This is a genomic window from Paucibacter sp. B51 (assembly GCF_027863535.1).
GTDB classification, from domain to species: domain Bacteria; phylum Pseudomonadota; class Gammaproteobacteria; order Burkholderiales; family Burkholderiaceae_C; genus Paucibacter_A; species Paucibacter_A aquatilis.
On the sequence record NZ_JAPIVN010000001.1, the window covers coordinates 3,743,098 to 3,973,783 of the forward strand.

At 66.0% G+C, this 230,686-nt stretch carries 159 protein-coding genes, 3 pseudogenes and 2 riboswitches (2 of these 164 running past the window's edge); of the genes and pseudogenes, 80 read left to right on the forward strand and 82 right to left on the reverse strand.

Annotated elements, in window-relative coordinates; all coding sequences use genetic code 11:
* From OOB33_RS16005 to OOB33_RS16025, 5 genes are all read left to right on the forward strand, one after another.
* Positions 1 to 277, forward strand: the final stretch of a protein-coding gene (locus tag OOB33_RS16005; protein WP_171826264.1) for an NAD-dependent epimerase/dehydratase family protein. It extends 674 nt beyond the left edge of the window; 277 of the gene's 951 nt are visible here — the last part of the coding sequence; its start codon lies off the left edge, out of view; it ends in the stop codon at positions 275 to 277.
* A 223-nt stretch (positions 278 to 500) separates the two neighbouring features.
* The gene (locus OOB33_RS16010; protein ID WP_165794751.1) at positions 501 to 1,289 is read left to right on the forward strand and encodes a MipA/OmpV family protein; all 789 of its coding nucleotides are present in this window, start codon (positions 501 to 503) and stop codon (positions 1,287 to 1,289) included.
* A 20-nt stretch (positions 1,290 to 1,309) separates the two neighbouring features.
* Positions 1,310 to 2,602 (forward strand): efflux RND transporter periplasmic adaptor subunit, encoded by a 1,293-nt coding sequence (locus OOB33_RS16015; RefSeq protein WP_271009391.1) that lies wholly within the window; start codon positions 1,310 to 1,312, stop codon positions 2,600 to 2,602.
* A 21-nt stretch (positions 2,603 to 2,623) separates the two neighbouring features.
* A complete protein-coding gene (locus OOB33_RS16020; protein ID WP_271009392.1) occupies positions 2,624 to 3,898 on the forward strand; it encodes an ABC transporter permease in 1,275 nt (424 codons plus the stop codon).
* 28 nt (positions 3,899 to 3,926) lie between these two features.
* Positions 3,927 to 4,592, forward strand: coding sequence for an ABC transporter ATP-binding protein (locus OOB33_RS16025; RefSeq protein WP_102770460.1), 666 nt, complete (start codon positions 3,927 to 3,929; stop codon positions 4,590 to 4,592).
* 9 nt (positions 4,593 to 4,601) lie between these two features.
* Here the strand turns inward: OOB33_RS16025 and OOB33_RS16030 are convergent, their stop codons facing one another.
* Positions 4,602 to 5,420 carry an alpha/beta fold hydrolase gene (locus OOB33_RS16030; protein ID WP_271009393.1) on the reverse strand — a complete coding sequence of 273 codons (819 nt, stop codon included), beginning with the start codon at positions 5,418 to 5,420 and terminating at the stop codon, positions 4,602 to 4,604.
* Positions 5,421 to 5,444: 24 nt separating this feature from the next.
* A complete protein-coding gene (locus OOB33_RS16035) occupies positions 5,445 to 6,755 on the reverse strand; it encodes an O-acetylhomoserine aminocarboxypropyltransferase (protein WP_271009394.1) in 1,311 nt (436 codons plus the stop codon).
* Between the two features lie 140 nt (positions 6,756 to 6,895).
* Here OOB33_RS16035 and OOB33_RS16040 point away from each other — a divergent pair, with 140 nt between their 5' ends.
* Positions 6,896 to 7,366 (forward strand): CBS domain-containing protein, encoded by a 471-nt coding sequence (locus OOB33_RS16040; RefSeq protein ID WP_102770346.1) that lies wholly within the window; start codon positions 6,896 to 6,898, stop codon positions 7,364 to 7,366.
* Positions 7,367 to 7,531: 165 nt separating this feature from the next.
* Positions 7,532 to 8,029, forward strand: coding sequence for a DinB family protein (locus tag OOB33_RS16045; RefSeq protein WP_271009395.1), 498 nt, complete (start codon positions 7,532 to 7,534; stop codon positions 8,027 to 8,029).
* Positions 8,030 to 8,068: 39 nt separating this feature from the next.
* Here OOB33_RS16045 and OOB33_RS16050 read toward each other — a convergent pair whose 3' ends face one another.
* Positions 8,069 to 9,469, reverse strand: coding sequence for an APC family permease (locus tag OOB33_RS16050; protein WP_271009396.1), 1,401 nt, complete (start codon positions 9,467 to 9,469; stop codon positions 8,069 to 8,071).
* A complete protein-coding gene (locus OOB33_RS16055; RefSeq protein WP_271009397.1) occupies positions 9,466 to 10,380 on the reverse strand; it encodes an acetamidase/formamidase family protein in 915 nt (304 codons plus the stop codon). The genes OOB33_RS16050 and OOB33_RS16055 overlap by 4 nt, the downstream gene beginning before the upstream one ends.
* 342 nt (positions 10,381 to 10,722) lie before the next feature.
* On the opposite strand from OOB33_RS16055, the gene OOB33_RS16060 reads away from it, so the two are divergent.
* The 7 genes from OOB33_RS16060 to OOB33_RS16090 all read left to right on the forward strand — a co-directional run bounded on the left by OOB33_RS16060 (position 10,723) and on the right by OOB33_RS16090 (position 21,661).
* Entirely contained in the window at positions 10,723 to 12,609 is a 1,887-nt protein-coding gene (locus OOB33_RS16060) for a pre-peptidase C-terminal domain-containing protein (RefSeq protein WP_271009398.1), read from the forward strand.
* Between the two features lie 102 nt (positions 12,610 to 12,711).
* On the forward strand, positions 12,712 to 13,845 hold the full coding sequence (aroC, locus tag OOB33_RS16065; protein ID WP_271009399.1) for a chorismate synthase: 1,134 nt from the start codon (positions 12,712 to 12,714) through the stop codon (positions 13,843 to 13,845).
* A complete protein-coding gene (locus OOB33_RS16070; protein ID WP_271009400.1) occupies positions 13,842 to 15,089 on the forward strand; it encodes an MFS transporter in 1,248 nt (415 codons plus the stop codon). The genes aroC and OOB33_RS16070 overlap by 4 nt, the downstream gene beginning before the upstream one ends.
* Positions 15,090 to 15,241: 152 nt before the next feature.
* Entirely contained in the window at positions 15,242 to 16,393 is a 1,152-nt protein-coding gene (locus OOB33_RS16075) for an efflux RND transporter periplasmic adaptor subunit (RefSeq protein WP_271009401.1), read from the forward strand.
* Between the two features lie 15 nt (positions 16,394 to 16,408).
* Positions 16,409 to 19,642, forward strand: a complete 3,234-nt coding sequence (locus OOB33_RS16080; RefSeq protein WP_271009402.1) for an efflux RND transporter permease subunit — start codon at positions 16,409 to 16,411, stop codon at positions 19,640 to 19,642.
* Between the two features lie 259 nt (positions 19,643 to 19,901).
* Positions 19,902 to 20,624 carry a substrate-binding periplasmic protein gene (locus OOB33_RS16085; RefSeq protein WP_271009403.1) on the forward strand — a complete coding sequence of 241 codons (723 nt, stop codon included), beginning with the start codon at positions 19,902 to 19,904 and terminating at the stop codon, positions 20,622 to 20,624.
* Between the two features lie 209 nt (positions 20,625 to 20,833).
* Positions 20,834 to 21,661: a nidogen-like domain-containing protein gene (locus OOB33_RS16090; RefSeq protein WP_271009404.1), complete on the forward strand. Its 828-nt coding sequence runs from the start codon at positions 20,834 to 20,836 to the stop codon at positions 21,659 to 21,661.
* Between the two features lie 80 nt (positions 21,662 to 21,741).
* Here OOB33_RS16090 and OOB33_RS16095 read toward each other — a convergent pair whose 3' ends face one another.
* The 4 genes from OOB33_RS16095 to gcvT form a co-directional block, all read right to left on the reverse strand.
* Positions 21,742 to 23,133 carry an L-serine ammonia-lyase gene (locus OOB33_RS16095; protein ID WP_271009405.1) on the reverse strand — a complete coding sequence of 464 codons (1,392 nt, stop codon included), beginning with the start codon at positions 23,131 to 23,133 and terminating at the stop codon, positions 21,742 to 21,744.
* A 148-nt stretch (positions 23,134 to 23,281) separates the two neighbouring features.
* Positions 23,282 to 26,176: an aminomethyl-transferring glycine dehydrogenase gene (gcvP, locus tag OOB33_RS16100; protein WP_271009406.1), complete on the reverse strand. Its 2,895-nt coding sequence runs from the start codon at positions 26,174 to 26,176 to the stop codon at positions 23,282 to 23,284.
* A 144-nt stretch (positions 26,177 to 26,320) separates the two neighbouring features.
* Complete coding sequence (gcvH, locus tag OOB33_RS16105; protein WP_271009407.1) at positions 26,321 to 26,698, reverse strand: glycine cleavage system protein GcvH; 378 nt, start codon at positions 26,696 to 26,698, stop codon at positions 26,321 to 26,323.
* Between the two features lie 108 nt (positions 26,699 to 26,806).
* On the reverse strand, positions 26,807 to 27,937 hold the full coding sequence (gene gcvT / locus OOB33_RS16110; RefSeq protein WP_271009408.1) for a glycine cleavage system aminomethyltransferase GcvT: 1,131 nt from the start codon (positions 27,935 to 27,937) through the stop codon (positions 26,807 to 26,809).
* Between the two features lie 64 nt (positions 27,938 to 28,001).
* A riboswitch (glycine riboswitch) is annotated at positions 28,002 to 28,110 on the reverse strand.
* A 16-nt stretch (positions 28,111 to 28,126) separates the two neighbouring features.
* Positions 28,127 to 28,230: riboswitch (glycine riboswitch) on the reverse strand.
* A 160-nt stretch (positions 28,231 to 28,390) separates the two neighbouring features.
* On the opposite strand from gcvT, the gene OOB33_RS16115 reads away from it, so the two are divergent.
* The gene (locus OOB33_RS16115) at positions 28,391 to 30,490 is read left to right on the forward strand and encodes a hypothetical protein (protein WP_271009409.1); all 2,100 of its coding nucleotides are present in this window, start codon (positions 28,391 to 28,393) and stop codon (positions 30,488 to 30,490) included.
* A 19-nt stretch (positions 30,491 to 30,509) separates the two neighbouring features.
* Here OOB33_RS16115 and OOB33_RS16120 read toward each other — a convergent pair whose 3' ends face one another.
* The 3 genes from OOB33_RS16120 to OOB33_RS16130 all read right to left on the reverse strand — a co-directional run bounded on the left by OOB33_RS16120 (position 30,510) and on the right by OOB33_RS16130 (position 35,227).
* A complete protein-coding gene (locus OOB33_RS16120; protein ID WP_271009410.1) occupies positions 30,510 to 31,238 on the reverse strand; it encodes an RES family NAD+ phosphorylase in 729 nt (242 codons plus the stop codon).
* A gap of 12 nt (positions 31,239 to 31,250) precedes the next feature.
* A complete protein-coding gene (locus OOB33_RS16125; RefSeq protein ID WP_102770360.1) occupies positions 31,251 to 31,679 on the reverse strand; it encodes an antitoxin Xre-like helix-turn-helix domain-containing protein in 429 nt (142 codons plus the stop codon).
* Positions 31,680 to 31,819: 140 nt separating this feature from the next.
* Entirely contained in the window at positions 31,820 to 35,227 is a 3,408-nt protein-coding gene (locus OOB33_RS16130) for an amidohydrolase family protein (RefSeq protein ID WP_271009411.1), read from the reverse strand.
* A 216-nt stretch (positions 35,228 to 35,443) separates the two neighbouring features.
* Here OOB33_RS16130 and OOB33_RS16135 point away from each other — a divergent pair, with 216 nt between their 5' ends.
* Positions 35,444 to 36,100 carry a response regulator transcription factor gene (locus OOB33_RS16135; RefSeq protein ID WP_102770362.1) on the forward strand — a complete coding sequence of 219 codons (657 nt, stop codon included), beginning with the start codon at positions 35,444 to 35,446 and terminating at the stop codon, positions 36,098 to 36,100.
* Positions 36,097 to 37,449 (forward strand): sensor histidine kinase, encoded by a 1,353-nt coding sequence (locus OOB33_RS16140; RefSeq protein ID WP_271009412.1) that lies wholly within the window; start codon positions 36,097 to 36,099, stop codon positions 37,447 to 37,449. The genes OOB33_RS16135 and OOB33_RS16140 overlap by 4 nt, the downstream gene beginning before the upstream one ends.
* 68 nt (positions 37,450 to 37,517) lie before the next feature.
* On the opposite strand, the gene OOB33_RS16145 is transcribed toward OOB33_RS16140, so the two are convergent.
* The 3 genes from OOB33_RS16145 to OOB33_RS16155 form a co-directional block, all read right to left on the reverse strand.
* Positions 37,518 to 38,804 carry an ABC transporter substrate-binding protein gene (locus tag OOB33_RS16145; RefSeq protein ID WP_271009413.1) on the reverse strand — a complete coding sequence of 429 codons (1,287 nt, stop codon included), beginning with the start codon at positions 38,802 to 38,804 and terminating at the stop codon, positions 37,518 to 37,520.
* Positions 38,805 to 38,921: 117 nt separating this feature from the next.
* Positions 38,922 to 40,394: a sensor histidine kinase gene (locus tag OOB33_RS16150; RefSeq protein WP_271009414.1), complete on the reverse strand. Its 1,473-nt coding sequence runs from the start codon at positions 40,392 to 40,394 to the stop codon at positions 38,922 to 38,924.
* Positions 40,391 to 41,089, reverse strand: coding sequence for a response regulator transcription factor (locus OOB33_RS16155; protein ID WP_102770463.1), 699 nt, complete (start codon positions 41,087 to 41,089; stop codon positions 40,391 to 40,393). Before OOB33_RS16155 ends, OOB33_RS16150 begins: the two co-directional genes overlap by 4 nt.
* Positions 41,090 to 41,257: 168 nt before the next feature.
* On the opposite strand from OOB33_RS16155, the gene OOB33_RS16160 reads away from it, so the two are divergent.
* The 13 genes from OOB33_RS16160 to OOB33_RS16220 all read left to right on the forward strand — a co-directional run bounded on the left by OOB33_RS16160 (position 41,258) and on the right by OOB33_RS16220 (position 62,673).
* The gene (locus tag OOB33_RS16160; RefSeq protein ID WP_271009415.1) at positions 41,258 to 44,044 is read left to right on the forward strand and encodes a TonB-dependent receptor; all 2,787 of its coding nucleotides are present in this window, start codon (positions 41,258 to 41,260) and stop codon (positions 44,042 to 44,044) included.
* Between the two features lie 167 nt (positions 44,045 to 44,211).
* Positions 44,212 to 46,782: a cellulase family glycosylhydrolase gene (locus tag OOB33_RS16165; protein WP_271009416.1), complete on the forward strand. Its 2,571-nt coding sequence runs from the start codon at positions 44,212 to 44,214 to the stop codon at positions 46,780 to 46,782.
* 206 nt (positions 46,783 to 46,988) lie between these two features.
* The gene (locus OOB33_RS16170; RefSeq protein WP_271009417.1) at positions 46,989 to 49,427 is read left to right on the forward strand and encodes a glycoside hydrolase family 3 protein; all 2,439 of its coding nucleotides are present in this window, start codon (positions 46,989 to 46,991) and stop codon (positions 49,425 to 49,427) included.
* A 2-nt stretch (positions 49,428 to 49,429) separates the two neighbouring features.
* Entirely contained in the window at positions 49,430 to 50,812 is a 1,383-nt protein-coding gene (locus OOB33_RS16175; RefSeq protein WP_271009418.1) for a GH1 family beta-glucosidase, read from the forward strand.
* 62 nt (positions 50,813 to 50,874) lie between these two features.
* A complete protein-coding gene (locus OOB33_RS16180; RefSeq protein ID WP_271010068.1) occupies positions 50,875 to 52,086 on the forward strand; it encodes an ABC transporter substrate-binding protein in 1,212 nt (403 codons plus the stop codon).
* Between the two features lie 14 nt (positions 52,087 to 52,100).
* Complete coding sequence (locus OOB33_RS16185; RefSeq protein ID WP_271009419.1) at positions 52,101 to 53,012, forward strand: carbohydrate ABC transporter permease; 912 nt, start codon at positions 52,101 to 52,103, stop codon at positions 53,010 to 53,012.
* Positions 53,013 to 53,026: 14 nt separating this feature from the next.
* Complete coding sequence (locus OOB33_RS16190) at positions 53,027 to 53,917, forward strand: carbohydrate ABC transporter permease (protein ID WP_442953019.1); 891 nt, start codon at positions 53,027 to 53,029, stop codon at positions 53,915 to 53,917.
* Positions 53,918 to 53,928: 11 nt separating this feature from the next.
* Positions 53,929 to 55,038 carry an ABC transporter ATP-binding protein gene (locus OOB33_RS16195; RefSeq protein ID WP_271009420.1) on the forward strand — a complete coding sequence of 370 codons (1,110 nt, stop codon included), beginning with the start codon at positions 53,929 to 53,931 and terminating at the stop codon, positions 55,036 to 55,038.
* 25 nt (positions 55,039 to 55,063) lie between these two features.
* Positions 55,064 to 56,605, forward strand: a complete 1,542-nt coding sequence (locus OOB33_RS16200) for a tryptophan halogenase family protein (protein WP_271009421.1) — start codon at positions 55,064 to 55,066, stop codon at positions 56,603 to 56,605.
* Positions 56,602 to 57,456: an endonuclease/exonuclease/phosphatase family protein gene (locus tag OOB33_RS16205; RefSeq protein WP_271009422.1), complete on the forward strand. Its 855-nt coding sequence runs from the start codon at positions 56,602 to 56,604 to the stop codon at positions 57,454 to 57,456. Before OOB33_RS16200 ends, OOB33_RS16205 begins: the two co-directional genes overlap by 4 nt.
* Before the next feature lie 60 nt (positions 57,457 to 57,516).
* Entirely contained in the window at positions 57,517 to 58,998 is a 1,482-nt protein-coding gene (locus OOB33_RS16210; RefSeq protein WP_271009423.1) for a glycoside hydrolase family 30 protein, read from the forward strand.
* A 53-nt stretch (positions 58,999 to 59,051) separates the two neighbouring features.
* Positions 59,052 to 61,028: a sialate O-acetylesterase gene (locus tag OOB33_RS16215; protein WP_271009424.1), complete on the forward strand. Its 1,977-nt coding sequence runs from the start codon at positions 59,052 to 59,054 to the stop codon at positions 61,026 to 61,028.
* Positions 61,018 to 62,673, forward strand: a complete 1,656-nt coding sequence (locus tag OOB33_RS16220) for a beta-N-acetylhexosaminidase (RefSeq protein WP_271009425.1) — start codon at positions 61,018 to 61,020, stop codon at positions 62,671 to 62,673. The genes OOB33_RS16215 and OOB33_RS16220 overlap by 11 nt, the downstream gene beginning before the upstream one ends.
* Before the next feature lie 36 nt (positions 62,674 to 62,709).
* On the opposite strand, the gene OOB33_RS16225 is transcribed toward OOB33_RS16220, so the two are convergent.
* Positions 62,710 to 63,990 (reverse strand): NAD(P)/FAD-dependent oxidoreductase, encoded by a 1,281-nt coding sequence (locus OOB33_RS16225; RefSeq protein WP_271009426.1) that lies wholly within the window; start codon positions 63,988 to 63,990, stop codon positions 62,710 to 62,712.
* 218 nt (positions 63,991 to 64,208) lie between these two features.
* Between OOB33_RS16225 and OOB33_RS16230 the strand changes: the two genes are divergently transcribed.
* The 5 genes from OOB33_RS16230 (at position 64,209) to OOB33_RS16250 (ending at position 70,510) form a co-directional block, all read left to right on the forward strand.
* The gene (locus OOB33_RS16230; RefSeq protein WP_271009427.1) at positions 64,209 to 65,387 is read left to right on the forward strand and encodes a tyrosine-type recombinase/integrase; all 1,179 of its coding nucleotides are present in this window, start codon (positions 64,209 to 64,211) and stop codon (positions 65,385 to 65,387) included.
* Positions 65,384 to 66,874, forward strand: coding sequence for a tyrosine-type recombinase/integrase (locus tag OOB33_RS16235; protein WP_271009428.1), 1,491 nt, complete (start codon positions 65,384 to 65,386; stop codon positions 66,872 to 66,874). The genes OOB33_RS16230 and OOB33_RS16235 overlap by 4 nt, the downstream gene beginning before the upstream one ends.
* A complete protein-coding gene (locus OOB33_RS16240; protein WP_271009429.1) occupies positions 66,871 to 69,201 on the forward strand; it encodes a hypothetical protein in 2,331 nt (776 codons plus the stop codon). Before OOB33_RS16235 ends, OOB33_RS16240 begins: the two co-directional genes overlap by 4 nt.
* Positions 69,202 to 69,247: 46 nt before the next feature.
* Entirely contained in the window at positions 69,248 to 69,667 is a 420-nt protein-coding gene (locus tag OOB33_RS16245) for a hypothetical protein (RefSeq protein WP_271009430.1), read from the forward strand.
* Between the two features lie 597 nt (positions 69,668 to 70,264).
* Complete coding sequence (locus OOB33_RS16250) at positions 70,265 to 70,510, forward strand: helix-turn-helix domain-containing protein (protein WP_271009431.1); 246 nt, start codon at positions 70,265 to 70,267, stop codon at positions 70,508 to 70,510.
* Between the two features lie 518 nt (positions 70,511 to 71,028).
* Here OOB33_RS16250 and OOB33_RS16255 read toward each other — a convergent pair.
* A protein-coding gene (locus OOB33_RS16255) for an IS3 family transposase (protein ID WP_271009432.1) occupies positions 71,029 to 72,127 on the reverse strand; the annotation gives its coding sequence in 2 pieces (ribosomal slippage) (positions 71,029 to 71,866 and positions 71,865 to 72,127; 1,101 coding nt in all).
* Positions 72,128 to 72,193: 66 nt separating this feature from the next.
* The gene (locus tag OOB33_RS16260) at positions 72,194 to 75,658 is read right to left on the reverse strand and encodes a P-loop NTPase fold protein (RefSeq protein ID WP_271009433.1); all 3,465 of its coding nucleotides are present in this window, start codon (positions 75,656 to 75,658) and stop codon (positions 72,194 to 72,196) included.
* Positions 75,659 to 75,812: 154 nt separating this feature from the next.
* Here OOB33_RS16260 and tnpB point away from each other — a divergent pair, with 154 nt between their 5' ends.
* On the forward strand, positions 75,813 to 75,926 hold the full coding sequence (gene tnpB / locus OOB33_RS24590) for an IS66 family insertion sequence element accessory protein TnpB (protein ID WP_442953046.1): 114 nt from the start codon (positions 75,813 to 75,815) through the stop codon (positions 75,924 to 75,926).
* Between the two features lie 166 nt (positions 75,927 to 76,092).
* Here tnpB and OOB33_RS16265 read toward each other — a convergent pair whose 3' ends face one another.
* Positions 76,093 to 76,260, reverse strand: a complete 168-nt coding sequence (locus OOB33_RS16265; protein WP_271010096.1) for a hypothetical protein — start codon at positions 76,258 to 76,260, stop codon at positions 76,093 to 76,095.
* Between OOB33_RS16265 and OOB33_RS16270 the strand changes: the two are divergent.
* Positions 76,208 to 76,357, forward strand: a pseudogene (locus tag OOB33_RS16270) (IS3 family transposase); the annotation flags it as partial. The gene OOB33_RS16265 and the pseudogene OOB33_RS16270 sit on opposite strands and share 53 nt — an antisense overlap.
* Here OOB33_RS16270 and OOB33_RS24595 read toward each other — a convergent pair.
* From OOB33_RS24595 to OOB33_RS16310, 9 genes and pseudogenes are all read right to left on the reverse strand, one after another.
* Positions 76,339 to 76,569, reverse strand: a complete 231-nt coding sequence (locus tag OOB33_RS24595; RefSeq protein ID WP_442953020.1) for a GIY-YIG nuclease family protein — start codon at positions 76,567 to 76,569, stop codon at positions 76,339 to 76,341. The pseudogene OOB33_RS16270 and the gene OOB33_RS24595 overlap by 19 nt on opposite strands.
* Positions 76,570 to 76,834: 265 nt before the next feature.
* Positions 76,835 to 78,475 (reverse strand): P-loop ATPase, Sll1717 family, encoded by a 1,641-nt coding sequence (locus tag OOB33_RS16275; protein ID WP_271009434.1) that lies wholly within the window; start codon positions 78,473 to 78,475, stop codon positions 76,835 to 76,837.
* A 210-nt stretch (positions 78,476 to 78,685) separates the two neighbouring features.
* A pseudogene (locus tag OOB33_RS16280) lies at positions 78,686 to 78,820 on the reverse strand (IS3 family transposase); the annotation flags it as partial.
* A gap of 15 nt (positions 78,821 to 78,835) precedes the next feature.
* Complete coding sequence (locus tag OOB33_RS16285) at positions 78,836 to 83,719, reverse strand: NACHT domain-containing protein (RefSeq protein WP_271009435.1); 4,884 nt, start codon at positions 83,717 to 83,719, stop codon at positions 78,836 to 78,838.
* 53 nt (positions 83,720 to 83,772) lie between these two features.
* Entirely contained in the window at positions 83,773 to 85,473 is a 1,701-nt protein-coding gene (locus tag OOB33_RS16290) for a hypothetical protein (protein WP_271009436.1), read from the reverse strand.
* A 563-nt stretch (positions 85,474 to 86,036) separates the two neighbouring features.
* On the reverse strand, positions 86,037 to 86,354 hold the full coding sequence (locus OOB33_RS16295) for an addiction module antidote protein (RefSeq protein WP_271009437.1): 318 nt from the start codon (positions 86,352 to 86,354) through the stop codon (positions 86,037 to 86,039).
* A 35-nt stretch (positions 86,355 to 86,389) separates the two neighbouring features.
* Positions 86,390 to 87,751: a hypothetical protein gene (locus OOB33_RS16300; protein WP_271009438.1), complete on the reverse strand. Its 1,362-nt coding sequence runs from the start codon at positions 87,749 to 87,751 to the stop codon at positions 86,390 to 86,392.
* Positions 87,752 to 88,323: 572 nt separating this feature from the next.
* On the reverse strand, positions 88,324 to 88,740 hold the full coding sequence (locus OOB33_RS16305; RefSeq protein ID WP_271009440.1) for a rhodanese-like domain-containing protein: 417 nt from the start codon (positions 88,738 to 88,740) through the stop codon (positions 88,324 to 88,326).
* Positions 88,718 to 89,122, reverse strand: coding sequence for an ArsR/SmtB family transcription factor (locus OOB33_RS16310; protein ID WP_271009441.1), 405 nt, complete (start codon positions 89,120 to 89,122; stop codon positions 88,718 to 88,720). Before OOB33_RS16310 ends, OOB33_RS16305 begins: the two co-directional genes overlap by 23 nt.
* Positions 89,123 to 89,266: 144 nt before the next feature.
* On the opposite strand from OOB33_RS16310, the gene OOB33_RS16315 reads away from it, so the two are divergent.
* The 3 genes from OOB33_RS16315 (at position 89,267) to OOB33_RS16325 (ending at position 93,983) form a co-directional block, all read left to right on the forward strand.
* Complete coding sequence (locus OOB33_RS16315; protein WP_271009442.1) at positions 89,267 to 90,376, forward strand: efflux RND transporter periplasmic adaptor subunit; 1,110 nt, start codon at positions 89,267 to 89,269, stop codon at positions 90,374 to 90,376.
* Between the two features lie 56 nt (positions 90,377 to 90,432).
* Positions 90,433 to 93,699, forward strand: a complete 3,267-nt coding sequence (locus tag OOB33_RS16320; protein ID WP_102769443.1) for an efflux RND transporter permease subunit — start codon at positions 90,433 to 90,435, stop codon at positions 93,697 to 93,699.
* 74 nt (positions 93,700 to 93,773) lie between these two features.
* Positions 93,774 to 93,983 carry a YgaP family membrane protein gene (locus OOB33_RS16325; RefSeq protein ID WP_102766643.1) on the forward strand — a complete coding sequence of 70 codons (210 nt, stop codon included), beginning with the start codon at positions 93,774 to 93,776 and terminating at the stop codon, positions 93,981 to 93,983.
* Between the two features lie 26 nt (positions 93,984 to 94,009).
* Here the strand turns inward: OOB33_RS16325 and OOB33_RS16330 are convergent, their stop codons facing one another.
* The 4 genes and pseudogenes from OOB33_RS16330 to OOB33_RS16345 all read right to left on the reverse strand — a co-directional run bounded on the left by OOB33_RS16330 (position 94,010) and on the right by OOB33_RS16345 (position 110,324).
* Complete coding sequence (locus OOB33_RS16330) at positions 94,010 to 95,485, reverse strand: caspase family protein (protein WP_271009443.1); 1,476 nt, start codon at positions 95,483 to 95,485, stop codon at positions 94,010 to 94,012.
* 165 nt (positions 95,486 to 95,650) lie between these two features.
* Positions 95,651 to 102,421: a beta strand repeat-containing protein gene (locus tag OOB33_RS16335; protein WP_271009444.1), complete on the reverse strand. Its 6,771-nt coding sequence runs from the start codon at positions 102,419 to 102,421 to the stop codon at positions 95,651 to 95,653.
* A 19-nt stretch (positions 102,422 to 102,440) separates the two neighbouring features.
* Positions 102,441 to 108,506: pseudogene (locus OOB33_RS16340) on the reverse strand (two-partner secretion domain-containing protein); the annotation flags it as partial.
* A 78-nt stretch (positions 108,507 to 108,584) separates the two neighbouring features.
* Complete coding sequence (locus OOB33_RS16345) at positions 108,585 to 110,324, reverse strand: ShlB/FhaC/HecB family hemolysin secretion/activation protein (RefSeq protein WP_271009445.1); 1,740 nt, start codon at positions 110,322 to 110,324, stop codon at positions 108,585 to 108,587.
* A 328-nt stretch (positions 110,325 to 110,652) separates the two neighbouring features.
* Here OOB33_RS16345 and OOB33_RS24455 point away from each other — a divergent pair, with 328 nt between their 5' ends.
* The 3 genes from OOB33_RS24455 to OOB33_RS16360 all read left to right on the forward strand — a co-directional run bounded on the left by OOB33_RS24455 (position 110,653) and on the right by OOB33_RS16360 (position 114,299).
* Positions 110,653 to 111,279 (forward strand): OmpA family protein, encoded by a 627-nt coding sequence (locus tag OOB33_RS24455; RefSeq protein ID WP_333780335.1) that lies wholly within the window; start codon positions 110,653 to 110,655, stop codon positions 111,277 to 111,279.
* A 126-nt stretch (positions 111,280 to 111,405) separates the two neighbouring features.
* Positions 111,406 to 112,752 carry a tetratricopeptide repeat protein gene (locus tag OOB33_RS16355; protein ID WP_271009446.1) on the forward strand — a complete coding sequence of 449 codons (1,347 nt, stop codon included), beginning with the start codon at positions 111,406 to 111,408 and terminating at the stop codon, positions 112,750 to 112,752.
* 134 nt (positions 112,753 to 112,886) lie between these two features.
* Complete coding sequence (locus OOB33_RS16360) at positions 112,887 to 114,299, forward strand: type VI secretion system contractile sheath domain-containing protein (RefSeq protein ID WP_271009447.1); 1,413 nt, start codon at positions 112,887 to 112,889, stop codon at positions 114,297 to 114,299.
* Between the two features lie 127 nt (positions 114,300 to 114,426).
* Here the strand turns inward: OOB33_RS16360 and OOB33_RS16365 are convergent, their stop codons facing one another.
* The 14 genes from OOB33_RS16365 to OOB33_RS16430 form a co-directional block, all read right to left on the reverse strand.
* Positions 114,427 to 114,816, reverse strand: coding sequence for a hypothetical protein (locus tag OOB33_RS16365; protein WP_271009448.1), 390 nt, complete (start codon positions 114,814 to 114,816; stop codon positions 114,427 to 114,429).
* Positions 114,817 to 114,920: 104 nt separating this feature from the next.
* Complete coding sequence (locus OOB33_RS16370) at positions 114,921 to 116,045, reverse strand: M35 family metallo-endopeptidase (protein WP_271009449.1); 1,125 nt, start codon at positions 116,043 to 116,045, stop codon at positions 114,921 to 114,923.
* 146 nt (positions 116,046 to 116,191) lie between these two features.
* A complete protein-coding gene (locus OOB33_RS16375; RefSeq protein ID WP_271009450.1) occupies positions 116,192 to 116,896 on the reverse strand; it encodes a hypothetical protein in 705 nt (234 codons plus the stop codon).
* 334 nt (positions 116,897 to 117,230) lie between these two features.
* Entirely contained in the window at positions 117,231 to 117,809 is a 579-nt protein-coding gene (locus tag OOB33_RS16380; protein ID WP_271009451.1) for a YopT-type cysteine protease domain-containing protein, read from the reverse strand.
* A 94-nt stretch (positions 117,810 to 117,903) separates the two neighbouring features.
* Positions 117,904 to 120,636: a type VI secretion system ATPase TssH gene (tssH, locus tag OOB33_RS16385; RefSeq protein ID WP_271009452.1), complete on the reverse strand. Its 2,733-nt coding sequence runs from the start codon at positions 120,634 to 120,636 to the stop codon at positions 117,904 to 117,906.
* A 73-nt stretch (positions 120,637 to 120,709) separates the two neighbouring features.
* Positions 120,710 to 121,759: a type VI secretion system baseplate subunit TssG gene (gene tssG / locus OOB33_RS16390; protein ID WP_271009453.1), complete on the reverse strand. Its 1,050-nt coding sequence runs from the start codon at positions 121,757 to 121,759 to the stop codon at positions 120,710 to 120,712.
* An 8-nt stretch (positions 121,760 to 121,767) separates the two neighbouring features.
* A complete protein-coding gene (tssF, locus tag OOB33_RS16395) occupies positions 121,768 to 123,657 on the reverse strand; it encodes a type VI secretion system baseplate subunit TssF (RefSeq protein ID WP_271009454.1) in 1,890 nt (629 codons plus the stop codon).
* 12 nt (positions 123,658 to 123,669) lie between these two features.
* Positions 123,670 to 124,176 carry a type VI secretion system baseplate subunit TssE gene (gene tssE, locus OOB33_RS16400; protein ID WP_271009455.1) on the reverse strand — a complete coding sequence of 169 codons (507 nt, stop codon included), beginning with the start codon at positions 124,174 to 124,176 and terminating at the stop codon, positions 123,670 to 123,672.
* Between the two features lie 23 nt (positions 124,177 to 124,199).
* Positions 124,200 to 125,042, reverse strand: a complete 843-nt coding sequence (locus OOB33_RS16405; RefSeq protein WP_271009456.1) for a type VI secretion system accessory protein TagJ — start codon at positions 125,040 to 125,042, stop codon at positions 124,200 to 124,202.
* Positions 125,043 to 125,353: 311 nt separating this feature from the next.
* Positions 125,354 to 125,833, reverse strand: coding sequence for an Hcp family type VI secretion system effector (locus OOB33_RS16410; protein WP_271009457.1), 480 nt, complete (start codon positions 125,831 to 125,833; stop codon positions 125,354 to 125,356).
* 131 nt (positions 125,834 to 125,964) lie between these two features.
* Complete coding sequence (gene tssC / locus OOB33_RS16415; RefSeq protein WP_271009458.1) at positions 125,965 to 127,455, reverse strand: type VI secretion system contractile sheath large subunit; 1,491 nt, start codon at positions 127,453 to 127,455, stop codon at positions 125,965 to 125,967.
* Between the two features lie 44 nt (positions 127,456 to 127,499).
* Complete coding sequence (tssB, locus tag OOB33_RS16420; protein WP_102766659.1) at positions 127,500 to 127,997, reverse strand: type VI secretion system contractile sheath small subunit; 498 nt, start codon at positions 127,995 to 127,997, stop codon at positions 127,500 to 127,502.
* 78 nt (positions 127,998 to 128,075) lie between these two features.
* Positions 128,076 to 129,119: a type VI secretion system protein TssA gene (gene tssA / locus OOB33_RS16425; RefSeq protein ID WP_271009459.1), complete on the reverse strand. Its 1,044-nt coding sequence runs from the start codon at positions 129,117 to 129,119 to the stop codon at positions 128,076 to 128,078.
* Positions 129,120 to 129,158: 39 nt separating this feature from the next.
* Complete coding sequence (locus tag OOB33_RS16430; RefSeq protein WP_271009460.1) at positions 129,159 to 131,165, reverse strand: serine/threonine-protein kinase; 2,007 nt, start codon at positions 131,163 to 131,165, stop codon at positions 129,159 to 129,161.
* A gap of 811 nt (positions 131,166 to 131,976) precedes the next feature.
* Here OOB33_RS16430 and OOB33_RS16435 point away from each other — a divergent pair.
* Positions 131,977 to 132,750: a hypothetical protein gene (locus OOB33_RS16435; RefSeq protein ID WP_271009461.1), complete on the forward strand. Its 774-nt coding sequence runs from the start codon at positions 131,977 to 131,979 to the stop codon at positions 132,748 to 132,750.
* Between the two features lie 57 nt (positions 132,751 to 132,807).
* Here the strand turns inward: OOB33_RS16435 and tagF are convergent, their stop codons facing one another.
* The 10 genes from tagF to OOB33_RS16485 all read right to left on the reverse strand — a co-directional run bounded on the left by tagF (position 132,808) and on the right by OOB33_RS16485 (position 147,593).
* The gene (gene tagF, locus OOB33_RS16440) at positions 132,808 to 133,539 is read right to left on the reverse strand and encodes a type VI secretion system-associated protein TagF (RefSeq protein ID WP_271009462.1); all 732 of its coding nucleotides are present in this window, start codon (positions 133,537 to 133,539) and stop codon (positions 132,808 to 132,810) included.
* Positions 133,536 to 137,054 (reverse strand): type VI secretion system membrane subunit TssM, encoded by a 3,519-nt coding sequence (gene tssM / locus OOB33_RS16445; RefSeq protein WP_271009463.1) that lies wholly within the window; start codon positions 137,052 to 137,054, stop codon positions 133,536 to 133,538. The genes tagF and tssM overlap by 4 nt, the downstream gene beginning before the upstream one ends.
* A 91-nt stretch (positions 137,055 to 137,145) precedes the next feature.
* The gene (locus tag OOB33_RS16450) at positions 137,146 to 138,507 is read right to left on the reverse strand and encodes a DotU family type VI secretion system protein (RefSeq protein WP_271009464.1); all 1,362 of its coding nucleotides are present in this window, start codon (positions 138,505 to 138,507) and stop codon (positions 137,146 to 137,148) included.
* 9 nt (positions 138,508 to 138,516) lie between these two features.
* A complete protein-coding gene (tssK, locus tag OOB33_RS16455; protein ID WP_271009465.1) occupies positions 138,517 to 139,854 on the reverse strand; it encodes a type VI secretion system baseplate subunit TssK in 1,338 nt (445 codons plus the stop codon).
* 72 nt (positions 139,855 to 139,926) lie between these two features.
* Positions 139,927 to 140,313 carry a DUF4280 domain-containing protein gene (locus OOB33_RS16460; protein WP_102766667.1) on the reverse strand — a complete coding sequence of 129 codons (387 nt, stop codon included), beginning with the start codon at positions 140,311 to 140,313 and terminating at the stop codon, positions 139,927 to 139,929.
* A gap of 24 nt (positions 140,314 to 140,337) precedes the next feature.
* Positions 140,338 to 141,096: a PP2C family protein-serine/threonine phosphatase gene (locus tag OOB33_RS16465; RefSeq protein WP_271009466.1), complete on the reverse strand. Its 759-nt coding sequence runs from the start codon at positions 141,094 to 141,096 to the stop codon at positions 140,338 to 140,340.
* Entirely contained in the window at positions 141,093 to 142,865 is a 1,773-nt protein-coding gene (gene tagH / locus OOB33_RS16470) for a type VI secretion system-associated FHA domain protein TagH (protein WP_271009467.1), read from the reverse strand. Before tagH ends, OOB33_RS16465 begins: the two co-directional genes overlap by 4 nt.
* Positions 142,866 to 142,928: 63 nt before the next feature.
* Positions 142,929 to 143,747, reverse strand: coding sequence for a hypothetical protein (locus OOB33_RS16475; RefSeq protein WP_271009468.1), 819 nt, complete (start codon positions 143,745 to 143,747; stop codon positions 142,929 to 142,931).
* On the reverse strand, positions 143,747 to 145,537 hold the full coding sequence (locus tag OOB33_RS16480; protein WP_271009469.1) for a hypothetical protein: 1,791 nt from the start codon (positions 145,535 to 145,537) through the stop codon (positions 143,747 to 143,749). Before OOB33_RS16480 ends, OOB33_RS16475 begins: the two co-directional genes overlap by 1 nt.
* A 7-nt stretch (positions 145,538 to 145,544) precedes the next feature.
* A complete protein-coding gene (locus OOB33_RS16485) occupies positions 145,545 to 147,593 on the reverse strand; it encodes a type VI secretion system Vgr family protein (RefSeq protein ID WP_271009470.1) in 2,049 nt (682 codons plus the stop codon).
* 253 nt (positions 147,594 to 147,846) lie between these two features.
* Here OOB33_RS16485 and OOB33_RS16490 point away from each other — a divergent pair, with 253 nt between their 5' ends.
* The gene (locus OOB33_RS16490) at positions 147,847 to 148,779 is read left to right on the forward strand and encodes a hypothetical protein (protein WP_271009471.1); all 933 of its coding nucleotides are present in this window, start codon (positions 147,847 to 147,849) and stop codon (positions 148,777 to 148,779) included.
* 13 nt (positions 148,780 to 148,792) lie between these two features.
* Here the strand turns inward: OOB33_RS16490 and OOB33_RS16495 are convergent, their stop codons facing one another.
* Both OOB33_RS16495 and OOB33_RS16500 read right to left on the reverse strand, forming a co-directional pair.
* On the reverse strand, positions 148,793 to 149,848 hold the full coding sequence (locus tag OOB33_RS16495) for a cupin-like domain-containing protein (protein WP_271009472.1): 1,056 nt from the start codon (positions 149,846 to 149,848) through the stop codon (positions 148,793 to 148,795).
* Between the two features lie 11 nt (positions 149,849 to 149,859).
* Positions 149,860 to 151,746: a S8 family serine peptidase gene (locus OOB33_RS16500; protein WP_271009473.1), complete on the reverse strand. Its 1,887-nt coding sequence runs from the start codon at positions 151,744 to 151,746 to the stop codon at positions 149,860 to 149,862.
* A 472-nt stretch (positions 151,747 to 152,218) separates the two neighbouring features.
* On the opposite strand from OOB33_RS16500, the gene OOB33_RS16505 reads away from it, so the two are divergent.
* From OOB33_RS16505 to OOB33_RS16555, 11 genes are all read left to right on the forward strand, one after another.
* Positions 152,219 to 153,028 (forward strand): PEP-CTERM sorting domain-containing protein, encoded by an 810-nt coding sequence (locus tag OOB33_RS16505; RefSeq protein WP_223696577.1) that lies wholly within the window; start codon positions 152,219 to 152,221, stop codon positions 153,026 to 153,028.
* Between the two features lie 219 nt (positions 153,029 to 153,247).
* Positions 153,248 to 154,699 carry a hypothetical protein gene (locus tag OOB33_RS16510; RefSeq protein WP_271009474.1) on the forward strand — a complete coding sequence of 484 codons (1,452 nt, stop codon included), beginning with the start codon at positions 153,248 to 153,250 and terminating at the stop codon, positions 154,697 to 154,699.
* A gap of 152 nt (positions 154,700 to 154,851) precedes the next feature.
* Positions 154,852 to 156,168, forward strand: coding sequence for a PEP-CTERM sorting domain-containing protein (locus tag OOB33_RS16515; RefSeq protein WP_271009475.1), 1,317 nt, complete (start codon positions 154,852 to 154,854; stop codon positions 156,166 to 156,168).
* A 383-nt stretch (positions 156,169 to 156,551) separates the two neighbouring features.
* The gene (locus tag OOB33_RS16520) at positions 156,552 to 158,291 is read left to right on the forward strand and encodes a ShlB/FhaC/HecB family hemolysin secretion/activation protein (protein ID WP_271009476.1); all 1,740 of its coding nucleotides are present in this window, start codon (positions 156,552 to 156,554) and stop codon (positions 158,289 to 158,291) included.
* Positions 158,292 to 158,310: 19 nt separating this feature from the next.
* Positions 158,311 to 170,769 carry a filamentous haemagglutinin family protein gene (locus OOB33_RS16525; RefSeq protein WP_271009477.1) on the forward strand — a complete coding sequence of 4,153 codons (12,459 nt, stop codon included), beginning with the start codon at positions 158,311 to 158,313 and terminating at the stop codon, positions 170,767 to 170,769.
* A 46-nt stretch (positions 170,770 to 170,815) separates the two neighbouring features.
* Entirely contained in the window at positions 170,816 to 172,516 is a 1,701-nt protein-coding gene (locus OOB33_RS16530; protein WP_102766680.1) for a DUF2341 domain-containing protein, read from the forward strand.
* A 24-nt stretch (positions 172,517 to 172,540) separates the two neighbouring features.
* Positions 172,541 to 172,951: an ExbD/TolR family protein gene (locus tag OOB33_RS16535; protein ID WP_102766681.1), complete on the forward strand. Its 411-nt coding sequence runs from the start codon at positions 172,541 to 172,543 to the stop codon at positions 172,949 to 172,951.
* Between the two features lie 18 nt (positions 172,952 to 172,969).
* Complete coding sequence (locus OOB33_RS16540; protein ID WP_102766682.1) at positions 172,970 to 173,371, forward strand: ExbD/TolR family protein; 402 nt, start codon at positions 172,970 to 172,972, stop codon at positions 173,369 to 173,371.
* 19 nt (positions 173,372 to 173,390) lie between these two features.
* Positions 173,391 to 174,119, forward strand: coding sequence for a TonB C-terminal domain-containing protein (locus OOB33_RS16545; RefSeq protein WP_165794462.1), 729 nt, complete (start codon positions 173,391 to 173,393; stop codon positions 174,117 to 174,119).
* A gap of 35 nt (positions 174,120 to 174,154) precedes the next feature.
* Positions 174,155 to 175,903, forward strand: a complete 1,749-nt coding sequence (locus OOB33_RS16550) for a putative porin (protein ID WP_271009478.1) — start codon at positions 174,155 to 174,157, stop codon at positions 175,901 to 175,903.
* Between the two features lie 10 nt (positions 175,904 to 175,913).
* Positions 175,914 to 176,648: a hypothetical protein gene (locus tag OOB33_RS16555; RefSeq protein ID WP_271009479.1), complete on the forward strand. Its 735-nt coding sequence runs from the start codon at positions 175,914 to 175,916 to the stop codon at positions 176,646 to 176,648.
* A 17-nt stretch (positions 176,649 to 176,665) separates the two neighbouring features.
* Here the strand turns inward: OOB33_RS16555 and OOB33_RS16560 are convergent, their stop codons facing one another.
* The 7 genes from OOB33_RS16560 to mltG form a co-directional block, all read right to left on the reverse strand.
* On the reverse strand, positions 176,666 to 176,905 hold the full coding sequence (locus OOB33_RS16560) for a hypothetical protein (RefSeq protein ID WP_102766686.1): 240 nt from the start codon (positions 176,903 to 176,905) through the stop codon (positions 176,666 to 176,668).
* A gap of 251 nt (positions 176,906 to 177,156) precedes the next feature.
* On the reverse strand, positions 177,157 to 177,810 hold the full coding sequence (locus tag OOB33_RS16565) for an ankyrin repeat domain-containing protein (protein WP_243392849.1): 654 nt from the start codon (positions 177,808 to 177,810) through the stop codon (positions 177,157 to 177,159).
* A gap of 15 nt (positions 177,811 to 177,825) precedes the next feature.
* The gene (locus OOB33_RS16570) at positions 177,826 to 178,605 is read right to left on the reverse strand and encodes a TatD family hydrolase (RefSeq protein WP_271009480.1); all 780 of its coding nucleotides are present in this window, start codon (positions 178,603 to 178,605) and stop codon (positions 177,826 to 177,828) included.
* A 67-nt stretch (positions 178,606 to 178,672) separates the two neighbouring features.
* A complete protein-coding gene (locus OOB33_RS16575; protein ID WP_243392697.1) occupies positions 178,673 to 179,107 on the reverse strand; it encodes a PilZ domain-containing protein in 435 nt (144 codons plus the stop codon).
* A 41-nt stretch (positions 179,108 to 179,148) separates the two neighbouring features.
* Positions 179,149 to 180,198 carry a DNA polymerase III subunit delta' gene (holB, locus tag OOB33_RS16580; protein ID WP_333780344.1) on the reverse strand — a complete coding sequence of 350 codons (1,050 nt, stop codon included), beginning with the start codon at positions 180,196 to 180,198 and terminating at the stop codon, positions 179,149 to 179,151.
* A 5-nt stretch (positions 180,199 to 180,203) separates the two neighbouring features.
* Entirely contained in the window at positions 180,204 to 180,833 is a 630-nt protein-coding gene (gene tmk, locus OOB33_RS16585) for a dTMP kinase (protein ID WP_271009482.1), read from the reverse strand.
* Between the two features lie 42 nt (positions 180,834 to 180,875).
* Positions 180,876 to 181,913: an endolytic transglycosylase MltG gene (gene mltG, locus OOB33_RS16590; protein ID WP_271009483.1), complete on the reverse strand. Its 1,038-nt coding sequence runs from the start codon at positions 181,911 to 181,913 to the stop codon at positions 180,876 to 180,878.
* A 93-nt stretch (positions 181,914 to 182,006) separates the two neighbouring features.
* Here mltG and ygfZ point away from each other — a divergent pair, with 93 nt between their 5' ends.
* Both ygfZ and OOB33_RS16600 read left to right on the forward strand, forming a co-directional pair.
* A complete protein-coding gene (ygfZ, locus tag OOB33_RS16595) occupies positions 182,007 to 182,942 on the forward strand; it encodes a CAF17-like 4Fe-4S cluster assembly/insertion protein YgfZ (protein WP_271009484.1) in 936 nt (311 codons plus the stop codon).
* Between the two features lie 8 nt (positions 182,943 to 182,950).
* A complete protein-coding gene (locus OOB33_RS16600; protein ID WP_271009485.1) occupies positions 182,951 to 183,241 on the forward strand; it encodes a DUF4936 family protein in 291 nt (96 codons plus the stop codon).
* Here the strand turns inward: OOB33_RS16600 and OOB33_RS16605 are convergent.
* From OOB33_RS16605 to OOB33_RS16615, 3 genes are all read right to left on the reverse strand, one after another.
* Positions 183,228 to 184,085, reverse strand: a complete 858-nt coding sequence (locus OOB33_RS16605; RefSeq protein WP_102766693.1) for a YbgC/FadM family acyl-CoA thioesterase — start codon at positions 184,083 to 184,085, stop codon at positions 183,228 to 183,230. The two genes, OOB33_RS16600 and OOB33_RS16605, sit on opposite strands and share 14 nt — an antisense overlap.
* Before the next feature lie 72 nt (positions 184,086 to 184,157).
* Complete coding sequence (locus OOB33_RS16610) at positions 184,158 to 185,075, reverse strand: alpha/beta hydrolase (protein WP_271010071.1); 918 nt, start codon at positions 185,073 to 185,075, stop codon at positions 184,158 to 184,160.
* A 94-nt stretch (positions 185,076 to 185,169) separates the two neighbouring features.
* Entirely contained in the window at positions 185,170 to 185,871 is a 702-nt protein-coding gene (locus OOB33_RS16615; protein WP_271009486.1) for a hypothetical protein, read from the reverse strand.
* Positions 185,872 to 186,155: 284 nt separating this feature from the next.
* On the opposite strand from OOB33_RS16615, the gene OOB33_RS16620 reads away from it, so the two are divergent.
* Positions 186,156 to 187,304, forward strand: coding sequence for an iron-containing alcohol dehydrogenase (locus OOB33_RS16620; protein ID WP_271009487.1), 1,149 nt, complete (start codon positions 186,156 to 186,158; stop codon positions 187,302 to 187,304).
* A gap of 412 nt (positions 187,305 to 187,716) precedes the next feature.
* On the opposite strand, the gene aceA is transcribed toward OOB33_RS16620, so the two are convergent.
* The 4 genes from aceA to OOB33_RS16640 form a co-directional block, all read right to left on the reverse strand.
* Positions 187,717 to 189,030: an isocitrate lyase gene (aceA, locus tag OOB33_RS16625; RefSeq protein ID WP_102769449.1), complete on the reverse strand. Its 1,314-nt coding sequence runs from the start codon at positions 189,028 to 189,030 to the stop codon at positions 187,717 to 187,719.
* 568 nt (positions 189,031 to 189,598) lie between these two features.
* A complete protein-coding gene (locus tag OOB33_RS16630; RefSeq protein WP_271009488.1) occupies positions 189,599 to 191,653 on the reverse strand; it encodes a TonB-dependent receptor in 2,055 nt (684 codons plus the stop codon).
* A gap of 75 nt (positions 191,654 to 191,728) precedes the next feature.
* Positions 191,729 to 192,268, reverse strand: coding sequence for a TonB-dependent receptor plug domain-containing protein (locus tag OOB33_RS16635; RefSeq protein ID WP_271009489.1), 540 nt, complete (start codon positions 192,266 to 192,268; stop codon positions 191,729 to 191,731).
* Between the two features lie 299 nt (positions 192,269 to 192,567).
* Complete coding sequence (locus OOB33_RS16640; RefSeq protein WP_102766697.1) at positions 192,568 to 193,170, reverse strand: MarC family protein; 603 nt, start codon at positions 193,168 to 193,170, stop codon at positions 192,568 to 192,570.
* Positions 193,171 to 193,299: 129 nt separating this feature from the next.
* Here OOB33_RS16640 and OOB33_RS16645 point away from each other — a divergent pair, with 129 nt between their 5' ends.
* Complete coding sequence (locus OOB33_RS16645; protein ID WP_102766698.1) at positions 193,300 to 193,779, forward strand: Lrp/AsnC family transcriptional regulator; 480 nt, start codon at positions 193,300 to 193,302, stop codon at positions 193,777 to 193,779.
* Between the two features lie 18 nt (positions 193,780 to 193,797).
* Here the strand turns inward: OOB33_RS16645 and xerD are convergent, their stop codons facing one another.
* The 3 genes from xerD to OOB33_RS16660 all read right to left on the reverse strand — a co-directional run bounded on the left by xerD (position 193,798) and on the right by OOB33_RS16660 (position 196,518).
* Complete coding sequence (xerD, locus tag OOB33_RS16650) at positions 193,798 to 194,778, reverse strand: site-specific tyrosine recombinase XerD (protein WP_271009490.1); 981 nt, start codon at positions 194,776 to 194,778, stop codon at positions 193,798 to 193,800.
* Positions 194,732 to 195,676, reverse strand: a complete 945-nt coding sequence (locus OOB33_RS16655; protein ID WP_271010072.1) for a tripartite tricarboxylate transporter substrate binding protein BugE — start codon at positions 195,674 to 195,676, stop codon at positions 194,732 to 194,734. The genes xerD and OOB33_RS16655 overlap by 47 nt, the downstream gene beginning before the upstream one ends.
* A gap of 182 nt (positions 195,677 to 195,858) precedes the next feature.
* Positions 195,859 to 196,518 (reverse strand): chalcone isomerase family protein, encoded by a 660-nt coding sequence (locus OOB33_RS16660; protein ID WP_271009491.1) that lies wholly within the window; start codon positions 196,516 to 196,518, stop codon positions 195,859 to 195,861.
* 172 nt (positions 196,519 to 196,690) lie between these two features.
* Between OOB33_RS16660 and OOB33_RS16665 the strand changes: the two genes are divergently transcribed.
* On the forward strand, positions 196,691 to 197,590 hold the full coding sequence (locus OOB33_RS16665) for an AEC family transporter (protein WP_271009492.1): 900 nt from the start codon (positions 196,691 to 196,693) through the stop codon (positions 197,588 to 197,590).
* Here OOB33_RS16665 and queG read toward each other — a convergent pair.
* Positions 197,550 to 198,647, reverse strand: coding sequence for a tRNA epoxyqueuosine(34) reductase QueG (gene queG / locus OOB33_RS16670; protein ID WP_271010073.1), 1,098 nt, complete (start codon positions 198,645 to 198,647; stop codon positions 197,550 to 197,552). The two genes, OOB33_RS16665 and queG, sit on opposite strands and share 41 nt — an antisense overlap.
* 72 nt (positions 198,648 to 198,719) lie before the next feature.
* On the opposite strand from queG, the gene tsaE reads away from it, so the two are divergent.
* The 5 genes from tsaE (at position 198,720) to OOB33_RS16695 (ending at position 204,236) form a co-directional block, all read left to right on the forward strand.
* Entirely contained in the window at positions 198,720 to 199,232 is a 513-nt protein-coding gene (gene tsaE / locus OOB33_RS16675) for a tRNA (adenosine(37)-N6)-threonylcarbamoyltransferase complex ATPase subunit type 1 TsaE (protein WP_271009493.1), read from the forward strand.
* Positions 199,229 to 200,623: an N-acetylmuramoyl-L-alanine amidase gene (locus OOB33_RS16680; protein ID WP_271009494.1), complete on the forward strand. Its 1,395-nt coding sequence runs from the start codon at positions 199,229 to 199,231 to the stop codon at positions 200,621 to 200,623. The genes tsaE and OOB33_RS16680 overlap by 4 nt, the downstream gene beginning before the upstream one ends.
* A 183-nt stretch (positions 200,624 to 200,806) precedes the next feature.
* Entirely contained in the window at positions 200,807 to 201,763 is a 957-nt protein-coding gene (locus OOB33_RS16685) for a PEP-CTERM sorting domain-containing protein (protein WP_207795898.1), read from the forward strand.
* A gap of 134 nt (positions 201,764 to 201,897) precedes the next feature.
* A complete protein-coding gene (locus OOB33_RS16690) occupies positions 201,898 to 203,133 on the forward strand; it encodes a glycosyltransferase (RefSeq protein WP_271009495.1) in 1,236 nt (411 codons plus the stop codon).
* Positions 203,130 to 204,236 carry a glycosyltransferase gene (locus OOB33_RS16695; RefSeq protein WP_102766704.1) on the forward strand — a complete coding sequence of 369 codons (1,107 nt, stop codon included), beginning with the start codon at positions 203,130 to 203,132 and terminating at the stop codon, positions 204,234 to 204,236. The genes OOB33_RS16690 and OOB33_RS16695 overlap by 4 nt, the downstream gene beginning before the upstream one ends.
* Before the next feature lie 2 nt (positions 204,237 to 204,238).
* On the opposite strand, the gene OOB33_RS16700 is transcribed toward OOB33_RS16695, so the two are convergent.
* Positions 204,239 to 204,877 (reverse strand): DedA family protein, encoded by a 639-nt coding sequence (locus tag OOB33_RS16700; RefSeq protein WP_171826355.1) that lies wholly within the window; start codon positions 204,875 to 204,877, stop codon positions 204,239 to 204,241.
* Between the two features lie 236 nt (positions 204,878 to 205,113).
* On the opposite strand from OOB33_RS16700, the gene OOB33_RS16705 reads away from it, so the two are divergent.
* From OOB33_RS16705 to OOB33_RS16735, 7 genes are all read left to right on the forward strand, one after another.
* On the forward strand, positions 205,114 to 205,941 hold the full coding sequence (locus tag OOB33_RS16705; protein WP_271009496.1) for an alpha/beta fold hydrolase: 828 nt from the start codon (positions 205,114 to 205,116) through the stop codon (positions 205,939 to 205,941).
* A gap of 27 nt (positions 205,942 to 205,968) precedes the next feature.
* The gene (mutL, locus tag OOB33_RS16710; protein WP_271009497.1) at positions 205,969 to 207,993 is read left to right on the forward strand and encodes a DNA mismatch repair endonuclease MutL; all 2,025 of its coding nucleotides are present in this window, start codon (positions 205,969 to 205,971) and stop codon (positions 207,991 to 207,993) included.
* A gap of 87 nt (positions 207,994 to 208,080) precedes the next feature.
* Positions 208,081 to 209,904 (forward strand): pseudouridine synthase, encoded by a 1,824-nt coding sequence (locus tag OOB33_RS16715; protein ID WP_271009498.1) that lies wholly within the window; start codon positions 208,081 to 208,083, stop codon positions 209,902 to 209,904.
* A 2-nt stretch (positions 209,905 to 209,906) separates the two neighbouring features.
* On the forward strand, positions 209,907 to 210,872 hold the full coding sequence (miaA, locus tag OOB33_RS16720) for a tRNA (adenosine(37)-N6)-dimethylallyltransferase MiaA (RefSeq protein ID WP_442953047.1): 966 nt from the start codon (positions 209,907 to 209,909) through the stop codon (positions 210,870 to 210,872).
* Positions 210,869 to 211,534 carry an ABC transporter ATP-binding protein gene (locus OOB33_RS16725; RefSeq protein WP_271009500.1) on the forward strand — a complete coding sequence of 222 codons (666 nt, stop codon included), beginning with the start codon at positions 210,869 to 210,871 and terminating at the stop codon, positions 211,532 to 211,534. The genes miaA and OOB33_RS16725 overlap by 4 nt, the downstream gene beginning before the upstream one ends.
* Entirely contained in the window at positions 211,534 to 214,128 is a 2,595-nt protein-coding gene (locus OOB33_RS16730) for an ABC transporter permease (protein ID WP_271009501.1), read from the forward strand. Before OOB33_RS16725 ends, OOB33_RS16730 begins: the two co-directional genes overlap by 1 nt.
* A complete protein-coding gene (locus tag OOB33_RS16735; protein ID WP_271009502.1) occupies positions 214,128 to 215,285 on the forward strand; it encodes a lipocalin-like domain-containing protein in 1,158 nt (385 codons plus the stop codon). The genes OOB33_RS16730 and OOB33_RS16735 overlap by 1 nt, the downstream gene beginning before the upstream one ends.
* Before the next feature lie 14 nt (positions 215,286 to 215,299).
* Here OOB33_RS16735 and OOB33_RS16740 read toward each other — a convergent pair whose 3' ends face one another.
* The gene (locus OOB33_RS16740) at positions 215,300 to 216,106 is read right to left on the reverse strand and encodes a GGDEF domain-containing protein (protein WP_271009503.1); all 807 of its coding nucleotides are present in this window, start codon (positions 216,104 to 216,106) and stop codon (positions 215,300 to 215,302) included.
* 340 nt (positions 216,107 to 216,446) lie between these two features.
* Here OOB33_RS16740 and OOB33_RS16745 point away from each other — a divergent pair, with 340 nt between their 5' ends.
* The 3 genes from OOB33_RS16745 (at position 216,447) to OOB33_RS16755 (ending at position 220,175) form a co-directional block, all read left to right on the forward strand.
* Complete coding sequence (locus OOB33_RS16745; RefSeq protein ID WP_271009504.1) at positions 216,447 to 218,642, forward strand: acetyl-CoA hydrolase/transferase C-terminal domain-containing protein; 2,196 nt, start codon at positions 216,447 to 216,449, stop codon at positions 218,640 to 218,642.
* Between the two features lie 352 nt (positions 218,643 to 218,994).
* Positions 218,995 to 219,891, forward strand: coding sequence for a DUF2971 domain-containing protein (locus OOB33_RS16750; RefSeq protein ID WP_271009505.1), 897 nt, complete (start codon positions 218,995 to 218,997; stop codon positions 219,889 to 219,891).
* A gap of 110 nt (positions 219,892 to 220,001) precedes the next feature.
* Positions 220,002 to 220,175, forward strand: coding sequence for a hypothetical protein (locus OOB33_RS16755; RefSeq protein ID WP_271009506.1), 174 nt, complete (start codon positions 220,002 to 220,004; stop codon positions 220,173 to 220,175).
* A gap of 119 nt (positions 220,176 to 220,294) precedes the next feature.
* Here OOB33_RS16755 and OOB33_RS16760 read toward each other — a convergent pair whose 3' ends face one another.
* The 4 genes from OOB33_RS16760 to OOB33_RS16775 all read right to left on the reverse strand — a co-directional run bounded on the left by OOB33_RS16760 (position 220,295) and on the right by OOB33_RS16775 (position 225,355).
* Complete coding sequence (locus OOB33_RS16760) at positions 220,295 to 221,911, reverse strand: DHA2 family efflux MFS transporter permease subunit (RefSeq protein ID WP_271009507.1); 1,617 nt, start codon at positions 221,909 to 221,911, stop codon at positions 220,295 to 220,297.
* Positions 221,912 to 221,927: 16 nt separating this feature from the next.
* Complete coding sequence (locus OOB33_RS16765; protein WP_271009508.1) at positions 221,928 to 223,190, reverse strand: efflux RND transporter periplasmic adaptor subunit; 1,263 nt, start codon at positions 223,188 to 223,190, stop codon at positions 221,928 to 221,930.
* 71 nt (positions 223,191 to 223,261) lie between these two features.
* On the reverse strand, positions 223,262 to 224,683 hold the full coding sequence (locus OOB33_RS16770) for an efflux transporter outer membrane subunit (RefSeq protein ID WP_271009509.1): 1,422 nt from the start codon (positions 224,681 to 224,683) through the stop codon (positions 223,262 to 223,264).
* A gap of 87 nt (positions 224,684 to 224,770) precedes the next feature.
* Positions 224,771 to 225,355, reverse strand: coding sequence for a MarR family winged helix-turn-helix transcriptional regulator (locus OOB33_RS16775; protein WP_271009510.1), 585 nt, complete (start codon positions 225,353 to 225,355; stop codon positions 224,771 to 224,773).
* Between the two features lie 223 nt (positions 225,356 to 225,578).
* Between OOB33_RS16775 and OOB33_RS16780 the strand changes: the two genes are divergently transcribed.
* The 4 genes from OOB33_RS16780 to OOB33_RS16795 all read left to right on the forward strand — a co-directional run bounded on the left by OOB33_RS16780 (position 225,579) and on the right by OOB33_RS16795 (position 230,375).
* Positions 225,579 to 227,441, forward strand: coding sequence for an ABC transporter transmembrane domain-containing protein (locus tag OOB33_RS16780; protein WP_271009511.1), 1,863 nt, complete (start codon positions 225,579 to 225,581; stop codon positions 227,439 to 227,441).
* Positions 227,442 to 227,478: 37 nt separating this feature from the next.
* On the forward strand, positions 227,479 to 228,390 hold the full coding sequence (locus OOB33_RS16785) for a LysR family transcriptional regulator (RefSeq protein ID WP_271009512.1): 912 nt from the start codon (positions 227,479 to 227,481) through the stop codon (positions 228,388 to 228,390).
* A gap of 145 nt (positions 228,391 to 228,535) precedes the next feature.
* The gene (locus tag OOB33_RS16790) at positions 228,536 to 229,198 is read left to right on the forward strand and encodes a DUF3313 family protein (RefSeq protein ID WP_102766739.1); all 663 of its coding nucleotides are present in this window, start codon (positions 228,536 to 228,538) and stop codon (positions 229,196 to 229,198) included.
* A complete protein-coding gene (locus OOB33_RS16795; protein ID WP_271009513.1) occupies positions 229,182 to 230,375 on the forward strand; it encodes an Acg family FMN-binding oxidoreductase in 1,194 nt (397 codons plus the stop codon). Before OOB33_RS16790 ends, OOB33_RS16795 begins: the two co-directional genes overlap by 17 nt.
* Before the next feature lie 20 nt (positions 230,376 to 230,395).
* Here the strand turns inward: OOB33_RS16795 and OOB33_RS16800 are convergent, their stop codons facing one another.
* On the reverse strand, positions 230,396 to 230,686 hold the 3' portion of the coding sequence (locus tag OOB33_RS16800) for a hypothetical protein (protein ID WP_271009514.1). 159 nt of this gene lie beyond the right edge of the window; 291 of the gene's 450 nt are visible here — the last part of the coding sequence; its start codon lies beyond the right edge, outside the window; its stop codon occupies positions 230,396 to 230,398.

Here is a 230,686-nt window from a genome sequence, read left to right on the forward strand (position 1 = left end):
GATGGAAGCGCCGGCCGAAGCCATCAAGCAGCGCGGCAGCTACAACCTGGCCGGCGTCAGCTTCACCCCGGCCGAGATCGCCGCCGAGATCGCCCGCCAGGTGCCGGGCTTCCAGATCGACTACGCGCCGGACTTCCGCCAGGCCATCGCCGCCAGCTGGCCGCAGCGCATCGACGACAGCGCCGCCGTGGCGGACTGGGGCTGGAAACTCGAGTACGACCTGAAGGCCATGGCCACCGATATGCTGACCCAGCTGCGTCCCATGCTGGGCCTCTGACTCGCGTGCTGGGTCTGGCGCCAGACTGGATCTGAGTCGGCGGCATCGCAGCGCGCCGACAAATGAAGCGCAGCGCTGCTAAGCTGTGCTGATGCTGCTGAATTCCGCCTCCCTCCGCCCCTCACTCCTGCCGCGGCTTGTGCTGCGATGCTTTCGCTCAGGTTCCGCGTCGAATTCCGCCTTGCCCGCCCGGCCACGGGTCGCTGCGCTGCTGTTTGTGGCAATGGCTGTGCCTGGCTTGTGCCAGGCGCAGGCCGTGCGCGAGGGTGATGCCGCGGGCGATATGCGTTACCTGCTCGGTATGTCCTACCGCTACGGACCGGAGTATTTTGGCGCCCGGCAGAACGGTGGGGATATCAAACCGCTCTGGGCTTTGCGTTGGGGGCGCTGGCGCATTGCCACCTCGGGCTCTTCGGGATTGATGGGTTTCGGCCGCGAAACCGTGGACGGCGGTGCTGGTGCCAGCCGCGAGCTGTTCCGCAACGAGAACTTCAGCCTCGGATTTGGTCTGCGTATCGACAGCGGCCGAGACAGCCGCGACAGTGAGAGCACCCAGGGGCTGCCCGATGTGAAGCGCACCCTGCGTGGACGGGTCTACGTCAGCTACAACCTGGCCCCCGGCTGGCAGCTCGGCGGCAGCTTGAGCCAGGACCTGGCGGGGCGTGATGGCGGCCTTGTCTGGAGTACCGATCTGCGCAAGCAACTCTACCGTTCGGCCGGTGGCGAGCTCAGTGTTGGTATCGGCGTGTCGGGCGGCAATGGCCGCTATATGCAAAGCTACTTCGGTGTTCCTGAAGGGCCGGCGGCGGAGCGCCTGGGTCGCAGCTATAGCCCGGGCTCGGGCTTGCGCGACGCTGGCCTGGGCCTCAGTTACACGCGTTCGATCAGCAAGCATTGGGTCTGCTTCAGCAGCCTGGGCACCGGCCGCCTGCTGGGGACGGCCGCCGACAGCCCTCTCAACCAGAAGTCGGGCTCCTTCAACTGGAGTCTGGGCCTGGCCTACCGCAACTGAGTTCCCCACTCGCTCCCATCATGGATACACCTGTCGCCGCTGCCAAGGCCGGACGCCATTTCCTGCCGCGCTGGGCCCTCTGGGTCTTGGGCTTGTTGCTGATTGCGGTGGCTCTGGGTGTTTGGCAAAGCCAAGGGGGCAAGGCCCTGCCGGCGGAGCAGCTGCAGCGGCGCGATTTTGTGCAGACCGTGGTGGCCAGTGCTCGCGTGGAGGCGCCGCACCGGGTGGACCTGGCGGCGCAGATCACCGGCACGGTCAGCGAGGTGCCGGTGGCGCAAGGGCAGACGGTGGCGCAGGGCCAGTTGCTGGTGGCGCTGGAGGCCAGTGAACTCAGTGCCGCGCAGCGCCAGGCCGAGGCGGCCTTGCAGCAGGCGCAGCTGAACCTGCGTCGCCTGGGCGAGGTGCAGCTGCCGGTCAGCGAGCAGCAGCTGCGCCAGGCGCAAGCCACGCTCGATCTGGCCCGTGCCCAGCTGCAGCGCAGCGAGCAGCTCCATCAACAAGGTTTCATCGGTGCGGCCGCCCTCGATGAAGCCCGCAAGAGCCTGAGCCTGGCCGAAGCCCAGGCGCGTGTCAGTCAGGCCCAGACCCGCAGCCTGCAGCCGGCTGGCAGCGAGCTGGCCCTGGCCCGCGCGGCCCTGAGCCAGGCCGAGGCCGCCGCCGACCTGGCCCGGGCGCGGGCCCGCTACACCCGCATCCAGGCGCCGGTGGCCGGCACCCTGATCGCCCGCAATGTCGAGGTCGGTGATGTGGTGCAGGCCGGGCGTTTGCTGATGACGCTCTCGCCCCAGGGCCGGACCGAGCTGGTCATGTCCATCGACGAGAAGAACCTGCGCCTGCTGCAACTGGGCCAGTCGGCCCTGGCCTCGGCCGACGCCTACCCGGAGCAGCGCTTTGCCGCGCGCGTGGCTTATATCAACCCGGGCATCAATGCCCAGACCGGCGCGGTCGAGGTGCGCCTGGCGGTCGATGCGCCACCGGCCTATCTGCGCCAGGACATGACGGTCTCGGCCGACATCGAGGTCGGCCGGCGCCAAGGGGCGCTGCTGCTGGGCCTGGCGCAGCTGCATGAGGCGTCGGGCCAGAAACCCTGGGTCTGGCGCGTCGATGCCCAGCAGGGGCTGCAGCGGCGCGAGATTGAGCTGGGCCTGCGCAGCGGCGGCTGGGTCGAGGTGCTGGGTGGTTTGGCTGAAGGTGACGTGGTGCTGCAGGCTGCGGCTGCCGATGCTGCGGGTCTGAAAGCGGGCGACCCTGTGCGGCCAGTGTTCGCCAAGCCGACAGCAGCCGCACCAAGGTCCTTGCCCGCCAGTCGCTGAAACAGGCGCTGATACCTGACCATGCTCAAGTCCTGGCAGCCCTTTGAGTGGATCGTGGCCCTGCGCTTTCTGCGCGAAGGGCGGCTGCAGACCCTCTTCATCATGACCGGCGTGGCCATCGGTGTGGGCGTGATTGTCTTCATGTCGGCCTTGCTGGCCGGTTTGCAGGGCAACTTCATCCGCCGCGTGCTCTCGGCCCAAGCCCACATCCAACTGCTGCCGCCGCAGCAGCACACGCGCGAGCTGCGCGGCGAGCGTGAGCTGGGGCCTGAGGGCCAGCCCGGCGCCGTGGTCGGTGCCATCGTCCAGCCGCCGCTGCAGCGGCTCAAGTCCATCGACCAGTGGCAGGCCGTGGCCCGGCAGGTGCAGGCCATGCCGGGCGTGCGGGTGGTCAGCCCCCAGGTCAGCGGCTCGGCCCTGGTGCTGCGCGGCAGTGCCAGCCGCGCGGTGTCGCTCACCGGCATCGAGCCAGCGCTGTATTACCGCATCGTCGATCTTGGCGACAAGCTTCTGCGCGGCAGCGCCCAGCTGGGCAGCGGTGACATCCTGATTGGCAGCGAGCTGGCCGCCGACCTGGGCCTCGATGTCGGCGACAAGTTGCGCCTGAGCACCAGCAATGCGGCCAATCCCGGCGCCGCACCCAGCCTCAGCACCTTCAAGATCGCCGGCATCTTTGACCTCGGCAACAAGGGGGCCAATGAACGCAGCACCTATGTGCCGCTGCGCACGGCGCAAAGCTTGCTGGGCCTGCCCGGCGGCGTCAGCAGCCTCGATGTGACGGTCGAAGATGTCTATGCCGCCGAGCGCATGGCTCAGCGCATTGCTGCGGAAACCGGCGTGCAGGCGGACAGCTGGATCAAGGCCAGCGCTCAGTTCTTCTCGGCCATCAGTGCTCAGTCGACGGCCAACACGGCGATTCGGTTTTTCGTCGGCCTCTCGGTCGCCTTCGGCATTGCCAGCGTGCTGGTGGTCGTGGTGGTGCAAAAGTCGCGTGAGATCGGCATCTTGCGCGCCATGGGCATTTCGCGCGGGCAGATTCTGCGGGTCTTTTTGTTGCAAGGTGGTTTGCTGGCCTTGGGCGGCGCGCTGATCGGCTGCGCCATCGGCGCGGCGGCCTTGCTGGCCTGGCAGCGCTTTGCGCGCAATGCCGACGGCACGCCGCTGTTCGCGCTCAGCCTGGACCCGCAGCTGTTTGCCCTGGCCTTGCTTTTGGCCAGCATCACCGGTTTGCTGTCTGCGTTTGCGCCGGCCCTGCGTGCGGCACGGCTTGATCCCGTGGTGGCCATCCGTGGCTGAGGGCGCCGATCGCAGCGCTGTGGTGACCATGCGCAGCGTGCGCAAGGTCTTCAATCCGGGCACGCCATTCGCCAGCGAGGTCTTGCACGGCATTGATCTGGACTTGAGCCGCGGCGAGTTCTGCGCCGTCATGGGCCCCAGCGGCTCGGGCAAGAGCACGCTGCTCAATATCGTCGGCTTGCTGGACCGGCCCAGCAGCGGCGAGCTGAGCATCTGCGGCGAGAACACCGTGGGTCTGGACGATCATGCGCTGACCCGGCTGCGCGGCCACAACATCGGCTTTGTCTTCCAGTACCACCACCTGATCAGCGCCTTCACCGCGCTGGAAAACGTGATGCTGCCCCTGCTCGGCGCCAAGGGCCGGCCCGATGCGGCCATGGCGGCGCGGGCGGCCGAGCTGATCGATCAGGTGGGGCTCACGCCCTGGCGCGACAACCTGGCCAACAAGCTCAGCGGCGGCCAGCAGCAGCGCGTGGCCGTGGCCCGAGCCCTGGCCATGAAGCCGGCCCTGCTGCTGGCCGACGAGCCCACCGGCAACCTCGACACCAAGAGTGCCGATGCGGTGTTCGAGCTACTGCGCCGGGTCAACCGTGAGCAGGGCACGGCCGTGCTCTTCGTGACCCACAACCCCGAGCTGGCCCAGCGCTGCGACCGCACCATCCTGGTGGTGGACGGCATGATCCAGCGCGGCTGAGCCGCGGCTTCAGCGCAGCGCCTGGCGCAGGGCTGCCAGCATCGCGTCGGGCGCCTCGGCCATCATCGAATGGCCGGCGGGCAGTGTGTGCACGGCCGTGGGCACCTGGGCTTTCAGCGCTTCGATCAGGGCTTGCGCCTGCTTGGGCGCCGTCATCTGGTCTTGCTCGCCGAGGATGAAATGCGCCGGGCAGCGCACCCGGGCCGCAGCCTCCAAGCCGCCGGCATAGCTGTCGCAGACGCGGAAATCGTGCTCGAAGAGATTGAGCGCGGTCTGCCCGTTCTGGATGCGGCTCTTGAGCGCCAGCTCGGCCCCTTGCAGCCAGCTGCCGGGGCCGGGGTAGCCAGGTTTGCTGGCCCAGCTGGCGAAAGAGAAGGTGTTGACCATGGCAATCGCCTGCTCGGGCGCCGTGCGGGCGGTTTCCAGCAGGGCGGGCGAGACCTTCATCGGGTAGGCCGTGCCCACCAGCACCAGGCGGCTGACCTGCTCGGGCGCGCGCGCGGCGGCTTCCAGCGCGATCAGCGAGCCCATGCTGTGGCCGACCAGTGCGGCGGGCCGGCTCAGGCCTGCCGCCTGCATCAAGGCCAGCAACCATTCGGCCATGGCCGGCATATCGGCCAGCGGCGCTTGCCCGCGGTTGCGGCCATGGCCGGGCAGGTCGACGGCCAGCACCGCATGGCCGTGGTGGGCACACCAGCGCGCCAGCAGGGTCCAGACGCTGTGGTCGTTGAGGGCACCGTGGATGAAGACCACGCAGGGCAGGGTGGGGTCGAAGGGCTTGCCGCCGGTGTAGGCGTAGCTGGGCTGTTCGTGGACGTTGAAGAGCATGGTGGGGGTCTCGGTGGCTTCGCTTCAGCGGGCTGCGATCTTGAGCGCGCGCTTCAAGTCGGCGATCAGGTCCTCGGCGTCTTCCAGGCCGATGGACAGGCGGATGGTGCCGGGCGTGATGCCGGCCTGGGCCAGGGCCGCATCGTCCATGCGGAAATGGGTGGTGCTGGCCGGGTGGATCACCAGCGAGCGGCAGTCGCCGACATTGGCCAGGTGGGAGAAGATCTTGAGCGCTTCGATGAAGCGCCGGCCTTGCTCGCGGCTGCCTTGCAGATCGAAGCTGAAGACCGAGCCGCAGCCGCGCGGCAGCAGCTGCTGGGCCAAGCCATGGTCGGCGTGGCTGGCCAGGCCCGGGTAACCGACACGGTTGACCTGGGGCTGGGTGGACAGAAACTCGGCCACGCGGCCGGCGTTCCGCACATGGCGCTCCATGCGCAGGGACAGGGTCTCGATGCCTTGCAAAATCAGCCAGGCGGTGTGCGGGCTCATGCAAGCGCCGAAGTCGCGCAGGCCCTCGCGGCGCGCGCGCAGCAGAAAGGCGCCGGTGCTGCTCTCCTCGCTGAACACCATGCCGTGGAATCCGGCATAGGGCTCGCAGAGTTCGGCAAAGCGACGGCCGCTGCTGCGCTCGAACGCGGCCTGCCAGTCGAAGCGGCCGCTGTCGACCAGCACGCCGCCGACCACCGTGCCATGGCCGGACAAAAACTTGGTGGCCGAGTGCATGACCAGATCGGCGCCCTGGGCGATGGGCCGCTGCAGATAGGGCGTGCTCAGGGTGGCGTCCACCAGCAGGGGCAGGCCGGCCTCGTGGGCGATGGCCGCGACGGCCGGGATGTCCAGCACGTCCATGCCCGGGTTGCCCAGGGTCTCGCCGAACAGCAGGCGGGTCTCAGGCCGGATGGCGGCGCGCCATCCTTCCAGATCGCCGGGCTTGACGAAGGTGGTCTCTATGCCGAAGCGCGACAAGGTGTAGTGCAGCAGATTGTGCGAGCCGCCGTAGAGCGCGCTGGAGGCGACGATGTGCGAGCCGGCCGCGGCGAGGGTGGAGATGGCCAGGTGCAGCGCCGCCTGCCCGCTGGCCGTGGCGATGGCGCCGACTCCGCCTTCCAGCGCGGCCATGCGTTCCTCGAACACGGCCGTGGTCGGGTTGGAGATGCGGCTGTAGACATGGCCGGCGCGCTCCATATTGAAGAGCGAGGCGGCATGCTCGCTGTTCTCGAACACGAAGGAGGTGCTCAGATGCAGGGGCGTGACGCGCGCGCCGGTGGCGGGATCGGGGGCCGCGCCGGCATGCAAGGCCAGGGTGTCAAAGCCAGGGTCGCTGTAACCGGACATATGGACTTTCGTGGTGTTGAATGCGCGGATTGTGTGCTATGTTCCCAAGCATCCTGCGGCGCAAGGTGCCGGGTCTTGCCGACAGTGCAGCAGGTTGTGTTAGGCAGTGGCAGGCAGTGACAACGAGGAGAAAGCTGATCATGAAAGTCGTCGACATTTTGCGCGTCAAGGGCGGCACGCTGTTCACCGTCACGCCCGACGAATTGCTGGCCGTGGCCGTGACCGCCATGGCCGAACGCGACATCGGCTCCCTGGTGGTGATGGAGCATGGCGATCTGGTCGGCATGCTGACCTTCCGCGAGGTGATCGCGGCCATCGTGCGCAATGGCGGCACGGTCGGCACCTCCCTGGTTCGCAGCGTCATGGACGACCATCCGCTGACCTGCACGCCGGAGACTGAAATCGACGAAGTCCGCCGCATGATGCTGGGCCGCCACGCCCGCTACATGCCGGTGCTCAACGGCCGCACGCTGATGGGCGTGATCTCCTTCTACGACGTGGCCAAGGCTGTGGTCGATGGCCAGGATTTCGAAAACCGCATGCTCAAGGCCTACATCCGCGACTGGCCGCTGGAAGACAACCCGGCCGCGGCGGACGAATCCAAGCTCTGAGCGGCAGGCGCCTGAACGCCAGCTGCGCCTTCGGCTGCCTGAGCTGGCCTGAATTTCACTCCTGCTTTCACACCCACAGAGAAGCGCGGCTCGGCCGCCTTCTCTGTTTTGTTTTTCCAGCCTCGGCCGACCGGTGCCAGGCGATGTGCCGAAGGACGTTCCGCCATGACCAGCCTGCAGCAACTCTTTGCCCAGAAGTCCTGGGCCAACCAGGAACTGTTTGCCGTGCTGGCGGACGTGGATGCCAGCCAGCACGCCGAGGCGCTGCATGCCGCACTGCGCATGCTCAACCACATCTACGTGGTGGACCGTATCTTTCACGCCCATCTCAGCCAGCAGGCGCATGGCTACACCCGCAGCAACACCGATGACACGCCGAGCCTGGAGGCCCTGCAGTTCGAACAGGCGGAGCTGGATGCGTGGTTCGAGCGTTATGTCGCCGAACTCTCGCCCGAGCAGGCGGCCGAGCGCCTGCGCTTCCAGTTCACCGATGGCGACACCGGCTGCATGAGCCGGGAGGAAATGCTGCTGCACCTGATCACCCATGGCGCTTATCACCGCGGCAATGTGGGCCAGATGATCAAGGCCATCTCGGTCGCGTCGCCGCGCGATCTGCTGACCCGTTTCCTGCACCTGAGCGAGCCACAGCGCCGCCAGGCCTGAGCAGGCGGGCAGGCGCGCGCGGGTGCCGGCCGACCGGGGTCAGCCCGCCAGCTTCAGCGTGCCGTGCCGGCCACGGCCGAGTGTGGCCCACCAGAGCAGCCCCAGGCCCAACCAGGCCAGGCCCAGCTTCATGGCCGCACGGTCCTGCCCGTAGAGGATGAAGAGCAGCACGGCCAGGCCCAGGGCCGGCACCAGCCCATGGCGCAGCCAGCGGCCGCTGCGCTGGCGCAGCAGGAAGTGCCAGATCACGGCCAGGTGCAGCAGCACAAAGGCACTGAGCGCGCCAAAGGTGACGAGATTGGTCAGGGCGGCAGCGTCCTCGAGGAACAGCAGGGCCACGGCCAGGGACACGGCAGCCACCAGCCAGGTGCTGGTCTGCGGCGTCTGGCGCTCGGGGTGCACGCGGGCCAGCCAGCGTGAGCCGGGCAGTTGGCCGTCCCGCGCCATGGCGTAGAGCACGCGAGACACGGCTGCCTGCGCGCTCAAGGCATTGGCCACGCCCCAGGCCAGGGCGGTGGCCACCGCGCAGCTGATGAAGAGGCTGCGTCCGCCGGCCAGTGCGGCGATGTCGTAAAAGGCGCTGTCGGCGCTGGCCGGCTTGAAGTCCGGCCCGGCTGCCAGGGCCAGTTCGCTCGCCAGCCAGGTTTGGGCGATGAAGCAGCTGCCCATCAGGAACAGCACCCAGAGCGTGGCTCGGCCGATCGGGTTGTCGCGCGGGCGCGCGGGGTCGGATCTGACCTCCTCGCTGAGTGTGGAAATGGCATCAAAGCCCAGAAAGGACAGGGCGGCGATGGCGGCGGCACCGGCCACCCAGTTCCAGTTCAGCTGCGGGCCCTGGATGGGGCGCAGGCTCAGGCCCGTGCCGCCCGGCCCGAGCAGGGTCCACAAGGCCAGCGCCATGAAAACCGCCAGCACCAGCAGCTGCAAAGCGAGAAAGACCCGGTTGGCACGGGCGGTCAGCTCGACACCTCGCAGATTGATGGCCGTGCACAGGGCGATGAAGGCCAGCACCCAGCAACCGGCGGGCAGGGCGGGCCAGAGGGCTTGCAGCGAATTTGCACTGACCACAAAGAGCAGGGCGGGCACCAGGATGTAGTCGAGCAGGAGCAGCCAGCCGGCCAGAAAGCCGGCCAGCGGGTGCAGGCCGCGCTGGGTGTAGGTGTACGCGGATCCGGCAACGGGAAACTCTTGCGCCATGGCCGCGTAGCACAGCGCGGTGAAGACCATGGCCAGCAGCCCCAGGCCATAGGCCAGGGGCACCAGGCCTTGCGAGGCGTCGGCCACATAGCCGTACACGCCGAAGGGCGCGATCGGCACCATGGCCACCATGCCGTAGCGCAGCAGGTCCTTGAAGCCCAGGGCCCGCTTGAGTTCCTGCCGGTAGCCGAAGTCGGCCAAGTCTGGCGATGCCGTGAGGCCTGGCGGGGTCGAGCGGCTCACAGCGCAATCCCCAACTGCTGCAGCAGCGCTTGCGGCATCTCGAAGCGGCAGGTCTTCTTGGGGTCGACGATCTGGCAGATCTGCAAATTGCCGGCGATGCTCATCAGGTTCACCGCATCGACCTCGCTCATGCGGCCGTGCTGCGTCAACAAGTCCACCATCTGGCGGCTGGCCAGAAGGGCGGCCTCATCGAGCTGCACGGCGGAGCCCAGGGTGTAGGCATGGCTGGGCGTGCTCAGCAAGGGCAGGGGCCAGGGCTTGCCGGCCTCGGGCTTGATCACGCGCAGGCGCACGCGCACCTCGCCGGCCACCTCCAAGCCGCAGACCGACACCTCGCCATCGCCCATGGCCGCATGCAGATCGCCCAGGGCCAGCAGGGCGCCCGGCACCTGCACCGGCAGGTAAAGCGTGTGGCCGGCGCTGATCAGCTTGCAATCCATATTGCCGCCATGGGCGTCGGGGGTGCCGCAGGACACGGGCTCGCCGGCCGGCGCCGTGCCGATGACGCCGATCATGGGCCGCAAGGGCAGGTGGATGCCGCCGGGCATCAAGACCTGACCCCCTTCGATGGCCATGCTGCGGATGCTGGCCTCGGTGAAGCGGTCACCGAGAATGCCCAGGCCCGGCGCTGTCACCATCACGGCACGCTCGCCCACCTCGATGTGTTCGATGTCCACGGCCAGCACATCGCCGGGTTCGGCGCCGCGCACGAAGACCGGGCCGGTGGCCGGGTTGATGCGGGCCCAGTCCACGCCTTCAAACGGCGTGTCTTCACTGACGATCTGGTCCTGGAAGCAGTCGCAGGTTTCGAACAGCAGCCGCTCGCCGCTGTCGACGCTGAGCACCGGCGGGTTGTCGCGCGACATGGCGTAGATCACCTGCTCGCGCGAGATTCGATGGACGCTGCTCATGGGCTTCTCCTCCTGCCAGTGTGTTGGGCTTGTGGCCTGCGCCTGGACTCTACGAAGCGGGGCGGAAGCTGGCCATCGGGGGCGACCCTTTGCATGCCAGCGGCATCGGTCCCGCAGCGCTCGATCCGCGAACGTCAAGCGCACGTGTATCCGTGGAAGATCGAAAGTAGCTCCGCGATCGGACTTTCACTTTCTGCCTGCCGAGCCAACAGGCCCTGTCTCAATCTGGCCCACGGGCCCCGACCCTCTGTCAGATGTTTCTATGTTCAAGCGCGGCTGCGCTGAGGACACTGCGCAGCCTCGGCTCCGGCCGACGGTCCACATCTACCTCTGGAGACCCCCATGCCTGCCCACAAGACCCCATTCAAACTCGCTCTGCTTCCGGCTGCGGCCTTGATCCTGAGTGCACTGTCCAGCATGAGCCTGCCTGCGGCTGCTCAAGACGGCGCTGTCGCGAGCACGGCCGTGCTCAATCTCGGCAGCGGCGAGCAGTTGATCGAGGCGCTGCGCCAGCAACACCGTGGCAGCAGCAGCCCCTTCTTCCGCACTTTCGGCAACGAGTCGCTCGCAGTGCAGATCCAGGACTTCTTCGACAAGAATGGTCTGGTGTCCATCTCCGGCCATGCCCTGGGCAACAGCAACTCGGTGTTCTTCCTCAAGGGCAGTGCCAAGAGCCTGGGTGGCTATCTGGCGTTGCATGACAAGCGCAAGGCCTTTGAGTTCAGCAGCGGCAGCGCCGATGGCGCCAAAGGTCAAGTGCTGGTTCGCGAAGTTCCTTACACCGTGGTCTATCCCGACTTTGACGAAAAGTTCCAGCACGACTATGAGCGCGCCCAGAACGTCACCACATTGGCCGTGGCCGCGCCGGTCTACAGCCCTATGGCTTTGCGCCAAGCACCGCACATCGGGCCCTATGCCAATCAGGATGTCACCCAGCTGGAGAGCAAACCCGGCAGCCCTTGGGTGTTCTATCTCAACACCACGGCCGTCATGAGCGGCAGCACGCCGCTGAACGGCGTGACGAAAGAGCAGATGTACCGAGCCTGGCAATCGGTGGCCGACCAGTACTCGATGTTGAACATGAACGTCACGACCAAGCGCTCGGTCTATGACGCGGCGCGCACGGCCAACACCTTGCGCACCGGCATCATCAACTTCATCAACCAGGATGGTCGCTCCTTTGCGCCGCTGCGCTCTTTCGGCACCACCTCGGCCGGCACGCTTTACCGCAACCCCTCGGCCGGCTTCGACTACGGCTATGGCATCGGCATGACCGGTGCGCACGAGGTGGGTCACCAGATGGGCATGTCGCATGACGGCGGCGGCAGCGGTGGTGAGTACTTCGAAGGCATCCCGGCTTACCAGTGGGGCCCCATCATGGGCAACTACTGGATGGGTGGCTCCTGGGTCAACCAGCTGTTTACATGGAGCCGTGGCGAGTACAGCACCGCCAACAACCAGGAAGACGATTTCCGCATCATGACGGTCAATGAGTCGGTGCCCTATGTGGCCGACGACAACGTCAACGGCAAGCCCCTGCAGCTGCGCGCCGGGGGGGAGATCAACCCGCTGGACAACTGGGGCCAGATCGAACGCAACACCGACAACGATCTGTTCACCTTCACGGTCGCCAATGCCGCGACCCTGAACCTGCGGGTGGACCCGATCGAGTACTTGCGCATGCTCGATGTCGAGGCGCAGATCCTCAACAGCAGCGGCCAGCAGGTGGCGCGCAGCAATCTGGCGGTGAATCGCTCGGCCGAGTTCAGCAATCTGCAACTGCCTGCCGGCAGCTACTCGATCAAGATCCAGGGCGGCGCTGAGGGCACGCCGCAGAGGGGCTTCTCGAACTACTCCTCGGTTGGCCTTTATGCACTCAAGGGCACGCTCAGCGGCGGCGTGCCCGACACGCCACCTACTCCGCTGAGCAATGGCGTGCCCCTGGCCAACCAGAGCGGCGCCACCGGCAGCTGGAGCTACTACGCCATCACCTTGCCCAGCGCAGCCTCCAAGCTGACGGTCACGCTCAAGGGCAGCAACGGCGATGCCGACCTCTTTGTGCAGAAGACGGCCAAGCCCAGCACCAGCAGCTATGCCTGCAAGAGCGATGGCTCGACCAGCAACGAGAGCTGCGCCATCACCGCGCCGACGGCGGCCACCTACATCGTCGGTGTGCAAGCCTATGCGGCCTACAGCGGCGTGACGGTCACGGCCACGGTCACGCCGTGATGGTGCTGTGATCGCGGCATGAGCGCAGCATGAGCGCGGGGCAGGCTGGGCTTCACCCGGCCTGCCCGTAGAATCCTGCGCTTCAGGCAGCACAGGATTCCCATGTCAGGCAGCACTTTCGGCGAATTGTTCCGCGTCACGAATTTCGGCGAGAGCCATGGCCCGGCCATTGGGTGTGTGATCGACGGCTGCCCCCCGGGCATGGCCCTCAGCGAAGCCGACATCCAGCCCGAGCTGGACCGCCGCCGCCCCGGCACCAGCCGCCATGTGACCCAGCGCAACGAGCCCGATGCCGTCGAGATCCTCTCCGGCGTTTTTGAGGGCTACACCACCGGCACGCCCATCTGCCTGCTGATCAAGAACACCGACCAGCGCAGCAAGGACTACGGCAACATCCTGGATACCTTCCGTCCGGGCCATGCCGACTACAGCTACTACCGCAAATACGGCCTGCGCGATCCGCGCGGCGGCGGCCGCTCCTCGGCGCGCCTGACCGCACCCATGGTCGGCGCCGGCGCCGTGGCGCGCAAATGGCTGAAAGAGAAATTCGGCACCGAGTTCCGCGGCTGCATGACCCAGCTCGGCGAGATCGAGATCCCCTTCGAGGGCTGGCAGCATGTGGGCGACAACCCCTTCTTCGCCGCCAACTCCAGCAAGATCGCCGAGCTGGAGGCGTATATGGATGCGCTGCGCAAATCCGGCGATTCGGTCGGTGCGCGCATCCGCGTGGAGGCCACCGGCGTGCCTGTGGGTCTGGGCGAGCCCTTGTTTGACAAGCTCGATGCCGACATCGCCTACGCCCTGATGGGCATCAACGCGGTCAAGGGTGTGGAGATCGGCGCCGGCTTCGGCGTCGTGGCCCAGCGCGGCAGCGAGCATGGCGACGAGCTGACCCCGCTCGGCTTTGCCAGCAACAACGCCGGTGGGATGCTGGGTGGCATCTCGACCGGGCAGGACATCGTGGCCTCCATCGCCATCAAGCCGACCAGCTCGATCCGCAACCCCAAGGCCTCGATCAACCGCGCCGGCGAGCCGGCCGTGGTCGAGACCTTCGGCCGCCACGACCCTTGCGTGGGCATCCGCGCCACACCGATCGCCGAGGCCATGCTGGCCCTGGTGTTGATGGACCATGTGCTGCGCCACCGCGCGCAGTGCGGCGATGTGGCCCTGCCGCTGGCGCCGATCCCGGGCGCCCGCCCCAGCGCCGCCGCAGGCGCGGACGGATTGGCTGAATGACCGAGCCGCTCAGCGGCTCCGGCAGCTTCGGTCTGCCACGCGGCGGCGCTTCGGCCCGCACTCTGGCCGCCAGCGCGGCGCTGTCTTGCGCCTACTTCGCCGCCATCGGCGGCTTCAACCCCTATGCCCCGCTTTGGTACAAGGAGCTGGGCCTGCCGGTGTTTGCCATCGGCTTGCTGGTGTCCTTGTCCAGCTGGACGCGCCTGTTCGCGCCCTACGCCTGGGGCGCGCTGGCCGACCGCACGGGCCAGCGGGTGCAGATCATCCGCTGGACGGCCCTGGCCAGCTGCATCGCCGGCGCCGGTTTTTTGCTGCCGCCTCAGCTGGCGACCCTGGTGATCGCCACCTTTTTGATGTTCAGCTTCAACGCCGCCATCGTGCCGCTGACCGAGACCGTGGTGGCCAGCCATCTGAGCACGGCCGATGGTGGCATGGACACGCGCCGTTATGGCCGCGTGCGCATGTGGGGCTCGATCGGCTTTCTGGCCACCGTGGTGTTGGCCGGCTGGTGGTATGAGCATTTCGGCATGCGCTGGTTTGCGCTGACCACCTTTGCCTTGCTGGCCCTGGTGGTCTTGATGGCCTGGCGCATGCCGCTGCAGGCGCGGCCCAGCCCGGCGGCACGCAGCGCGGCAGCCGTGGCGGAGGGCAGCGATTCGGTGCTGGCCGTGTTTGCCCGGGCCGAGGTGCGCTGGTTCTTCCTCGGTGTGTTCCTCACCGTGCTGGCGCATTCGGCGCTGTACGCCTTTTTCAGCCTGTTTCTTGATGCCCTGGGCTACAGCAAGCCGGTGATTGGCGGGCTGTGGGCGATCTCGGTGGTGGTGGAGATTTTCTGGTTCGCCTTCTCGGGCCGCTTGCTGGAGCGAGCCACCCTGCACCACTGGCTGGTGGCGGCGTCCTTGCTGGCGGCCCTGCGCTTTGCCATGACGGCGGCCTTCGGAGCCAACCTCGGCCTGCTGCTGCTGGCCCAATGCGGCCATGCCATCACCTTCGCGGCCCAGCACACGGCCTGCATCGCGCTGATCACGCGTTACTTCCCGGGCCGCTTGCGCGGCCGGGGGCAGGCCTTGTACTCGGTGCTGGGCTATGGCTTGTCGGGCGTGCTGGGCAGCTTGGGCGGGGCCTGGCTGGTCGATCACCTGGGCTATGCGGCGGTGTTCTGGGCCGCTTCGCTCTGCGCCCTGGCCGGAGCCTTCTGTGGCTGGCGCAGCCTGGTCTGCGAGGCACAGCAGACCAAGTCCTGAGCCTCACACCCGCCCCGGCCCGCACGGGCGGTCGTGGCCAAAAGCAGATCGGTGCTGGCTTTTGGCGTTTCGTCGCATCCCGCCCGCGCTCCATGAGGCGCCTTCCTACACTGCGGCCACTTTGTGGTTTTGACAGATGAATGGGGGACTCCATGCGCAAACAATGGCTTGTTGGTGGAATTGCAGCGGTGCTGCTGGCCGGAGGCGCGGGCGTGACGGTGTGGGCCAGCAAGGGCGGCGACACGCCCAAGAAAGAGGCCGAGGCCGGGCCGGCCAAGGTGACGCTGGAGTTTGTGCCGCATGAGGTGGTCAAACCGACCCTGACCCGCATGCCAGCCCAGATCGAGTTTTCGGGCCCGCTGGTGGCGCCCAACACCGCCATCGTGCGGGCCAAATCCAGCGGCACGCTGCTGAGCCTGGCCGTGGTCGAGGGCAGCCGTGTGCGTGCCGGTCAGGCCCTGGGCCAGATCGATCTGGAAGAGCTGCGCTTTCGCATTGCCGAGCGCAATGCCAGCGTCGAATCGGCCCGTGCCCAGTTGGAGCAGGCCGAACGTCAGTTCAAGGCCAACCAGGGCCTGGCCGACCAGAAGTTCATCGCCAGCACCGCGCTGGACACCTCGCGTGCGGCCCTGGAAGCCGCGCGCGCCCAACTCTCCAGCGCCCGTGCGCAGCTCGACACGGCCCAGGTGACCCTGCGCCAGGCGGCCCTGGTGGCGCCGATCAGCGGCGTGGTGTCCAAGCGCCATGCGGTGGCTGGCGAGAAGCTGGCGCCCGAGCAACAGGTGCTCAGCATCGTCGACCTGAGCCGGCTGGAGCTGGCCGGCCTGGTGGGCACGCATGAGGTCAGTCGCCTCAAGCCCGGCCTGACGGTGCAGATCAAGGTGGAAGGCCATGAGGCGCCCGTCCAGGCCCGCATCAGCCGTATCGCTCCGGCCGCCGAACCGGGCACGCGTTCCATCGGCGTGACTCTCGAGCTGGCCAATGGCAAGGAAGAGTTCCGTGCCGGCCAGTACGCCGTGGCTCGCGTCGAGCTGGCCGATGAGGCCCAGCGCCTGACCGTGCCGGAAACTGCGCTGAGCAGCAATGGCGGCCAGGAGCAGGTCTGGTTGATCGAGAACGGCGCCCTGGTGCGCCGCATCGTCACCACCGGCCGCCGGGACGCGAGGGAAGGGCGGGTCGAGGTGCTGCAAGGCCTGACACCGGCGGCCCAGGTGCTGTCGGCGCGCTTCGACAATCTGCGCGAGGGCGCCAAGGCGACCGTCGTGGCGGCCAAGACCAAGGTGGCTGCGGCCACCGCACCCTGAGCGAGGACCGGCATCATGTGGATGACTCGCGTCTCGATTCAAAACCCGGTCTTCGCCACCATGGTGATGGTGGCTTTGTGTGTGCTGGGTCTGTTCTCCTACGCCAAGCTGGGCGTGGAGAACATGCCGGACATCTCCATCCCCGTCGCGTCTGTCGATGTGCGCTATCCCGGCGCCTCGCCCGAGGCGGTGGAGCGTGAGATCGCCAAGCCCCTCGAAGAATCGCTGAACACCATCGCCGGCGTCGAACGCGTGGTGTCGCGCAGCTTCGAGGGCCGGGTGCAGGCCCAGGTCGAGTTCGGCCTGAACACCGATATGGGCCGCGCCATGCAGGAGGTGCGTGACCGCGTCTCGCTGGCGCAATCGGCCTTCCCCAAGGAAGCAAAAACGCCGACCGTGGCGCGCGCCCAGATGGAAGACAACCAGCCCGTGGTGCTGGCTGCGCTGATGAGCAAGACACGGCCGGCGCGCGAGCTGTCGATGATGAGTGAGCTCATCATCGCCAAGCGCCTGGGCCGCGTGGACGGCGTGGCCCGCGTGGACGTGGGCGGCCTGGTCTCGCGCGAGGTGCGCATCGATCTGGACCCGATGCGCTTGCGGGCCTACAACGTGACACCGGCCGAGATTGCCCAGGCCTTGCGCGAGGCCAATGTCGACCAGCCGGTGGGCCTGATCTCGGACAAGAGTGCCGATGCCATCTTGCGCGTGGAAGGTCGGGTCAAGGACCCCAAGGCCTTTGCCAAGGTGGTGGTGGCGCGGCGCGGCAATCTGGTGCTGACCCTGGGCGATCTGGGCCAGTTGGTGGAGCGTGAGCGCGAACCGGACAGCCTGGCCCGCATCAATGGTGCGGCCGCCGTGACCTTCAATGTCTTCAAGCAGCAGGATGCCAACATCGTCAACACCGGCGAGGGCGTCAAGGAGGCCATGGCCGAGCTGCGCAAGACCTTGCCCAAGGACGTGGAGCTGAACCTGATCTACGCCTCCAGCGACAACGTCAAGGACTCGCTCAACGGCCTCAAGCACACCCTGGTCGAGGGCGCGCTGCTGACGGTGGCCATCGTCTTTCTGTTCCTGCACAGCTGGCGTTCGACCATCATCACCGGCCTGACCCTGCCGATCGCCGTGATCTCCAGCTTCATCGCCGTTCATGCCTTCGGCTTCACGCTGAACTTCATGACCATGATGGCCCTGTCGCTGTGCATTGGCTTGTTGATCGACGATGCCATCGTCGTGCGCGAGAACATCGTGCGCCATGTCGGCATGGGCAAGAGCCACCAGCAGGCGGCGTTTGACGGCACCAACGAGATCGGCCTGGCGGTGATGGCCACCACCTTTGCCATCTGCGCGGTGTTTGTGCCGGTGGCCTTCATGGGCGGCATCATCGGCAAGTTCTTCTACCCCTTTGGCATCACCGTGGCGGTGGCGGTGATGGTGAGCTTGTTCGTCAGCTTCACGCTCGACCCCATGCTGAGCTCGGTCTGGAAGGACCCGCCAAGCCATTACGTCAAGAAGCTGCCGGTGATCGGCCACCTGATCCGCGCCACCGATCACGGCATGGATGTGCTGCACCGGGTCTACGAGCGCCTGATTCGCTGGGCTTTCTCGGGCCGCCGCTATCGCCTGTTTGCACTGCCGATTCCGGTCTGGGGCCGCCCTTTCGACGCCGCAGGCCAGCGCGATCGCAGCGCCCCGCGCCGCCTGCGCCTGGCCACCATCACGCCGCGTGGCCTGGTCATGATGGCTGGCGGCGGCAGCTTTGTGCTGGCCATGGTGCTGGCCGGCTTTGTCGGCACCGAGTTTGCACCCAAGACCGATGACAGCTTCACCCAGGTGAACCTGCGCTTGCCCGTGGCCTCCAGCCTGGAGCGCAGCAATGCCAAGGTGCTGCAAGTGGAGGAACTGCTGGCGCAGTTCCCCGAGATCAAGACCGTGTCCACCGTGGTCGGCGGCACTGGTGAGGGCATGGCCACCGGCCGCAACCAGGCCTCGCTGAACATCTCGCTGGTGGACCGCAAGGACCGCAAGCGCAGCCAGAAGCAGGTGGAAGATGCCATCCGTGCCGAGATCGCCAAAATCCCCGGTGTCGATGCCAGCGTCGGCGGCGACCGCTCGATCTGGATCACCTTGCTGGGCAATGACCCCGAAGCCCTGACCCAGGTGGCCAACGATCTGGTGGCCAAGATCAAGAAGGTCAAGGGCGCGGTCGATGTGGAGACCACGGTCAAGCCGGGCCTGCCGGCCTTTGCCGTCAAGCTCAAGGACTCGGCGATTCGCGAGCTGGGCCTGACCGCACCGCAGGTGGCCGCATCGCTGCGCGCCTATGTCAACGGCGAGGTGGCCACCTACTGGACCACGCCCGATGGCAACCAGGTCGAGGTGCTGCTGCGCCTGCCGGTCGAGCAACGCCAGCGCATCGACCAGATGCTCAAGCTGCCCGTGGCCTTTGCAAAGGATGGCTCGCCGATCGCGCTCGATCAGGTGGCCACCATCGAATCGGTGTTCAACCCCGAGGTGATCCGCCGCCAGAACCTGCAGCGCCGCGAGGCCGTGTTTGCCGGCACCGAGGGCCGCCCCTCGGGTGATGTGAATGCCGATGTGCAGAAGATCGTCAAGTCCATGGAACTGCCGCCCGGCGTCAGCTTCAATGTCGATGGCGCCGGCAAGCAGCAGAAGGAAGCCTTCAACGGCCTGTTGGCGGCCATGGGCCTGGCCGTGATCTTCATCTACATCGTGCTGGCCAGCCAGTTCGGAAGCTTTGTGCAGCCGATCGCCATCATGGCCTCGCTGCCCCTCTCGCTGATCGGTGTGATGCTGGCCCTGCTGATCACGGGCACCACGCTCAATGTGTTCTCCATGATCGGCCTGGTCATGCTGATGGGCCTGGTGACCAAGAACGCGATCCTGCTGATCGACTTTGCCAACCACGCCCGCAAGGGCGGGGCGAGCATTCCCGAGGCGCTGCTGGAGGCCGGCCTGGTGCGCATGCGCCCCATCATCATGACCACAGCGGCCATGGTCTTCGGCATGCTGCCCATGGCGATTGCCTTCAACCAGGGCGGTGAGGTGCAAGCCCCCATGGGCCGGGCCATCATCGGCGGCGTCATCACCTCGACCCTGCTGACCTTGGTGGTGGTTCCGGTGCTGTATTCCTACCTGGTGCGGGAGCGCAAGCCCAAGCCGGCCGCTCAGCAGGAGGCGATGCTGGCCGAGCTGCCAGCGCTTGGCGCCGGCGCCAGCGCCAGCGCTTGATGCCGCAGGCAGCCCCAGGTCTTTGACTCACGGCGGCGCCCTTCGGGGCGCCGTTTCTTTTTCTTGAGGGGCGTGTTCTCCTGTACGACAGGATCGCTCGCGTGAGTTCGGAACGATTTGCCCGTGCGCGCGGCGGGGCCGGCCGCAGCAAGGGGCTCAGGCTTGGCTATGCTGCGCAGCCATGTTCCCTCGTTTTGGTTTCTGGCGGCAGGCCTGCCGCCACACGGCGCGCCCTTGCCGATGGCTGCTCTGCCTGCTCATGGTCGCAATCGGCCCGACGCTGCCAGCGCAAGCCCAACAACGCCTGCTCAGCGAAGAGTTCGCTCCCATCAACTTCAGCGAGAACGGCGAGGCCAAGGGCTTGGCGGTCGAGGTGGTGCAGGAGATCCAGCGGCGCCTGAAGAAGGAATTGCCGATCGAGTTCCAACCCTGGGCGCGTGCCTACCGCGAGGTGCAACTGGGTGGCGAAACCGCCTTGTTCAGCATGGCACGCACGCCAGGGCGAGAGCGCCTCTTCAAGTGGGTGGGGCCGGTGGTCACCTTCTACAGCTCGATCTATGCGCCGGCCCGCGGTGGCCTGCGACTGCGCAGCATGGACGATGCCAAGCGGGCCAAGTCGGTGCTGGTGGTGCGTGACTGGTACACCTCGGAGGAGCTGAGCCAGCTGGGCTTTCGCAACCTGGTCAGCGTTGCCGATCCGCAGGCAGCCATCCGCATGCTCCTGGCCCAGCGGGCGGATTATTTCGCCACCGAACGTCTGTCCATGCCCAAGATCATGGCGCAGGCCGGCGTGCCCGAGGATGCGCTGGAGATCGTGTACAGCTATGCCAGCGCCGAAGGGTATATCGCCTTCTCGCGTGACACCCCTGACCGTGTCGTTCAAGCCTGGCAAAGGGCACTCGATGCCATGAAGCGCGACGGCAGCTTTGCCGCCATCTACAAGCGCTGGCTGCCTCAGGACAGCCCGCCAATCAAGCGCTAAGCCCGGTCTTGCAGTCTGTACCCGTGCCGCAGGTCATGGGTTTTTTGTATGCAGTTGTTACCACGTTGTCGGGTTTTCTGACAGCGTTACGTTCTGTTTCGTGCAAATTGCCGCGCCACAAGGACTTGGTGCGCTGGCATGAACCCTGCTTCACAAAGCAAGTTCGCCAATGGGCGAACTTTTGTTTTGGACACTTGTAGGGATACGAATTGAAGATCAAGACTCTGTTTTCCGCCGCACTGCTGGTCTCGGGACTGGTGGCAGCGAGCTCTTCGGCTCTGGCGGGCGCTGTGCATCACACCGACCTGTTCTCGGCCAACACCTTGCCGCGCAACGACGATGGCTCCACCGGCCTGGTCAACATCGGCTTCAACGTCAATTTCTTCGGCAGCCAGTTCACCCAGCTGTTCGTCAACAACAACGGCAACGTGACGTTTGATCGAGCCTTGGACACTTACACGCCCTTCGGCCTGCAGGGCACCAACCGCCAGATCCTGGCGGCCTTCTTTGCCGACGTGGACACCCGCAATACCCGCAGCGGCGTGACCCAGTACGGCACCGGCCTGCTGAACGGCCACAAGGTCTTCGGCGTGAACTGGCTGGACGTGGGCTACTTTGACACCCAGGCCAACAAGCTGAACACCTTCCAGCTCATCATCACCGACCGCTCGGACATCAATGCCGGTGACTTCGACTTCGAGTTCAATTACGACAAGATCCAGTGGGAGACTGGAGATGCTGCCAGCAGCGGCGGCAGCAACGGCCAAGGCGGCAATTCAGTGCGCGTCGGCTGGTCCAACGGCAACAGCAATTCCTTCGAGCTGCCCGGCTCGGCCGTCAACGGCGCGCTGCTGGATGGCGGCGCCCAGTCCCTGGTTGCCGGTTCGCTGAATTCCAACGTCGCCGGCCGCTACAGCTTCAGCGTGCGCAATGGCTCGGTGCAGCCGCCCTCGACCGTGCCGGAGCCGAGCTCTCTGCTGCTGGTGGGCCTGGCCCTGGCTGGCCTGGGTGCGGTTTCGCGCCGCCGTCGCGCTTGATGATCCTGCGAGCCCTGCTGGCTCCATGAAAAAAGGCGACCCGTGGGTCGCCTTTTTCGTGCCAGCGTGCGCGAACGGCGTCAGCACTCGACGATATTCACCGCCAGGCCACCGCGTGCGGTTTCCTTGTACTTGGTCATCATGTCGGCGCCGGTGTCGCGCATGGTCTTGATGACCTTGTCCAGGCTCACGAAGTGCGTGCCGTCGCCGCGCAAGGCCATGCGCGCGGCATTGATGGCCTTGACCGAGGCGATGGCGTTGCGCTCGATGCAGGGGATTTGCACCAGGCCGCCCACCGGGTCGCAGGTCAGGCCCAGGTGGTGTTCCATGCCGATCTCGGCCGCGTTCTCGACCTGCTCGGGCGTGCCGCCCATGACCTGGCACAGGGCCGCGGCGGCCATGGAGCAGGCCACGCCGACCTCGCCCTGGCAGCCGACCTCGGCGCCCGAGATCGAGGCGTTCTCCTTGTAGAGGATGCCGATGGCGGCGGCGGTCAGCAGGAAGTCGATCACGCCCTCGTCGTTGGCGTGGTGGACGAAGCGGCTGTAGTAATGCAGCACCGCCGGCACGATGCCGGCCGCGCCATTGGTCGGCGCTGTGACGACGCGGCCACCGGCGGCGTTTTCTTCATTGACGGCCAGGGCGTAGAGGTTGACCCAGTCCATCACCTGCAGCGGGTCGCGCAGGGCCGCCTCCGGGTTGGCAGTCAGGTCGCGGTGCAGCTGGGCGGCGCGGCGCTTGACCTTGAAACCACCGGGCAGGATGCCCTCGGTGCGGCAGCCGCGGCTGACGCAGTCCTGCATCACCTGCCAGATCTTCAGCAGGCCGGCGCGGGTCTCATCATCGCTGCGCCAGTGGCGCTCGTTGCGGCGCATGACTTCGGCGATGCTGATGCCGTGTTGCTTCGTCAGCGCCAGCAACTCGTCGCCGGTCTTGAAGGGGTAGGGCAGCACGGTGGCATCGGGGGCAATGACTTTTTGCTTGCTGCCGTCGGCCGCCACCTCGTCGCTGACGACAAAGCCGCCACCGACCGAGTAGTAGGTGCGCTGCTGGATTTCCACGCCTTCGGCATCAAAGGCCGAGAAGCGCATGCCGTTGGCATGGAAGGGCAGGCTCTGGCGCTTGAACAGCACCAGGTCCTTGGCCTCATTGAACTCGATCTCATGCTCGCCACCCAGGCGGATGCGGCCGCCGCTGCGGATGGCGTCGAGGTAAGCCGGCACCTGCTCGACATCGACCGTGTCCGGCTCATGGCCGGCCAGGCCCAGCAGCACGGCCTTGTCGCTGCCGTGGCCCTTGCCGGTGGCGCCCAGCGAGCCGTACATCTGCGAGACCACGCGTGCCGTGCGCTCGAGCTGGCCTTCGTGGCGCAGGCGTTGCACAAACATGCGTGCCGCACGCATGGGGCCCACGGTGTGTGAGCTGGATGGGCCGATGCCGATCTTGAAGAGGTCGAAGACTGAAACGGCCATGGGGCCTCCAAGCGTTGGTGTGAGATTCGAGCGCGGCCTGATGAATCAGGCCGGCCTTGTGACAAAAAAGCCGGCTGGCGTCGATGGTGAGAGGTCCATCAGACAGCAAGCCGGCTCTGGCAGGGCGGTGCCGAGCGTCCTGGGACGCTCAGGCGTAGTCGCTCATCGGCGGGCAGGAGCAGCTGAGATTGCGATCCCCGTAGACGTTGTCCACGCGGCCCACCGGCACCCAGTACTTCTGGCGGCGCAGCGAGGCCACCGGGTAGGCGGCTTCTTCGCGGCTGTAGCCATGGGTCCACTCGGCGGCCAGCAGGCTCTCTGCCGTGTGCGGGGCATTGACCAGCGGGTTGTCTTCTGCCGTCCAGCTGCCGTCAGCGACCTTGGCGATCTCGGCGCGGATGGCCAGCATGGCGTCGCAGAAGCGGTCCAGCTCGAACTTGGATTCGCTCTCGGTCGGCTCGACCATCAGGGTGCCGGCCACCGGGAAGGACAGGGTGGGCGCATGGAAGCCGTAGTCGATCAAGCGCTTGGCCACGTCTTCAGCGCCGACACCGGTTGCGTCCTTCAGCGGGCGGATGTCCAAGATGCACTCGTGGGCCACGCCGCCGCCCTTGATGCCCTCGATATTGCCGCTGAAGTGGATGTCGTAGGCATCGGCCAGGCGTGCGGCCACATAGTTGGCCGAGAGGATGGCCACTTCGGTCGCAGCCTGCAGGCCCTCGGCAGCCATCATGCGGCAGTACATCCAGCTGATGGGCAGCACGGCGGCATTGCCCAGCGGTGCGGCGGACACGGCGCCGATGGCGGTCTTGCTGTCGTAGCCGGCCGAACGGTGGGTGGGCAGGAAAGGCACCAGATCGGCCACCACGCAGACCGGGCCGACGCCCGGGCCGCCACCGCCGTGCGGGATGCAGAAGGTCTTGTGCAGGTTCAGGTGCGAGACATCGCCGCCGAACTCGCCCGGTGCGGCCACACCGACCAGGGCGTTCATGTTCGCGCCGTCCACATAGACACGGCCACCGTGGCTGCGCACCAGGGCGCAGATTTCCTTGACCTGGGTGTCGAACACACCGTAGGTCGAGGGGTAGGTGATCATGATGGCGGCCAGGTTGGCGCTGTGCTGCTCGCACTTGGCCTTGAGGTCGGCCAGGTCGATATTGCCTTCCTTGTCGCACTTGGTCACCACGACCTGCATGCCCACCATCTGGGCCGAGGCCGGGTTGGTGCCGTGGGCCGATTCGGGGATCAGGCAGATCTTGCGATGGCCTTCATTGCGCGACTCATGCCAGGCCTTGATGGCCAGCAGACCGGCGTACTCGCCTTGCGAGCCGGCATTGGGCTGCAGGCTGATGCCGGCGTAGCCGGTGGCTTGGCACAGCCAGGCGGTCAGCTGTTCGTTCAGCTGGGCATAACCCTGCAGCTGATCGTGCGGGGCAAATGGGTGCACGCCGGCGAACTCGGGCCAGGTGATGGGGATCATCTCGGCCGTGGCGTTCAGCTTCATCGTGCAGGAGCCCAGCGGGATCATGCTGCGGTCCAGCGCCAGGTCCTTGTCCGACAGGCCGCGCAGATAGCGCAGCATTTCGGTTTCGGAGTGGTAGCGGTTGAACACCGGGTGGCTCAGGTAGGCGCTGGTGCGCTGCAGCTCGGCCGGGATCAGGCTGGCGATGCCCTTGTCGAACGCGCTCAGGTCCGGCAGGGCCTTGCCATCAGCAAACACGGCCAGCACGGCGGCCAGGTCGGCGCGGGTGGTGGTCTCGTCGAGCGACAGGCTCAGGGCCTCGGCGCTGGCGCGGCGGAAGTTCATGCCGGCGGCCACGGCGCGGGCCTGGATGGCCGCGGTCTGCGCACCGGTCTGCACATGCAGGGTGTCGAATGCGCTGGCGTTGCCGATTGCAAAGCCCAGGCTCTTCAGGCCTTCGGCCAGCACGGCGGTGAAGGAGGCCACGCGCTGGGCGATGCGCTTCAGGCCTTGCGGGCCGTGGTACACGGCGTACATGCTGGCCACCACGGCCGGCAGCACTTGAGCGGTACAGATGTTGGAGGTGGCCTTCTCACGGCGGATGTGCTGCTCGCGGGTCTGCAGGGCCAGACGGTAGGCCGGCTTGCCGTGGGCGTCGATGGAGACACCGACCAGGCGGCCGGGCAGGCTGCGCTTGTACTCGTCCTTGCAGGCCATGTAGGCCGCGTGCGGGCCGCCATTGCCCATGGGCATGCCGAAGCGCTGGGTCGTGCCCACGGCGATGTCGGCGCCTTGTTCGGCGGGGGCCTTGATCAGGGTCAGGGCCAGCAGGTCGGCGGCGGCGATCAGCAGCGCACCTTGGGCATGGACCGCGTCGGCGGCGGCTTGCAGGCTGCGCACATCGCCGTTCACGCCGGGGTATTGCAGCAGGGCGGCGAAGCACTCGCTCTTGCCAGCCTCAGCAGCCGGGCCCACCACCACGTTGAAGCCCAGGGGCTCGGCACGGGTGCGCACCACTTCCAGGGTTTGCGGCAGCACGTCGTCGGCGACGAAGAAGGTCTGGCTCTTGCTCTTGCCCACGCGGGCGGCCAGGGTCATGGCTTCGGCGGCGGCGGTGGCTTCGTCCAGCATGGACGCGTTGGCAATGGCCATGCCGGTCAGGTCGGTCACCATGGTCTGGAAGTTGACCAGGGCCTCCATGCGGCCTTGCGAGATTTCAGCCTGGTAGGGCGTGTAGGCGGTGTACCAGGCGGGGTTCTCGAGGATGTTGCGCAAGATGACGCCCGGGGTCAGGGTGTCGTAGTAGCCCTGGCCGATATAGCTCTTGAGCACCTTGTTCTTGCCCGCCAGCGCCTTCAGCTCGGCCAGGGCCTGGGCTTCGGTCGCAGCAGCTGGCAGGTCCATGCCCACCGAGCGCTTGATGCTGGCGGGCACCACGGCTTCGATCAGGGCGCGGCGCGAGGCCGCACCGATTACCGACAACATGCCGGCTTCGTCAGCGGCATCGGGGCCGATGTGGCGGGCTTGGAATTCGGTGGCGTTCTCGAGCACCGACAGGGGCTGCAGGGCGGACATCAACATGGCAAATCCTTGGGGCCTGGCGCCGCTTGTGGCGGCCTCAGGCTTTTTGTGTTCGGGAGAGCCTGCCACATCAAGGCGCAAGGACTGCGCTGTGTGGCAGGGGGTGCCGCGGCCTCACTCACGGAGTCGCCGCGGCCGGCTCGATCAGCTGTTCTTGACCAGCTCGTCGTAGGCGGTGCTGTCCATCAGGCCGTCCAGTTCGGCCGGCTTGCTCAACTTGACCTTGAAGAACCAGCCGGTCTTCAGCGGGTCGCTGTTGGCGAGCGACGGGTCGTCACGCAGGGTTTCGTTCACTTCTGTGATCTCGCCGGCGACCGGCATGTAAACGTCGGCGGCGGCCTTGACCGACTCCACCACGCCCGCCACTTCCTTGGCTTCGAAGCTGCTGCCCACGGCCGGCAGGTCCACGAACACCACATCGCCCAGGGCGTCTTGTGCGTGCACGGTGATGCCCACGGTGACGATGCCGTCGGCTTCGATCTGGACCCACTCGTGGTCAGGCGTGTACTTGATGTTGCTCATGCGGTGCTCCGTTGCTTTCGGAAGGTGGAAAGGAGAAAGAAAATGAAATGTAGGGTGCCCGATCGGGGCCGGGCAAGCGCGACGTGAGCCGAGCCGGCTCTCGTCCGTTCAGCCGCGGTAGTAGCCGTTGGGAGTGAACGGGGTGCTCGACACGGTCATTGGTGTGCGCTTGTCGCGGACGATGGCGAAGACCTCGGTGCCCAATGCCGCAAATTCCTTGGCCAGGTAAGCCAGGGCCACCGGCTTGCCCACCGTGGGGCCCAGGGTGCCGCTGGTGACCACGCCGATCTCCACGCCCTCGGCGTTGACCAGCTTGGCGCCCTCGCGCACCGGCATGCGTTCGCTGCTGACCAGGCCGACGCGCTTGCGTGCGGCGCCGTTGGCCAACTGTTCGTCCACCACCGCAGCGCCGGGGTAGCCACCGGCGCGGGCGCCACCGGCGCGACGCACCTTCTGGATGGCCCAGGTCAGCGAGGCTTCCACCGGGGTGGTGCCGGTGTCGATGTCATGGCCGTAGAGGCAAAGGCCCGCTTCCAGGCGCAGCGAGTCGCGCGCACCCAGGCCGATGGGCTTGACTTCCGGCTGGGCCAGCAGCTTGCGGGCCAACTCGACTGCTTGGTCTTGATGGACCGAGATTTCGAAGCCGTCTTCGCCGGTATAGCCCGAGCGGGTCAGGAAGGTCTCAATGCCGTCCAGATTGAAGAAGCCGGCGGTCATGAAGGTCAGCTTGGCGACATCGGGGTTCAGGCGCGACAGGGCAGTCACGGCCTGCGGGCCTTGCAGGGCCAGCAGGGCTTGTTCGGGCAGGGGCAAGACCTGGCACTTGTCACCGATCTTGGCCTGCATGTGGGCGATGTCCTGCACCTTGCAGCCGGCGTTCACCACCACAAAGAGATCGTCCGGGCGGCGGGCGATCATCAGGTCGTCCAGGATGCCACCTTGTTCATTGGTGAACAGGGCATAGCGCTGCTTGAACAGGCCCAGGTCGATCACATCGACGGGCACGATGGTTTCCAGCGCAGCGGCAGCGCCGTCGCCGATCAGGCGGACCTGGCCCATATGGGACACGTCGAACAGGCCGGCGGCCGCGCGGGTGTGCTTGTGCTCGGCCATCACGCCGGTCGGGTACTGCACGGGCATGTCGTAGCCGCCGAAGGGCACCATCTTGGCGCCGAGTTCGATGTGCAGGGCGTGCAGGGGGGTCTTGAGCAGGGGAGCGGAGGAGTCAGCAGCGGACATGGGAGCAGCTTTCGAGGGCAATCGTCTGGCCCACGCCCCTGAGACCGACTCAAGGAGTGGGGGGAATGCCCTCGCTGTCCGCTTTACCTGAGAGATTGGCCGCCGGCGTATTGCCAACAGCTTGCCCCTTCGGTGGACGGGCTCGAAACCCGTCTCTCTCCAGTGAGGACGCCCGACGTTTTGTGAACGGGCGTTTTATCAGTCCTTTTGCCTGAGCGTTCGCAGCGTGGGATCACCAGTGCCACTGCGCCTTCGGCGGCTTCCGCGAGGAAGCTCTCTCCTGACGGCGGCGATTGTAGCCCTGGTTTTTGCGCAAAAAGTGGCTCCGTGGCGCGGCCTCTTCGCAAATCCACAAATGCGCCGGCTTCCTCGCGTTCATCACGCCATGGCGGGCGCCGCTTCTGCCTATGCTGGCCGCAGCATGAATCACACCTTGCAGGCAACACCGCGCCCATGAGCCACACCACGCCCGAAATTCACCTCTGCATCCAGCAGCCCGGGGCCTATGTGCACTCCCTGGGCTTGCTCGATCAGGCGCGCTACTTCCGCTACCAGTTCCGCCGCCTCGGGGCCGAGGTCAGCATGGCGAAGAACCGGCTGCGCCATGGGGCGATCAATTTCATCTTTGGCGCCCATCTCGGTTTTGAGCCGGCCTTGCTCGATCGCCATGTCTGCGTGTTTGTGAACCTGGAGCAGCTGGGCGAGGGCGGGGCCCAGGTCTCGCCCGAGTATTTGCAGCTGCTGGCGAACTGGCCGGTGGTGGATTACGACGCCGCCAACTGCAGCGCCTACCGCGCCCGGCCGGATCAGGTGCCGGTGTTCCCCCTGCTGCATGCACCGTACCTGAGGCCGGCGGAATCCATCCCGCTGGAGCAGCGGCCCATCGATCTGCTGTTCATCGGCAGCATGAACGAGCGCCGCCGCGCCTGGCTGGATCGCATCGAGGCCCTGGGCTTGAGCGTGGCCTTGTTCGATGGCCCGCTTTACGGCCCCGAGCGCGATGAGTTCATCCGCCAGGCCAAGGCCGTGCTCAATGTGCATTTCTACGAGAGCAGCCGCTTCGAGCAGACCCGGGCGGCGATCTGCCTGTCCCTGGGCACGCCCGTCATCTCCGAGCGCGTGCCGGGCACCGAGGTGCATCCGGCCTTCGAGGACTCGGTCCTGTGGCTGGAGGGCGGGCAGCTGGAGCAGTTCTTCAGCGAGGATTTCGGCACGCCGGCGTTCTTTGATTTCGCCCGCCTGGCGCTGGAGCGCTTTGAGCAGGCCGACCCGGCCGTGCCCTATGCCGAGATGCTCGCCTTTGCGGCCAACCATGCCGTTGAACGCCTGCCTGCCTTGCTGCAAGAGCCCTGGCGGCCGCAGCGCCTGCATATGGGCGCTGGCGCGGATTACAAAGCCGGCTGGCTCAATATCAGCCGCGATGCCGAGCAAGAGCCCGATCTGCTGCTCGACCTGAGCCGCCCGCTGGACTTGCCGCTGCGCGATCTGTCGGCCGCCCATGGACCGATCGAGCTGCACGGCGAAAGCCTGGAACTGCTCGATGTCAGCGGTCTGCAGCATGAGGCCGCGGGCTTGAAGGCGGTGCTGAACCAGGCTTTGCGACTGCTGCAAACCGGCGGCGAGCTGCAGCTGGATCTTGCCGGCGCCTTGCCACCCGAGCCGGCAGCGGCTGCGGGCTGGCTGGCCGCGCCCGATCTCTTCAGCAGCTTCTGGCAGGCTTGCGGCGAGGATTTCTGGGCGCTGGGCTGGTTCGAGCAGCGCTTCGAGCTGCTTGCCCATGCCTACTTCGATGCCCAGGCGCGGCCCTGCAAAGCCGATGCGGCCCTGGGCACGCGGGTGGTGCTGCGCAAGATCGAGAGCTCGCTGCGCGAGCGCACCACGGCGCGGGCTCGCCAGAGCTGCTTGCGCCTGCCCGACGATGCCGTGGACGCGGCCCATCGCCTGTTGCCCGCTGGCCCGGCGGCGCAGGCCGGCGCGACGAAGAAATTCAAATGGTCCATCCTCGTGCCCAGCCTGCCGGCGCGGCGCGAGCTGCGCAAGCGCATGCTGGCCATCCTGGAACCCCAGGTGGCCCGCTATCCCGATGTGGAACTGCTGGTGCTCGAAGACAACCGCAGCCGCGAGTACGGCCCCAAGCTGCAGGCCATGATCGACATCGCCCAGGGCGAGTACCTGAACTTCGTGGACGATGACGACGAGATCTCCGAGCACTACGTCGACACCATCTACCCCTTGCTGAACGGAGTTGATTGCGTGGGCTTTTCGGCGCGCATCAGCGTCGAGGGCGGGCCCTTCAAATCGGTGTTCTACAGCATGAAGAACAAGGTCTGGGTCGATGCGCCCGAGGGCTATTACCGCAACCCGCAACACCTGACCCCCATCCGCAGCGAGCTGGTGCGCCAGATCCCCTGGGTCGGCCACTACGGGGCGGATCGCACCTGGTCGCACAAGATGTCGGCCTCCGGCCTGCTCCAGACCGAAAACGTGACCGACGCAGTGCTCTACACCTACTACGCCACGCAGAAAGAAAACCGCGAAGGCGTCTGGCGCTGAGCTCGCGTGAGCCTGGGGCTCAGATCACGTGGTGGCCTGACTTCAGGTACCAGTCGGCCATGCGTTGGCCGTTCCAGCGCAGCGTCACATGCTCGGCCTGCCGGGCCGGCGGCAAGGCGGCGCGCGGGGTGAACAGGGCCACGCACTGGCCGCCTGGCTGGCGCACGCTGTCGTAGATCAGGCCCGCGCTGCCTTGCTCGCGCAGGCTCCGGGCGAAGGGCCGGGAGGCGACGTAGGAGTTCGCATCCAGCAGCGCCAGCGCGCGAGGGTCTTGGTGCTCTGCGCGCAACTCATGCAAATCAGCCTGCACCGTGACGCGGTAGCAGCGCAGATCCACATCGATGGCCGGTTCGGCCGTGCGGGCGAGAAAGAGTGCGCGGTGGTGGCTGACCTCGGCCACGGCGGTTTCCAGCGTGGCCGCGGCGTAGTAGACACCGTAGCTGCCGTCGGAAAAACGGCTGCCCTCGGGGTTCAGGTGGGTGAAGGCCGCCATGATGGGGCTGCTGCCGGGGCCGCAGAGGCGCTGCTCGGGCGGCACCAGGCTCAGCTCGCCGAGTTGCTCGCGCAGGCGCGGGTTGCCGAGCGCCTCGATGGCGAAGATCACGGCCAGATCGGCCGGCTCGGCCACCGCGTCGAACAGCAGTACGGGCGGGTAGCGGCTTGGAAGCAGGCGGCAGGAGTCCGGCCAGTGCACGGGGATGCAGGGCAGGGTGATCGTGGCAGACGGGGGCAGGGTGGAAGAGCTCAAACGCCAGGTCTTTCAGGCCCAGCCGCCGCGCTGTGCATCCAGGTACTGGCGCACGACAAAGAGATCGGCGATCTGGCCGCCCAGCATGCGCGAAAGGGCGCTGCCGCCGCCGAACAGGGGCGCGCTGTTGGCCTTCTTGATCCAGGCATCGGCCCGCTCCGGGATGGGCAGCAGGATCTGCAGGCTGGCGTAGATGCTGAACAGATGAGACAGGCGCTCCAGCGTGGCGCCGTCCAGGCCGGCCTTGATGCGGCCGGCTTTCCAGTCGTAAAAAGTGGTGCGGCCGCAGCCGAGCAGGCGCTGCTGTTCTTCATTGCTCAGGCCCCAGGCCTGGGCCATGCGAAAAAACGTGCGCAGCGCCGCGCCGGCGGCGGCCGGGGTGTGCAGATCGGGCAAGCCCGGCTGCGGCTGGCTGTGGAAGTCCGAAGGAAGGGCGGCCATGGCGAACTCCTGGCAGGTGGGCGGCGCCGGCCTGGGCAGGCAGGAGCGGCGTCGCTGAGGAGTTCAGTGTAAGTTCTTTGGCGAACGAAAACAAGAATTCAGTACGGAGCTGAATTTCCTCTCTCGCCACCCTCTGATCTTCAGTCCTCCTCGCCGCCGTGACCGTGGCCATGGCTGTGTGCCTCGACCGGCATGCTGCGGCCGTCGGCGCCGTCGAAGAAGAAGGGCTTGCGGGCCTTTTGGCGCGGCAGCACCTCGTTCATGCTGCCGACCTCGAAGACCCGGCCGTTCTGCATCACATGGCTGATGCGGTCGCTCTGACGGATGTCTTTGAGCACATCGCCGTCGATGATGACCAGATCCGCCAGCTTGCCCACCTCGAGCGAGCCCAGGTCCTTGTCCAGGCCCAGGTAATGCGCCGGGTTGGCGGTGGCGGTGCGGATGGCCTCCAGCGGGGTCATGCCGCCCAGGCCGAACATCCACATCTCCCAATGGGCGCCCAGGCCTTCGCGCTGGCCGTGGGCGCCGATATTGGCCTTGACACCACCGCGCTGCAGCTCGGTGGCGGTGCGGGCGACGCGGATGACGTTGAAGTCTTCCTCGGGCGCGGTCTCACGGCGCACGCTGCGTGACTCCAGCACGGCGCGCGGCACGTACTTGCTCAGCAGCGGGTGCTTCCAGACCTCTGTGCGCGCGTACCAGTAATGCTCACCGTCCAGGCCGCCGTAGGCCACGTTGAGCGTGGGCGTGTAGCCGACCTGCGTCTGCGTCCAGAGCTGCTTGACGTCATCATAGACCTCGGCCACCGGCAGGGCGTGTTCGATGCCGGTGTGGCCGTCGACGATCATGCTCATGTTCAGCTGGAACAGCGAGCCGCCTTCGGGCACCACCATCATGCCGGTCTGGCGTGCGGCCTCGATCACCTGCTGGCGTTGCTCGCGGCGCGGCTGCTGGTAGCTCTTGACGCTGATGGCGCCCGCCGCCTTCTGGCGCTTGAGGTGAACCAGCGCATCGTCCAGGTTGTTGACCGGAGCATTGATGCTGCCCTTGGCGCCGTAGAGGATGGAGCCGGTCGAGTAGATGCGCGGGCCGGTCACCAGGCCGGCGCGCTGCATTTCGGCTTGCGTGAAGATGTCGCCGTTGCGGTTGGACGGGTCATGGATGGTGGTCAGTCCAAAGGCCAGCGAGGCGTAGTTGATCCAGCTTTGCTGGGGGATGATCTCGCTCTCACCCATGCCGCCGTGCCAGTGGGCATCGATCAGGCCGGGGATGATGGTCTTGCCGCGTGCGTCCAGGCGCTTGGCGTCGGCCGGGATCTGCACCTGATCGGCCCGGCCGATGGCGGCGATTCGGTTGCCCTGCACCACGATCACGCCGTCCTCGATCACCTCATCACCCTTCATGGTGGCGATGCGGGCGCCGCTGATGGCGATGCGGCCGGCGGGCTTGTCGCTGACCTGGCTGAAGCCGATCTTGCGGCCGGCCTGCTGCACCGTTTCGGGCTTGAAGGCGCTGGCCACCGGTTTGCCGTCCGCATCCACGGCCGCGGGAGGGAAGGCCTCGGCCAGGCGGGCGCTGAAGAGCTCGTCACCATGGCTGAACCAGAGCTGCTGGCTGTCGCCGCTCCACTGCATGTTCTCGCCGGCGACCACGTCGAACTGGCGCACCGGCAGCGCGTCCATCTTGGGGCCCACGGTGATGGTCTTGCCGGCCTGCGGCAGCGGCGTCACATAGGCATGGCTGCGCTCGACAAAGCCCAGCCACTGACCATCGGGCGAGAGGCTGTATTGGCTGACGTACTCGCTGCGCGCGACCTCGGTTTCACTGCGGTCCTTGAGCTCGATGCGCCAGAGCGAGCGGCGCGAATCGACCTCGCTGCTCATGCTGGAGCGGCTCACATACACCGCGTCATTGCGGGCGCCGAACTGCGGGCTGTCGCCGTCCTTGCTGATGCGCTGCGGCTCGCTACGTCCATCCGCCGCGGCGATGTAGACGCCGTTCTCCAGGCCATGCCAGGGCGTGGTCAGGTAGCCGCCTCTGGCCTTGACGTAGGCGATCTGCCGGCCATCAGGCGAGAAGCGCGGCGAAAGGTATTTGCCGGGCGCCTTGGTGATCACGGTCTCGCGGCCGCTGGCCAGGTCCAGCTTGCGCACGCTGCCGAGCTTGTCGTCGTTCCAGCTCACATAGACCAGCTCGTGGCCGTCGCGCGAGAAGCTGGGGAAGAACTCGAAAGCCTCGCCTTGCTGCTGGGTCAGGCGGCGCGGCGCGGCGTCCGAGCGCAGGTCCTTGAGGTAGATGTGGCCCAGAGCCGAGTAGACGACCGACTTGCCATCGGGCGAGGTGTTGACCCAGCGCAGCTGCTTGACGGCGAACTGATCGGGCGCCACCTCCTGCGGCGTGCGCAAGGCCTCGCGCACCTCGCGCTGGTCTTTCACATGGAAGGGGATCTCGGCGGCCGCGCTCTTGAAGGGGTCGACGCGCCAGAGCTTGCCCTGGGCCCAGACGACGATCTGTTTGGCGTCCGGCGTCCAGGCAAAAGCCGGGTAGACGCCGTTGATGGACCAGCTTTCCTGCAGATCACGCTCTAGCTGTCCCCAGGCGGCGAACTCGCGGCCGCTGCTCAGGTCCTTGAGGAAGAGCGTGCTCTGGTTGCGCACGCGGCGCACAAAGGCCAGGTACTTGCCATCGGGCGAGGGGGTGGGGCGGATGGCGCCGCCGGCGCCTTGCACAAAGGCCTCGACCGTGCCGTCGCTGAGGTCCTGGCGGAAGATCTTGAAGATCTCGCCGTTGGAGTTTTTGTTGTACTCGAAGCTGCGGCCCGGCGTGGTGTCTTGCGAGTAGTAGAGGTATTTGCCGTCGGGCGAAAGCGCGGGCTCGCCCAGGTCTTTCTGCCAGTTGGGCTTCTCATTCAGCTGCACGCCCTTGTTGCCGGCCGCGGCGCCATCCACATGGAAGAGCCAGATCTCGCCCGAGCCGGCCGAGCGGGTGCCGGTGTAGTGCTTGCGCGCGGCGATGTACTTGCCGTTGGGGTGCCAGACCGGGTTGTTGAGCAGGCGATAGTCTTCCTTGGTCACGGCGCGGGCGCCGCTGCCGTCGGCATTCATCACCCAGATGTTGTCGCCGCCGCCGGCGTCGCTCTGGAAGGCGATCTGGCGGCCATCGGGTGAGAAGCGGGCTTGCTGCTCCCAGGCGATGGAATGGGTCAGGGGCTTGGCCTCGCCGCCCGCGATGGGCAGCAGGTAGAGGTCACCAAGCAGGTCGAAGACCAGCTGCTTGCCGTCGGGGCTCACGTCCACACTCATCCAGGTGCCGCTGCGGGTGTCGATCTGCACCTGGCGGCCGGTGCCGGGCGGCTGGTTGACGTTCCAGGTTTTCTTTTCGGCAGGTTTATCGGCAACTTTCTCGGCGGCCGGGGCGGTTTGGGCGATGCCGCTGTGCACAGCGCCCAGCAGGGCGGCGGCCAGGGCGCAGGCGCGCAGGGCGGAGGGGCAGGTCTTGCCCGCGGTGGCGGGGCTCAGAAACAAAGGTGTGGCAGTGCTTGTGCTCATGGGATGACTTGGGTGAAGTGCCGGGCGAGGATAGCGACAGCCGCCTCCTGCAGCCATGAGCAATTGCCCTCTGCGGCGGGCTCCTTCGCGTCAGTTGGGCGCTGCTCGCGCAAGTGCCTGAGCGGCGCCACGGCTCATGGCCGTGGTGCCCATCTGAAGCTGAGCTGAAGTGGGGCGCTCTCCACAGTGCTACCGTTGCAGCAGGAGGTAAGGCGCATGCGTCTGATGCTGCTTGAAGATGACGACACCTTGGGCGAGGGTTTGAGCGAGTTCCTGCGCCTGGAGGGCCATCTGGTGGATTGGTTCCAGAGCCTGCGCGACGCGCAACTGGTGATCAGCGAACCCTACGACCTGCTGCTGGTCGATTGGCAACTGCCCGATGGATCCGGGGTTGACTGGATCCGCCAGCTGCGCGCGCGCGGCCTCGGGCTGCCCATCGTCGTGCTCACGGCCAAGGACCGGCTCAGCGAGCGCATCCAGGGACTGGACAGCGGCGCCGATGATTACCTGGTCAAGCCATTTCAACCGGAAGAGCTGGCAGCGCGCATCCGCGCCCTGCAGCGGCGTTCGCTGTCGCAAGGTGCACAGCGTCGGCGCCTGTCCGCGGAGGTGGACATGGATCTGGCCGCCAAATGCGTGTACCGCGGCGACCAACGCGTGGACCTGACCGCACGGGAATGGACGCTGCTGGAGGCTTTGGTGAATCGCGCGGGCCGTGTGGTGTCCAAATCCGATCTGGAGGCCTTGACCCAAGGCTTCGAGGGCGAGGCAGCCAGCAATGTGGTCGAAGTACATGTCTTCAATCTGCGGCGCAAGCTGGGGCGTGCGTTGATCGAGACCGTGCGCGGCCTCGGCTATCGGGTCAGCCCATGACGACGAACACGCTGCCAAGCTTGCGGGCCGAACTCTCGCGCAGCCTGTGGTGGATCAGCGCCGCCTGGCTGCTGACCGTGCTGCTGAGCGTGGTGTGGGTGGTGCGTCACGAGGCCGAGGAGTTGATGGACGAGGCTTTGCGCGAATCTTCGGAGCTGATCTATGGTCTGCTGAAGCAGGGCGTCCGCCTGCCCGACGAGCTGCAGGGTCAGGTCTTGCCTGCGCCGCCGCACAAGGAGCATCTGGTCTGGCAACTGCTGGACAGCCGCTCTGCCCAGGTGCTGCGCCGCTCCCATACGGCGCCGGCGCGCGCCTTGTTGATGCCAACGCGCCGCGGCCTTTTTGATGCGCCGGGCGGTTGGCGGCTTTATGCCATACCCATGTCGGACGGCCGCAGCACCTTGCTGGTGGCCCAGACCCGGGCCGAGCGCCTGGAATCGCGTTACGGCGCGCTCCTCGCACTATTGGCTGCGGCCTTGGCGGTCAGTGCGTTCTGGGCGGCACTGCTGAGCCGGCGCGTGCGGGCCACCTTGCAGCCGCTGGCGGCCTTGGGCACGCAGATCCAGGCTTACGACCCTATGCGCGCCGAGACCGATCTGCCTCCAGCCAGCCGGGCGGAGCTGCTGCCGGTGCGCAGCGCCATCCATGAGCTGGGCCAGCGTCTGGCCTTACGGGTTCGCCATGAGCAGGCCTTTGCCGCACATGCTGCACATGCCTTGCGCACCCCGCTGGCCGGCATGGACGCACAACTGTCCTTGGCTCAGCGTGAGGCCGACGAAGCCTCGCGGCCCCGCATCCTGCGCGCTCGGGCCGCGGCCGAACGGCTCAAGCGCGTGGTTTCGTCCCTGCTGCTGATGTTCCGCAGCGGGGCGGAGCTGGATGTGCAGGACCTGAGTCTGGGTGATCTGGCCGACCTGGCTCAGCGTTTGCCCCTGGATCAGCTGCAACTGCATGTCCAGGCTCCGGCGGACCGAACAGTTCCAGTGCGTGCCGATCCCAATCTGCTCAGCGCTGCCTTGGCCAATCTGCTGGACAACGCCCTGCGTCACGGTGCCGAGCAGGCCTGGCTGAGCCTGCAACTGGAGGCGGACGGCATGGTCCGCTTGCGCCTGCGTGACGACGGTCCGGGCGTGGATGCGGATCGCCTGGCCCAGTTGCAAGCCGGCCTGAATCAACCTGAAGACGCGGCTGCGGTCGGCCTGGGCCTGCGCCTGGCCCAGTTGGTGGCGCAAGCGCACGGCGGCTGCTTGAGCCTGGAGATCCCGGCTGCGACGGGCGGCCCCGGGCCCCGCGGTTTCGCGGTATGCCTGCAATGGCCGTCCAGAGGCCCGGGATCGCGCGCCGGCTAGCCGCGATCCAGGACTGGGAACCCGCGGGAAGCTCACGCAGCCCATGGCTTGTCCCGCAGCGCTGGCGCCTATTGCCTGCGGCTGGCTTCGACCATGCGCTTCATCGCCTCGGCCGTGCTCATTTTGTCGCTGTTCCAGAACTGGCTGACCACGTCCTTGAGCGCCCACTCGATGGACGAGGGCGCAGCCATGCCGTTGGCGATCGAGGGCAGCAGCGAGGCCTGCTTGGCGGCGGTGCTGAACTCTTGCGCCGAGGCCTTGGCGCAGTCGTCGAAGCGGTCCATCTTCATGCCCAAGCGCACTGGGATGCTGCCCTTGCTGAGGTTGAAGGCCTCCTGGAACTCAGGCGACATGACGGCGCTGGCCAGGTCTTTCTGCGCCGCGCTGTTGGCCGGGTTCTTGAGCTTGAACATGGCGAAGGAATCCACCACAAAGATGAAGCTCTTGGCCGTGCCGGGCGCTGGCGCGCAGATGAAGCCTTTGCCCGGCAGGCTGCCGGCGGCGAGGAACTCGCCCTTGGCCCAATCGCCCATCAGCTGCATGGCCGCCTCGCCCTTGATCACCATGGCTGTGGCCAGGTTCCAATCCCGCCCCGGGGCATTGCGGTCGGTGAAGGGTTTGATGCGTTTGTAGGTGCTGAGCACCTTGTCCATGGTCGGACTGTTCAGCGCGCTGGCCTCGCGCAGCACAAAGGCCTGGCGGTAGAACTCGGCGCCGCCCACGCCCAGGGTCACGGTCTCCAGCAGGGTCAGGTCTTGCCAGCTCTGCCCGCCATGGGCCAGGGCGATCACGCCGGCCTTCTTCAGGGTTTCGGCGGCGGCAAAGAACTCGTCCCAGCTGCTGGGTACCTTGGCGCCCACGCGGGCAAACACTGCCGGATTGACCCAGAGCCAGTTGACCCGGTGCACATTGACCGGCACGGCGATGTAGTCGCCCCGGTACTTCATTTGGTCGCTGACGACCTGGGGCAGCAGCTCGTCCCAGCGTTCGGCCCGGGCCACTTCGTTGATGCTGGTCAGCACGCCCTCGCGGGCCCAGGCCTGCAGGGAGGGGCCCTTGATCTGGGCGGCGGCCGGCGCATTGCCCGACACCACGCGCGAGCGCAGCACGGTGATGGCCGAGTCGCCGCCGCTGCCTGCGACGGCAAAGTCCTTCCAGCTGTGGCCCTTGGCCTGCATGCTGGCCTTGAGCGCCTGGGCCGCCCGCGCCTCGCCGCCGCTGGTCCACCAGTGCAGCACCTCGATCTCGCCGGCGCGGGCAGCCGGCAAAGCCGTGGCCAGCGTCAGCAGCAGGGCGCCCAGCAGTCGCGAACGACTCACGGCCAGCCGCTGCGCGCGGGCGGGATTCAGTTTCATTGGCGGGTCCCCATCCGGGGCCGAGTGCTGCGGCATGCAGTCCGCGAGCCCTGGCCTCCATTAATTATTAACACGGCATTAACATTTTGCCTTCAAGGCAAGGTCTCGGTCAGCGGGCTATCCCTGAACCGCTGCCGGCAGAGTGACGCGCACCAGGGCGCCGAAGGGGGCTTGCGCCTGCACTGGCCGCAAGCACACGCGGCCGGCATGGCGCTCGACGATCTCGCGCACGATGGCCAGGCCCAGGCCGCAGCCGGTGCCGTCGTGCGTGGCGCGCACAAAGCGCTCGAACACATGCTCGCATTCGCTCTCGGGCAGGCCGGGGCCGTTGTCTTCGACCTCGACGATGGCCTGGCCGTTGCTGAGCTCCACCCGCACGGTGACGCTGGCGCCGCGGCCGGCATAGCGGATGGCGTTGTCGATCAGATTGAACAGGGCCTCGCGCAAGAGCGACTCGAAACCGCGCACCGGGCAGCGGCTGCAGGACTCGGCCGCCTCGAAGCCGAGGTCGATGCCGGCGGCGAGCGCGCGCGGCACCATCTCGGTGGTCAGCTCGCGCGCCAGCTGGCGCAGGTCCAGGGTACTGCGCGCCTGCTGGCTGGCCGATTCGGGCTCGGCCCGCGCCAGGCTCAAGAGCTGGTTGACCAGATGGGCGCTGCGCGTGGCGCTGCTGTGCACCAGCTGCAGGCGGGCCCTCAGGGCGGGGTCCTGCGCGTCCAGCAGGGCCAGCTCGGTCTGGCTCTTGAGGCCGGCCAGGGGCGTGCGCAGCTGGTGGGCGGCGTCGCTGATGAAGCGCTTTTGCGCCACCACATTGTGGTTGACCTCGACCAGCAAGCTGTTCATGGCCAGGGCCAGAGAGCGCACCTCGGGTGGTGCGTCGGTGATCTTGATCGGCGTCAGGTCATTGGCCGCCCGGCCCTCGACCTGGCTTTGCAGCACGGCCAGCGGCCGCAGCCCGGTGCGCACGCCGGCCCAGACGATCATGGTCATCAAGGCCATCAGGGCCGACAGGGGCAGCACGGTGTCGAGCAGGATTTGCCGGGCCAGGGCTTCGCGGTTGGTGCTGGAGCGGGCCACCTGGACCAGCATGCTTTGGCCCGGCGAATCGGGTGTGCCGTAGCGCAGCAGCAGGGCGGCCACGCGCAGGCGCTGCGGCTCGCTGCTGGCCGCAGCGCCGCTGGCGACGGCCTCCGGCGCTGCTGCAGCGTCATTCGCCGCCAGCTTGCCGTTGTAGAAAAACGGTTCGCCGTAGACCGGTTTGGCGCCGCGGGGCAGGGGCGGAAGATTGCGGTTGCCCAGGATGAACTGGCCCGGCGGCATGCTGACGGTGTAGAGCACGCGGTCGCTGGGATCGGCCTCCAGAATGTCTTGCGCTGCGCGCGGAAAATCGATGAACAGGCCGTTGTCCAGGGGCTTGACCTGGCGCGCCAGCGTGCGCGAGGTTTGCGAGAGGCTGGCGTCGATGGTGGCGTTGGCGTAATGCTCGGCCAGCTTGTAGGTGAACAGCGCCGCTGCCAGCCACAGCACCACCTGCGGCATCAAGAGCCAGACAAAGAGCTGCCGGTGCAGGGAGCGCGCGCTGGTGCTCATGGCGTGGCGGGTGCGCCGCCGGCACTGCTTTCTGCCTCCAGCAAATAACCGAGACCCCGCACGGTGCGGATCTGCAGGCCCGAGCCTTCCAGTTTGCGACGCAGGCGGTGGATGTAGACCTCGACGGAATTGCCGCCACCGTTCTCGCCCCGGTCTTGCGCCCAGGCGGCCACGATCTGCTCCTTGGTGACCACGCGGTCACGCTCCTGCAGCAGCAGGTCCAGCAGCAGCCATTCACGCGGGCTCAGCTCCAGGGCTTCGCCTTGCACGCTGGCGCGCCGCGCGGCGCGGTCAAAGCTCAGCTGTGCCAGGTCTTGCCCCGCGGCCGCCACCGGCCGCCCCCGGCGCAGCAGGGCATGGAGCCGCGCCTGCAGTTCCGGGAAATCAAAGGGCTTGGTCAGGTAATCGTCGGCGCCGGCGTTCAGGCCGGAGACGCGGTCGTCCAGGCTGTCCAGCGCGGTCAGCACCAACACCGGCAGGCCGCGGCGCGCCGCGCGCAGGCGCTTGAGCACGGTCAGGCCGTCGACCATGGGCAGGCCCAGGTCGAGGATGGCGATGTCAAACGGGTTCTTGAGCAGGAGGTACTCGGCCACGGCGCCATTGGGCGCATGTTCGACCTCGAAGCCGCTGCGCCGCAGTTGCACGGTCAGGGCATCGGCCAGGATGGCATCGTCTTCAGCAAGCAGAAGGTTCATGGTGGCAGCCTGTGCGGATTTCATCCATCCGCGGGTTAATACGGAATTAATAAAACATTAATTTCGTTAAGAATTCGTTTGAGTTTCAGCGATTCATAACAGGGCAGTGTAATGTCCGATCGCTGCAGCGGATGCCTTGCTCAAGGTCTTCACAGGAGACAAACCGACATGAAGAATTCCCCGCAGTTCAGCTCAGCGTGCCTGCCCGGTGCCGCTTGGCAGATTCGTCCCGTCGCCGCCGCCTGCGCCAGCCTGCTGTTTGCAGCCCAGGCGGCCCAAGCTCAGCTGGCCCCGCCAGCCGCTCCGGCCTCGGCGCCCGCCCAAGCCCAGCCCACGGCCGATGGCCGCCAGCAGCTGGAGGCGGTGGTCGTCAGCGGCATCCGTCGCGGCATCGAAGCCTCGGTGGCCTCCAAGCGCAACTCCGATTCCATCGTCGAGGTGATCTCGGCCGAGGACATTGGCAAGCTGCCCGATGTGAGCATCGCCGACTCGCTCTCGCGCCTGCCGGGCCTGACCGCCCAACGCGTCGACGGCCGCGCTCAAGGCATCCAGGTGCGTGGTCTGGCGGGCAACTATGCCGGCACCTTGCTCAACGGTCGCGAGATGGTCAGCACCAGCGACAACCGCGGTGTGGAGTTCGACCAGTTCCCGTCCGAACTGCTGAGCGCCGTCAAGGTTTACAAGACGCCCGACGCCAGCTTGGTGGGCCAGGGCCTGGCCGGAACCATCGACATGCAGACGGTGCGCCCGCTCAACTTCGGCAGCCGCCAGCTGGTGCTCAGCGGCCGCGCCGAGAACAACTCCAATGGCCAGGTCACGCCTGGGCCGGGCGCCAATGGCAAGCGCCTGAGCGCTTCCTACATCGATCAGTTTGCCGACCGCACTATCGGCCTGGCCGTGGGCTTCGCCCACCTCGATTCACCGGGGCAGGAAACGCACTACAAATCCTGGTGGTGGGCCGATACCGGCCCTTGGGGCGACCAGGTGCCTGGCGTGCCCAAGGGCGTGGCCACGCTCAACGGTTTTGAAGACACGGTGACGGCCTCCAAGCAGGTGCGAAATGGCCTGATGGCGGCGCTCGAGTACAAGCCGAATGACCGATTCCACAGCGTGCTCGATCTGTACTACAGCAAGTTCGAACAGCGCCGCAACTACCGCGCCCTGATGTCGAATCTCGGCGCCACCTGGAATGCGGCCACCGAGCCGGTCTACTCCAATGTCAAGGTCGGCGAGGTCAATGGCGACCAGTTCGTGACCCAGGCCACCATCGGCAATCTGAAGCCGGTGCATTTGAGCCAGTACAACACCCGCGACGATGACATCGCTGCCCTTGGCTGGAACAACAAGTGGAAGCTGGGCGACAACTGGGTGGCCGTGGCCGATCTCAGCTACTCGCGCGCCAAGCGCCAGGAACAGTTCATGGAGTTGAGCGCCGGCGCTCCCGGCACCACCTCACTGGACATCAATGTGCAGACCGGCAGCGGCATCTCCCAGGTCACCACGCAATTCAACTATGCCGACCCGAACAAGCTGCTGCTCAGCGACCCGGGCGGGTGGGGGCGCGATGGCCGCAGCAATTACCCAATGTCCAAGGACGAGATCAAGGCCCTGCGCCTCTCGGCCAAGCGCGAGCTGACGGGTGTCTTCAGCAGCATGGAGCTGGGCCTGAACCTGAATGAGCGGGTCAAGAACGTGGACATGGTCGAGTATCAGCTCAACCTGAAGAACAACCGCGCGCCGATTGCCGTGCCGGCCAGCTTTCTGCTGGGCAACAGCTCCCTGGGATTCGGTGGCATTCCGGCCATCCTGTCCTATGACGTGATGGGCGTGAAGGATGCGCTCTACACCCAGACCGAGATCGGCGCCGATCAGACATTTGCCCGCCACTACGGTGTGTCCGAGAAGGTCAACACCGCCTATGTTCAAGGCAATATCGACACCAGCTTGTTTGGTCACCCGCTGCGCGGAAATCTGGGTCTGCAGTATGTGCGCACCCAGCAGGAGTCCAATGGCTTTGTCTGGGACGGCAGCAAGGCCGTGCCCATCACCGGTGGCACGAGCTACGGCCAATGGCTGCCCAGCCTGAACCTGGTGTCGGAGTTGCCGGCCAACACCATTGTTCGTTTTGGCCTGGCACGCTCCAACGCCCGCCCGCGCATGAATGACATGCGTGCCGGCTTCACCGGCGTGGGCGTGGACGCGACCACCAAGACCTGGAACGGCAGCGGCGGCAACCCGACCCTCAAGCCCTGGCTGGCCGATTCGGTGGATCTGGCTTTCGAGAAGTACATCGGCAAGCGCAGCTATCTGTCCTACGCCATCTTCCACAAACACTTGCTGAACTTCATCGGCTCGGGCACGGTGCAGTACGACTTCACCGGCTTCCCCAACACCGGCAAGCCGCCCGTGGTGCCGATCAGCAACATCGGCAACCTGACCACCTTGCAGAACGGCAATGGCGGCATGGTGGCCGGCTATGAGGTGGCTGCCTCGCTGGAAGCGGCCATGCTGACGCCAGCCCTCGACGGCTTCGGCGTGGTGCTGAGCTACTCCAACACCCGCAGCAATCTGAACGACGACGGCTTCAAGAACGGCATCGATGGGCTGTCCGGCGTGGTGCGCAGCATGACGGGCTACTACGAGAAGAACGGCTTCTCGTTCCGTGTCAGCCAGCGCTATCGCTCGGACTACAGCGCCAAGACGCGCGGCATCTTCTACTCCGAGGCGATCAGCAATATCAACTCGGAAAAGGTGACTGATATGCAGATCGGCTACAGCTTCGAGACCGGCAGCTTCAAGGGCTTGGGTCTGCTGCTGCAGGTCAACAACCTGACCGACGAGCCCTATCGCACCAGCGTCAGCGTCGGCAATGCCAAGAACCCGGACAACCTGATGCCCGAGCGCTACACGACCTACGGCCGCCAAATCTTGCTGGGCGCGAGCTACAAGTTCTGAGCGTTCTTTTGACAAGGCCCGGGCCTGTGCCGATCCCTTTTTGCGGCTCGGTCGGCTCGGTCGGCTTGCCGCCCGCCCTGGCCGGTGTGGCCCTGGACTCCGAGTCTCGACACCGTCGGGCGGTTGCAGGGTCGCCCGACGGCCTGTGAAGAAGCAATGGAAACCCCATGACACCGATCCTTCCTCGTCGTTCTGTCGCCGCAGTCCAGGGCGCCATTCCTGCTTTGTGCCTCATGGCGGTGCTGGCTTTGCCGGCCTGCGGTGGCGGCGCTTCGGGCGGCAGCCCGGTGACACCCGAGCCGAGCGTACCGGTCGAGGAGGGCCTCACCTTCCTGCGTGCCCAGGGCGCGCATTGGGTCAAGGCCAGTGGCACGCCGGTCGCCCTCAAGGGCACCAATCTGGGCAACTGGTTGGTTCAGGAGTTCTGGATGATGGAGCAGGGCGCCGCCGGTGTGGTGGACCAGTGCACGCTGGAGGCCAAGCTGAGTGAGCGTTTCGGCCGCGCCGAAAAGGAGCGCTTGATCGCGCTGTTTCGCGACAACTGGATGAAGGAACGCGACTGGGATCAGCTCAAGGCCTTTGGCTTCAACCTCGTGCGCCTGCCGATTCTCTGGAGCGTGATCGAGGACGAGGCCCAGCCCAAGACTCTGCGCGCCGATGCCTGGAAGTACCTGGATGGGGCGATTGCCGAGGCCAAGAAGCGCGGCATTTATGTGATCCTCGATCTGCACGGCGCCGTGGGTGGGCAGACGCCCAATGACCACACCGGTTGTTCGGGCCAGAACAAGTACTGGAGCAGCAGCGAGTACCAAGACCGGACGAAATGGCTCTGGGAGCAGATCGCCACCCGCTACAAGGACGAGCCGGTGGTGGCCGCCTATGACCCGCTCAACGAGCCCTGGGGCTCGACGCCCGAGGACATGGCCGCACGTGTCACCGAGCTCTACCAATCCATCCGCAAGGTCGACAGCAAGCACATCGTCATGCTGCCCAGTCACTACGGCAATATCGAGGTCTACGGCGACCCGGCGGCCAAGGGCATGAGCAATGTGGCCTTCGAGCTGCACCCCTATCCCGGTCTCTTCGGAGACCGTCCCAACGATTCCGCCTACGACATCCACCGCGATTGGTTGCGCTGCGGCCCGCAAGGGCAGGGCGGCATCTGTGAGTGGAGCAAGAAGATCACGACGCTGAAAACGCCGCTGTTGATGGGGGAGTTCCAGCCCTGGCAGGGCGCAGGACTTGAACTGGGGGGCAAGCTGGGGCGTGCCACCTATGACAGCTATGCCGCCAAGGGCTTTGCCGCCACCAGTTGGTCCTACAAGATCGTCAGCGCTCAGGGCGGCCATGGCCGCGGCACCTGGGGCCTGGTGACCAATGCCGTGGACAGCAGCAAGGACAGTGGGCTGGGCCTGCTGGCCAAGGCCAGCAGCTGGGATTGCGCCGGCTGGAACAGCAGCCTGGCCAAGGCCTGCGCACGCAGCCCTGTGAGCATCAAGGTCGGCGGCAGCGGCGCCAAGACTTTTTACCTGGTCGTCAAGACCGGCGCGACCGGCAATGGCCGACCCGATGTCAGCTACGACAAGCTCAGCTTGGTGAACGAGGCCACGCAGACCGAAGTGTTGAGCAATGGAGGTTTCGGCAGCAGCCAAGGCTGGACCCCGCTCAAGATCAGCGGCAGCTTGAATCTGGATTTCAATGCCCGCGACGCAGGCCAGACCCCGACTGGCGGCGAGGGTGCCGTCTTGCGCGTCACTCGGCCGGCGGGCGTGAGCGGTGACATCAACGGTGCCATCGTTCAGGCGGTGACTCTGCAAGGCGGGCAAAGCTATCGATTCAGCGGCGTCTTCAAGGACAACGGCAGTGTCGAGACCTGGGCCGAGATCTACTTGCTGGCCCAGCCCCCGGTGGAGGGCAAGGATGTGCTCGAGCCCAGCCTGAAGCTGGACTTCAACACCGCCTCGCTGGCCGAGATCGAGACCTTGTTCAAGAGCTTTGGCAGCCAGGCCCTGGAGCCGCACCCTGGTTTGCTGCAGCAGCTCAAGGGCGCGGGCACCACGCTTTACACCTTGCCCGCACGTCCGACCGGGCTCAAGTTCAGCACCAGCGGTGCCGGCGTCAGTCTGAGCTGGGCGGCCAACACCGAGGCCGATCTCAGCGGCTACAAGGTCTATCGCAGCACCCAGCCGGGCGACAGCGCGAAGGCAGTGCTGCTGGCCGAAGGTTTGAAGACGCCGGCCTACCTCGACAGCACGGCCCAGCCTGGCCAGCGCTACTTCTACACCGTGACGGCGACCGACCTCGAGGACGAAAGCTACCGGAGCGACGAGCTGGGCACCAAGAGCGAGGCCGTGGCCTTGCCGGCGCGGATTGAGGCCGAGGATTACACGGCCATGTCCGGCATCCAGCTGGAAGACTGCAGTGATGCGGGCGGCGGCAAGAATGTGGGCCACTTCGAACCCGATCGTTTCATCGAGTTCAAGGTCTCGGTGGCCAGTGCGGCCAACTTTGTCATCGACTACCGCCTGGCATCGGCCAATGGCAGCAGCGGCTTCGAAGTCTGGCTGGGCGAGAGCAAGCTGGACAGCCTGGCGGTGCCCAACACCGGTGGCTGGCAGACCTGGAAGACCTACAGCAGCCCGGTGATCCGCATCCCGGCTGGCACGCACAGCCTGCGCATCAAGTCGGTCGGCAAGGAATGGAACATCAACTACATCGAGGTGAAGGCCGCGAACTGAGGGTAAGGCGCGATAGGGAGCTGCCGGGGTCTGCCCGGATACTCCAGTCGAGCACCTGAACGCGATCTTTGAGGGAACGAACCATGCATCCAGCTTCAGCTCCTGTCCGTCGGCATGTGCCCAGCCTCCTGGCTTGCGCAGCTGCCTTGCTCTGTTCCACCGGCCTGGTTGAGGCCGCGCCGCGTGTGCTGAAAGACTGGCCCGCCGTGAAAAGCTTGGTCGCCGCCGACCCGGCCATGGAGGCGCGCATCCGGGCCATCGTCGCCGGCATGAGCCTGGCGGAGAAGGTCGGGCAGATGACCCAGCCCGAGATCAAGTACATCACGCCCGAGGAGGCGGGCCGTCATCACATCGGCTCGGTGCTCAATGGCGGCGGTGCCTGGCCGGGCAACAAGCGCGAGGCTTCGGTCGCCGATTGGCTCGCCTTGTCCCAGGCCTACCACGAGGCCTTGATGTCCAGCGGCGCACGCACCCCCATCCCCATCATCTGGGGCACGGATGCCGTGCACGGCCATGGCAATGTGCGTGGCGCCACCTTGTTCCCGCACAACATCGGCCTCGGTGCCGCGGGTGACGCGGCCCTGGTGGAAGAGATCGGGGCGGCCACGGCGCGCGCGGTGCGCGCCACCGGCATCCAGTGGGTGTTCGCGCCCACCCTGGCCGTGGCCCAGGATGCGCGTTGGGGGCGCACCTACGAGAGCTTTTCCGCGGATCCGATGGTGGTGGCGCGCCTCGGTGCCGCTTCGGTGCGCGGTCTGCAAGGCCAGCTCGGCGACAGCAGTCGGGTCGTGGCCACCGCCAAGCATTTCATCGGCGACGGCAGCACCGAGTTCGGCCGCGACCAGGGCCACAGCCAGGTCAGCCGCGCGCAGATGATCAATGTGCACGGCCAGGGCTACTACGCCACCCTGGCCACCGGCGTGCAAACAGTCATGGCCTCCTTCCACAGCTGGACCGATGTGGGCGCCAAGCCAGCCAGCAAGGACTACGGAAAGATGCATGGCAGCCATGAGTTGCTGACCGTGGCCTTGAAAGAGAAGATGGGCTTTGACGGCCTGGTCGTGTCCGACTGGAACGGCATCAGCCAGGTGCCAGGCTGCCGCGACAGCAGCTGCCCGCAGGCCATCAAGGCCGGCATCGACATGGTGATGGTGCCCGAGGACTGGCGCGCCTTCATCCAGAACACCATCGCCCAGGTCGAGCGCGGTGAGATCCCGATGTCGCGCATCGACGATGCCGTGACGCGCATCCTGCGCGTCAAGATGCGCGCTGGCCTGTTCGAGACCTCGCCGCGCCAGAGCGCGGTGGCTGGCAAGCCCGAGGCCTTGCTGGCCCGAGACCTGGCCCGCCGTGCGGTGCGCCAGACCCTGGTGCTGCTGAAGAACGAGCGCGGCGCTCTGCCGCTGGCCCAGGGCAAGCGCATCCTGGTGGTGGGCAAGAGCGCCGACAACCTGGCCAACCAGGCCGGTGGCTGGAGCATGACCTGGCAGGGCACGGACACGCAGAACGCCGATTTCCCGGCCTCGCAGTCCATTCTGTCTGGAATTCGTGAAGTGGCCGGTGCCGCCACGCTGAGCTTCAGTGCCGATGGCTCCGGTGTGGACCCGAGCCAGTTCGATGCCGTGATCGCCGTCATCGGCGAGACGCCTTACGCCGAAGGGGTGGGCGACATTTCGCCCTCCAGCACCTTGCAGCACAGCCGCCGCTACCCGGAAGACCTGGCGGTGCTGCGCGCCGTCAGCGGCCGCGGTGTGCCAGTGATCAGCGTCTTCCTGAGCGGCCGCACGGTCTACGCGAATGACTTGCTCAACCTGTCCGATGCCTTCGTCGCCGCCTGGTTGCCGGGCAGCGAAGGTGCGGGCGTGGCCGATCTGCTGTTCAAGAACGCGGCCGGCCAGGTGGCCCATGACTTCCGTGCCAAGCTGCCTTTTGCCTGGCCCTCGGCGCCTTGCGTCAGCGCCAAGAGCCAGCCCCAGTTCAAGCCAGGCTATGGCCTCAGCTATGCCAAGCCGGGCACCGTGCGCCAACTGCCGGTCAGCGTTCGCAGCGGTGGTTGCGATGTGTCCAAAGAGCTGCTGATCTTCCGCCAGACGGGGCAGGGCCCCTACCAGATGCATGTCGGCAGCCCCAGCGGCGCCTGGCCCAACCGCGGCCTCGGTTCCGACCTCAATGCCGTGCTGGAAGCCCCGGCCGAACAGCCCGCCATCCGTGTCTCGACCACCCAGATCAACACCCAGCAAGATGCCAAGCGCCTGGTCTGGATGGGCCCGGCCACCTTCCACATCGGCTCCAACCAGCAAGCCGATCTGACCGTCTACCCCGCACCCGCTCTGGTGTTTGACCTGCTGCCGGAGCAGGCGCCGCAGCGCCCCGTGCGCCTGCGCATGGAATGCGGCCCGGGCTGTGGTGGCACGCTGGATCTGCAGCGCGTGATCAGCGCCTTGCCTACTGGGCAGCGCCACAGCCTGAAGATTCCGCTCGCCTGCTTCGCCGCCCAAGGTGCGGATCTGAGTCGCATCGGCGCGCCCTTCAGCCTGACGGCCGACGCCCCGTTTGCCGCCGCCTTCGCCCACATCCGCGTCCGTGCCGGCGCGGCCCAAGAGCCCGATGCTTTGAGCTGCAGCCAATTTTCTCCCGCTCCCTGATCATGAACTTCAAGACCGACCCCAGCCACAGCGGCGCCAATGTCCTGCGCCGCGACTTTCCCAGCGATTTCCGCTGGGGCTGCTCCACCTCCTCTTACCAGATCGAAGGCGCGGCGCAGGAAGACGGCCGTGGCGAATCCATCTGGGACCGTTTCTGCAGCGAACCCGGCCGCATCCGCGACGGCAGCAGCGGCGCCGTGGCCTGTGACCATTACCACCGCTGGCCCGAAGACCTGGACATGGCAAAGCAGCTGGGCGTGAATGCCTACCGCTTCTCCATCGCCTGGCCGCGCCTGCTGCCGCAAGGCCGCGGTGCCGTCAATGAAAAGGGTTTGGATTTCTATTCCCGCCTGGTCGACGGCATGCTGGAGCGCGGCCTGCAACCCTGGGCCACGCTCTACCACTGGGACCTGCCGCAGGCCCTGCAAGAGCAGGGCGGTTGGGCCAACCGGGCCACGGTCGATGCCTTTCTTGAGTACACGGAGCTGGTGACGCGCCGCTTGGGCGACCGGGTCAAGCACTGGATCACTCACAACGAGCCCTATTGCACCGCCTTCCTCGGCAACTTCGAAGGCAACCATGCGCCGGGCCTGAAGGACCACAAGACCGCCTTGCTGGTCTGCCACCACCTGCTGCTCTCGCATGGCCGCGCCGTGCCGCTGATCAAGCGCCTGGTGCCCGATGCGAACGTGGGCATCACCCTGAGCCTGCACCCGATCTCGCCGGCCAGCGACAGCGTCGAGGATGCCGCGGCCGCGATCCGCCACGATGGCCTGCGCAATCGCTGGTTCCTGGACCCGCTGCATGGCCGCGGCTACCCCGAGGATGTGCTGGCCTTGCTGGGGTCGGATGCACCGCAGCTGCTCAGCAATGACCTGCGCGAGATCGCCACGCCTACCGATTTCCTGGGCGTCAATTACTACTTCCCTGAGCGGATCGAAAACGCCCCGGGCGTGGCGCCCATCGCCACCCGTGTGGTCGAGACGCACGGCGTGGAGCGCACCGCCTTCGGTTGGGAGGTGGACCCGGAAGGCATGGTCACCCTGCTGACCCGCATCCAGCGCGACTACGCGCCCAATTGCGTCTATCTGACCGAGAACGGCTCGACCTTCGAGGACGAACTGCTGCCCGATGGCCGTGTCGAGGATGTGCAGCGCCGCAGCTATCTGCAACGCCATCTGGCAGCTGCCCAGCGCGCCATGGCGGCCGGCGTGCCGCTGAAGGGCTATTTCGCCTGGAGCCTGCTCGACAACTTCGAGTGGGCCGAGGGCTATCTGCGCCGCTTCGGCCTGGCCTACGTCGACTTTGAAACCCAGCAACGTACCCTGAAGGCCAGCGGCCAGTGGTATGCCCAGTTCCTGCAGCCTGGAGAGGCGGACCGATGAAACACGCGAACCATGTTTGGGGCAAGCTGGCCCTTTTGCTCGCCGCAACTGGCGCTGCTGCGATGGCTCAGGCGCAGACCAAACCGGCCGCCACGCCCGCTGCGGCACCGTTGAAGGCCGAAGTCATCCACTGGTGGACCTCGGGTGGCGAGTCGGCCGCCGTCAAGGCCCTGGCCGATGCCTACAGCGCCGCGGGCGGTGCCTGGAAGGACACGGCCGTGGCCCTGGGCGAGCAGGCGCGCTCGGTGGCCATCAACCGAATCGTTGGTGGCAACCCGCCGACGGCGGCCCAGTTCAACACCTCCAAGCAGTTCCTCGATGTGGTGGATCAGGGGCTCTTGAATCATGTGGATGAAGCGGCCGCCGCCGGCAAGTGGGAGCAGGTGCTGCCCGAGACCGTGCTCAAGGTCATCAAGGTCAAGGGCCACTTCTACGCCGCGCCGGTCAACATCCACATGCCGGCCTGGATCTGGACCTCCAAGGCCGCCTTCAAGAAGGCCGGCATCACGGCCGAGCCCAAGACCATGGACGAGCTCTTTGCCGCGCTCGACAAGCTCAAGGCCGCCGGCCTGATCGGCCTGGCCCATGGCGGCCAGCCCTGGCAGGACAACACGGTGTTTGCCGCCGTGCTGAGCAATGTTGGCGGCCGCGAGCTCTACCTCAAGGTCATGCGCGACCGCGACCCCAAGGCCATCATGTCGCCCGAGTTCAAGAACGTGCTGCTGAGCTTCAAGCGCTTGCAGAGCTATGTGGACAAGGGCTCGCCGGGCCGCAACTGGAACGACGCCACCGCCTTGCTGATCAATGGCAAGGCCGGCGTGCAGTTCATGGGCGACTGGGCCAAGGGCGAGTTCGCCCTGGCCAAGCAGGAGGCCGGGCGCGACTACGGCTGCATTGCCGGCTTCGGCCCCAACTCGCCCTACATCATCCAGGGCGATGTCTTGGTCTTCCCCAAGACCAACCAGCCCGAGGCCATCAAGGCCCAGAAGCTGCTGGCCACCGTGGCCACCACGCCGGCCACGCAGATTGCCTTCAGCATCAAGAAGGGCTCCATCCCGGCGCGCAGCGATGTCGATGCCAGCCAGCTCGACATCTGCGGCCAGCAGGGCGTGGCCATCATGAAAGACAAGTCGCGCCACCTGGGCAATGGCGAGGTCTACCTGACGCCGGATCAGAACGGTGCCATGCAGGACATCGTGACCGCCTACTGGAACCGCAACATCCCGGTTGAGAAGGTGCAAAAAGACCTGATCGCTGCCCTCAACAACAACTGAGGGCACAGGCGCTGATGTCTCGCAAGAATCGTTCTTCGAATCGAAGCTCTCGGCTCCGTGGGCTGACGCCCTGGGCCGCCCTGCTGCCCATGGCGCTGACCGTGCTGCTGGGCTATCTGGGCGCGGTGCTCTGGACGCTGCGTGTGTCCCTGAGCAGCTCGCGCACCTTTCCCAAGGACGACTTCGTTGGCCTGGCCCAGTTCGAGCGCTTGTTTGGCAACGAGCGCTGGCTGCTCTCGCTGGAGAACCTCGCGGTCTACGGCCTGCTCTTCATCGGTGCTTGCATGGTGATCGGCTTCTTGCTGGCCGTGTTCATCGACCAGAAGGTGCGCGGCGAGGGCCTCTTGCGCACCATCTTTCTCTACCCCTATGCCATGTCCTTTGTGGCCACCGGTCTGGTCTGGCAATGGGTGCTCAATCCCACCGACGGCATCCAGCAGGCGGTGCGGCAGATGGGCTTTGAGAACTTCACTTTCGACTGGATCATCGACCAGGACATGGTGATCTACACCGTGGTGATCGCCTCGGTCTGGCAGGCCTCGGGCCTGGTGATGGCGCTGCTGCTGGCTGGCTTGCGCGGCATTGATGAAGACATCTGGAAAGCCGCCCGCATCGATGGCATCAAGCCCTGGCGTGTTTACCTGTCCATCGTCCTGCCCATGCTCGGCGCTTCCTTCGCCACGGTCTTCGTGCTGCTGTTCACCGCGGCGGTCAAGGTGTTCGATGCGGTGGCGGCCATGACCCAGGGCGGCCCAGGCACAGCCAGCGATGTGCCAGCCAAGTTCATCATGGACCATCTGTTTGGGCGCGCCAATGTGGCCCTGGCCTCAGCCGGCGCCATCGTGCTGCTGCTGACCGTGTTGGCCCTGGTGGCGCCGTTTTTCTACGCCCGCAGCCGCAAGGCGCGGAAGGGGAAGGGCGCATGAGCCACTCTGCTGTCATGATGAAAACACAAGCCGAACGCCGCGCTCAAGCGCGCGGACGCTTCAATCCGGCCCGCTGGGGCATCTACGCCTTCCTGCTGACGGCGGCCCTGTTCTTCCTGGCCCCGCTCTACATCATGCTGGTCACCTCCTTCAAGACCATGGAGGAGATCCGCCTGGGCCAGCTCTTTGCGCTGCCCATGAATGCCACGCTCGAGCCCTGGCGCGCGGCCTGGAGCGAGGTCTGCACGGGGGTGTCCTGCGAAGGCATCAGCGCCGGGTTCTGGAACTCGGTCGCCATCGTCGTGCCCAGCACCATCCTGCCGGTGCTGATCGGCGCGCTCAACGGCTATGCGCTGAGTTTCTGGCGGCCGCGCGGCGCCCATGTGCTGTTCGGCATCCTGATGCTGGGCGCCTTCATTCCCGTGCAGGTGATGATTTATCCGCTGGTCAAGGTGATGGCGGCCGTGGGCCTCTACAGCTCGCTTCCCGGCATCGTGGCCGTGCACTTGATCTTCAGCATGCCGGTGATGACCTTGCTGTTCCGCAACTACTACAGCGCCATCCCGCCGGAGCTGTTCAAGGCCGCACGCATCGACGGTGGCGGCTTCTGGCGCATCTTTGTGCAGCTGATGCTGCCCATGTCCACGCCCATCATCGTGGTGGCGGCCATCATGCAAGTGACCGGGGTCTGGAACGACTACATCCTCGGCCTGGTCTTCGCCGGCCGCGAGCATTTGCCGATGACGGTGCAGCTCAACAACGTGATCAACACCACCACGGGTGAGAGGCTCTACAACGTCAACATGGCGGCCACCATCCTCACCTCCATGGTGCCGCTGCTGGTCTATTTCGTCTCCGGACGCTGGTTTGTGCGCGGCATTGCGGCCGGTGCGGTCAAAGGTTGATTGAGAGAACAATGAGTACGACGACGAGCCCACAGCCCAAGAGTGGCGTCAGCATCCGCGATCTGTGCATCCGTTTTGACGGCCACGAGGTCATCAAGGGCCTGAACCTGGAAATCTATGAGGGCGAGTTCCTGGTCTTGCTCGGCCCCTCGGGCTGCGGCAAGTCCACCTTGCTGCACAGCATTGCCGGCCTGACTGATTTTGAGAGCATCGCCGAAGGCACCGTGGAGATTGCCGGGCAGGACATGACATTTGCCGACCCCAGCGAGCGCGGCATCGGTATGGTGTTCCAGTCCTATGCCCTCTACCCGACCATGACGGTGGAGAAGAACATGTCCTTCGGTCTGCGCGTGGCCGGCTGCCCCAAGGACGAGGTCCAGCGCCGGGTGCAGCGCGTGGCGGCCATGTTGCAGCTGGAGCCGCTGTTGCAGCGCAAGCCGGGCCAGCTCTCCGGCGGCCAGCGCCAGCGCGTGGCCATCGGCCGCGCCCTGGTGCGGGAGGCGGCGGTGTTGCTGTTTGACGAGCCCCTGTCCAACCTCGACGCCAAGCTGCGCGCCGAGCTGCGCCGCGAGCTCAAGCTGCTGCACAAGAAGCTGGGCTCCACCATGATTTACGTCACCCACGACCAGGTGGAGGCCATGACTCTGGCCAGCCGCATCGTGGTGATGAAGGGCGGCGTGATCCAGCAGATCGGCGCGCCGACCGAGGTTTACGAGCGGCCGGCCAATCTTTTTGTGGCCGGCTTCCTGGGCGCACCGGGCATGAATCTGGTGCCGGGTCAGCTCTCCGTGTCTGCGTCCGGCGAGGTGGGTTTGAGCGGCGCCCTGAGCGCCGATCTGGCTGCTTACCCCTTCCAGCAGCAGCCGCGCGACGGGCAGGCCGTGCTGCTGGGCATCCGCCCCGAGCATGTGCGCCTGGACCCGCAGGGCGCCTGGCGCGGCGTGGTCCATCTGATCGAGCCCATGGGCAACCATCAGGTGGTATGGATCCAGTGCGGTGCGCAGCTGCTGGCCGCCATCGTCGAAGACCATGTGCAGCTGCAGCCCGACCAGGCCCTGAGCTTCCAGCTCGACCTGGCGCGCGCCTCCCTGTTCGATCAGGCCAGCGAGCAGCGGCTCTGAGCCACCGCGCTGCTTGGGACGCACCATGAGCTTGCCCCCTGTGACCAGTTTGCCGCTCCTGCGCCGCATCGTCATCGCCGGCGGCGGCACCGCCGGTTGGATGAGCGCCGCCGCGCTGTCCACCTTGCTGCCGCCGGGCTACGAGATCCACCTGGTCGAATCGGAGGAAATCGGCACCATCGGGGTGGGCGAGGCCACCATTCCGAACATCAAGAACTTCAATGCCGCCCTGGGCCTCGATGAGAACGACTTCATCCGCGCCACCCAGGGCAGCTTCAAGATGGGCATCGAGTTCGTCAACTGGGGCCGGCTGGGTGAGCGCTACATCCATGGCTTTGGCAGCTTCGGCCAGGAGTTCGGCAGCGTTGGTTTTCACCACCAATGGCTGCGCCTGCGCCGCGAAGGCCTGGCTTCGGCCCTGGATGACTACTCCATCAACACCAGCGCGCCTCGCCAGGCCAAGTTCATGCGGGCCCGGCCCGAGATGGCCGGCTCGCCGCTGGCCGACATCGCCTACGCCTACCAGTTCGACGCCGGCCTCTACGCCGCGTATCTGCGCCGGCATGCCGAGCAGCGCGGCGCGCGCCGCAGCGAGGGCCGCATCGTCGAGGTGCTGCGCGCGGCCGAAGACGGCCGCATCCGCGCTCTGCGCCTGGACAGCGGCGAACAGATCGAGGGCGACTTTTTCCTCGACTGCACCGGCATGCGCGCCTTGCTGATGGGCCAGACCTTGGGGGTGGGCTTCGAGGACTGGTCACACTGGCTGCCCTGCGACCGCGCCTGGGCGGTGCCTTGTGAATCGGCCGGCCCCTTGCTGCCCATGACCCGGGCCACCGCACACAGCGCCGGCTGGCAGTGGCGCATCCCGCTGCAGCACCGCACCGGCAACGGCCATGTGTTTGCCAGCCGCTTCATGGACGAGGGCGAGGCGCGCGATCTGCTGATGCGTCATCTCGACGGCAAGCCCCTGGCTGAGGCTCGCTCCATTCGCTTCCAGCCCGGGCGGCGGCGCCAGGCCTGGCATCAGAACTGCCTGGCCGTGGGCCTGTCGGGTGGTTTCCTGGAGCCGCTGGAATCGACCAGCATCCACCTGATCCAGACCGCGCTGGCCCGGCTGATGAGCTTTTTCCCGCATGGCGGGCTCGACGCGGCCGACATCGCCGAATACAACCGCCAGACCCAGTTCGAATACGAACGCATCCGCGACTTCATCATCCTGCACTACAAGGTCACGGCGCGGGACGACTCGCCGTACTGGAATCACTGCCGCCAGATGGCCGTGCCCGAGACCTTGCAGCGCAAGATCGATCTGTTCTGCAGCAATGGCCGCATCGTGCGCGAGGCCGATGAGCTGTTCGCCGAGCTGAGCTGGCTGCAGGTGATGAATGGGCAGGGCCTGCAGCCGCGGGGCTACCACCCGCTGGCCGAGCAGACGCCCAAGGCCGAGGCGGTGGAGTTGCTCGATCACATCCGGCAGGTGATTGCGCGCTGCGTGCAGGTCATGCCCACGCAGGCCGCCTATATCGCTGAACATTGTCAGGCCCTCAGGCCAGGGAGCGGCACATGAGATGGATGTTGGCAGTCCTTGCCATGGCGGGCCTGCTGGCCTGCAATGTGAGGGCAGCGGCCGGCCCCAGCCCCAGCCCCAGCTTTCAGATCGCCACCTACAACCTGCGGCTGAATCTGGCCTCGGATGGGCCAAACGCCTGGCCTCTGCGGGCCGAGGCCGTCAAGGCCTTGATCCGGTATCACGAGTTCGATGTCTTCGGCACCCAGGAGGGCTTGCCCGAGCAGATCGACGAGCTGGCCCGCATGGAGGAGTTTGCCCATGTTGGCGTGGGCCGCGACGACGGTAAGCGTGCCGGTGAGCACTCGGCCATCTTCTTTCGCAAGGCGCGCTTCGAGGCGCTCAGCAGTGGTGACTTCTGGCTCAGCCAGACGCCGGACGTTCCGTCCAAAGGCTGGGACGCACGCTGCTGCAACCGTCTGGCCAGCTGGGTGCAGCTGCGCGACCGGGAAAGCCAGCGCCGCTTCTTCGTCTTCTCGGTGCACTTCGATCACGAGGGTGAAGTGGCCCGCAAGGAATCGGCCAAGCTCTTGCTGCACAAGGTCAAGGAGATTGCCGGCACAGCGCCGGTGATCTGCCTGGGCGACTTCAACTCGACCCCCGAGACCGAGCAGATCCAGCGCATGCAGGCGGCGCTGCGCGATGCCTACCGGGTCAGCCAGAGCCCGCCCTACGGCCCGGTCGGCACCTTCAACGCGTTCAAGATCGACGCGCCGATGACGGCCCGCATCGACTACCTCTTCCTCAGCCCCGGCATCACGGTGCTCAAGTACGGCGTGCTCAGCGATTCGCAGGCCGGCCGTTTCCCGTCTGACCACCATCCGGTGCTGCTGCGCGTGCGCCTGGACTGAATTGACGCCGGCACCCGATGCCATGCTTATCCCTTTTCGTTCTCTGACCCGACTCCCTCCATGAGCCTCCTGTTTCCTGCTTCTTTCTCCTCCTCAAGCCGCCCTGGCTTTGCGTCTGCTGTGCTGATGCTGGCTGTCTGCATCAGTGCCGGCGCCGGTGCCGGTGTGGCCCAGGCCGCACCGGATGCCGGCAGCGTGTCGTCCTGGCAGACGCGCGCCGACCAAAGCCGATTGCTGGCCCGCGAGCCTGACCGCCGCTTCAAGCCCGGGCAAAAGGCGCTGCCCCTGCACATCGAGGTGGACCCCAGCCAGCGCTTTCAGACCATGGAAGGTTTCGGGGCCTCCCTCACCGATGCCTCGGTCTGGCTGATGCAGCAGCGCATGAGCGAGACGCAGCGCAAGGCCTTGCTGGAGGAATTGTTCGGCCGCGGGCCGGGGGGTATCGGCTTTGATCTGACCCGCCTGACCATCGGCGCCTCAGACTTTTCGCGCAGCCACTACAGCTATCTGGACCTGCCTCCCGGCCAGACCGATATGGCATTGAAGGCCTTCTCGATCGAAGCTGCGCGCGCCGAGCTGCTGCCCGTGGTCAAGTCGGCCCTGGCCATCAATCCCCGCCTGCAGGTGATGGCCTCGCCCTGGAGCGCGCCGGGCTGGATGAAGCAGACTGACAGCTTGATCAAAGGTCGCCTCAAGCCTGAGATGTACGGTGTGTTTTCTGAGTATCTGGTTCGTTATGTCGACGCTTTTGCGGCAGAAGGCGTGCCTATTTTCGCGTTGACGATTCAGAACGAGCCGCACTTCGAGCCGCCTGACTACCCCGGCATGCGCGTCGATCCGGCCGAACGTGCCGCCCTGGTCGGCCAACACCTGGGGCCTTTGCTCGCGCAACGCGGCCTGAAGACGCAGCTGATCGACTGGGACCACAACTGGGACGAACTGAAGTCGCCGCTGGCGGTGCTGGCCGATCCGGTGGCACGCCGCTATGTGGCCGGCGTGGGCTGGCACTGCTATGCCGGCGATGTGCAGGCCCAAACCGTGGTCCATGAGGCCCACCCCGACAAGGACACCTGGTTCACCGAATGCTCAGGCGGCGAATGGGCGCCCGAGTGGCACAAAACCTTGCCCTGGATGATGAGCAATCTGGTGATCGGCAGCACCCGCGGCTGGGCCAAGGGCGTGCTGATGTGGAACATGGCGCTGGACGAAAACCACGGGCCCCATCTGGGGGGCTGCAAGGACTGCCGCGGCGTGGTCACCATCGACTCCAAGACCGGTGAGGTGACCCGAAACATCGAGTACTACGCCCTCGGTCATGCCAGCAAATTCGTGCGCCGCGGTGCGCAGCGCATTGCCTCGCCGACCAAGCTGGGCGGCCTGGAGACGGTGGCCTTTCGCAATGGCGACGATGGCTCCATCGCCCTGATCGTCAGCAATGGCGAGGCGCAAAGCCGCCGCTTCACCGTCGGGCAGGGCGCGCGCCGCTTGGCCTACACCCTGCCCAAGCACAGCGTGGTCACCTTCACCTGGGCGGGCCAGTGAGGTGCAGCCGCGCGGGTGCGCGCTGTGTTCTGGTCCTGGCCGCGCTGAGCAGCATGGCTGCGCATGCCGAACTGCGGCTGCACGGCGTCTTCGGCGATCACATGGTGCTGCAGCGCGCCGTGCCCATCCCGGTCTGGGGGCAGGCAGAGCCCGGCGAGCGCGTCGAGCTGCGCCTGCATGGGCAGCGTCAGACCGTGCAGGCCGATGCCCAAGGCCGCTGGCGCCTGCAGCTGCGCCCCGAGGCGGCCGGCGGCCCCTACCGGCTGGAGCTGCGTGGCGAGCGCAGCGATCAGGTGTTGGTGCTGCGTGATGTGCTGGTCGGCGATGTCTGGCTGGCCTCGGGCCAGTCGAATATGGAATGGGCGCTGCGTGACTCTTTCGGTGGCCCGGCCGAAGCGGCTGCGGCCCAGGACCCCGGCCTGCGACACCTCAAGATCGCCCATCGCACGGCCACTCAGCCGCAGAGCGATCTGGCGCCCGCGCCCTGGCAAGCCGCCACCGGGCCCCAAGCGGCGGACTTCGGTGCCGTGGCCTACCACTTCGCAAGACAGCTGCGGCAGAAGCAGCCGGGCGTGCCCATCGGCCTGCTCAATGTCTCCTGGGGTGGCACCCAGATCGAGAGCTGGATGAGCCGCGAGGCCCTGGCCCGCCAGCCCGATATCGCCCCCTTGCTGGTCGGCATGCCGGACTCGCCGCAGGCCTTTGCAGCGCGCTACCAGGCGCGCATGGACGCCTTGCTCACGGCCTGGCAGGGCAGGGGGGCGAGCGAGCCCGGGCAGGCTCTGGCCCACTGGGCCCGCGCCGATTGGGATGACAGCCGGTGGCCGCAGCTGCAGGCGCCGGGCATGTGGGAAGGCCAAGGCCTGAGCGATCTGGATGGCACGGTCTGGTACCGCCGCAGCCTGCAGCTCAGCGAAGCGCAGGCCGCGGCGCCTGATGCCGTGCTGAACCTGGGCCTGGTTGACGATTGCGATGAAAGTTTCGTCAACGGCCAAGCCGTGGGCGGCCAGTGTGGCTGGGACCAGCTGCGCCGCTACGCCCTGGCGCCCGGCCTGCTGCGCGCTGGCCTGAATGTGATCGCGGTGCGCGTGCGCGACACCGGCGGCGGCGGTGGTCTGCATGGCCGGCCTGAGGGCCTGGCCTTGCAGCTCGGTGGGCAGACGCTGAGCCTGGCCGGGCCCTGGCGGGCCCAGGTTGAATCGCTGCTCGAGAAGCCCGAGCTGGGGCCCAATGATCTGCCCTCGCTGCTGTTCAACGGCATGCTCAGCCCGCTGCAGGGCCTGCCGATTCGCGGCATGCTCTGGTACCAGGGCGAGAGCAATGTGCCGCGTGCGGCCCAGTACGAACGCCTGCTGCCGGCCTTCATCAACGATCTGCGCGCGCGCTGGGGCCAGGGCGAGTTTCCTTTCTTCATCGTGCAGCTGGCGGCCGATCAGCCCTGGCAGAACAACAGCCTGCAGGGCAGTGCCTGGGCCGAGCTGCGCGAGGCGCAGGCGAGGGCGCTGCGCCTGCCGCGCACCGGCCTGGTGCTCAGCAGCGACCTGACCGACGATGGCAATCTGCACCCGCGCCACAAGCGCGAGCTGGGTGAGCGGCTGGCGGCGTTGGCCATCGAAGACGCGAGATCCGCGAACTACGCCAAGCCGAACGGCAAGCCGAAGGCCAAGCTGAACCCGCTGGTCCACGGCCGGGTTCACGGCCCGCTCTTGCAGCGCATGCGCATCCACGGATCCGCCGTGGAGCTGCGCTTCACCCAAACCGCGGGCGGCCTGTATTGCCCGGACGCCGAGATTCGCGGCTTCACCGTGGCCGGCGCCGATGGCGTGTTTCATCCGGCCCATGCGCAGCTGATCGGCAAGCATCGTGTGCGCGTGAGCAGCCCCGCCGTGCCTCAGCCGCAGGCCCTGCGCTACGGCTGGCTCGACAACCCGCAGCCGATCAATCTCTTCAACCGCGCCGGCCAGCCCGCTATGGCATTCCGCAGCGACCGCTGGCCGCGCCTGACCGAGATCCAAAGCTATGGCTTCTGAATCGACTGGAAGGCTTGCCAAGGCTGCCTGCAAGGCGCTGCTGCTCGGGGCCTTGTCCCTGAGTTGCGGCCTGCTCCTTGCGGCACCCGCAGCACCTGCGGCCCCGCCCATTCCCTTGGCTGCGGTGCTGCCGCAGCCGCAGCGGCTACAAGCGCTGGAAAATCAAGCGCCGTTTGAGCTCGACCGGAGGGTGCAGGTCTGGGCCGATCCGGCCTTGCGGGCGCCGGCACAGGCCTTGGCGCGCGAGCTGGGCCTGCGCCCGGCCCGTTCTGGTCAAGCACCGGCGACCGGCGCCCCGGGCCGGCAGATCCGCCTGGCCCTGGCGAAAGATCTGCCGGCCGTGGCGGGTGCTTACCGCTTGCGCATGGCCGGCGAGGCCCTCGTCATCGAAGCGGCCGAGGCCAGCGGCGCCTTCTACGCCGGCCAGACCTTGCGCCAGCTTCTGCCGCCGGGTTGGCGCCTTCGGGGTGATGCCCGCGTCCGCCTGCCGGCCGTCGAGATCGAGGACGGGCCGCGCTTTGCCTGGCGCGGCCTGATGCTCGATGTGGCCCGGCACTTTCACGATGCCTCTCGCGTCAAGCGGGTGATCGACCAGATGGCGGCCTACAAGCTCAACCGCCTGCATCTGCACCTCAGCGACGACCAGGGCTGGCGTGTGCAGCTGCGCAGCCTGCCGCGGCTCAGCCAGGTCGGCGGGCGCGGCAGTCATTCGCAGCCCGACACGGGGCCGGCGCAGTTCTTTAGCGAGGCCGATGTGCGGGAGATCGTGCGTTATGCCGCCGCGCGCCATATCGAGGTGGTGCCTGAGATCGACATGCCGGGCCACAGCGGTGCCGCGGCGCGCGCCTACCCCGAGTTCTTTGACGGCCGTGTCACCTTCAACCCGGCCAAGCCTGAGACCTACCGTTTCATCGACACCCTGCTGGGCGATCTGGTGCGCCTGTTCCCGGGCCGCTACCTGCATTTCGGCGGCGACGAGGTCTGGGTGGACAACACCCGCTGGAAGGACATGCCCGATGTCATGGCCCTGGCGCGCAAGCTCACGCCGGCCGATCAAGCGCCGCAGCTCAAGGCGGTGGAGGCGGACTTCGCGCGCCGCGTGGTGCAGCTGATCCAGAAGCATGGCCGCATTCCCATCGGCTGGGACGAGGTGATCGCCGCCGGGCTTGATGATCCTGCGCTGCTCGTGCAGTGGTGGCGCATGGACAAGCCCGAGGCGGCACGTCAGGCGCTGCGGCAGGGGCAGTCGCTGATCTTGTCGCCGTCTGACCGCATGTACCTGGACTACGCCGCCGGCCTGGGTGAACCGGGCGCACCCTGGGAAGGCAACACCGGCGGCCCGGTCTCGGTCGAGAAGATCGTGGCCTGGGAGCCCATGCCGGAAGGCTTGAGCGAGGCGGAGCGCGAGCGCGTGCTGGGCATCGAGGCGCCGCTGTGGACCGAGAACGTGCGCAGCGAAAGCTATCTGCAGTTCATGCTCTACCCGCGTCTGGCGGCGGTGGCCGAGGTGGCCTGGCGTCAGAGCGCCAATTCCAGCCCGGCCGCCTTTGTGAAGCGCCTGGCACCGCATATCCAGCGCTGGAAGGCCCAGGGCTTGAATGTGCGGGGCAGCTTGGAGGATGCGCACCGCTACCGATTGCATTGAGCCGAGCGGGAGCCTTCGGCCCCGCTCCTTTTTTGCTCAGCGGTGATCAGTCAGTCGTGTGATGCCCAGTGCCTTGAGCACGTACTTCTCGTAGATGGGTTCGGTGTTGCCGCTCTTCATCTTGCTCATGAAGTATTTCTCGAAGGCGATTTTGGCGAGGTGCACCCATTTGCCTTTCTTGAACCAGTTGACATTGCGTGGCGGGATCTGGGGCAGGGCGACGAAGGCCGCGCCGGTGTCGCCCATATCGGCCAGGCAGATGGCGTTCCAGGTGCCTTTGGCCGTGGCGGGTTTGCCCGCCAGTTCGTCGGCGATGTTGTGGGCAATGGCGCTGACCATGCTTTCGATCATGTAGCCCGTTTTGGGGGCGCCGGTGGGCACCGGGGTCACCTCTACCGGCGGAATGGCCACGCAGACGCCAGCGGAGAAGATGCTGGGATAGCGTTTGCTTCGCTGGTGCTCGTCGATCAGCACAAAGCCGCGCGGGTTGCACAGCTCGGGCACGGCGGCCACGGCGTCCACGCCTTTGAAGGCGGGCAGCATCATGGCCAGCTTGAAGCCCACCGCGTGTTCGCGCTTGACCTGGCCCAGATCATCCAGCTCGCTGCAATGCAGTTGGTTGGCTTCGACCTGGTGGGTTTTGGCATTGCAGATCCACTTGATATCGTGTCCGCGCAGCTCGCTCTCCAGCATGCTCTTGCTGTCGCCAACGCCGCCCAAACCCATATGGCCAATATAAGGCTCGCTGGTGACAAATGTCATCGGCACTTTGTGGCGCAGCTTGCGCTTGCGCAGGTCGCGATCGACGATGAAGGCGAACTCATACGCCGGCCCGAAGCAACTGGCGCCGGGCATGGCGCCGATGACAATGGGACCAGGATTCTTCAGAAACTCCTGATACTCGGCCCAGAACTTTTCAGCGTGCGGCACGCTGCAGATCGAGTGGGTGTGGCCGCCGTGCGGGCCTGCGCCGGGTACTTCGTCGAAGCTGAGTTTGGGGCCGGTGGTGATGACGAGGTAGTCGTAGGCGATGGTCTGGCCGTCCATCAGCTGCAGCTGATGCGCGTCGGCACGGATGGTTTGAACCGCCTGCGCGATGAACTCGATTCCTTTGCGTTCCAGGTAGGGCCGGATCGGCATCGTGGTTTCCGCAGCTTCTCGCCAACCCACGGCCACCCAGGGGTTGGAGGGCGTGAACTGAAAAGTCTCGCTCGCGTTCACAACCGTGACGCGGTGCTCGGGACCGAGCAATTCCCGGATCTCGTAGGCGGCCGGCATGCCGCCGAGTCCGGCGCCGATGATGACGATTTGAGCCATGGTGTGTCTCCTGTGGGTTGGCGATCGTTAAGGGGCGAGCGTTTGGGGAGCCGGAAGCGCCGTCTTGTCGCGACGTTTTAAGAGCCTGAGTGTTAGCTTGATTTTACATAATACACATTGTCGAAATTCGGGGTAGTATTTGCAGTGTTGCGTTTGCCGATGTCCAGGAGTCCTCCCAGGGGTTCAGGGTACTTTGATATCGTTGCAAAACCATGCTCATGAAGATCACAAACCGAAGATGCGTTCTCGTTGATGGTCAAAAGCTTCCCCGGTACTGGCCTGCTGTCTGGGAGCTTTTTCACGGCGCTGGTCTCGCTAGCTCGACACTAGAGGAGCGGCTAGGCCACATCGAAGCCCTCTATCAGTACACAGAATTGGCCGGCGGCGGGTGTCTGGACGACGCACTATCAGAGCTTGATGTTGACGTGCTAAGCAGCGCCCTTGAGTCCTTCTTCATTTCGCTGCGGAACATTCCTGTGCCTACCTCGCGCGCGTTGAAGCGTTGGAACGCGGCGTTTCATTTTGTTCGGGATACTTGCGATCGCATTGCTTCCAATCCCTTTGCCCCCGATCGAATGGCTGAACTCAAAGGCCACGTAGCTCGGTTGGACCGGCTCTACCTCGGTCTTCGACCATTGAAGCAGCGATTTGGAGCATTGCCCAGAGCATTGCCGCGGTTAGTGCTTTCTGAATTGTTGGAGATCGCAAGGCCCGGCAATGCGAGAAATCCATTTTCTCGGGAGCCGACGCAATGGCGGGCATACACGCTAGTGCTGCTATTTCTGCTTCAAGGTCTGCGCAGAGGCGAGGCGTTAACTTTGCGAGCCGATGCAATCCGTTCGGAACGTGATCCCGCAACTGGCGCCGTTCGGTGGCTGCTCGCCGTGGAGATGAGTGATGGCGAGGGAGATTCTCGCGCGAATATGCCCAGCATCAAGACCGCTCAATCCATTCGCCAAATTCCGGTTTCGGCGGAGACTGCAGAAGTCCTGCTCACATACGTTGAGAACTATCGCGGAAGAGTCAAGCACCCTTACTTGATCAGCAGCGCTCGCCGCTCGCCGCTTTCGATCGCCGGCGTAACGAAGCTGATGCAGAACCTGTCGACGGCCCTTTCAACAGAAGCTCGAATCGAACTCAAAGGCCGGACCGGCACCGAAACGGTTACAGCCCACGCACTGCGACATACCAGCGCAGTGGTGCGTATGAAGCAGTTGCTAGCGAGGAACTCGACGACCGATCAAGCCATGATGCATCTGCGCAGTTTCTTTGGATGGTCCAAGACCTCAGTTATGCCGCTGCACTATGCAAAGACAGCCCTAGATGAAAGGTTGTCCGAAGTCTGGGAGGACAAGTTTGATACCCGTCTGGACCTGCTGCGGAGCTTGGCTCAATGATTCTCGCCTTACCTATTGCTAGTGACCATTTCGCTCAGGCGCTCCGGACACTTCCTCCACTTCCTCGAATCATCCAATACGAAGATGACTACGACGAGCGGATTCGCTCAATTCATGTCGAGGACGCCGAAAACTTTGCCGAACTACACCTGTCCGGCAAGCCAACAAAGCTGAATTTCAGTAAGTTCGCACCAAGGACTCGCCCCCTCCTCCGCTCATTCCTACTCATTAGTCTGCAGACCCTCTCACCAGCTTCGGTTCAGAACTACTACAAGAACCTGATCCGGATCGACGGCGACGATGTCGAGTTGCTGGCCCTCTCCAGGCCAATGGATGCGAAGGCATCTTGGCCAGTGATGCTGGCAAAGTACTCGGAAGAAATAGCATTTGTCCTCAAGGCCCTGGTCGCATTCCTTTGTCAAGCTCGCATCGGTCAGTGGACTCCGTTGCATGCAGATTTTGTCCGTAAGGCATTGGCCGTTCCCAAAGGCCGCGATGCCTATGCTTCAGTTCGCGCGGGTGACTGCTTTCTAAGCACTGATGAGGAGGCGCGCCTAGTCCGTTGGATAGACGACGCCGCGAGATCTCCTTCTGAGATGAACAAGGCAGATTTGGAAATCGCGTGCTTGGTCATTTGCTCATACCAAATGGGAATGAGGCCTAAGCAGCTGGGGATCCTTCGGAAGCGGGACTGCTCAGTTCGTTGGAGCGATGTTGATGGCAGCCCAATCGTGCACCTACAGTTTCGGATGCTGAAGCAGAGGGACGCGCTAATGTCAAGACTTCCGCTTGTCCGCAAAGTTAAACGTGAATGGGCCTCGCTATTTGCTGCTCTATGGAGTCTGAAGAGTTCTGACAGGGACGACTCCTTTCTGTTCGGCTTCACGAGTCGATCAACGCTAAGTGCGGCGCTGATTGATAAGCTCGATGAGATTCTTCCCGCCGGCGGTCGCGTTGCATACGACCTCCGCCATTCGTTGGCGCAACGCTTGGTGGATTCAGGTGCCAGTCACGAGGAATTGGCTGCAGCTATGGGACATTCCGAATTGCGGACCGGTCTCGTCTATTTCCGGGCCTCTGCAAACCAAGCGGAACTTGTGAACAAGGCTCTCGGGGTCTCGGAGACGTATCGCACCGTAGCCAGGATTGCCACCGAAAGATTTATCGACAAGTGCGAATTAGCAAAGCTCCGTGGCGATCAGCAGATAGCAGGCGTGCCGCATGGTATTCCCATATCCGGAATAGGCGGATGCAAATCCGGTCAACCAAGCTGTTCGTTTAACCCAGTTATAGCCTGCTATGGCTGTCCAAAGTTCATGCCCGTGCGTGACCTTGCGCTCCATGAACAGGTCCTTCAAGACTTTAGGAGCATCGTGCTGTTCTACAAAGACGTTGGCCACGGCGAAGTGGCTTCACCCGCATTCCTGCAACTCCAGCGCACCATCTCCGAGGTGCAAGGTGTAATCCGTGCACTGGGGGCTGAATGAACAACATGCTGAATTTGCAGCCTACCTTACCCTTCGCACACAACATCAACCCGAACTTTTTGGCATTTATCGAGCAAGCCAAGCGTATCGCCACAGATGCCGGGTTTCACTGGGATATGCGTGTGAACGAAGCAGGAAACGCTGCCAAGGGATTCGAGTGGAACCTTCGGCTCATGGCCAACGACGGCCGCCCGAAGCCACAGATCTTGCGTACGTTCGCTGAGGTCGGTGAAGCTCTTCAAGTGATGGGGAGGCGAGAGGCTGTAAGCGGATCTCTGAAGGCGGGCACTGTTTCGAAAGCCTGGCAGGACCTCATAAAGGCGTACACGATTGAGCACGTACTGGTGCGACGGAAGAGCATTCAGTACATCAGTCAGGCTGCAGCTGCACTTCGACTCATCGCCACGATTTCTCGACGGGAACCCTGGACGACTACAGCGGACGACCTTCGGCTTGCATGCGAGATTTCGGACGAACTCCAACCTTCTCGAGGCCGTACCCTCGTCATTCTGGGGTTAATTTCAACCGTTGTTGATCCCCTCCATCTATTCAATGCATGCCCGTTAAGCGGCTTGCTTTCCCGTCCAGAGAGGATGCGTTCTGGAAGGGCGCGCTTTGCTCAGACTACAAAGAAGCTGGCGAAGACACTCGCAGAGCGGAAGGCCGAGGAGAAGTTGCCGGAGCGTCGTGCATTTTGGGAGCTTGTTCGCATCGTCTTCACTGAAAAGCCGCGCACCTTCAACGATGCACTTCGCTTTGCAATGATCAAGGTGCTGCTGTTCACTGGGCTAAGAGTTGGCGAAGTCGCACACCTGCCCCTGGATTGGAGGCGATCGCGCACGTACCTGGATGATTCGGGACGCCCTGCTGGCGAGCTAGGTGGTATCTCGGAGACCCTCTCAATCCGTCACTTCGCCGAAAAACAGGATTGCAACAAGCTCTACGAGGAGACGCAATTCGTACCGGACATGTTCCGTGAACCGTTGGAGAGCACCCTGGCCGAAGTTGCAGTGTTGACGGCACCACTGCGGGCCACACTCAAGGCTCAGTACGAGTCTGGCCGCATTTTCCCAATGTACGAACTAGACCAGTTGGTGGATTCGGTAGAAATGTATGTTCGCATGTCTGGAAACCCCGTCTGGGCAGCTGTACCTTCGGCCGAGGTAGAGGCCGCCATTTCCCGCTATGCCGACTCTTTTGACGCGCGCGAACTAGCTGACCTCCAGGAAATGCAAGCCTCCGCAGACTCGCTTTCGGCAACGGTCAGCAGATATTTTTCTGCCGAGCGCCGAGAGTTTGGACTTGTTCAAAGGCGAGCGGATGGAAGTCGGCCAAAGCGCGGCATAAGAGGAACCTACTTGCGCATTGCCGAAGTCGAAACTTTTATAGGCAAGCATCAGCCGACCAAGGTATCAGACCTGACCCCCCTAGTTCTCGACAATGGCTCAATGATTGCACCTTGGGAAATGCTCTTCCTTATGCCGAAGCGCGCAGTTGGCGCGGGTAGAGGGGAGACGATTGTGGACCCAGTGCTAGCCTCGTCCATCGGAATTGCGGACGAGATCCTGGTCCAAAGCTCGCTTGGGGGAGACGCGAGAGAGGCCACGTCGCTGTTCAACTTGTACGGACAATCTGACAACGACCGAAAGTTGAGCATCAAGAGCCACGCATTCCGTCATTTGCAAAACACCGAACTGTTCCGCCTTGGCGTCGCCGACACGATCATCTCCAAGCGCTTCAATCGGCGGAGCGTGGCGCAAAGCTACGACTACGATCACCGGAGCTTAGCCGAGGAGCTAGATCAGATTGAATTGCCCGAGGAATGGGAGCTCATGATCGGCGCAAGTAAGGCTGCAAGCGTGGCCAAGATGATCAAAGCAGGCCGTGCCCATGGCCCAATCGTTCGAGAGTTCAGGAGTATTCAAGCCAAGGAAGGTGACGAGGCTGCGTTGCGATTCTTGGCGGTCGAGGCAGATGGATTCCATGCCACGCCGTATGGGACTTGCTTGAACTCGTTCACTGTCGATCCCTGCCCCAAGCACCTTGAGTGTTTCTCGGGCTGTCGCCACCTGTCGGCAACCAATCTACCGGAGCACCAAGACAACATTCTCAAGTTGCACGGGCGATTGAAGATTGCATTGGAGAGCGCGCAGGCTCGCCCGGAAGGAACGGTGGGCAAGGCCAATCAGATCGCCCACGCCATGGAGCGGCTCAAAGGGGTCGAAGCACTAATGACCACCCTCCCCGGCCAAGCCGTATTCCCGGATGGCAAAGATCTCTCCGGTGCTTCTGCAGATCTCCCACAAAGTGTGCTGCATGGTGCGTAAGACAAAGGACCCCTCCCACCTCGAGCTTCGAGATGTGCTCTCAGGCATGCTTGACCGCGATGAAGACATCACCGCTCGAGCCGTGGCGAGACGACATTCCTCCATCAAGAATGCAAGTGACTACACCCGGCATGCGGAACGGCGGGCGCTTCTGGAGCAAGCTCAGACCAAGCAGTTAGAACTCCGCAAATTCTCAACGAAGGTGCGACGGGAAGGCTCGCGTCTTGCAGCGGAAAAATTGCAGGCTGCCGAAGCCCGGATACGCGCGTTGGAAGAAAACGAGAGCGCCAGAGTCTCCAGCCATTTGGCGATGATTCATGCAGTAGCGGAACTTGGGGGGACTGCAAAGCTACTTGCTTTCTATCGCGCTTACGCGGAGGTTCGAAATCGGCTTCATAGGCAAGGTGCATTGCCAGAAAACATCACCGCTGAGTCGCGAGGAATGCCGTTAGAGCGCTCGACCTGAATCGGCAAGTCCTCTCAAAATGTCGAATACGAACTAGTCATTCATCTTCAACCGTCCACAGAGCCTGGAGACTTCGTTCTTCGCCGAGTCGAGTCCCAAAAAAACTCCAGAGGTATGTGCCTGATTCGGTCTCGATCCTCCAACATCGGTCATCCGAGTAAGGTTCTGAGCATTCGGTGATGGTGGTACATCGCGAGAGTATCAGTCGGTCCTCACCCGTAACTTGCTGTGGCAGCATGACGTAGAGCCGCCGCTGGTCCCATCGATCAAGTCGCGCTGCCGTGATCGCATCTTCAAGCAAGCCGAACGCAAGACGCCGACTAGATAGGTGACTGTCACCTCTCGATGTCTTCGCCGCTGCCTGCAAGAGCCAAATTGGCATTGGCCCGATCAATTCTGTGGCGCTGTAAAAGGTGAAACCTGGCTCTGAGTTCAAGCCTTTCGGCCAGATCCGCGACCAAGTCTCATGCGCTCGGAACATGCCCAACGCTCCTCATCTTGATTGGATAGGGTCTGCGACTTTTGATCTGCTGGGTCTGCGTCATATGTGGAAGATCGTCCGTGGTCTGATTGGCATCATATTCAGATCATCGTCGCATGCCAACGCCGTCCCCTAGGCATGCGCAGGACCCTATCTTGGTAGCCCTGGGCAATGCAATCCGCGAGATCCGCTTGGAAGCGGGCATGTCTCAAGAAGACCTGGCTCATGGGAGCCAGATCGATCGCGCTTACATGAGCAGCATTGAACGCGGCCGCCAGAACCCAGGGATTATCTCCATTGCTCGAATTGCGGGTGCACTGGGGCTCGCAGTTAGCGAGCTAATGCGACGTGCGCAAATCTGACGCTTTAAGTGCGCGTCACGATTCCTTAAATGCTGAATCGAACCGCTTTTCTGGCGTTTCATTTCAAGCAGTTCGGTTCGTCCAGAGAGGCTCTTGCGACTTCATCGTCATGCCGAGCTCGCGTCCGAGGTGATATGCAATTTGGCATTTCTCTCAATCAGATACATGCGCTGAAGAACTCCCGCAAGCTCATGATCGGCAATCGTAGAGGCACCGTGATACGGCAGGTGAACAGCTCCCTGAAACGTCCCGTCCGTCGACGAGCATCCTCGCGGGCGCCAGTGACGCCTTCTCGCCCTTTTCAAGCTTGCTCTTGGGTAGCTCCTCACAACGCCCAGATTCTTCTGTTCGGATTGTTTGCCAAGCAGGCGCAGCTAGCCTAAGCGATGTGCCAGCTGGAACTCGAGTAGTCGCCAGTCGCGCCTTAGTTAGACGGTTCGATTTCGGCAAGGTACTCGGTCAGTTCAGTGTTACGTCGCTTGCCATCGAGGTGACCTGCGTACGTAATTTGTAGCCACTCAGGCGGTGAGTCTCGGGGTGATGTTATCGGTGTCGGACCATTCGCGGCGAACCGCAGCGGGCGGCCGGTAGCCCAAGGCGCTGTGCGGCCGGCGCTCGTTGTAGAACTGGCGCCAGGCTTCGATGAGCACCTTGGCCTCGGCCAGTGTGCGGAACCACTCTCGGTTGAGCAACTCGTCGCGCAGCTTGCCGTTGAAGCTTTCCACAAAGCCGTTCTGCCAGGGCTTGCCCGGCGCGATGAAGGCCGGCCCGATGGCCTCGTCGCGCAGCCAGCGCATCACGGAGCGCGCGGTGAACTCTGCACCGTTGTCGCTTCGGATGTGCTCAGGCTTGCCGTACAGGCGCATCAGCCGCGACAGCGTAAAGATCACATCCTGCGAGCGCAGTCGGCTGGCCGGCACGATGGCCAGACACTCCCGCGTGTGCTCGTCCAACATGCACCGCATCTTCAGCACGCGCCCGTTCACGAACTGGTCGTGCACGAAGTCGTAGCTCCAGACGCTGTTAGGTCGCACGGCACCGGGCAGGCGCATGTCGCAGCCGCTGCGCCGACGGCGCGGACGCTTGCGCGGCTGATGCAGGCCCAGGCTGCGCCACAGCCGCCGCACCCGGGCTTCGCCCACGTCCAGCCAGGCCGCCATGCGGCGGTAGCCGAAGCGCGGCACGTCTTGCGTTGCGTCCATGAGTCGAGTTCCCTGCGCCCGGTCCTTGCCAGGCTGGCGCAGCGCATAGCTGCTCACGCGCCGACTCAGCCCCAGAATCTGGCAGGCCCGGCGCTCGGAGATGCCCCGGCAGATCAGGGCTCGAACAGCAGCCCGGCGACCTGACGGGATGTCATTTTTTTCCGGTGAACTCCTTCAGGCCCTCGATGACCAGCAGTTGCTCGGCCAGCATGCGCTTGAGCTTGGCGTTCTCGGATTCCAGTTCCTTGAGCCGTTTGGCCTCGGCTACATCCATGCCGCCGAACTTGTTGCGCCAGCGGAAGAAGGTCTGCTCGGTGATGTTGTGGCGCTTGCAGACCTCGCGGATCGATTCCTGCTTGCTCTCCGCTTCGCGCAGGATGCGCACCACTTGCTCGTCGGTAAATCGCTTCTTCATGAGTTCTCCTCGTTTCAAGGTTACGAGAGAACTCACCTTCCATCTGGTCACACGAAACGTCTCAGGTCAATCGAAGCTCGCGCCGAAACTGAACCTGCGCGACAGCAAGGCGTACTGATGCAGTCCATCTGCGTTGGCCCAGACACGCTTCGACGTTAGCAGCGCGAGGATGGCATCGATGTTGTCCCTCTGGGGATGTTTCTCCCACTTTCGGACTTTCGCTCGCAGGTCAGCGACGGTCTCACCAACCTGGGCAGTCTCAAGTAGCCGATTCCAATCCTCTAGAAGGTCTGGCGCGCCAGTGACGATTGCGGCCTGAGCCATGAGCTCAAAGAAGTCGCCATCGATGCTGCCGCCTGCCTTGACGCCGGACAGGCTCGCCTTCATGACCTGATAAATGTTGAGGAACCGTACGAGCCGTCTGGGCGAGTTTCCAGCCCAGCGAGCAAGGCTGGTCATGAACTCCACCTCCGACTTACTGAGCTCCACGCTGGGGACGTCGGTGGACTCGGCCTCATCATCCGCTGCGACGCCAGCGTACTCATTGGGCGATAGCTCAGGGGCGGTCCCAGCGCCGGCTCCTTGGAGTGGCCCGGCTGCCTGGACTTGAGCTACTTCGTTGGCGACGCCATTGCTCTCGCCGCCGCCTTCGCCTCCGTCGCCCCTCCCGCAGTCGAATGCCCTAGGGGCGTCTCCATCATATTCTTCTGCGTCTGGAACCATGCTCTGCGCAGCGGCGCCTTTGAGCCTGTCCTCCATGAACGTCTCACCACCGTCTCCGTCCAACGGGCGGACCCAGTAGGGGACCTGAAAGATCTTCTCCAGGTAGTCATGCGCCGTGGCGCCACCGTCGCCTGCCGTCTTTCCGAGCATCTTCGAGTAGGTGGCGTTCAGCGCCTTCGACACCCAACGCACATCGACGGCAACGAAAACCACGAACAGCCGGAAGGAAAGCAGCAGATGTACAGCCTGCAGAACCTCCACAACCCTGTCAGGCTGGCATCGATCCAAGTCGTCGATGTACAGCACGATGCGGCTGACGGTTGGAGCATCCGTCCGAACGGCAGTGGAAACCACGCTGTCATTCAACTGTTTCACTTCCTCTTCGCGCAGGAGCAGGACGCCCTCATTGTCCGCGGACGTTTGGGCTCTCGCGACCAGGTCTTTAACGCGCTTGTCGAACATCTCCTGTTCGCGTTTCGCCTCAGCGTCGCGGTCGAGCTTCTTGTTCCTTGATTCAGAGATAAGGTCAGAGAGTTCTTCGAAGTCCTTGCGTACCGTAGATACCAGGCCAAGGTGCTTGGCGTAGTCGTCGCCAGCGGCCCTTGCACGCAAGAAGCTGAGCAGGCGCCCGCGTCCGTTCTTCGAGTTGTACTCGCGTGCGGCCTCGCCAACCTTTGCTGTGCTCGCGGCCAGCCTGGCCTTGCCTTCTGAAACTTCTGCGGAGATGCGCGCCAGATCCTCATGAAGCTTCTTGACCTCCTCGACAGGCTTCTCAAGCCGCTCCTCGGAGACCTGCTTGAATTTCTCCCGCACAGACCGCATGAACTTGATTGCGCTCCGGACCTTGGAGGTTGTTTTGACCAGGATGGCCGTCAGTCCCAGAAGCAAGCCACTCGCGGATGCGGTCCATCCAGACACCAGCGTAGCGAGATCAGGTCGGTCAAGTAGCCGGCCCAATATGGTCGGTCCGAAGTACACAAAGAGCCCTGCCACGCTGGCGGCGCCAATGAACCACGCAACCCCCTTTAGGCTGCCTAAAGCTCGCTTGGCCTCCTCCAGCACAGTGCCCGCGTCAACCCGAGATTCGTTGAGCTCCTGAAACGCAGCGCTTAGCTTCTGGCCGTCTTCGGTCACACCGTCCAGACCGAGAGCTTTCGCGTGAGCCTTCAACTCAGTGTCGCCACCGATGCGCTCCTTAAACAGGGCAAGCACCGTCTCCCAGTAGTTGACCGGTAACGCTGCCGCTTCGGTGCGCCTGCAATTCAACTTGAACTCAGCGTCGGCCAAGAAAACTGCGGCGTGCGCTTGCTCGGCGCGGCGCTCCATGAGTTGCTCGGCGCTGGCGATGGTCAACTCGCGTGCTGTGGTGAGTTGCTGAAAGACTTTGTCAGCGGATTTCTCGGTTGTCGCCTTGTTCAGCTCCGAGAATATGTGGTCAACCAGGCTTGCCCACAGGTTGGACTCGACGTAGTGCCACGCGTTGAAGCGAATCTGCACCACGTCGCGAAGCAGCTTCTTGCTCGCCGTCTCCTTTGGTGCCTTGTTCGCCGCTTCGATCCGGTCATAGACCAGACGCATGAAGAATGACTTGCCTGCCCCCCAATCTCCGAATACGCCAACAGCCAACGGCGGGGTCAGCTTTCCAGAGATGGCGAGAGCTGCAAACGCCTCAGCTTCACGTGTAGCGCCGAGGGAGTCTCTGGCGTCCTGGGACCAGGCGCTGTCGTTGCCCAGGCTGACAACGCCGGTTTGTCCCTCGGCTGCGATCGCAAGGGAGCCGCGGCCACCGATGGCGCGCTGCCAGAGGGGGCGGAACACGTGCGCGTGCGCCGTTACGCGGGTCAGGAATCGAGCCTTCAGGTCGCCGAGCGACAGACCTGCTCGCTCAGCGTGTCCCAGGAACGCAGCGTCCTCCGCCTTGAGAAGCGCGGCAAGAAGTCCATCAGCTGAGACTAGACCATTCGCAGGGGCCGTGAACTCAGAGGCGCGGGCGGCTGAAAGTAAGTCATTCGAATTTGGGGTGAGCGCATCCTCGCCTTTTCCTTTCTTCTGTTGGCGAAGATAGTCAGTCTTCAGCTTGGCAAGTGGATCACTGAACTCCTCGGCCACGTCGCGAACGGCTCGCCACGCTGCATACTCCCGCGAGCTACGCTCGTCAACCTCCCCCCAGGCTTCAGGGTCGAGCGCAGCAAGAAGCAGGCGAGTCGAGCTGACAGAGCCCGTCAGCCCAACGCGCCGGTAGTCGGCGCTTCGGATGATGGATGCTGCAGGGGATGTGAATCCATCTGCGTTCAGGCCGCCGGGCAGGTCGGATCCGGGCTTCGCTCCTCCGCGTTTTCTCGGTAGGTGCGGTAGCAAGCCTCGGCCGATAGCCTTGCGTCTACTCTCGCCTACGCGCATGAGACCCAGAAGCCCCTCAAACTCATCGGGCTGCAAGGGGAAATTTGCCCCTTGGGATACCCTTAAGAAGCTGTGATTGCCGAGAACGCCGGAGGATACAAGCTCCCGCCTCGATACAGGACTATCCAGAAAGAGCTCAGGTGAGACGGGAATGCGCCAGCGCTCAGTGTCTTCTAGCGTCGACTCCAGGACAGGGGCGCCGCTAACGATGCCCCAGCCCCTCAGACCGCCTTTGAGGCCTGACTCCCAGAACACAACGAGATCACCCTCGTGCGTGTCCTTGGACCTATAGATGATTCTCCAGTTGACCTGCCGCAGTCCCGCGAGGTCCTTCAGCCAAGTGGCCTCTCCAGCTGGCTTGTATTGGAATAACCAGGCATGCTTGTTCTGTCCATCTGACTTTTCCATCCGTCCTCCCTGCGCCGTTTTTCGGCATCGTTGTCATCGCGCTAGGCCGATGCTGCCACTTTAACCGGCTGCACGGTTCCGCCAAACGACTGTCAGCCAGGGCATTTCAACCTTTGGGTCCAACAGGCTCGCTCAACGCGAGGAGCCGCCCTACCTGTTCGCCAACCGCCGCGCCAACCGCCGCGCCAACCGGATGAAGGTTCTTGTGCATGACGGCGTCGGCGTGTGGCTGGCGTCCCGCCGCCTAAATGCGGGCCACTTCGTCTAGCCCCGCGATGTGTCCGGCACGCTGAACCTGACCCGTGCTCAATTCGACGCCCTGGTGCTAGGCCTGTCGTGGCAGCACGTCAGCGAGGCCGGCGTCATCACGCTGCCGTAGTCGCTCGTCCATTGCGGCATCTGCCGATGGGCGGCGAGGCTCATGGCGGGCAGCCTCACCACTCGTAATTGCCGATGACCTCGACACACTCGACGCCCACCAACTGCGCGATGCCCTGCCGGCTGCACGCGCCGAGGCTGAGTTCAAGTAGGCCGTTATCGACAAGCTCACGCACGAGGACGGCAGTGGAACCGGCAACACTGGAATGGGTTGCCTGGTTCAACCATCACCGGCTGATGGGGCCGCTGGGGCACGTCCCGGCTGTGGAGTTCGAAGCCAATTACCATCGTCAACGCGCTGGTCAGGCCGCGACCGTCTGACTTAAATCAACGGGCCTCCTCGGACCCCGGGGCGATTCATCGTTTGCCACCTCGTACTGATACCGAAACAGGACTCGGATCGACTCGTGAAGTCTGCTCCACATCGCCCCTTTGCCGTTCATATGCTGGCGGTGCCGCCGAATGAAGTTGTCGGAGATGCCGACGTAAAGGCGATCGCCGGTCAGCTCCGATACATGAAACCATTTGCGCATGCCTGATAGTTGAAGACTTTTGCCGGTCGGAAACAGGAAATCATCTGCGGTCCACCCGGATCCAGGAAGGTGAACAATCACCAGGGCGAATGGACGCGCTCATTACGGTCTCCGGCGTGACCGCGCTGAAAGGAATCTCTAGGATTTCCTGGGTCAGCTGTGCAAGGACATCCGAGCGCAAGTTCCGTCCAAAGTGTCGCACCTCGAGGCCACCAGTCGCGTCTTCGAGTTCCTGGTCAGTCCGTCGTCAACTTGCTCCGTTGGCTCACGCCACGACGGTTCCTAAGCTACCCCAGAGCATTGGATGAACAAATGCGGTAGAAGATGGCTTAATTTGCCCATCTGATGGTGGACGCTCCGATGAAAAGTTCCAAGCCTCCGACGAAAAACCGTCTGACTTGATTCCGATTGCGCCTACGGTGAATAAAACCTTTGTGAGAACCACAACAAATGCATGCGCTGAAGCACCCGGCGAATTAATAAAGGTGCGCCCAGCATCTATCACCGGATCAGTTGGATGTTCAGTATCAATGCAGTGCCTGAGAGAGAATTCCTCAACTGCCTCCTTGGAGATCGCAGAAAGTTTGAATTTGTGGGGCAAACGCTCCAAGAGCCCCAGATATTTCTTTAGCCCTGGAAAATGATTGAACCACTCATAACAGAGCGAATCCAGTCGCTGAGCCGAATACTCCCTCTCAGCCTCGCGTACTGTTTGAACCGACACAACCCCCTTACCTTCGGAACGCCTCAAGCACTCATTCACAAAGGCAATTGCATCCCTTGGCCTGTAAAGCGTCCGTTGCAATATATGATCCAGAATTGGCATTCCTCCAATCATCTCTGGAAAAATATCCGCCAACTTTAGGCCATTGGAAGTGTATTGTTCGCGACAAAGCTGAGCAACACGACGGTCCAAAAGCTGCCCAAGATGCTCTTTGCTCCACGCAAGCCTCAAAAACAGCGCACGATATTTCTCTTCTTGGAAGCCAGAATCACGCGTTTTCTCAAAAACGCTCTCCAGCAAATCCACTCGCAGGGCCACAATAATCTTGACATTCGATAGCACGCGAAGGTGCTTGATTGTATCAATCAAAGATCTGATGAGCCTGTACCTCAACTCATCATCAACCCAATTCTCATCCAGCCTATCTATTAGAATATACTGCTTCGCTTGGGGGTCGTTGAATATCTCGTCCGCCAATAATTGAATAACATCAGAGAGCTCTTTAATCTGAATTCCATTTATTACCCTTTGAGCCCTATGAATTACGTCGGCCCTTATCTCCTGGGCTCCCTTCTCATGCGCAGAAATTCCGGTATTTAGATATTTAATGTCGGCGCCAATTTGGCTCTTTACTTCGCACTCAAGCTTATTGGTAACTTCTTTAATTCGATACTCTGTCTCTTCCCAGAACCTATCGCCCCAGTTCTTGAGGTAGTTTAGCGCTCGCTCCTTTGCTTGATCAGTTTTTCTAAGCGATGGCAAAAAATTTGAAATCCAGTTTCGTGTGCGTTCTTCGCTTGATAAATTGAATTTATTCCTAAGAAGCTCAACGGTAAATACATGCTTCCAAAGTAGAGAATAAAAAAGATCGAGTTTTACACCTGATTTTGCAAGTGTTTGCAAAATATCAGAATTTGATATAAAATTTAGAGATAAGTTCTCCGGCTGAATCTCGATGACATGCTCCTGTGACGCCTTGATGTGACGCATCAAGGCACTTTTGCCAGCACCTGTTCTACCGACGATTATTCGCTGCGACGTCGAGCAGTCGGCTAAAACTTCATAGTCGCCGGTATCTACAAAACAGCTGGAAATAAATCGATCATCGCTTTCCGCGTCTGGCTCGCCAATTGATGCACCCTTTCTGAACCTAAATTGAAGACTTGCAGGCTTTACACTCATGCTTCATCCCTGAATCGTTGATCGTTGTTGCAATACAATAGTGTCAAACTAGGCCCCATGAACATGATGCCGACGTTGGGGAGCTTGTCGTCCAACGAATCTCGCTCTCGTTGTGCTTTTGATTGGGCCGTAAAAAGGATCGCTCCGGGTTTCACAGTGGCCCGTTGGTTTAAGTCATTAGGTCGCGGCCTGACCAGCGCGTTGACGATGTTAATTGGCTTCGAACTCGGCAGGCGGGACATAGTCAAGCAGCCCCATCAACCAGTGATAGTTGAGCCAAGCTACCCATTCCAGTGTTGCTAGTTCCACCGTTTGCTTAGTTTTCCATGGCCCCTGGCGGTGCAAGGAGAAATGTGCAGGTCAGCTCAGTTCCAATCCTGCTGTCACAGCGTCGAGGAGGGTGGCCCGCAGTGCACGCGAACTTGCTGCTACCGCGTCATAGCCAACGACCACAAGCCTCTGATCCGCGGCAAGGCTCTGTAGAAGGCCCAGCGCTGATGCTCTCGCAGATTCATCCAGCTTTCCCGCACTCGCAAGGTACCGAGCAAAACTGCCACTGATACTTCCATCAACGTCCAACCGCAGTTGTTTGCCAAGAAGGCTCACTACCTCTGGATCACGCTGCAGGCGCTCATGCACTGCTAGATTGATGCTGTCTTGGGCATCAAACTGCATCGGGAGTTCCCGGGTCACCATGCGTTTCAGCAGTTCAACGAACGTGACGGGGTTGTCACGCGCGGCAGAGATAAGTACGCCGACAGCCCAGTCCGCAAAATGGCGTTGCCGATTGGTCGCCGGCGCGGCACCGAATTCAGTGGCGTTTGGTGCATAGACCGCCAATGCAATCTCCGACACCGCATTGTGTCCTTGATTGAACAGCGTAACGAGACTCTGTCGCACTGCTTTGTCCTCTGGGAAGTGAGTCCGCAGGATCTCGGCGACTTCAGCATTGAGCATCGCTTTGCCATTGTTGTAATCCTTGGCGGCAAGCACCTTCCAGCAGTGATCGAGAAGAACCTGACTGCGAGGGCGTTCGCCCGCGAGTGCCCTCAACGCATTGGACGAAAGCGGCAGTTTGCCCTGGTCGGCTAAAGCCGAAAAGGCCGCCTTCGCTGCGGGAGATGCATTGGGGGCAACGGAAAGAATGCTTGCCAGGCCAGACTGACGGCCTGAACGCCCTATCCTTTCCAAGAGGCTCTCGCCAAAAACACTTTCCAACTCAGAAAAGCGTTCGCATATAAGGCGTTCGAGCGAGGGCATCGAATGCAGCGCGTTTCCAGTGAAAAGGGCGACTGGCTTGCCTTGATCGTGCAGTTGAGCAAGTCTATCGAGTGCGCCGATCACTATTAACCCAGCAAGAGCCGCGGCGCGAATGCTTTCATAGTCCGGCCCGACGGCTACGGCATAGCCGAGTAGTTCACGGACGGATTCGTCCCGCCCTTCAGCGGCCACCGCCCCATACTTCGCGATCGCCATGCGAACCCTCAGATCTGGGTCGCACTCTTGCATAGCCATATCGAGGATGCCGCCCAGGAAAGTTCCTGGGTCACTACCGATCGCGAACTCGACTACTTGAGCCCGCAGGCCGACAGGCAATGGCACGGCCGCAGAGAGCAGCAATGGGCCGAAGTCCACGTCGTCTGCATAAGCTTGAGCAATTGCTGCAATCGGGGGCTCTTCGCAGCGCAAGCGATTCGCTGCCAAAGCCCGTACCTTTGGATGCGAACCGAACCACTGGAATATTCCGGGGCTCGGATCGAAGATCCCCTTGCGCTCCGGAAACTTCATTACGGCTTGCACCGCCTCCTGATCAGAACCGTCGGATCCACATCTGGCCAAGCCTTCGGTAAGCAAATCACCGCGCATATTGGGGCGCTCGCTCATCCGGAGAAGACGCTCGCGTGCCGCCGCTTTGTCCCGATAGATCTCAGGCATCATCGACACTAGCTGCTCCAGTTGATCATCTGGAGCACCGACCAATGCATCTATCGTTGAGGAGACTTCTACGTGGTCCCGCCCCCATCCGGCGAGCAGTCCTTGAAGGGCCCAGTACCTATTGAATCCCTGCTTACCTTCAGCCAGCTCAAGCCGAAAAACAGCCGCAAGTTCAGCGTCGGCTACGTGCGACGCGAAGCTCACCATATTGCGCATGCCAATGATCCTATTCTCAGGATTTTTCCAGTAGGCAATTGCAGCGCTCCGAATCTCCGCATCGGACGCAGCAAATCGACCAATCTGCCTCCATACCGAATCGTCACCAAAGTGGAAATCGAATGGGTACTGGCTGCTGAATTCGTTCAGCACCCATCGGCGCAGGTCCGCATTGTGTATGTCGCAGGCCAGTAGGTACGAGGCGGCGGAGTCCCGCTCCCATATTGACTCGCCCAGACCGGTCATTCGGGCAACGGCCCCCTTGATGAGGTCAGCATGATTGGGCCAATATCGTTGAAGCATCCATGACGCTACCGCTTGGTACTCTCGAGACACACCTGACCAAAAGTTCTGGGCGCGAAGCAAACCGTCGCGCATATCAGCCTGTTCGAGGCCTTGCGACATCAGCCCGAAGGTTCCCACCAGGCGCAAATCATCTCGACGGGATGCCGCAGCCTCCTGGAACAACTCAACCGACTGCTCTGCATCAGCCCAACCCAAGGCCAAGCTCTCGAGCATAGCCACACTCGCATGCAAGTCACGCGAGTGTGCAAGGCCGCGGAGAAGACGCTGCTGCGCACCCTGGCCTGCCGAGAACACCTTGGCGTACGCCGCAGCCGCTGATCGCCGCACACTTCGGTCCTCATCATGCATGGCCCGGAACAGCGTTTCCTGAAGCCTGTCGGTAGGCGCCCAGCCTCCAAGTGCGCTGACAAGCGAAGTTCGCCAAGAAATGCGGGCTGGCAACCACTGAACGACCTTGCGTTCAACATCCGCCTTGAGCCCCGGATCGCTGAGCCCATTGAGTACAGACGCCAGTGCCTCGCGCCGAGTCGGCATCCAGTCCTGTGTCTCAACGGCTTCCATAACACCCTGTGCCAAGCGCTTCGCCGTCGGCGCCGCGCGTATCGTCACACCGAATGCGATGTCTCCAAGCACCGCCTGCTTGTTCAACTGAGAGACGTCGTCAGGCCCAGGTTCTTCGATGATTGCTACGAGTCGATCAAACTCATCTCGTCTTTGTACGTAGCCGAGCAGATTGGCCACGACGTTGCGCCATCGACTCTGCCCGACGTTCGCCCTAACGAACTCTTCAATTTCAAGAAACGGCCAACTGCCAATATGCTCGGCTCCCAGGTACTCTTCAAAGCTTGCATGGACAAAGCCCACTTCTCCGGGGGCCTTCTCGACGATTAGGCCCTGAGTCTCCGAATTGACAGAGAGGATCTCAGTTGCCGCTCGCGTAGCCTCGACTCCGTCGAGAGCAATGCCGTCGGGTGATGAGAGATAGGACCGTAAAGTGTCTCGCGCCAAAGATGTCGATATTCCGGCGCCACCCGAATTCTTCCTGACAAAGAACGCTAAATATGCAATTGCCGCCCGACGCTGGTCCTCGCTTGCGTAGCGATATCGGGGTTCAGTGTCGCCAGATGCCGTAGCTCGGCTGTTCGGATGGACCTCGAGAAGGACCCGTACGAGTTGGTTATAGATCTCGCCTCGCGTGCGTGGCAGGATTTGCCCACGAAGGGCCAGCGTTACCAGGCCGATCAAAAGCAACGGCGTCGAAGCAAGCGCCCCCAAGTTGGTGTCGCGCGTAAGCTCGTACATAAAGCGATCGACTCGCAAGCTTGCGTCCGATGCGCCTGAACTTCCGTCGCTCGAACTGGAAAACCGTACAAACCAGCGTGAGGCGATGCTTCGTTGTTGAGGCACGGAAAGATTTGCAATTCTTGCGCGCTGCCATGTGGAAGGCAGCGCGCCGATGCGGTCCAGCCCTCGCGGGCGGCCGGAGACGATGGCTGGTATTCCATGCGCTTCGACTGATGTGACGAGCGCACTGAGCGTCGTTCTCGCAGCCTGCTCGTTGCTCCACTCGTCAAGGCCATCGATCAGCAAGAGCACGCGACCATCATCAATGGCCTGATCAATCAAATTGGCCAACGATTGGGTCATCAAGTGTTCGACGGAGCGTCGAACGATTTCCTTGATGCCAACAATTCCGCCATCGCGCGCCGTTTGAGCTGACCAGCGGGCAAAGGGAATGTAGACGGGAAGGTGTTGCCCCCAGCGCGAGGCTAGTTCAGGGAAGAGCAACTGATGCTGCAAGATGTCCAGCGCAATGACTCGAAGCAGCGTGCTCTTCCCGCTACCTGCATCACCGAGAACAGCCAGCCATTGCGCGTTACCGAACCATTCATCCAAAGGCAGGCGCCGTGCACGAACGCTTTCAGTGACCTTCTTCCAGACTCTTTGATCTCTCGGTGTCGTTTGATCGCGCTCTGACACCGGGGAACCTGGGTCATCTCCGACCAGACCACCGTCGTCAACCGTCGGCGATGCTTCCTGTACCAGCACATCAGGCTTCAGGTATCGCTCCAACAATGTCAATGCAGGGCGTGCGTCGGCATCGACCGTCGAGCCGAAGCTACCCGGGTCGATGTAGTGAAATTGCGTCCTGTACACGTTGGCGAGCTGGTTGCGCGCTCTTGAGAAGGCTTCACCGTCAAGGCGAGAATTCAGCGTCGCCGCGGCATCTTCGCCCAGCAATGCGGACACCCATGGCCGCCCAAAGAAGTCGTCAATGAGCAGCGGTTGTGCTCGAAGACGGTCCGTCAAGTCCTCGCCATCGAGCGCGTTGAACACGATTCCGCTCGCCGACAACCTAGTAGCTTGACGTTCGGCTTCATCCTGAACTGCAGCAGAACGAAGGGACGCCTGGACGACAATCGTGAAGCGTTCCGATCGCGATGCCCAGCTTCCCGCCAGGAACAAGTCCACGGCCTCCGCAAGTTGAGCCGAAGAAAACGCCTTGTGACGCTTGGCCTGTACACAGTGATAGCGGCCATTGCCTTGGCGCACATAGATATCAAGGCCTTCTTGAGCGTCGCCCTGGCGTCCATATCGAGCCGCGTGCTCGACGTCAGCGTCTAAGCGGACCAGGCGGTAGCACAGACGTTCGAAGTTTTCCCAGGTTAGCCGGCCAAAGGGCAAGACCTGCTCCCGTGTGGCGACAGGCCGGACGGTTGGAACACCGTCAGCTGGGCTTGCAAGCGAGGCGACTTCTAAGTTGAGAGGGGAATCGGGCATAAACATCGCGAGAAGTGCGGATAACCTCAGTGCTGCTGAATCGACGGTGCGTCAACCAGCTAGGTGCGCGGATTTGTACAACCTGCGCCTATGGGCTGGTCTCGCGAGGAAAGTGCAATCAGTTTTCTGCCAATCTGCTCCAGCAGCCACGAGTGCTCCTCCGCATCAGAACTTCGAAGACGCTTTCGTATTGCCGCAGCCAGAATCCCGGCAAAACTGTCCGTATCGCCCTTGACGAAAGACTTGACTATTTCTTGGTCACTGCCGTCCGGCTCAAACCAGTCTTCCGGTATCGCAAGGTTGTATCTGCCGACAGCGATGCAGTCCTTCTTGATGGAATAGCTATCGCCGAGGCTCGTGTAGTCCAGCCTCATTGCGATCAAACCGGAGGGGAGTGGGATGCCTTGAAGCATGGCAATCACTTCTTCCGGATCGACCGGATACTGCGTCGCCCAGCTGATGTTTCCTGCAGCGCGCTCCGAGATTCCGGCGGTCAACAGCGCGTCTGTGGCGAGCGCAGCGTATGCTGTGGATCGTGCCCAGCGGTCGTCTGGCAACTCGGCTGCACGGCGCGAGACCTGTTCCTCCGTTGGCGCACTTGCATTAAGCATCTTTAGCACGCCAATGAAGAAGGGCTTACCGCTGAATGCGTAGAGGTCGGGCAGCGTGAAATCAATGCTGCCGATGAGCCCTGCTTCGTCCCAGGTGGGCATCTCCGACTCCAACTGGGCGCCTTCAAAGCAAGCCAGCGCTAGTCGGTCTAGTTCGGTGACCTCCTCTTGAAAGTACAAGGTTCCCCGCGCCAGCACTTCATTCGGTACATAGCCCTCGACGCCGTCGTCATCCGGATCGTTGTTGTCAGTTCCGTTTTCCGGCGGGGCCAGGGCGGCATCCGCCGCTAGAACCTCCTTTACCTTCCATCCGGGTGTCAAGTCGCCAACGCCGAATCTCTGCCGGAATAGCATGAGCACTGCGCCGACCGGCGTGGATAACATCCGGTCGTAAGCTTGAAACGACGGATCTTCGAGCGCCTTGTTCAGAACCTTGTCGATTTTCTTGGGGATCGTCTTGGCGGCCTTGACGCTATTGAAGTAATCCCGCTTTGACAGTGCAGCAGCGTGTTTCACGGACCGCCACATGGCATTCCAAATCTGCGCAGGCGAGAAGCGGTCCTGGACGTAGCTCGCGACGAGCCGCTTGGTCGACGCGATTTCCTCGTCTTCGAGGCACAGGGAGTACAGACTCATTTGCTGGGTGAGATAGGCAAAGCAATCCTCCGTTGCGCAGGTCACCCAGAGCTGATGGGCCGCTTCGACGTCTGAGATGTGCTTCGCCTCCGCCACCCGCACTGCGCTCGCGCGAGAGCCATCAAGGTGCGGCCTGAGCCGGTAGCTCGCTTCTATCGGCCGATAACGCAGGCTTTGCTCGTCTTGCGATAAAAGGAATCCTGTCACCGGGTACAGGATCGCCTGATTCGTGTGCAGCCGACTGAGAAGGTTCTGCAGTTCTTCCTCGGTCGCGCATGCAGGATCAGCACCACTGAAGGTGAAGCGGACGTCCACGTCCTCGCCCAAAGCACCTGCAGACCAGTCGTTGAACGCTTCGATCACGAGCAGCTGGTCGGCTGGTACACGATCGAAGTCTATCGCCCGATTGTTGTCTTCGATCCCTTCAACATAGGCGTCAACCTTCTGCTTGAGCAAACCTGCCAATCTTGCCTTCTCAGCGGCTACTGCCGTGGCTTTCTCGCTGTTCTTCATCCCTGACCTAAGCTCCTTTTACGCCAAAGGCGCGTACAGCTTAGCCGACGGCTTGAGTGAATTTGTCACCGAGCGGCGTAGGTTTTTCGAGCAGCGCGTAGGTCATAGTCTCATTGTTGGCATTGCCGCCGTTGCCGCGTACCGTGTGCGCTTGGCCCGGTTAGCTAGTGCGTCAACATTTGGGTGTGTCCGCCCCAACGACCGCCAGCCTTGTCGAGCGCCAGAGTTGGAACATGACTCTCGTGGCTATTAAGCAATCTCGTCGCAGGCAGGCGGAACCATACGGGGCTTGAGCCAGGCGGGCAACTTTTGAGCGTCGATCATGACCACATCGTCTGCGACGTGTTCCAGCTCCGCCGAGTAGGACAAACCACTCTCGTGGTTCCTCAGTTCTAAGTCGATCTCCCTGAGAAGTTAACGGATGCTCCGGTAGTCAAGGCTATCGCGGTGAGGCGCGCCAGAAGGAATCGCCGCATTGGCCCCGAATTAGATGGCTCAAGTCTGTGAGCACTGCTGACTGGGGATCCCTTGTCCGATAGGAATGCGTCGTGGACGAAGGTCTCTCATGTAGCGCGTGAGTGTTCTGGAACAGCGATCAAGCGAACGCCCAGCGCCGCGCAGACGCGCTGCACGGTCTCGAACCGAGGAGCGCTGCCAGGCCGAAGGGCTTTGTAAAGGGACTCCCGGCCGACACCCGACGACTCGGCAATTGCCGACATCCCGTGAGCCCGCGCCACGGTTCCCAGTGCCTGAGCTAGTGCGCCTGCGTCACCCTCTGCGATTACTTTGGTAAGGTAGGCCGCGATAGCTTTCTCATCAGCTAGATATTCGGCGGCATAGAAAGGCGTCAGTTCGACGGCTTTGCTGCACTTCTTTCCCATGGTGGCTCCGTTCAAAGCGCAATGCACACGGCTAGTCAGTTGTGCGGAACGCCCAGACTTTGGTACCGGTATGTACAACGAGCCTGCGGAGTCGGCTTCCAAGTCACTTTGATCGTCGCCCCTCGCTTGATTTTTTTCGGCGGCCTTGCGACGACGTTCGTGACCCTAATCTCGATAGCGGGCATTTGAACGACCTCTCCATAGACATCGATCTGCGGCCCCGGATCACTGCCGACGAATAGCAGCTCGCCGACAACTTTGGACGAGAGCACCTCGGGATCATCCGCGGTCAGCGTAAGCGTCGCCTCGACATCCGATGTGAGTTTCCCTTCATGAGCGCCTTCGATGATGTCTGCGGCTTCAGCAAGTGCCACATGCTGCTCAGCGGTAAACCGAAGATCAGCCTTGTACTTGATCGACCGATTCAGGAAGTCCGCGACCCGACGCGCCCGACGCAAATAGCCGAGCCTGTTGTAGGCATCGCGAACATGGTCGGCGGCCGCTTGTGGAGCGTAGCTAGCCCGGCAAACTTTCAGACCGCGCGCAAACAATTCGAGATCAACGGCCGCGCCAGCAGCCAGCGCTGCGAACAGGTCATAGGCCGCCTGAAAATTTGGAAGAAAACGAATGTCGCCGCCCTCCCAGACGTCGGTGCAAAGTTCAAACGAAAGATTCAGGTTATCGCTTGCACTTGCAGCTAGGTCGTGTTCACAGCCTAGTCTAAGTAGGCCGCCCAACGACTGCGCGTCGACGCTGAAGGTTTTGACACCGGCATACGCCCTTCCGGCAAAAGGTTCTAGTTCTCGATCCTTGCCTGTTGCAGCATCGCGAAGTGACACGCGAACTGCGGCCTCGACGCCATGTGGCGCAATTTCAAGCGTGCCCTGCTCGACACCATCGAATAGATGCGCCATCAAATCGGAACCTTCGATCTTGACGTCCTTCGTATTCACTTTGACTCTGCGCCCATGATCCAGGAGACCTCGGAGTTGCTCACGCCATTCCGGCGCGCGATGAGCCGGAACCTTGAAGCGAAACGGAACCGTCTCAAGGGCATTCAGCGTGTACAGGGATTCGCCTCGGACAAACGAGGTTTCGACCGAAAACCTGCGGTCCAGCGACTCAAGCGCCGCCTTCGATGCCCGGTGAACATTTGCGATCGCACCGTCTTGAACGCTAGGTGGGAGAGCGCCCAGCACCATCTTCATCTGATCCTGAACGTCCTTTGGTCGCAAATGCCGCCGCCCATGGCGACTTGCTGCGAGGGTCTCCGCTTGTGCCTTCCAGCGATGCAACAACTCCGCCGGAAAGCTGGCGGGATCGTTGTCAATCAGCCGCGAGCAGTTGTTGCAAAGCCAGATGCCATTGCTGATGCTGCTTCGCTGTGTGGGGGTCATGAACGAGTCGTACCTTGGTCCACCGGGTGCTGCGGCGCAAATGTGCGCCGCTACGCCCGTGCTGGAGACGCTGGCCACGTCCGAGCTCGGCCCAATGGTGACCGCATCACAAGAGGGGCGAGAGCAAAGGAAAGCCACGCGTTTTGCGAGCTTGTCTATGTCTGTCCTGTTGAATTCGTCTCGTGCCATCGGCGTCGTCTCGTTGTCGTCGCGCTATCTCGATCAGCCCACACGCTGTGAGCGCATCGATCTGATGCAAAGTGTATTCGATCGAGTACACATATGAACCGCACATCGACGATTGCCAACTAAGCGCGAAAAGCTAGACTTTCCTGCGTTCCGCTCAGTCTTAAATCGTCACGAAGCCGATTTCAAGCAGGTACGGAGCGCTGCCCCACCCAAAGCAAACGCAACACCGGATCGTTCGAACAGCTTTGCTGTCCGGACATGCAGCAGAAGCAAACGCAACACTGAACCGGTTTTGTCATTTGCAACGGGTTTGACGCAGATTTCGCAGTTTCTCCTGGGAAGGAAAACGCAACAGCTATCCCGAAGTACCTGGTTACGATATTTCAAAGAGCTGTGCGAACCGGGAGCCCCAGGGCCATCCAGGCCGACATACCGCCGGCCAGGTTGCACACCTGGGTGTGGCCGCGATGCAGCAGGAACTGCATGGCTTGCTGGCTGCGTCCGCCAGCGGCACAGGCCACGATGAGCTTGCCGTTGCGTGGCAGCTCGCCGTGGCGCTGCTGCAGCTCGCTGAGCGGCATATGGATAAAACGCTCCACGTCGTAGGCGACGCGTGCCACCTCGTGAGCCTCGCGCACATCGAGCAGCCAGGTGCCGGCTTCGGCCCGCAGCGAATGATGCGCGTCCAGCGCGTGAATATTGAGGTCGAAGGCCTGTGTCATGGCGTTGGCTTCCTTGTGATGACGAGTAAGGCGCGCGATGTTGAAGCCAGCGGCTTCAGCTGGAATCGAGCGAAGCATGTGCGGAGGCTTGTTGCAGCGCCGAGGTCTGCGACATCAAGCCGAGCGCGCGGGTGCAGAGATCGAAGACCGCGTCATCTCGCACCCGGTAAAAAGCCCGCGCACCGCGGGTGTAGCGCAGCAGCACGCCTTGCTGCTGCAAGACGCTGAGATGGCGCGAGATGTTGGCGGGCGTGGCCTGGCACTGAAGCGCAATTTCGCCGACATGGCGTTCCTGCGCCGACAGGCAGCGCAGGATGCTGAGGCGCATGGGTTCGCCCAGGGCCTTGAAGTACGTGGCCAAGGGAACGAGGCTGCCTGCCTCGGCCTGTGTCAGGCCCTGCGCGATGCGTGGAGGCTGGCTGAATTGGCGGACGTTTTCAGACGGGCTGGCGGCTTCCATGGTCTTGGGCCCTTTGCTGGCGGTCCAGGCGGTCGAAATCCCCTGAACACATGAGTCTCTGATTGCTTGATTAATTGACTATTTGCATTTGTGCGCAAATAATATGGCAACTTCTTTGATCTGTCCAGCCAGCCGAGGTTTCAGATGAATCACGCCGACACCGTTCCTGCCACCGTCTTGCCGCGTCGCCACGGGCCTGCGCTCGGCCTGTTGGTTCTGATGGCGGCGTTTCTGCAGACACCCGGCGTGGCGGCAGGCGGCGCGGCAGGAGGCCGCAGCGCCGAGCAGGCCAGCACAGCCCCGGCCCTTCGAAGCTTGGTCGTGGGCCCGTCCACGGGTTTGCAGGGCAGCGTGGCGGAAGGTCGGGTGGAGGCCGTGCGCCAAACCACCCTCGCGGCCCAGGTGTCGGGGGCCATCGTGCAGCTGGAGGTGAAGGCCGGTGACCGGGTTCGAGCAGGCCAGGTGCTGCTGCGCATCGACGCCCGCGCCAGCAAGCAGGCCAGCCAGGCCAGCGAAGCCCAGGCCCAGGCCGCCCGCGCCAGCTTGCAACTGGCCAGCCGCGAGTACGAGCGCCAGAAGCAGTTGCACCAGCAGCACTACATCAGCCAGGCTGCGCTCGATCAGGCCGAGGCGCAGTTCAAGGCCATGCAGGCCCAGACCCAGGCGCAGCTTGCGCAGCTGGCCCTGAGCCACACCCAGGGCGACCTCAACATCGTGCGCAGCCCCTACGACGGCGTGATCTCCGAACTGCCGGTGACCCTGGGCGATATGGCCATGCCGGGGCGCCCCTTGCTCACGGTCTACGACCCTCGTGCCTTGCGCGTCAGCGCCCATCTGGCGCAAAGCCTGGCGGCGCAGCTCCGGGACCAAAGTGGCTTGCGGGTCGAGCTGCCTGGCCAGAGCCAGGCGGTGGTGCCGCAGGGCTACCAGTTGCTGCCGGCGGTGGACGCCAACGCCCATACCATGGAGCTGCGCATCGATCTGCCCGCCCTGCCTGGCCTGGTGCCCGGCATGTTCGCGCGGGTGCAACTGCCGGCCAGCCTGAGCTCGGCTTCGCAGCTGCGGGTGCCCCAGAGCGCCGTGCTGAGCCGTGCCGAGATGAGCGGTGTCTACGTCATCAACGCCGAAGGCAAGCCCCTCCTTCGCCAAGTGCGCCTGGGCGCGGTCCAGGGAGGGCAGGTCGAGGTCTTGTCGGGCCTGAATCCGGGCGAACGCATAGCCCTGGAACCGCAAGTCGCGGCACGCCAGCGTTGAACCAGCAGCCGCCACAGCTGCAGCCAGCAAACAAGAACAGCAAGGAGCCGTCTCGCATGAAACCGCAAGACCCTCGTGAGAGCGCGCCGCTGGGCGCCTCGGGCCGCATCGCGGCGTTTTTCCAAACGGCGCAGATCACCCCGCTCCTGGCCTTGCTGGCTCTGTTGCTGGGCATGTTTGCCGTGCTGGTGACACCGCGGGAGGAAGAGCCGCAGATCAACGTCACCATGGCCAATGTGCTGCTGCCCTTCCCTGGCGCCAGCGTGCGCGATGTGGAGCAGATGGTGGCCACGCCGGCCGAGCAGGTGCTGTCGCAAATGGCCGGGGTCGAGCATGTGATGTCGGTCTCGCGGCCGGGCCTGGCGGTGGTGACGGTGCAGTTCAAGGTCGGTGTGCCGCGCACCGAGGCCCTGGTGCGTCTGCATGACACCGTGGCCAGCCATGCCGACTGGCTGCCGCCCAATCTCGGCGTGCAGACCCCACTGATCAAGCCCAAGGGCATTGACGATGTGCCCATCGTCACCCTGACCCTGTTTGCCGAGCAGGGTGAAATCGGCGCTTTCGATCTGGAGCGCGTGGCGCACAGCATGGAGATCGAGCTCAAGCGCGTGCCCGGCGTGCGTGAGGTGCGCAGCATCGGCGGGCCCGGCCGTGCCGTAAATGTGCAGATCGACCCGGCTCGGCTGAACGCCAGCGGCCTGACCGTGGCCGACCTGCGCCATGCCCTTCAGGGCGCGCATCTGGCCCTGCCGCTGGGCGATTTGCTGCAGAACAACCGCGCCATTGCGCTGGAAGCGGGCGCCTTCTTGAGCAGCGCGGCCGAAGTGTCGGAGCTGATCGTCGGTGTGCACGGTGGCAAGCCGGTGTTCCTGCGCGATGTGGCGCGCATCGAGGACGGCCCCGTGCGGCCGAGTCGTTACGTCTGGCACGGCGAAAAGGCCCAGGGCAGCGCGCCCGATGCGAGCCCTGGCCGCGAGTTCCCTGCGGTGACCATTGCCATCACCAAGAAAGCCGGCGAGAACGCCATCGATGTGGCCGAAGCGGTGATGCAACGTGTCGACGCGCTGCGAAACACCGTCATTCCGGCCGAGGTGTCGGTCAGCGAGACGCGCAACTATGGCGCTACGGCCAACGACAAGGCCAGCAAGCTGATTCAGAAGCTGCTGTTCGCCACCGCCTCGGTGGTGGCACTGGTGTTCATCGCCCTGGGCCGGCGCGAGGCCGCCATTGTCGGCACGGCCGTCATCCTCACACTGACCGTCACCCTGTTCGCCTCCTGGGCTTGGGGCTTCACACTCAACCGCGTTTCGCTGTTCGCGCTGATCTTCTCCATCGGCATTCTGGTGGACGATGCCATCGTGGTGGTGGAGAACATCCACCGCCACCAGCAGCTGTTCCCGGGGCGCAGCCTCAAGGACATCATCCCGGGCGCGGTCGATGAAGTCGGCGGCCCCACCATCCTGGCCACGCTGACGGTGATCGCCGCCCTGTTGCCCATGGCTTTCGTGTCCGGTCTCATGGGCCCGTACATGAGCCCCATCCCCATCAACGCCAGCATGGGCATGCTCTTGTCGCTGGCCATTGCCTTCATGGTCACGCCCTGGCTGGCGCGCCTGTGGATGAAGGCCCTGCCGGCCGACACCCCGACCGACCCCCATGCCTTGCATGGCCTCTCCGCCAAACTCGCCCCGCTGTTCGAGCGGGTCTTCAAGCCTTTGCTCGATGCCCGGGCCGGTGGCCGCAATCGCCGCTGGCTGGGCCTGGGCATTGCTGGCCTGATTGCGCTGTCCCTGGCGCTGCCGGTAGCGGGGCTGGTGCTGCTCAAGATGCTGCCCTTCGACAACAAGTCGGAGTTCCAGGTCGTGGTGGACATGCCGGCCGGCACCCCGCTGGAGCAGACCGCGGCCGTGTTACGCGAGCTTGGCGCTCATCTGGCCACCATGCCCGAGCTGAGCGACTACCAGGCCTATGCCGGCACGGCAGCGCCCATCAACTTCAACGGCCTGGTGCGCCAGTACGATCTACGCGCCGGCAGCGAGCAAGGCGACATTCAGGTGAACCTGGTCGACAAGCATGAGCGCAAGGCCCAAAGCCATGCCATCGCCACCCGCGTGCGGCCGGCCCTGCAAGCCATCGGCCGCCGCTTTGGCGCCAACGTCAAGGTGGTGGAGGTGCCGCCGGGCCCGCCGGTGCTTTCGCCCATCGTGGCTGAGATCTACGGCCCCGAGGCCGAGGGCCGCCGCCAGGTGGCCCAGGCGGTGCGCGCCGTGTTTGCGCAGCAACAGGGCCTGGTCGATGTGGACGACAGCAGCATCGCTGCCGCGCCGCGCAAGCTGCTGCTGGTGGACCGCCGCAAGGCCGCCCTGCTTGGCATTCCCCAGCAGGCCATTGTTTCGACCCTGCATGCGGCGCAGGCGGGTGAAGCCGTGAGCTGGCTGCACGATCAGCAAAGCAAGTACCCAGCCGCGGCCCTGCTGCAACTGCCGCCGGAGTCACAAGGGGATTTGAACGCCCTGCTCTCGCTCGCCGTGCGCTCGGCAAGCGGCGGCCTGGTGCCTATCCGCGAACTGGTGACGGTCAGCGACACAGTGCGCGAACAGCCGGTGTATCACAAGGATCTGCTGCCCCTGAACCTGGTGGTGGCCGATATGGCCGGCGCCATCGACAGCCCGCTCTATGGCATGTTCAGCATGCGCTCGGCCATCGCTAAGATCCAGGCCCCCGATGGCGCGGGCCTGACGGAGTACTTCATCAGCCAACCCCAGGATGCCTACCGCGGCTATGCCATCAAATGGGACGGCGAGTGGCAGATCACCTACGAGACCTTCCGCGATATGGGCGCGGCCTACGCCGTGGGCCTGGTGTTGATCTATCTGCTGGTGGTGGCGCAGTTCGGCTCCTACTTGACGCCCTTGATCATCATGGCGCCCATTCCGCTGACCATCATCGGCGTGATGCCGGGCCACGCCCTGCTGGGCGCGCAGTACACGGCCACCAGCATGATCGGAATGATCGCGCTGGCCGGCATCATCGTGCGCAACTCCATTCTGCTGGTGGACTTCATCAATCTGCAGCTGCGCGAAGGCCTGCCGTTTGAGCGCGCCATCGTCAGCGCTGCCATCACCCGTGCCCAGCCCATCATGCTGACCGGCCTGGCGGCCATGATGGGGGCCTTCTTCATCCTCGATGACCCCATCTTCAACGGCCTGGCCATCTCGCTGATCTTCGGCATCTTCGTCTCCACCCTGCTGACCCTGGTGGTGATCCCGACGCTGTACTACGCGGCCTACCGCCACCGCCAGCATCTGCTACTGGCGCCCTGACCCCGGGTGCCACCGCCCTCTTCCACCCTGTTCTTTTACGTCTTCAAACCCATTCTTCACAAGGAGCATCCCTCATGAGCACCTGGCAAATCGTCCGCATCGTCGCCGGCAGCTTCATCTTGCTGTCCCTCGCCCTGGGCCTGCCTGGCAGCCCCGTATTCGTCTCCAGCTGGTGGCTGGCCTTCACCGCATTCGTGGGCGCCAATCTGTTGCAAAGTGGTTTCACCCGCTGGTGCCTGATGGAATCCATCCTGGCCAAGCTGGGGGTGAAGCGAGGTGATTGAGCTGTTCAGAACTTCCCCTCAATGGATCACTTCAAGCCGGACTTGAGCGATGGCGGCGGCGTGAAACCGAGTTCGCGTGCACGCGACTCATAACGCGCAGCCAGGTCGGGCTGGTCGAGCTTGCGGTACAGCAGGGCGAGGTCGTAGCTGGCAATGCCATTGCCCAGCCAGGCGGCGTATTGCAGCCAGCCTTCATAGCGGCCCAGCTCCTGCCCCGTGCTGCCGTCCTTGTAGATCACGCCGATGCGCTTGGCGGCGTCCTTGTCGCCGCGAGCGGCTCGGGCAATGTCCTGTTGCAGGGTGGGATTCTGGGCCGCTGTGTTGTGGAACGAGCTCTTGTAGAGCTTGACGTCGTTGCGCTGAAGAATCTTGGCGGAGTCTTGTGCGCCTTCCAAGGCCACCTCCACCGATTGGCGGCGCCGTCCCTGGGGGAACTGCTCGATGTACTTGCTGCACAGGCGCACGATGTCGGCGGGCCAGAGGCCGGCCTGGATCTCCCGCCACAGCGATTCCTCTTCTGCCTGGGTCGCAGCCTGTGCCTGGGCGATCTGGGCTGCGCTGCGGCGATGCAAAGGCACATTGACCCGGGTGTTGTCGGCAATGAAGGGGTCTTGCGCCACCATGCGGATCTCTTTGATCGGATGGTTCAGCATGGTGTCACGTACATCTCGCCGAACCATCTTGAAGAGGTCGACAAAGCTTGTGTCCTCGCTGCTGGCGTTGAGCACCTTGACCAGCGAGGCGGTGTAGAAGGTGTTTTCGGTGGGCAAAGCCGAGGAGATGGCCGGTTTGCCCGCCGCGGTGGAGAAGGCAATCAGGCAGCCGACCGGGGCCTCGACCTGGTTCAGGCCGTCGCGGTCACGCAGCGCGCTGCGCAGCGACACGCGGCAGGAGTCGATCACGGCATAGGTGGCGCCCGTGGTGCGCGGCGCCAGCGGCCCCACCACATCGAGATTGAGCTCCAGGCTGCCGTTCTGCACATCACCGAGCACACTGGGGTTGACCCCGGCCGAAATCAGCAGATTGCGAGCCTGGTCTTGCACACCGTGGCCAGCGAAATAGAAAAAGATGGTCGCGTTCGGCGGCGATGCGGCCACGGTGCGCGAGAACGCGTCGATGGCGGCGCGTGAGCGCGGCAGGTCCAGGTTCAGGGCGTCGGTGACCGCGAAACCCTTGGCTTCCAGCGAGGCCTTGAGGTCACGGATGTTCTTCGGGATCGGCGGCAGGTCCTGCTGCGCGGGGTACTCGTTATTGCCCAGAAGCAAGGCCAGGCGTACCTCATCCACAGGGCCGGTCGGCGCACCGGGCGCGGCGGCAAGCGCTGTCGAGGGAGGGGCGGCAGGAACGGGGGCCGGCGCTGGTGTCGGTGCTGGGGCGCGACCGTAGCTGCTGCCGTACTGTGCCGTCGCGGGCCCGCTGCCGATCAACAAGGGCGCCAGACCCATGGCTCCGCCGGCCTTGAGGGCAAAGCGACGAGGACGGTTGGTGGGTGTGTTGCTCATGTGTTTCTCCGGGAGATGGAATGCGGATTGCCTTGGCAAGCCGCAGTTCGTGACATCGCTTGCTGCGACCCGCCTGCTTTGGGCTGGTCGCCGTGATTTTCTACAACTGGCGCGCGCTGGGCAGCCTGGCTGATGGGCTTATTGCAGCCGAATTGAGGCGAGGACTCAACTGCCGGCGGCACAGCTCAAAGGGCTCTGGCCACTGCTGCCATCCCCGCCAGCCACATTGCAGCCGGCCGGCGAGGCTGCACCCGAGCTGCCCTTGGTGGCCGGGCTGCCCGGACCCACCTCGGTAATCACGCCGCCACGCAGGCGAGAGGCCACGTTTTCGGTGCGCACGGCTTCCTCGAAGCGGTCGCGCCGCGCGGATTCCGACACGGATGCAATCGAGGACAGCGCACCTTCCACCTGCGGCGAGCTCGGCGCATAGCCGTTGTAGTAGATCGGGATCTCGGTTTGCACGCCGGCGCCGTCGTAGAAGAAGAGGTAACCCGCCACACCGGTTTCCCGACCCGAGAGATAGATCGCTGCGCGGTTGGCGATCAGGCTCTGGGTGCGTGTGGGGTCCAAGCGAGTGTTAGGCCGGAGGCTGACATAGCCGGCTTCCGCCCCGCCTTGCGCCGCCAGGCCGTCGGTGCCCACCTGTACTTTCAAGCTGCCCGAGGGCTGTACGCCGAAGGGGTTGGGATTGCTGGGTGTGGCCGCCTGGCTGCCAAAGTTGAACACCAAAGCCGGCATCTGGGTCAGGGTGCCCAGGGTGTTGTTGAAGCTCATGCGCGCCGTGATCTGAGCCTGATCCACGGTACTCATGCGATCGGCCGTGAAGTGCAGCAGATCGGCCGCCACCCCTTCGTTCTTCAGCTGGATGGTCTGGCCCGCCAGCTGCAGCAAGGACCGGGGGCCGCGGTCTTCCGTGCTGCCTGCCGCATTGGCCTTGCCCAGGCTGGCGCTGAAGCCGCCGCTGAAATCATTGCCGGTCTGCAGCAGGCTGGCCGAAGCGCCCTGCTCTGCCTGCAGATGGAGCTGCGCGCCCTCGGCCACGCGGATGGCGCCCGAGTTCTGCACGAACACATCGGCCAGGATCTTGACGGGCCGGCCGGCCGCGTCCACGAGGATGACCTCCTTGGCCAGGCCCAGCTCGGCCTGGTAGCGGCCCAGGCGCTCGGCATCGACTTTGGCGCCTTGCAAGGCCTTTAGGCTGAGCAGGCCTTTGTCCAGGGCGATGGTGCCGGACAAGGTGAAGACCGGCAGGCTGAGTTGCCCGTCCACCAGCTGCGGGCTGGCCACGCTGACGGTGCCGCCCTGCAGGCTCACCAGGGATGCCGCTTGCGGCTCCAGCGTCAACTGCCCCGCCGGGTTGCTCAGCTGCACGCGACCGGAGCGCTGGATGCCGCTGGCCTTGACGCTGGAGACCTCGAAGCCGTCCTGGTCGACGTAGTCGATCGCGCCATCGTTGGCGCCACCTTGCACGGCGGCGAAGCGCTGCACCTGGTTGCTGGCGTCCTTGAGGCTGTAGGCGGCAGCACCTTGCAGCTCCAGCCCTTCCGCCAGAATGCCGGCGCCCGCAGCCTGCTGCACCAGGCCGCTGCCCGTGTTCAGGACCACGGCCGCGCCGGCCGCAGGCGCTGCGAGGCCGCGTGTGCCTGCGAACAAATCGCCATCCCCGGCAAGCTCGGCCACGGTGTAGCCCTGGCTGTTGCGCAGCAGCAGGTCGCCGCGCTCGCTGCGGGCCGCCACGCGGCCCGACCAGGCGTTGTCCTGCCCCAATGCAATGCCCTCGGCCGCGCGCAGGCCCAAGCTGCCCGCCTCGATGCGGCCACCACTTTGCTGAATGCGACCTTGCGCGCTGTCCAGGCGCAGGGTGGCGCCGCCCAGCTGGATGGGCTGGCTGAGCAGCAGATCGCCGCTGGCGCTTCGCAGGCTGACATCACCCTGGCGCTGCACGCCGCTGGACAGCACCGTGCCCAACTCCAGCGCCCCGCTGTTGAGGAAGCGCAGGGCGCCGTCGCTGCCCGCGGCCCCGCCGCCCCCGAGGGCAGCCAGGCGTTCGACCCGATTGCCCGCCTGATCCAGCTGCACCGCGCCTGCACCGCGCAGCTCCAGGCCGGTGGCCTGCACCGTGGCGCCGCTGGCCTGGCTCACGTTGCCCACAGCCTGCAACACCAACAGGCTGCCTTGTGCTTGCACCGCCTGGTTCAGACGCAGGGCACCGCTGTCGCTGCGCAGGCTGACATCGCCTTGGCGCTGAATGCCTTGCAGGCTCTGCACCGTGTCGACCTGCAGCGCCCCCGCCGTGCGCAAGCTGACACTGCCGTCGCGCGCAGCGCTGAGGCCCGCCCCTGCCGGCGTGCCGCTCATGGCCACGGCATCGATGCGATTGCCGGCAGACTGCAGCTGGAAGCTGCCGGCGCCCAGCAAGGCCAGGCGCGCAGCCTGGATGGTGGCGGCCTCGTTCTGGCTGACCGCTCCGCTGGATTCGAGCCTCAGCGTGTTCGAGCCGGTCGCGATGCCCGCCTCCAGCGACAGGCCGGCGCTGCCGGTCTGCAGGCTGACGTCACCTTGGCGCTGAATGCCTGCGACGGTCTCGCCACTCACGCCCTGCAGCGTCGCCACGCGAAGTGCGCTGGCGCTGCGCACGGCGATGGCGCCCTCGGCGACGCCCGCGCTTCGCACCGCCAGGCTACCGATCTGGTTGTCGGCGTGCGTCAGTTGCACCGCGCCGGGGCCGGTCAGCAACAAGCCCTGGCTGCGCAGCGCGGCGTTTTGCGTGACCGGGCCCTGCGCCTGGATGCTCAAGACGCCGTCCACCTGGCTGGCGGCCAGCTGGACGCCCCCGCCGCTTTCCACGCTCAAGCCCTTGCGTGCCTGGGCCGACAGCGTCAACTGGCCCTGGCCGAGCTGGATGGAGGCCTGCTCCTCGGTCTGCAGGGTCAAGACCAGATCCTGGCTGCTGCTCAGGCTGGCCCTGCCCGAGGCCGAGAGGCTCAGCGCACCGCCAAAGCGATTGCCTGCCTGATCCAGCCGGGCACCGCCGGCGGTGGCGCGAAGCTGCGCGTCGCGGCCCACGATCAGGGCGCCGCTCTGGCTGAAGGCCGAGGCCTCGCTGTCCAGGCTGTCCGCCACCTGCAAGCCCGCGAACGCCGTGGTAGCCGTGCTGCGGCTGCGCAAAGCCCCTGCGCTCTGCCCTGACACACGCAAGCTGCCCTGGCTGTTGATGCGGGCGCCCTGCCCGCTCACCAGGTTCAGGTCGAGATCGCCGGCGCTGTTCAGATCCAGGCTGCCGCCGGACTGGAGCTGCAGCGTGCCCTGGAAGCGGTTGTCCGCATGGTCCAGAAGCAAGGCAGCGCGCCTCGACTCGATGCGGCTTGAGGCGCCAAGGTTCAGTGCAGCGTTTTGGCTCACGCCCTGCTCGGCCCGGGCTTGCAGGCCTGCGGCGGTTTGCAGCGCCCCCAGACTCAGGCTGCCGGCGCTCTCCAGCTGCAGCGCACCGGCCGTTTGACCTGTCACCGTAAGTTGATTGCCCAGGCTTTCGACCCGGCTGTCGCCCGGGCCGCTGTTGATCACCACGTCCAGCGCGCTGGCGGCGCGCAGGCGGGCGGTGCCTCCGGCTTGCAGCTGCACCGTGGCGCCGAACTGGTTGTCGGCCTGCTCCAGGTTCAGGCTGCCGGTGCCGCTGCTGATGCGGCTGGCGCCCGCCACATGCAGGGCCGCACTCTGGCTGAGGCTGGTGCCGGCCGTGATCTGCGCACCACCATCGACTTGCAAGCCGGCGATCGTCGTGGCAGCCGCACTGTGGCTGATCAGGTCGCCACCCACATGGCCGCGCAGCTGGACGGCATCATTCAGGCCGTCGAGATCGGCTCCCCCGCTGGTTTGCAGCGCGGCGCGCAACGGCCCCTGGGCCCGCAGGTGCAGGCTTGCGGCTTGAATGTCAATCTCGCCACCGAAGCGGTTGCTGGGCCCGCCCTGCGTGCCACGGAGATCCACCGTTTGGCCGGCTGCCAGGATCTGGCTGCCACCGCCCACCTGCAAGGCGCTGCCCGCTAACTGGCGCAGGCCTTGCTGGCTGCTCAAGAGGAGCTGTTGATCGACTTGCGTCGTGCCCAAGGTGATGGCGCCAGCGCTGGCGGCATCCAGAGACTGAGACTGCCCGGACAGCTGCAGGTCACCGGCCGTTCGCAGAACGGCGGCCCCGCCGCTGGCCAGGCGCAGGTTCAGGGCCGTGGCGCTGTTCAGGTTCACCGCCGCGGCGTCCACGCGCACGGCGCCTCGCCACTCATTGGCTTGGCTGAGCTGCAGGGCCCCGCTTCCCGCATTCAGCGAGGCATCGCCGAGCACCCGCAACACACCGCTTTGCGTGATGGCGCCGCCCTCGCTGCGCGCGTCCAGGCTGGCCAGGTCACCGGCGCCCAGCAACAGCGCGCCCTGGCTGCGCAGGGTCAGCGCACCGGTCTGCAGCGCGCCCAGGCTCAGGGCATTCTGATCGCGCAGCTGCACGCGCCCGCCGGTCAGCGACAGCGTCGATTGGAAGTCATTGCCCGCTTGATCCAGGGTGATGTCCGCAGCACCGGCGTTCAGCTGGCTGCTTCCGGCGATTTGCAAGGCGCCGCTCTGCGTGATGGCCCCGCCATGGCTGTTGGCCACCAGGCTGCCGGCCTGGCCACTGCCCAGGTTGAGCGGCCCCTGGCTGCTCACGCCGAGCGCGCCCACGCTCAGGTTGCCCAGGCTCAAAGCCTGTTGATTGTTCAGCTCGGCGCTGCCACCGGTCAGCGAAACGCGGCCGGCCAAGGCATTGGCCTGTGTCAGGACGATTGTGCCGCTGCCGGCATCCAGGCTGCTGTCGCCGGCGACGGTCAAAACGCCGGTCTGCGTGATGGCGCCACCTTGGCTGGTGGCCGTCAGCTGGCTGGCTGTTGTGGTTCCCAGATTCAGTGCACCCTGGCTGTTGAGCGTCAGATTGGCGACCTGGGCTGTTGCGATTGCGAGGTTGTTGATGTCGCGAACCTGGCTGTCGCCGCCGGCCAGGTGCACCAGGCCCTGGAAATCATTGGCCTGGGTCAAGTTGATGGCGTTGCTGCCCGCGTTCAAGTGGCTCGTGCCCGCGATGCTGAGTGCGCCGCTCTGGCTGATGGCGCCGCTGGTGGCGGTGGCTGTGAAATCGCCACTGACCGTGCTGGCGGCGAACTTCAGAGCGTCGGCGCTGATGCTGGCGCCAGCGCCGCTGTGGATGGCCACCGTCTTGCCGTTGAGCACATTGGCGCCGGTCAAGCTGATCGCCTGGCCCGCCGAGCTGGTGAAGCTGTTGCCGTCGGCGCCGAGGTTCAAGCCACCGGTTTGGGTGATCGCGCCCGCGCTGGTTGTGGCGACCAGCTTGCCGCCGATGGTGCTGCTGGCGAACTTCAGCGCATCGGCGGTGATGCTGGCATCGCTGCCACTGATGAGCGCGACGGTCTTGCCATTGAAAAGATTGGCGCTGGCCAGCGTGACGCCCTGGGCAGATTGGAAAACACTGCCGTCGGCTCCGAGGTTCAGGGCACCGGTCTGGCTGATGTCGCCGCTGCTGCTGGTGGCGAGCAGCTTGCCGTTCACCGTGCTGGCGGCGAACTTGAGTGCATCGGCCGTGATGCTGGCGTCGGCACCGCTGCTGAGCGCCACCGTCTTGCCGTTGAAGACATTGGCGCTGTTCAGCGTGATGGCCTGGCCGGCGGCGGTTGAGAAGCTGTTGCCATCGGCGCCGAGGTTCAGCGCGCCGGTCTGGGTGATGCTGCCGGTGCTGGCCGTGGCGACCAGCTTGCCACCGATGCTGCTGGTGGCGAACTTGAGCGCATCGGCGCTGATGCTGGCATCCGCGCTGCTGGTGAGCGCCACGGTCTTGCCGTTCAGGACATTGGCGCTGCCCAGCGTGATGGCCTGGGCCGAGCTGAAGCTGTTGCCGTCGGCGCCCAGGTTCAGCACACCGGTCTGGGTGATGCTGCCGGAGTTGCTGGTGGCGACGAGCTTGCCGCTGACTGTGCTGGCCGCGAACTCGAGTGCGTCGGCGCTGATGGTGGCATCGCCGCCGCTGTTGAGCGCGACGGTCTTGTTGTTGAGCACATTGGCGCTGCCCAGCGTGATGGCCTGGCCGGCGGCGGTCGAGAAGCTGTTGCCATCGGCGCCGAGGTTCAAGGCCCCGGTTTGGCTGATGCTGCCGGTGCTGGCCGTGGCCACGAGCTTGCCACTGATGGTGCTGGCGGCGAACTTGAGCGTGTCGGCGGTGATGCTGGCGTCAGCGCTGCTGTTGAGGGCGACCGTGTTGCTGCCGAAGGTGTTGGCGGCGTTCAGTGTGATGGCCTGGCTGGTTCCGGACGTGGTGAAGCTGTTGCCGTCGGCGCCGAGGGTCAGCGCGCCGGTCTGGGTGATGCTGCCGCTGGTGGCGGTGGCGACCAGCTTGCCTGCGATGCTGCTGGTGGCGAACTTGAGCGTGTCGGCCGTGATGCTGGTGTCGGCGCTGCTGTTGAACGCGACCGTGTTGCTGCCGAAGAGGTTGGCGGCGTTGAGCGTGATGGCCTGGCTCGCGCCGGAGGTGCTGAAGCTGTTGCCGTCTGCGCCCAGGCTCAGCGCGCCGGTCTGCGTGATGCTGCCACTCGTAGCCGTGGCGATGAGCTTGCCCGCGATGGTGCTGCTGGCGAACTTGAGTGCATCGGCGGTGATGCTGGCGTCCGCCCCGCTGTGGATCGCAATCGTCTTGCCGTTGAAGACATTGGCCGACGAGAGGGTGACGGCCTGGCCGGCCGAGCTGGCGGTGAAGCTGCTGCCGTCGGCGCCCACGTTGAAGGCGCCGGTCTGGCTGATGGCGCCCGTGTCGGAGCTGAGGACCAGTTTGCCGCTGACCGTGGTGCTGCCGAGCTGGATGCCGGCCAGGTTTCTCAGGCCCAGATCGCCCTGCGTGTTGAACACAGCTGCCGTTGACCAGCCCCGCCAGGCTGTTGGCCTGCGTGGACAGGTCGATCGATTGGCCGGTAGACACGCTGAAGCTGTTGCCGGCAGCGCCGGTGCTGATCGCCCCGCTCTGGCTGATGCCACCGTTGCTGGCGTTGGCTGTCAGCGTGCCGCCGATCGTGCTGGTGGCGAACTTCAGGGCCTGGCCGCTCAGGCTGGCATGAGCGCTGCCGCCACTGGTGTTCAGCGCCACGGTCTTGCCGTTGAACTGATTGGCCGCCGTCAGCGTGATCGCCTGGTTGGCCGTGCTGGTGGTGAAGCTGTTGCCATCGGCGCCGAGGTTCAGCGCGCCGGTCTGGGTGATGGTGCCGGTGCTGGCCGTGGCGATGAGCTTGCCACCGATGCTGCTGGTGGCGAACTTGAGCGCATCGGCGCTGATGCTGGCGTCCGCGCTGCTGGTGAGCGCCACGGTCTTGCCGTTCAGGACATTGGCGCTGCCCAGCGTGATGGCCTGGGCCGAGCTGAAGCTGTTGCCGTCGGCGCCCAGGTTCAGCACACCGGTCTGGGTGATGCTGCCGGAGTTGCTGGTGGCGACGAGCTTGCCGCTGACTGTGCTGGCCGCGAACTCGAGTGCGTCGGCGCTGATGGTGGCATCGCCGCCGCTGCTGAGCGCGACGGTCTTGTTGTTGAGCTGATTGGCGCTGCCCAGCGTGATGGTCTGGCCGGCGGAGGTCGAGAAACTGTTGCCATCGGCACCGAGGTTCAAGGCCCCGGTTTGGGTGATGCTGCCGGTGCTCGCCGTGGCGACCAGCTTGCCGCTGATGGTGCTGGCGGCGAACTTGAGCGTGTCGGCGGTGATGCTGGCGTCGGCGCTGCTGTTGAGTGCGACCGTCTTGCCGGCGAAGGCGTTGGCGGCGTTCAGCGTGATGGCCTGGCTGGTTCCGGACGTGGTGAAGCTGTTGCCGTCGGCACCGAGGGTCAGCGCGCCGGTCTGGGTGATGCTGCCGCTGGTGGCGGTGGCGACCAGCTTGCCTGCGATGCTGCTGGTGGCGAACTTGAGCGTGTCGGCCGTGATGCTGGTGTCGGCGCTGCTGTTGAACGCGACCGTGTTGCTGCCGAAGAGGTTGGCGGCGTTGAGCGTGATGGCCTGGCTCGCGCCGGAGGTGCTGAAGCTGTTGCCGTCTGCGCCCAGGCTCAGCGCGCCGGTCTGCGTGATGCTGCCACTCGTAGCCGTGGCGATGAGCTTGCCCGCGATGGTGCTGCTGGCGAACTTGAGTGCATCGGCGGTGATGCTGGCGTCCGCCCCGCTGTGGATCGCAATCGTCTTGCCGTTGAAGACATTGGCCGACGAGAGGGTGACGGCCTGGCCGGCCGAGCTGGCGGTGAAGCTGCTGCCGTCGGCGCCCACGTTGAAGGCGCCGGTCTGGCTGATGGCGCCCGTGTCGGAGCTGAGGACCAGTTTGCCGCTGACCGTGGTGCTGCCGAGCTGGATGCCGGCCAGGTTTCTCAGGCCCAGATCGCCCTGCGTGTTGAACACATCGCTGCCGTTGACCAGCCCCGCCAGGCTGTTGGCCTGCGTGGACAGGTCGATCGATTGGCCGGTAGACACGCTGAAGCTGTTGCCGGCAGCGCCGGTGCTGATCGCCCCGCTCTGGCTGATGCCACCGTTGCTGGCGTTGGCCGTCAGCGTGCCGCCGATCGCGCTGGTGGCGAACTTCAGGGCCTGGCCGCTCAGGCTGGCATGACCGCTGCCGCCGCTGGTGTTCAGCGCCACGGTCTTGCCGTTGAACTGATTGGCCGCCGTCAGCGTGATCGCCTGGTTGGCCGTGCTGGTGGTGAAGCTGTTGCCATCGGCGCCGAGGTTCAGCACGCCGGTCTGGGTGATGCTGCCGGTGCTGGCCGTGGCGATGAGCTTGCCACCGATGCTGCTGGCGGCGAACTTGAGCGTGTCGGCGGTGATGCTGGCGTCGGCGCCGCTGTTGAGCGCGACCGTGTTGCTGCCGAAGACGTTGGCGGCGTTGAGCGTGATGGACTGGTTTGCCGCGGTGGCGCTGAAGCTGTTACCGTCGGCGCCGAGCGTGATGACGCCACTTTGTGTGATGCCGCCCGTTGTTGCTGTTGCCGCCAGCGCCCCACCGACCGTGCTCGTCGCCAGGTTCAAGCTGCCGCTCTTGATCGCAGCAGCCGCGGACCCGCTGGTGTTCAGAGAGACTGCTCCCGCAAAGCTGTTGGCGTTCTCGGTCAGCGTGATCGCTGCCGCACCGGCTTGCAGGTTGCTGCTGCCGCCCACCGTCAAGCCGCCTGCAGTCTGCGTAATGGCGCCGCCGTTGGAGGCCGCGACCAGATTGCCGCCCACCGTGCCCGTGCCCAGGTTCAGCGCACCGGTCGAACTCACAGTCAGGTTGCCCGCGGCTACATTCAGCGTCCCGAGCGTCAAGGCGCTGGTGTCGGTGACCTGGATGTGGTTCGCCCCAGTGTTGCTGAGGTTCACCGCGCCGCTGAAGTTGTTGCTGCTCTCGGTCAGCGTGATCGCTGCCGCACCGGCTTGCAGGTTGCTGCTGCCGCCCACCGCCAAGCCACCTGCAGTCTGCGTGATGGCGCCACCGTTGGAGGCTGCGACCAGGTTGCCGCCAACCGTGCCTGTGCCCAGGTTCAGCGCACCGGTCGAACTCACGGTCAGGTTGCCCGCGGCCACATTCAGCGTCCCGAGCGTCAAGGCGCTGGTGTCGGTGACCTGGATGTGGTTCGCCCCGATATTGCTGAGGCTCACTGCGCCGCTGAAGTTGTTGCCGCTCTCGGTCAGTGTGATCGCTGCCGTGCCGGCTTGCAGGCTGCTGCTGCCGCCCACCGTCAAGCCGCCTGCAGTCTGCGTGATGGCGCCACCGTTGGAGGTCGCGATCAGGTTGCCGCCCACGGTGCCGGTGCCCAGGTTCAGCGCACCGGTCGAACTCACGGTCAGGTTGCCCGCGGCCACATTCAGCGTCCCGAGCGTCAGGGCGTTGGTATCGGTGACCTGGACGTGGTTCGCCCCGGTATTGCTGAGGCTCACTGCGCCGCTGAAGTTGTTGCCGCTCTCGGTCAGTGTGATTGCTGCCGTGCCGGCTTGCAGGCTGCTGCTGCCGCCCACCGTCAAGCCGCCTGGAGTCTGCGTGATGGCGCCACCGTTGGAAGCTGCGACCAGATTGCCGCCCACCGTGCCCGTGCCCAGGTTCAGCGCGCCGCTCGAATTCACGGTCAGGTTGCCCGAGGCCACATTCAGCGTCCCGAGCGTCAAGGCGTTGGTGTCGGTGACCTGGACGTGGTTCGCACCTGTGTTGCTCAGGCTCACCCCGCCGCTGAAGTCGTTGCTGCTCTCGGTCAGCGTGATCGCTGCCGCACCGGCTTGCAGGCTGCTGCTGCCGCCCACCGTCAAGCCGCCTGCAGTCTGCGCGATAGCGCCGCCATTGGAGGCCGCGACCAGATTGCCGCCCACCGTGCCTGTGCCCAGGTTCAGCGCGCCTGTTGAGGTCACGGTCAAGTTGCCTGCGGCAACGCTCAGCGTCCCGAGCGTCAAGGCGTTGGCGTCAGTCAGCTGGACGTTGTTCGCTCCGCTATTGCTAAGACTTACCGTGTCGGTGAAGTTGTTGCTGCTCTCAGTCAGCGTGATTGCAGCCGCACCGGCTTGCAGGTTGCTATTGCCACCCACACTCAAGCCGCCTGCAGTCTGCGTGATGGCGCCGCCGTTGGAGGCCGCGACCAGGTTGCCACCCACCGTGCCGGTGCCCAGGTTCAGCGCGCCCGTTGAGGTCACGGTCAGGTTGCCCGCGGCGACATTCAGCGTCCCGAGCGTCAAGGCGTTGGCGTCAGTCAGCTGGACGTTGTTCGCTCCGCTATTGCTCAGACTCACCGCACCGGTGAAGTTGTTGCTGCCGTGGGTCAGGGTGATCGGGTTATTGCCCGCGCTGAACGTGGCTGCAGCGGCTTGAATCGGACCGCTCTGAGTGATGGCCAGGCCGTTTCTGAAACTGAAGCTTTGACCTGCAGCGTTGATTGTGCCGAGGGTGCCGACTTGATTGACCGAGCTCGATAGATTGGTCGCTGCAGAGGTGTTGCTCACACTCAAGCTGCTCGCCGTGATCACGCCGCTCTGCGAAAGCAGCCCTCCGGCGCTCAGGGTGACCTGCCCCCCGTTGCCCACAGTACCGCTGCCACTGCCCGCACCACCGGCACTGCTGATGGCGCCGCCCAGCGCCAGAGCTTGGCCGCTGTTCAGGATCACCGCGCCTGCCGCACCACCGTTGTTGTTGCCGGTGGCAGCTCCGCCGTTGGCGGTCAGGGCCAGGGTGGTCAAGTTGCCGCTGGTCTTGATGTCGATGGCGCCGCCCGCCCCATTGGCTCCACCGCTTGTGGTGATCGCGCCCCCCGAATTCGCAAGGAACGATGAGGCCGAGGTCACGCCGTTCGTTCCCCTCACGGTGAAAGCGCCGCCGACCAGATTGATGGGCGATCTGACAACCACATTGCCGTCTGTGAACAGATTGAGGCCGCCGGTGTTGGTGTTCGCGATGGCGGCACCGGTGTCGACGGTGATGGTGCTGGAGGCTTTGAGGGTCAGGCTCTTGACGCTGGACCAGGACACCGAGTTCGCGACCGTGATCGAGCCACTGCCGCCAGCCCCACCGGCGGTGGCATCGACGGTGACGTTGTTGGAGGCAAGCGCGTTCTGTAGCGTCGTGGTGTTCAGCACGGACGAATCGGCGGATCCGGTAAATCCACCGATGCCATCATCGTCCGCATCATTCGCACCCGTGGAGATGGTGATGTCGCTGGGATCCAGGAGCAAGGTGCCGGTCTTGCCATGCGGCGCCATGGTATTGACCCGTCCCTTGAAATTCAGGGTTTGCTTGCCCGAGGTCTCGACCCGGCCGCCATGGCCTCCGTCGACACCGCCCCGTGCTTCAATGCTGCCGGCGAAAGTGGTGTGGCCATCGGCCCAGACCACCACCTGCCCGCCATCGCCTTTGTCCGTTGCGCTGGCCTGGATGCTGGCTTGGGTGCCCATCACCGTCATGCTGGAATTTTGCGGCTCGCCCTGCCCCTGGAAGCCACCGCCCACATGCACCAGTCCGCCGCCCGCGGCACCCGAGGCGTCGATCAAGGCCGAGCCAAACAAGCCCACCCGCTGACCCAGCACACGCACGTCGCCGCCGCGCTCGCCCGCGCCGGTACCGCTGACGTCGATCTTGCCCGTGACCACCGTATCACCGACTGCACCGCCGTTGATGACGACCTGGCCGTTGCGCGTGCCGATGGAGCGCGCCTGCACCAGGCCATCCATGTTCAAGACCGTGTCGGCCAAGCCCGCACGCGCCGCGGCGCGCAAGTCAACGACACCACCGTCGGCTTTGATGGAGCCCAAGACCTTGAGCTTGGCATCGAGCTGCTCATCGTTGCGTGGCTTGAAGAACACCAAGCCATCGCCATCGATGTCGATGTGCACCGCATTGACCGCGGCGGCGGCCACGCGCTGCGCTTCCAATTGGCCGCCGAGGGTGATCTGCGGCCCGGCGAAGGCGAGCAGTCCGACCGGTGCGCGCAGCTGGCCTTCAACCACGATGCTGCCTGGCGCATCGCTGCTGCCGCTGAGGCTGTACTGGGAGCCGCTGCCGCTGATGGCCAGGGTGGTGGCGAGCAGCCCGCCCACATCGACCCTGGCGTCGCGCCCGAACACAATGCCGCGAGGATTGCTGAGGAAGACACGGCCATTGGCATCAAGTCGGCCCAGGATTTGGCTCGGGTCGTCGCCGATCACGCGATTGACCAGCACCGACTGGCTGGACGGCTGAACCACGCGCAGCGATTCCTGGCTGCCAATGGAAAAACTGCGCCAGTCGATGCTGGCGGTGTCACTGCCCTGCCGGATCTCCATCTGGCCGGGTTTGGGCGTCAGGATGGTGGCCGTGCCGGAGGTGACCACCCCGTTCTGCGGCGTTGCTGCCGCCTCGCCGGCCCAAACGGCCAGACCACTCGCCACCCACACGGCCAGGCACACAGGGCTCAGTCGCAGCGCCTCGGCCTCGATGGACAAGGCGCGGCAGGACAGGTTCGACTTTGGGGCGGGCATGGTGTAGCTCGGGTGGGTCAGGCGGTGAAGGTCAAGCGGTTCGAATCAGGCGGTGAGCAGTTCAGCCGGCCTGCGGACTCAGAAGAAGGCGCTGAACTGGGCATACAAGCGGGGGTCCCGTTTCACGGTGTCACCGGTGGGCGTGCCCTTGAGCGGCTTGGCCACACTCAGACGCAAGGCATAGAGCCCAGGCCGCGACCATGCCAGGCCCAAGCCAACGCCCGAGTAGGCGGCCGAATTGCTCGCACTGCCGGCCCCGGCTGCGCCGCCGGTGGGCAGTTGGCTGGCCGGATGGCGGCGGAAGGTCACTTGGCCATAGTCGGCAAAGAAAGCCAGCACCGATTCCTGCGCCCATTGGCTGGAGAACAAGGTACTCAGCGGCGAGCGCAACTCCAGGCTGGCCAGCAGGCCGGAATCTCCCGTGCCCTCGCCGTTGGCAAAGGCGCGCACGCCATCGGGGCCGCCGAGTCGGAACTGTTCGGTGGTGTCGAGGTTGTCCAGGCTGTATTGGCCGCGCACGCTGAGGTAGGCCAGCAAACGGCCGGTCCAGAGGTTTTGCAGCCGCGACACCGAGGCATTCACTTTGGTATATCGATCCGCGTCGGTCAAACCCGAGGGACGATTGGTGATGTATTTGACCTGGCCGGTAGAGATATTCAGGTCATAACTATTTACGCCACCCGTCAATAAACTGTCACGAATATCACCGTTGCTGGCCACGCTGATACTCTGAACCTGTTTCTTGGTTTGCGAGGCAGACGCTTCTTCCCGGTCGTCGTAGTGTTTTGCGTCGAAGGCCAGCAGGGCAAACCAGTTCAAATTGCGCGAGCGAACCACCGGATACAGGCCGAAGGCATTGAGGTTGACCGCACTGCCATTCCTGCCGATGGGAAACTCTTTTTTGTCCAGGGCGTAGCGAACCAGGGTCACGGCGCCGCCCGCGCGCAAGCCGCGTGCGCCCACCGGGCTGCTGTAGCTGCCGAGAAGAAACTTCATGCCCGCGTTGACCGAACTGAGCCCGCTGAGCGAGGCGTTGTCGCCCCGGCCGAAGGGGCTGGCCACGGTCATCTGGGCGCCAACGCGGCCCAAACCGATGAAGCGCGAACCATTGAGGTCTGCATCGAGCTTGTACGCCAGGCGGCGTTCCCGTTGCGGCCGCACGACCAAGGTCGCCGTGCCGGGCCGGCGCCCCGGCTCGATCTCGAAGCTGGCCACGATGCCACGCAGGTCGTTGAGCAGGAAAACAATCCGCTCGACCTGGCTGACGGTCAGGATGCTGCCGGGCTCCAACTGCGCCAGATAGGACTCGACCACGGCCTTGTCCACCAGCCAGGGCTCCTCATCCCACAGCAGACGCACCTGATCCAGGCGGCCTTCCAGCACCGCCAGCTGAATGATGTTCTTGTCCGGTGTCTGCTCCGGAATGAAGGCATAACCCAGGTAGTAGCCGAGCTGGCTCTGCAGAAAACGCGTCACCGCATCCTTGGCATTGACGAGGTCCTCCCAGCTCTTGTTCTTGCCCACATAGGGGGCGGTCAGCCGGGCCAGCGCCTGTTTCAGGGCATCGGGGGCATCGTCCGGCACCGCATAGCCTGCGACATCGAGCAGGACTTCGTCCTCGGGTTTTTGCAGTTCGCGCGGCACCGCACGTTGCGGCAGCAGGCGCGTGTCGCTGTCCAGCGGCGCGGGCTTGGGGCCCAGATCGGACGCTCGCGGCACCAGCGCCGGCGTGCTGACGCCCTGAGCCTGAGCCAGCGGCGGCAGGAGGGCCAGCTTCAGCAGCGTCAGCAGCAGTGCGGCTTGAACCTTTGTTTTCACGAAAACCCTGTAGGAAACCCGATTTCAAGAATCGACCGCAAATTCTAGGGTTGGATATATGAGGGTTTTGGGCTGTGTGCATATTCCCGCGGTACACCCGCATGGCCAGATTTTCGCGGCTGCGGTTTGTGATTCTGCTGGTTTACCCTTGATTCAGCGGCTTGCTCCTGCTTCGTGAATTTGTCGCAAAGCACGAACCGGCCATTCCGGCCCGGCCGGATGCGGACAATAATCCGCCCATCGCTCAGGGAAACCCTGATTCACAGCCGGTTTCGGCACGGCCTTCCTGACCGGCCTGTGGACGATTCAGCACGAGGAACCACACATCATGTCCACCGCATTCACCCTCGCCCCCTCAAGCACCACCCTGTGGCGCGCCGCGACCCGAAGCCTGAGTGCGTTCGCCCTGCTGGCGGCTGGCTCGGTGGCGGGGACGGCTGTTCAGGCAGCACCGGGCGCGGCCACGGCGCCCGCCTCAGCAGCGTCGGCCGCAGCGCCTGCCGTGCTGGACCTGGGCAGCAAGGTGCCGGACCTGACCGCCGTCAAGGAAGGCCTGTTCCCCGAGGACATGTGCGAGGAGCTGATCAAGAACGGCTTCAAGTGCATGGGCTTCAAGCCCGCCACCACCTTCTCGCTGAGCGCCGTGGCCTTTGCCCTGGGCTCGGCCGTGTTGCCGGATTCGCTGAAGCAACAGCTGGACGTGTTTGCCGAGGTCTTGAAAGCCAAGCGCGGCGCCGCACAGAAGATCCGCATCGTCGGCCATGCCGACAGCAGCGGCAACGAAGCCGGCAATCTGCAGCTGTCGCAGCGCCGCGCCGAGGAGGTGAAGCGTTATCTGGTCAACAAGGGCGCAGACGCGGGCATGCTGGAAGTGACGGGCGTCGGTTCCAAGGACCTGCTGCGCCCCGAGGCCCCGACCGCAGCGGAAAACCGTCGCGTCACCTTGGGCCGCTGAGCCCTGGTCTGAGCTGATGGCCGGTGTTGGCGTGTGACAGCGTCAGCAGCCGGCCTTTTCTTTTTGGCGTCTGCGTCCCTGTTCGCTCGGTCGAGCGAATGCGCTGCGCTCGCACGGTAGCGCCCGATGAACTCTCGCAAACAAAAGCTGTCCAGCAAGAATGCGGCTGCGGCCTCCCAGCTGCAGCAGGGCCTCAAGGCCGCCATGAGCAAGCACCAGCAGGGACAGATCCAGGCGGCCGCGGATCACTACCGGGTCTTGCTCCAGTTCGCGCCAGACATGCCGGACGCCTTGCATTACCTCGGTGTGGCCGAGCACCAGCTCGGCCACCCGCAGGAGGCGGTGCGCATGATTCGGCGGGCCGTCGAGCTCGTGCCGGCCTATGTCGATGCCCACAACAACCTCGGCAACGTCTACAAGGAGCTGGGCCAGTTTGAAGCGGCAGAGGCCAGCTACCGGGCGGCCCTGGACCTCCGCCCCGAGTTCGTGATGGCGCACAGCAATTTGGGCGTGGTGCTGGCCAAGCTCAAACGCCACGAGGAAGCGCGCGCCAGCTACCAGAAGGCCATCGATCTCAAGCCCGACTTTGCCGATGCCTGGCACAACCTGGGCAATATGCTGAGCAAATGCGGCAGGCTGGAGGAGGCGCTGACCGCCTTCCGGCGTGCCATTGAATTGGCGCCCTACACGCCCAGCGCCTATGAGGATCTGGGCAATGCCCTGGCCGCCAGCCAGCGTGCCAATGAAGCGCTGGCCGTCTATCGCCAGTGGCAAACCATCGAACCCGACAACCCCGTGATTGAACACCTGATCGCCGCTTGCGGTGGCGAAGCCAGGCACACGCGCGCCTCTGACGGCTATGTCCAAGACGTTTTCGACCGCTTCTCCGAGAGTTTCGACACCGTCCTGGCGGGCCTTGGCTACCGCGCCCCGGCATATGCCGGCGAGCTGATTGCAGAGTTGCTGGGCCAACCCCGGGCCGAACTGCAGGTGCTGGATGCCGGTTGCGGCACGGGCTTGTGCGCGCCCTACCTCAAGCCCTATGCGCGCCACTTGCTTGGCATGGACCTGTCCCAAGGCATGCTGGACAAGGCTGCGCAGCGCCAGGCCTACGATCACCTCGAACAGGCCGAGCTGAGCGCTTATCTCGCCGAACATCCTGCGGCCTTTGACCTCATCGTCTCCACCGACACCCTGATTTATTTCGGTGTCTTGCAGCAGGTCTTGGAGGCCGCAGCCGCAGCGCTGCGCCCGTCCGGGCATTTGGTGTTCACGCTTGAAGCCGGCGAGGACGACTGTGAGCCGGGCTACCGCTTGCAACTGCACGGGCGCTACAGCCACAGCGAAAGCTACGTCCGACGCATGCTTGAGGACGCAGGCCTGAGCATCAAGGCCACCCGGCGGGTCACGCTGCGCACCGAAAGTCATCAGCCCGTGGTGGGCTTGCTCTTCGCGGCTCAGCGCGTGGCTTGAGCGTGGACTGAGTACGGATTGAGCACGGCAGTTCTCAGGGAGCATGTTTCATGGCGGGATCAATGGAATTCAACTTCGCGATCAGACCCACTGGCTCCGGCCCCGCAGGGCGAGGCGCTGCGCAGGCGCAGCCCATGCGCATCCTCCTGATCGGCAACTTCAGCGGGCGCCAAGGTGTAGCGGCTGCTGCCAGTCTGGCGACACGGCCGACCCATCGGGTGGACGTGGACACCCTGCCTGAACTGATGCGCCGCCTGGCGCCCAGCGTGCGGGTCGGTGCCACCGCTTTCGAGGCCCAGGACATCGACGACTTCCATCCCGACAGCTTGTTCGCGCGGGTGCCTGTTTTCGCTTCCCTGCGCGAGCTGCGCCGGCGTTTGCAGGACCCGGCGCAGTTTGCGCAAGCCGCGGCAGAGCTGGGGATGAACTCAGCAAAGGCTGATTCGCGGGCAGGCGCCGTGCCAGCAGAGGCTGCTGGCGATCTGCTGTCCGGCCTGCTGGGCGGCCGGCCGGGGGGCGCCGCTCGTCACACAGGAACGCCGGCTGCCGCTCAAGCAGCGCCCGCCGGCATCGATGCCTTCATCCGCCAGATCGTCGCACCCCATGTCGTGCCTGACCATGGGGCGCAGCAAGCGGCGCTGCTGGCGTCGGTCGATCTGGCGATTGCCGAGCAGATGCGTCAGCTGCTGCATGCGCCTGAATTCCAAGCCATCGAGTCCGCCTGGCGCGGTCTGCACTTGCTGCTGTCCCAGCTCGAACTGGATGAACAACTGCAGCTGCATCTCTTTGATGTCAGCCGCGAAGAGATGCTCGCCGATCTGGTCGCGGCGCAGGGCGATGTCCCGCGCACCGGCCTGTTTCGCGCCCTCGTCGAGCGAAACCACGGCGCGCCGGATGCGCAGGCCTGGAGCCTGCTCGTCGGGCTTTTCAGTTTTGGCCCCTCGGACACCGACATCGGCCTGCTGGCCGCGCTGGGCGTGCTCGCCTCCAAGGCCGACGGCCCATTCCTGGCCGCGGCCGACATGGACTTGGCACTGGCCGAACCCTCTGCCTTGACGGGCTGGCAGCGCTTGCGCCGCAGCGCTGAACTGGCACCCTGGATCGGCCTCTCGGCCCCTCGCCTGCTCTTGCGCGCACCCTACGGCCGCCGCAGCGACCCCATCACGGCCTTTGTTTTTGAGGAACTCCCGGCCGGAGTGCCCGAGCATGAGCACCTGCTCTGGGGGCCCTCCTCCTTGGTGACCGCCCTGCTCATGGCCCGAGCCTTCCGTCAACAGGGCTGGGACTTCGAGCCCGGCGATGAAAGCGAACTGGCTGATCTGCCGAGCTTCAGCTTCGAGCGCGATGGCGAAAAGGAGCTGCAAGCCTGCGCCGAAACCTATCTCAGCGAGAGAGCGGCTCAAGTGATCTTGGACGCGGGTTTGATGCCGTTGCTGAGCCACCGAAACCAGCATGCGGTGACGGTGATGCGGTTTCAGTCGATCGCAGAGCCGGCCGGCGGGTTGGCTGGGTTGGCGGGGAGGCTGGCGAATCCCAACGCGCGCTAAAGGCAAAAAGGTCCCATCTCTGATGATGGGCCTGGTCGAGTGTGGTGCCGAATGAAGGCCTAACGCCGCGGTCGCAGCCACGCGCTTCAGCGCTGCCAGTTCCTTTGCTTGAACAGAGGCCGGTGTGTCAGTCTGCTTCCGCCTTGGGTGGCAGCTTGGGTTCCACCGGCGCACTGACCGGGGGACCGCCGACCTGGGTGCTCATGCGTGTGGCCAAATCCACCCGGTAAATGCCTCCGGCCTCGTTGACGATTTCCAGTGCCTGAGCTCCCGGCAACAGCTGCATCGAGCGGAAATAGCGTGGCAGTGTGGGCTGGCCGGCGACTTGAGCGCCAGGCACCTCGTACACCTTCAGGCGCCACAGTCGCTGGCCGCTTGCAATGTCGATGGCGGCGAGGTATCCCCCAGCTTGATCACCGTTGCGGCTGTCGTGCACGTCCTGCACATAGCGCACGCCCTCATGCTCAATGTCGGCCACCTGGGGGGCAGATGGGCGGCTGATGGATGGTCCATTCATGCGAAGTTTCTCCTTGGCGGTGTCGGCTGGCGACGGACCATAGGCCCGGGCAAACGAAGGCAGCGATGACAGAAGCGCGGCGGCACAAGCCGCCCAAGCCGGCTTCATATGATTCTCAGCGCATGATTGCGCTCGCCTTCGGTGAGCACCCCGGCACAGTCGGCAGCGAAGAATGCCCAGCTGTCGGCATTGCGAACGGCTGCGCTGCCAGGGAATCCTCCGTGTGGCCCAATGCCGTAGTGGGCGTACCGGGCTCTGCCGATGTTGACATCATCGGTGCCGCACACTAGATGAGTTAGTTCGTGTACAAGGATGCGCACCCAATTCTTGTGACCGTGGACCACTCCGCCGGCATCGTGGCCAAAGAATGAGCGCTCAATGTAGACAGTGTCCATGCCCTCGGCACGCGATCGAAAGGTGAATGCCTCGGAGTACAGATAGTCCACATCGTTTTGCACCGAAGCCGTACGCAGCGGCACCCAGTCGGTCAATACGAAATGGCCCTTGTTCAGCATTGCAATGATGGCTTTGAAGCCGGTGGACAAGGTGGCTATGAAGCCGGCAAGGTCGACCACACTGGCCCCGGGGTCGCCGAACCAACGCTTAACCAGGTTGACGGCTGCCACATTCTTTTCGCCGGGCTTGCCACTGATGCCATTGGCAGCGTTGGCCAGCACGATACCGGCCTTCTGGCACCAGGCCAAAGCATGTTGGGTCGCACTGGCGAGGTTCTTTTTGTCTTCGTCCGAGAACAGTTCGTTGTCGCTGCGCAGCAACTGGCGGGCAGCGATCTCAGTGGCTGCTCGGGCATGCAGATCGTCGGTGGGCCAATCGTGGAAATCCTGGGGCAGCGACAGGAGCCATACCTTGCGGTTTCCCGATTTATTGAGCAGATACACATGACGCAAGAGCTTGAGCGTGGCGGCTCGGGATTTCGTGCGCGAGTCCAGTGCGCCGTCAGCGGCGTCAGTCCAGCCGCCAACGGCTCTGAGGATGCCCTTGTCCTCAGTCACCGTCTTGTGGCCCAGCAAGGTGCTCTCTCCTTGCTTCACTTTCTTGCGCAAATCGCTCAAGGCCTGAGCGCGCCCCGCATCAAAGCCTTCATCGCTCATCAACTGATGCAACTTGCGCACCAAGGGCTGCCAGTCTTCGGCGAAATTGCTTTCCTTGGCGAGAAACTTTCGTCCGAAGTCGTACTCCGCCTTGAAGGTCTTGGTCCAATCAACCATTTCAGGTTCCTCGTTGTGGCTCGAGAGCGGTGAGACTTGACGCCATGCAAAGGCAGAAGGTCGGGCGAGAGAGGACAGGAGTCTCTGAACCCTGGTTCCAACTCCGCGTGTGACTTCGCGCGCTCACAAGTCTGTCTCCCCTCAGCTCAAGTCGACTTGAGCTTTTCTTCGATCAGCCTCACGACCTCGTCGTAGTCTTGATCTTTGAGCCACAGCATTTCCTCAAAGCTATATAGCTCAGCCACGATGGCCTGAGCCAGTGCGCAGTTGTGCGTGATCAAGTGGCTGGCAAGGGCGCGGGCGTGGGCCTTGCGCTCCACACCTTGCGTTCCCTTTGCCATCTTGTAGGCTTTCTTTCCAACGGCTCGCACCGATTCCAACAGGCCCACCACTGGCACTGCACCCACCACCTTGCGGTGGTACTTGCTACTCTTCTGAGCAATGGCATAGGGCAGTACTGCGTCAACCAGTTTCTGGTGCTCGGCCGCGTCCGCCACCGTGAACTGCCGCGACTCGATGTCGGGGTTGTTGTCGATCAGCGGCCAGCATTCGTATGCATTGACTCGCTTTTGGATCTCTCCAAGGGCATTGCGGTGCAAGCGTGACTTGTGAGCCGAAACGGCCGACAGGGTGGAGGCCGTCAACGTCAGCGCAGCCCCCGTCACGACCAGACCAATACCCGTGGCCGAGGCTGCAGCACCTGCCGCCAGCAAAGCAACATTGGGCACACCCAGTGCCTGCCCGGCCACTGAAACTCCCGTGCTGCTAACCGCCATGCCCGCTTTGGCAACTTGCTTGGTGCTACGCCAGCGGTTGACAGGTTTGGCTGCGCTGGAGGTATTTGAATGCATGCTGCTTTTCCTTTGAATGCATCAATGTAGTTACGCACTGCTGACTATAAAAATCAGGCGATGAATATGAAAAGCTTCATGTTCATGACCTTGCCTGAGGTTTGAATTTAAAACCTGCCCCAGGCCCCAGGTTCCTTTGCAGGTTCCTCAAGTGTGCGCAGCGAGTCCTACAGCAGGTGAAAGCAAGACTGAATCAAATTGAAATATATGGAGGCAGCTGTAGAGCCTCGCACCTCACTATTGATGAATTAGCTAATGAGTTGCCCCGAGGTTTCAAGGGCCACGGGTTCAAAATTTATGACCCCAAGGCCTACCGGGCGCGATACTGATAATTCTACTTCACCCAAATCACACCCATTCTTGATGAATCATATACACCAGCATCAAGAAAACTCTCCAAGAACAAAACAAACTTCAATGAGTCAGGAAACTTTGCAAAGCCAAAATTTGGATCAAAGTAGATGTACTGACCGTTTTGTATTGCGACTGCAGTCGCATGAGAACCTGAATAGAGTGCCAAGTAGCTTAACCCCGACGGGGATTTGACGCAGTTTTTCGCAACAGTATTTGGAATTGCGGAAGTCAGTACGGCGGAGCACCGACGCATAGCGACTTTGCTAAGCGCATTATCAATTCCCTCTATACCGTTGGAGTTGTCCGCCCCGAAAATTGCTAGCCTCTCGGCGTAGCAGTACAAGGCCCCATCGGTTTCAGCCCCTTTTTCAGATAACTTGCTCTCCTTTGTGCCCATTCTTTCTGTAGCCAAGAATGCAATGCTCAGTCCACCGCAAATTCCGTTTTGAGCCGCCAGTCCAGATGACATTGACGCCCAGTTTTTGCTTAGACCTTTTCCTTGATTAAATCTTCTAAATTTCCCGCCATGCTCATCTGCAAGTGAACTAAAAATGCTCATGAAAATCTCCGTGTAGATATTGACAAAACATGAGGAGCGAATTAGGGCAATCGCGGAGTCCTGAAAAGCAAATTGCCGCCACTAGAAAATTCTGTCATTTAAATGTGTATACAAACTGCCCTTCAGCTACATCCACCGCCACCCCAGTAATGTCGTTCCCCTCCATCATCCGCGTCAGGAACTGACGTGAGATATCCGGCAGCATGGTGTTGGTCAAAATTGCATCAATCATTCGCCCACCAGATTCAGATTCCGTGCAACGCGAAACCACCAGTTTCACCACCTCGTCTGAATACTCGAACGGAATCTTGTAGCGCGCCTCCACCCGCTTCTTGATGCGGTTCAGCTGCAGGCGAACGATCTGCCCCAGCATTTCATCGGACAGCGGGTAATAGGGAATCGCGACCAAACGGCCCAGCAAGGCCGGCGGGAAGATCTTCAGCAGCGGCTCGCGCAATGCCTTGGCCATGCCCTCGGGGTCGGGCATCAAATCCGGGTCTTTGCACAGGCCGGCAATCAAGTCGGTGCCAGCGTTGGTCGTCAGCAGAATCAGCGTGTTCTTGAAGTCGATGAAGCGCCCTTCGCCGTCTTCCATAAAGCCTTTGTCGAAGACCTGGAAGAACATCTCGTGGACGTCGGGGTGGGCTTTTTCCACCTCGTCCAGCAGCACCACGCTGTAGGGTTTGCGGCGCACGGCTTCGGTCAGCACGCCGCCTTCGCCGTAACCCACATAGCCCGGAGGCGCGCCCTTGAGCGTGCTGACCGTGTGGGCTTCCTGGTACTCGCTCATATTGATGGTGATGAGGTTTTGCTCACCGCCGTAGAGCGCTTCGGCCAGGGCCAGGGCCGTTTCGGTCTTGCCCACGCCCGAGGTGCCGGCCAGCATGAAGACGCCGATCGGTTTGCTCGGGTTGTCCAGGCCGGCGCGGCTGGTCTGGATGCGCTTGGCGATCATCTCCATCGCGTGGTCCTGGCCGATCACGCGCTGGCCCAGATGCTCGGCCACCTTGAGAATCGTCTCGATCTCGTTGCGGGCCATGCGGCCGACCGGGATGCCGGTCCAGTCGCCCACCACCGCGGCCACGGCCTGGTAGTCCACCGTAGGCAGGATCAGCGGGTTCTCGCCCTGCAGCGCGGCCAGCTTTTCCTGCACGGCGTTCAGCTGTGTCAACAGGCCTTGGCGCTCGGCTTCGCGGTCGCTGTCGGTCAGGCCTTCGGCTGCGGCTTCCGCGGCGGCGTCGGCCTCCAGCTTGCTGCCCGTGCCCTCGACCGGGCGGATGCCGGCACGCAGCTTGCCGCGCAGATCCAGCAGCTGGTCGACCAGGGCTTTTTCTTCGCCCCAGCGCAGGTCCAGCGCTGCCAGGCGGGCGCGCTCTTCGGCCAGGGCGAGCGACGCCTCTTCCTCGCGCTTGCCGATGGCGATGCCAATGGCCTTCTCGCGGGCGATGATGCCCAGCTCCACTTCCAGCGCTTCGATGCGCTTGCGGCTGTCGTCCACCTCGGCGGGCGTGGCATGGAGGCTCACGGCCACGCGTGCGCAGGCGGTGTCCAGCAGGCTGACGCTCTTGTCGGGCAGTTGGCGGGCCGGGATGTAGCGGTGGCTGAGCTTGACGGCGGCTTCCAGCGCTTCATCGAGGATCTGCACCTGGTGGTGCTTTTCCATGGTGCTGGCCACGCCGCGCATCATCAGGATGGCCTTGGGCTCGTCGGGCTCGTCCACCTGCACGGTCTGGAAGCGGCGGGTCAGGGCCGGGTCCTTCTCGATGTGCTTCTTGTACTCGGCAAAAGTGGTGGCGCCGATGGTGCGCAGGGTGCCGCGGGCCAGGGCCGGCTTCAGCAGATTGGCTGCGTCGCCCGTGCCGGCCGCGCCGCCGGCGCCGACCAGGGTGTGGGTTTCGTCGATGAACAGGATGATGGGCTTGGGGCTGGCCTGCACCTCGTCGATGACGGAGCGCAGGCGCTGCTCGAACTCGCCCTTCATGCTGGCGCCGGCCTGCAGCAGGCCCACGTCGAGCGCGCGCAGTTCCACCTCCTTGAGGCTGGGCGGCACGTCGCCACGGGCAATGCGCTGGGCAAAGCCTTCGACCACGGCCGTCTTGCCCACGCCGGCCTCGCCGACAAGGATGGGGTTGTTCTGGCGCCGGCGCATGAGGATGTCCACCACCTGGCGGATTTCGTCATCGCGGCCGACGATGGGGTCCATCTTGCCGTTGCGCGCTTGCTCGGTCAGGTCGACGGTGAACTTCTTCAAGGCTTCCTGCTTGCCCATGGCCGCCGGGGCCATGGCGCCGCTCTCTTCGCCCGGGCTGCTGCCTGCGGCAGAGGAGCCATCGGTGGCGCCCTGCCCTTCCTCGGGCGAACCGGCCAGCACCTGGGCCAGGCGGTCGCTCAGGTCCTCGACCTTGAGCTTTTCGAACTGGCGGCTGATGGCGATCAGCGCATTGCGCAGGGTCTTGGTCTTGAGCATGCCCACCAGCACATAGCCGGTGCGCACGGTGTTGTCGCCATAAAGCAGCGTGCCGTAGACCCAGCCGCGCTCGATGGAATCGGCGATGTTCTCGGCAATGTCCGAGATGCTGGTGGCGCCACGCGGCAGGCGGTCGAGCGCGGCCGTCAAGTCCTTGGCCAGGGCGGCGGTGTCGAGCTCGCCGAACTTGATGATGCGGTGCCAGTCCGAGTCGGCGAGCTGCAGGATCTGCGCAATCCAGTGCTCCAGCTCGACATAGGGGTTGCCGCGCAGCTTGCAGAAGACGGTGGCGCCCTCAACCGCTTTGTAGGCGGTGCTGTTCAACTTGCCGAAGAGGGTCACGCGGTTGATGTCCGCCATGGTGAATCCTTTGACTGGTAGGAAAGAAGAAGACGACGAAACGTGGTCGGATGAATCAAGTCGAGCAGCGCCGCTACAGCGGGCTCGACCTGGGTTGAAGACGAAGCTCGGCCGGCTCGGCGCGCGCGTGCGGGCGCCCCAGCCAGCTGGTCCAGCCCAGCCGGCTGCTGCGGCCCAGCCGGCATGCGGGCACCTGCTCGGGCTTGAGGGTCAGGGCCAGGTCCCAGCCGTACTCCAGGCCGATGTACTGGTGCACCAGGGCTTGCAGCGCCGGCAGGGCCGAGCCCACCGGCAGCAAGGCCTCGAAGGCCGGCAGGTCCAGCGGGCCGATGTGGATGCGGAAATGGTGCTGGCGGTCATACACCGCCCGGCCCAGCACGGCGCTGACGCCAAGCTGGTGGGTCGAATGGCGGCGCGAGGCGCCCTTGCGGCTTTGGCGTTGCAGGCGGGTGCGCTCCTGCGCCTGCAGCGGCATCCAGCGACCCACGAACTGTTCGATGCGCGCCTGCATGCCCAGATAGGCGCTCAGCAGCTGGCTCAGGCCATCGGCATTGCGGGCCTGGCGCGCCTGCACCTGGGCATGGGCCAGGCGCGCATGGTCGGGCGCCGCGTCGCGCCCCTGCCAGGCTTCGCCGGCCACGCCCATCAAGGCGCCAACAAAGCCGGCAAAGCGATCATCCTTGGGGCGATCGAGGTTGACGGTGGGCTTGCCTTGCGCCCAGGCGCGATAGAACAGCAGCAGCAGGCGGTGATGGAAGAGATCGGCGAAGCGCGCGAAGGTCTCGTCACCCTTGTGCAGCTTGCGCTCATGCGCATAGGCGGTCAGGTGCAGCGGCAAGGGGCCGTTGGGGCCGAAGAGTCCGAAGAAGTTCACTTCCAGGCGCGGCCGGCCGCTGCGGTCCTGCAAATTCAGTGCATGCAGGCTGCTGGGCGCAAAGGCCAGGCTGGTGTTCTGTCCGAGTCGCAGCGGCTCGTCCACGGGGCGCTTGGCCGTTCCCAAGCCCGGCAGGTCTTGATGGTAGGCATCGATCAGGCGCAGCGCCTGGAAGAAGTCATAGCGGTGCGGTGCCGCAGCGATGTCCGCAATCGGGTCGGCACGGCGAGGGGCTTGTGGCGCGTTCATGGCGGGCTTCAGAGAATGGCCCGGGCGCCCACGCGGGGGCGGCCTTGCAAGATGTCGCCGCGCGCCGGCGAGTGCAGGCGCAGCTGGGTGAAGCCGTTGAGCGAGACATGGCGGGCCACATAACGCTCCAACACCAGGCCCAGCAGGAAAGCGCTGCCGCCTTCGAACGCGTGGTCGTCGATCTCCACCTTCACATCGACACCGCGGCCGAAGGTGATGGGGCCGGCCATGGGCAGACGACGCACCACGGACGACAAGCTCACCGAGCGCACGCCCTCGATCTGCCGCTGCGCGGCGGCATCGCCGCTAGCCGCATACAGATGCAGGATCTGGCGCAGCGCAGCGGCGCCTTGCTGGGCATCGGTGTCGGTCAGCGACAGGTGGTTCAGCGAGAGCTGGTTGATCAGCTTCCAGGCCACATTGCCTTCACGCATGGCGGTCTGTGGCCGCGACGGCCCCTTGATCACCTGGATCATCTTGACCGGCGCGGTCTGATGCAGGGTCAGGTCTCCCTTGGCCTGGCCGGTGGGCATGAGGATGGGCAGATCGCGGTTGGTGCAAAGCGCCCGCACTGAAAGCTGGCGCAGCTCGGCCGGAAAGGGCGCCTCCTTGGGGTCCACCACCGAGATGTAGACCTCGCTGCCGATGTAGCTGGTGCGCGGGCCTTCGCGGGTCTGGTGCTGCGACAGCAGGCGCGGCAGGCGTTGCACCGAGTAGTAGGCGGGGTGCTTGCGGCTTTCGGTGTGGAAGGCGTTGTAGAGCGGCAGGAACTGCCAGTCCGAGGCGCCCCCTTTGGACACACCGCTCTCGCCGTAGCCATTGACCTCGAGAATCGAATGCACCTCGTAGTCCATCGGCCGGGTTCGATCGGGCACCACGTGGTACTCGAACTCGCCGGTTTGTGCCTGGATGCGATCGCAGCGGCGCTCCAGCAAATTGACGGCCGGCACGCAGTGCAAGGCCAGACTCTCGGCATCGACGGACTGCAACAAGGCATTGTCAGCGCGCGAGAACAGGATGACGATGTCCACCTCCTGCTCGCTGTGCGAGCGCAAGGCATCGCCGAGCTCGTGAATGTCAAAGAACAGGAAGCGCTGCGGCAGGGCAAAGTACTCCTGCAGCAGGCGGTAGCCCTGGAATCCCTGCAGGGTCTGGGGCAGCAAGGCCTCCTCGTCCTCGAAGCCCGCCGGGCTCAGGCACTCGGCATCCAGGGTTTCGAACCAGGCCCCAGAGCGCTGCGCCGGCAGCACGAAGACGCCCAGCGCATGGCCGCAAATCAGCTCGTGCAATCGGAAGGCCGTGTCATCCAGCCCTGCGCAATGCAGGCGCAGGCTGTCGAGGCTCAGCTTGGAGAAATCGGTCTCGGCCGTGCAGCGCAGGCGGATGCGCAAGCCCGAACGGTATTTGCGCCACTCGGGCACAGACGCCAGGGGCAAGTCCGCCGCCTGCTGAAAATACTCGACCTGACCGATCTCCAGCGGCCACATCGTCAGCGCATGGGCGGTGCGGAACTCGCAGGCCGTGAGGCCGCTTTTGCCCGGCTGGCTTTGCATCACGCTGCCGCGCTCCAAGCGCAGACCGGTGGCCAGGCTGGGGTCCTTGAGGTCGGGCGTCAGCTTGGCGATCAGCATGGACGGCGTCGGCGCCAGGAACTGCGGGTAGATGATTTCCAGCAGGGCCTGGGTGAAACGCGGGAACTCGGCGTCGAGCTTGAGCTGGATGCGGCCGGCCAGGAAGGCGAAGCCCTCCAGCAGTCGCTCGACATAGGGATCGGTGACCTCCAGGCCTTCCAGGCCCAGGCGGGCGGCGATCTTGGGAAACTGCTGGGCAAACTCGCCGCCCATCTCGCGCAGATGACGCAGTTCCTCGTTGTAGTAGCGGAGCAGGCGGGGATCCATGGCCAGGCTTCTTCAGCGGTCCAGTTCGCGCACGGCGACCCGGCCGGTTTCGAGATCGATGTCGGTCTTCAGCAGCAGCTCCAGGGGCACGGGTTGAGCCCAGAGCTGGCCGGCGATGCGAAAGCCGATCTGGTTGTGGTGGTCCAGCTGCTGGGCCGAGACCACGGCTTCGACGACCAGGGTCTCGGGCAGGATGCGCGGCTCATGGTCAAGGATGGCCTGGCGCACGTTCTGCTGCAGCTGGAGCAGGTCGACATTGGAGACGCTGCAGCCTGAGAGCGGCGGCAGGCCAAACCTCAGCACTGAGCGCCGAGCGAGCTGAGCGCCACTCCAGTCAATGTGTTCGGTAGGAGAGCTGGCATTGAACAGCCAGGCCAGATCGCGAAGCACCATCTCACGTAGCTGAGCGCGCCCGATAACGCGACTGTCGGCGCTTTCAACCGACGAATTCGGTTCGTCGTCAGTCAAGCGGTCCAGCAGTGCGGGCTGGAGCCGGTCTCGGGCGCGCAACTGGGCCATGGCAGCAAGCTCGTGGGCGTGCGTCAGGCGCTGGCCGCCGCCGGAGGCGCTGCGCTGTCATCCGCGGATTCGTGCACGACCACGGTCCGCACATCCATCAGCGCGAACTCTTCGCCGTCGGTGGACCAGAGTCGCTGACCCAGGCCGATGTAGTTGTCCGGGCCTCGCTCGCGCCATTCGGTGGCGCGGGACAAGGCCAGGGCATCGCCGGCCGCCAGGTCGGTATCGGGATAGCGCGTGGGGATCAGGCCCACGACTTCGCCGCCGTTGGTGAACATGAAGTGCGCGGGCATCCAGATGGCATCGCGCAAGTCCTGTGGTGGATCGATCTCCACACGCGCCAGCCGGTTCCAGGGCAGCCAGTAGTACTTGCCGTTGATGATGGCTTCGATCACCGGGCCGAGACGGCTGTCGCCATCGGCGATCCAGCTGAAGGGCTGCTCATTGATGCTGCCAGTGCTGGCCGGGGCCTGCTCCAGGGCCTGAGCGCGCAGCGCTTGTCCAGCGGCCACGTCGCCCTGCCCTTCACGCAGCAAGGCCTCGATCAGCAAAGCCACCCAGGTTTCCGGCTCACCAAAGAGCATGGGCACTTTTTCGCCGGCAAACACCTTCATGCGCAGCGCCTCGCAGGCGATGGCCTCGCGGTAGGTCTGCACCATGGGCAGCATGCCGGCATCCAGCTCCAGTGCCACATTGAGTTGGTTGAGCGCACGCTCCCACTGCCCGCAAACGCACAGGAGCTGAAAGAGAAAAACACGCAACTTCGCATCCTGGGGATTGGCACGAATCTGCTCGCTCAAGGACTTGAGCGCTGCCGCTGCGTCTCCCTTCTTGAGGGCCAATTCGGCGAGGCTAGAGTGGGCCATGTGGGAATTCCGTTAGCAAGCGTGCAGGAAGGAAAGGAGAGGGAACTGATAGGAAAGAAGAGTCCGCAACGCCGAGCACAATTGCCTTATCAGCACTGCAGCGCAGGCGCAAGAAACAGGCCAGTTCGGGCCGCGACGGCCACTGACGGTTCGAGATCGTTGAATCGCGCTGGGCGAGGCTCGTGGCTTGAGCCAGAGCGAAGAGACAGCCGGAAGCTTTGCAAGCTGCAGATGGCTCAAATCGTGGCGCACTGCTCACGCTTCGCCGCTTCCCGGTGCGGCAGAAGCCGCAACCGGGAGCCGAGTTCGAATTACTTCGAGTTTGCTGCGATGTCGTAGGTGAAGGGCAGCGGGGTGTCACCCGAGCCATCCGGCTTCTGCGGCACGTATGAGAACTTGATCTTGGCGAAGTTCAGGCTGATGTTCTCGGTCAAGCGATCCTCGCCACCCGAGCCGCCAGTGCTCACCGAAGTGACCAGCACTTCGGTCAATTCGATGATGATGTACTCAAGCGGGCTGGAACCGGCCTTGCGGACGATCAGCTTGGCCGTGTCGATGTGCTTGCCTGTAGCACAGCTGTCCAGCAATGCATGCGAAGCCTTGTCCACGTACTTGGTGATCGAGATGTCCTGGAAGTTGGCTTTGCCAGCGCCGCCGCCGCCGCCAGCGTGGAAAGTGCCACTGTTCGAAACGCCCCAGCTCCAGGCAAGGATGTCGATCTCGCCTGCGTGCTTCTTGTCCTTGGATTCACCCTTGATGCCTGCGAGGCTCAAAAACATGTCAACGGCCATGACATTCTCCTATTCAGCCCCTGTGGGGCGGTTAAAAAGTAACGAGAGGGAAAACAGGTGCGCCTTCGATGGAAAGAACGAAGAGACGCATCCCACAAACTGCGGGGCTCTCGCCCTGCGCTTTTTCTTGCTTAGGCCGCCTTGGCCGAAGGAAGCTTGGACACCAGCCGCAGCGACACGGTCAGGCCTTCGAGCTGGTAGTGCGGACGCAGATAGAACTTCGAGCTGTAGTAGCCCGGGTTGCTCGGGTCTTCTTCCACCACCACCTCGGCGGCCGACAGTGGATGGCTGGCCTTGTACTCTTCCGAAGAGCGGGCCGGATCTCCGTCCACGTACTGGGTGATCCACTGCGACAGCCAGCGCTGCACTTCCTCGCGTTCCTTGAAGGAGCCGATCTTGTCGCGCACGATGCACTTCAGGTAGTGCGCGAAACGGCAGGTGGCAAAGAGGTAAGGCAGGCGCGCAGCCAGGTTGGCGTTGGCGGTGGCGTCCGGGTCGTCGTACTCGGCCGGCTTGTGCAGAGACTGGGCGCCGATGAAGGCGGCGAAGTCGCTGTTCTTGCGATGCACCAGGGGCATGAAGCCGTTCTTGGCCAGCTCAGCTTCGCGGCGGTCTTCGATCGCGATCTCGGTCGGGCACTTCATGTCCACGCCGCCGTCATCGGTCGGGAAGGTGTGGGTGGGCAGGTTCTGCACGGCGCCGCCCGATTCAATGCCGCGGATGCGTGTGCACCAGCCGCTTTCCTTGAAGGAGCGGTTGATGTTGGTGGCCATGGCGTAGGCGGCGTTGGCCCAGGTGTACTTGCCGTGGTCGGCCGAACCGGTGTCTTCCTCGAAATCGAAGGCCTCGACCGGGTTGGTCTTGGCACCGTAAGGCAGGCGCGAGAGGAAGCGCGGCATGGCCAGGCCGATGTACTTGGAGTCTTCCGACTCACGCAGCGAGCGCCAGGCGGCGTAGTCGGGCGTGGAGAAGATCTTGGTCAGGTCGCGCGGGTTGGCGAGCTCCTGCCATGAGTCCATTTGCAGCAGCGTGGGCGAACCGCCGGTGATGAAGGGCGCATGGGCCGCAGCGGCGATCTTGGCCATTTCCGACAGCAGCTCCACATCGGGCGCGCTTTGGTCAAAGTGGTAGTCGCCCACCAGGCAGCCGAAGGGCTCGCCACCAAACTGGCTGAACTCTTCGGAGTAGATCTTCTTGAAGATCGGGCTCTGGTCCCAGTTGGTTCCCTTGTAACGCTTGAGCGTCTTGCCGAGTTCGGCCTTGGACACATTCATCACGCGGATCTTCAGCGACTCGTCGGTCTCGGTGTTGTTCACCATGTAGTGCAGACCACGCCAGGCACCCTCAAGCTTCTGGAACTCCTGGTGGTGCAGGATCAGATTGATCTGATCGGACAGCTTCTTGTCGATGGCGGCAATCATGGCCTCGATCGAGGACACCACATCGCTGCCGATCAGCTGGGTCTGGGCCAGGGCCTGCTGGGCCAGGGTCTGCACGGCCTGCTCGACGGCGCCTTTGGCATCATCGGACTTGGGCTTGAATTCCTTCTGCAGCAAGGAGGCCAGGTCGCTGCCTTCGAAGCTGACGCCAGCCAGCGCGGCGGAGGCTTGGGTTTCTGCCATATCGTTCTCTCCTACTCGTGTCTTTGATGTCGCGGCCGTGTGCTTCAGGCGTCGCTGGGCTTGGCGGTGGCGGCCAGAGAGCCCAGCAGGGCCGGGTCGGCCATCAGCTTGCCGATCAGCTCTTCGGCACCGCCCTTGCCGTCCATATAGGTGACCAGGTTCTGCAGTTGCTGGCGGGCTTCGAGCAGCTTGCTCAGCGAATCGACCTTGCGGGCCACGGCGTCGGGCGAGAAGTCATCCATGCTGTCAAACGTGATGTCCACGCTCAGATTGCCTTCGCCGGTCAAGGTGTTGGGCACCTGAATCGCCACGCGCGGCTTCATGGCCTTCATGCGGGCGTCGAAGTTGTCGACATCGACTTCCAGGAACTTGCGATCGGCCACCGGGGCCAGAGGCTCGGCCGGGTTGCCCGACAGATCTGCCAGCACACCCATGACGAAGGGCAACTGCACCTTCTTCTCGGCGCCATAGACCTCGACGTCATATTCGATCTGCACCCGCGGTGCGCGATTGCGGGCGATGAACTTTTGGCTGCTACTCATTCCAGGCTCCTGTGCGACGTAGAAGAAATTCAAGACATTCGCGGCTTCAGGGTCTCAGGTTTGCCGCGAATTGGGGGATCACGAGTTGTCGGTGTTGTAGGGGTCAATGCCCACCAAACCAGCGACGCCGGCCAAGGCATCGGGGGCCAACATCTTCACCAGCTGGAGGAAGTTTTGGTTGATCAATTCACTGCCTCGACGCAAAAACAAGGGGGCGGGATTCGAGGGCTCGACACGCTCCAGATACTCGCAAACCATGGCGATGGCTTTCAGCGCATCCTCGCGCGAGTTGACACTGCCGGACAGTCCCCGCTCCTGCGTCCTAACGCCTGAAGACATGGACTGCTCGCCATCGTCGGAAGTATCTGACGCTCCTGCCAGATCGTGCGCTTCTGCGGGAAAAGTACCGAAGACTCCCTGCACCAGGCTTTGCAGCGGGCGCAGATCGGGCGCGAGCTCATGCCCCAGCTTGTCCAGCAGCAGCGTGCGCAGCGCTTTCAGCTGTTCCTGCGCGGCCTCGCAGGCGGCGCGCAGCCCGGGCCGCTTGGCCTCCGCGGCGGCGGCCATCTGGCTCAAGGCCGCGGTGCTCACCACATCCTCACCTTCGCGCGCCGGCGACAAGCCCAGCGCCACTTCCACATGTCGGCCCGTGACCAGGCCGATGCTGCGATCTTCGATCAGACGCGCTTCGCGCAGGTCTCCGATCAGGCCCTCGACTTCCCGCAGCAAGGTCAGGGCGTTGACGCGGGCATAGGGGTCGCCATCGTCAGGGTCGGGCAAGGGATGCACATGGTCCCACAGCGCTTCGATCATGCTGCGCAGCAGTTCCAGCCCCGGGGCCAGGCTCGCATAGCCTTGCAGATGCACCAGCGAGCGCATCCAGAGGATGGCGATGCGCAAGTCGCGGCTGCGCTCCAGCAGCGCCTCCGAGAGCTCCATTACCTCGCGCCAGGCAGGCGGCTCGGCCGGACCGAACTGCGACTCCGGCTTGCCGGCCGCCGCCCGGCTCAAAGTCAGAAAGTCGTTGTCATACTCGAGGTCAGGGCCGCAAGGCGCACTGTCGTCCGCCAAAGGCGCGGACCACAGCGCGATCTTCTCGCGCGCTTGTTCGATCTCACTCATTTCACCCACCTTGTTTCAAGCATTGGCCATCTCCTCACTTCAGCGCACCACATCGGCATGGAAGCGCGCGGCCCCGTAGTCATCGCAAGCCTGAGCCGTGCAGCCCACGCTGCGGCCCAAGAGAAGCGGCGGGCTGCCCGCAGCCAGACCGCGCATCAGGCTTGAAGCCTGCTCGCCCGTGGGCAGCTTCAAGAACACGTCCTCGCGCTCGCTGCTCAGGGCGCTGTAGTCGCGAGGTTGGGCGCTGACGATGACCAGGAACTCCTGGCGGCCCGGCGGCTCTGCCGCATCGACCGGCCAGGACTTGGGCGGCAGCTCCAACTCCTGACCCGCCTTGACCTTGAGTTGGGGAATCTGCGCATTCGGCAGGAACTGCAGCAAGGAACCATCCTGGCCCAGCAGCAGCACCTGGACGTGACCCTCGCGGGCCGACCTGATCCGGAAAGACAGACGATCCTTGCCGATCACAAACTGCTCGCGCGCCAGGCGGACCTCCACCGCAAAGCCCGGGCTTTGCCGCTGCAGCACATCCTCAAAGGCTTGCGCGGGCTCGAAGCGCGGCAGCGCGGTTGCTGCGCCCTCGCTCGGCGGCGCAGCTGTGAGGCTCGGTGGCGCGCTGGCGGCCGAGGCACCGCTCGACAGCACGGCAGTGCTGTCTTTGGGTGCAGCGCCCGGCCCACCCTGACCGCCCAACCAGGCTGTGAGACCCAGCCCCGCCAGTCCCAAAGCTGCACCCAGGGCCAACCAACGCTTGCGCCCAGCCCCGGCGCCTGTGTCCGCCGCAGCTGTTCGGCTGGGCGCATGCACGGCGCCAGTTGTGGCGGCTGTGCTCGCGGGCGCGGCCTTGGCGCGCGCGGCGCCCGGGGTGGAAGCAGATGCTCCATCGTCCAGCGCCGATGGCGCTGAGTCAGGGTCCGACTCATGGCCGCTCAGTGCGCGCAGGCCCAGGTCCTGGCGCAGCGCGGCGATTGACGCGGTCCGGTCCTCCGGCCGCACGCGCAAGGCCCGGTCCAGGGCCTGCAAAAACTGCGGGCTGTAGCGGCCAGCGGCTGCCTGTTCCAGCGGCACATAGCTGTCGCTCATCAAGCGGCTGACCGAGGTGGGCGGCGTGCGGCCCATGATGGCGAAATGCATCGATGCCGCCAGGGCATAGACGTCGGTCCAGGGGCCCTGCTTCATATTGGGCGCCTCGGCGTACTGCTCCACCGGGGCATAGCCGGGCTTGAGAATCACGGTCAGGGCCTGCGTCATGTCGCCGATGACCCGGCGTGCCGCGCCGAAATCGAGCAGCAGCGGCTTCTGGCGCTCACCGACCAGGATGACGTTGTCGGGGGCGATGTCGCGGTGAAAGCAGTTCTGCGTGTGGATCACGGCCAGCGCCTCGGTCAGGGGCGCGAGCAGGCCCATGAGCCAGGCTTCGCTGGGCGGTTCGCCCAGCTCGCGCAGCTTGTCCTTGAGCGTGATGCCCTCGTAGAAGGGCATGACCATATAGGCCGTGCCATTTGCTTCCCAGAAGCGGTAGACCTTGACCAGGGAGGGATGGTCGAACGAAGCCAGCAGCTTGGCTTCGTTCACAAAGCTCTTGAGGCCCGCCTCGAAGGTGTCGCGGTGGCGCTCGGACTTGACCTGAACCTGGGTGTTGCCCAGGCGCGCCGACAAGGCCGCAGGCATGTACTCCTTGAGGGCCACGCGCCGCTCGAGGGAATGGTCCCAGGCCAGGTAGACGATGCCAAAGCCCCCTTCCCCCAACACCCCGGTCAGCTCGAACTCCCCGAGGTAGGTGCCCAAGGGCAAGGCGTTGCCGCTGTCGCCCGCACTCGATGCAGAGGAGGTCCGCGAGCTGGCGGCTGATGGGGAGGCAGATGGAGAGGTCGGCGCCAGCGCCGGAGCCTGTGCACGCGCGGCCAAGTCCGCAGCGCTCACCGGGGCCTGGGGCGAGATCAAGGTCGCCATATCGGCCAGTCCAGACGTCGGCGCCGGGCCGGCGGGTGGCGACTTCAAAGGCCGGATGACCGTGCGATCGTCATCGGAGTTATCACTGCTCATGGCGTGCTGGCTGACCCCTGCTCTTGTTCCCCGCATTTGCGTGTGTCGTGAATTCTGATTGACGAAAGTGACGCTCATGGGCCTCCAGACCCCAGTCGTGAATAAGCACGCGAATGGCCGCTGTTCGCGCCCTGCGCGGCCGACTATGGTGTGGGGCGCATGGCGACGCTGCGCCGTCCGGGCACCCGAGGGCCAGGCCCGAGCGGCGCCATTGCGCAAGCCATAGCCACCCATCCAGGTCTTTCGAGCGAAGAAGCGAACGTGTGTGATGCCCGCGCCATCGGCCCCAGGCCGGATGCCCTGAACCCAAGCCCTCTGCCAGGGGCGGAGCCTGCCTGTGCCGATTGAACGCGATGGCGGCTCGCGATTGAGAGCGTTCAAATCGACCGAGGCGGAAGCCTCGCAGTCCGGAGCCTCCACGCCCGCGCGTCGGCGGCTCGGCCCCAGACGTCGGCGTCCCAGGGCCGATGAGGCTGAACGACCCCAGCCGTTCAGCGCCACTGCAACGACCTCACCCGTAACTCCCACACCCTCACCGCCCCCACCTTCACTGCGCGGCCGGGCTTCCGATGCAGCCGTTCATCCCGCAGCGCTGCCCCGGGCCGGTGCGCGGCGTCAGGCGCTGATGTGGGGCGCAGCGGGTCTGATCCTGGCGATCAGCGCTGGCCTGGCCTACCAGCGCTGGGCCTCACTCGCAGGGGCTGGCGCGCCCCAAGAAACAGCGGCGGCGGAGCCTGCATCTCCGGCTGCCCGCGCAGCCTCGGCAGCGGCACCGGCCCTCGCCACAGCATCAAGGCAGGAGCCGGTTCCAGTGCTGAGCCTGGCGGACATCCTGGCCCACGATGGCCGGGGTTCGGGGTGGCAGCTCGCCCGCTTGCGCGACAAGCCCTCGATCCTGATCCTGGAGTTCCCCAGCCTGCTGGAGCAGGGCCTGGCCTTGAATCGCGCCGCGGCCTTCATCGAGAAGAAGCACAGCGCTGGCGGCGCGGTCTTGGGCGATGCCGAGATGCAGCGGCTGCTGGCCCGTTCGGGCGATTCGGTGGCGACCTTCTACTTCGGCCATGACTACAGCGCCGAGCAGTTGCAGCGCTTTTTTGCCCAGGCCCAAGTGCAGGGCCTGAAGCTCAATGCCCAGGAGCTCAAGCTGCAGAGCTTGCTGCAGGCGCAGGGCTTGCTGACGGCCACGGCTGCAGCCCCGTCAACGGCGAGCCCGCAGGCCCTGGTCAGCTTCACGGCCGTGCAGCAGGACGACCCGGCCACCCCCAGCGATGAGCAGGTCGATGCCTTGCGCCGTGAGTCGACCCTGCGGCATGAGCTCAGCCATGGCGAGTTTTTCACCAACCCGGATTACCAGCGCCGCTGCTGGGCGTTCTGGCAACAGGGCCTGAACGAAGCTGAGCGTGCCCGCTTCCGCAGCCTGCTCTCCAGCATGGACTACGACCCGGGCAACGAGGCCTTGATGGTCAACGAAACCCAAGCCCTGCTGATGCACACGCCCGATCAGCGTGCTTTCAACGCCAGCAGCCTGGGCGTGACGGAGGCGCAGCTGCAAGCGCTGCGCGAACGCTTTCGTCAGCAGCCCTGAGAAGATCGACGAGGGGCGCGAGCAGGCCCGCCTCAGCGGCGGGCCCGACCGCTCGGTTCATTCACCTCCAAGCAGCGCCGATGCGCGCTGGGGCATGCCGGCGCACACGCGCCAGCGCGCGGCCTGCCCGGCCGGCTGCGCGCGCCAGTAGGAGCGCGGGGCCTGGCTGGAAGAGGCCAGGTCTTGGGCCCAAAGCCGCAGGCCTGCGTCCAGCACCGGATCGCTTGAAGCCAGGTCGGGCGTGGCTGCGACATCCAGCCATTGCCCCGGCGAGACCGCGGCCCCAGGCGCATCGCCTGGATCGCTCCACAAGGCATCGGGCCAGGCCGAGCTTCGCAGGGCGGCCTCCAGCTCGGCCTCGACCTGCTCGACCACCCAGTCCTGCTCCAGGGCGTCGGCCGCGCAGGCGTCCAGCGCCTGCAGGCGAGCCTGCACCGCCCGCCACGCGGCCAGGCTTCGCGGCAAGGCCGGCAAGGACTGCAGGACCAGAAAAGGAAAGTAGCGACCGACCCGATCCACCGAGGGCATGAGGCAGCCCATCCATGCCTGATGCTCCAGCTCGCCCGGCAGGCAGGCCGGGCTCAGCAGAAACTGCCAGCTGGGACTGACCAGGTAGGCGTCCAGCCAGTTGCTGCCCCGCAGGCGATGCTGGGTTTGCAAATCCAGCAGGCCCTCGGCCAGCCAGGCGTCCCACCAGGCCAGCAGGTCGGGCCCCATGCGACGAGAGGCAAAGTCGCCCAGGGCCGGCAGCTTGCCATACCAGCCCGGCAGGGTGTCACGCCGGTTCACAGCGCCGCCGGGCAACGGAATTGCTTGATTTCCCGCAGCTGGAAGGGGTTGAAGACGCTGGCGGCAATGACATCGAGCTTGGCTTTGCGCCCATCGATCACCACCGGCACGCTGAAGCGCTCGGGCACGTTGGAGGGCTCGATGCCGAAGCGATCGAACAGGCGGAACAAGCCCCAGGGCCCTTCAAACAACATGGGCGCGGCCGCGCCCGGGGCGCCGCTGCTGAGCTTGATCTGCGCTGCCACGCGGCTGCTGGGCCAGTTCAGGGTGATGGAGGCACCCCCGGCGCTGAGCTTGTGGATCTGGCCGTCGTTGTCGATCACCAACTCCTTCAGGGCCGGGTCGATCTCGGACAGGCGCAGCTCGATCTTCAGGCCCGCTTGCTTGCCCCCGCTGCGGAAGAACACCTCACGGATGCGGCTGGCGCGCTGGAACTCGGCCAGGGCTGCGGCGGCCACCGGCTTGCTGCCGTCTCCCAAAGGCTTGTAGCTCCAGCTGGGGGTCGTGGTGTCGACCAGGGTGGCCAGGCGGCGCTGGAAGAACTCGTCCATCAGACCGGCCGCGCCGAAGAACTGACCGAAGTCCTCCGGCAGCACATCGGCCCGCGATCCGCTGGCGAAGGGGTAGCGCCCATTGATGGCGCGGGCGCAGAACTCGGAGATGGGTTTGAGCTCGGCCGACAGGCCTTGGATCTCGGCCCCGCGGCTCTGGTTGGCGCCGGCATCGGCCAGCTGCTCCAGCATGGAGCGGATGGGCTCGGGCTGCTGCCCGGCCATGGTCTTGATGCGCTCCGCTCCGCCGCCCGGCGGAGGCGGCGACTTGCTCTTTTGCGCCGCGTCGACCGCGCTCAGCTGGGTGTAGAGCTCGTTGAACATCTTGAGCGTGTCATCGATGGGCGCGGGCTGGCCGCTGATCTGGCGATGGATGCCCGCGAAATGGTCGTCCACCATGCGCTCCAGCGGCCCTGCCCCGCCGGCGGCGTCGGCAGGCGCGGCGCCGGCCAGGGCGGCCGCATCGCTCTTGGCCTGATTGGCCAGCTTGTCCAGCGCATTGCCGCCACCAGCGGGCGGCACCAGGCGGGTCTCGGCGCTGACGCCACGCAAATAGGCGGCCAGGGGCGAATCGACGGCCGACAGGATGCGCGCCACGGCAATGCTGCGCTCCAGCCCGGCCAGCTTGACCAGGCGCACATCGGCCAGGAAACGGTCCCAGGTCTTGATGTAGTCCTCGAAGTAGAGGCGGCGCACCTTGTCGCTGAGTTGCGTGCCCACGGCCAGGTCCTTGAGTCGCGCCGGGTCGCTCTTGATGCCCAGCACCCAGGGCTCTTCCTGCGCCAGGCGCAGGGCGGATTTCTGCACCTGCGACTTCACCAGCTTCTCGTAGCCTTGCTTGGTGTACAGGCCCGAGATGCCCTTGGTCAGCGGCTCGCCGCTGGCGCGCACAAAGACCTGCGCGGCATTGGGGCCAGCCGCAGCGGCCACGGTGAACTCCGGCACATCGCCGGCGCGGTACTGGCGCTTGATGCGGCTGTAGACGCGGTACTCCAGCGGATAGGCCGCCAGCATCTCGCGCACGCCGGCGACCAGGCTCTCGTCCATGGCCACCGATGGCCGCACGGGGCCGCGCGAGAGCAAGGCCTCGAGATGGGCATCCAGCAGCTGGCGCTGGGCCGGGTCCATGCGGCCGTAGTTCTGGTCCCAGTCCACACCGATCCAGGCCTTGAGACTGGCAGCGTCCAGCTGCTCGGCTTGGTAGAGCATCAGGTAGTTCTTGAGCGCCTCGTAGGCCTGCTCCAGGTTGTCACGCGAGGCGGTGCGCAAGCGCTCCTCCAGACGGCGTGCCAGGCGCGGCATCAGCTGCTGTTCGAGCAAGCGGCCATAGGCCTGCTGCGCGCCGGCGTCGAGCTTGTCGCCCTGGTACAGGCCCAGGCCTTGCAGCAGCGGTGGGTTCTTCAGGTCGAAGGCCTCGCTGTGCGCCGCATCGCGCACCTGGGCCAGCACCTCGGGCAAGGCGCTGACATCGGCATTGTTGGCGGCCGGCAGCGCATCCACCGCCGCTTGCAGCGCCGGCAGACGCGATTGCACCAGCTCGGCATGGTCCAGATTGCGCGATCGGCTGATCGCCCAGCCGAGCAGCAGGCTCACGCTGAACAAGCCGATGGCGGCGAAAGCCACGCCGCGCAGCAAACGGCGCCGGGCTGTGGCTGCCTGGCTGACTGCGCCGAGCCCGCGTTCGGCGAACACCACATCGCGCAGCAAACGGTTCAGGAAAAAGCTCTTGCCCTTGGCGCCAGCCGGCGCGGCAGCGCGCGCGTCGAAACCAAACGAGCGGCCGAGCGCGCCCATGACACGCGCAATCGGCGAGCCCTCTTGCGTGCCGCTGGTGAAATAGACCCCGCGCAGCCGCGGCGTTTGCTCCAGCTGCCCACCGCCGGCCAGCACCTGGTTCAGGAACTCGGCCAGCAGCGGCTGCAGGCTCGCAAACTCCTGCGGGAATGCCAGCATGGCCTGGCGGCGGCTCAGATCGCGCTCGGCCTCCAGCCGACCCAGCAGCTGGGCCACCAGGCGCTGCTGCAGCTCGCCGTAGAAGCGAGCGAAATCGGCCAGCGGATCGCCGGACGGCATTTCCTCATGCGCAAAGGTGAAGCCCCAGACCTGGTCGCGCTCTTCCTTGCCCAGGCCCTCGAAGCTCTCGTTGAATCCGCCGATCAGGTCGGCCTTGGTCACCAGCACATAGACGGGGGCGCGCACGCCGAGCTTGCTGTGCAGCTCCTGCAGACGCGCGCGCAGCTGGGCCGCGTGCTGCTTGCGCTCGACCGCACCCTGCTGCAGCAGGTCCTGCACATTGACCGTCAGCAACACGCCGTTGATGGGCTGGCGCGGGCGGGTCTTCTTGAGCAGCGAGAGGAAGTTGTCCCAGGCGCTGGCGTCCACCTCCCGGTCGCTCTCCTGCGTGGCATAGCGGCCGGCGGTGTCGATCAAGACGGCGTCCTGGGTGAACCACCACTCGCAGTTGCGCGTGCCGCCCACCCCTTTGACGGCCGCGCTCTGGCCCTCCTTGCCTTCGCGCAAAAGGAACTGCAAGCCGGCATTCATCAAGGCCGTGGTCTTGCCCGAGCCCGGCGCGCCGACGAACACATACCAGGGCAGCTCGTACAAATACTGCTCGCCCGACCACCAGCTGCGCTTGGATGCGGCCCTCAGCCGTTGGCCTGCCTCGGCAAAGCGCTGGGCCATCAGCTGCGCTTCCTTGTCAGCGGCCGAGGGGCCGGCGCCCAGGCCGGCCAGCAAGGCGGCATTGGTCTTGCGGCGCTGGTGGGCCTTCCAGAGCAGGCGCGCGCCCCAGCACAGCCAGATCAGCAGCAGCAGGCCGGCACGCGGCAGCCAGCCGCCCAGCGGCGTGGCGCCGGCGATGGCGATCAAGGGGCCCAGCCACCAGATCACGGCCGACAGCAGCAAGAGGGCCAGCGTGCCCATCACGGCGGGGCTCAGGAGCCATTGCAGAAATCGCTTCATGGGTAACTTTCTTGCCGCATCCGGCGCGGGGCTGGATCGGCGATGCAATTCTTGGAAGTTCGAGTTCGAGTCATGTCGGAGCCTGGGCGCCTCAGGACTGCGCCGCCACCGTCAGCACGATGTCGACCCGGCGGTTGCGCGCGCGGCCCTCGGCGCTGGCGTTGTCGGCCACCGGTTCGCTGTCGGCGCGGCCTTCGGCGCCGAGGCGGCTGGCTTCGACCGTCTGGGCCAGCAGCTGACGCACGCTTTGCGCCCGCGCCAGCGACAAATGCCAGTTCGAGGGGAAACGCAGCGAGCGGATGGCCTGGTTGTCGGAGTGGCCCACCACGGCCACGCGGCCCGGCACCTGCTGCAGGGCCGCGGCAATGCGGCCGAACAAAGGCGTGGCCCGGGCGGCCACATCGGCGCTGCCGGGCTCGAACATGGTGTCGCCCAGGACGGTCACCACCGATCGATCGGCCTCGTCGCGCACCTGCACCGCACCAGCCTCGATGTCGCTGCGCAGCAGCTGGGCCAGGCGCGGCGGCACGGCCACGGGCGCAATCGCGGCCGCGGGCTTGGCCTCGGCCTTGGCATGAAGCGCTTGCAGCGCCATGAAGGACGCATCGGTTTGTGCGCCCAGGGTCAGGCGCAGGAGCAGCAAGATCAGCAGCAGGCCAAAGGCGCTCAGCGCCGCCACCAGCCAGGGCGAGATGCCATCGCGCAGCCGCGCCGGCGCCTGCTGCACGCCTTGCCAATGCGGCGACAGCGTCGGCTCCACCGGCCCGCTCAGCTGGCGCAGCACCTGGGCCAGGCGTTCGCGGATGGCATTCAGCTGGGCGCGGCCGTTGTCCAGCACCTTGTAGCGCCCTTCAAAACCCAAGGACAGGGTCAGGTACATCAGCTCCAGCAGATTGCGGTGCTGGGCCGGGCTTTCCATCAAACGCGCGAGCAGCTGGAAGACCTTCTCGCCGCCCCAGCTCTCGTTGTGGAACTGCACCAGCAGGCTTTGCGAAGCCCAGGCGCCGGCGCTGCCCCAGGGCGTGCTCGACGCGGATTCATCCAGGAGGGTGCACAGCACATAGCGCCCGGCCACCAGCTGCTCATTGGGCAGCTGCTGTTGCTGGGCGCTGAGCTCGAACTGGCGAATCGCCTCCACCAGACTGGCCCGCAGCGCTTGCGGGTTGGGATGGCGCGGCATGGCGCGCAAGCGTGGCGCCGCCGACAGCAAGGGCGCGGCCGCATGAACCAGTGGATTCAGGCTGGCCTGGGCGCCCAGCTCGGGCAGCGGCGCGGAAGCCGGGCCGTCGGCGCGCGCGGCGGCCGTCTGGGTGGGCGAACTGCCAGCCTCAGCGGCACGATCCGCACCCGCCGGCGCGGCCGATGCGCCAGCACGGGCACGCCCGGCACTGGGCTTGATGATGGTGCGCTCGGACTCGAACGCGGCAAAGGGGTCGTTCTCGTTCTCGCTCATGACAGGTCCTCAACTCCGGATGGCCCAGAACTCCAGGCTCAGCCCCGGGAAGTCGCCGGCAATGTGCATGGCCAGGCCGCCCGAAGTCTCGAGCTGTTTCCAGAGCTCGTTGCCCCGGGTTTCCAGCTCGAAATAGGTGTAGCCCGCGTTGTAGGGGATCTGGCGCGGTGCCACCGGCATGGGCCGCAGCATCACACCGGGCAGCTGCAGATTGACCAGGTCACGGATGCGCTCGGCCGGGCCGATCTTGATCTGGGCCGGGAAGCGCGAACGCAAGGCCTCGCCTGGCATCTGCGCATTGACGGCCAGCACGAAGCTGGCCGTGCGCTGCAACTCCAGATCGGGGATCAGGGCGACGCGAATGCCGAACTTGCGGTCTTGCAGCTCGATCGGGATGGCGGTCTGCTCCAGCACCATGGACAGGGACTGGCGCAGGTCCGTCATCACCGCGCGAAAACAGCTGGCCAGGTCCTCGTGCCGGTAGGCCGGATAGGCCAGAGGCCGGCGTTGCTCGCGGAAGGTCGACAGATCGCCGGCCAGCTCCAAGCACTGGGCATACAGGCGCTCGGGGTGCAGCACCGGCAGGCGCTGCAAATGGGTGAAGACGGTCTGCTGGCGGTTGACGGTCTGCAGCAGCAGAAAGTCAGCGATCTCACCGACGCCGGCCCGGCCCGGCTGGGCCAGGCGGGTGGCCAGTGCCTCACCGCGCTGGTGCAGCATGCCCTGTACCTCGCGCAGATGGCTGTCCAGCACGGCATGGGCCGGCGCATGCAGCATGGGCGCGACGTACTGGCTGTCCAGCACCACGCGGCCATCGGCGCGGCGTTCGATGATGCGCGTCAGGCCCAGCACCGCATAACCCTCTCCCGCATCGCGCTCCAGCATCAGGCGCAAGTTCAGGCGGCCGATCTGCAGCGGCGCCTCGCGCAGGCTGGCCGCGTGGATGTCGGCGGCATCGAGATCGAGGGCGCGAAAGCGTGGCGGCATGGCGCCATCGGCCGCTTCCACATCGCTCTCGGCCACACCCGGGCGCGACAGCGGCAGGGCCAGCACCAGCACCTGGTCGCGCACATCGGCCGGCACCTCGTAGGCCAGGGGTGCCGGGTCATCGCCAGGGATGTCAAACACCAGGCCGTCCGGCAAGATGCCCCGCGCGCTGGGCAGGGCCACCCGCCCCTGCAGCAAGGCCGCTTCGTCGATCTGCAAGCGGCTGAAGCCCCAGGCCCAGGGCAAGGCGGCCTGGATGCGGCCGTCGATCTGCCTGGCCACGTAGCGGTCCTGCTGCTGGAAATGCTGTGGCTGGAGGAACATGCCCTCCGTCCACATCACCTTGTTATGCCATGTCATAGATTTCTCGTTCCTGAAAATGGGGCGGTCTCGGTCCGGGCTGCGGGCGGTCGGCCCCTCAGCCGAAGGGACTCAGGGAATCATCTCGTTGGTCTGGCCCGGGCTGACAAAGCTGATGACGCCGCCGTAGTTGCACATCAGCTTGCAAGTGTTGTCGAGCCCAGGTTGTTGCAGCACCAGCACCGTCGGCGCACCCGGGGTCCAGGGCGCCGTCGTGTTGGGGATGCAAGGCATGGGCGTCAGCGCGCCCAGGGCCGCCGCGGTGGCCGAGGCCACCGACGGATTGCCTATGCTCTGGCACATGCCGAAGGCGGGGATGTTGAGCATGGGGACGTGGTCCATGATGTTGCCGGCCATCATGTTGTTGGTCATCACCGTCTTCGGCGTGGCGTTGAACACCGCGGGCGCCACGCCCATGGAGCACATCATCTGGGCGCCGGTACACACGTGCATGGGCATGGTGGCTGCTCCTTGGTCGCAGGTTCAGGCCGCGCCGACCCAGACGGTCAGTGCGGTGAAGTTGTCATGGCTGTTCTTGTGCGCGGTGCGCCGGCGCACCTCGGCGGCCAGGGTGTCCAGCCAGGCCTGCTGCGAGGGCGCTGCGGCCAGGCTGCGTTCGAGGACCTCGGCGTCCAGATACTCCCACAGCCCATCGGTGCACAGCAGGAACACATCGCCGGGCTGAGCCGCTTGCATGCCATCGCCACAGCTGACCTCGAGGTCCTCATCGGGCAGGCCCATGGCCGAGCGCAGCTCGCTGCGCTTGGGGTGGCTGTTCATCTGCGCCTCGTCGAGCAGACCGGCATCCACCAGGGTCTGCACCAGACTGTGATCCTGGGTGCGCTGCAGCAGGCGCGCGGCACGGAACCAGTACAGGCGTGAATCACCGACATGGGCCCAGTGCACCTGGCCGCTGGTCAGGTCCAGCACCAGGCTCACCGCCGTGCTGTGCATGTCCTCGCGCTCGGTGCCGGGCTCGCGCTCGGCGCGCAGCTGCTGGTTGGTCGAGCGCAGCAGCTCGCCCAGGGCGGCGCCGTTCTGAGACGGCTGGCGCGCGAAATGGCTGACCACGCCCTGCACCACCAGCTTGGAGGCCACATCGCCGCCGCCATGCCCGCCCGCGCCATCGGCCAGCACGCAGCAGAGCTGGCGCTCGGACTGCCAGTGCCCGCAGGCGTCCTCGTTGTAGTTGCGCCCGCCTCGGTCCGACAAGAGGGCAATTTCGACATGCAGCGGCATCATGGGCGCTCACGCTCCGCGGCCAGGCGGTCCAGCTGTTCTTCGTAGGCATCGAGAAAGGCCTGGCCAAACAGGTCCTCGAAATCGTCCTGCGCCTCACTCGAGAGCTGGCTGAACAGCTCCTCGAAGGTGTCCCAGAGCCGCGCCTTGCGCAGCGAGGGCAGCAGCGCGCTCAGGGCCGAGCGTTGGGTCAGGTCCGCCTCCAGCCGCACCGGGTCGAAGCGCAGCAGCACGCTGTCCAGGGCCGAGCGCATGCCGGCCATCACCGCCAGCTGGTGGGCGCGCAGATCGTTGAAGGCATCGCGCATGGCCGGCTGGGCCGGCATGAAGCCCGGCAGCGCCGGCGACAGCAGGTACTGCATGGCCACCTCGGCCGAGGGCGAGAACTTGAGCGGGTTGTTCTCCTTGGCCACGATCATGGTCATCTCGGCGCGCATCTCGCGCTTGAGCGCGGCACGCGCAACCAGCAGTTCCACGGCGCCGCGGGTCGATTCCCGCAAGAGGCTGCCGATCAGGCGCATCAGGTCTGGCGTCAGGGCCTCAAGGCGCAGGCCCGGCGTGGCCAGACCTTCCAGCAAGGCGGCCAGCAAGGCGCCCTCCCCGGCCGCGGCCGTGGGGCTTGCCGTGGCCGTGGACGCAGGATGGGGGCCCGCAGGCGGCACTCCAGCTGGAGCGGCAGCCAGTGCTGGCGCCGCAGGCGAACGATCGAGGGTGGACGGCCACGGCGTGGCCAAGGGATCTGGCACCGGCGCGCCCTGCACCCGCTCCTGGCGATCGCCCGGCCCGCGCGCCAGAAAACCGGGCACCGTGGTGGGCATCGGGTCCTTGATCTCGTCCCAGGAGAACACCGCGCCGGGCGGCAGGGCCGGCGCCGCGGGGCTGGCTGCAGGGCTGGCAGCGGGAGTAGGAACCGGCTTGGCCGCCTCGGCGCGCACACGCGGCATGGCGGCATTGAGTTCGGAGCCATGGTCGGCCAAGCTGGGCCCGGACCGGGCGGGCGCTGCGCCACCGGGCTGGAGCAGTGGGTCGATGCTCGAAGGCGCGGGCGCCAGCAAATGGGCAAAGGGGTCGGCGCCGCCGGCACCCGTACCCGCACTGGCCCCGGCTGCGCCCACCCCGCCCAGGCCGAACAAGGCGTCCAGCGAGCTCTCGCTGCCACCGCCCAGCAAACCAGCCAGGCCGGCCGATCCGGCAGCCGCTGCGGGGAATGAGGGGGCCGCGCTCGTTGAGGCCGCGCCGGCCTTGGACGGGCTCAGGTCGGCAAACGGGTCCCAGTCCTCGGGGATCATGGCTGCGCCTGCGCCGCCGTGGGCGGCCGGCGCCGCCACCGGGGGCCGCGATGCCGGCAAGGGCGAGATGGGCGGCGAAGCGGCAGCGGCTGGGGCGGTCACGCCCGGCGCCGCCAGGCCGCCGCTGATGTCGCCGAACAGATCGGCAAAGGGGTCCGCGCTGGCCGCGGCCTTGTGCTCCTCGCTCACGCTCAAGAGGTAGCCACCGATCTGCAGTTGATCGCCCGCCTGGAGCAGCTGCTCCGCTTGCGGCGCCAAGGTCTGGCCGTTGTAGAGCACCGGATTGCTGCCGTTGTCGGCCACCACATAACGCCCGGCGCGGAAACTGATGCGGGCATGCTGGCGCGAAATGCTGCGCTCCGGGTCGGGCAACACCAACTGGTTGCCCTCGGCCCGGCCGATGCTGCCGCCCAGCTCGTCAAAGCTGGCGCTCAAGCCCTGCATGGGCTCGCCGTTGAAACTGAGCACGGTCAGGCGGATCATGCCCGGACCTCCATCTCGCGGCCGGTGGGCGTCAGCAAGCGGCCAGGCGTCTGTGTGTGGTGATCAGCGCAAGACATAAAACTCTCCCTCGATGGCCGAGACGCGAAGCGGCCAATGCAGCATGCAAGCAGCGCCCGAGGCCGTGCGGCCGGGGCTGCGAAGAAACGGTAGGCCATCGGCCCCCAGGCATTCCAGCAGCCGCCCCCCGGCCACCGATCTGAGCTTGAGATTGCCGAGGCTGGGCAGCACGGGCTTCAACGCCTGAGCGGCATGTTGACTCTGGACCTGGGCGCGCAGCCGTGCCACTTCGCTGCCCAGCTCGCGCTGGTAGGCCTGGGCCAGTTCCTCCAGACGCAGTCGCGACGCGCGAATCAGCGGCTCGGCATCACCCTTGGCCAGGCCCAGGGCCAAGCCCATGACATGGTCGACCAGACCGGCTCTCACACTCGGATTGAGGCTCTGAACCGGCGCATCCAGCCACCGCCAGCGCGGGAAGCTGATCGGCAGCTCGAAGCGCTGTTGCAAGCGTGTGGGCGAGCGGTAGACCTCGGCTTCCGCCGGTGCCCAGTCCAGGGCCGCCAGGGTGCGTGCATGGCTGGGGTGGGCCAGCGCACCCATGCGCGGCAGCAGCAGACACAGGCGTGCGCCCAGGTGGCCATCGGACAAGGCCGGCTCCGCCTCGGCCTCGCTGCCCTCCGCCAGGACCGGCGCAGGGTTGATGACCAGCTCCAGCTGATTGGCACCGGCCAGCGCGTACTCATGCACCGGCAGATTCAGCACCGTGCTTTGCTGGCCGTCCACACGGCCCAGCGGCACCCCGTTGAACCAGGCTTCGGCGCTGCAGCCCAGCGCTTCCAGTCGGAGGACGAGCAGGCGTTCCATCAGGCCATGCTCCAGTCCAGCAGTGGCAAGGCGGGCAGCAGCTGCAAGGTTTGCTGGCAGGGCCCCATCAGCGGGTCCTGGGTCAGCAGCTCCAGCGACACCGCCTCCAGCTGCAGCTTGGCATACCACTCCCAGCCGCTGCCCACCTTGCTGTTGGGCCGCAAGCCCAGCTCGCCAAGCAGGGCGGCCTGCGGCGCCGACACCGGCTGCAAGAGCGCGCCGGTCTCCGAGGCCAGTGGGTCCAGGCTCAGGCTGAGCGGCAGGCGCCAGCGGCTGACCGTTTGCGCCATCAGCGCCGGCATTGGCTCGCCGGCCTGGCTGCGATTGAGTTGCGCCTGCAGCTCGGCGCGGCCGGCGCAGCGCAGGCTCAGCCGGCTGCGGGCGTCTCCCAGCTGCAGCTCGGCACTGAACTCCAGATCGGCCAGACAGGCCTCAAGCTGCAGCTGGGCCTGCAGGCCCATCCAGGCGGAAGCCGCCAGGCCCTCGGCGCCCAGGCGCCAGCCCCAGCTGAACGCGGCCGAGCCGCGCAGCAGGCCCAGGCAGCCCTCCAGCTTGGGCTGCTGCAGCGCGGGCACCTGGGCCCAGGCTTCGGCCAGGCGCCACAGGGCTTGGGCGCAGGCGGCGTCCAGGCCTTGGTCCAGCTGTATCTGCAAAGCCTGGGCGTCCTGCGCTTCGCCGTCGCGCTCGACACGGCAACGGCTGAGCGACTGCCGGCGGGCCTGGTGGCTGGGCGTGATGAGCTCGCGCTGGTCCATGGCCAGGCGCGGACGCTGAATCTCGACCCACCACTGCGCCGCTGGCCAGGCTTGGATCAGGCCATGCAGCGAACCCAGGGCCTCGCCCTGGTCACGCAGGCCGCAGACCTGCAGCTCCAGCTTGTAATACTCGGGCGAGCTTTCTTCCGCCACCAGACAACCCGGCCCGCTGGCCCGGCTGCTGGGCGCGCGGGCGACCATGGGCCAATTCAGGGCCCGGGTTTCGTAGCCCTGCCAGCGTTGGCGGTCTTGCGGGCCGGTGACGCTCAGGGCCGGATGGTGACCGCCGTTGCAGCTGGCATGGCTGCGGGCGCGCAGCTGCAGCCGGCAGGGCTCGCCCTGGCCCGCCACCGGGGCCAGCACGCTGATCAGGGCCGGCAGCGGGTGCTGGCTGTCGATGCGCAGCGGCGCCGGCTCCGGTCGCTGCAGTCGCTGCCAGCCGCCGGCCTGCCAGTGGTAATCCTGGGCCACAGGCGCCGGGCGCTCGCCGCCCTCGGCGACTCCGGCAGGCAGGACACGCAGCTCCACGGCCTCCAGATCACAGGCGACGCGCGGCAGGGGCGGCGCGGCGGCGACCCGGGCCAGGCCGGCGCGCGGCTCGGCCGCCCAGGCCTCGATGGCATCGAGCAAGCGTGCGTCGGCCGCACGCAGGCTGGCGGCATCGACCTTGGCGCCGGCCATGCCCCGCAACTCGGTGAGCGAGCGCTGCAGCAGCTGATGCAGGCTGGCCCATTCCGCCAGCGCCGGCCGCTCGCTGGCATCGCTCAGATGCTGCGCGGCCCAGGCGTATTCGGGGCGCTCCTGGAAGCTGGGCCCCCAGACAAAGCAGAGGTTGACGTAACGCCCCACGCTGGCGGGCTGGCGCAAGCCCAGCTTGCGGGCCTGTTCCACCGCCAGCTGGACAAAGGTGTGGTAACGCTCGGCCAGCAAGGCTTCCATGGCCGGCCACTGCGCGGCCAGATGCGCGGCCAGGCGGGGCACAAAATCGTGCCACGCCACCGTGCCCTGGGCTTCTGAGGAAAGCTGTGCCTGCATGGAGGCCTCAGCGGTGGGTCAAGGGATCTTCCGGCGCCTCGGGTGCTTGCGGCGCCTCCGGATCCAGCGGTGACACCGGGCTGGCGCCGCTGCCGCTGCCCGGCGAGCCGCCCGAGTTGAGCTTGATCATGGGGCCGGTGATGGACACCCCGTCCGGCCCGAGCACGATGGAGGCGGGGCCCGCCTTGATCGAGATCTGTGTGCCCGCCTCGATCACCAGATTCATGCCAGCCTTGAGATGCAAGTTCTGGCTGGCCTCGGCGCCGATATTGGCGCCGATCTTGAGGTGCAGGTCAGCGCTCGATTCCATCGAGATGGCCGCGCCCGATTTGGCCGTGATGTCCTTGTCGGTCTTGAGGCTGAACACCCCGCCGCTCTTGAATACCAGGTCCTTGCCTACCGTCAGGTCGAGCTTGCCGTCCACCGCCTGCTTCAGGTCCTTGAGCACGCTCAGATGCATTTCGCCCTCGACCTTGTCGTGGCGGTTGCCCTTCAGGCTGCGGTGCTCGTCCTTGCCAATCTCGCTCTTGTAGGTTTCCTCGACAAAGTCCAGGCGGTCTTTTTGGGCATGGAGCAGCACATACTCCTCGCCCTTCTTGTCTTCGAAGCGCAGCTCGTTGAACTCGGCCGCGCCGCCCAGCTTGCTGCGGCTCTTCAGGGTGCTGACCGTGGCATGGGCCGGCAGCTCGTAGGGTGGCTTCTGCTGGGCGTTGTAGACCCGGCCGGTGATCAGCGGGCGGTCCGGATCGCCTTCCAGAAAGTCGACCACCACTTCCTGGCCCAGGCGCGGCAGGGACACCATGCCAAAGCCATTGCCGGCCGAGGGGCTGGCCACGCGCACCCAGCAGCTGCTGGCGGCTGTCTTGGTGCCGATGCGGTCCCAGTGGAACTGGATCTTCACGCGACCATGTTCATCGGTGACGATGTCGCCCGGGTCGGCATCGCCGACCACCACCGCGGTCTGCGGCCCGGCGACGCTGGGCTTGCGGCTCAGGCGGCGCGGCCGGAAGGCCTGGTCAAAGCGCTGCAACTCAAACTCGCACTGCAGGCCAAAGGCCGAGCCCAAGCTGCCCGCCCCCACGCCGGACTCATAGCCGCCGCGCTTCATCTCGATGCGGGTGGACAGCACCAGGTACTCGGCGTTCTGGTCGCTGCGCGGATGCTTGCTCAGCTTGAACCGCCCCCCGGCGCACAGGCCCGGCGAGTCGCCCTTGCCGTGAAAGCGGCCGAACTGCGCCTGTGCTTCATCGAGCTGGACCAGCGCGCGCGCATCGCCAGCGGCCTTGGCTTCGTAGCCACCGGGATAGTCGTAGACCTCGTGGCCGGCCTCGGCATGGCTGCGGCTGGCCGTGGCCGGCGAGCTGCTCAGGTCGGTGTCGGGCGTCAGGTAGTTGTAGTCGCGCAGCACGACCTTGCCGGTCTGCACCTCGCTGCGCATCTGCCAGCTGTGGATGGCGCTCTGCTGGGTCAGGGCATTGCCCTCGGCCAGGAAGGGAATGGTCTCAAAGCCCGCCATGGCCACGTGGGCGCTGCTGCTGTCGGCAATCACCAGCTCGTGGCGCGATTCGCTGTGGCGGAAGAAGTAGAAGATGCCCTCTTCTTCCATCAGGCGCGAGACGAAATTGAAGTCGCTTTCGCGGTACTGCACGCAGAACGCCCGCTTGGCATAGCTGCCGCTCAGCTCCTGCACCACGCTGCCGCTGTAGTCGGCGAACACCTGCTCCAGGATCTCGGGCACGCTCAAGTCCTGGAAGATGCGCAGGTCGCTGGACCGCGTCAGCAGCCACAGGCCCGGGCGCAGCGTCAGCTGGTAGACGAAGTTACGCCCTTCCATGCCCTGGAAGGAGAAGGCGCTGACCAGGCCATGGAACCAGCGGGTGTTGGACGCATCCAGGCGCAGGGAGACCGCCGCCGCCGTGCCCAGCAGATCGTCGGCCGACAGGGTGGCCTCCGAGGAGATGGCGGAAACCTGGAACTCAAACGGCGTGGACAGCGCCTCGGACGCCGTCATGGCGCGAAAGCGCAGATGGGCGCCAGCCGCGCTGTTCATCCCCATCAGAAACCCGGTCGATGCTGGCATAGGTCCTCGAATACCTGGGGCGTTCCTGGCGAGCAGGCGACCCCGCTCGACACGCCTCGTGCCGAGACTATACGGTCGCCAGGCGCCTGAAATTTCGTGATTAAGCCCGCAGAAAATTGCCGCGCAGCCCTTGCCGCCTGCGCACAATCGGCCTCGCCGACAGGGCTGTCATCAAGCTTGGCCAGAATGCGGGCATCTCCCAATTTCAGCCGGCCTGGCCGCCGCCGCGATGACTGTTTCGGAACCCGATGTCCTGATCGAAGCCGCCGAAGGCCCCGCGCCTCTGATCATCACCTTTGGCTTTGCGCAGTGGAATGCGCCGGTGGCGTTTGATTTCGTGGGGCGGTTGCGCAAACTCGAGTTCCTGCTCGGTCAGAGCTTTCATCGCATCCATCTGCGCGACCGCAGCCTGTCGTGGTATCTGCACGGCCTGCCCGGTCTGGGCTCCAATCTGCTGCGCACGCTGGACGCACTCGCCAGCCAGGTGCGCGCGCTGGCTCCGACGCGGGTGCTGACCCTGGGCCAATCGATGGGCGGCTACGGCGCCATCCTCTACGGCCTGGCCCTGGGCGCCGATCGCATCGTCGCCTTTGGCGCTCTGTCCACCATGGACCCCGCGGTGGCGCGCGCGCAGGCCGACCCGCGCTGGCTGTCGGTGATGGAGCGCTTGCAGGCCGAGGGTATCCGCCCCGCGCGCAGCGATCTGGTCACTCTGGCCGCCGCCTCGGCCCGGCCTCTGGACCTGCGCCTGCATTACGGCGAGCAGCCGGATTTCCCCGAACAGGGCCCGGCGAACCTCGATCTTTTTCATGCCGAGCGATTCGCCAGCCTGCCCGGCTGCCGCGTCCACCGTCATGCCCAGGCCAACCATGCACCCTCGCTGCTCTTGCAGGCCCAAGGCCGGCTCGATGCCGTGCTGCTGCGCGATCTGTTCGATGTGGATCCCGGTCTGGTTCATCAGCGCCGGCAGCCCGTGTTGAGCGACCCGCAGCTGCAGGCCATGACGGGGCAGTTGCTGCGCGGCGAGTCAGCCGAGGCAGTGCTGGAGTCCCTGCTCGAGCAAGGCCTGGCCCCGGTGAGCGCACGTTCGGCGCTGGCCGTGTTGCAGCGCGACCCGGTGTTCCTGGCCGCCACTCAGCATTGGAGCGAGCAGCGGCGCTGAAGGCGAGATCCACTCACCAGTTGCCGATGCTGGGGTTGGCGTAGCTGAACTGGTTGGGGATGTCCAGATTGGTGAAGGAGAAGGACATGCTCAGCTCCAGCGCGCTGACCTGGTGCCACCAGCCCAGGGGCAGGAAGAGCGTGTCGCCAGGCGTCAGCACGGTCTCCAGCACCGTGGCCTGGCGGAACAAGGGGTAGCGCTCGAAGTCGGGCCGGTCCAGATCGATGGGGCTGTAGACGCCCATGCGGTTGTAGAGCAGCGGCGTCTGCCAGGGCGAGATGAAGCGCCAGCGCTTGCGGCCCACGACCTGGGTGTGGAAGAGCATCAAGGTGTCGTGATGCAGCGGCGTGTGCGTGCCGCCGGGCCCGAACCAGAAAGACGCGGCACCCGGCAGCAGGCTGGGGTCGCACAAGGGTGGCATGCTGCCGATATCGGCCAGCAAGGGCAGGAACTCGGGCCGGCGCAGCATCTCGTCGTTGGCCGTCAGGTAGTGGTCGTTGCTGTCACCGGCGCTCTGCACCAGATCCACAAACTCGCCCACCCGCATGCGCTGGCGCAGCGACCCCTTGTTCTGCTCGAACAAAGGGTCGCGCGATCGGCCCACCTGCACATCCACCTCGAGATGCCCGAAGCGCGTGGCAAAGTCGGCCGGCGACCAGCGCTGCAGCGCCGGCCAGTCTGCGGCCACATCCTCCAGCACCACCGGGCGGCAGCCCAGCACATAGCGCTCCAGCAACTCTTCGCGGCTCACACCGCGGCGCCGCTCGATCTCGCGGTAGGCCGGCGCGCTTTCCAGCAGCTTCTGGTGGCTGGCCATCAGGGATTCCAGCTTGCGCAGCATCTGCTTGTGCTTTTGTGCCGCGATGAAGGCCGGGCTCATCTGGATGCTGGCGATGGCGGCCTCGCAGGCGGCGGGGTTCAGGCCGGCCGACTGCATCACCGCACGCATCGAGGCCGGCTCGCCCTCCCACATCAAGCAATCGGCCACCCATTGCAGCCATTCAGGCGGCAGCACCGGCGGGGCCGGGTTCAGCGGGCGCGGCGGCGAGAGCGTGGGCAGCTGCTGCATGGCGGCGCGTCTCAGTGCTCCGCCGCGGGCTTGTTGCCCTCACGCCGGCGCGGTGCGCGCAGCGCCACCGCCGCCAGGCCCAGGCCGGCCAGCCACCAGGGCGAGGCCGCGCCGCCACCGCCGCCGCCCGAGCTGGGCGCGGGGGCGGGGGCGGGCGTGGGGCTCGGTGCTGGGGCCGGTGCGGGCGCAGGGGCCGGTGCCGGAGCAGGCGCGGGGATGGGCGTGCTGCCCTGGGCCTGGCCGCAGCGACTCAAGGCCGTGCTTTGCAGGGTCTGGGCACTGCGCACCGGCGGCGTGTAGCTGCCCGGCGCCTGGGCGTATTTCACCGCCTCGGCTGCGTCCAGCAATCCGCTGCCGCAGGTCTCGGTGGTGCAGGTGCAGCGGCTGGAATTGCTGCTGCTGCAGTAGCCCAGGGCGTAGGCCGTCACATGGGGCCGCGCGCTCAGCTTGAGGCCGGATTCGATCTGGTTGAGGCTCAAGCCCGGGTTGAGCGACCACATCAGCGCGGCCGCGCCGGCCACCTGGGGCGCGGCAAAGCTGGTGCCGCTGACGGCCGCGTAGCCAGCTTCGCTGGGTGCTGTCTTGCCCTTGTTGCTGGCCGAGACCAGGCCGCTGTCGGCCAGCTCGGCGTCGCAGGTACGTCCGCTGTCCGCGTCGCCGCCAGGGGCCAGCAGCTGCACTTCCTTGCCGAAGTTGGAGTAGATGGCCTTGAAGCCCTGGCGGTTGGCCGCGGCCACGCCGAAGACGCCGGCGCAATTGGCCGGGCGGCCCACCGCGCCGCGGTAGTTGCCGGCGGCGGCCACCACCATGACGCCGAGCTTGCGCAGCTCCTCGATGGCGTCGCGGTAGAGGCGCGCGGCCGCGGCCACATCGGCATTGGCGTCGTTGATGTCGCAGGAGGTCACACCGGCAAAGCCGATCACCACGATCTTCGCCGGGTTGGCATTGGCCGGCGCACCGGCCACGGGCAGGCCGGCGGCCCAGCGCATGCCGTCCACCATATCGCCGACCGAAGCACCGCATTTGCCCGACACGCGCACCGGCAGAACGCGGCCGTTCCAGTTCATGCCGGCCACGCCGCCGCCGTTGTTGGTCACGGCCGCCAGCTGGGCCGCCACCAGGGTGCCGTGCCAGCTGCTGCTTTCGTTCACCAGGCAGCCGTCCCACAGGGCCAGGTTGGCATCATGCTCGGCCTTGCTCAGGGCGTCGCCGGGGTCGGCCGCGCCTTCGCTACGGCCCACGCCGTTGTTGGCGTACTCGGGCTTGCTGACGAAGTTGTGGCCCTTCAGCACATTGGTGTTGAGATCGCCATGCGAGGTGATGCCGGAGTCCAGCACCGCCACCACCACCGAGGCCGAGCCCTTGCTCAGATCCCAGGCCTTGGTGAAGCCAGCGGCCGCCGGGTTGCTGTCGGCGGCCTGCTCGTCCAGCCACCACTGGCTGTTCTTGGGATCGCTGCTGTTGCGGAACATGGGGTCGTTGGGCACGGCCGCGCGCTGTTCGCGCATGTCCGGCATGGCGTGGCCGATGCGGGCATCGGCGCGCAGGGCCTGCAGCCATTGCTCACGCTGGCTCGCTGCCGCCGGGGCTGCAGCCTTGGCCTGCAAGCGCCACCAGCCCGAACCCAGGGGCTGCTGCGCGCGCAGCGGCAGGCCGTGCTCGGCCAGCAGATGGCGCAGCTGCGCTTCTTGCTGGGCGCGGTCGCGGCCGGCATCGGCCAGCTTGACGATCAGCTCGGTGCCGACCGCGGCTGTGCTGCCCCGTGCTGGTTTGGGCTGCGGGATCTGAGCGGCCAGGGCCCAAGCGCCCAGACCCACGGCGGTGGCCAGGCCCAGGCTGGCGGGTGTCTTGCGCAGCAAGCGCGTGAACATGAAGGCGGAAGGATGTGGCGTACTCATGGCGCGCACCATAGGCCGTTCGCATGAAGCGCCCGTGACAAAGGCGCAGCCTCGGGCGAACCCGCGATGCCGTCATCGGCCCCTGTCGGTGAAGCGCCAAGTCGCGCTGGAAGCCCCGCAAAGCGTCGCAACCACGCCACAGGTCTAGTCCGTTCGGCGCGCAAACCTCGAATTTGCACGCATACGAGCGTCACTTCTCGCTGCCACAGTCCGCCCTGTCGCAGGACGACACCTGTTCTTTGCCTTTGCTTCGGGAGGCCCCGGGCACCCAGTGCCACCGCCGAGTCCGAGCGCCCTTGCAAGGGCGGCTCTCACTCCATCGGTGATGTCCAGGTGTCGCGCCCGCTGCCCGCGGCCGGTGCATCCACGCCGGGCCTCGGACGAGGGCTGAACTCATCCCTCCGTGTTTCATCCGGGCCACTGGCCTTCACTTGTTCACTTTCTTCAAACCTCTGTACTGGAGTACTCACCCATGAAGCTGAAACTCATCGCTGCCGTCGCAGCCCTGGCCGCTGTTGCCAGCACTCCCGCTCTCGCCACCATCAAGGCCGTGTCCGTTGGCTCCGAGCTGTTCCTGGTGGTTGGCGACAACAACGGCTCCTATGTGCTGGACACCGGCGTCACTTTCCAGCAAATGCTGAGCCTGGCCAGCGCCGGCACCCCGGGCACCCTGCTGAGCCAAAGCGTGGTCGGCACCGCCGGCTGGTCCGAGTTCGTGTCCACCCGCCCCGACCTGTTCAACGGCGCCTCCAACAGCACCACCGGCATCCGCTGGTCGCTGTTCGTCTACGAAGGCAACGGCACGTTCGACCTGACCGACAAGCATGTGCTGACCACGGTCGGCACCGGCGTCAGCGCCGCCACCATCAGCAACAGCCTGACCGCCAACAGCTTCGACAGCAGTTTCGGCGGCTCGACCGGCCTCGTCATTGCAGGCGGCGGCACGGGCACTCACCCGACCCAGCTCAATGGCTCCAGCTACAACGCTGTGGGCACCCTAGGCTATGCCGGTGACCGCTTCTTCAACTGGGGCAATGCCTTCACCAAGATCGGCAACAAGGTCGGTGTTGATTCCGCCTTGGTCCATGTCACCCCGACCGATCCAGAAGACTATGACCTCTATGTGGGCGCCCAAGCCTTCGAGAACGTCAAGGTCAGCTTCGACGGCCAGACCATCGCCGTGACCAATGTCTCCGCCGTGCCGGAACCCGAAACCTATGCCCTGATGCTGGCCGGCCTGGTGGCTGTGGCCTTCATGGCACGCCGCCGCCGCGAATTCTGATCGCAGCGGGCGCATCCCGAGCGCTCGACCTCGGGACGCTTCGCTGAGCTGGCCATGTGCCAAGACGCGGCCAGCCTCATCAACAGCAAAGTGTTGCGCCTGGCATTGCCTTCCCTCGTGGATTGCTGAAGGGATCGACCTCTGGGTCACTCCCTTCACTCCTGGTTTCTCTTTGTCTCTTTGTTCTCTTCTTTCTACTCACGAAAGCACCCGTTCATCATGAAGCTCCGCCTCCTCGCCATCGCCGCCGGCCTGGCCGCTGTGTCCAGCGCCCACGCCCTGACCCCCGCCCAGATCGCTGACGCGCGCACTGCCGGCACCTTGAAGGAAGTCACCTTCTCGGGCGCCTCGGCTCTGCGCCTGTCCCTGGGTGCTTACGTCCAGGAAATCTGCAACACGAGCACCATGCACGTGTTCTTCAACAACGCCGCCGGCGCCAACCACCGCGCCTACAGCTGCAACCTCGGCGTGGCCGTGGGCAACTATGCCGCCGGCACCCCGGTGCTGGTCACCAAGCGCGACCAAGGCGGCTCCGGCCAAGGCGTGGCCCCCATCGCCCTGAACACGCCCATCGCCCACATGAATGTGGACGCCTCCTGCGTGGTCACCGCCACCCCCAACTTCACCGACATCCAGGTGCCCAACTACACCTGCGGCACCGTCAGCAACCGCGTCTCCGATGCCGGCATCTCCGACGTCGAACCCGGCCTGCTGAACGCCACCATCAATCTGGCCGACAACACCCCCGGCGACCCGACCAGCGGCCCGTCCGCTCCAGTGAACCTGAGCAATCTGGACGTCAAGCCCTTTGTGCAAGGCATCTTCGGCGTGGCCGTGAACCTGCGCGCCTATCGCGCCCTGCAAGCCACCCAAGGTCTGACCCAGGACGACAGCGACGCCAACCGCCCCAGCCTGCCCACCGCCTGGGTGCGCGGCGCCCTGACCGGCGGCCTGACCGCTTCCAACACCAGCCAGCGCGGCTGGGGCCTGGTGATCAGCCCGGCCGTGGACGCCTCGGTGCACACCAAGACCTTGAACATCTGCCGCCGCCAGCCCAGCTCGGGCACGCAAGCCGCCTCCAACGCCTACTTCGCCCAGAACCCCTGCGGCCTGTCCACCGCCAGCGCCCTGCGCCAAACCAGCGCTGCCGCCCCGACTCACGTCGCCACCGGCAGCACCTATGTGGTCAATGAAGGCGCCGGCACCGGCAATGTCGAGACCTGCATCGGTAGCACCGTGGAAAACATCGCCGGCGCCTACGCCATCGGCGTGCTGGGCCGCGAGAACAACCCCCTGGCCAATGGCGGCGACAAGAAGTACCGCTATGTCAAGCTCGATGGCGCTCAGCCCCTGCGTTATGACGCCAGCACCGGCCGCGGCGCCATCTACGGTGACTACGACTTCGTCTACGAGTCCACCCTGCAGTACAACACCACCAACCCCAACCTGAACGCCGACAAGATCGCCTTCATCGCCGCCATCCGCAACGGCGCACCGAAGCCCGCTTCGCTGGCCAAGGCCGATGTGGACACGCAACAAGGCGTGATGGCCCCGTCCTCGACCTGGGCCCCCGCCCAGTACCCGGCCCTGCCGGCTGCCGACAAGCCCTTCGCCTCGCGCGTGGCTCGCTCGGCCGGCGACAGCTGCTCGGTGCTGAAACTGGCGCGCTGATCGGCGCGATTGCTGCCCCCGGCCGCAAGCCGGGTGCTTCGCAGTACCTTTGAAGCGGGGTCGGTGTTCCGACCCCGTTTTTCATGGCCTCCTGCAGCCGCCGTTGCGGAGCGCAAGCCCTCAGATGGCGCATCACAAGCCGTCTGAGGGGCTTGGCAGACGGGTTCGCTACGCCCGCTGAGCCGAACGGTCTATTTCCAGCCCTCGGCGCTGGCATCAGGTTTTCACATCACTTGCGCACACTGCCGCGCATCGGGCGTCTGCCCCGCATCTCGCCATTGAGGATTGCTTCCATGTTGACCGCTTCTACATCTCGTGCTCCCTTGCTGCGCCCTCTGCTGGGGTTTGTCTTGTGCGCTGCGGCTCTCGCACCTGCGCAGGCCAAACTTGAAACCATAGGCCAAAAGTCAGAGCTGGCGCTGCTGCTGCTGGATCAGAAAAAGGCGGAGATGACCTACATCAAGGATCTCGGCATCACGGCCACCGAGTTCTGGATCACGGCGCAGCAGGACATGGGCGCCTCTTTCTTCAAGTATCTGGACCCCGAGACGGACGCGGCCCTGAAGACCTTTCTTGGCAGTGCTGACCTGGCCAGCGTCCGCTGGATCGTTGCTGCAAGCAACAAAGGCAGCGGTGATGGTAAGGAAAGAAACGACTATGTCACCCTGAACAACAGCGGGGACCTGTCCACACAACAAAAGAATTTCAAAGCGATGATTGAGATGAGTTCGTATTCGTTGACGGGAAAGGAGGACATCAACAAGTACCTCACTGATGTTGCCATTCCAAAGGACACTTTCATCACCACCATCGGCACTGAGGAAAACGGCAGTGCCCTGGCCAGCAATGCTGCGGGCAATGTGTTTACTTATGCGGGGATGCGCACCGGTTTCTTTGAGAGGGGCAGCACTCTAGCCCCTGGCGATTGCGTTGCGACCGCCACACTGTGCATGGGCAACCCTCTGGGCACTTCGTCTTGGTTCTACAAACTCACGCCCACTCTTGACGAGGATGGCGAGGCCGATTTTAACCTTCCCCTCATCTACGACGAATTCGACAACCTCAGCGGTGACGGCTACTGGGGCTTGATCAAGGACCCCAATTCCAGCAAGTACGTGCTCAGCTACACCCTGGCGGGCTCCAACCCGCGCAGCCTGGTGAGCACCGATTTCGGCCGCAGCCGGCTCTCCTTCACCGACTACAGCGCGCAGAGCGGCTTTGCTCGCCAGATCCTGGCCCTGGCCGGCGACGATGTGGCCAATGCGCCCGATGCAGCGGCGCTCTTCCTCAACGGCAGCCTGGCTGCACAGCAGGCCGTGATGGCCGTGCCCGAGCCGCAGAGCTGGGGCCTGATGGCTCTGGGCCTGCTGGGCCTGGCGGCCCATGCGCGCCGCCGCAGCAGCAACAGCAACGTCCTCAGCAACGGCCTCAGCAACACAAGCAGCAGCAGCGGCGCCTCGCAAGCCTGATCTGTTCGGCGAGCACGCAGCTGCGCCGCAGGCGTCCCCGCGAGCCCCAGCGGCTCGCGGGCTGAGCCTGCGCCTTCGCCTGCCACCTCGCTTCGAGCCTTTACTCCCCCTGCCGTTCGGACCACGGCGCTTCATCGCGGATTCACCACGGCTCGGGACACTGCCTTCACGCGGGCCAGGTGACTGGCGCTGAGCTCGGGCGTTTGCAGCTCACCGGCAGCGCAGGCGTGCTTGTTTGCTTGGTTTCTTGCTTGCTCGCTTGCCGCTCGCGCTGACGTCCAGGTTTTTGCTCCTCGCTGCTCCTCGCTGCTTCTTCTCCTTTTCGTTCGTTCATTCATTCGTCTATCCATCCAGGGAGTCAGCCTCTAGCCGGGCTGGGATTCATGTCGTTCTTGTCCTTGCCGACCTGCCGGATTTCTTGCGCCCTGCCGCGCCCCGTGCTGCCGCCCGCGCGTGGCCGTCTCGTGCCGGCGCTGAGCACGGCCGTGCTGGCCTTGCTGAGTGCTGCGCCGGGCTGGGCCCAGGACGCGCCGCGCGCCACACCCGAGCCTGCCCCGGCGGCCAGCGCGGAGCAGGCGCCGCGCTTTGACATCCTGGAGTTCGAGGTCGAGGGCAACACGGTGCTGGGGGCGCTGGTGATCGAGCGGGCCTTGCTGCCCTTCATGGGCCCGCAGCGGGCCCTGGCCGATGCCGAGGCGGCGCGTGCGGCGCTGGAGAAGGCCTACCAGAGCGCCGGCTTTCTGACCGTCTTCGTGGACCTGCCGGAGCAGCGGGTCGATGGCGGCGTGATCCGCCTGCAGGTGATCGAGGGCCGGGTCGAGCGCCTGGCGGTCACCGGCGCACGCTACTTTGACCAGGGCGTGATTCGCAGCCGCGTGGCCGCGCTGACACCGGGCCAGGTGCCCAATTTCAACGAGATGCAGGCCCAGCTGGCCACAGTCAACAACAGCGAAGACCGGCGCGTGCAGCCGGTGCTGCGGCCGGGCCGCCTGCCCGGCACGGTGGAGGCGGAACTGCAGGTGAAAGACCGCCTGCCGCTGAGCGGCTCGCTGGAAGCCAGCAATGCCGGCACGGCCAACACCGACCCGCTGCGCGTGACCGGCCAGCTTCGTTACGACAACCTCTGGCAACGCGGCCACAACCTGGGCCTGACCCTGACCACCGCGCCCAACCACAGCGCGCAGACCAGCGTCTTCGTGCTGAACTACGGCATCCCGCTCGAGGGCGGCGACAACCTGGGCTTCTACGCGGTTCACTCGAACAGCAATATCGACGCCCTGGGCGGCACCAAGGTGCTGGGCAAGGGCGACACCTTGGGCCTGCGCTACGCGATCAACCTGCCCGGAGCCGAAGGCAGCCTGCACAACCTGGCCCTGGGCGCGGACTACCGCGATGTGCAAGAGCAGATCAGCCTGGGCGAGCTGCGCCTGGCCAAGCCCTTGCGCTACCTGCCGCTGCAAGTGGCCTACACCGGCAATTGGTACTCGGCCGAGCGCCAGACCCAGCTCAACGCCAGCCTGGGCTTTGGCCTGCGGCCGCTGATGGCACGGCGCATTGCGGGCTGCGAGCTGGAGGATGGCAGCATTGGCGTCGACGACCAGTTCCGCTGCAAGCGCAAGGGCGCCGATGGCGGCTTTGCAGCCCTGCGCGTGGACCTGCGTCACACCGAGCAGGGGCGTTGGGGCAGCGCGCTGGCGCGGCTCTCGGGTCAGCTGGCCTCGCAGCAGCTGAGCAGCGCGGAGCAGTTCTCGCTGGGCGGGGCCGAATCGGTGCGCGGCTACCAGGAAGGCGCGGCGGTGGGCGACCACGGCCTGCTGGCTTCGCTGGAGCTGCGCAGCGCCAACCTGGCCGACTGGCTGCGCCGCCAGCACCCAGGTGCGCCGCTGGACGATGTGGCCGAGCTGAGCCTCATGGGCTTTGTCGACGCCGGCCGTCTGCAAACCCTGAACCCCGACCCTGGACAGAACCGCCGCCAGCCCCTGCTGGGCAGCGGCTGGGGCATCCGCTTCGGCAGCCGGGCCGGTTTCAGCATCGAGCTGATCGCGGCCCGCGCCCACAAGGCGATCGCCTTCACCGACACCCCTCGCCAGCGCGTGCATGCACGCATGGCCGTGAAATTCTGAGCCTCGTGCCCCTGCTGCCATGTCGCGTCGTCCTGCCTCCTCGCTTGCCTCTCGCCTGACACCCCCGCCGCTGCCGCAGGCGGGCACTCTGGCTCCTGCCGCTCCGCCGGTGCCGCACTGGGGCCATGCCCTGCTGCACCCCCTGGTGGCGGCCCTGGCCACGGTGATGCCCTGGCAGGCTCAGGCCCAGACGCAGGCGGCGCCCAAGGTCAACGCCCTGCCCCAGCCGGCCCCGGGCTGGCGTGTGTTCGGCAGCGGCCAGAGCGGTCTGCCGCAGGGCGTGCCCAATGCTCGCGGCGGCGCGGACATGGTGATCAAGCAGGACAGCCAGCGCGCCATCTACGACTGGCTGAGTTTTGACATCGGCGCGCAGAGCTCGGTCACCTTCGACATGGCGCAGCGCAATGCCAGCGCCCTGAACCGCATCGGCGGTGCCAACCCCAGCCAGATCTTCGGCAGCCTCAAGGCCACCAACGGCGGCGAGATCCTGCTCTACAACCGCAACGGCATCCTGTTCGGCGCGGGGGCCCGGGTGGACGTGGGCAGCTTGATCGCCACCTCGCTCAAGCCGCGCGACGAGGATTACAAGAACGGTTTTGCCAACAACATCCTCGGCGGCGACCCGGCCTTCCGCTACGACGCTGCGGCCGAAGGCGGCCGCGCGGGCGCAGCCCTGTTCGCCGACAGCTATGTGAGCGTGGCGCCGGGCGCCGAACTGCGCAGCGCCGAGGGCGGCCGCATCTTCCTGTTCGCCAAACAGGTGGAGAACGCCGGCACGATCAGCGCACCCGGCGGCCAGGTGGTGCTGGGCGCCGGGGCCGAGGTCTATCTGGGCCTGCCCTCCACCGCGAAAGAGCGTCTGAGCCAGACGCTCTACGCCTCGGAGTCCAACCCCGATGTGCCGGCCCTGCGCGGCCTGCTGGTCGAGGTGGGCCAGGCCGATCTCGGCAAGGATGCGGGCGATGGCACGGTCACCAACGCGGGGCGTGCGGCCGGCACGGGTGCCGCCAATGCCCAGCCCGGCGTGATCGAAACGCCGCGCGGCAACACCACCCTGGTGGGCATGGCGGTGAACCAGCTGGGCCGCGTGTCGGCCACCACCAGCGTGGCGCAGAACGGCTCGATCTTCTTGCTCGCGCAAGGCAATGCGGCCGGGGCCTCCACCAACACCACACCCTCGGACGCGCAGTACAAGCGCGCCCGTACGGGCGGCAGCCTGATCCTGGGCGGCGACAGCCGCACCGAGATCAAGCCCGACAACACCGGGGCCGACGGCAAGCCGCTGAGTTCGGACGACAACGCCGGCTTCACCGCCTCGCGCCTGAACCTGGCCGGCGCGGCCATCAGCCTGCAGCCCGGCGCCCAGGTCGTGGCCCCGGGCGCGCAAGCCTTTGTGCGCGCCAGCCTGACGCCCAATTACGACGGCAGCCCGGGCGGCGAACATGTGTTCAAGCCCGAGGGCGGCAGCCTGAGCATCGGCGCAGGCGCGGTGATCGATCTCGCCGGCACCACCGACACCCAGGTCGGCGTGGACCGCTACTTCGTCACCACCGAGCTGCTGGGCAGCAATGACCTGCGCGACGCGCCGCTGCAAAAAGACGGCCTGTTGTTCCGCAACAAGGTGACGCTGGACATCCGCAGCGGCTCGGACATCCTGGGCGATCTGTCCAGCTACCGCCTGGGCCTGCAGCGCACGGCCAGCGAGCGCCTGGCCAAGGGCGGCAGCCTGTCCATGCTCTCGGGCGGCACGGTCGATGTCGCCGCGGGAGCACGGCTCGATGTCAGCGGCGGCCAGGTGCAGGTGGGCGAGGCCAAGGTGCGGCCCAGCCTGCTGACCGCGACCGACGGCCAGGTCTACACCCTCAACAACGCGCCCAAGGATGTGGTGTTCGAAGGCATCAGCAGCGCCTTCGTCAACCGCAGCGCCTGGAAGCGCAATGGCGCCCGCGTCGGCTTTGGCCTGCAAGGCAGCGAGCGCCTGGAGGCCGGCTATGTGGAAGGCCGCGCCGGCGGCAGCCTGCAGATCGTGGCGCCACAGCTGAGCCTGCAGGGCGAGCTGCGCGGCCAGGTGGCCCAGGGGCGGCGCCAGCTCAACGGCCAGGACGCCCGCGCGGACCTGGCCCGCCTGAGCCTGGGCGCCGCCCGCCATGGCCGCGACTTCGCGGCCGACGCCTATGCTGGCGCCGTGCTGGAGCGCCTGGTGCTGGGCCGCAAGGCCGGTGAGGTGGGCGCCAATTTCTCATTGGCGCAGATCGAGGCAGGCGGCTTCGGCCGCGTGCAGATCAGCAGCGTGCAAAGCCTGGAGCTGCCGAGCGAGGCGCGCCTGAGCCTGCCCACCCTGGGGCAGCTGGAGCTGAGCTCCGAGAAGGGCTCGGTCATCCTGGGCAGCGATCTGCGCCTGCCGGGCGGCAGCCTGCTGGCGCGCAGCCTGGACGGCGGCGAGGTGCAGCTGGGCGCGGGCGTGCGCCTGGATGCCTCGGGCACCTGGACCAATGCCTTGCTGGACGGCGTGGGCTCGGGCGCCGGCACGGCCGGCGGCTCGGTCATGCTGGCCAGCCAGCGTGCGGTCAAGACCGGCGCGGGCGCAGTGATCGATGTCTCGGGCGGCGCCTGGGTCGATGCCGGCGGCGCGGTGCGCAGCGGCACGGCCGGCAGCATCAGCCTCGGGCAGGACAGCAATGCCGACGATGCCAAGAAGGCGCTCAACACCGTGCGCCTGCAGCTGGACGCCAGCACCCAGCTGCGCGCCTACTCGGCCCAGCGCGGCGGCGCGCTGAACCTGACGACGCAGACGATCCAGATCGGCGCGAATCCCAGCAACGCAGCCGCAGCCGATCTGCGCCTGGGCACCGAGTTCTTCAGCCAGGGCGGCTTTGCCAGCTTCTGGCTGAACGGCCATGCCACGCTGGAAGTGGCGGCGGGCAGCCGCATCGCCCCGGTCGCGCAAAGCTGGGCCCCGTTGGCCACGGCCCGCCTGGCCCCGAGCGGCTCGGCGGTGGCCGCGCAGATGCAGGCCGCTTCGGCCAGCAACGCCCTGCCCCAGGTCGTCAATCTCAGCCTCAACGCCAACGCGCCCATCCTGGGCAGCCTCAAGGTGGGAGAAGGTGCGGCCATCGAGCTGCGGCCCACGGCCAGCTTCTCGCTCAATGCCGCGGCGCATCTGCAGTTCGACGGCCGCGTGCAGGCCCCGGGCGGCACGGTGGCCCTGCGTGTGGCGGCCAGCGACGACAGCACGGCCCAGTACCTGTGGCTGGGCGCGAACAGCGTGATCGATGTGGCCGGCACGCGTCTGCTGACGCCCAGCGATGACGGACTGCTGCGCGGCCAGCTGCTGGCCGGCGGTACGGTCAACCTCAACGCCAGCGGCAGCTTTGCCAGCAGCCTGGTCTGGAGCCAGGGCAGCCGCATCGACATCGGCGGCGCCCAGGGCGAGCTCGATGTCAGCCTGCGCGAGAGCGGCGGCAACCGCACACTGCGCCAGACCCTGACCAGCAGCGGCGGCAGCCTCAATGTCAGCGGCAGCGGTGCACTGATCCTGGAGGGCGATCTGCGCGCCCAGGGTGGCGATGCATCCCAAGCCGGCGGCCGCGCCAGCATCAACCTCACCGCAGGCCGGAGCAACAGCGGCAGCCTGCCGCCGCTGCGCGAGCTGAGCCTGAGCGTGCAGCGCGGCGAGGCCAGCGGCGGCATGCAAGCCGAGCTGCTGCCCAAGCCCGCCGATCTGGGCGGCAACAGCGCCGCCCCCATCGCAGCCAGCAATGCCCGCATCTCGGCGGCCCAGCTGCAGGCGGCCGGCCTGGCCGACCTGAGCCTCGGCGCGCAGGATGGCCTGCGCATCGAAAACGGCGTGACGCTGAACCTGACCCGCCAGCTGCAGCTCGACAGCCCCAGCCTGCGCCTGGACGCGGGCGCCAGCGCCGAGCTGGCCGCCACCGAACTGATCTGGGCCAACTTCGCCAACAAGGATCGCCCCACCCAGTCCAATGGCACGCCGGCGCCCCTGCTGCAGGCGAGCGCCGGCAGCGGCGCCCTGGCCTTGACCGCGAGCGAGAACCTGGTGCTGTCCGACCGCCTGGTGACCCAGGGCTTGGGCAGCCTGGCCCTGAACGCCGGCCAGGATCTGCGCTTGCAAAGCCGCAGCACCGAGGCCAGTGCCACCGGAGACCGCGTGGCCGGCGCCCTGCTGAGCCCGGCCGATCTGAGCCTGCGCGCCGCCCAGATCTACCCGGCCACCGACACGCCCTTCACCCTCGATGTGGGCAGCCACCGCCTCAGCATTGCCCGAAGCAGCAAGACGCCGGCCGACCAGCCGGCCAGCGCTGGCGGCCAGCTCTTCATCAAGGCCCGCGAGATCGAGCAAGGCGGCGTCGTGCGCGCGCCCTTTGGCCGCATCGAGCTGCAGGCCAGCGAGCGCCTGAGCCTGCAGGCAGGCAGCGAAACATCGGTCAGCGGCGCTGGCCAGCAACTGCTCTTCGGCAAGGCCGATGCCAGCGCCTGGAGCCAGAGCGCCAACAGCCAACTGCTGCTGGACAAGCCCCTGGCCAAACAGCTGCTGCTCAAGGCCCCGTCCCTGAGCCTGGAAGAAAAAGCCCTGCTGGACCTGAGCGGCGGTGGACAGCTCAGCGGCTGGCAGTTTGTGCCCGGCCCGGGCGGCTCCAGCGATGTGTTCACGGGCAGCGATGGGGCCTTTGCCCTGCTGCCCTCGCGCCAGTTGCAGGCGCTCTGGGACCCCAGCCTGGCGGCCGTGACGCCGGCCCTGGGCCGCCAGCTCGAAATCGGCGACGGCGCGGCCGTGCCCGCCGGGCGCTACACCCTGTTGCCGGCGCGTTATGCCATGCTGGCCGGCGCCTACCTGGTGTGGCCGCTCAGCGGCACGCCGCTGAACCTGGGCGCCGTGATCCCGCAGGCCGATGGCAGCCAGTGGATCGGTGCGCGCCTGCGCGACGCCGGCACCGCCTTCCAAAGCACCCTGCCCTCGGGCTGGCTCTTGCTGAGCGCCGAGCAGGCACGCAAGCGCAGCGAGATCCGCCTGCGTGATATCGACAGTCACTTTGCCGAGAAGGCCAGCAAGGCCGGTGAAGCCCTGCCGGCCGGCAATCGCGATGCCGCGGCCCTGGTGCTGAACGCGCAGCAGCTGCAGATGCAGGCCAGCCTGCGCAGCGCCGTGGGCAGCATGAAGCCTGATGGCGCGAAGGAGGCCACCCCTGGCCGCGGCGCCCAGGTCTTCATCGCCAGCGAGCGCATCCAGATTGGTGGCACGGCCGATGCGGGCGTGCCGAGCACGACCCTGAGACTCGACACGAAGACACTGGAAGGCATCCAGGCCGAGCAGCTCGTCATCGGTGCCGTGCCGTTGGGCAACAGCAGCGACAGCCTGCAAGCCGTGGCCCGCGAGCTGACGGTCAAGGCCGGCAGCACGCTGAGCAGCCAGGACCTGCTCTTGAGCGCCAGCGAAACGCTGCGACTGGAGGACGGCAGCCATCTGAAGGCCGAGGCGCCCGCCACGACAACAAGCCTGTCCGCCGGCAGCGATTGGAAGCTCAAGGGCGGCGGCGCCGCCGTGCGGGTGAGCGCACAAGCCGATGCAGGCCTGCAACGCCAGGATCTGCCCAAGACCGATGACCAAGCGCCTCCACTGCCTGTGGCCACGCTCGAACTCGGCAATCGGGTCCAACTCCAAGCTGCCGCTGGGCGCGGCAGCATCAGCCTGGACAGCAGCGGCGACAGCCGCCTGGGCGGCGGGCTGACGCTCTCGGGCCAGGCCCTGGATCTGGGTGCCCGACAGGTGCTGATCGGCGCGGCGAGCGTGCCGAGCGGCAGTCTGAGCCTGGATGCAGACCTGCTGCAGCAGCTGAGCGCGCATAAAAGCATCCACAGCCTGACCCTGCGCAGCTACAGCAGCATCGACTGGACCGCGGGCGCCAGCCTGGGGCAACCCAGCTGGGAACAGCTGACCCTGGACGCCCCCCTGTTGCGCGCCCCGCAGAACGGGACCGGCAGCGCCCTGGCCCAGCACATCGTGCTGACGCAGACCAGCGGCCAGACCGTCAAGCCCGCTCTTGAGGGCGCGGCGCTCCCGGCCGGCAGCCTGCTGCTGAGTGCCACCAAGACCCTGACGCGCGAAGCTGGCAGCCAGCGCATCGATGCCATCAAGACGGACTGGGAGGCCGGCCAGGCCCTGCTGGTGCAGGGCGGCAGCGAGGCTTTCTTCAGCGGCGCCCTGAACGCCACGGCCCCGCTGCTGGGCCAAAGCGGCAATGCCCGCAGCAGCTGGCAGGTGCGGGACGGCTTTGTCTTCAGCAAGGCAAGGGGCAGCGAGGTCAGTGAAGCGGCCCTGGCCCTGCTGGAACCGGGAGGTCAGCTCAGCATTGCCGCCCAGACGATTGCACAAGCCAGCCGTATCGAGATGCGCGGTGCTCAGCTGAACCTGGCGGCCCGCGACGGCCTGGAGTTCAAGACCGGCTCGGACACCCTCGTGGCGGGCCAAACCTTGAACCTGCACGGCAGCGCAGTGGACCTGCCCGGCGGCAAGCTGGTGGCAAGCAGCGGCCAGAAAAACCTGGTGCTGGAGGCGGGTGCCACATTGAATGTGTCGGGCGCAGGCGCCAGCGATGCGGGCACGCTGCAGCTGAGCGCGCCTGCGGGCGAGGTGATCCTGGCGGGCAAGCTGAGCGGAGAGTCCAAAGCCGGCGCCCGAGGCGGCCAGCTCGAGATCGACAGCGGCCAGCCGGTGAAGCTGGCGGACCTGGCCAAGGGCTTGGGGGACAACAACTTCAGGGGCAGCCTCAGCCTGCGCAATCGCAGCGGCAACCAAAGCCTGGGGGCCGACGTGCAACTGGCGGCGGATGAGATCCGCATCGTCAGCGACGCGGGGCGCCTGGACATCGCCGGCAGCTTGCGCGCCAGCAACAGCGCCGCGCAAGGCAAAGGCGGCCAGATCGTGCTGGCGGCCGGACAGGACTTGAACATTGCCGCGGGCGCCCAGCTGCAGGTGCAGGCACCACGTGGCCAGGGTGGCCGCATCGAGCTGCACAGCAGCGCAGGCCAGATCGATGTGCAGGCCGGCTCGCTGCTGGATCTGCGCGGCAGCGATCGCGTGCATGGTGGCCAGCTGCTGCTGCGCGCGGGTCGCGAGGACACGAGCAGCGAGAAAGCGCCCGAAGGTCGTGACGTGAAGATCGGTGCGCTCGCCGGCCGCATCGAGGGCGTCTACAGCATCGATGTCGAGGCGGTCAAGGTCTATGGCCAAGCGGGCACCATCGGCCTGGGCAGCGCCATGCAGCCGGCGCCCACGCCGGGCACTCCGCCCCGCCCTACCCCCACACCAGCGCCCACACCGGCCCCCGAGGAGCCCGAGGCCGAAGCCGAAGGCCTGAGCAGGAACCCGGGCCGCATCGCGCAGGCTGCAGGCCTGCCGCCCGCACCGCTGGCCCTCAACATGAATCGCACCGACGAGGGCAGCACGCCCTCGACCGGCAATGGCAATGGCAGCACCCTGGGTCAACTGCCCCCACGTCCGCCGCTCAAGCCGGGCGACCCGGTGGTGCCCGCCCCAGTGCCTGTGCCTTCACCGACACCCGCCCCAAGCCCGGCTCCCGCACCTTCGCCGAGCCCGGCACCGGCACCGGCACCGGTTCCAGCTCCAGCTCCAGCTCCGGTGCCAACGCCCGCACCCATTCCCGGCAAGTTCGGCACCGCCCTGATCGATGCCGAGAGCCGCGACTATCTGGAAGGCCATGCCGAGGCCGTGACACGCCGCCTGACGGCGCTGCAGCCCGAGTTGCAGCAACGCCTGCGCGTACGCGCCGGTGCCGAGCTGCAATCGACCGGCGATATGCGCCTGAGCGTGGACTGGAACCTGCCCCTGCTGGTGGCGGCCGATCGCGCCGCCATGCCGCATGCGGCCGAGACCTCCATCACCTTGCGCGCTGCCGGCAACCTCTACTTGGAGCGCGGCTTGAGCGCCGGTTTCCAGTCGCCCACCAACCAGGCCAGTGAGCCGCTGGACCAATGGCTGGCGGTCAGCGGCATGGCCGGTGACCTGCGCGTGGTGGCCGGTGCCGATCTGAGCTCGGCCGATGTGATGGCCACGCGCACGCCCACCGCAGGCGGCACCGGCAATGGCCTCGCCCAGGAGGAGATCAAGCTGCAGATTGGCCGGGCGAGCACGGGCGGCGAAACGCCCAGCGTGCCGTTGCGCAGCACCACGGGCTCGTTGCAGCTGGCCTCCTCGGGGGATGTGGTCCTGCTCAACACCGGCGCCAAGGTCTACACCACCGGCCAGCCGGTGCTGAGCTTGCAACAGGAAGACCTGAACCTGCCGCCCAGCCCACCAGCACCTGCGCCTACTCCTGCACCCAGCCCGGCGCCAGCGCCGACACCCTCGCCGGCTCCCGCACCCGCACCCGCACCTGCTCCTGCGCCTGCGCCTGCGCCTGCACCAAGCCCGGCGCCTGCTCCCGTTCCTGCGCCTGCGCCATCTCCGGCACCGGCACCCTCGCCCGCCCCGGCGCCATCGCCGGAGCCAGGTCCCACGCCATCACCGGCACCGGCACCGGCGCCCGCCCCGACACCCATCCCTAGCCAGCCCAGCGCAGGCAACGGCAACCAAACCACGGACGGCAAGCTGCCTCCGGCCCCACCGCTTCCGCCTCGGCCACCTCAGCCCTCGGAAGGCAACGGCAACAGCAGCACCGGAAACACCTTGCCGCCGCCACCGCCGGTGACACCGGCGCCCAGCCCGGCTCCAGCGCCTGCGCCTGCTCCTGCGCCTGCGCCTGCTCCTGCGCCTGCTCCTGCGCCTGCGCCTGCTCCTGCGCCTGCGCCTGCACCTGCACCTGCACCTGCACCTGCACCGGCTCCAGCTCCAGCTCCAGCTCCAGCGCCCGCACCTACTCCGGTCCCCGACACCCCCTCGGCAGGCAATGGCAACGAAACGACGGGCAACACCCTGCCGCCAGCGCCACCCGTACAGCCAGCACCGACACCTGCACCTGCGCCTGCACCTGCGCCTGCACCTGCGCCTGCGCCTGCGCCTGCGCCTACACCCACGCCCGCACCTGCTCCGGCACCGGCTCCGGCACCTGCTCCGGCTCCGGCTCCGGCTCCGGCTCCGGCTCCGACGCCGGTGCCCGACACGCCCTCGACCGGCAACGGCAACGAGACCACCGGCGGCAGCTTGCCGCCGGCGCCACCCGTCGGCCTTCCCGGCGGCCAGAGTGTGGCGCTGCCTGCATCGCGCTCGGCACTGCACACCCACGCCGCAGCGGGCGTGGAAGAACCGGAAGAGAGCCGCGTTCGAAGGAAACGCAGCGAAGTCAGCGAAGACACGCCGCAGCCGCAGCTGGAGCCTTCAGCCGGCAACGGCTCTGGCACCACCAATGGCAAGCTACCGCCCAAACCCCCGCTGACACCGGGTGAAGTGCCGACGCCGGCCCCAACTCCTGCACCGACCCCGTCGCCTACGCCAGCACCTGCACCCGCGCCGACGCCCACTCCGGGACCGACACCAGCGCCGACTCCAACACCGGCGCCCAAGCCCGCGCCGGTGCCGGACCCCATTCCCCAAGGCGCCGAGCTGGGCATGGACCTCGACAGTCTGAGCAGCAATCTGCAGCGCAACGGGCTCAGCCCCTTCCTGCGCCAAGGCGGCCAGGTTCACCTGCGCGCTGGACGTGACATCAAGGGCGCGCTCCTGGCCCGCGAGCAGGACGATGTCAGCCAGTGGTGGTGGCGCTCCGGCGTGGACGGCGCTTCGGTCACCGCCTGGTGGTCGCGCTATGACCGCTTCGGTCAAGGCATTGCCAGCTTCGGCGGCGGCGATGTGCGCCTGCTGGCCGGCCGTGACGCGCAGCAGGTTCATGCCTCGGCCGCCAGCAGCGGCTGGCGTGCCAGCGACGCCAACTCGGCCGGCAGCCAGGCCATGCAAGTGCTGGGCGGCAGCGTGTTCCTGCAAGCCGGCCGCGATGTGGTGGCTGGCCGCCTTTTCGCAGCCGGGCCACAGCTGCGCGTGCAAGCTGGCGGTGATGTGCGTCGCGACACGGCGGCACCGAGCTCGGCCACCACGGTCGATCTCGGACTGCAACTGCTCTACGGCGCCACGGCCGTGCGTGCCGAAGCTGCAGGCGCGCTCGATCTGGGCGCCCTGCGCAGCGCCGGCTATGCGCTGAGCACCAAGGACAATGAGTTGGCCTTGGATGCGGTGCTGGGCGGCGTCCATGCCGGCGCTTCGGCCCTGCTGCAAAGCCAGTCGGGCTCGGTGACGCTGCGCAACGACGGTGTGCTCGATGGCGGCATGTCCAACGCGCCCGATCTGGTCAACAGCGTGGTGCCCGCGCAGCTGCAGATCCGTGCGCCGCGCGGTGATGTGAGCATCACGCACGACATCGTGCAGATGCCCGAAACCGGCGGCGCCCCCGCGCGCACCGAGGTTCTGGCCGCCGGCGATGTGAACCTGGCCGCGCTGAAGGTGGGCGCCCAGCGTCAGGCTTTGGAAACCGGCCTTTACAGCCGTCGCCAGCTGGGTGACGCGCTGGCCAATGCCCAGGTGGCCATGCCGCTGGCGCGTTATGCCGATCTGGGCGTGGAGGCTGCGCCCAGCAGCGAGGTGGCGCGACTGGACAACAGCGACCGCAGCCCGGTGCGTGTGGCCGCCGGCGGCGACATCAAGGTCGAGGGCGAGATCCTCTCGGCACGAGCACTGGACCTGAAAGCCGGTCGCGACCTGATTGCCGGCTCAGGCAATGTCTTCAAGCTGCAGCATCAGGATGTGCAGCTGAGCGCGGGCCCGACCCAGCCGCTGCGCATCCACGAGTTCACCGTGCTGCAAGCCGGCCGCGACATGCGCAATGTGGCGGTGGAGATTGCCGGACCGGGCGATCTGCTGCTGCTGGCCGGGCGCGATGTGGACCTGGGCAACAAGGCCGGTCTGCTCTCGCTGGGCGCTTTGCGCAACGGCAATCTGCTGCCCAGCCTGGGGGCGGACATCACCGTGGTGACCGGATTGCGAGCCGATGGCCGCGACTACCAGCAGGCCGTGGATCAGGGCTTTGCCTTGTTCGGCAGCCGCGCCTGGCAAGGCCGTCTGGGCCAGCTCTACAGCGCCCTGGGTGGGCCGCTGCCAGGCTTCGAGCAGCTGGCACCCCCGGCCCAGCTCGATGGCTTGCGCCGCCTGATGGGCGAGGCACAGTTTGATGCCGCGCTGGCCGACTATGTGCGGGGCTTGCCGGCCCGCGCCGATGCCAGCGAACAGGGCTTGCGTGCCAGCACTCTGCTGGGCAAACCCTTGCAGGACAAGACGGTGCAGGACTTACTCCAGAGTTCGCCGAACAAGACCGAACCGGCCTGGAGCGAGCTCAGCCGCGAACAAGCCCTGGCCGTCTTCGCCACCCTGAGCGACGGCCAGAAGGCTGCTGCCGTGCAAGCCCTGCTGACGGCCCAGCTGGGCCGCCAGACCCCGCAGGCGCGCCAGCAACTGCTGCAGCAGCTGGCCGGCCGCGACGCCCCGGGCCAGGCCGCGCTGAAGGCTCTGGCAGCCTATGTCCGCGAGGTCAGCGGTGACGCGGCGCGTGGCCTCAGCGACAGCCAGGCGGTGGCTGCCTTCGAGGCCTTGCCGCTGGCGCGCCAGATCCCCTGGCTGAACCGCCAGCTGGTGCAGGAGTTGCGCGTCGCGGGCCGCGAGGCTGCGCTGGCCGAGGGTGATGCACGTTGGGCGGCTTATGCGCCAGCCTATCTGGCGGTGAACACCTTGTTCCCGGTCGATGGCCTGAGCACCCGCCCGGTCGGCGAGCTGCGCATGCCGACCAGCCAGATCAAGACCAACCAGCAGGCCGACATCACCCTGATGGCGCCCGGCGGCGGCATCAATGCCGGTGAGCTGGCCAGTTCGGGTTCAGGCAAGAAGCCCAATGAGCTGGGCATCGTCACCGTCAGCGGCGGCAGCGTGTCGGCCGCGGTGCGGGATGACTTTGCGGTCAACCAGTCGCGGGTCTTCACCCTGGCGCAAGGCGATCTGCTGCTCTGGTCTTCACGCGGCAATATCGACGCGGGCCGTGGCGCCAAGACGGTGACGGGCGCGCCCTCGCCAGTGCTGCGCCTGGACAACGAGGGGCAGCTGATCTTTGACACCTCGGGCTCCTTCAGCGGCTCCGGCATCGCGGTGCTGAGCGCAGGCAGCGACCTCGACCTGTTCGCACCGGCCGGCGAGATCAATGCCGGCGAGGCCGGCATCCGCTCCAAGGGCAATGCCTTCATTGCCGCCGAGCGGGTGGTCAATGCGGTGGACATCCAGGTCGGCGGCAAGACCTCGGGCGGCGGCAAGGTGGAGGCCCCGCCCGCCACCATCAGCGCGCCGCCCAACACCACGCTCAACGCCACCAGCGCCGGCGCCGCAAGCAGCGAGAGCGAGGAGGACGGCAAGAAGAAACGTCGTCGCCGCCGCAATCTGCTGCTGGAGTTCCTGGGCTTTGGCGGTCAGTGACCGAGGCCTGATCCTTTTGAGAGTTATGACACATCGGACCGAACGCATGAAAACCCATCTGATCCCCGCCCTGCTGCTGGCCCTGAGCGCGGCCCTGCCGGCCACCTCCGAGGCCTGGTGGAATGCCGAGTGGACGCAGCGCACCCGCATCACCCTCAACACCACGGACCAGGGCCTGGCCACGCAGGAGGCCGCCTCGGCAGTGCCTGTGGCCGTGCGCCTGCACTCGGGCAACTTCGACTTTGCCTCGGCCAAGGAAGACGGCTCGGACCTGCGTGTGCTGGCCGCCGACGACAAGACGCCGCTGAAGTTCAGCCTCGAGCGCTTTGACAGCGTCAACGAGCTGGCCGTGCTCTGGGTGCAGCTGCCCAGCGTGCTGCCGGGCAGCGACAAGAACCAGTTCTACGTCTACGCCGGCAACAGCAAGGTCGCCGCGGGCGAAGCCAGCCCCGCGGGCGGATTTGATGCTGCCCTGGTGTCGGCCTTTCATTTCAGCGACATCACCAAGCCCGGCGCCGATCACCTGGGCAGCCCGGGCCGCGAGGCTGGACTCGTGGTGGTGGAGCCCAACGGCCTGCTGGCTGCCAGCCTCAAGCTCGAGGGCCGTGCCGTGCAGCTGCCGGTGGCCGACAAGCCGCTGCTGGATGCCGCGCAGCTGAGCCTGAGCGTCTGGGTCAAGCTGGACGATGTGGCCTCGGCCAAGCTGCTGCAATGGGGCGGGCTGCAGATCGCGGTGCAGGCCGGCCAGCTGCGCGCCTCGGTAGGCGGCAGCGAGCTGCGCGGTGGCGAGCTGACGGTGGGCCGCTGGACCCAGCTGGGCCTGCGCGTGGGCGCGGGCAAGGCAGCCCTGCTGCTGGATGGTGCGGTGGTCGCGGATGCCGCGGCCTCCGCCCTGCCCAGCCTGGGCAGCACGCTGAGCCTGGGCGACGGCGCCCGCGGCCTGGCCGATGAGCTGCAAATCTCGGCCAGCGCGCGCAGCAATGCCTGGCTGGCCATCAGTGCCGGCGCGCAAGGTGCCCAAGGCAAGCTGCTCAGTGCCCAGCGCGAAGACGCCGCAGCAGCCGAGGGCGAGAGCCACGGCTATATGGGCATCCTGATCAAGAACCTGACCGCCGACGCCTGGGTCGTGATCGTGATCTGCGGCCTGATGCTGCTGATCGCGATCTGGATCTCGGTGGCCAAGGGCCTCCTGATGGGCCGCATCGATCAGGCGAATCGCGCCTTCCTCAAGCGTTTCCGCGACGCCACCGACAACCTGCTGCATCTGGAGCAAGGCGGCGCGCATGCCGAATCGCCCTTGTTCCGCCTCTACCAGGCCGGCGTGCGTGAGCTGGCCAAGCGCAAAGCCGGGCAGGACGGTGCGGCGCCGCTGAGCGGCGCGTCCATGGACGCAGTCAAGGCCTCGGTGGATGCCGACTATGTGCGCGAAAACGCGCGCCTGAACGGCGGCATGGTGATGCTGACCATCGCCATCTCGGGCGGCCCCTTCCTGGGCCTGCTGGGCACCGTGGTGGGCGTGATGATCACCTTCGCCGCGATTGCGCAGGCCGGCGACGTCAATGTGAACGCCATCGCTCCCGGCATCGCCTCGGCCTTGCTGGCCACGGTGGCGGGCCTGGGCGTGGCCATCCCCTCCCTGTTTTCCTACAACTACCTGGCCTCGCGCATCAAGAACACCAGTTCGGACATGCAGATCTTCATCGACGAGTTCATCACCCGCGCGGCCGAACTCTACGGTGCCCGCTGAAATCTGAGGTCAGGAGACTGAGCCATGGCCGCCGACGTCAAGAACGACAACCAGCCCTACGACGACATCAACATCACGCCGATGCTGGATCTGGCCTATGTGCTGCTGGTCACCTTCATCATCCTGACCACCGCCTCGGTACAGGGCGTGCGGGTCAACTCGCCGCAAACCCAGGCGGCCAACAATCTGGCCAAGCCGCAAACGCGCGCCATCACCATCACCGCCGATGGCGCCGTCTACCTGGATGCCTTCCCGGTCAGCATGGAGCAGCTCAGCAGCAGCCTGGCCCAGTACAAGAGCGCCAATCCGGCCTTGCCGGTGGTGCTCAAGGCCGACGCCGCAGCGCAGTACGAGCGGGTGATGGAGGTGCTGGAGATTGCCAAGAAGCTGGACATCACCGAGATCGGCCTCGTCACCAAACGCAGTGCAGGCTGAAGGCCTGGAGGGCTCGAAATGCAAGTCCAGAACGAAGTCAAACCCTACGACACCATCAACGTCACGCCCATGCTGGACCTGGCCTATGTGCTGCTGGTGGTGTTCATCCTGATGACCACCGCCTCGGTGCAAGGCCTGAACATCAGCATGCCCAAGCCCAGCAACAAGCCCAGCGTCGAGAAGCACGAGCTGGTGATCGTGCAGATCACGCCCGAGGGCCGGCTCCTGATGAACGGCGCCAGCGTCAGTGAAGACGAGCTGGAGCAAGGCCTGCTGCAGGCCAAGGCGCGCGACGCGCAGATGTCGGTGGCGATCAAGGGCGATGCGCGTTCGCAGTATGCGCATGTGGTCGCCGTGGTGGACCTGTGCAACAAGCTGCAGGTCAATATGGGCCTGGTCACGGCCCGCATCGGTAACTGAGGAAGAAGGGAACCCAGCCATGAGCGGACTCGCCGAAGACCATCTCGATGACAAGCCCGGCCGGGCCTGGCTGATTCGCGGCCTGATTGCCGCCGGCTTGATCGCCCTCGTGGGCGGAACGCTGGTGGTGGTCAAGACGCTGAAGAGCGACGACCACAAGCCGCAGCGCCAGGTGGCCAAGATCTCCATCCTGCCCAACACCCCGCCGCCGCCCCCGCCACCGCCCAAGGACGAGAAGAAGCCCGAGCCCCCCAAGGATGAAAGCAAGCAGGCGCCCCGCGAAGAGCCGCTCAAGCAGGCTGAGGCGCCCAAGGCCGCCAACGAGCCGCTGAAGATGGAAGGTGCTGCGGGCGACGGCCCGAGCGCCTTTGGTGCCGGCGCGGTCAGCAAGGACTATGCCGGCGGCGCGCCCAGCACCGGCGCCCCAGCGGCGGGTGCGGGCGGTACCCAGTCCGATCGGGCGCAGGAGCGCTTCTACGCCAACACGGCCCGCCAGCTGCTGCGCGACGAGATCGAGCGCCGACTCAAGTCCGAGGCCGAACAGCTGACCGCCACCTTCTCCATCTGGCTGGCCCAGGACGGCGCCATCCAGCGCTTCGAGCTGCAACCCAGCGGCGACAGCGCGGGCGATCTGGCCCTGCGCAGCGCCCTCGACGAAACCTCGCGCCAGTTCAAGCTGCCGCCGCCGCCGGCCACTGCGCTGGCCCAACCGATGCGATTCAAGCTCAGCGTGCGACCGCTCGCCTGAGCTTCCAACCCCAGATGTCTATCAGCAGCCCCACCATGCCTTCCTCCTCACTTCGTTTCTCCGGCCCCGCGGGCTTGAGCGCCAGCCTGCTGGCCGCCTTGCTGGCCCTGCCTGCGGCACAGGCCCAGACGGCGGCACCTGCGCTGGCTTCATCTGAAGCCCAGCAGCTGGCCCAGTTGCGGGCCACCACCCTGGCTTTGATCGACGCCCTGGTCAGCCAGGGTCTGCTGACCCGCGAACGCGCCGATGCGATCAAGCGTCAGGCCGAGCAGGCCGGCGCCCAGGCAGCCCACACAGCACCTGTCGCCACGAGCGCCGCCGCCAGCGCAGCGCCCGAGCCGGCCAAGGTCCTGCGCATCCCCTATGTGCCCGAGAGCACCCGGCTGCAGATGCGCGAGGAGATCAAGACCGAAGTGCTGGCCCAGGCCCGCAGGGAGCGCTGGGGCGAGCCCGATGCCCTGCCCGAATGGCTGGGCCGCGTGCGGGTCGGCGGCGATGTGCGCGCCCGCGCGCAGAAGGAGTACATGGCCGACAGCAATGTGCCGGCCGAGATCTTCCGGGCCCAGACCAGCTCGCCGGCCTGGGCGCCGGACCTGAGCAACACCACGCTGGACCGCCAGCGCATGACCCTGCGCGCCCGCCTGGAAGTCGACGCCAAGCTCAGCGACCAGGTGCAGACCGGCCTGCGCCTGAGCAGCGGCGGCAGCAGCAGCGGCCCCACCTCCACCTCGCAGACCCTGGGCAATCAGTTCAACCGTTATGCCCTGGGCCTGGACCGCGCCTGGCTGCGCTGGCAGCCCGAGTGGTTCCACAACAAGCTGGCCGCCGATTTCGGCCGCATGCCCAACCCCTTTTACAGCAGCGACCTGAGCTGGCCCGAGGACATGGCCTTCGACGGCGTGGCCGCCCAGCTCAAGCACAGCTTCGCGCCGCAGCGCTCGGTCTTTGCCAGCATGGGTGCCTTCCCGCTGGAAGAGTTCAGCGGCAGCACGCGCGACAAATGGCTGTTCGGCGGCCAGATCGGCGGCGATGTTTCGCTCGGCGGCGGGGCCCAGCTCAAGCTGGGTCTGGCGGCCTACGAGTTCCGCCACATCGAAGGCCAGCGTGAAAGCGAGCGGCCTCCCAGCGGCCCGCGTGCCGGCACGGGCGCCTATTTCAGTTCGCAGTACCCGAGCTCGCTGCGCCTCAAGGGCAACACCTTGATCAACCTGAACGACCCGACCAGCGTGGCCGCGCCGACCTGGGGCCTGGCCTCCAAGTTCCGCCCCATCAATCTCACGGCCGGCCTGACCCTGGAGAACTTCGCCTCCACCCGCCTGGCCCTGAGCATGGACTGGATCAAGAACACCGGCTTCAGCCTGTCTGACATCCAGGCCCGCGCCGGCGTCAGCCTCAGCGACTCGCGCGACAAGCCCAACAGCCTGCTGGCCAAGACCCAGGCCCTGCAGGCCAAGGCCCAGATCGGCCGTGCGGCCCTGGCCCGACGGGGTGACTGGCAGGCCTTTGCTGCCTTCCGTTTTGTCGAGCGCGATGCCTGGGTCGATGGCTTCACCGACACCACCTGGCACCTCGGCGGCACCAATTACAAGGGCTGGTCGCTGGGTGGCAGCTATGCCCTGGACACGCGCTTCTGGATGAATGCACGCTGGACCAGCACCCGCAATCTCGACGATGGTGTGCGCTATCTGGCCGTGCCCGGTGATGCAGCGTCGCTGAGCGGCAATCTGAGCAGTGCGCCGCTGCGCATCGATGTGTTCCAGCTCGACCTCAACGCCCGCTTCTGACCGCCCGATCATGCGCACACCGAATCACCCATTCAAGTCGGCCCCGGCTGCACGGCTGGTCGTGGCGGTCCTGGCCGGCCTGCTGATCTTCAGCCCCGGTGCACAAGCGCAGGACAGCAAGACCAGCAAGGAACGCGAGGCCTTGCGCCGCGCGCAATCCGCACTGCGCGCCGCGCAGGAACAGCAAAGCAGCCTGCAGGCCGATAAGGCCAAGGCCGAGGCTGCCGCCGGCGAGGCCAGCAAGGAATCAGCCGCCCTGCGCGGGCAGATCGGCGCTCATGCCGCCAAGCTGCGCGCCAAGGAGCAGGCGCTGAGCGCGGCCCAGGAAGAGCTGAACCAATTGCGCCAAGGCCTGGCCCAGGCCCGTGGCGAGCACGGCGCCGAGCAAGAACGCGCTCAGGCTTTGCAAACCCAGCTGATGGAAGCACGCCGGCTGGCGAGCGAGCGCGAGCAGGCCAATCTCGGCCTGGTGGCTTTGCTGGAGGGGCGCAGCCGCGCCTTGAGTGAGGCCGAGCTCAAGAACCGCCAGCTGCAGGAGCTGGGGCATGAGCTGGTGCGCCGATTCCTGGGCCGATCTCGCATCGATTCAGCCCTGCTGGGCGATCCGGTGCTGGGCTTGCAGGCGGTGCGGGCGGAAGATGAGGCGGAGAAATTTCGCGCCGAGCTGGCGCGCTTGGAGCTGCTGAGCGGCCGTCCGGCGGGTTCTCCTGCCGCGGCGGCACCCAGCGCTGCACCACAGCCCTGAGCCGGGCTGGGGCCGATTCAGCAGCTGCCGACCACGTCCAGGCCGTCGTCGCTTTCGTCGGCGGCCTCTTCGATCTGGCGGTCAAAGTCGGCCGAGGCGACCGCGCTCTTGGCGATCAGGGGCTTGTCCAGCGGGCGGTAGACGCGGCTGTGCAGGCGATTCAGGCGTTCGGAATGTTCCATGGCACGGACCACGCGCTCGGGGTCGATCAGCATGGCGAAGGGGCTGCTGAGGTTCAGGTGCTTGGCGTTGATCATGATGGGGCTCCGTCTCGGTTCGGACGCGCGAAGCGCTGGGGTGTCCGTGGGTTTGTGGCGTTGGGAGTCGCTGCGGGCCCCTCAGGGGCTTCGTTCGCGTCTCAGCATGGATGCCACTGTAGAAGCCCGAGCCTCGGCCTCACAGTCGGCTGCGCCCCAAAGTCCTTGTCAGACAAATTCCTAGGTGCTTGCTGCGAACACCGCGTCCCAGCGGCCTGAAAAACAGCAGAAAAACACGCCAGCCGGCGTCATCAAGGGGCTTTGGGCGCGATGCCCTGGATCGCCTTTTGCAAGGCGGCGACGAGCTTGCTGCGCTCGGCCGCACGCGCAAACTCCAGGGCCGAGAGCTCCTGGGCATTGCGCAAGCTGGGGTCAGCACCGGCGGCCAGCAAGGCCTCGGCCAGGTCCATGGCGCCGTAGCGCGAGGCCATCATCAACGGCGTACTGCCGTTCGGCGAACGGGCGTCCAGCAGGGCACCCTGGCTCAGCAGCCACAGGGCCACGCCCTTGTCCGGGCCGCTGCAGGCGTAGTGCAGCGGCGTCCAGCCCTCTTTGTTGATCTGGGCACCGCGGGCCACCAGCTTCTTGACCCAATCGAGCCGGCCCTTGATGGCGGCCAGCATCAGCGGCGTTTCGCCGGCGGCATTGGCACGGTTGACATCGGTGCCGGGGTGGCTCAGCAAGCTGTCCAAGGCGCGGCTGGAGCCCTCGCGCAAGGCCACTTCGAGAGCATTGCGGCCGCGGCCGTCGCTGGCATTGGGGTCCACACCGCGCACCAGCAGGGTCATGATCTCGCGGCCGTTGTCGAGTTCGGCGGCCAGGACCAGGTCATCGATTGGGGCGGCCTTGGCAAGCGAATGCAGTGCGGCCAGCAGCAGCACCCAGCCAGCCCAGCGCTTGACCATCTGCAGCACGCTCGCTCAGACCAGGCCGAACAAGCGGCGCGTGTTGGCCGAGGTCTGGGCCGCCAGCTCGGGGATGCTCATGCCTTTGACCGCCGCCAGCGCGGCCGCCACATGAGGCACATAGGCGGGGCTGTTGGTTCGGCCGCGGTAGGGCACGGGGGCGAGATAAGGGCTGTCGGTCTCGATCAGCAGGCGCTCGATCGGCAGGACCTTGGCCATATCGCGCAGGTCCTGCGCGTTCTTGAAACTCAGGATGCCCGAGAAGGAGATGTAGTAACCGCGCTCCACGGCGGCTTGCGCCACCTCGAGGCTTTCGGTGAAGCAGTGAAACACGCCGCCGGCCTGTTCACCGCCCTCCTCGTCCAGCACTCGCAAGGTGTCGGCCGCGCTGCTGCGGGTGTGGATCACCAGCGGCTTGCGCACCTGACGGGCGGCGCGGATATGGGTGCGGAATCGATCGCGCTGCCACTCCATGTCCTGCTCGATGCTGCGGCCGTTCAGGCGGTAGTAGTCCAGCCCGGTTTCACCGATGGCCACCACCTTGGGGGCCTGGGCGCCGGCCACCAGCTCGTCAACGCTGGGCTCGTGCACGTCTTCGTTGTCCGGGTGCACGCCCACCGTGGCCCAGAGCACCTGATGCTCGGCCGCCAGCGCCGCCACCTTGGGGAACTCTTCCATGGTGGTGCAAATACAGATGGCCTGCTCCACCTGGGCCACCGCCATCTCACCGAGGATCTCGGGCAGGCGGGCGTTCAGCTCAGGAAAGCTCAGGTGGCAGTGGGAATCGATGAACATGGGGAGGCGGAAAGTACAGCAGTAATGCAGCAGACACGCAAGGCAAACACGGGCCGGCGCCCGCCGCTCACATGGTTTGCGTGGGCTTGGCGGACGAGATCTGGGTGCCGAGGATTTCTTCGATGCGCAGCTTGATCAAGCGGCTTTTCTCATCGGCAGGAAAGCGCACACCGACGCCCTGCGTGCGCCCGCCCGGCGCATTGGCCGGCGTCAGCCAGGCGATCTTGCCGGCAACGGGATAACGCTGATTGTCCTCGGGCAGGGCCAGCAGAAGGTAGACGTCCTCACCGAGGCGGTACTCGCGCGTGGTCGGAACGAACAGGCCGCCGTCGAGGAACTGCGGCATATAGGCCGCATAGAGCGCGCCTTTCTCGCGGAACACCAGCTGGATCACGCTGGGGCGCGGGCCGGCGCTGGCCGCAGCCGGCGCGGCAGCACCAGCCGCAGCGCCCAACGAGGTGGTCAGGCCGCCCAGGGCGGGTTTGGCTGAGGAATTGTCCATGGCGCGAGTGTAGCGAAGGCCTGCCGCTGGAGATGGCAGGCTCAGCCGCGCCGCGCCGTGCCGCTGCGCGAGGCCGCCTGCAGCGCCTGCTGGCCCTGGGCAAACAGCGATTCCATCAACAGACCGGCATTGAGCGGATGCTCGGCATGGCGGGCGGCGCGGCGCAGCACCGCCTCCCACTCATGCAAAGGGCCGGTCAGCTTGGGGCTGGGCAGGGATTCGGCCGGGAAGTAGCTCGGTGCGGCGCCGTGGGCTCGTCGAAGCAGGTCGTGGCAGAGCCGCTGCAGCGCATCGATGGCACGCGGCTGTGACCAGTCCGCCAGGGCGGCGGCCTCACCGCGGGCCAGGCGCTGCGGCAGCTGGGTCCAAGCCTGGGCGCGCAGGCCGGCCTCGAACCAATCACGCGCCTCCTGGGGCCGGCCACCGGCGGCCGCCAGCAGCACCTCGGGCGACTCCACGCCTTGGGTCTTCAGCCATTGCAGGCAAGGGCCGGCTGGCGGCAGGGCTAGAGGCACCGGCTGACAGCGGCTGCGGATGGTGGGCAGCAGGCTTTCCGGCGCGCTGCTGGCCAGCACAAAGCGCAGGCTGCCGCTGGGTTCTTCCAGGGTCTTGAGCAAGGCATTGGCGGCCACGGTGTTGAGCGCTTCGGCCGGATACACCACCACCACCTTGGCGCGACCGCGCGAGCTGGTGCCCTGGGCGAAGGACAGCATCTGGCGCACCGCCTCAATCTTGATCTCGCGGCTGGGTTTGGTCTTGCTGGCCTTGGGCTCGCCGTCGCGCCCGGTCTCGGCCTCGCCGCCCCAGCCCAGCTGTTCGCGCAAGGCATCGGGCAGCAGCAGCATGAAGTCGGGGTGGGTGTGCGAATGCAGCAGCTTGCAGCTGGCGCAGTGGCCGCAGGCAAAGCCGCCCTCCAGCGGCGCCTCACACAGCCAGGCCTGGGCCAGCAGCAAGGCCAGATCGAGCTGGCCGACGCCGGCCGGCCCTTGCACCAGCAAAGCATGGGAGCGTGCCGTGGCCAGGGCCTGGCGCAGCGGCTCGGCCAGCCAGGGCAGCGGCTGGATCCCGGACTCTGCAGTGGCGTTCAACACTTCGCTCACCATCCCCGCGCCTCCAACAGCTGGTGGATCTGCGCGGCCACCTCAGGAACCGAGAGGCCGGCGTCGATGCGGGCAAAGCGCTGCGGCGCACTCGCGGCGCGGGCGGCATAGCCGGCGCGCACGCGGGTGAAGAACTCGAGGTCCTGCTGCTCGAAACGGTCGGCCTCGCGCGCGGCGGCGCGGCGCTGCGCAGCAATGGCCGGGTCCAGGTCGAACCACAGGGTCAGGTCAGGCTGGCGAGAGCCTTGCACCCATTGCTCCAGCGTGCCCAGCACGGCCAGATCCATGCCGCGGCCACCGCCCTGGTAGGCAAAGCTGGCATCGGTGAAGCGGTCGCAAAGTACGGTCTTGCCGGCGGCCAGGGCGGGTTCGATGACGCGCTGCAGGTGGTCGCGCCGGCCGGCGAAGACCAGCAGCGCCTCGGTCAGGCTGTCCATGCTGCGGTGCAGGATCAGCTCGCGCAGGCTCTCGGCCAGCTCGGTGCCACCGGGCTCGCGGGTGTGCACGACATCGGCGCCGCGCTGACGCAGGCGCTCGCCCAGGGCCTCGATATGGGTGGACTTGCCGGCGCCATCGATGCCTTCAAAGCTGATGAAACGGGCAGTGGTGGGGGCGACAGGGCTCACGGGCGGGAACTTCTCTTTCTCTCTCTCGGGGCGGCCTGGAGATCAGCGCCCGCGCTGGTATTTGTTGACCGCGCGATTATGCGCGGCCAGGTCTTCGCTGAATTCGCTGCTGCCGTCGCCGCGGGCCACAAAGTACAGCACCCGGCTGGGTGCCGGATGCAGGGCGGCTTGAAGCGACGCGACACCGGGCATGGCGATGGGCGTGGGCGGCAGGCCGCCGCGGGTGTAGGTGTTGAAGGGCGTGTCGGTCTGCAGATCGCGCTTGCGCAAATTGCCGTCGAATTTCTCACCCAGGCCGTAGATCACGGTGGGGTCGGTCTGCAGCGGCATGCCGATGCGCAGGCGGTTGATGAAGACCGCGGCCACCAGTTGCCGGTCGGCCGGCGCGCCGGTTTCCTTTTCGACGATGGAGGCCAGGATCAGGGCTTCTTCCGGCGATTTGAGCGGCAGGCCCTCGCTGCGGCCGGCCCAGGCGCTGTCCAGGCGGCGCTGCATGGCGGCATAGGCCCGCTTGAGCACGGTCAGGTCACTGACGCCGCGGCTGTAGGCGTAGGTGTCGGGGAAGAAGCGGCCTTCGGCGGCCTGGCCCGGCGCGCCCAGGGCGGCCATCAGCTCGGCCTCGGTCCAGCCGGCGGTCTGCTGCTTGAGCGAGGGTGCGCGGGCCAGGGCGGCGCGCAGCTGGCGCAGATTCCAGCCCTCGATCAGGCGCAACTGCTCCAGCACCTCGTCGCCACGCACCATCTTGGCCAGCAGCTCGCGCGGCGTGGCGCCCTGGTGGATTTCGTAGCTGCCGGCGCGGATCTGGCGAGCCTGACCGGACCAGCGGAACCACTGGTAGAGCAGGCGCGGGTCTTCGGCCACGCCGGCCTGCGCCCAGGCCTGGGCCACTTCGCGCGGCGAGCTGCCGGCCTCGATGGACAGCTCCACCGTCGGATTGCGCAGTTGCATGGGGGCTTGCAGCCACCACCAGGCCGCAGCGGCGGCGCCGCCGGCCAGCAGCAGGGTCAGCAGCAACAGGGCGACGATCCAGGTCAACAGGCCAGCACCGCGCCCTCGCCGGCCTCTGTACTTGGCACCCATGGCCTTGTTCCGCTTTGCGTTTGTTGTCTTGCTGCTCGCCATCAATGCCCTTGCCCGGCCGCTCTGATTCGGGCGCTGATGATAATCGGGGGCATGACGACCTTGCCTGAAACCACCCTCTCCCTGCCCGCTTCTGCCGCGCTGCGCCTGACCGACTGGGGCGTGATCCGCGCCCAAGGCGAAGACGCGGCCAAGTTTTTGCACAGCCAGCTGACCCAGGATTTCGCCCTGCTGGGCCCGGATCAGGCCCGTCTGGCCGGTTTTTGCTCAGCCAAGGGCCGCTTGCTGGCCACCCTGCTGGGCTGGTGCGAAGGCGAGCATGACGTGTTGCTGGCCCTGCCGGCCGCTCTGCTGCCGGCCATCCTCAAGCGCCTGTCCATGTTCGTGCTGCGCGCCAAATGCAAGCTCAGCGACGCCAGCGCCGAGTGGGCGATCTGGGGCGAGATCGCGCAGCCGCAGGACGGCGCGCGTTGGGCCCTGAGCCGCGAGGACGGCGAGGACGGCGAGGGCGCACGCATCCGCCTGCCAGATGTGGCCAGCCACAGCCGCTGGTTGCGCATCCAGCCTGCCGCTGCGGCAGCGCCAGCCCTGCCGACTTTGAACGCGCAGGACTGGGCCTGGCTGGAGGTGCAGGCTGGCCTGGCCTGGGTGCAGGCGGCCACGCAGGAGCAGTTCGTGCCGCAGATGCTCAACCTCGAGCTGCTCGACGGGGTGAACTTCAAGAAAGGCTGCTACCCCGGCCAGGAGGTGGTGGCGCGCAGCCAGTACCGCGGCACCCTCAAGCGCCGGACATTCTTGTACGAGCTGCAGGGCGCGGCGCAAGCCGGCCAGGAGATCTTTCACAGCGAAGACCCGGGTCAACCGGCCGGCCTGGTGGCCCTGGCCGCCGTGCGCGACGATGGCCGCAGCCTGATCCTGGCTGAAACCAAGATCGCCGCCCTGGAGAGCGGCAGCCTGCATCTGGGCGGCCCGGACGGCCCTCGCCTGCAGCCGCGCGCCCTGCCCTACGAGCTGAAGTCGTTGGAATGAGCGCGGCCATGCACATGCCCGCCACCGAAATCTTCGTCTATTACCGCCTGCGCGCCGCCGACGCATCCGCGGCCTTGGCGGCGTTCCAGGCCCTGCGTGCCGAACTGGCGGCCGAGGGCCATGCGGTCGAGGCACTGCGCGTGATGCAGCGCCAGGACAGCGACATCAGCCTGCCCACCTGGATGGAGATTTACGGCCCGGGGCTTGCCGACCCGCTCGCGCTGGAAGCGCGGGTGGCGGTGGTGATGGCGCCCTTTGTTCAGGGCCTGCGCCACCGCGAGCTGTTCACAGCGCTCTGACCATCTCCACATGGCCGATGCCGGCCTCCTCAAAGGCGGCGCCGCGCTGCACAAAGCCGGCGCGGGTGTAGAAGCCCGCGGCCGAGAGCTGGGCATGCAGCACCGCCTCACGTTCGCCGCGCTGGCGGCCGGCCTGCATCAAGGCCTCCAGCACCTCGCGGCCGATGCGGCTGCCGCGCATGCTGCGCAGCACGGCCATGCGGCCGATCTTGGCCACGCCCGGCACATGCTCGAGCAGGCGCCCGGTGGCCAGGGCCTGGCCGAAGCGGTTGAAGGCCACGGCGTGGACGCAGCTCTCGTCGGCGCTGTCCCATTCCATCTCGGCCGGGATCTTTTGTTCATCGACAAACACGGCCTGGCGGATGGCACCCGCCTCGGCGCCCAGCTCGGCCCAGCTGCCCACCCGCACCTCCACCACCGGCTCGCCGGCCTCGAAGCCCTCGATCAGGCTGCGCAGCTCGGCCGGCACCTCGCGCGGTGAGGCGCTGGCGCGATCGGCGAACACATAGATCAGCTCGCCATGCACCAGCAGCTCGGTGCCGCGGAACACGGCGCAGAGCATTTGCAGCGAGCTGTGGCCGATGCGCTCGCAGCGCACGCCGATGCGGAGCTGGTCGTCATAACGGGCCGATCCCAGGTACTCCAGCGTGGCCTTGCGCACGAACAGATCGCCGCCCAGCTGGTCCATGGTTTCCATGTAAGGCAAGGCCAGGCCGCGCCAGTAGCCGCCCACGGCCACATCAAAGTAGTTCTGGTAGTGGGCGTTGAAGACCACCTGCTGGGCATCGATCTCGCCCCAGCGCACGCGCAGCGGCTCGAAGAATCGGAAGTCTTGCAATTTCATGAGGTGAGCGAGGGGCTGTGGTGAATCAGTTGACGATGCGGACGCAGGCGGGGAGGCAGGCGCTGAGCGCCGTCAAGACTGGAGCGCCTCACGCAGGGCCAGGCCGCAGGCGTCCAGCGCGTTCAACGCTTCCGGGATCGTACGCCCCATCTTGATGAAATCATGGGTCACGCCGCGATAGAGCTCCAGCTGCACCTGACCGCCGTTGGCGCGCAGCAGATCGGCATAGGCAATGCCTTCATCCACCAGCGGGTCGCATTCGGCCAGCAGCACGCAGGCCGGAGCCAGATCGCTGTGGTCGGGCGCCTCCAGCGGCGCAAAGCGCCAGTCGCGCTTGTGCGCGTGGTCGATGTAGTGGTCGAAGAACCAGGCGATGGACGCGGCGTCGAGCAGAAAGCCGTTGGCAAACAGCTTGTGCGAGGCGGTGTCGGCATGGGCCGTGGTGCCCGGCGTGATCAGCAGCTGCAGGGCCAGAGGCAGGCCGATGTCGCGCGCATGCAGGGCGCAGACCGCGGCCAACGTGCCGCCGGCACTGTCGCCGCCCACGGCCAGGCGGCGGCCGTCCAGGCCCAGGCTGCCGGCGTTCTCCGCCAGCCAGCGCATCACCGCCCAGCAATCATCCACCGCAGCCGGGAAGCGATGTTCGGGCGCCAGCCGGTAGTTGAGCGAGAGCACGGCAGCGCCGCTGCGCAGGGCCAGTTGGCGGCACAGGCTGTCGTGGGTGTCGATGCTGCCGATGGTGAAGCCGCCGCCGTGCAGGTAGAGCAGCACCGGCAGACGTGCCTCTTCGGGCGTCTGCGGCGCGTACAAACGGGCGGCTAGCGGGCCCTCGGCACCGGGCACGTGAAGGTTTTCCACCCGCGCCACCGGCGCGCGCGGCAGGTCCAGGATCTCAGCGCCCATCAGGTAGGCGATGCGGGCCTGCTTGGGACTCAGGCTGTGAAAGGCCGGTCGCTTGGCGCGATGGATTCTCTCCAGCACGCCAGCCATGCGCGGCGTCAACAAGTGGGTGCGGCTCAACAAGGGCTCCAAGGGTTAACCCGGTATTTTCGCAGGCCCGGCGGCTTGTCCCGCTGGGCAGGGTTCAAAATTCCAGGCCGTACCAGCCAAACCCTGCCGTCCACAAGGTTTGCGAGCTGCCGCTCTGGCGGCTGGCGGTGAGGCTGAGGCCCAGCTTGTCCGGGCTCAGCCACCACAGGCCGCCCACCGTGCGCACCGTGGTCCCTAGCAAGGCGCGGCGGTCATTGGTCTGGATCTCAGCAAACAGCAGCGCGCGCGGATCGGGCACCCAGACACCGGCGAGATTGAGCACGGTGCCGGTCTGGCCGCTGGCCCGCTCTTTGTGCGGGCCGATGTTGAGGTGAACCGCCGCCTCCTCGCTTATCGCCAGCGTGGCCAGGCCCAGCGCACCGCTGGCACTGCGGCGCCAGCCGCTGCTCACCGGGCGCTCGAAGCTCAGGCCGGCCTTGAGGCCAAAGCTCAAGGAACCCCAGGCGGTCGGGACCTGCCAGCTCTTGGGCACCCACTTGACGGCGACGCTGGCCTCGCCCCGAATCTCATCGCGAGGTTGGGGGCGGCTGTAGTCGCCACCGATCTCCAAGCTGTCGGACAGGCCGCAGGCCGGGGCGAGCACCCAGGCCCGGCTGGATCCGGCTTTCTCGCCCCAGCCTTCGAGCTGACAACTGCCCACTGGCGCGGTGGCGGCGTCATCGCTGGACAGTGGGCGCCCGGCCTGGACGGTCATGGCGGCCGGCACAAGGCCGATCAAAGCCAGCCATCGGGCCATGCGAGAAACGTAGGGGCAGCGTGGCATGTAGTTACTCCCTGGGTGACACGAGGCGTCGCCACTTGAGCAGGCGCATCTCGGCTCAGAAAGAAAGCCGCGCTCAGACGCGAGCGACCGGCGCGCAATAACGGCTTTTCGGACGTCCCACAGTGAACTTTATGGGGTGCACCGCCGAAAGGCGCATCACTTTCTCACCTCTGTTGGCAAAAGGCCTTTGCCCATTGGCCTGCCTCGACGCACACTGGCGGACACGATCACCTGCAGCGCAGCCAGGGAGGCCCGCCATGCCATTGATCCAATATCTGACCCAGGTGCATTTGGAGTTCGGCGCCGCCGCGCTCTTGCCTCAGGAATGTCAACGTGTGGGCATGCTGCGCCCGCTGGTGATCAGCGACAGCGGAGTCCGCGCTGCCGGGGTGCTGACGCGGGCTCTGGCGGCGTGGGGCACCCATCCGCCGCCCGTGTTCGACCAGACACCCCCGAACCCCAATGAAGCGGCGGTGCGGCGCGCGGTGGAGCAGTACAAAAAGCACTATTGCGATGGCCTGATCGCCATTGGAGGCGGCTCACCGATGGACCTTGCCAAAGGCGTGGCCATTGCCGCCACCCATCCGGAGCCGCTCAAGGCTTTTGCCACCATCGAAGGCGGCAGCCTGTCCATCAGCAAGGCCACGGCGCCGGTGATCGCCGTGCCCACCACCGCCGGCACCGGCGGCGAGGTCGCGCGCGGCGCATTGATCACGGTGGAGGATGGCCGCAAGCTGGGCTTTCACAGCCAGGAACTGATGCCGCGAGCGGCCTTGTGCGACCCCGAGCTGACCCTGAGCCTGCCGCCGCGCCTGACGGCTGCCACCGGCATGGACGCGATCGCGCATTGCATGGAGACTTTCATGTCTGCCGCGGTCAACCCGCCGGCCGATGGCATCGCCCTCGATGGCTTGCGCCGCGGCTGGTCGCATCTGGAGCGCGCCACCCGCAACGGCCAGGACCGTGAAGCACGCTGGCAGATGATGAGCTGCAGCATGCAAGGCGGCATGGCTTTTCAGAAGGGCTTGGGCTGCGTGCACTCGCTCAGCCATGCCCTGGCCAGCGTGGACCCCGGCCTGCACCATGGCTGTCTGAACGCCCTGCTCTTGCCCGCCGTGATTCGCTTCAACGCCAGCGCTCCCAGCATGCAGGCCGAATGGCGTTTGCTGCGCATGGCCGAGGCCATGGGTCTGGGCCACTGCGACCCCGCCGGCCACACGCTGGCCGAGGCCGTGCTGGCCATGAACCAGCGCCTGGGCCTGCCGGCGGGCCTGGCCGAACTGGGCGTGGACCCGGGCATGTTCGAACGCGTCGTCACTGGTGCCCTGGCCGACCACTGCCACCGCAGCAACCCGCGCCTGGCTACGCGGGAGGACTATCTGGCCATGTTGGCGTCATCGTTGTGAGGCGGGTTTCGGCACGAAGCAGTCGCTCGGATTGGGCTGTTGACAAGGGGTGTCGGGCAAGTGCTTCCGCTCATGTCCCCCGGCCCGCGCTTCGCGCGGCCCTCCTCTTTAACTTCGCTTCAGCACTCACCCGACACCCCTTGTCAGTTCAACCGGTCGGCGTCTTCGTCGAAGGGGCAGGGCCTTGCTGGATCGGGACGGCTGGGTGCTCTGCGAAGTGAAGTAAAGGAGGAGACCCCAGCCGCAGGCTGGGGTCGGGGGACATGAACGGAGCAGAGCGCCCAGTCGGCTCGATCAACAAGCAACCCAAGGGCTGCTTCGTGCCGAGAACCGTCAGTCCAAGCAGCTGAAAACAAAAAGCCCGGTCTCCTCGTGGGAGCCGGGCCTGCCGTTCAGGGCGCGATCAGAGAGATCAGCCGTGCTTGGCTTCGAAGAACTGTTCGTCTTCGGTGGAACCCTTGAGCGCGGCGGTGGAGGCGTCGCGTTCGATGGTGGTGGTCACGGCGTCGAAATAGCCGGTGCCGACTTCGCGCTGGTGCTTGACGGCGGTGAAGCCCTTTTCAGCGGCGGCGAACTCGGCTTCCTGCAGTTCCACGAAAGCGCTCATATTGTTGCGAGCGTAGCCGTAGGCCAGGTTGAACATGCTGTAGTTCAGGCTGTGGAAGCCGGCCAGGGTGATGAACTGGTACTTGTAGCCCATGGCGCCGAGCTCGCGCTGGAACTTGGCGATGGTGGCGTCGTCCAGGTTCTTCTTCCAGTTGAAGGACGGCGAGCAGTTGTAGGCCAGCAGCTTGCCCGGGAACTTGGCGTGGATGGCGTCGGCGAAAGCCTTGGCGAAGGCCAGATCCGGCTTGCCAGTTTCGCACCAGATCATGTCGGCGTAAGGGGCGTAAGCCAGGCCCCGGCTGATGGCTTGGTCCAGGCCGTTGCGAGTGCGGAAGAAGCCTTCGACGGTGCGCTCGCCAGTGCAGAAGGGCTTGTCGTTGTCGTCGATGTCGCTGGTGACCAGATCGCCGGCTTCGGCATCGGTGCGGGCCAGCAGCACGGTGGGCGTGCCCATGACATCGGCTGCCAGGCGGGCGGCGACCAGCTTGGCCACGGCCTCACGGGTGGGCACCAGCACCTTGCCGCCCATATGGCCGCACTTCTTGGCCGCAGCCAGCTGGTCTTCGAAGTGCACGCCAGCGGCGCCGGCTTCGATCATGGCCTTCATCAGCTCAAAGGCATTCAGCACGCCGCCGAAACCGGCTTCAGCATCGGCCACGATGGGGGCGAAGTAGTCGCGGTAGTCCGGGTCACTGGGGTTCTTGCCTTCGCTCCACTGGATCTGGTCGGCGCGGGCAAAGGTGGCGTTGATCTTCTTGACGACCTTGGGCACGGAGTCGACCGAGTACAGCGACTGGTCGGGGTACATCTCGCCATTGCTGTTGGCGTCACCGGCGACCTGCCAGCCCGACAGGTAGATGGCCTTGAGGCCGGCCTTGACCTGCTGCATGGCCTGGTTGCCGGTCAGGGCGCCCAGGGAGTTGACGAAGGGCTCGGTGTTGACCAGGCCCCAGAGCTTCTCGGCGCCGCGCTTGGCCAGGGTGTGTTCGATCTGCAGCGAGCCGCGCAGGCGCACGACATCGGCGGCGGTGTAGCCGCGCTTGATGCCCTTCCAGCGCGGGTTCTCGGCCCAGTCTTTTTCGAGGGCGGCGATTTGCTGTTCACGGGTGGCGATGCTCATGGTGTGCTCCTGCAAGTGGGTGGTGCGATATCGAAACTTGGAAACCAAGGCCTGATCTGCTGGCACCGATTTCAGCGTCGGGACCGGCTGGGTTTGGCATCCAGGTCCTGCGGCTGAAGGGGCCGAACAAAGAAGAAGCTTTGTTGGGCTCAAGATTAGTCCTCCGAGCCGTCTTGCGGAACACTTATGTCTTATATAAGACTTAATTTTTTACTAATAAAAATCAATGACTTAAGTTTTGAATTTCTGATCGTGAAAAGCATTTCACCATCATGAGAAATTTTGCGGCGGCGCAGCATGTGCGAAGTTCACAATGTGAAAACATGTTTCCGCATCGTGCAAGACATGGCGAGACCAGGCCCAACGGGAGAAAGAAAGAACCGCAGGACTCCTCACGGAGAGCCTGCGGTGTCGATGAAGGCTTGCGCAGAAGCGGTGAGCAAAGGCGAAACGGCTTGAGCCGACTCAGCCGCGGCCAACCCATTCACCGTGTGGGCCCACACCGGCCTGCGCAGGCGAGGCCGCAGCGAGCCGATGAGCCGCGACTCGCACCGCCCCGCCCCTGCCCTTATTTGCCGAGCACGTGGTTGAACTCCAGCCAGAACTGGCGGCCATGCGGCAGGTAGTAGCCCACCGGGTAGTAGGGCCAGCCGCCGCTGTCATCCTTGCGCACGCTGTTGGCCAGGTTGTTGACGATCAGAGTGACGCTGCTGCTCTTGTTCAGCTCATAGCTGCTGCTGGCATTGAAGCTCCACTTCGGCGAGATCCAGCCCTTGCCGTCGCTGCTGACGATCTTGCCGTTGCGCAGGCCCGCCAGGGTGGTGTTGAAGGCGCCGTAACGCCAGTTCACGCTGGTGATGAGCTTGTTGGGCCAGTCGCTGAAGCTGCGGGTGCCGACCTGGTTGCTCGCCTCGTCACCTTCGAACTGAGCGTACTTGTAGCTCTGCACCTGGGTGTACTTGGCCGAGAAGACAAAGTTGCCGGCCGTGGCCGTCTTCAGGCTGTAGCGGCTGCTGATGTCGAAGCCGTAGGTGCTTTGCACCGCCGCATTGATCGGGTTGACCACGATCTCCTTGATCTCGCCCGGGCGCAGCACCGCGTCGGCCGGGTTGCGGCGCACGCGGGCAATCGCGTCCACGCAGGTCGGGCTGCTGATGTATTGCTTGCCGGTGCGGCAGTCGGCCTCGTCGCGCAGGATCTTGTCACTGCTGAGGTCGGTGACCAGATCGCTGATCGAGATCTTCCACAGGTCCAGCGAGGCATCGAACTCGCTGCTCGGCGACGAGACCAGGCCCAGACCCCAGGACTTGCCCTTCTCGCTCTTCAGATCCTTGGAGCCGTTCTTGACGTAGTTCGGCTGGATGCCTGCAAAGTCGCATTTGTCCAGCGCCTGGCCCGCCAATGCGCAGCGGTAATAGTCGTTGGCCGAGGCGAAATAGCCGCGGCTCTCGGCCGTGAAGATGTAGCTCATGTCCGGTGCGCGGAAGCTGGTCGCGTGCTGGGCGCGCACGAGCAGCTCCTTGCTGGGGCGGAACTCCAGACCGGCGTTGTAGGTGAAAGCGCTGGTGTCGCGACCGGCAAACTTGTAGCTGTCGTAGCGGCCCGCCAGCGTGCCCGTGAGTTCGCGGGTCAGGGGTGCGTTCAGCTCGGTGCCCAAAGCCCAGCGGGTGCGATCACCGCTGACACGGGCCACTTCGCTGGTGGCGTAGAACAGGCCTTGGCCCAGGCGCGGATCGGCCTTGTTCTCAAAGCCCTGGCTGCCCACCTCGGCCAGCACGGCGGCGCGTAGCGGGCCCGCGGGCAGCTGCAGCACTTCGCCGTTGGCGGTGGCGCTGGAGTTGCGGGTCCAGGCGCGGTCATCGGCCTGGTTGCTGGACGAGATGCTGGCGTACTCGGCCGGTGTCAGGGCCTTGAACAGGCGCGCGCTGTCGGGTTTGTAAATCGGCACGCCGTCGGCATTGACGCCCTGCTGGGCACCGAGGAAGAAACTGTCTACCGTGGCCAGCAGGCGCGGCCGGTTCAGCTTGCTCTTGTAGCCCGAGCTGTTCAAGCCCAGGTCATAGCTCCAGCTCGTGCCTTGCAGATCGCCACGCACGCCCAGCACGAGATTGTGGGCACGGTCTTTCCATTCGCGGTTGAAGGCCTCGGCGCCGCCGATTTCCTCCGGTGCAAAGCGCCGGCTCCAGGTTTCCAGTTTGCCGCTGTTGGCATTGACGAAGTAGCCGTTGCTGGCGCTCAGAGAGGTCCAGCTCGGGCCGCGGGTGTTGTTCTCGGTGCGGGTGAAACCGAGCAGGGCCTCGGCGTAGAACTCGGTGTGGGCGTTCAAGCCGTAGTTCAGCAGGCCGGCGAAGTTCTCGCTCTGGTTGCCGGTCTGGGTGGTCCAGAAGCTCGGCGAACCACGACCGCTGCCGCCGTAGGTGCCCGACTTGACCGTGAAGGACTTGACGGAGCCGTCGAACAGCCCGGCCGCGCCTTCGCAAGCGCCTGCGTCCGGCGTGATGTATTTGTTGCTCTTGGCATCCTTGCGGCCAAAGACCACGGTCGGCGCCGCGCCGGTCAAGGTGGTGTCGGCCATGAACTCACGCTGGCGGCTCCAGATCAGCTGGCGCTTGCTCAGCTCCACGGCATAGACCAGGCTCAGGGCGCCGGACTCCAGGCCGCCGGTCAGCTGCGCGCGAGCGTTTTCGCCGCCACCGCGCTAGGTGCCGCCCAGCTTGAGGTTGAGCTGGGTGCTGTCGACCTGCTTCTTGAGGATGATTTTGATCACGCCAGCGATTGCGTCCGAGCCATAGATGGCCGAGGCGCCGCCGTTCAGCACCTCGATGCGGTCGATCAGGGCGGCCGGGATGTTGGCGGTGTTGACGACATTGACCGAACCCTCGTAGGCCGTCGGGTAGTCCGCCACGCGGCGGCCGTTGACCAGGGTCAGCGTGTGGTTGGGCCCCAGGCCGCGCAGGCTGATGGCATTGGCCGCCGGGGTGAAGGTGTTGCCGAAGTCCTCACCCTGGGTGAAGCCGGTGTTCTCGGTCAGCGAGGCGAGCGCGTCGCCCACATTTTTGAAGCCCAGGCGGGTGATGTCCTCGGACTTGAGCACGGTGACGGCGGCCGGGCCCTCGGCCTGGGCGCGCGAGATGCGCGAGCCGGTCACTTGCACCTGGGGCAAGGTGTCGGTGCTGGCGGCAGGAGGCTGGGCTGGAGTTTGGGTCAGGGCGGCGGCGTGCGGCAGGCCATAGGCCATAGGCCATAGGCCAGGATGACAGCCAAAGCCAGCGGCGCCGGCCTGCTGCGGAACAGGGTCGGAGATTTCATGTGGAGCAATTTCCCTCGGTTGCAAACTTCCGCCAGTCCGGCGGCAGCGCGGTGCTGCGGTGGCTGGCATGTCGGGTGTCGGTCTGTTTGGCTCACGCCGACCGCACCGTTCTGTGGAGCCGCAACTCTAGGGTTTGCTCATAAGAGCTTTAACGAAGAAAAGGTTCTGTGCTTGGCTGAAAAAAGCACAAGCCCGGCGCGCCGGGCTTGTGTCTGCGAGGGCAGTGCTCAGAGGCCGCCGATGAAATAGCGCTTGAGGCCGGCCAGGCACATCTCCACCGCGATGGCCGTCAGCACCAGGCCCATCAGCTTCTCGATGGCCGAGATCACCGAATCGCCGAGCAGGCGGCGAATGCGATCGGCCATCAGCAAGGTCAGGCCCGAGACCCACATCGCCGCGCACAGCGCGCCGATCCAATCCCAGATGCGCTCGGGCTGGCGCGAGGCCAGAAGCAGCACGGTCGCCATGGCCGAGGGGCCGGCCAGCAAGGGCACGGCCAACGGAAAGATGAAGGGCTCCTTGCCCGGCTCCAGGCCGTAGGCCGATTCACCGGCGCTGCCGAAGATCATCTTGATGGCGATGATCAGCAGGATCACGCCACCGGCCACTTCGAGCGAACGCTCGGACAGGTGCATGACGCTCAAAAAGCTGTCGCCAAAGAACATGAAGGCCAGCAGCACGATGGCGGCCAGGCCCACCTCGCGGGTGGCCACGCGGGCCCGGCGTTCCTTGGGCACCTCGCGCATGATGCCGATGAAGATGGGCAAGCTGCCGAGCGGGTCCAGCACCAGCAAGAGCAGGATGAAGGCGGAGAGAAAACTATGATCCATGGCCGCAATTGTCGCGCCCCTGCCGTGACACAAGACTGAACTTGCGCCGCAAATGCCCGCCAATCTCTGTCTTGCCCCTTACCACGCCCGTTCCCGCGCCCGTTCCCACGCCCACTCCCAGAGCCCGCCATGACCGACGCCGCCACCAAGCTGGACACCATCGACCGCCGCCTGATCGAGGCCCTGCAACGCGATGGCCGGGCCTCCAATGTGGAGCTGGCGGCGCAGGTGCATCTCTCGCCCCCTCAGTGTTTCCGGCGCGTCAAGGCCCTGGAAGAGCGCGGCGTGCTGCGCGGCTACCGCGCTCTGGTGACGCCGCAAAGCCTGGGCCTGGGCGTGACGGCTTTTGTCAGCCTCAATATCGACGGCGAAGCCTTCGACCGGGTGCGCGAGATCGAGGGCTTGATCCGCGACTTCCCCGAGATCCTGGAATGCCACACCGTTTCGGGCGACTGCGACTACCTGCTCAAGGTGGTGGCCAGCGACCTGAAGTCGCTGTCCCAATTCCTGACCGACCGGCTGATGCAGATCCGCGGTGTGGCCGACATCCGCTCGATGATTTGCCTGGAAGAGATCAAGCCGCCCTCCCCCTTGCCAGTGGCTCGCTGACACCCAAGAGCCTGGCCGTCACGCGCGCGGGTGGTGTTGGGCGTGAATCAGCTTCAGGCGTTCGCGCGCCACATGGGTGTAGATCTGCGTGGTGGACAGATCGGCATGACCCAGCAACAGCTGCACCACGCGCAGATCGGCGCCATGGTTGAGCAAATGGGTGGCGAAGGCATGGCGCAAGGTGTGCGGTGAGATGGGACTCAGGATGCCTGCTTGCAGCGCGTACTTCTTGACCAAGGTCCAGAACATCTGGCGCGTCATGCCTTCGCCGCGCACGGTCACGAACAAGGCATCGCAGGCATGGCTCTTGAGCAGCAACGGCCGCGCCTCCTGCAAGTAACGCATCAGCCAGCCATGCGCTTCTTCGCCAAAGGGCACGAGGCGCTCCTTGCTGCCCTTGCCGGTGATGCGCAACACTGCCTCGCGGAAGCCGACATGCACGCTTTTGAGCGTCACCAGCTCGGTCACGCGCAGGCCACTGGCATACATCAGCTCCAGCATGGCGCGGTCGCGCAGGCCCAGTTCGTTGCCCACATCGGGCGCTTGCAGCAAGGCCTCGACCTGGGCCTGGCTGAGCAGCTTGGGCACGCGCAGCGGGGTCTTGGCATTGGCCAGCTTGAGGGTCGGGTCTTGCCCCAGGCGCTGCTCACGCAGGGCCCAGCGGAAGTAGCGCTTGAACACACTCAGCCGCCGGTTTGCGCTGCTGGTCTTACTGCCCGCGTGGCGGGACATGGCATAGGCATGCAGATCGGCCTCGCTGCAGGCGTCGAGCGAGCGCTGTGCGTGCGCAGCCAGCCATTGGGCCAACAGGGTCAGGTCGCGCCGATAGGCCTGCAAAGAATTGCCGGCCAAGCCGTCCTCCAGCCACAGGGCCTCGACAAAGGCCTCGATGCCCTGCTGACTGGCGAGTTCGGCCACGCGCTGCGCGGCCGAGGGTGCAGTGCCCTGGGCCTCAGTCGAGCTTGAGCTTTTGCTTCTCGACGACCTTTTTGTAGACATCAAACTCGGCACTGATCTGGGCGGCGAACTGCTCGGGGGTGTTGGCAACGATCAGGGAACCTGTGTCCTCGATGCGCTTTTTGACGTCGGGCAGCTCCAGCGTCTTCTTGACTGCATCATGCACCTTGGTTACGACGTCCTTGGGCAGATTCTTGGGACCGTGCACACCGTAGTAGGCCATGCGATTGACAGGCTCCAGGCCCATCTCTTTGAACGTGGGCACATTGGGCAGCACCGCCAAGCGACTGGGTGCGGCCACGACGATGGGGATCAAGCGGCCATCCTTGATGAAGGGCAGCGCCGAAGGCAGGTTGTCGAAAATGATGGGCACCTGGCCAGCCACGGTGTCGTTCAGGGCCGGGCCCGCGCCGCGGTACGGGATGTGCAGCACGAAAACGCCGGACAAGCTCTTGTACAGCTCCATCTGCAGATGGCCGATGCCGCCGGTGCCCGAACTGGCGTAGCTGTGTTTGCCCGGGCTCTTCTTCAGCTCGGCCACAAAACTCTTGTAGTCGCGGGCGGGAAAGCTCGGGTGCACCGCAATCACGTTCGGCGTGGCCGCCATATTGATGATGGGTGTGAAGTCGCTGATCGGGTTGTAGGGGATCTTGGGGTCGATGGCCGGGTTGGCCGCCGTGGTGGACACCGTGGCCACGCCCAGGGTGTAGCCATCGGCCACCGCCTTGGAGATTTCATTGGCCCCGATCTTGCCGCCGCCACCGGCCTTGTTCTCGACCAACATAGTTTGACCCAAGGCCTGGTTGACCTTTTCAGCCACCACGCGGGCGATGATGTCGGTGGTGCCGCCCGGAGCGAAGGGCACGATCAGGCGCACCGGCTTGGCGCTGGGATAGGCTGCCTGGGCCTGGGCCGAACTCACCGCCCCCAGGCCCAGCATCAGGCTGCCGGCGGCCGCCACGCTGGCGCGCAGGCAGGCGCGGCGGCGGTTGATGTTCAGGCTCTGCGAGGTATTGCGCTTCGGGTGCTTCAAGGTCATGCCAATCTCCGAGGGTGAATTTCTCACCATCCTAGCCCGGCCGCCGAGCAGTCCGGCTCGCATTTCTACGTAGCCTGCGCAGATCAGCTGGTGGTTTCGCCCAGCAAGCCGGCCTTGAGGCGCTTGTCCACGGGTTTCTCGCCCAAAAACACCTTCAGGAATGCGGTGTACAGATCAGCCCCAGGCACGGCCTGACCCCATTGCTTGCCGTTCACGATCAACACCGTGCCCTGCTCGGGCAGAAAATCGATGTTGATTAGGTCGTTCTTGCGCACCTTGCCCACCGACTGCAGGTTTTGCGTGAACTGGGGCAGCCGCGTGCTCAGCGCCTCTTTCTCGGCCTCGCTGCAGTTGCGGCCCACGCCTTTGTTGACAGCCTTGACGAACTCCTCGGCGCCCACCTCCAGCAACATGCGGATCTGCACCCGCTTGGGTCCCGATGTGGCATAGACGGCCTCGGGTGAGGTGGCTTTGTGGCTCAGGTACAAACCTGCCACATAGCCGCGAAGAATCGAAACGGCGCGCTTGCCCACGCCATTGAGGACCAAGCTGCTGCCGGCCAGCTGGATCTTGTCCTCGAACTCCTGGTCCTCGTACTTGAAAGCCTGGGCCGGGCGGGCCAACCAGGCACTGCCCACGACGGCCGCACCGAGCGAAAGCAAGAAGCGGCGACGCGCAGCGCCCGTCACAAGGGTCGAAGAAGCAATGCGGGCCGGGTGGGCCGAGGGAACAACAACAGCCATGGTGCGGGCAAGAAGCCGGTAGTCGCGACAAGGCCTCAACGATACCTGTTACCGAGCGCGCCCCGAGTGGCTGGCCCGGCGCGCTGAGAGGTAGCAGGAAATGCGCCCTTCCGGCTCTGCTCATGCCGGCGCATGCCTTCGCCCGCTCAGCCGCGCTGGCACACTGGCACCTATGCCCGACGTCTATTTGCTGCTGCCCGACTTCCTGCTGATTCTTTGCGGTTTTCTGCTCTGCCGTTACAGCGGCCTGGACCGCCCGGTCTGGGAGGCGGCCGAGCGCCTGGTTTACTACCTGCTGTTCCCGGTCCTGCTCTTCAACTCCATTTTGCGCACGCCGCTGCAGCCCGGCGCCACGGCCGATCTGGCCCTGGGCGGCGTGCTCAGCTGCCTGGCCGGCGTGCTGCTGGCCTACAGCCTGCGCGCCCTGCCCGGCGTGGATGCGCGCCTGCACGCCTCGGGCGCGCAGACGGCGTTTCGCTTCAACTCCTTCATCGCCCTGGCCCTGGCCGAACGCCTGCACGGCGCGCAAGGCGTCGCCTGGGTGGCGCTGCTGATTGCCTTGTGCGTGCCAATCTGCAATGTCGCCGCCGTCTGGCCGCTGGCCCGGCATGGCGGTCACGGCTATGTGCGCGAGCTGGCGCGCAACCCACTGATCCTGGCCACCCTGGCCGGCCTGACCGGCAATCTCCTCGGCCTGAAGCTGCCTGAACCGGCCGCCCTGACCTTGCACCGTATCGGCCTGGCCGCCCTGCCCCTGGGCCTGATGGCGGTGGGCGCCGGCCTGCGCTTCGGCGCCCTGCGTGATGCGCCGCGCCTGGCGGCCGCCCTGCTCGGCATCCGCCACCTGGCCTTGCCGCTGGTCGGCCTGAGCCTGGCACTGGCCCTGCAGCTGCCGGCGCCGCAGCGCGCCACCTTGCTGATGTTCACCGCCCTGCCGACCGCCTCGAGTGCCTATGTGCTGGCCGTGCGCATGGGCGGCAACGGGCCTTTTGTCGCCGGCCTGGTCACCCTGTCTACCCTGCTGGGCATGCTCAGCCTGCCGCTGTGGCTGATGGTGCTGCGCTTTCTGTAGCGGCCACTTCGGCGTTTTGCGCCAGCGCCCAGTCCAGATGCTCGGCCAGCAGCTCGCCGGCCTGGGCGCGCTGGGTCAGCAAGACCGCGCGCAGGGCTGGCCATTCGCGCTGACGCAAGGCATTGCCCGAGACCACGGCCAGATTTCGCTGCCAGCGGCCATGGCCGATGCGGCGCATGGCCGAGCCCTCGGTCTGGCGCAGGAACTGTTCCTCGCTCCAGGACCAGTAGCTCAGCAAATCTCCGCCGGCCATGGCCGGGCGGGCATCGAAATCGGCCAGCTGGGCCTTCTGGGCAAACTTGTTCCAGGGACAGATCAGCTGGCAGTCGTCGCAGCCGTAGAGGCGGTTGCCGATCAAGGGCCGCAACTCGAGGGGAATGGCGCCATCATGTTCGATGGTCAGGTAAGACACACAGCGCCGCGCATCGACCCGGTAGGGTGCAACGATGGCGCCCGTCGGGCAGGCCGCCAGGCAGGCGCTGCATTGCCCGCAATGGGCCGTGACCGGCTCGCTCAGCGGCAGGGGCAGGTCGATGTAGATCTCGCCCAGAAAGAACATCGAGCCCACATCGCGGTGCAGGGTCAGGGTGTGCTTGCCGCGCCAACCGATGCCGGAGCGCGAGGCCAGCTCCACCTCCAGCACCGGCGCCGAATCGGTGAACACGCGGTAACCGAAAGGGCCCACGGCCTCGCTCAAACGCGTGGCCAGCTGCTGTAGGCGGGCGCGCAGGACCTTGTGATAGTCGCGCCCCCGGGCGTAGAGCGAGATCTGGGCGCGCTGCGGATCGGCCAGGCGCTGCCATTCCACGGCCTGCCAGTCGGCGCCGCTGTCGCGCGGCAGGTAGTCCATGCGCAAGCTCAGCACCCGCAGCGTGCCTGGCACCAGCTCCGCCGGCCGCGCGCGCTTGAGGCCATGGCTTTGCATATAGTGCATGGAGCCGTGGAAACCCGCCTCCAGCCAGGCCAGCAAACCGGCTTCGGCGCTGTGCAGATCGATATCGGCCACGCCAATCTGTGAGAATCCAAGCTCCAGCGCCCAGCGGCGCAGCGCGGCCATCAGGCCGTCGGCATCCAAGCCCGCTGTGCCCGGCTTGCTGTTTGTGTTCGACTGTTGTGGAGCCTGCGTCATTTGCGCATTCTAGAAACCCGCTCTCTGCGCTGGCCCGATGAGGCCGCCACCCAGGCCTTTGCCGAGCGCCTGGCGCGCTGCCCTTCTTTGCGTGATGCCAATCTGGAGCTGCACGGCAGCCTCGGCGCCGGCAAGACCAGCCTGGTGCGCCATCTGCTGCGAGCGCTGGGGGTGGCCGGGCGCATCAAGAGCCCGAGTTACGCCGTGCTGGAGAGCTACGACCTCGCCGACTGGGGCGGCCAGGGCCTCGTCAGCCATTTCGATTTCTACCGCTTCAGCGACCCGCGCGAGTGGGAAGACGCGGGCTTTCGCGATATCTTCACCGCCCCTGGCCTCAAGCTCAGCGAATGGCCCGAGAAAGCCGCCGGCATGCTGCCCGATGCCGATCTGCAGGTGCATCTGAACACCGAGAACGATGACAGCCGCACCGTCGAGCTGCGCGCTGGCACGGCACGGGGTCAGGTCTTGCTGCAAGAGCTTCAGGCCCTCGAAATCCCAGGAGGCCCGGTATGAGCGCCGAGCGACGCCGCGCCCTCCGGGCCATGGGCAGCCTGGCCCTGCTGCTGCGCCTGCCCGCGGCTGCGGCAGCACCGAGCAGCCATGGCGCCAACAGCACCATCGTCGCTGTGCGGGTCTGGCCGGCCGAGGCCTACACCCGGGTGACCTTGGAATCCGACAAGGCCCTGGCCGCCACCCATTTCATGGTGGAGGCGCCCGACCGCCTGGTCATCGATGTCGATGGCCTGGAGCTCAGCCCCAATCTGCGCGGCCTGCTGGGCAAGGTCAAGGCCGACGACCCCTTCATCGCCGGCGTGCGAGTGGGCCAGAACACGCCGCGCGTGGTGCGCATCGTGCTGGACCTGAAGCAGCCGGTGGCGCCGCAGATCTTCACCCTGGCGCCGGTGGCCGCCTACCAGCACCGCCTGGTGTTTGACCTCTACCCCAAGGTGGCCGTCGACCCCCTGCTGGCCTTGATCCAAGAAAAAGATCAGGCCGAGCGCGAGGCCGCGCAGTCGGTGCAAGACGCCTTGGGTGAGCTGATTGCCAAGCTCGACAAACCGGCGCTCAATGCGCCCGGCGCCGCCAAGTCCGGCGCCAGTGCGGCGTCTGCACCTGCAGCGCAGAACACCCCGGCCCCGCAGGTCAACCTGCCCGCCCCGGCTCCGGCTGAACCCTCGCAAGCCAAGCTGGACCGGCTCATCGTCATTGCCCTCGATCCTGGCCATGGTGGCGAGGATCCTGGCGCCATCGGGCCCAGCGGCCTGCGCGAGAAGGATGTGGTGCTGGCCATTGCTCAGCAGTTGCGCGAACGCCTCAACCGCAATCCGAACATGCGCGTGCTGCTGACCCGCGATGCCGATTTCTTTGTGCCGCTGCGCGAGCGGGTGCAGAAAGCACGGCGCGTGCAGGCCGATCTGTTCGTGTCCATCCACGCCGACGCGTTCTTCACGCCGCAGGCACGCGGCGCCTCGGTGTTCGCGCTCAGCGATGGTGCGGCCAGCAGCCAAGCCGCGAAATGGATGGCCAACCGCGAGAATGCGGCCGATCTGGTTGGCGGCGTCAACGCGGCGGTGAAGGATGCCAGCTTGCTCAAGGCCATGTTGGACATGAGCACCACCGCTCAGATCAAGGACAGCCTCAAGCTCGGCAGTGAGGTGCTGGGCCAGATCGGCCGGGTCGGCACCTTGCACAAGCGCCGGGTCGAGCAAGCGGGTTTTGCCGTGCTCAAGGCACCCGATGTGCCCTCCATCCTGGTCGAGACCGCCTTCATCTCCAACCCCGAGGAAGAGGCCAAGCTGCGTGACCCCGAATACCAGGCCAAGCTGGTCGAGGCCTTGGCCACCGGCATCGCACGCTATTTCGCCAAGAACCCGCCGCTGGCGCGTCATCGCGCCCTGAGTTGAGGTTTCGTCAGCCTGCGCCCATCACGCAATAGCTCGTAGAAACCCGAATGTCGGTGGACTTGCCATTGAGCGCCCATTGCAACGAAACCCTGCTGTAACTGCTGGATTTGCCACAGCTGGTCTGAAACTTGCTGCCTTGACCCGTGCCCTATTTCACATTTCGCAGCAGAAAGCATTCCTCAGATGGCACAGCAACATTTCCCAATCAAGACCGTCAGCGCCGGGGTTCTGGCGTTCCTCTCCGGCGCCGCACTGGCCGGCCCCGTGGTGGTGGGCAATCCCAACGACGGGCAAATCACGCTCGCCGCCACCTATGCCCTGCCGGGCAACGGCAGCACGCAAGACGGCATGATCGAGAGCCCGCCCAGCACCACAGCCACCGGCGCCGACTTCTACCTGGATCGCAGCCAGGCGGAAGGTTCCGTGTTCTTCCATACCTATGGAGATGCCGGTGCCACCAGCTATTTCGGCGCCCGCGTGACCGGTACGGGCAACTTCAGCGCCACCACCAGCACCCGCTACAGCCGCACCTTCACCAACACCACCGGTGTGGCCCAGCTGTTCAATTTCTCTTTCCATGTGGACAGCGGTGAAACCTCGATCAACGGCACCGGCCTGGGCTTCGCCGACCTGCTGCTGCAAGTGAGCAAGAACGGTCAGGCCATTGCCCGCGACCGCACCACCCGCAGCCAGGACATCAACGGCAACCAGAGCTGCGTCAGCGACGATCTGGGCAGCCTGGGCGGCTATATGGATTGCGCCAGCAGCTATGCCAATGACGCCAACTTCAATGTCAGCCTGGGCATGATCGGCGCCGGTGAAAGCTTCACCCTGGACTACGACATCATCGCCACGGTCAGCGGCGACCTCGCCAGCGACGGCGGTGGCGGTTACGGCGATTGCCCGACCCTGGCTGCCAAGGGCGATGGCCCAGTCGCGCTGTGGGAATGTGGTGGCGGCGGCGCCGGTTCGGCCACGGCGCGCTCGGGTGACCCCTTCAGCTGGGGCAATCCGGCCAATTTCCACATCGGCCCCACGGCCAACATCCCCGAGCCCAGCTCGCTGGCCCTGCTGGGTCTGAGCCTGGCTGGCCTCGCGGCCACCAGCCGCCGCAAGAAGGGCGGTCAAGCTCAAGACTGAGCCACCCCAGGGATCAGCCAGAGCCCTTGAGATCGAGGCTTCCTGAGGGAGGCCTCGCGCTCTTTCAAGCGCGGCGCCTCCGGGCGCCGTGTCTGTTTTCGCAAAGTTTTTTGTCGGTGTGGAGTGATCGGTCGATGGCCACTGTTGTGATTGCCTGGGAGCTGGGCGGGGACTACGGCCATCTGGCGCGCCTCCTGCCTTTGGCCCAGGCCTTGCGGTCCCAGGGCCACCGCCCGGTGTTTGTGGTCAGAGACCTGCTCGGCGCCGAAGCCCTGTTGCAACCCCATGGCTTCACGGCCTTGCAAGCACCCTTGTGGCTGGGCCGCCTGACGCAACTGCCCAGCCCCATCAGCTATGCCGAGTTGCTGATGCCAGCTGGCTTTCTCAAGCCGCAGGCCCTGACCGGCATCTGCCGGGCCTGGCGGCAGCTGTGGCAGCTGTTGAAACCCGACTTGCTGGTACTCGACCACGCACCGACCGCCTTGCTGGCCAGCCGCGGCCTCGGCCTGCCCCGCCTGCATTTTGGCGATGGGTTCTGCATCCCGCCGGCCCGCCACCCTTTGCCTCAGTTCGCCTGGTGGCAGCCGGCCCTTGGCGCGCGTTTGGCCGATTCCGAAGCCCATGTCCTGGGTCATGCCAACCAGGTGCTGGCCGCCCTGGGTGAACCACCGCTGAAGACGCTGGCCCACTTGTTCGACGTGGAGGCGCAAGCGCTGTGCAGCTTTGAAGCGCTGGACCCCTATCCGCCCGCGCTGCGTGCGGCTGAGACCGCGCGACTGGGTCCGGTGTTCTTGCTGAACCAGGGCCGAAGCCCGGCCTGGCCCAAGGTGCCCGGCCCGCGCATCTTCGCCTATCTGAAGCCGGGCTATGCCCCCTTGGAGACGGTCTTGCAGGCCCTCCACCGCATGCCCGCCTCTTGCCTGGTGCATGTGCCCGGCGTGGCCCGCAAAACCCTGGACCAGCACAGCCATGGAACGGTGCACATCAGTGCCGAGCCGCTGGCCATGGCTGAGGTCAGCGCGCAGTGCGATCTGGCCTTGTGCCACGGCGGCGCCGGCACCACGGCCTTGATGTTGCTGGCCGGCAAACCGCTGGCCCTGCTGCCCATGCAAACCGAGCAATGGATGAGCGCCCACCGCCTGCAGACCCAAGGCCTTGCCGCCGGTCTGTTGATCGACGAGGTCGGGCGACTGCCTCAGCTCTTGCAGCATGTCTTGACGGAGCCGCGTTACCGGCTGGCCGCGCAAGCTTTTGCCGAAGCTCACCGCAGCTACCGTCAGGAGGACACCGTCGCCACCGTCCTGGCTCAGTGCCAGGCCCTGCTGGCCGCACAGGCCACCCGCCCTTCTTGCGGCGAAGGCCTCCCATGAAGCCCCGCGTGCTCATGGTGACGCGCATCCCTTTCTGGCGCATGGGTGCCGGCGAACGCACCCGGGTTCTGGCCATGGTGTGGCTGCTGGGAGCCCATTGCCAGCTCAGCCTGCTCTACCTGGGCTCGCTGAGCGCGCAAGAGCGACAGCTCCTGGCACGTCTGCGCGTGCAGGCCGAGCTCCATGACGTGGATGCTGCGGCGCCTGGCCTGCAGGGCGAAGCCGCCGAACGGGCGCGATTCCAGCAGATCTGCGCCAGCCAGCGCTTCGATGCCTGCATCTTCCAACGTCTCAGCGTGCATGGTTTGCGTGATCTGCTGCCGCAAGGCGTGGCCGCCGTCTTGGATACCCATGACCTGGAGAGTCAGGCCGCCGCCTCACGCCGGGCGCAGGGCGTCGCGGCGCACACCCGCTTGAGCTGGGAGCAGGAGCTGGCGCTTTTCAGCCGCTACCAGCGCGTGTTGTTGATTCAATCGGAGGACCATGCGCGGGTACAAGCAGCCCTGGGTGAGCGCGCCTTGCTGGCGCCGCACCCGGTGCAGTTCGCGGCCTTGCCGATGCAGGCGAAGCGCCGCCACCTGGGGCTGATCGGCAGCGACTGGTCGGCCAATCTGCATGGCATGGACTGGTTCGCCGACCAAGTCTGGCCCCATCTGGGCACCCGGGTGGCTGGCATCGAACTCCACCTCTTCGGCTGGCTGAGCGAGCGTTGGCGGCCGGAGTTCACCGGCTTCCATCGCCACGGCTTTGTGGCCGACTTCAAGCAGGCCTGGGGTGGCATCGACGTCGCCATCAACCCGGTGCGCTGGGGTGCCGGGCTCAAGATCAAAAGCGTGGAAGCCCTGGGCCATGGTCTGCCCCTGGTCAGCACGCTGGAGGGCGCGCGCGGCCTGCCCGAGGACGGCGGCCAGGCCCTGGTCCGCTGCGACGATCCGCTCATGTTCGCCGAGGCCTGCGCACGTTTGCTTGAAGACAGCGGGGCCCGCGCCGCCATGGGCATGGCCGCCCATGCCTATGCCCGACAGCACTTTTCGCCCCAGGTGTGTTTCGAGCCCTTGCTGCGCTGGCTGCAACAGCGAGCACAGCAAGGGCGAGCGGCCTGAAATCAGGCCTGCTGCTTGGCCCGCAATCCGCCGGCGATGGCCAACAGACCTGGGATCAGGATCATGGCCCAGATGATCTTGGAGAAATTGGCCTGCACCCAGGCGAGGTTGCCAAAGGCATAGCCCAGCAAGGTGATGCCCAGCACCCAGATCAGGGCACCGATGATGTTGTAGGCGCTGAACTTGGCGCGGCTCATGGCCGCCACGCCGGCCACAAAGGGCGCAAAGGTGCGCACAAATGGCATGAAGCGCGCCAGCACGATGGTGATGCCGCCGTGGCGCTCGTAGAACGCATGGGCCGCATCGAAGGCGCGGCGGTTGAAAAAGCGCGACTGCTCCCACTGAAACACCTTGGGCCCGAAGTAGCGGCCGATCATGTAGTTGCACTGGTCGCCCAAAATGGCCGCCACCAGCATGACCACCAGGACCAGGGGCAGGCTGATCAGGCCAGCACCGCACAAGGCCCCGACAACAAACAGCAGCGAGTCGCCAGGAAGAAAAGGCATCACGACAACGCCGGTCTCCACGAACAGGATCAAAAACAGCAGCGCATAGACCCAGGCGCCATAGCTGGCCACGAAGGCGGCAATGTGTTTGTCCACATGGACGATGAAGTCGATCAAAAAGGTGAGCAGTTCCATGGCGGCGCATTATGGGGCCGGCATGTGGCGCGCTCATGGCGTGCTCATGGTGTGATCATGGTGCACTCAACGCGCGCAGCGGGGCAGGTGGTGAAGCAGCGGTCTTCCAACCCCAGGGCCTGCGTGCTCGGCCCACCGGCGCTCGCGCCAGGCGCACAAGCGGCATCACAGCAAGCCTCAGAACGCCGCAGCTCGGCCAGAATGCCCATCCGTCCCTTGATCGTCACGAGCCTGCCATGACTACTTCCGTTACTTTTCAGGTACCAGGTGCCCGACTGCCCGCACGCCTTCAGCGCCACCCAGGCTCCGAGTTGCCGCCGCTGGTGTTCTTGCATGCAGGTGTCTGCGATCACCGGCTCTGGCTGGCCCAGCTCGAGACCTTTGCCGCCGAGCGCACGGTGCTGGCCTATGACCGGCGCGGCTACGGCGGCGTGGAGATCGAACAGGCGGCGCCGTTCTCTCACCTGGCCGACCTGTGGGCCGTGATGGACGCCGCGGGCTTGTCTCGCGCCGTGCTGGTGGGCTGCTCCTTGGGCGGGCGCCTGGCGCTGGAGGCGGCGCTCGAGCGCCCCGAGCGCGTGGCCGGTCTCTTTTTGGTGGCGCCGGCGGTCAATGGCGTCCCGGCACCGGAACTCAACGCGCAGGAACAGGCCATGGACGCGGCAGCCGATGCCGCCTACGAAGCCGGCGATCTCGCTGCCGCCAACGAAGCCCTGGCCGCCCTCTGGCTGGATGGCCCGAGCAGCCCGGCCGGCCGTGTCAGCGGCGCGGCACGGGCGCTCTTCCTGGACATGGACGATCGCATGCTGCGCGCCACGCCGCCGGGCACAGCCCTCGAAGCCGAACCCAGCTGGCCGCGGCTGGAGCAGATCAGCGCCCCGACCGAGCTGCTCTGGGGCGACCTGGATCTGGGCTACTTCTTCCCGCGCTGCGAGGCCATGGCGGCACGCATCCCGGGTGCCCGTCGCACGGTCATGCCCGGCGTGGCCCACCTGCCCTCGCTGGAGGCGCCCGAGGCTTTCAACACGGCTTTGGCGGCCTTTCTGGCCGGCCTGCCCGGCTGAGGCACGGGGCCTTCTTACAATAGCGGCATGGATGTTTCCACCCCCGAGTCTTCTCCCTCCTCTGCTGCGCCCTCCCCAGACAGTCCCGCTCCGGCGGCCTCTCGCCGCACCATCCGCGAGCTCCCCGATGAACTGATCAGCCAGATCGCCGCCGGCGAGGTGGTGGAGCGGCCGGCCTCGGTCGTGCGTGAGCTGGTGGACAACGCCCTGGACGCAGGCGCCAGCCAGATCCAGGTCAAGCTGATGGCGGGCGGCGTGCGCGCCATCGTGGTGGAGGACGACGGGCTGGGCATCCCCGCCGAAGAGCTGCCCCTGGCGCTCAAGCGCCACGCCACCAGCAAGATCCGCTCGCTGGACGAGCTGGAATCGGTGGCCACCATGGGCTTCCGCGGCGAGGCTCTGGCCGCCATTTCTTCGGTGGCCGAGATGTCGGTGGCCAGCCGCTTTGCCGGTGCCGCCCATGCCCACCGGCTGGATGCGCGCTCGGGCGAGCTGGTGCCCGCCGCCCGCTCGCGCGGCACCAGCGTCGAGGTGCGCGAGCTGTTCTTCAGCACCCCGGCCCGCCGCAAATTCCTGAAAACCGACGCCACCGAGCTGGCCCATTGCTTGGAATCCGTGCGCCGCCACGCCCTGGCCCGGCCCGATGTCGGCTTCACCGTCTGGCACGAAGGCAAGCTGGTCGAGCAATGGCGCTCTGGCAGCTCGGAAGCGCGCCTGGCCGATGTGCTCGGTGACGAATTCATGGCCGAGAGCCGCCCGGTCTATGCCGAGAACGGCCCGCTGCGCATCTACGGCCGCGCCGGCCTGCCCGAGGCGGCGCGCAGCCGCGCCGACATGCAGTACGTCTACGTCAACGGCCGCTATGTGCGCGACAAGCTGATCGCCCACGGCATCCGCTCCGCCTACGAGGACGTGCTGCACGGCCACCGCCAGCCCTGCTATGTGCTCTTCATCGAGATCGCCCCGGACCGGGTCGATGTCAATGTGCACCCGACCAAGATCGAGGTCCGCTTCCGCGACGGCCGCGAGGTGCACCAGCGCGTGCGCTACGCCGTGCAGGATGCGCTGGCCACCTCGCGTTCAGCGGAAGTCGCATCGACTGCGGCGGGCGACGCCGAGCCGCCGACCGTTCGCACCGCGCCGGGCAGCACCCCCGCCTGGTTCCAGCCCGCTCAACACGCCGCAAGCCAGCAGGCCGCTGAGGCCAGCCCGCCGCTCTACGCGGGCACGCCCAGCTGGCGCAGCAACAAGCAGGCCTCGCTGGGCCTGGCCGAGGTGGCCACGCTCTACGGCCAGACGGCACCGGCCTTCAGCTACAGCACGGCCAGCCATGCCAATGCCAATGCCAATGCCAATGCCAATGCCAACTCCAACGCTGATGCCAAGCCCGCAAGACCTGACCCCGCACCCGCGGGGCCCAACGCCGACGCCCTGGCTGTTCGCAGCGGCACGCCCCTGCCCGAGCACGACTGGCCCCTGGGCCGGGCGATTGCCCAGATCCAGGGTGTTTATGTGCTGGCCGAGAACGCCCAGGGCCTGGTCATCGTCGACATGCATGCGGCCCACGAGCGCGTGGTCTACGAGCGGCTCAAGGCCAGCCTGGGTGCGGCGGCAATTGAATCGCAGCCGCTCCTGATCCCCGTCACCTTTGCCGCCACGGCCCAGGAGATCGCCACGGCCGAGGCGCACGCCGAGGCCCTGCAGCGCCTGGGCCTCGATGTGGCGCCGCTCTCGGCCAAGATGCTGGCGGTGCGCGCGCGGCCGGCGGCCCTGGCTGGCGGTGATGTGGTCGAGCTGGCCCGTGGCGTGCTGGCCGAGCTGGCACAGTTCGATGCCAGCCATGCCATTGAGCGCGCCCAGCACGAAATCCTGGCCACCATGGCCTGCCACGGCGCGGTCCGGGCCAACCGCCAGCTCAGTCTGGACGAAATGAATGCCTTGTTGCGCGATATGGAGCGCACCGAACGCGCCGATCAATGCAATCATGGGCGACCGACCTGGCGCCAGCTCAGCATGCGTGAGCTGGACGCGCTCTTCCTGCGCGGGCGCTGAGCCCCCTCGCTGGCGCCCAGTGCGCGCGCGGGCTCGCTTTTCCTTGACTCAATTTCTCTCTTTTTTCGACGGAACCTCGGAGGCATCATGGCCACTTTGAAACTCAACAAGAAGACTGCAGGCCCGCCCGGTTCCGGCAACAAACGCAATGCCGATGGCGAGCGCCGCGCGCCCATCCGCGGCAAAGGCGTGTCTCGCCCGCGCCAAAGCCTGGAAGCCGCCAAAGCCGAGCGCGAGCAGCGCCAGGCCCAGTTCGAACAACGCGAGCAAAACAAAGCGCAGCGCCGCAGCGACACAGACCGCCCGCGTGGTGACCGACCGAGCGGCCCCGGTGGCCCTGGCGGGCGCCCTGGTGGTCGCCCTGATTCGCGCCCTGATTCGCGCCCTGATGCGCGCCCCGGTGGCCCGGGTCAACGCCCGCCGGCACGCGATGGCTGGCGCAACGAAGGCCCGCGATTCGAGAGCCGGCATGAGGGCCGCAGTGAAGGCCGCAGTGAAGGCCGCAGTGAAGGCCGCGGTGAAGGACGAAATGAGGGCCGCAACGAGGGACGCTTCGAGCACCGAGGCGACAACCGTTTCGACAACCGCTCTGCCCCCCGTTACGAGGGTCGCCCCGACCCGCGCCGCGACGGCGGCGGCCGACCCGAGTTCCGTGATGCACGCGATCCACGGGACTCACGGGACGCGCAGCGCCCGCGTTACGAGGACCGCCGCCCCGGTTTCGGCCAGGCGCCGCAAGGCCCGCGCCGCCACCCCGATGAGCGCGGAGCCCCGGGCCCGCGTGAAGACCGTTGGCAAGGCCAGCGGCCCAGCTATGCCCAGGAGCCGCGCCGCAATGACGGTGGGTTCGGCGGCGGTTTCAGTGGTGGCTATGGCAGCCCGCGTGGCGAGCCGCGCGGTGGATACCGCGAGGGCTATCGCGAGAACCAGCGCCCCGGCGGCAATGAGCAGCGGCCTGAATTCGCCCGCCAGGACCAGCGCCGCCACAGCGGCGGCCCGGGCTACAACACCCCCCGGCCCAGCGCGCAAACCCGCGCCGGCGAACAGCTGCCCGCGCATCTGCGCGAAGCAGCGGCCAAGCTGCGCCGCCAGCTGGACGAGGGCGATGACGGTGACGACCGCGACGAAGTCTTTGTCGACGCCAACAGCGAAGGCGTGCGCCTGTCCAAGCAGATGGGCGTGCTCGGCCTGGCCTCGCGCCGCGAAGCCGATGAATGGATCGCCGCCGGCTGGGTGCGCGTGGACGGCAAGCTGGCCGTGCTGGGCCAGCGCGTCAAGTCCGATGCCAAGATCGAGGTCGACCCGTTGGCCCACAAGGAGCAGGCCAAGCGCGTCACCATCCTGCTGCACAAGCCCATCGGCTACGTCTCCGGCCAGGCCGAAGACGGCTACGAGCCCGCCTCGGTGCTGATCAAGTCCGATGCGCAGTGGAGCGAAGACAGCTCGGGCATCAAGTACCACATCGGCCACAGTCGCGGTCTGGCCCCGGCCGGGCGCCTGGACATCGACTCCACCGGCCTCTTGGTGCTGACCCAGGACGGCCGCATCGCCAAGCTGCTGATCGGCGAGGATTCGACGGTCGAGAAGGAATACCTGGTGCGTGTCGAGTACCAGGGCCGCAACGGCGTCAAGAGTGAAGACGGCCGCCTGCCGGCCGAAGACCTGGCCCTGCTCAACCATGGCCTCGAGCTGGACGGCGTGCAGCTGAAGCCGGCCAAGGTCAGCTGGCAGAACGAAGACCAGCTGCGCTTTGTGCTGCGCGAAGGCCGCAAGCGCCAGATCCGCCGCATGTGCGAGCTGGTCGGCCTCAAGGTGGTGGGCCTCAAGCGCGTGCGCATCGGCCGCATCAATCTGGGCAATCTGCCGGTCGGCCAGTGGCGCTTCCTGACCCCCTGGGAGCGTTTCGACTGATGATGAGCCAGGCCCAGGCCCCTGCGGTGTTTCGCCGGCCCATTTGCATCGCCGGCCCCACCGGTTCGGGCAAGACCGCGGCCGCCCTGGCCGCGGCCGAGTTTCTGCCGGTGGAGGTGATCAGCGTCGACTCGGCCCTGGTCTACCGCGGCATGGACATCGGCACGGCCAAGCCCACGAGGGCCGAGCTGGCCGCCGTGCCGCACCACCTGATCGATGTGATCGAGCCGACCGAGGCCTACTCGGCGGCCGAGTTCGTGGCGGACGCCAGGCGCCTCAGCGCCGAGATCCTGGCGCGCGGCCGCCTGCCCCTGCTGGTGGGCGGCACCATGCTCTACTTCAAGGCCTTGTTCGATGGCCTGAGCGACATGCCGCAGGCCGACGAGGCCCTGCGTCGTGAGATCGACGAGCGCGCCGCTCGCCTGGGCTGGCCGGCCCTGCATGAAGAGCTGGCCCGCTTGGACCCCGTCACCGCCGCCCGGCTGGCACCGCTCGATTCGCAGCGCATCCAGCGCGCGCTCGAGGTCTGCCAGCTGGCCGGCCGGCCGATGAGCGAGCTGCACCAGCAGCGCAGCGAAGGGGTCGATTGGCCGCTGATCTCGCTCGAGCCCAGCGACCGGGCCTGGCTGCACCGCCGCCTGGACCAGCGCTTCGAGCAGATGCTGCAAGACGGCCTGATCGAGGAAGTGAAAGCCCTGCGCGCACGCGGCGACCTCAGCCTGGACCTGCCCTCCATGCGCTGCGTGGGCTACCGCCAGACCTGGGAGGCGCTGGACAGCGGTGATTTCAGCACCCTGGCCGAACGCGGCAGCGCTGCCACCCGCCAGCTGGCCAAACGCCAGATCACCTGGCTGCGCAGCATGCCGCAGCGCCAGATCGTGGCCTGCGATCACCCGCAAGCACAGCTGCAAGTGCTGGCCCTGCTGCAGAAAATCCTGCAGGCCGATGGCCTGGAGCTGAAGGCATGACCGAGCTGCCCCTGCTGCTGGCCCGCGGCCTGAGCAAGAGCTATGGGCACACGCCGGTGTTCTCGGGCATTGACTTGCTGCTGCGCCGGGGTGAGCTGGTGGCCTTGCTGGGCGAATCGGGTTCGGGCAAAAGCACTTTGCTCAACTGCCTGGCCGGTCTGGACGAGCTGGACAGCGGCAGCGTGCAGCTGCTGGGCCAGCAGCTCGAAGGCCTGAACGAGGGCGAGCGTGCCCTGCTGCGGCGCCAGCAGCTCGGCTTTGTGTTCCAGGCCTTTCATGTGCTGCCCTATTTGAGCGTGCGCGACAACGTCGCCCTGCCCTTGCTGCTGCTCGGTCGGCCCGATGCCCAGCGCGTGCAAGACATGCTGGATGCCGTGGGCTTGGGCAGTTTGGGCGAGCGGCTGCCGCGCCAGCTCTCGGGCGGCCAGCTGCAACGCGTGGCCATCGCCCGCGCCCTGGTCCACAAGCCGGCCCTGGTGCTTGCCGATGAACCCACCGGCAATCTCGACAGCCGCAGTGCCAGCGCCGTGCTCGATCTGCTGCTGGCCCAGGTGCGCGAACAGGGCGCAGCCTGCCTGCTGGTGACCCATTCCGAACGCGCCGCCGAGCGGGCCGACCGCTGCCTGCGCCTGGAAGACCTGATGGGCAGCCCCTCCGCCTGATGCGCCACGCGATGCGCCTGTTCGTCTGGCTGCGTGCGCTCTCCTGGCCGGCCCTGCGCCACCAGGCCGGGCGTCAGGCCCTGGCCGTGCTGGCCATCGCCCTGGGCGTGGCCCTGTCCTACGGCGTGCACCTGCTCAACGGCGCCGCCCTGGCCGAATTTGGCAGCGCCGCAGCCAGCCTCAATGGCCAGCCCGATCTGGTGCTGCGCAGTCAGGCGGGTACGTCGCTTCGTGATGCAGACTACGCGGCGGTCGCGAACCTGGACGGGGTCGACCACGCCTCGCCCGTGCTGCAAGGCCAGGCCCAGGCGCTCGACGCCCAAGGCCGCCCCTTCAACCTGACCGTGCTGGGCCTGGACCTGCTGCAGGCCGGCGCCATCCAGCCCGATCTGCTGCCGCGCCTCGCCTCGCCGCTGGACGGCCTGGACCCCGGCCGCATCCACCTCAACGCCGCTGCCTTGCGCCGGCTGGGCCTCAGCGAGCCCATGCCGGAGGGTCAGGTCTTGCGCTTGCGTGGGGCGGCACCCGACAGCGGGGCCGTGCAAAGCCTGAGCTTTCAGGTCGCAGCGGCCAGCCCCGATGGCGGGCCGCCACGCGCCATCCTCGACATCGCCGCGGCTCAAGTTCTGTTCGGCCGCCTGGACCAGCTCGACCGGGTGGACCTGCGCCTGGCGCCAGGCCTGTCACTGGAGGAATGGCGGGCCGCGCAGCGCTTGGGCCCCGGCCTCACGCTCAGCCCGCCGCCCGATGAAGGCGCGCGCCTGGGGCGGCTGACCCAGGCCTACCGCGTCAACCTCGGCGTGCTCTCGCTGATGGCCTTGTTCACCGGCAGCTTTTTGGTGTTTGCCGTGCTCTCGCTTTCGGTGGCGCAGCGCCTGCCGCAATGGGCTCTGCTCGGCGTGCTGGGCATGAGTGCGCGCGAGCGCATGGCCTTGGTCTTGATGGAGGGCCTGGCCCTGGGCCTGCTGGGCAGCGCGCTCGGCCTGCTGCTGGGCTGGCAGTTGGCCCGCCTGGGCTTGCAGCTGCTGGGCAGCGATCTGGGCCTGGCGGCGGTCAGCGGCATGCGGCCCACTCTGCGCTTCACCGCTGAGCAGCTGCCGGCCGCCGCGGTGTTCGGCGGCCTGGGCCTGGCGGTCAGCCTGCTCAGCGCCTGGTTCCCGGCGCGCAGCGTGCAGCGCATGCCGGTGGCCCAGGTGCTCAAAGGCCTGGGCCAGCGCCTGGGCGGCGGCGCACCGGTGTGGCTGGGGCCGGGTCTGCTGGCGCTCGGGGGCCTGCTGGCTTTGCTGCCCAGCCCGACTTGGCCGGCCTGGCTGGCCGGCGTGCCGGTGGCGGCCTATGCCGCCATGCTGGCCATGCTGGCCGGTGGCATGGCCTGCGTGCCCTTGCTGCTGCGGCTGAGCCTGCGCGCCTTGGCCTGGCTTCGCCCCAGTGCTGGCTTGCTGCTGATGCGTGAGCGCGCCCGCGATCAGGCCGGTGAGGCCAGCCGCGCCCTGGCCGGCGTGCTGGTGGCGCTGAGCCTGTCGGTGGCCATGCTGGTGATGGTGGGCAGCTTCCGCGATTCGCTCAGCCAGTGGTTGAGCCAGATGCTGCCGGCCGATCTCTACCTGCGCTCGGCCCTGCGTGGCGAGGGCGGGCACCAGGCGCCCTTGCCGCCCGAACTGATCGAAGCGGTGCGCCAGAGCGGCCAGGTCCAGCGACTGAGCCTGCAGCGCAGCCGCGATGTCTGGATCGATGGGCTCGCGCCCGAGCAGGAGCTGCCGGCCCTGCAAGCCCGTGAGCTGCGCGAGCAAGACCTGCCCCTGGCCGGCCCGCTCGCAGCGCCGCCGGCCGGCTCGCAAGACCTGACCCCGATCTACATCAGCGAAGCCCTGCGCGACAGCCTGCGTCTGCAGCCGGGCCAGCGCAGCCAGCTGCGCCTGAGCCCGCAGGGCCCCGCCCTGCCCGTCTTTGTGCGCGGGGTCTGGCGCGATTACGCGCGCCAGAGCGGCGCCCTGCTGATGCCGCTGGTGGCTTACCAGGCCTGGAGTGGCGACCGCCGCATCACCGAGCTCTACCTCTGGCTGCCGCCCGGCGCGGATGCGAGCAGCCGCAGTGAGGCCTTGCGCGCCCTGGCCGCGGCGCCGCAAGACCTGGAGATCGCGGCTGTGGGCGAGCTGCGCAGCCTGTCGCTGCAGATCTTCGACCGCAGCTTTGCGGTCACCGTCTGGCTGCAAGCGGTGGCCCTGGCCATCGGCCTGTTCGGCATCGCCGCGGCCCAGTCCGCCCAGGCTCTGGCGCGGCGGCGCGAGTTCGGCCTGCTCTTGCACCTGGGCTTCCGGCGCGCCGATGTGCTGCGCCTGCTGGGCCTGGAATCGCTGCTGCTCTGCGGTGTCGGCGCCCTGGCCGGCCTGGGCCTGGGCCTGGGTTTGAGCGCCGTGCTGATCTGGGTGGTCAACCCGCAGAGCTTCCACTGGAGCATGGACATGAGCCTGCCGATCGCGCGCCTGGCGGCCTTGGTGGCCGCGGTGTTCGTGGCCGGCGTGCTGGCGGCCGTGCTGGCTGGGCGCCAGGCGATTGGCGAGCATGCGGTGCAGGCCGTGAAGGAGGACTGGTGATGTCGGCGGAAGCGAAGGCCCTGCTCCGGCGCCGCCGCGCCTGGCTGCTGCAGGCGGCAGCGGCCAGTTTGGGTCCGGTAGCGGGCACGGCGGCTTGGGCGGCGCCGCAAGCCCCGGCCACGCGCCTGCAGTTTCCGCGCGACTTCGGCGCCCACCCGGAGACCGCCATCGAATGGTGGTACCTGACCGGCTGCATGGCGCGCGAGGGCCGCAGCGAGCCCGAGTTTGGCTACCAGCTGACCTTTTTCCGCCGCCGCGGCCCGGCGCCGCTCGATCACCCCAGCGCCCTGGCCGCGCGCCAGCTGATGCTGGCCCATGGCGCTTTGAGCGATCTGCGCCCCGGCGGGCGGCTGCGCCACGACCAGCGCCTGGGCCGGGCCGTGGCCGGCCTCCATGAAGCGAGTGAGCAAGACTGCCAGCTGCGCATGGGCGACTGGTCGCTGCAACGCCAGAACCTGCCGGGCGGCCACGCCTACCAAGCCCTGCTGCGCAGCCGCAGCGCCGGGTTCGAGCTGCGCCTGAACTTGCAGACCAGCCAGGCCCTGCTGCTGCAGGGCGACGGCGGCTACTCACGCAAAGGGCCGCAGCCCGATCAGTTCAGCCACTACTACAGCCAGGTGCAGCTGCTGAGCCAGGCGGAGTTGCGGCTGGAGGGTCAGGTCTTGCGCCTGCAAGGCCGATCCTGGCTGGACCACGAATGGAGCAACAATCTGCTCGGCAAGCCCGGCGCCGAAGCCGGCGCCAGCCAGGATGCCGCTGTGGGTTGGGACTGGGCCGGCATCAACCTCAGCGATGGTGGCGCGCTGACCGTGTTTCGCCTGCGCCGGGCCGACGGCAGCACGCTGTGGAGCGGTGGCAGCTGGCGCCGGCCCGATGGTCGGACCGAGGCGCTGGGGCCCGAGCAGGTGCAGCTGCAGCCCGGGCGCCTGTGGGCCAGCCCGCGCGGTGGCGCACGCTATCCCCTCGAATGGCGGCTGCGCACGCCGCAGGGTGAGCAGCGCCTGCGCGCCCTGATGGACGACCAAGAGATCCACGGCCGCGCCGGCGCCGGCATCCGCTACTGGGAGGGCGCGGCCGAGCTGCTGGACGCCAGTGGCCGACGCAGCGGCCTGGGCTATCTGGAGCTGACCGGCTATGCCGAGGCCCTGAAGATCTGAAGCCGGCGGCCCGCTCAGCCGCGGATGGCGCTCAGCGAATCGGGCAGCAGGCCCGGGCCGGCGCGCACACAGTTGCGGCCATCGGCCTTGGCCAGGTGCAAGGCCTCGCCGGCCTCGTTGAGCAGATCGTCCAGACCCGTGTGGTTGAGCTTGAGCACGGCCACGCCGATGCTGACGCTGGTGGGGATGCTGTGCCCGTTCCAGCCATAGCCCATGCGCTCGACCCGCTCACGGATGCGCTCGGCCACATCGAGCGCGCCCAGCGGATCGGTGTGCGGCAGAAACAGCATGAACTCCTCGCCACCGTAACGTGCCAGCACATCGGCGTGGCGCAGGGTTTCACCGCAGACCCCGGCCACCTCGCGCAGCAGCAGATCGCCGCAACGGCTGCTGTAGGCCTCGTTGATGCGCTTGAAATGGTCGATGTCGATCAGCACCAGGGCGCAGGGGGTTTCGTAGCGCCGCGCCAGCGACCATTCGCGCTCCACCTGATGCAGAAAATGGCGGCGGCTGTAGAGGCCGGTCAGGCTGTCGCGGGTGGCGTAGCGCACCGAGTAGCGCAGCGCCCGGTCCAGATGGCTGAGCAGGCCCAGCAGACTGGCGCTGAAGAGTGCGGCCAGGCCCAGGCCGCAGACGGCGGCCACCACGGCCGCGCTGAGACGGTCGCCCTGCCCCATCAAGGACACCAGCAGCTGCGACACCGCCACGCAGACCAGGCCGACAAAGGCGCAGAACAGCCAGCGCAGCGGCCCCGGGCCCACGCGCTGCAGGGCGAGGCGAAGCGGCGGCAGCCAGGCCGGCACATTCAGGTCGTCTTGCATGGGATCAGGAGCCAAAACTACAGGGATCAGAGACTGGGGGACGCGGGAGCGGGAGGCTGGCGATGACGCAGAGGCCGGCGCAGAGATCGGCGCAAAGAAAGACGCCGGACGGGCCCGCCTGCGCCGCAGATCGCACAGCTGCCCGCATTTCAGCACAGGCTGGCCGGCCGCCAGGGCGCTCACCCCATAGCTTGGGGGGAAGCCACTAGGCCTTTTCGCCGCTTTGGCCGGCTTTTGTGGCGATCTTGCTGAATGTCAAGACTCACCTTGCGGCCGGGCCGGAAACTGTGGCATCCACCCGAGTGGAAAGACAACAAAGACAAGACCGCAGGAGACTGATTTGCTGCATCGCAACGCCCCCCAAGCACCTGGCGACGACCTGAGCGCCAAGCCACAGCCCCAGCACTGCGCCGATCTGGAGGCCGCCGTCGACGAGATTCTGCGCCGCATCCCCGGCGACATCGGCCTGGCCCTGCCCCTGGGCATCGGCAAGCCCAATCCCTTGGTCAACGCGCTCTACCGCCGCATCGCCGCCCTGCCCGAGCGGCGCCTGCGCATCTACACCGCCTTGTCGCTGGAAAAGCCCAAGGGTCGCAGCGAGCTGGAGCAGCATTTCCTCGCACCCCTGGTCGAACGGGTGTTTGCCGACTACCCCGATCTGGCTTACGTCGGCCCGCTGCGGGCCGGCCAGCTGCCGGACAACATCGCGGTGCAAGAGTTCTTTCTCAAGACCGCCGATTACCTGGGCAATGAGGCGGCGCAGCAGGGCTTCATCTGCACCAACTACAGCTTTGCCGTGCGCGACATCTGTGCCCAGGGCGTCAATCTGCTGATCCAGGCGGTGGCGGCGCGCGTCAATCCGGAAACGGGCGAGCGCGAGTTCTCGCTGTCCTGCAACCCGGATCTGAGCTTTGACCTGCTGGAACACCAGCGCGCCGCGGGACAGCCGGTCCTGACCGTGGCCATGGTCAACGAGGCCCTGCCCTTCATGCCCGGCCCGGCGGTTGCTGATGCGCGCTTGTTCGATCTCATGGTTGAAGGCCCGGGCTGCAGCCATGCCTTGTTTGCGCCACCCAACGCGGCCATCTCCTGGGCCGACTACGCCATCGGCCTGCATGCCTCCAGCCTGGTCAAGGACGGCGGCACGCTGCAGATCGGCATCGGCTCGCTCGGCGACGCCATCGCCCAGGCCTTGATCGTGCGCGACAGCCGCAACCACGACTACCGCGCCATCCTGGCCGGCCTGTGCAGCGGCGGCGCGGCCGAGGCGCCCGACGGCTGGCAGGAGGGGCGCGAGCTGGGCCGTTTCGAGCAAGGCCTGTACGGCTGCTCGGAGATGTTCGTCAACGGCTTCATGCGCTTGATCGATGCGGGTTTGATCCGCCGCCTGGTGTTCGACGATCTGGCGCTGCAGCAGCTGGCCCTGGAGGGGCGCCTGGGCGCCGCGCCCGATGCCGGCGTGATCCGCGCCCTGTGCGAGCGCGGGCGCATTGCCTCGCCGCTGCGCGCAAGCGACCTGGCCTTTTTGCAATCGCAGGGCTTGCTGCAGGCCGGCGTGACGCTCGCCGCGGACGGCCAGCTGCTCTTCTGGCAAGGCCAGACCTGGCCCAACCAGCCCGAGGCCTTGGCGCCCGAACTGATAGGCCTGGGCTGGCGCCGCGCGGCGCTGATGCACGGCGGCTTCTTCCTCGGCCCGCGCGACTTTTACCAGCGCTTGCGCGAGCTGCCCGAAGCCCTGCGCCAGCGCATCGCCATGACGCGCATCCACTACATCAACGAGCTCTATGGCGACGTCCGGGGTTCGGAAGCACTCAAGCGCGCCCAGCGCCGCGACGCCCGCTTCATCAACACGACGATGAAGATGACGCTGCTGGGTGCCGCATCATCAGACGGTTATGAGTCGGGCCAGATGGTCTCGGGCGTGGGCGGCCAGTACAACTTCGTGGCCATGGCCCATGCGCTGCCGGACGCCCGCTCCATCCTGCTGCTGCGCGCCACGCACGACAACGCCCAGGGCCTGAGCAGCTCCATCGCCTGGCATTACGCCAACTGCACCATCCCGCGCCACCTGCGCGATATCGTCGTCACCGAGTATGGCGTGGCCGATCTGCGCGGCTGCAGCGATGCCGAGGTGATCTCGCGCTTGCTGCAGGTCTGCGATTCACGCTTCCAGCAGGGCTTGATGGACGAAGCCAAGGCCCACGGCAAGCTGCCGGCCGACTACCAGTTGCCGACTGCGGCACGGCGCAACCTGCCCGAAACCTTGCGCGAGCGCCTGCGCCCCTGGCGCAACAGCGGCGTGCTGCCCGACTTCCCCTTTGGCACCGACCTCAGCGACGAAGAAATGCAGATCGTGCGCGCGCTCAAAAAGCTCAAACACGCCAGCCACCACCCGGTCGAGCTGGTCAAGCTGATCGTCAAGAGCCTGGGACCGCAAGCCCCGGTGCCCGAAGCCTGGCTGGAGCGCCTGGGCTTGAATGAAGCGCACAGCTTCAAGCAGTTGTTTCTGCGAAGGTTGTTTGCGAGCAATCTTTGAATCTGGAGAGAGTCGCGACACTGGCTGCCCGAAGAGATGGCCGAGGGTCCACGCCGCCCCTCCCCTAAAGGGTCCACGCGTTTCAGCTTTGGGACGCCAAAGCCGGCACGATTTGATGGCAATATGCGGCTCGGCAAGTCTGTGTCGAGCGCCATCTGTGCCCGGCTGGCATTTGTAACAAGCGCGGCTTTTGTCGCCTTGATTAACGCGGAGAGGAGAGCATGTGTTTGAACGAAAAACATTTCGCGAAAAGTACTTGCCTGAACTTTCGCGTGGCCGCTTGTCACGGCACACGCCGTGATGTGGGGTGTGTGCCGTCGACTTACAACACTTTAGGCATCGCGTACTCCCTATGCCGCGCTCACCTCTTCGAAGACACGAACGCAGCACGTTCTTCAAGTACTGCACCGCGACAACCGCAAAGGCAGTTCTTGCAGGCGGAAGACTTCGCTGGAGTTCCCCTCTGATCTTCAACGATCCATTCGATGTGCCGCTTGAACTGGCTTATTCATTCAGCCCCCAAGAAATCATTCTTGCGGCCCTGGCTAAGTGCGTCGCACTAGTCGAGGAGCCACCATCGAACACTGAGCGCCTCACTCCAAAACTTCGCGCAATCGTAGAGGCCATCAAAGGTGGCCTACCCGACTCGGAAAGGCGACGGATCATCGAGCTCTTCAAGTCAGAGGCAGGTACCGCAAAGCCAGTGGGAGTTGGTCTACGTCAACTGGGCGAACTTTGGAAGCAACTTCTCCCTGAGCTAAGGATTCTTTGCCTGTGCGAGAGCCCTAGCCATGTGGCCATGTGGCACCACTACGCAGACCAGTACCGCGGGGTAGTTCTTGAACTTGCTTGCGACGATAGACTAGACAGCGCCTGGCTTGGAGCAGTGCCAGTCACCTACCGCGATTCTGGCAACCCACTCGCAGAAGTAGACACGTGGGCCAATCTCCTCGTGCTCGAAACGAGCGAGGCAGTTACCGACCTGACTCATCTTTCCGCTTACTTCAAATCATCCGACTGGAGCTACGAGCGAGAGTGGAGACTTCTCTCGTACAAGCGGGAACAGGAGGCAGGCTACTTCTCAGACTATCGATTTGATCCCGAGGAACTACTGGGCGTATACCTCGGCCCACGAATGGACTCCGGAACAGCGTCTGAAATCTCGCTTCTCACGGAGCACTACCCGAGAGCAAAGGTCTTTCGTACAAACATTGGGTTGGGCCCTCGGTTAACGTTCAGCGATGCCTAGCCGCTCGCTCAACCGGACCCGCAACGGCATGCCGCCTATGTGCCTCATTTCATTCTGGCCCTTCGGTGTCCTGCCGTCGCTGGCCGGTTGGCTCAAACGCTAAGCGGTACATGGATGCAATCGCTGCAGCGGCGGAATTGGCGGGTCTAGCGATCTATCGGTTATTGCCGAACTCGCTGCGGCGATACGTGGAGTACGACTCCATGCTATGTCATGTCATTGTGCTCACGCTTGGAGTTGTCGCGCTGGTGGGATTCGGCATGTTGCTTGCAGCATCGCTTTGACCAGATGGCTTGTCGGTACATAGCCAATTCCTCCCTGAGGCAAGAGATGGAGCGCCTGTGCTCATGCAATTTGGACTGCTGAGCTAGCAGCAGCTTTGGCGCCTTCGTCGCGAGTGACCTCAATGCGCCCCTCCCGCATCCACCACCGCCGCACCCGCCGCTAACTTCGGCGGCCGACGGGTCAGCCAGATGCCGGCGATCAGCAGCAGGAAGATGGCGGCAGACGCGATGAAGATGTCGTCTGCCGCGCGAGTGAAAGCCTGCTGGTCGATCAGACGGTTGATCTGGAAGGCCGCTTGCTGGGGCGTCAGGCCCGCCGTCTGCAGCCCAGCCATAGCTTCGGTGGCGACCGGGTCGCCTTGCGCCAAGCGTTCCACCAAGTGCTGGTGGTGCAGTGTGGCGCGGCTTTCCCAGAGCGTGGTCGAGATGGAGGTGCCCATGGCCCCGGCGGTGATGCGCACGAAGTTGGACAGGCCGGCGGCGGCGGGCAGGCGGTCGGGCGTAAGGCCGCTCAGGGTCAGCGTGGTCAGCGGGATGAAGAAGCAGGCCAGGGCTGCACCTTGCAGAATCGTCGGCACCATGATGGTGGCGAAATCGGTCTGCGTGGTGAAGTTGGAGCGCATCCACAGCACCAGGGCGAACATCAGGAAGGCAAAGGTGCCGATCTTGCGCGGGTCCACCCGGGCCACGTTCTTGCCCACCACGGGCGAGAGCAGGATGGCCAGCAGGCCCACCGGTGCCAGCGCCATGCCGGCGTCCGTCGCGGTGTAGCCCATCCACTGCTGCAGCCACAGCGGCAGCAGCACCACATTGCCGAAGAACAGGCCGTAGCCGATCGACAGCGTGGCCGTGCCGAAGATGAAGTTGCGGCGGGCAAAGAGGCGCAGGTCCACCACCGGGTGCTTGTCGGTCAGCTCCCAGGCGACGAAGAAGGCAAAGCCCACGGCCGCGGCGACGGCCAGGATCTGGATCTCGCCGCTGGCGAACCAGTCCAGCTCCTTGCCCTTGTCCAGCATGATCTGCAGCGCGCCGACCCAGATCACCAGCAGGGCCAGGCCCACGCCGTCGATGGGCAGCTTCTTGATCGGCGTCTCACGCTTGCGGTAGAGCTGCCAGGTCAGCACGGCCGAGAACAGACCCACCGGCACGTTGATGTAAAAGATCCAGGGCCAGGAGACGTTGTCGGTGATCCAGCCGCCCAGCAGCGGCCCGACCACGGGCGCCACCAGGGTGGTCATGCCCCAGAGCGCCAGAGCGGTGCCCGCCTTGGCGGCCGGAAAGCTGCTCAGCAGCAGGGTCTGCGAGAGCGGGATCATGGGCCCGGCGACCAGGCCTTGCAGCACGCGGCAGGCGATCAGCATCTCGAGCGAGTGCGCGAAGCCGCACAGCCAGGAGGCCAGCACGAAGAGCAGCACGCTGGCGGTGAACAGGCGCACCGCGCCGAAGCGCTGGGTCAGCCAGCCGGTCAGGGGCACAGAGATCGCATTGGCCACACCAAAGCTGGTGATGACCCAGGTGCCTTGCACCGGGCTCACGCCCAGATCGCCCGAGATCGCTGGCAGCGAGACATTGGCGATGGACGAGTCCAGCACGTTCATGAAGGTGGCCAGGGACAGGGCCAGGGTGCCCAGCACCAGGGCCGAGCCCTGCAGCGGCGGCGGTGGCGCCGGCGGCACCAACGAAGCCTGCGGGGCCCGGGGGTCGGACGCGGGGGCGGAGGCGGAAAGGCTGCTCATGCGAGGGTCTCGCCGCTCAGGCCTTGGCGGCCGGCGTGACTGGCTTCAGGGCTTCGGCAGCCTTGCCGGCCACCTTGCTGCCGAGGTTGGCCTTGATGATGCGGGCCACCTCGGCTTCGGCCGCCTGGTCCTGACGCTCGAACACCGAAGTCTGGGCCAGCGGCGTCTGGCGGGTTTGCGCTTCGGCCAGGCTCTTGCCGCTCTGGTCTTGCACGTCGACACTGACATTCATGGACAAGCCCACACGCAGGGGATGCTCGGCCACCTGCTTGGCATCGAGCGCGATGCGCACCGGCACGCGCTGCACCACCTTGATCCAGTTGCCGGTGGCGTTTTGCGCCGGCAGCAGCGCAAACGCTGCACCGGTGCCCGCGCCGAGGCCGGCGATCTGCCCCTTGAACTCGACCTTCTTGCCGTAGACATCGGCCACCAGGGTGGCGGGCTGGCCAATGTGCAGGCGGGCCAGCTGGCCTTCCTTGAAATTGGCATCGACCCAGACCTGCTGCAGGCCCACCACCGACATCAGCGGCGCACCGGCGGCCACACGTTGGCCTAACTGCACGCTGCGGCGGGCGATCCATCCGTCCACCGGCGCCGGCACTTCCACGCGCTGCAAGGCCAGGAAGGCCTCACGCACGCGGGCGGCGGCGCGCTGGACATTGGGATGCTGCTCGACGCTGACGCCTTCGGTCAGCACCTGGTTGGCGTTCAGCTGCTCCTGGGCGGTCAACAAGGCCGACTGCGCGGTCTGCAGCGCGCGCTTGGCGCTGGCGACCTGGGCGGTGGCGTGCTCGTACTCTTCGCGGCCGATGGCGCCGGTGGCCAGCAGCGGCGCGCGGCGCGCCACATCGGCTTGCAGCGTGGCCAGTTGCACCTCGGCGCGGCGCACCTCGCTGTCGCGGGCGCGGATCTGCGCTTGCAGGGTGCTGTTGTTGGCATACAGGCCGCGCACCTCGCGCACGGTCTGCGCCAGCTGGCTTTGCGCCTGCTCCAGGGCCACGCGGGCGTCGGCAGCGTCCAGGCTGACCAGGGGCTGGCCGGCGCGCACGAAATCGGTGTCGTCGGCGTGGATGGCGCGCACAGTGCCGGCCACCAGCGGGGTGATCTGCACCACGTTGGCGTTGACGTAGGCGTTGTCGGTTTGCTCGTAGCGGCGGCCGACCATGGTTTCAAAAACGCTGTAGCCGATGCCGCCGGCCAGAACGGCCAGGGTCAGCACGGTCAGCGCCTTCTTGCGCTTGGGGTTGGTTTCGGGCTTGGAGGCTTGGATGTCGGACATGATCTTGGGTCTCTTCGGTGTGCGTGGTGGCGGGCGCCGGGCCGCTCGGGCGGCGCCGCGTGAATTGGGTATTAGGGCTTGGCCTCGGTCCAACCGCCACCCAGGCTGCGCAGCAGTTGGAGCTGGGCATCGAGGGTCTGGGCTTGCAGGTCCAGGGCCTGGCGCTGCTGTTGCAGCAGGGATTGGCTGGCGTTCAGGACGGCCAAGCGGTTGCCCAGGCCGGCGCTGTGGCGCTGGCGGGCCAGCTCCAGGGCGGCTTGCACATGGGCTTGCGCAGCGGCCTGCTCGGTTTTCTGCTCCTGCAAGGAACGCAGGCTGCGCAGCTGGTCGCTGGCATCACGCACAGCCTCCAGCAGCGCGCCGTTGTAGGCCGCGACCGCCGCGTCGGCCTCGGCCGCCGAACCACGCAGCTGGGCGCGCAGGCGGCCGCTGTCGAACAGGGGCAGGCGCAAGGAAGGCGCCACACCGTACTGCAGGCTGCCGGACTTGAGCAGATTGTCAAAACCGATGGCGTTGAAGCCGACAAAGGCGCCCAGCGAGATATTGGGATAGAACTGGGCGCGGGCGCTGCTGACCTGGGCCGTGGCCGCCTCCACACGCCAGCGCGCGGCCACCACATCGGGGCGGCGGCCCAGCAGGTCCAGGCCCAAAGCGCCCTCGCCGGCCAGCGGCAGCGCGGCCGGCAGCGCGGGCTTCAAATCCTTCAGCGCGGCCATGGGCTGGGCGCTCAGCGCGGCCAGCTGGTGGCGCAGCAAATCGGCCTGCTCATCGAGCTGCAAGGCCTGGCGGCGCAGTTCAGGCAGAGGCAGCTCGGCGGCGCGCAGGTCCTGGGCCGTGTCCAGCCCGGCCTGGCTGCGCTGGCGCACCAGGGCCAGGGCTTGCTCGCGCTCGGCGCTCTGGCGCGCCAGCAGCTCGCGCTGGGCCAGCACGCGGGCCAGCTGCACATAGCTGCGCGCCAGCTGGCTGCTCAGCATCAGCTGGGCGGCGGCGGCATCGGCGCGGGCGGCCTGGGCGCTGCCCAGGGCGGCGTTCAGCTCGGCCTGGTGGCGGCCAAAGAAATCCCACTCATAGCTGGCCGAGGCCTGCAGGGTGGCGGTGTTGCGAATGGTGCCGGCCAGCGGCGGCGGGTAGATGCTGTGCTCGGGGAAGCGCTGGCGGGCGGCGTCCAGGCCCAGGCCGACGGCGGCGCGTTCGCTGCTCTCGGCGTTCTCGATGCTGGCCTGGGCGCGCTGGATGCGGGCGCGTGCCTGGGCCAGGCTGGGCGCTTCGCTCAGGGCACGCTGCATCAGGTCATTGAGCTCGGGCGCGTTCAGCTCGGTCCACCAGTTACTCGGCGCCATATGGGCGGGGGCGTCCGCGTTGACCTGGAGACCGATTTGTAAGCCATCGAGGCGCTGGGCAGTTGGAGTCAGCGTGGGCTGCACGGCGCAGGCCGCCAAAAGGGTCGGCAAGCTCAGCGCCAGGGTCAAGCGTTTGAAGGGGTGTGCAAGCATGGTCATGAATTCGAGAGAAAGGGGATGCCGCGTACCCGGCAAGGTGGCCCTTCAACGGCGCGGCCGCTGCAGCCTGGGCGGCGGCGATCAGTCGATGTCCGGGGTGCTTTGCGCCCGGCGCAGCGCTTCGCCGTTGTCAATCATTCGGCGCAACATGCTGAGCAGCAGCTGCCATTCGGCGTGGCTGAAGCCCTTGAGGTGGGCATTGAAGACATCGGACAGCAAGGCCGGAAGCTGGTCGGAGGCTGCAAAGCCGGCGTCGGTCAAGGAGACCTGGACCACGCGGCGGTCTTCGGCCAAGCGTTCTCGCAGCACCAGGCCTTTGGCTTCCAGGCGGTCCAGCAAGCGCGAAAGCGCACCCGCGTCGGCATCGAGTTCGCGGCACAGGGCCGTGGTCGTGCAGTGGTTGCTGCCAAAGCGCAGCACCATCAATACGCCCCACTGCGCATGGGTCAGGCCATGATCGCCGAGCTGGCGGCCTGCCTGATGGACGATGGACTGCTTGAGCTTGCGCAAGAGCCAGCCCAAGCTGTCTTCGCGGCGGTAGCTGGCCGACTGATAAAAGCGCGGATGACCAGCGGGGTCGAGACCCGCTTCCGCGCTGGCACCCACATCTGGGCCCGGGTGCTGGCCGGGCTCAGGGGCGGCCGAAGGAGTTTTGATTTTGGGCATCGGTGGCAATTTATTTGCCTAGGCAATCATTGTCAAGTCAAATAAAGGAAAAGCTCACCGAAGCCAGGGCTTGTGGATGGGGCAGGCCACCCCATCTCAACTGCTGCGATCCCCACCCCCAGGCCCCTCGCTCGGAGCCCGAAGCGCCGGCGTGCTCAGCACGCATCCTCTTGCGTTTCGTGCACCTCGCGCCCCCTCCTCTGTCCTGTCTACACTGCGCTGCATGTCATCCTCTGCCACCTCGCCTGCCGCCACGCCTGCCACCCTGCCTTCCAGCTCCCGCGCCACTCTGGCTGCGGCCGATGGCACCAAAGCAGCCGCTCGCCCCGGGGCGCATCCGCGTTCCTTGAGCGGCCTCTGGCCTTTTCTGCGGCCCTATCGCCTGCGCATCGGTGCGGCCCTGCTGTTCTTGCTGCTCGCGGCCCTGGCCACCCTGGCCTTTCCCATGGCCTTGCGCCAGCTGGTGGATCAGGGCCTGGGCGGAGCCAGCAACCATGGCGAGCGCCTGATGGCCATGCGCGAGCATTTCCTGGCACTCTTCATGGTGGGCGCTTCGCTGGGTGTGTTCTCGGCCGGGCGCTTCTACATGGTGACCTGGCTGGGTGAGCGGGTGACGGCCGATCTGCGCAACGCGGTCTACCGCCATGTGCTGCAGCAAAGCCCCGAGTTCTTTGAAACCACGCAGAGCGGCGAGGTGCTCAGCCGCATCACCACCGACACGACGGTGGTGCAGACGGTGGTGGGCTCCAGCCTCAGCATGGGCCTGCGCAACACCGTCATGGGCATCGGCGCGCTGATCATGCTGGTGGCGACCAACCCGCTGGTCATGGGCCAGGTGCTGGGCATTCTGGTGCTGGTGGTCTTGCCGGCCCTGTACTTCGGCCGGCGCGTGCGCAAGCTCAGCCGCGCCTCGCAAGACCGGGTGGCCGACACCAGCGCCATCGCGGCCGAGGTGCTCAATGCCGTGCCGGTGGTTCAGAGCTACACCCAGGAGAAGGCCGAGGCCGCCCGCTTTGCTGCCGCCAGCGAGAGCGCCTTCGACACCGCCCGCAAGCGCACCAAGGTGCGCTCGGGCCTGGTGGCCTTCATCATCACCGCCACCTTTGCCGCCCTGCTCTGGGGCCTGTACCAGGGCACGCAAGCCGTGCTGGCAGGCAAGATCACGGCCGGCCATCTGGGCCAGACGGTCGTCTATGTGATCCTGCTGGTCAGCAGCGTGGCGGTGCTGGCCGAGGTCTTTGGAGATGTGCAGCGCGCGGCCGGCGCGACCGAGCGCCTGATGGAGCTGCTGGCCAGCGAATCACCCGTGGCCGAAGCCCGCGATCCCCTGCCCTTGCCCTCGGTCCAGGGCGGCACGGCCCTGAGCCTGCAAGCCCTGCAGTTCCACTACCCCTCGCGCCCCGCACAGGCAGCCCTGGCGGACTTCGATCTGGAAATTGCCCCGGGCGAAACCGTGGCCCTGGTCGGCCCCAGCGGCGCCGGCAAGAGCACGGTGTTCCAGCTGCTGCTGCGGTTTTATGAGGCGCAAAGCGGCCGCATCCTGCTCAACGGCGTGCCCACCGATCGCCTGCGCCTGGCCGATCTGCGCTCGGCCATCGGCCTGGTGCCGCAGGACAGCGTGATCTTCTCGACCAGCGCGATGGAAAACATCCGTTACGGCCGGCCCGAGGCCAGCGATGCCGAGGTGATGGCCGCCGCCAAGGCGGCCTTTGCCGACGATTTCATCCGCGCCCTGCCCGAGGGCTATGCCACCTTCCTGGGTGAGCGCGGTGTGCGCCTGTCCGGCGGGCAGCGGCAGCGCATCAGCATCGCCCGCGCCATGCTCAAGAACCCGCCCCTGCTGCTGCTGGACGAGGCCACCAGCGCACTCGACGCCGAAAGCGAGCGCATGGTGCAAGCCGCCTTGGAAGTGGCCATGCAGGACCGCACCACCCTGGTCATTGCGCACCGCCTGGCCACGGTGCAGCGCGCCGACCGCATCATCGTCATGGAGCACGGCCGCATCGTCGAGCAAGGCGCGCATGCGGAACTGAGCGCGCGCGGCGGGCTCTATGCGCGCCTGGCGGCGCTGCAGTTCGATCTCTGACAGGGCTTCAGCGGACCCCAATCCTCGCCGCATCGACATGGCCACACATCCTGAGCTTGAGACCTTTGACTGGGCGCTGATCAAGAGCTTTCTGGCGGTGCTGGATGCCGGCAGCCTGCTGGGCGCCGCGCGCCGCACCGGCGTCTTGCAGCCCACGCTGAGCCGACATATCGCCGAGCTGGAGGCGCAGCTGAACGAACCGCTGTTCGAGCGCACCGGCCGCGGTGTCACCCCCACCCGCAGTGCCTTGGCCATCGCGGCCGCCGCGCGGCAGATGCAGCAAGGCGCTGACGCCCTGGCTCGCTCGCTGGCCGGGCAGCGCAATCAGACGGCGGGGACGGTGCGCATCAGCTGCAGCGTGACGGCGGCCAGCTACCTGCTGCCCTCGGTCTTGACCGAGTTGCGAGCCCAGGAGCCCGACATCCAGATCGAGCTGATTGCCAGCAACGAGCTCAGCAATTTGCTGCGCCGTGAGGCAGACATTGCCGTTCGCATGGTGCGGCCCGAACAAACCTCCCTGATCGCGCGCAAGCTGGGCGTGATCGAGATCGGCGCCTTTGCCCACGAGCGGTATTTGCAGCGCGCGGGCACTCCACGCGAGCCCGCCGATTTGCTGCAACACAGCCTGATCGGCTATGCCAGCGACCCACAGATCGAGCGCGGCCTGGCCGCTCTCGGCCTGCCACTGAGCCGCGAGGACTTCGCCATCCGAACCGATGACCAGGTGGCCTATCGCATGTTGCTGGAGGCCGGCGCCGGCATCGGCTTTGTGGCCAGCTACACCACGCGCCAGAGACCCGAGATCCGGCGAGTGCTGCCGCAGGTGAGCGTGCCCACCCTGCCCTGCTGGCTGGCGGTGCATCGCGAGATCCGCTCGAACAAGCTGGTGCGGCGGGTCTACGACTTTCTGGCCGAAGCCTTGCCGCCGGCCTTTGGCGAGACCGCTTGATTTCCCATCGCGAACGCGTCAGGCGGGCCATGCAGATTGGCATAGCTGGCTTGCGCGCGCCGATCTAGGCAGGCCGCAGAGGGCTTGCGACAGTGCCCCCAGTCGCTTCAGTCCGAAGCGGCATGGACACTGGAGATCCAACACGATGGTGAAGTACATCAAGACGCGCACAGCCCTGCGGCACGGCGCCCTGGCATGGGGCATGACACTGAGCCTGGGCCTGGTCCTATCGGGCTGCGCCAGCATCGGCGCGCCGGAACAAACGCAAAGCCTGAGCCCGCGGATTGAGCTGCAAACACAGGCCGATGGCACCAAGTCTTGGCGCAGTGCCCAACCTCAACGCTATCGCGCGGTGCGCATCGACCCGGCGACGATCGCATTCGGCGACAGCGTGGACTTGAGTGAGGAGCAACGAGGCGAGTTGCGCGAGGCCTTGATGGCGGCACTCAGCCAACGATTCACTGCGGCCGGCTGGCAGCTGCACAGCATGGGCGAAGCGCGCGAGACCTTGTCGATCAAGGCATCCATCACCGAGGTGCAGCTGGCCAATACCGCCGCAAATTTCCTGACCACCTTGCTCTTGATCGGCCCGCTCTCGCATGGTGGCGTGACCGTGGAACTGCAGGCCCTGGACAGCGTCAGCCAGGAACCTGTGGCGGCGTTGGCCATCACGGGACGGGCAGGCATGGAGGACATCGGCTCGGCCTACACGGCCACCGGCCATGCCAGGCTGCAAGCCGATGGCGTGGCCCAGCGCTTTGTTCAACTCCTGGCCCAGGCGGTGCCACCCCATGTCGCCGCGCGCTGACGGCCGGCAGCCCGCGCGGCGGGCTTTCATCCGCCTGCTGGGCGGAGGCGTGGTGGGGGCAGCCTTGCCCCTGAGCGGCTGCACGCAGGAGGTTCCGCCGCCTGCGCTCAGCGCATGGCAAGAACCTGTCCAAAACATCGCTGGGGATGTGAGGCACTGGCTGCTGGCGCATGCGCTGCTGGCACCGAACCCGCACAACCGCCAGCCCTGGCTGGCCGATCTGCGTGAATCCGGGCAGATCCTGCTGATCTGTGATGGTGAGCGCCTGCTGCCCGAGACGGACCCCTGGGGCCGGCAGATTCTGATCGGTTGCGGCGCCTTCATCGAACTGGCCGTGATCGCCGCGGCCGAGCGAGGTATTCGGCTGCAGGTGGAGGCCTTCCCAAACGGTGAGCCCACACCCTTTACCTTGCCGGGTGGCCAGGTCATTGCGCGCCTGCGCCTGAGGACAGAACCCGGGCTTGCGCGCGACCCCTTGTTCGCACAGATTCGGCGCCGCCACACCCACAAAGGCTTGTACGACAGCAGCCGCAGCGTCAGCGCCGAGCAATGGCAAACCTTGCGCGATGCAGCGGTGGAGGCTGGGGCGGGCCTGAGGGTGGGCGCCGTGACGGACGGCAAGACCATGGATGCCTTGCGACGCATCACGCGTGAGGCCTTCGAGACCGAGATGTTGACCCCGCGCACCTATCTGGAATCCGCCCGCTTGATGCGCATCGGCCCGGCCGAAGTGGAGCAGCACCGGGACGGCATCGCCTTGATGGGCGGCATGGTGCGGCTCAGCGCCGCGCTGGGCCTGTTCAATCGCTTCGAAGTGCCCCGGGCTGACAGCAGCAGCATGGCGCAGATCCGCAAGCGCTGGGCCGCTTTTGAGACCGCCAGCGGCTATCTCTGGATCGTCAGCGAAGACAACTCACGCGCCGCCCAGCTGCGCTGCGGTCGAGCCTATGTACGCAGCCATCTGCGCGCCTGCGCGGCCGGCCTGGACATGCATCCGCTGTCTCAGGCCTTGCAGGAGTACGCCGAAGTCCGCCCGCAGTTGCGCGCCCTGCGCCAGCTTCTGGCCTGCAGCGAAGACAGCCCCGAGACCGTGCAAATGCTGGCCCGCGTGGGCTACGGGCTCGAGGCCGCCTCACCGGCACCGCGGCGCGAGCTGAGGCAGATGTTTCTGTCCTGACCGTCGCCGCTGGCCGGCACTCAAGGCTGGGCACTGGCGCCCGAGGCTGCGGGTGCGGGCGATGCAGCAGCGGGACTGGTGTGCACCACCACGCCCGGTGACAAGGAAATGTCCGAAGCCACCGTCACCTTGGTCACGTAATGGCGGGTTTCGCCAAAGCAGCTGGTGGGCAGGCCGACCTTCTCCTCGTAGTGGAGACTCACGCGCTTGCCCATCACCTCGGTCAGGGCGGCGGCGGTCTCGTCATTGGCGACCGTGAACTGGAACTTTTCGACGGTGGAGCTGCCCGGGATGGACACCAAAGCCAGCTC

What these genes read in the sequence shown, in the direction of transcription:
- OOB33_RS16665 (WP_271009492.1), top strand. Translation starts at nt 196,691, where the DNA reads ATGCCCGACGTCTATTTGCTGCTGCCCGACTTCCTGCTGATTCTTTGC.
- OOB33_RS16690 (WP_271009495.1), top strand. Translation starts at nt 201,898, where the DNA reads ATGGCCACTGTTGTGATTGCCTGGGAGCTGGGCGGGGACTACGGCCAT.
- OOB33_RS16085 (WP_271009403.1), top strand. Translation starts at nt 19,902, where the DNA reads ATGGTCGCAATCGGCCCGACGCTGCCAGCGCAAGCCCAACAACGCCTG.
- OOB33_RS16220 (WP_271009425.1), top strand. Translation starts at nt 61,018, where the DNA reads ATGGCTTCTGAATCGACTGGAAGGCTTGCCAAGGCTGCCTGCAAGGCG.
- gcvP (WP_271009406.1), bottom strand. Translation starts at nt 26,176, where the DNA reads ATGTTGATGTCCGCCCTGCAGCCCCTGTCGGTGCTCGAGAACGCCACC.
- OOB33_RS16750 (WP_271009505.1), top strand. Translation starts at nt 218,995, where the DNA reads ATGCCGCGCTCACCTCTTCGAAGACACGAACGCAGCACGTTCTTCAAG.
- OOB33_RS16570 (WP_271009480.1), bottom strand. Translation starts at nt 178,605, where the DNA reads ATGTTCATCGATTCCCACTGCCACCTGAGCTTTCCTGAGCTGAACGCC.
- OOB33_RS16695 (WP_102766704.1), top strand. Translation starts at nt 203,130, where the DNA reads ATGAAGCCCCGCGTGCTCATGGTGACGCGCATCCCTTTCTGGCGCATG.
- tssH (WP_271009452.1), bottom strand. Translation starts at nt 120,636, where the DNA reads ATGGCGGACATCAACCGCGTGACCCTCTTCGGCAAGTTGAACAGCACC.
- queG (WP_271010073.1), bottom strand. Translation starts at nt 198,647, where the DNA reads ATGGCCGCGCTGCGCCGCTGGGCGCTGGAGCTTGGATTCTCACAGATT.
- mltG (WP_271009483.1), bottom strand. Translation starts at nt 181,913, where the DNA reads ATGGGTGCCAAGTACAGAGGCCGGCGAGGGCGCGGTGCTGGCCTGTTG.
- OOB33_RS16755 (WP_271009506.1), top strand. Translation starts at nt 220,002, where the DNA reads ATGGATGCAATCGCTGCAGCGGCGGAATTGGCGGGTCTAGCGATCTAT.
- OOB33_RS16725 (WP_271009500.1), top strand. Translation starts at nt 210,869, where the DNA reads ATGACCGAGCTGCCCCTGCTGCTGGCCCGCGGCCTGAGCAAGAGCTAT.
- tssC (WP_271009458.1), bottom strand. Translation starts at nt 127,455, where the DNA reads ATGGCAGAAACCCAAGCCTCCGCCGCGCTGGCTGGCGTCAGCTTCGAA.
- OOB33_RS16715 (WP_271009498.1), top strand. Translation starts at nt 208,081, where the DNA reads ATGGCCACTTTGAAACTCAACAAGAAGACTGCAGGCCCGCCCGGTTCC.
- OOB33_RS16135 (WP_102770362.1), top strand. Translation starts at nt 35,444, where the DNA reads ATGCGTCTGATGCTGCTTGAAGATGACGACACCTTGGGCGAGGGTTTG.
- OOB33_RS16530 (WP_102766680.1), top strand. Translation starts at nt 170,816, where the DNA reads ATGAAAACCCATCTGATCCCCGCCCTGCTGCTGGCCCTGAGCGCGGCC.
- OOB33_RS16130 (WP_271009411.1), bottom strand. Translation starts at nt 35,227, where the DNA reads ATGAGCACAAGCACTGCCACACCTTTGTTTCTGAGCCCCGCCACCGCG.
- OOB33_RS16480 (WP_271009469.1), bottom strand. Translation starts at nt 145,537, where the DNA reads ATGCAGGCACAGCTTTCCTCAGAAGCCCAGGGCACGGTGGCGTGGCAC.
- OOB33_RS16785 (WP_271009512.1), top strand. Translation starts at nt 227,479, where the DNA reads ATGGCCACACATCCTGAGCTTGAGACCTTTGACTGGGCGCTGATCAAG.
- OOB33_RS16190 (WP_442953019.1), top strand. Translation starts at nt 53,027, where the DNA reads ATGATGAAAACACAAGCCGAACGCCGCGCTCAAGCGCGCGGACGCTTC.
- OOB33_RS16070 (WP_271009400.1), top strand. Translation starts at nt 13,842, where the DNA reads ATGACCGAGCCGCTCAGCGGCTCCGGCAGCTTCGGTCTGCCACGCGGC.
- OOB33_RS16235 (WP_271009428.1), top strand. Translation starts at nt 65,384, where the DNA reads ATGATTCTCGCCTTACCTATTGCTAGTGACCATTTCGCTCAGGCGCTC.
- OOB33_RS16450 (WP_271009464.1), bottom strand. Translation starts at nt 138,507, where the DNA reads ATGAGCGAGAACGAGAACGACCCCTTTGCCGCGTTCGAGTCCGAGCGC.
- aceA (WP_102769449.1), bottom strand. Translation starts at nt 189,030, where the DNA reads ATGAGCATCGCCACCCGTGAACAGCAAATCGCCGCCCTCGAAAAAGAC.
- OOB33_RS24455 (WP_333780335.1), top strand. Translation starts at nt 110,653, where the DNA reads ATGTCCACCGCATTCACCCTCGCCCCCTCAAGCACCACCCTGTGGCGC.
- OOB33_RS16465 (WP_271009466.1), bottom strand. Translation starts at nt 141,096, where the DNA reads ATGATGCCGCTGCATGTCGAAATTGCCCTCTTGTCGGACCGAGGCGGG.
- OOB33_RS16660 (WP_271009491.1), bottom strand. Translation starts at nt 196,518, where the DNA reads ATGGCTGTTGTTGTTCCCTCGGCCCACCCGGCCCGCATTGCTTCTTCG.
- OOB33_RS16640 (WP_102766697.1), bottom strand. Translation starts at nt 193,170, where the DNA reads ATGGATCATAGTTTTCTCTCCGCCTTCATCCTGCTCTTGCTGGTGCTG.
- OOB33_RS16305 (WP_271009440.1), bottom strand. Translation starts at nt 88,740, where the DNA reads ATGCTTCGCTCGATTCCAGCTGAAGCCGCTGGCTTCAACATCGCGCGC.
- mutL (WP_271009497.1), top strand. Translation starts at nt 205,969, where the DNA reads ATGGATGTTTCCACCCCCGAGTCTTCTCCCTCCTCTGCTGCGCCCTCC.
- OOB33_RS16730 (WP_271009501.1), top strand. Translation starts at nt 211,534, where the DNA reads ATGCGCCACGCGATGCGCCTGTTCGTCTGGCTGCGTGCGCTCTCCTGG.
- OOB33_RS16330 (WP_271009443.1), bottom strand. Translation starts at nt 95,485, where the DNA reads ATGAGCAACACACCCACCAACCGTCCTCGTCGCTTTGCCCTCAAGGCC.
- OOB33_RS16155 (WP_102770463.1), bottom strand. Translation starts at nt 41,089, where the DNA reads ATGAACCTTCTGCTTGCTGAAGACGATGCCATCCTGGCCGATGCCCTG.
- gcvT (WP_271009408.1), bottom strand. Translation starts at nt 27,937, where the DNA reads ATGTCCGCTGCTGACTCCTCCGCTCCCCTGCTCAAGACCCCCCTGCAC.
- OOB33_RS16370 (WP_271009449.1), bottom strand. Translation starts at nt 116,045, where the DNA reads ATGGTTGATTGGACCAAGACCTTCAAGGCGGAGTACGACTTCGGACGA.
- OOB33_RS16545 (WP_165794462.1), top strand. Translation starts at nt 173,391, where the DNA reads ATGAGCGGACTCGCCGAAGACCATCTCGATGACAAGCCCGGCCGGGCC.
- OOB33_RS16520 (WP_271009476.1), top strand. Translation starts at nt 156,552, where the DNA reads ATGTCGTTCTTGTCCTTGCCGACCTGCCGGATTTCTTGCGCCCTGCCG.
- tagH (WP_271009467.1), bottom strand. Translation starts at nt 142,865, where the DNA reads ATGATCCGCCTGACCGTGCTCAGTTTCAACGGCGAGCCCATGCAGGGC.
- OOB33_RS16610 (WP_271010071.1), bottom strand. Translation starts at nt 185,075, where the DNA reads ATGGCTGGCGTGCTGGAGAGAATCCATCGCGCCAAGCGACCGGCCTTT.
- OOB33_RS16320 (WP_102769443.1), top strand. Translation starts at nt 90,433, where the DNA reads ATGAAACCGCAAGACCCTCGTGAGAGCGCGCCGCTGGGCGCCTCGGGC.
- OOB33_RS16605 (WP_102766693.1), bottom strand. Translation starts at nt 184,085, where the DNA reads ATGAAATTGCAAGACTTCCGATTCTTCGAGCCGCTGCGCGTGCGCTGG.
- OOB33_RS16030 (WP_271009393.1), bottom strand. Translation starts at nt 5,420, where the DNA reads ATGCTCTTCAACGTCCACGAACAGCCCAGCTACGCCTACACCGGCGGC.
- OOB33_RS16160 (WP_271009415.1), top strand. Translation starts at nt 41,258, where the DNA reads ATGAAGAATTCCCCGCAGTTCAGCTCAGCGTGCCTGCCCGGTGCCGCT.
- OOB33_RS16075 (WP_271009401.1), top strand. Translation starts at nt 15,242, where the DNA reads ATGCGCAAACAATGGCTTGTTGGTGGAATTGCAGCGGTGCTGCTGGCC.
- OOB33_RS16025 (WP_102770460.1), top strand. Translation starts at nt 3,927, where the DNA reads ATGCGCAGCGTGCGCAAGGTCTTCAATCCGGGCACGCCATTCGCCAGC.
- OOB33_RS16700 (WP_171826355.1), bottom strand. Translation starts at nt 204,877, where the DNA reads ATGGAACTGCTCACCTTTTTGATCGACTTCATCGTCCATGTGGACAAA.
- OOB33_RS16040 (WP_102770346.1), top strand. Translation starts at nt 6,896, where the DNA reads ATGAAAGTCGTCGACATTTTGCGCGTCAAGGGCGGCACGCTGTTCACC.
- OOB33_RS16790 (WP_102766739.1), top strand. Translation starts at nt 228,536, where the DNA reads ATGGTGAAGTACATCAAGACGCGCACAGCCCTGCGGCACGGCGCCCTG.
- OOB33_RS16285 (WP_271009435.1), bottom strand. Translation starts at nt 83,719, where the DNA reads ATGTTTATGCCCGATTCCCCTCTCAACTTAGAAGTCGCCTCGCTTGCA.
- OOB33_RS16600 (WP_271009485.1), top strand. Translation starts at nt 182,951, where the DNA reads ATGCACATGCCCGCCACCGAAATCTTCGTCTATTACCGCCTGCGCGCC.
- OOB33_RS16045 (WP_271009395.1), top strand. Translation starts at nt 7,532, where the DNA reads ATGACCAGCCTGCAGCAACTCTTTGCCCAGAAGTCCTGGGCCAACCAG.
- OOB33_RS16505 (WP_223696577.1), top strand. Translation starts at nt 152,219, where the DNA reads ATGAAGCTGAAACTCATCGCTGCCGTCGCAGCCCTGGCCGCTGTTGCC.
- OOB33_RS16055 (WP_271009397.1), bottom strand. Translation starts at nt 10,380, where the DNA reads ATGAGCAGCGTCCATCGAATCTCGCGCGAGCAGGTGATCTACGCCATG.
- OOB33_RS16180 (WP_271010068.1), top strand. Translation starts at nt 50,875, where the DNA reads ATGGCTCAGGCGCAGACCAAACCGGCCGCCACGCCCGCTGCGGCACCG.
- OOB33_RS16765 (WP_271009508.1), bottom strand. Translation starts at nt 223,190, where the DNA reads ATGTCCGACATCCAAGCCTCCAAGCCCGAAACCAACCCCAAGCGCAAG.
- OOB33_RS16365 (WP_271009448.1), bottom strand. Translation starts at nt 114,816, where the DNA reads ATGAATGGACCATCCATCAGCCGCCCATCTGCCCCCCAGGTGGCCGAC.
- OOB33_RS16205 (WP_271009422.1), top strand. Translation starts at nt 56,602, where the DNA reads ATGAGATGGATGTTGGCAGTCCTTGCCATGGCGGGCCTGCTGGCCTGC.
- gcvH (WP_271009407.1), bottom strand. Translation starts at nt 26,698, where the DNA reads ATGAGCAACATCAAGTACACGCCTGACCACGAGTGGGTCCAGATCGAA.
- OOB33_RS24595 (WP_442953020.1), bottom strand. Translation starts at nt 76,569, where the DNA reads ATGCGCAAATGGTTTCATGTATCGGAGCTGACCGGCGATCGCCTTTAC.
- OOB33_RS16430 (WP_271009460.1), bottom strand. Translation starts at nt 131,165, where the DNA reads ATGAGCAGTGATAACTCCGATGACGATCGCACGGTCATCCGGCCTTTG.
- OOB33_RS16635 (WP_271009489.1), bottom strand. Translation starts at nt 192,268, where the DNA reads ATGGCCTATGGCCTGCCGCACGCCGCCGCCCTGACCCAAACTCCAGCC.
- OOB33_RS16185 (WP_271009419.1), top strand. Translation starts at nt 52,101, where the DNA reads ATGTCTCGCAAGAATCGTTCTTCGAATCGAAGCTCTCGGCTCCGTGGG.
- OOB33_RS16575 (WP_243392697.1), bottom strand. Translation starts at nt 179,107, where the DNA reads ATGGACAATTCCTCAGCCAAACCCGCCCTGGGCGGCCTGACCACCTCG.
- OOB33_RS16295 (WP_271009437.1), bottom strand. Translation starts at nt 86,354, where the DNA reads ATGGGAAAGAAGTGCAGCAAAGCCGTCGAACTGACGCCTTTCTATGCC.
- OOB33_RS16245 (WP_271009430.1), top strand. Translation starts at nt 69,248, where the DNA reads ATGCTTGACCGCGATGAAGACATCACCGCTCGAGCCGTGGCGAGACGA.
- OOB33_RS16460 (WP_102766667.1), bottom strand. Translation starts at nt 140,313, where the DNA reads ATGCCCATGCACGTGTGTACCGGCGCCCAGATGATGTGCTCCATGGGC.
- xerD (WP_271009490.1), bottom strand. Translation starts at nt 194,778, where the DNA reads ATGTCTACAAAAAGGTCGTCGAGAAGCAAAAGCTCAAGCTCGACTGAG.
- OOB33_RS16095 (WP_271009405.1), bottom strand. Translation starts at nt 23,133, where the DNA reads ATGGCCGTTTCAGTCTTCGACCTCTTCAAGATCGGCATCGGCCCATCC.
- OOB33_RS16125 (WP_102770360.1), bottom strand. Translation starts at nt 31,679, where the DNA reads ATGGCCGCCCTTCCTTCGGACTTCCACAGCCAGCCGCAGCCGGGCTTG.
- OOB33_RS16250 (WP_271009431.1), top strand. Translation starts at nt 70,265, where the DNA reads ATGCCAACGCCGTCCCCTAGGCATGCGCAGGACCCTATCTTGGTAGCC.
- OOB33_RS16380 (WP_271009451.1), bottom strand. Translation starts at nt 117,809, where the DNA reads ATGAGCATTTTTAGTTCACTTGCAGATGAGCATGGCGGGAAATTTAGA.
- OOB33_RS16550 (WP_271009478.1), top strand. Translation starts at nt 174,155, where the DNA reads ATGCCTTCCTCCTCACTTCGTTTCTCCGGCCCCGCGGGCTTGAGCGCC.
- OOB33_RS16410 (WP_271009457.1), bottom strand. Translation starts at nt 125,833, where the DNA reads ATGGCCGTTGACATGTTTTTGAGCCTCGCAGGCATCAAGGGTGAATCC.
- OOB33_RS16195 (WP_271009420.1), top strand. Translation starts at nt 53,929, where the DNA reads ATGAGTACGACGACGAGCCCACAGCCCAAGAGTGGCGTCAGCATCCGC.
- OOB33_RS16240 (WP_271009429.1), top strand. Translation starts at nt 66,871, where the DNA reads ATGAACAACATGCTGAATTTGCAGCCTACCTTACCCTTCGCACACAAC.
- OOB33_RS16490 (WP_271009471.1), top strand. Translation starts at nt 147,847, where the DNA reads ATGACTGTTTCGGAACCCGATGTCCTGATCGAAGCCGCCGAAGGCCCC.
- miaA (WP_442953047.1), top strand. Translation starts at nt 209,907, where the DNA reads ATGAGCCAGGCCCAGGCCCCTGCGGTGTTTCGCCGGCCCATTTGCATC.
- OOB33_RS16405 (WP_271009456.1), bottom strand. Translation starts at nt 125,042, where the DNA reads ATGGCCCACTCTAGCCTCGCCGAATTGGCCCTCAAGAAGGGAGACGCA.
- OOB33_RS16215 (WP_271009424.1), top strand. Translation starts at nt 59,052, where the DNA reads ATGGCTGCGCATGCCGAACTGCGGCTGCACGGCGTCTTCGGCGATCAC.
- OOB33_RS16770 (WP_271009509.1), bottom strand. Translation starts at nt 224,683, where the DNA reads ATGCTTGCACACCCCTTCAAACGCTTGACCCTGGCGCTGAGCTTGCCG.
- OOB33_RS16555 (WP_271009479.1), top strand. Translation starts at nt 175,914, where the DNA reads ATGCGCACACCGAATCACCCATTCAAGTCGGCCCCGGCTGCACGGCTG.
- OOB33_RS16525 (WP_271009477.1), top strand. Translation starts at nt 158,311, where the DNA reads ATGTCGCGTCGTCCTGCCTCCTCGCTTGCCTCTCGCCTGACACCCCCG.
- tssE (WP_271009455.1), bottom strand. Translation starts at nt 124,176, where the DNA reads ATGGCCCAGTTGCGCGCCCGAGACCGGCTCCAGCCCGCACTGCTGGAC.
- OOB33_RS16620 (WP_271009487.1), top strand. Translation starts at nt 186,156, where the DNA reads ATGCCATTGATCCAATATCTGACCCAGGTGCATTTGGAGTTCGGCGCC.
- OOB33_RS16315 (WP_271009442.1), top strand. Translation starts at nt 89,267, where the DNA reads ATGAATCACGCCGACACCGTTCCTGCCACCGTCTTGCCGCGTCGCCAC.
- OOB33_RS16475 (WP_271009468.1), bottom strand. Translation starts at nt 143,747, where the DNA reads ATGGAACGCCTGCTCGTCCTCCGACTGGAAGCGCTGGGCTGCAGCGCC.
- OOB33_RS16500 (WP_271009473.1), bottom strand. Translation starts at nt 151,746, where the DNA reads ATGAGTACGCCACATCCTTCCGCCTTCATGTTCACGCGCTTGCTGCGC.
- tssM (WP_271009463.1), bottom strand. Translation starts at nt 137,054, where the DNA reads ATGAAGCGATTTCTGCAATGGCTCCTGAGCCCCGCCGTGATGGGCACG.
- OOB33_RS16225 (WP_271009426.1), bottom strand. Translation starts at nt 63,990, where the DNA reads ATGGCTCAAATCGTCATCATCGGCGCCGGACTCGGCGGCATGCCGGCC.
- OOB33_RS16655 (WP_271010072.1), bottom strand. Translation starts at nt 195,676, where the DNA reads ATGCTGGGCCTGGGGGCGGTGAGTTCGGCCCAGGCCCAGGCAGCCTAT.
- OOB33_RS16565 (WP_243392849.1), bottom strand. Translation starts at nt 177,810, where the DNA reads ATGGTCAAGCGCTGGGCTGGCTGGGTGCTGCTGCTGGCCGCACTGCAT.
- OOB33_RS16795 (WP_271009513.1), top strand. Translation starts at nt 229,182, where the DNA reads ATGTCGCCGCGCGCTGACGGCCGGCAGCCCGCGCGGCGGGCTTTCATC.
- OOB33_RS16760 (WP_271009507.1), bottom strand. Translation starts at nt 221,911, where the DNA reads ATGAGCAGCCTTTCCGCCTCCGCCCCCGCGTCCGACCCCCGGGCCCCG.
- OOB33_RS16645 (WP_102766698.1), top strand. Translation starts at nt 193,300, where the DNA reads ATGACCGACGCCGCCACCAAGCTGGACACCATCGACCGCCGCCTGATC.
- OOB33_RS16015 (WP_271009391.1), top strand. Translation starts at nt 1,310, where the DNA reads ATGGATACACCTGTCGCCGCTGCCAAGGCCGGACGCCATTTCCTGCCG.
- aroC (WP_271009399.1), top strand. Translation starts at nt 12,712, where the DNA reads ATGTCAGGCAGCACTTTCGGCGAATTGTTCCGCGTCACGAATTTCGGC.
- OOB33_RS16325 (WP_102766643.1), top strand. Translation starts at nt 93,774, where the DNA reads ATGAGCACCTGGCAAATCGTCCGCATCGTCGCCGGCAGCTTCATCTTG.
- OOB33_RS16615 (WP_271009486.1), bottom strand. Translation starts at nt 185,871, where the DNA reads ATGGCCCGATGGCTGGCTTTGATCGGCCTTGTGCCGGCCGCCATGACC.
- OOB33_RS16275 (WP_271009434.1), bottom strand. Translation starts at nt 78,475, where the DNA reads ATGAGTGTAAAGCCTGCAAGTCTTCAATTTAGGTTCAGAAAGGGTGCA.
- OOB33_RS16705 (WP_271009496.1), top strand. Translation starts at nt 205,114, where the DNA reads ATGACTACTTCCGTTACTTTTCAGGTACCAGGTGCCCGACTGCCCGCA.
- OOB33_RS16230 (WP_271009427.1), top strand. Translation starts at nt 64,209, where the DNA reads ATGAAGATCACAAACCGAAGATGCGTTCTCGTTGATGGTCAAAAGCTT.
- OOB33_RS16740 (WP_271009503.1), bottom strand. Translation starts at nt 216,106, where the DNA reads ATGCAAGACGACCTGAATGTGCCGGCCTGGCTGCCGCCGCTTCGCCTC.
- OOB33_RS16560 (WP_102766686.1), bottom strand. Translation starts at nt 176,905, where the DNA reads ATGATCAACGCCAAGCACCTGAACCTCAGCAGCCCCTTCGCCATGCTG.
- OOB33_RS16145 (WP_271009413.1), bottom strand. Translation starts at nt 38,804, where the DNA reads ATGAAACTGAATCCCGCCCGCGCGCAGCGGCTGGCCGTGAGTCGTTCG.
- OOB33_RS16200 (WP_271009421.1), top strand. Translation starts at nt 55,064, where the DNA reads ATGAGCTTGCCCCCTGTGACCAGTTTGCCGCTCCTGCGCCGCATCGTC.
- OOB33_RS16540 (WP_102766682.1), top strand. Translation starts at nt 172,970, where the DNA reads ATGCAAGTCCAGAACGAAGTCAAACCCTACGACACCATCAACGTCACG.
- OOB33_RS16020 (WP_271009392.1), top strand. Translation starts at nt 2,624, where the DNA reads ATGCTCAAGTCCTGGCAGCCCTTTGAGTGGATCGTGGCCCTGCGCTTT.
- OOB33_RS16060 (WP_271009398.1), top strand. Translation starts at nt 10,723, where the DNA reads ATGCCTGCCCACAAGACCCCATTCAAACTCGCTCTGCTTCCGGCTGCG.
- OOB33_RS16375 (WP_271009450.1), bottom strand. Translation starts at nt 116,896, where the DNA reads ATGCATTCAAATACCTCCAGCGCAGCCAAACCTGTCAACCGCTGGCGT.
- OOB33_RS16165 (WP_271009416.1), top strand. Translation starts at nt 44,212, where the DNA reads ATGACACCGATCCTTCCTCGTCGTTCTGTCGCCGCAGTCCAGGGCGCC.
- tssG (WP_271009453.1), bottom strand. Translation starts at nt 121,759, where the DNA reads ATGAACGCGCCACAAGCCCCTCGCCGTGCCGACCCGATTGCGGACATC.
- OOB33_RS16510 (WP_271009474.1), top strand. Translation starts at nt 153,248, where the DNA reads ATGAAGCTCCGCCTCCTCGCCATCGCCGCCGGCCTGGCCGCTGTGTCC.
- ygfZ (WP_271009484.1), top strand. Translation starts at nt 182,007, where the DNA reads ATGACGACCTTGCCTGAAACCACCCTCTCCCTGCCCGCTTCTGCCGCG.
- OOB33_RS16485 (WP_271009470.1), bottom strand. Translation starts at nt 147,593, where the DNA reads ATGGGGATGAACAGCGCGGCTGGCGCCCATCTGCGCTTTCGCGCCATG.
- OOB33_RS16210 (WP_271009423.1), top strand. Translation starts at nt 57,517, where the DNA reads ATGAGCCTCCTGTTTCCTGCTTCTTTCTCCTCCTCAAGCCGCCCTGGC.
- tssF (WP_271009454.1), bottom strand. Translation starts at nt 123,657, where the DNA reads ATGGATCCCCGCCTGCTCCGCTACTACAACGAGGAACTGCGTCATCTG.
- tssB (WP_102766659.1), bottom strand. Translation starts at nt 127,997, where the DNA reads ATGAGTAGCAGCCAAAAGTTCATCGCCCGCAATCGCGCACCGCGGGTG.
- OOB33_RS16300 (WP_271009438.1), bottom strand. Translation starts at nt 87,751, where the DNA reads ATGACCCCCACACAGCGAAGCAGCATCAGCAATGGCATCTGGCTTTGC.
- OOB33_RS16115 (WP_271009409.1), top strand. Translation starts at nt 28,391, where the DNA reads ATGAGCCACACCACGCCCGAAATTCACCTCTGCATCCAGCAGCCCGGG.
- OOB33_RS16355 (WP_271009446.1), top strand. Translation starts at nt 111,406, where the DNA reads ATGAACTCTCGCAAACAAAAGCTGTCCAGCAAGAATGCGGCTGCGGCC.
- OOB33_RS16735 (WP_271009502.1), top strand. Translation starts at nt 214,128, where the DNA reads ATGTCGGCGGAAGCGAAGGCCCTGCTCCGGCGCCGCCGCGCCTGGCTG.
- OOB33_RS16080 (WP_271009402.1), top strand. Translation starts at nt 16,409, where the DNA reads ATGTGGATGACTCGCGTCTCGATTCAAAACCCGGTCTTCGCCACCATG.
- tssK (WP_271009465.1), bottom strand. Translation starts at nt 139,854, where the DNA reads ATGACATGGCATAACAAGGTGATGTGGACGGAGGGCATGTTCCTCCAG.
- tssA (WP_271009459.1), bottom strand. Translation starts at nt 129,119, where the DNA reads ATGAGTGAGATCGAACAAGCGCGCGAGAAGATCGCGCTGTGGTCCGCG.
- OOB33_RS16010 (WP_165794751.1), top strand. Translation starts at nt 501, where the DNA reads ATGGCTGTGCCTGGCTTGTGCCAGGCGCAGGCCGTGCGCGAGGGTGAT.
- OOB33_RS16260 (WP_271009433.1), bottom strand. Translation starts at nt 75,658, where the DNA reads ATGGAAAAGTCAGATGGACAGAACAAGCATGCCTGGTTATTCCAATAC.
- OOB33_RS16780 (WP_271009511.1), top strand. Translation starts at nt 225,579, where the DNA reads ATGTCATCCTCTGCCACCTCGCCTGCCGCCACGCCTGCCACCCTGCCT.
- OOB33_RS16495 (WP_271009472.1), bottom strand. Translation starts at nt 149,848, where the DNA reads ATGCAGCAGCTGCCCACGCTCTCGCCGCCGCGCCCGCTGAACCCGGCC.
- OOB33_RS16140 (WP_271009412.1), top strand. Translation starts at nt 36,097, where the DNA reads ATGACGACGAACACGCTGCCAAGCTTGCGGGCCGAACTCTCGCGCAGC.
- OOB33_RS16775 (WP_271009510.1), bottom strand. Translation starts at nt 225,355, where the DNA reads ATGCCCAAAATCAAAACTCCTTCGGCCGCCCCTGAGCCCGGCCAGCAC.
- OOB33_RS16290 (WP_271009436.1), bottom strand. Translation starts at nt 85,473, where the DNA reads ATGAAGAACAGCGAGAAAGCCACGGCAGTAGCCGCTGAGAAGGCAAGA.
- OOB33_RS16310 (WP_271009441.1), bottom strand. Translation starts at nt 89,122, where the DNA reads ATGGAAGCCGCCAGCCCGTCTGAAAACGTCCGCCAATTCAGCCAGCCT.
- OOB33_RS16035 (WP_271009394.1), bottom strand. Translation starts at nt 6,755, where the DNA reads ATGTCCGGTTACAGCGACCCTGGCTTTGACACCCTGGCCTTGCATGCC.
- OOB33_RS16535 (WP_102766681.1), top strand. Translation starts at nt 172,541, where the DNA reads ATGGCCGCCGACGTCAAGAACGACAACCAGCCCTACGACGACATCAAC.
- OOB33_RS16150 (WP_271009414.1), bottom strand. Translation starts at nt 40,394, where the DNA reads ATGAGCACCAGCGCGCGCTCCCTGCACCGGCAGCTCTTTGTCTGGCTC.
- OOB33_RS16685 (WP_207795898.1), top strand. Translation starts at nt 200,807, where the DNA reads ATGGCACAGCAACATTTCCCAATCAAGACCGTCAGCGCCGGGGTTCTG.
- OOB33_RS16360 (WP_271009447.1), top strand. Translation starts at nt 112,887, where the DNA reads ATGCGCATCCTCCTGATCGGCAACTTCAGCGGGCGCCAAGGTGTAGCG.
- OOB33_RS16680 (WP_271009494.1), top strand. Translation starts at nt 199,229, where the DNA reads ATGAGCGCCGAGCGACGCCGCGCCCTCCGGGCCATGGGCAGCCTGGCC.
- OOB33_RS16175 (WP_271009418.1), top strand. Translation starts at nt 49,430, where the DNA reads ATGAACTTCAAGACCGACCCCAGCCACAGCGGCGCCAATGTCCTGCGC.